Here is a 230,686-nt window from a genome sequence, read left to right as displayed (position 1 = left end):
TTACGGATGATTTCATAGAAAGCAGGAAGCAAACCTTTCAATTGACGAAAGGTTATTCCTGGATTCATGAAAGTGCATCATATCGTTTTTTTTCCCGTCTCGTTTATCTGCTGGGAGAAATTTTTGCATTTCCTTACTGCCGGTTTGCCTTGCATGTAAAAATTAAAAACCGTGCCGTACTCCGGCAATGCGGGGATAACGGTTTTTTCCTCTATGGAAATCATACTCAGCCTATAGGGGATGCATTTATGCCGATTCGGGCGGTCACTCCAAAGAGGGGGTATGCGGTAGTTAGTCCCGCCAACCTGGGGATTCCGGTGCTGGGGACATTTCTGCCGGCATTGGGTGCCCTTCCCCTTCCGGAATCCTTCCGTGGAATGAAAAAGTTCAACGAAGCAATCAGACAGCGTATCCGGGAAGGAAACTGTGTGGTGCTGTATCCGGAGGCGCATGTCTGGCCTTGGTACACAGGTATCCGCCCTTTTCCTGCAACTTCTTTCGGGTTTCAGGTCGAATGCAGCGCTCCGTCCTTCTGCATGACAACCACCTACCAGAAAAGAAAGCATGGAAAAAAACCGGGCATTACGATTTATCTGGACGGGCCGTTTTATCCGGATACTTCGCTCCCCATGAAGAAACAAAAAAACAGACTCAGGGATGAAATCTACAATTGTATGACGAGGCGGAGTAAGAACAGCACGTATCAGTATATTATATATGAAGAGGAGAAAAACTAGAGTGGATATTCTTTATTGCGGCGACGAAAAAATCGAAGACGGATTAATCCTCTCCATTCTGTCCTTACTCAAAAATGTGAAAGAACCCCTGCACATTTTTGTACTGACTATATATTTTTGTGTTGAGGGGAAGGAATATCATCCAATATCCGGTTATTTTGCAGCCGCTTTAGACAAAATGGTGAAAAAAGTCAATTCGAATAATTTTGTTTCTCTGATTGATATTACGGAGATGTTTTGTGCGCAGGTGCCGGAAGCTAATTTGGGTACACGCTTTACACCCTGCTGTATGTTAAGGCTGTTTGCAGATAAAATCCCGGAGCTTCCGGAAAAAATACTTTATCTGGATAATGATGTGATCTGCAGAAAAGACTGTTCAAAATTCTTTCATCAGGACATTTCGGATTATGAATTTGCAGGAGTTCTTGATTATTATGGACGCTGGCTTTTTCGCAGAAATCTTCTGAAGCCAGATTACCAGAACTCGGGTGTACTTCTGATGAATATGCAGATGCTCCGCAAATCAGGACTGCTGCAAAAATGCAGGGAGCTGTGTGAGGAGAAAAAGATGTTTATGCCGGACCAGTCGGCATTGAATAAACTTGCTGTTTCGAAGAAAATAGTGCCGCGGAGGTTCAATGAGCAGCGCAGGCTGCAGAAGGATACGGTTTTACAGCACTTTACAACTAGTTTTCGGTTTTTCCCATGGCTCCATGTGGTGACAGTAAAACCATGGGACATAGAGCGGATGCACAGTGAGCTGAACCTGTATGAATATGATAAATTACTTCATACATACAGGCAGCTGCATTCTAAAATTAAAGAGGAATTACAGGAGAGTGTTCATGAAAAAATCTAGGGAGATCATACCAGTATTCTTTACAATTGATGACGATTACGCTCCATTGTTGGGAGTTGCGTTATTTTCAATGTTGAAAAATGCTTCAAAGGTGTATCAATATAAAGTGTTTGTACTATATAAGGAGCTAAGTGAACTAAATAGAGAGAAGCTTGCCGGATTGGCAGATAAAAATTGTGAAATGCAATTCTTTGAGATGAAAGACGAGCTGAATACTATTACAGATCGAATGTCTAACAGACTGCGGGCGGATTATTTTACGCTTACAATTTATTTCCGGCTTTTTATTCCCGTCCTGTTCCCTGAATATGATAAGGGAATTTATCTTGACAGTGATATTGTTGTTCCGGGAGATATATCTGAGTTGTATCAGACGCCGCTTGGAGAGAATTTGTTGGGAGCCGTAATTGATCCTGTCGTCGCAGCACTACCCGAACTGACCAGGCATGCGGAACTTTGTGTAGGCGTTGAAAGAGATAAGTATTTTAACTCAGGTGTTCTTCTGATGAATTTAAAGAAACTGAGGGAAACCAGAATAGATCAGCGTTTTCTGGAGTTATTTAATAAGTACCATTTTGATTGTATTGCACCGGACCAGGATTATCTCAATGCCATGTGTAAGGGGAGGGTTACGTATCTGCCGGCCCTCTGGGATGCCATGCCATCAGACGCGACAGAGCCGCTGGAAAACCCAAAGCTGGTTCATTTCAATCTGTTTGCCAAGCCCTGGCATTATGATAATATCCAGTATGAGCAATATTTCTGGCCTTACGCAGAAGCCTCGGGATTTTTAGAGGAAATACTGGCTATAAAAGGGGCATATACCGAGCAGGACAGACAGTCTGACAATGAGCACCTGGATTTGCTGATTTCCCGGGGAAATGCCACTGGAGACGGCAAGGTAACTTTTCGGACAGTGTTCAATGAAGGGAAAGAAGCACGTTTATGATAATTGGAGAAGCAAGAGACCAGGTTATTGAAAATATCAAAAAGGCGGCGGGGGCGGGGGATTTTCATGTTAAAGTAGAGGAAGGCGATCCTGTACTGACAAGAAAACAAAAGGAAGCTCTGCTTGAGAATTATTTGGAAAAAAGAGAATCCTTTTGTTTTTGGCTAAACAGCTGGACGGCGCGTCATGTGGCCGGTATTGTCACTAGAAGTATCAACGAGAGCACAAAAATATCGGGATTAGCAAATATGGGCGGGATAACAGGCGGCGCTATTGTGACAAGCAATCATTTTAGCCCTCTTGACAATACAGTGGTACGGGATTTGGTATGGAAGCTGGGAAAAAAGAGGCTCTGTATTGTTAGTCAGGAAACGAATCTGGCCATGACAGGCTGGATAGGGTATTTGATGAATTATGCAGATACCATCCCGATAAGCAGTGTTCCAAGTTATATGGCGGGTAAATTTGAACTGTTGCTGAGTGAGGCTCTGGCAGGAAACGAATATGTACTGATTTACCCGGAACAGGAAATGTGGTTTAATTACCGCAAGCCCCGTCCGGCAAAGCGGGGAGCCTATTACTATGCGGCAAAATTTAAGGCTCCAGTGATTTCCTGCTTTGTAGAAATGAATGCGCTGGACGAGTTGGACACGTCGGAATTTTATAAGGTAGAGTATGTCATGCATGTTCTTCCGACAATATATCCCGATCCGGCAAAATCCGTCAGAGAGAATAGTATTATCATGTGCGAAAAGGACTATGAGCAGAAAAAGGCTGCCTATGAATCTGCCTACGGAAAACCCCTGGACTATAAGTTTGAGTCCTCGGACATTGCCGGGTGGATTCCTGTCCAAACTATTCCCGATAAATTGAGTATTGATTTTGAAAGACTCGTGTAGTATTATAAGACACAGGAATAAGGACGTTCTGGAACAGGTAAAGAGCGTCCTTATTCATTAACTGCGGGGAATAACTTTACCGAATTAATGCGTAAATGTGTAAAAATATCCCATAAAATCAGTAACAGTTCAGCCATGCGAATTTTCGACAGCGTAGGCAGGAGAAAGCTTGCTTTTGTATGCATATGCTGCCGAAAATTCATATGGCGCTCTGCCACAGCGAGATGAAGCGCAGCAAAATCGAGCTGATGGCTGAACTGTTACTAAAATCATTGAGAATGAGGAGGAAAGACTATGAAAAGAGCAGTCAGTGTGTTATTAGTAGCGGCTCTGGCGGTTTCAAGCCTGGCGGCATGCGGATCAAAATCAGCTTCGAAGAAGGAAGACGATAAATTCTACATTGGGGGGATTGGACCTACTACAGGAGGTGCAGCTATCTATGGAACAGCTGTGAAGAATGCGGCAAAGATTGCTGTGGATGAAATCAATGAGGACGGCGGAATTGACGGCCATAAGATTGAGTATAAGTTTGAGGATGACCAGAGTGATGCAGAGAAGTCTGTCAATGCTTATAATACTCTCAAAGACTGGGGCATGCAGGTTCTCCTGGGAACAGTCACATCCACCCCATGTGTGGCGGTAGCTGACAAGACGGCACAGGATAATATGTTTCAGGTTACGCCATCTGCATCAACGACAGATGTACTTGCCAATGGAAATGTATTCCAGATTTGTTTTACAGACCCGAACCAGGGTACTGCTTCAGCACAATATATCGCGGAGAATAAGCTTGCATCGAAGGTTGCTGTTATTTACAACAGCTCTGATGTGTACTCGTCAGGAATTTCAGACAAGTTTATAGAGGAGGCGAAGAATGAGAAGCTTGATGTTGTAGCAACAGAGGCTTTCACCGAAGATTCTAAAACAGACTTCTCTACACAGTTAAAGAAAGCACAGGATTCAGGTGCAGAACTGGTTTTCCTGCCAATCTATTACACAGAGGCATCTATCATTCTGAAGCAGGCAGATACAATGGGATTTGCACCGAAGTTCTTCGGCTGCGATGGGTTAGATGGTATTCTTTCTGTTGAGAATTTTGATACTTCACTGGCAGAAGGTGTCATGCTGCTGACTCCGTTTGCGGCAGATGCAGACGATGAGGCTACACAGAATTTTGTGAAAAAATATAAAGATGAGTTTGGCGAGGTGCCAAATCAATTTGCGGCAGACGCATACGACGGAATTTATGCAATCAAGGCAGCTCTGGAAAAAGCAGAAGCTACTCCGGATATGAGCGTTTCTGACCTTTGTGACACTCTGAAAGAAGCAATGTCGGGGGTAACCATTCAAGGTCTGACCGGTGGAGATGAGGGCCTCAACTGGGAGCCTACAGGGGAAGTAAACAAACAGCCAAAAGCTGTTATTATCAAGGATGGAACATATACAGCGATGTAAGCTGCTGATGTATAATTCTAGAAAGAACATGGGGCTGTCGGCGGACAGTCCCGTTTTCAGTTCGTTACAGCCGGCTAAACTTTTTTATGGTGGTTGAACTTTTTTACAGTGGTTGAACTTTTTTGTGGTCGGTTGAACTTTTTTGTGGTAAAATATTTGTCAAAAGCACAGGCATTTAAAAGTATACATGTGTGCTGGATATGCATACTTTTAAATGCCTGGGTTATATGGTTAAAATTCAGTGGAATCAGGCTGGAATTTAACCTTAACGTAAAAAGAAGGGAAAGCAAGAGGTATTTATATGAGTTTCATAGCTTATTTGATTAATGGAATCAGTCTTGGGAGCGTTTACGCGATTATTGCTCTTGGATATACCATGGTATATGGAATTGCAAAAATGTTGAACTTTGCCCATGGCGATGTAATTATGATCGGATGTTATGTAGTGTTTACGATGACGAGCGGACTGCAGTTTAATCCTTTGCTCAGCGTCCTTATATCAGTAGTAGTTTGTACTGTACTTGGAATTGTGGTGGAGAAAGTAGCATACAAGCCACTCAGGAAAGCATCTCCGCTGGCTGTATTGATTACCGCTATTGGTGTCAGCTATCTGCTTCAGAATATTGCGCTTTTAGTATTTGGAGCAGACACAAAGTCTTTTTCCTCCATTATAACATTGCCGGCACTGAAACTGGCAGGTGGAAAACTTTCAATCTCAAGTGTTGCTATAGTAACGGTTGTAACCTGTGTTATCATTATGGCAGGATTGATGTTGTTTATTAAAAAGACAAAAGCGGGACGTGCCATGCTTGCTGTTTCAGAAGATAAGGATGCGGCACAGCTTATGGGTGTCAATGTGAACGGAACGATTTCTCTGACCTTTGCAATTGGCTCCGGACTGGCGGCTATCGCCGGTGTCCTTCTCTGCTCTGCATATCCTACTCTGACTCCTTATATCGGTTCCATGCCGGGTATTAAGGCATTTACGGCGGCAGTATTTGGCGGTATCGGCTCCATACCAGGAGCATTTATCGGTGGTATATTACTTGGGATTATTGAGGTTTTGGGAAGAGCATACATATCCTCCCAGCTGTCGGATGCAATTGTATTTGCAGTGCTGATTATTGTATTGCTGGTGAAACCTACCGGAATTCTCGGCAAACCGATTCATGAGAAAGTGTAGGTGGCAGCAGTGAAAAAAATGTTTGATAAAAATAATACGAAAAAAGCGACAAGGGATTCTTTTGTCACATATGGAATTGTAATCCTTGTATTTATTATTGTACAGGTTATGGTCGGGACGGGAAGCATGTCCAGTCTGATGCAGGGGCTGCTTGTTCCTCTCTGCATTTATTCTATAGCAGCTATTGGGTTAAATCTTTGTGTAGGCTATCTTGGTGAATTGAGCCTGGGACATGCCGGGTTTATGTGTGTGGGAGCTTTCTCCAGCGCCTTTTTTACGAAATATATGGTAGATACAGGGATGAACGAGAATCTGCGCTTTGTCCTTGCCATTATAATAGGTACTCTGACGGCGGCGCTCTTTGGATTTCTGATTGGAATTCCGGTATTGCGTTTGCAGGGTGATTACTTGGCAATCGTAACGCTGGCTTTTGGCGAAATTATTAAAAATGTTATGAACGTGCTGTATGTTGGAAAAGACTCCAAAGGTCTGCATTTTTCTGTGTCAGATGCATCTGCTTTGAAAATGGAAGAGGAAGGGAAGATGATTATCAATGGACCTAAAGGTATTACAGGAACTCCTCATCAGGCTTCCTTTGTAATTGGCATTATTTTGATTCTGATCAGTTTGATTATAGTGTACAATCTTGTGAATTCCAGAACGGGCCGGGCTGTTATGGCAATCAGGGATAACCGTATTGCCGCAGAATCTGTCGGAATTCCTGTTACAAAATTCAAGTTGATGGCATTTACAATTTCAGCCGCAGTTGCCGGGACTGCAGGGGTACTTTATGCACATAATCTGTCTACGCTGACAGCTTTACCGGCTAACTTTGGATATAATATGTCCATTATGCTTCTTGTATTTGTGGTTCTTGGAGGGATGGGAAGTTTCCGCGGCTCTATGATCGCGGCAGTGCTGCTCACTATGCTTCCTGAGGTCTTAAGAGGGCTGTCTGATTATCGTATGTTGATTTATGCAATTGTACTTATTGCGATGATGCTGTTTAACTGGGCTCCGAAGTCAATCGAATGGCGGCAGAGGCATTCACTTAAGGGTCTATTTTCAAAAAAGACAAAGGGGGTACAGTAATATGGCATTGCTGGAAGTAAAGAATCTGAGTATCTCTTTTGGCGGCCTTCGTGCTGTAGATAGTTTTGAGATTTCTATACAGAAGGGACAGCTGTATGGCCTTATCGGACCAAATGGCGCCGGAAAAACAACGATATTTAATATGCTTACCGGAGTTTATAAACCGGACAGTGGAATCATCCAACTGGATGGAAAAGATATTACGGGAAAGAAAACAATAGATATTAATAAGGCGGGAGTTGCCAGGACATTTCAGAATATCCGTTTATTTAAAGAACAATCAGTATTGGACAATGTAAAAGTAGGGCTGCACAACAGTTATCCTTATTCTGCGCTTGCGTCGGTTCTGCGTCTGCCTAAGTATTATAAAGCAGAGAAAGAGATGAATGAGAAAGCGCGGGAACTGTTAAAAGTATTTGGACTTGAGGATAAGGAAAATTATCTGGCCTCTAATCTGCCTTACGGCGCACAGAGAAAGCTGGAGATTGCCCGGGCGCTTGCAACGAATCCGAAGCTGCTGCTTCTGGATGAACCAGCGGCAGGAATGAATCCTAATGAAACAAAAGAGTTGATGGAGACAATCCGTTTTGTCCGGGACGAATTTGACATGACGATACTTTTGATTGAACATGATATGAAACTGGTATCCGGTATCTGCGAGGAACTGACGGTACTGAATTTTGGACAGGTACTGGCTCAGGGGAAGACAAAAGATGTCTTAAATGATCCGAAGGTTATCACGGCATACCTTGGAGAGTAGGAGGAAATAATTTATGGCAATGCTTGAAATTAAAGATCTGAAAGTGTATTACGGCGTGATCCAGGCCATCAAAGGTATTTCCTTCGAAGTAAATGAGGGAGAGGTCATTGCGTTGATCGGTGCCAACGGCGCAGGAAAAACAACAACGTTGCAGACAATAACCGGTATGCTTCAGGCAAAAGAGGGAAGCATTATTTTTGAAGGCCAGGATATCACGAAAGTTCCGGGACACAAGATTGTGTCCATGGGTATGGCTCATGTTCCGGAAGGAAGACGTGTATTTGCGGAACTTTCTGTGCTGGAGAATCTAAAGCTTGGGGCCTATACGAGAAAAGACAAAGATGAAATAGCAGACTCTCTGCAGCGCGTGTATCGAAGTTTTCCCCGACTGGAGGAACGGAAAAAGCAGGCTGCCGGGACATTGAGCGGCGGCGAACAGCAGATGCTTGCAATGGGCAGGGCACTGATGAGCAAGCCCAGGATTATACTGATGGATGAACCCTCCATGGGATTGTCCCCAATTTTTGTAGAAGAAATTTTCAATATTATTAAAGAAATCTCTGCTTCGGGAACCACCGTACTTTTGGTAGAGCAGAATGCGAAAAAGGCACTTTCCATTGCAGACCGCGCATATGTATTAGAGACAGGAAACATTGTGCTGAGCGGAGATGCAAAAGAGCTTATGAACAATGAGTCGATCAAAAAGGCATATTTAGGAGAGTAGATCCGAAAGCCATATTCAGAAGAATATGCCGGGATAGAGGAGGAGATTTTATGAAGCATACTGTAATTACAATTGCAAGAGGCTATGGAAGCGGCGGCAGGACATTAGGGCTTAAGCTGGCAGATGAACTCGGGATAAACTGCTATGACAGGGACTTACTCAGACTGGCCTCGGATGAGAGTGGGATTAATGAGGCTTTGTTTGGAAAGGCAGACGAGAAATTAAAGAGTCTGCCGCTGTTTAAGATAGCAAAAAGAGCGTACAATGGTGAAGTGATTCCACCGGACAGTGATGATTTCGTATCAAATGACAATCTTTTCAATTACCAGGCAAAAGTAATCAGGGAGCTTGCCAACACGGAATCCTGTGTTATTATAGGACGCTGTGCAGATTATCTCCTGAAAGACTGTGATTTTGTAGTCCGTTTATTTTTGTATGCCCCGATGGACGATTGTATTGCCCGTGTGATGAAACAAAACGGGGGGACAGAAAAGGAAATTATCAAAAAAATTGAGAAGACGGATAAGCACCGTTCTGAATATTATAAATATTATACCGGACGGGAATGGAATGATGCAAGAAATTACGATCTTTGTCTGAACACGGCATCCATGAGCTATGATAAGCTGATAGAGGTGGTAAAGGCTTACATCAGTATTTGTAAAGAATAAGATAGATAGAGGAAATAAGAAATTTTTATGAAGTCGATTACAGTAGAAGAACTGGAACAACAAATAGAGAAAGACAAGGCAGTCATTCTTGACATACGTGAGCCGGACAATTTTAACCGGGGGACGGTAGACGGGGCAGTCAATGTCCCGTTGTCTGATGTTAAGGAATATGCGGCCGGTATTGACAAAACCAGTACAGTATATGTGATGTGCCACACCGGAGATAAGAGTATGGACGTAGTGAATTCACTGACGGATGCCGGGTTTTCTGCGGTGAATGTGGCAGGTGGTTACAGAGCCTGGCTAAGACTGAAACTCAGTCAGACTCTGTCGGAAGACTCTTTTGCAAAACAAAAGACTGCGGATATTGAGCGCAGTATTATTAAAAAATTCCGGAAGAGTATCTGGCGGAAATTCACAAAGGCAATACAGGAGTATGAACTGGTAAAAGAAGGGGATAAGATTGCAGTGTGCATATCCGGCGGGAAAGATTCCATGCTGCTGGCGAAGCTCATGCAGGAGTTAAAGCGTCATGGACAGGTTCCCTTCGAACTCGTATTTCTGGTTATGAACCCGGGGTATAATGAATATAACTGGAGAATTATAACAGACAACGCGAAGCTTCTGGGAATACCGCTGACGGTATTTGAATCTGATATTTTTAATATTGTTGCAGATGTGGAAAAGAGTCCATGTTACCTCTGTGCCAGAATGCGCAGGGGATATTTGTACTCCAGAGCAAAGGAACTGGGCTGCAATAAAATAGCCCTGGGACACCATTTTGATGATGTAATAGAAACGACTCTTATGGGAATGTTCTACAGCGGAAAAGTTGAGACAATGATGCCAAAGCTCCACAGCAGGAACTTTGAGGGGATGGAGCTGATCCGCCCTCTGTACATGATCAAAGAAAATGACATTAAAGCGTGGAGAGATTATAATCAGCTGCATTTTATACAATGTGCCTGCCGCTTTACTGAACACTGCAGTGTATGTGGGGGAGAGCATGGCTCCAAGCGGGACGAGATGAAGCAATTGATTGCAGAGCTCAGAAAAACAAGTGATCTGATTGATATGAACATTTTCAGAAGTGTGCATAATGTAAACCTAAATACCATAATAGGGTATCATGATAATGAGGGGAAATACAATTTCCTGGACGATTATGATGAAAAATAGAGTGGTGGGCTGCAGGATAAATATTCCTGCAGCCCACCGTTTTGCTTGTGTATTGTTGTCAGAATATAAACTGTACCTCTGGTTTAAATGAAAACAACGGGCTTAATCAAATCCCTGGGCTTTTCATCCATGAGTTTGAAAGCATCTTCAATCTTATCAAAACCATTAAATGTATGTGTAATCAGCTTGGTGGTATCGACTCTTTTATTCTCAATCATCTGGAGCATTTTGCTGATCCGCAGTGCACCTCCCGGGCAGAATCCTCCCCGGATTGTCTTGTCTGCCATTCCAAGTCCCCATGAAAAAGCAGGCATGGCAAGAGTTTCTGAAAGATCGAAGAAATTTACATTGGAAATGCAGCCGCCCGGCTTTGTCATGTCTACGGCCTGTCGGAAGCTTTCGGCATTGCCACCGGCTATAATGGCCGAATCAGCTCCATCCTTTGTCATTTCCAGAACCTGCTTTACAATATCACCCTCTTTGTAACTGATTATATCCGTTGCACCATACTCTTTTGCAACAGCGACACAGTTTGGGCGTGTTCCGACTGCAATGATTCTGCCGGCACCCTTTAATTTTGCTCCTGCAACCGCCATCAGACCGACAGGACCGATACCAATAACTACTACAGTGTCACCGAAGCCTATATCTGCATTTTCAACTCCATGGAAACCTGTGGACATCATGTCAACCGTCATAACTGCAGCCTCGGGAGCCACCTTCTCAGGAAGGAGTACAAGATTGGCATCTGCCTGGTTTACATGGAAATATTCTGCAAAAGTTCCATCTTTTGAACCCAGAAACTTAAAGCTTGCCATAAGCCCTTCATCATGGGCAGTGTATTCACCTTGTGTGTTCAGAGAAAGCCAGTTAGGCGTACAGCAGGGAACTACAACAACATCACCGGGTTTAAAATCTTTTACCAGATTACCTACTTCTGCAATCTTGCCGACTGCTTCATGTCCTAAAATCAGATTGGTCTTTTCACCGTTACCGCCGTGCAGAACATGTGTATCGGAAGAGCAGGGGGCCACGACCATAGGCTCTACAATAGCATCCAGCGAACCGCAGACGGGTCTGTCCTTTTCTATCCAGCCGGCATTATTAATTGAAAACATTCCATAACCTTTCACTTTTGTTACCTCCTTAACATTATCGTTAAAAATTTATCCTATTATTTCATTATAAGACATATAAGGATACTAAACAATGGCAATTTGAAAATAATGTGTATTTCTTAACAAACAATATTAAATACCTCGCAGCTTGCTGCGGGGTATTTGACTTTTGAGATTAATAAGGTTTTCTTCCCATGTCCACAAAGATTTGCTATAATCTATAAAAAGGGCTCATACTGTGTATTATTGTAATATACAGGAAATATCATCATGTACACAGTATAACCCAAAAGAGAAATGGAAGGGATACTATGATCGAAGAACGTGTGCCAAAATATTTTCAATTAAAAAAAGCAATTATCCGTAAGATTGAGGAAGAGGAGTACTTGCCGGGCGGACTGATACCGAGTGAGAGAGAGCTGATGGAGCAGTATCAGGTCAGTCGAATCACTGTGAGGAAGGCAATTGATGAATTGGTGGTAGAAGGATATCTCTATAAAATTCAGGGAAAAGGTACATATGTCAAGACGGACGAAAAAGGAAATGACTTATTTTCTCTTGTAAGCTGTACGCAGGCCGTACGTAATATGGGGATGACGCCGACCAAGCAGGTTATAATGGCAAATATCCTGACTGCCGACAAGAAGCGGGCAAAAGCGCTTAATCTCTCGGATACGGATCAGGTATTTCAGCTTGGCCGGGTTTTGTATGCAAATGGGGAACCGCTAAATTATACTCTGACTTATCTTCCCCTGAAGTTGTTTCCCAGGCTGGAAGAGCATGATTTTGGGAAAGAATCTCTGTATATGGTGCTGAGTGAAGAGTATCATGTGAACATTACAAAGGCAAGGCGCACTGTGGAAGCTGTACTTGTAAAAGACGAGATTGCGGAGTATCTGGATATTGAGGCGAAAATGCCTGTGATATTGTTCGGGTGTACAACTTACGGTGAGGTGAATGGGCAGGAAATACCGATAGAAAATTTTAAATGTTATTACAGGACAGATAAATATAAATTTTATATTGACCAGGTGGCGCAGTAATACGTTATATTCAAAACCATTGTATGAAGTTTAAATTTCAGCAATGGTTTTTTTGTTGTATAAATGTTACAAAACAGCCATGCGAAATCTGTGTAAATTGGAGAAAAGGACATCAGAATATAGAAAATTCGTATTATAGTATTGACTTTTCACTGAAATGGACTATTATATAACTGCAACTGATTATGACGACATGACATCATAATATGATAGAACGGCGGGAGGAATGGATGGAAGAAGAACGTATACCTAAGTATTTTGCACTAAAAAAGGAACTGATTCAGAAAATTGAAGAGGAAGAATTTATTCCTGACGATCTTATACCGAGTGAAAGGGAGCTGATGGAACAGTACCAGGTCAGCCGCATTACAGTCAGGCGTGCAATCGATGAATTGGTTACGGGCGGATATTTATATAAGGTTCAGGGAAAAGGCACTTATGTGAAAAGTGATGCTTACAGTCAGAACCTTTTTGCGATTACCAGCTGCACGGATGATGTGAGGCGCCTGGGAAGAAATCCTTCTAAAAAGGTGACAGTGTGTGAGATTGTTCAGGCAGATACAAAGAGGGCAAGACTTTTGCATGTGGCAGTCGGTGATGAACTGCTTTGGCTCGAGAGAGTGACAATGGCAGACGGAGAACCTTTGAATTACACCATTACCTATTTGCCGCGAAAACTGTTTCCAGGAATTGAAACGTACGATTTCAATACACAGTCTCTGTATGAAGTACTTCAGAAAAAATATGGTGTAAAATTTATAAAATCTCGCAGAACCATAGAGGCCGTTCTGACAGAAGAGGAGATAGCAGAGTATCTTGATATAGATGAACAGATGCCGGTTATCTTATTCGGAAGCACAACATATGGAATTGTTCAGGGGAAGGAGCTGCCCATTGAAAGTTTCAAATGTTACTACCGGACAGATCAGTACAAATTTTATCTGGAAGAAGGAACATCGAGATAGAGAGGTCAATCATAATCACTCTGAAAAAATCAACGAGGTGAAAGGAGAAAGAAAAGCATTATGAAAAAAGCAGGAAAGTCTTTGAGCGTTTTACTGGCGGCGGCAATGATAGCGGGAAGTCTGACAGCGTGTGGGGGAGGTAAAGATGATGGGCGTGCGGACTCCGGCGAAAAGAAAGATGTAAAAATCGCGATCGTCTGTGATTCTGCAGGGCAGAATGATAATGGTTATAATCAGACTGCAGTGGAAGGAGCAAAAAAGGCAGCAGATGAGTTAGGAGTTGAATATAAGGTAGTAGAGCCTGAGAATGGAGTTCCGGCAGCACTTGAAACACTTGCAGAGGATGGTTATAACGTTATTTTCAATCTGGAATATGACTTTGACGCTTTGATTAAAGGCGTAGGTGGTTCTGAGCCGATTGCCGTGATGTACCCGGATACCACATTTGTCTGCGTAAATGATAATCCAAACCAGTATGATGATGGAAACGTAATTCATGATAATGTAATCTGTGCTCTGTTTGATGTGCATGAGGCTTCCTATATTGCAGGAGCCTTAAGCGTACAGGTACTTGAAAATAAGGACATCCTGTTTCCGGCCGAAAACTATAGTTTTACAGATTTAGATAAAGGCGGACGCACAATCGGGTTTGTGGGGGGAACCAATTCTAATGGTATTACCGTATTTTCCGATGGTTTTATAGAAGGCATCAACAAAGCAGCAGAAGATTTAGGCGTGAACTATGATTATTATGCAAAGTATGACGCAGGATTTTCTGATCCGGCGACCGGCAGTACAGTGGCAGGTACATATTATAATCAAGGTGCGAATGTGGTATATGCAGTGGCGGGAAGTGTCGGAGACGGTGTTGCATCCAAAGCGAAAGAAGAGAAAAAGCTGGCAATCCATGTGGATGCTGACAAAGATGACATGCAGCCAGGATATATTTTGACAAGTGTAATAAAGAACACTTCCGTTCCTGTATATGACATTACGAAAGCATATGTAGATGGTACAATCGATGATATGGACAGACTGCAGACCTTTCCTCTGGCATCGGGAGCTACAGATATTACAGAGCTGACACAGATCAAACAGGCAATTGCTGATACAGACGAGGCACAGGCAAAATGGGAAGAGATTATGACCTACGTTGATGACTTGAAAACCCAGATTGCGGATGGGAAAATCAAGGTGACAAATGCTCAGATTGGAGAAGCGTTTGACCCGTCTGCATGCAAGAATGTAACAATCAAATAATTGAGAAGAGGGTATACACATGAGTATGGTAGAGGTGGTTGATCTGACGAAAAGGTTCGGCGGCTTCACTGCAAATGACAAAATCAGTCTGAGCGTGGAAGAACAGGAAATCAAATGTATTGTCGGGGAAAACGGCGCCGGAAAATCTACACTTATGAATATGCTCTATGGCTTATTGCAGCCCACCAGCGGGAAAATTCTGATTCGTGGAAAAGAAGTTCAGATGAGCAGTCCCATTGATGCAATAGCAAAAGGTATTGGCATGGTGCACCAGCACTTTAAACTGGTGCCCAGCCTTACCGTGTATGAGAATATTTTGTTAGGTGTTGAAATAAAAAAAGGAAAAACGCTTTTTGTCGACCAAAGAACGGAGATTAAAAAAGTCCGGGAATTAATAGACAGGTATCATTTTGAACTGGACCCTCTGGATAAAATTGAAGATATTTCTGTGGGAGGAAGGCAGCGGGTAGAAATTCTGAAGATGCTTTACCGAAATGTTGATATCCTGATACTGGATGAGCCCACAGCTGTACTGACTCCTCAGGAAGTTGATGATCTGATGGTAAGCCTGAAGAATCTGAAAAAACAAGGGAAGACCATTATTGTGATTACACACAAGCTGCGTGAGGTTATGGAACTTAGCGATAGTGTGACGGTTATCAAGAAGGGAAAAGTAGCCGGTCATGTAAAGACAAAAGACACCAGTGAAACAGAGCTGGCACAGATGATGGTTGGAAGAAATGTTGTGCTGACTGTCAGCAGCGAAAGAAAAGGACCTGTTTCAAAGGATATAATATATGAAGTAAAAGATTTATGTACGATTAACGAATCTGGAAAGGAAATGGTGTCGGACCTCTCTTTTAGAGTACATAAAGGAGAAATACTGGGAATCGCAGGGGTGGAAGGAAACGGTCAGTCTGAACTAGTAAAATTAATGACAGGTCTGATGGAATCGACAAAAGGCACCATCACATTTTTAGGAAAGGATATTACCAATCAGTGGCCTGCACAGCTCCGCAGGGAGGGAATCGGCATTATTCCGGAGGACCGCTATGCCCAGGGGCTTTGCAGCGATATGAGTATTTCTGACAACTGTATCGCAGGATACCATGGGAATCCAGATGTCTGCAAAAAAGGGATTTTTAATCAGAAGGCAATCTGCGCAAAGCGTGATAACCTTATTGATGAATTTGATATTCGTCTTGGGGATATCAATGAAAAAATAGGTTGTCTGTCCGGCGGTAATGCACAGAAGATTATTGTGGCAAGAGAATTATCAGCGGACCCGAAGCTTCTGATTGCATGCCAGCCCACCCGGGGAGTTGACATTGGCTCCATTGAATCTATCCACAAACATATTTTAAAGTTCAGGGATGAAGGAAATGCGGTCATATTAATCTCCTGTGAGCTTTCTGAAATTTTGAGCCTTTCGGATAACATGATTGTCATGTACAAAGGAAAAATTTCCGGCCGTGTCAGTCAGTCTGAAGTGGAAACAGAGAGTATCGGACTTTTGATGGCAGGTATTCAACCGGGAGGCAAGGGGGCAGTTCATGAATAAAAAAGAAGGCATCATAAGAAATATACTCAATTCAATCCTGCCGATTTTCCTGGCGTTCGTTATTGGAGGCGTGGTGATAGCCTGTATTGGCGAGAATCCAATGGAAACATACTGGATTTTGCTGAAGAAATCTTTCCTGTCATCCACCGGTTTTATGAATACACTGCACTATGCATCTCCCCTGATTTTGACAGGTCTGGCGATTGCAGTAACTTTTAAGGCAGACCTTTACAATATGGGCGTAGAAGGGCAGATGCTATTCGGAGGATTTTTTGCGGGAATTGCAGGAGCTTATATCACTGGCATGAATCCATTTCTGCACAAGTTTATTTGCTTTGCGGCAGGTGTTCTGTGTGGAATGGCATTTGCATTGATTCCCGCATTATTGAAAGCAAAATGTAGAGTAAACGAAATGGTTGTGACACTGATGCTGAATTACGCCATGGCAAAAGCATTAGAATTTTTGTCGACAGGAGTTTTTCGAGATTTAGGCTCTGGCTATGTGGCAACGCCAATCATTAAAGAAAGTGCTATGTTTTCCAGATTTGGACGTTCACGCCTTACCATGTTTTTTGTAATTGCAGTGATTGTCCTGATTATCATGTATGTGGTGATGAAAAAGTCGAAGTTGGGATATGAAATTACTGCAATTGGGAAAAATTCGGAGTTTGCAGAGGCAACCGGTATGAATGTTGCAAAGAAGACAATTGTTCTTATGCTGCTCAGCGGTGCTTTAGCTGGTCTTGCAGGTGCAGGTTATATGATGAGTGAACAGTTTAAATATACGTTGAATTTCTCGGGAACACCGGGGCTTGGATGGGATGGAATGCTGATTGCCCTTCTGGGTGGACATTCTCCGGGCGGAATATTAATTGCAGCTATTTTCTACGCAGCATTAAAAACAGGAAGCGACAATATAAACATGTACACAAACGTCCCAAAAGAAATTGTGGCATTAATTCAGGGACTGATCATTCTGTTTCTGGCAGTGAAATTCATTTCTGAACGAATGGATTTAAAAGGGAGGAGGCTGCATAATGGAACTGATCAATAACATTCTGTATGATACTATTTATCATAGCACTCCGATTATCCTCTGTGTAACCGGTGGGATGTTCGCTTATAAGGCAAACGTATTGAATATTGCACTGGAAGGCATGATGCTTAACGGTGCGTTCATTTCTACACTTGTAATGTTTTTTACGGGGAATCTGCCGCTTGCGGTTTTCCTTGCAATTTTGACTACTCTTGTGTATGGACTTGTATTTTCCTTTATGGGCATTACGTGTAAGGGAAATGTGATTGTAGTAGGGCTTGCCATTAACCTGATTGTCCCTGCCATAGCGGGATTTGTGATGAAAATGATGGAAACAGCTAATATCAACCTGAAAAATGTGAACATTACAAAATATAAAATAAACATCCCACTGATAAAGGATATTCCAATCATTGGAAGCATTTTAAGCGGTCATCCGCCTATCACCTATCTGGCATTTATAGGGATCGCCATATTTGCAGTGCTGATGTATAAGACACGGTTTGGAATTTATGTGAGGGTAGTTGGTGAGAATGAGGATTCAGCCAGAAGCATTGGTATTAAGACGGGTTTCTACAAATATGCTGCAGTGTTAATTGGAGCATTCTGCTGTGCTCTTGCGGGTGTTAACCTTTCGGTGGAACGACTGGGGCTGTACACCAATGATATGACGGCGGGGCGCGGCTTTATTGCAATTGCTGCAATTTATTGCGGACAGGGTGAGCCGGTACTGTCTTCACTCTATGCAATTTTATTTGGAGTGGCAAGGTCGCTGGCTGTCAACTTGAGTATTTATGCCGGGCCAGCGGCAGGATTATTTGACATTATTCCTTATATCATTATGGTAGCAGTTCTTGCGGCGGTGTCCATTGTTAAACATAAGAATGTGAAAGTCCGTGGATTTAAGTGTTAAGTAAAGTCAAAGACCCCGCAGCAAGCTGACGGGGCATCAAACTCGCAGCGCAGCAAGCTGCGGGGTATTTGACCCTCGCGGCAGTCGCCAAATGGAAATGCAAGCATTTCCGCTTGGCTCGTTGCTCGCGGGAATAAAAGAATGGGGGAAGGACAGTGGCAAAGACAGCACTATTAATCGTGGATATGGTAAAAGATTTTACAGATCCGGATGGACTTGTGTTTTATCCGCAGAATAGGGAAATCCTTCCGAAAATCTGCAGGGTTCTGGATAAGTGCAGGGAAAAAGATGTTTTGATTGTTTTCCTTGCCCACTGCAACAGAAAGGGAAAGCATGACAGGAAAGCAGAGACTATGCGTCCCAACTGTATCGAAGGGAGCGGCGGAGAAGAGATTGATTCGATGCTTCCGGTAGAAGAGTCTGATTATGTGATAAAAAAAAGGCGTTACAGTGGATTCTTCGGCACGGATTTGGATCTGGTACTAAGGGAAAACGGTGTCAGAAATGTAATCATTGTGGGCACAAAGACCAATTGCTGTATTCGTGCAACAGTTACAGATGCATTTTATCTTGACTATGAAGGGTATGTTATCAGTGATTGTGTGGCAACAAATTCTGAAACAGTTAATCAGGTGCATCTGGAAGATATCCGCAAATATCTGGGGCATGTGGTAGACAGTGAAACATTGTTTAAAATGCTGGATGAAGGTGCATTATAAGCGGTAAATCTAACGTAGGAAAGGATAAACAAGTATGAAAGAATATGACGTGCTTACCAGTGGGTATGTCAGTATGGATCACATCATTAAGGTAGCTTCACCTGTAAAAGCTGGTTTTACTTCCCTTGTTACGAACAAGAATAACAGCCAGGTCCAATATGGAGGCTGTTCCGTCAACATTGCCTATGCACTTTGCAAGCTGGGAAAAAAATCGCTTCCGGTTATAAGGGTAGGCGGGGATTATGAATGCAATGGATTCAAAAGGTTTCTGAAAGACGGGAAGGTTCCTCTTGACGGTGTCAAGGTTTTGAAAGAAGAGGTTACTTCTATTTGCTATCTTATTCAAGATAACAATAATGACCATATTGCTATTTTCTACCCGGGGGCGATGGACGGGAAGCTTGCAGAAAAGCTGGAGGATGGGCTGTTTAGGAAGACAAAATTAGGGGTGATTACAGTAGCCGCCAGGCAGGATAATGAGGAGTTTTTCAAACAGTGTAAGAAATATAATGTGCCGGTGGTATTTGGCATGAAGGATGATTTTAACGCATTTCCGGAGGCGTTTTTAAAGGAACTGCTCACAGGAAGCAAAATTATTTTTACAAATGAAGTGGAGCGGGGCATAATTGAAAAACTCTATGGGTTTCGAGATATCACTGAACTATTCGATATCGGTGAGGCAGATATCATTGTGACTACGCTTGGGAAAGACGGAAGTATCTGCTATGAACGAACCGGACAGGGGGTACAGAGGGAAAAAGTCGGAATTTGTCCTGTAGAGCATGTGGTAGATGCGACTGGTTCCGGGGATTCTTACATGTCAGGTTTTTTATACGGTTATCTGAATGGAAAAAAAGCAAAAGAATGCTGTGTGATGGGCAGTGTGCTTTCCTGGTTTGTGCTTCAAAAAGAGGGGTGCTGTACAAGTCTGCCGACAGAAGAGGAATTTCTAAAAAAATATGAGGACTGGATATCAGGGAGGTCATGAATGAGCACATTATATTTGGGGGCTGATAAAAGTAATATATCACAATATGTATTGTTTTCAGGAGACCCGTGGAGAGTGGAAGTACTGAGACAATATTTACATAACCCACAGAAGGTTGCATTTAAAAGGGAATTCAATACGTATACAGGGACATACAAAGGGGTGGAAATTACAATAACCAGCACCGGTATCGGTGCACCTTCTGCGGCAATAGCAATGGAAGAAATGTATGAGTGCGGCATGGAAGTGGCGGTGCGAATGGGAACGGTCATGGCGCTGCAGGATGATATGCTGGGGAAATTTATCATCCCCATTGCGGCAATGAGAAGAGAAGGAACAAGCAGTTCCTATGTGGATATGACCTACCCTGCAGTTGCAGATATTGATTTAGTAAACTGTATGAATCAGACTGTAACCGATATGGGGGCTGAATACAGAAATGGATTGAACTGTACTATGGATGGCTTTTACAGTAAAATGCATGATTCACGCTTTTCTTTGGAATGGGGGCGGGACATGTCAGAAATCTTCGCAGAATTAAAAAAGCTGCAGGTAACAGGAATAGACATGGAATCGGCGTGTATGCTCACGGTCGGCAGGCTGATGGGAGTTAAGACCTGTATCGTGACTATGACGACAGTTCTGGAGAATTTAAAAGAAGAACTCCTGGGACAGGCACGGACAGATGCAGAAGATTTACTCTGCAGGACAGCGCTGGAGGGCATTTACAGATTCAGTAAATGCAGATAATTTTTGAGGAAAGGAAAAGGTGATAAAGATATGAGCAATGAGAAAATATTAAAGGTGGGGGATACAACGATAATAGGGATGGTACATTGTCTTCCTCTGCCGGGAACACCCGGTTTTGACGGAGATTTTAACAAAATTATTGAACATGCGGTGACTGATGCGGTAACCCTGGAAAAAGCGGGAGTTGATGCGCTGATTGTGGAAAATATGGGCGATACTCCGTTTACGGCATTATTATCCACTGCCCAGGTTGCAGCATTATCAGCCGTTGCTTATGCGGTGAGACAGAAAGTAAAGGTACCAATTGGAATAGATGCTGCATTTAATGACTGCAAGGCATCACTTTCTATCGCAGGAATTGCAGGGGCGGATTTTGTGAGAGTTCCTGTTTTTGTAGATACGGTTGTATTTACAGACGGAATCATCCGGCCGGTTGCGAGAGAGTGTATTGACTTTAGAAAGCAGCTGGGTTTAGAGCATGTAAAGGTTCTGGCGGACGTTCAGGTAAAACATGTTCATATGCTGCTGCCGTATATCACGATTGAACAGTCTGCAAAAGAGGCGGCAGATAACGGTGCCGATGGAATTATTGTGACAGGAAGTGTAATTGGGGAAGAAACGCCGCTGGATATGATTGAACGTGTGAAGAAGGTTGTAAAGCTTCCGGTCCTTGCAGGAAGCGGCGTGAAGGCTTCTAACATTAAACCGCAGATGCAAATCGCAGACGGCGCAATTATAGGATCCAGCTTGAAAGAAGGGGGAATACTTACAAATCCGATTTCCTATGATCTTGTCAAAGAGGTCATGGATGGTCTGGCATAAAAAGGAAGAGAAGGTGATAAATATGATGAGACCAATGAAACTAGCAGGGAGCCAACTTTTGTTCGGGGAAGGCTGCCTGGAGCATTTAAAGTCATTAAAAATAAAAAAAGCCTCTATTGTCATTGGAGGAAAAAGTGTGGTAAAAAGTGGTATTCTGGATAAAGTAGAAAACTATCTCACCGAAGCAGGTGCCAAAATACAGCTCATTGAAGGGGTGGAACCTGATCCCTCTTTTGCCACCGTTTGGCGTGGGGCAAAAGAGATGCAGACCTTTGAGCCGGATTTAATTGTTGCACTGGGAGGCGGCTCTACTATGGATGCTGCAAAAACAATGTGGGTGTATTATGAGCATCCAGAGCTTAATACACTGGAAGCACTCCTTCCTCCGAATGAGTTTCCAAAACTGAGAGAAAAAGCACTGTTCTGCTGTATTCCGTCCACCGCAGGGACAGCAAGTGAAGTCTCCCGTTCTGTTGTGATCTCCGACACAGACACAGGAATTAAGCATGGAATCGGAAATATGGAAATGATGCCGGACATTGCAATCTGCGACCCGGAGGTGACTCGTTCTATGCCGCCCAGGATTACGGCAGAGACGGGTATGGATGCCCTGACACATGCCCTGGAAGCTCTGGTATCCAACCGCGCAAATTATATAGCAAATGTCCTGGCATCCCAGGCTGCCCTGGATATTATAGAAAATCTTCCGAAGGCATACAGAAACAGTGATGATATAAAGGCAAGAGAAAATATGCTGAACGCATCTATGGCGGCAGGTCTGGCATTTACAAATGTGTCTCTTGGGATTGTACATTCTATGGCCCATACGCTGGGTAGTTGTTTTCATGTACCTCATGGCTTGTGCAACGCAGTTTTACTTCCTTACATTATCCGTTTCAACGAAAAAGATAAGAGGGCAGCAGATATTTATGTGGCATTTGCAGACAAAGCAGGAAGTGATAATTTGGTTGTTCTGGTAGAAGGACTGAACAACGAGTTAAACATTCCCTCTGTATTGAAAGAAATTATTCCGGATGAAGCAAAATATATGTCCATTCTGGGTGAAATGGCAGAGATGGCAAAAGCAGATGGCTGTACAAAGACTAATCCGATTATTCCAGGTATAGAGGAACTAAAAGAGCTATTTATCAAAGTATATAAAGGGGAATAAGACATGGAGATTATCTTGTATTTATCCAATGGATATCCAACACTGGAAAACAGTTATCAGACGGCGATTGAATATGCGGATGCAGGCTGCCGCATAATGGAAGTTGACTTTCCCTCAAGAAATCCGTATCTGGAAGGGCAATACATAGCAGACAGAATGGCAAAAGCCCTGGAGGCCTGTGACGATTATGAGAAGTACATGGAAAGCATGGTGAAAATGAAGAAGCTTCTGCCGGAAGTACATTTCCTTGTACTGGCGTATGAAAATACGGTAGAAGAAATCGGTACAGAGCATTTCATAGAATTCTGTAAAGAAAATGATTTTAAGGATGTTCTGCTGGTTGGGTTAAAAGGAGAAATTATCAAAAACCAGATTATAGAGAGCGGATTAAAAGTATCCTGCTATGTGCAATTCCATATGCTGCCGGAAGAAATAGAATCAGCGAAAGCGTCAAACGGATTTGTCTATATGCAAGCAAAACCAAATGGAAATATAAATCCAGATTTTCCAACACTGAAGGATTGTATAAAGCATTTGAGAGACTGTGGCATTGAGAGGCCAATTTACTGCGGTGTGGGTATACATGCTCCAAAAGACGTGAAAATGGCAAAAGAGGCGGGGGCAGATGCAGCATTTGTGGGAAGCACAATATTAAAACTGCATGAAGATGTGCCGGCTATGAAGGGAATGATACGTAAGTTTAAAGCGCAGTGTTGACTATGGGCAGAGGCATATAAAATCTTAATTTTATGAAAAGAAAGAAATTCTGTAAAATTCAGGGAAATTAGGCCCTGTTGAAAAACAACTTGAAATCCGTTGTAGATTGCAGTACAATAAATATACAAAAAGGAAAGCACCCACTCCAAAAGTGGATGCCTCCCGGTGGGCTATTTACCTCTCAGTGAGAGGTGCCCGCTCCGTGGGCTGACGGGGCGGGCTATTTTTTGTCCTTGTCGTTTCTCTTATCGAGAAAGGCAAGTAACGCAATGATGAGGCTTCCAAAGGACATCAGCGTTATTCTACAGGGTATTTTCAATACTAGTTCTATATGCTAATCAGATTACATTTCCCTATTATTATTTGCAATATTATAATTTACAATTGACATAAGCAGCAATGCAAAATATAATAAACAAGTAAACGTAATAAATATGAGTTTCGTTCGAAAACTATTTGGACGTTATAGGAGCTGATTTATGGGAAAAGTAGAAGACAGACAATCCAGAATTCTGGAGATACTAAGTACTAATGAAAAGAGTGAAGTAAGGTCGCTGGCTGATTTGTGCGGGGTATCTCTTGTGACTGTCAGAAAGGATTTGACAGAGCTGGAGGAGCGGGGACTGCTCCGCCGTGAGCAGGGATATGCAATTTTAAATGATGAAAATGATATGAGACGCCGTCTTGCAGCTAACCACTCTATAAAAATCCGGCTTGCAAAAGAAGCTGCTGTACTCATAGAAGACGGGGATACGGTTATGATTGAATCTGGCTCCTGTTGTATTCTGCTGGCGGATGAAATTAGTCATACAAAGCGGAATGTAACAATTATCACTAATTCTGTCTTTATGGCGGATTATATTGGGATGGCCCCCAATATCCACTTGGTTTTGCTGGGAGGAGATTATCAATCTGATTCTCAGGCTGTTGTGGGGCCGATTACACGGCTGGGCGTTCAGTCTTTTCATGTAAAATACTTTTTTGCCGGCACAGACGGCTATTATTCTCATACAGGCTTCACAGGAGATAATCATCTGCGGGTAGAGACTCTGAGAGATATGGCAAGAAACGCGGAGGAAGTGGTAATTCTCACGGAATCCTGTAAGTTTACGAGGCAAGGCATTGTCCCTGAGTTTTCTCTGGGGGAGATTCAATATCTGATTACGGATGCAGGAATTCCCGGGGATGTTGAAAGAGAGATAAAAGAACATGGTATCCAAGTGATAAAAACTAGTGTATTGACACGTTGACATTTTGCTAAATAACTTGCCTGAATTTCCAGCCGCTGCGTTGCCGTCAATCGACGTAGCCACCGCTACGCCTCATTCCTTCGCCTTGCAGCCTGAAAAATTCATTCTGCGTTATTTAGCTGAAAATCAACGTGTCAATACACTAGTAATTGAGGCAGTTGTTAAGAAAAGGAGATAACATTATGGAAATCTTATTAGACACCGCAAATTTAGAGAAGATTCGCAAATACAACGATATTTACGATATTACAGGGGTGACATCCAACCCCACAATTTTATCCAGGGAAAAGGCTGAGTTTTTCCCGCTTTTGCTTGAAATCCGTAGTATTATTGGGGATAAGCAACTTCACGTACAGGTGACCGGAAGCACCTGTGAAGAGATGGTGAAAGAAGCGGAGACAATCACGGACAAGCTGGGGAAGAATACTTATATTAAGGTTCCGGTAAACGAAGAGGGGATTAAGAGCATAAAAATGCTCAAATCTCAGGGATATAAAGTTACGGGAACGGCAATCTATATGCCCCAGCAGGCCATGCTGGCAGCATCTGTAGGAGCGGATTATGTAGCGCCCTATTTTAATCGCATGAATAATATGAATGTGGACAGCAAAAAGGCGTTAGAAGAGATTACATGGCTGTTTGAGCATTATCACAAAGACACAAAAATACTTGCGGCTAGCTTTAAAAATACGCATCAGATTATGGATGCCCTGCTTGCAGGTGCACATGCTGTTACAGCATCACCGGAACTTTATACACAGATGGTGGAGAGTCCGGTCATTGATTCGGCAATTGCAGGTTTCGGGGCTGACTGGGAAGCTGTGTACGGGGATAAAAGGATTTACGAAATCTAAGGAAAGCGGGAGGTTTTGCCATGGCAGAATATATTATCGCCCATGATTTAGGAACATCAGGAGATAAGGCTACTCTATTTACAGTTGACGGCAGGGTTGTAAAAAGCTGTACTTTTTCCTATGATGTGCGGTTTTTTGGGAAAAATTGCGCCGAGCAGAACCCATTGGATTGGTGGAGCGCAGTATGCAAGGCGACGAAAGATATACTGGAGGGTATTGATAAGTCAAATGTTATAGCACTTTCTTTTTCAGCACAGATGCAGGGGTGCCTGCTGGTGGACAGAGAGGGGAATCCTCTGCGCCCTTCGATTATCTGGGCCGATCAGCGTGCACTGAAAGAAGCTGAGCGTTTGGAGAGAGAAATTGGTTTTGACAGAATGTATGAGATTACGGGGCATCGTTTAAGCTCCAGTAACACTCTGGAAAAGATTATGTGGCTGAAGGAAAACGAGCCTGAGGTTTACAAAAGGGCTTACAAATGTCTTCAGGCAAAGGATTACATTTTATATCGTCTTACAGGAGAATTCGTGACTGACTATTCGGATGCATCCGGAACGAATGCACTGGATCTGGAAAGCTTAAGCTGGTCTGATGAAATATTGGAGGCCTCCGGTATTAACCGGGAGCTGCTTCCTCCGCTGCACTATTCTACGGATATCATAGGAAAAGTTACAAAAGAAGCGGCAGATGTTACCGGACTGTGCGAAGGGACACCTGTTGTCTGCGGAGGCGGGGACGGCCCCTGTGCTGCAGTGGGTGCAGGCTGCATTCATGACGATGAATTATTTGTTACCTTTGGGACATCTGCCTGGGTAGGAGGAACCACAAAGAAAAAATTTCTGGATGAGGAGAAGATCTTCTTCTGCTTTGCACACGTTATCCCGGGAAGATATATGCCCTGCGGAACGATGCAGGCGGCGGGAAGCACATATTCTTATATCCGAAGCCTTCTGGCACCGGGCAGACCATACAGTGAATTGAATGCCATGATTGAAAGGTCACCGGCGGGGGCAAAGGGACTTCTTTTCTTACCCTATATGCTGGGAGAGAGGAGCCCCCGCTGGAATGAGGACACAAGCGGAGCTTATTTGGGCATCAAGATGTATCATACAAAAGAAGATTATATCAGAGCAGCGATTGAAGGAGTGGCATACAATCTGGAATTAATTCTGTCTGCATACAGAAAATATTTGCCTGTAGAAAATCTGATTCTTACAGGAGGCGGTGCAAAGGGAGATGTCGTATGCCAGATACTTTCCGATGTATTTCGCGCAAAACTTAATACACCGGACCATGTGGAGGAGGCGACTTCCATAGCAGCAGCCATGATCGCAGGGGTAGGAGTGGGAGCCTATGATAATTTCGAGGATATCACCCGGTTTCTGCAGTTCAAGAAAGAATATATGCCAGATAAATCAAATCAGGCCGTGTATGATAAAATGAAGAGAATTTTTGATGCTAGTTATTATGCTTTGGAAAATATTTACCAAATGTTCTGAATAGTTACGAATATGTAAGATAAAGGGTGAGATTTATAATATGAAACAGAAAGTGAAAAATAACGGCATGCTTATGCTGACAGCGTTGATCTGGGGGAGTGCTTTTGTGGCGCAGAGTGCCGGAATGGCTTATGTAGGTCCGTTTACCTTTAACTCTTTGCGCTGCCTGCTGGGTGCACTGGTGCTTTTGCCGGTTATCTGGATTCTGGGGCGGAAGGAAAAGTCTGTACAGGGTCCTCATACAGAGGAGAAAAAAGGGGATAGAAAGACACTGTGGATTGGTGGGATTTGCTGTGGAATAGCACTTGCTGTGGGGAGTTCCCTTCAGCAGGTCGGGCTCTTATACACAAGTGCCGGAAAGGCCGGTTTCCTGACAGCGTTATATATTTTGGTTGTCCCGCTGCTGGGGGTTTTTGTGGGGAAAAGAGCAGGGATAAAAATATGGGCAGGTGTGGGACTTGCATTGGTGGGAATTTACTTCCTGTGTGTGAAAGAGGGATTCTCTATTGTACAGGGAGATTTACTGATGATAGTTTCTGCATTTGTATTTGCCATACATATTCTTGTCATAGATTATTTTGCACCCAAAGTGGATGGGGTTAAGATGTCCTGTATTCAGTTTTTGGTGTGTGGGGTCCTTTGTGCAGTTCCCATGGTGATATGGGAAAGACCTGCGGCAGGGGCGGTGCTGGATGCATATGTGCCCTTACTTTATGCCGGGGTTTTGTCCTGCGGATTAGCTTACACTATGCAGGTGGTTGCCCAGAAAGATGCGGAGCCTACTGTAGCCTCATTAATATTGAGCTTGGAGTCTGTATTTGCGGCGCTGACAAGCTGGTTTATCCTTCATGAGAAAAGAACACCAAGGGAATTGTTTGGATGTGCACTTGTGTTTCTTGCGATTATTCTTGCACAGCTTCCCTCAAAGAATCTCAGGGCAGAAAAGAGTCTAAAGGGCGAAGCTGCTTCAGAGATAAATAAAGAAACAGAGCAGTTTGAAACTCCTTAGCAGGAGAACCGGCTGCTCTGTTTCTTTGTATTTATTTTGCCCTCAGAGCTTCCACAATTTCAGGAAACTCCATTCCGTGGGAAGCTTTTACCAATATAATATCATGTACTTTCAGCAGGGAGTCTGCGTCCTCCAAAAACTCAGCTTTTGTTTCATAATGGTAAATCTCCATATCCGGATTTACACTAGCAGCGCCCCGGGCAATCTCTGCGGCGAGAGTGCCAATGCAGATAAGCAGGTTTATGCCGGTTCCGGCCGCGTGTTTACCTAATTCATAGTGCATTTCATGTTCCGCCGGACCTAGCTCAAACATATCTCCCAGAATAGCAACACAGTGTCCGTCAGATTTTTTAAGAATATCCAGGGAGGCTCTCATAGAATCAGGGTTTGCGTTGTAACAGTCATCGATGATGGTAAAATGTTTAGTCTCAATTAGATTGCTGCGGCCGGTCAGGGGTACCAGAGCCTCAATCCCTTGTTTGATTTCTTCATCTTTCATGCCAAGGACCCGGCCCACGGCAACTGCGGCAAGCGCATTGTAAATCATATGTTCTCCGGGAACAGAGATATGTGCCGTAAACTCTGAATCTGGAGTACAAAAAATAGCAGATGTTCCTTTTAGTCCAAGATCCTCCACATTTTTAACTGAATATGCGCACTCGGGATCTCGTCCGAAAAGTATTGGCTCAATCCGGTTGGCAGGGGTAAAGGTGCGGAGCATATCATCATCCCCGTTGAGAATAACACTTCCCCGGCGATTCATGAATAAAAGCATCTCGGTCTTCGCTTTTAGAATCCCCTCCTTGGATTTGAGGTGCTCGAGATGAGCACAGCCGATATTGGTGAGGACACAGATGTCGGGCCGCGCTATTTTCGCCAGCCGCTCCATCTCGCCGAAATCGCTGATTCCCATTTCAAGTACAGCGACCTGATGCTCTTCCCTGATACGGAATATGGTAAGGGGAAGGCCTATTTCGTTGTTGAAATTTCCTTCTGTTTTCAAAACCTTATATTTCTGGCCGGCCACAGAGGCAATCATTTCTTTTGTACTTGTCTTTCCCACACTTCCCGATATTCCAATTACTTTCAGGTGAAGACAACGGCGGTAGTGCTCTGCCATATCTTTGAGTGCCTGCGCGCAGGAGTTAACCATAATATAAGGATATGATGCATTCTCTATCCGCTTTTCAGAAACGGCACACAAGGCGCCGCCGTGGATGGACTGGGGGATAAACATGTGTCCGTCTACCCGTGCACCGCGGATTGCCACAAAAAGACAGCCCTTTTCAACTTTCCGGCTGTCAATTGTAACGCTGCTTACCTCTTTGTAGTAGCTTTCTTCATCTCCGTAATAAATACCGCCGCAGACTACGGAGATTTCTTTTAATGTCATGTTTTTCATGGTATATACCGTCCTTTTAGTATCTTGCTTCCAGAGATTTTTGGATAATCAGTTCGCACAAGTCACCATACTCAATACCCACAGCCTGCGCTTCTTTTGGAAGAAGGCTGGCGGAGGTCATTCCCGGAAGGGTATTTAATTCCAGACAGTACAGGTTCCCTTTATCATCCAGAAGAAAATCAGCCCGGCTGTATACATTTAGTTTTAATGCATGGTAGGCTCTTACAGTGAGTTCTTTCATCTTGTCTGAAATCTCTTCGCTGATATCTGCCGGGCACACTTCATCGGTTGCACCGTCCTGATATTTGTTGGTATAGTCAAAGAAGCCTGTTTTCGGGATGATTTCGATGGGGGGAAGAGCCTCACCGTCTATAATGCCGCAGGCAAATTCCCTTCCTTTAATATAGGATTCTACCACAACTTCGTCCTCATATCGGAAGGATTTGGAAAGGGCATCCGTATATTCGTCTTCGGTATGTACAATGTAGACACCGATACTGGAACCGCCTGAACAGGGCTTTACAACAACTGGAAAACTTAAACCCAATGCCTCCGGAGATTTGTCAGGAGCACTCTTGTGGAGGCTCATTCCTGGAGGTGTGTCAACCCCTGCCTGCATGAATATATGCTTGGTAAAGCCTTTGTCCATGGCAACAGCGCAGCCCAGGGAATCAGGACCTGTATATTTGATTCCGAGGAGGTCGAAAGTGGCCTGAAGTTTTCCATTCTCACCCTCGCCGCCGTGAAGGCCGAGGAATGTGATATCCGCCATACGGCAGAGCTCAATTACATTGGGGCCTAAAAAACAATTGGACTGATCGGGGCGGGAGGCCTTAACAGCCTTGATATCCGGCTCAGCGGTGCTGATGTTTTTTGCAATTTCAAGCCCGTGCCCGGGGAGTGTAAACACTTCTTCCAGACGATTCGGGTCATAGGTCAAACCTAAAAAAACGTCCAGCAAAAATGCATCGTGCCCTTTTTCAAGCAATGTTTTACAGATGCCTGCGCTGGAGGAAAGGGATACATCACGCTCCGTGCTGAGTCCTCCGGCTAATACAATAATTTTCATGATAATTAAATCTCCTTATGAATTCGCCTGTTTGCTCATGTCATTTAGCAATTTTGTCTTTGTGTCATAAAGCTTCTGGGATAAATCTACGTAAACCCGGTGAGGGTTAAACAGGCGCTTTGTCTCCTCCCAGAGTGTATTCTTTTCTTTTGTACAGTAGGCTGCAATTTCCTTGACAGTCGGTGATTTATAGATGCATTCGCCGTGGATGAAAATAGGCTTTAGCATCTCACGCATAGTATAAGTTCCACCGGAAAGCCTGGTCTTTTTCCACGTTGCATGAGGGTCAAACAGCAGAAGTTCCTGGTCAGTGTCATAAATTTCATCGGCAAAGCAGATTAAATCTGCACGTATTTTTCCTGTTGCCCTATCATATACACGATAGATTGTCTTGTTGCCCGGATTTGTAATTTTTTCAACGTTTTCTGAAATTTTAATCTTTGGAATAAACTCCCCTCCGGGTCCCTGAATGGCTGCCATCTTATATACACCACCAAAAGATGGGCAGTCTTTGGAAGTAATCATGTTTGTGCCCACGCCCCATGAGGTGATGGCGGCGCCCTGTATCTTCAAATCGTGAATCAAAAGCTCGTCCAGATCGTTGGATGCGGCAATGACAGCATCTGTAAAACCAGCCTCGTCCAGCATAATACGCGCCTGCTTTGAAAGGTACGCAAGGTCGCCGCTGTCAAGACGGATTCCGTAAGATTTAGGCTTAATGCCCTCATCACGCATTTCCTGGAAAACACGGATAGCATTGGGGACACCGGACTTCAGGGTATCGTAGGTGTCTACAAGGAGGGTGCAGGCATTGGGATATAATCTGGCATATTCTTTAAATGCAGTATATTCATCCTTAAAACTCATAATCCAGCTGTGGGCATGCGTTCCCATGACAGGAACATTAAAAAGCTTTCCTGCCAGTACATTGGAAGTGCCCACACAGCCGCCGATGATTGCGGCCCGCGCACCATATAATCCTGCATCAGGCCCCTGGGCACGCCGCAGGCCAAACTCCATGATTCCATCACCTTGGGCGGCAAAGACAACCCGGGAAGCTTTTGTGGCAATCAGCGACTGGTGATTAATAATATTTAAAATAGCAGTTTCTACGAGCTGTGCTTCCATGATGGGAGCAATCACTTTCACGAGAGGTTCCTTCGGGAAAATAACGGTTCCCTCTTCAATTGCATAAATATTTCCACTGAAATGAAATCCACTCAGATAATGGAGAAAATCTTCGCTGAATATACCAAGTCCCCGCAAGTATTCCACATCTTCATAGGAAAAGTGCAGGTTCTTAATGTATTCAATAACCTGTTCCAACCCTGCCATAACGGAGTACCCGCCTGCATCAGGATTGTGGCGGAAAAACACGTCAAATACGACATTTTCATTTTCCTGGGTTTCAAAATAACCCTGCATCATAGTCAATTCATACAGGTCTGTCAGCAATGTGAGATTCTGGGTACTCATAATAACCTCCTCCAAATGTAAATGTTGAAACTAAGTATAGCACATGTGAAAAAAAAGTAAATGAAATCTTTGTTTTATACTAAGTGCATATTTTTCTGAAGTGTTTCCAGGATTATATTGTGCACATAGCTGCCAATATGTTTTTTTTCTTCCGGACTCAATTCGCTGGGATAAATAGGCTTTCCATATTCGACTACCACATGGGTCTTCTTGATTCGCGGGAACTGTTTCTCGAATATGCTACAGGTATTATTCAGGGATATAGGGATAATAGGGCAGTTTGTTTTAGTGGAGATTTTAAAAGCACCGTCCTTGAAAGGAAGCAAAATGGGCTCTGTATCTTTGCTTCTGGTACCTTCAGGAAAAATGCAGATGGAGATTCCTTTTTTGATGTAATCGATGGCCTGCAGAATTGTTTTCAGTCCTTCTTTGGGATTCCTGCGGTCTAGGAACAGGCAGTACAGATAGCGCATCCAGACGGAAAGCAGCGGAATATGCTCCATTTCCTTTTTTGCAACATACCCGGTCAGTCTCCTGCAGCGGGAATATGTGATTACGATATCAAAAAAACTGCGGTGGTTGCCGATAAAAAGAACCGGCTCGTCAAGTATATTTTCTTCACCGATGATGGTCATATCGATTCCCGCGATTTTTATGATTATGCAAAACGCCCACTGCACAAAACGGAGGGAGCTGTAGTCCCGCAGAGTGCGGTCAAATTTGCCGATAATCCATTCCACCAGGAATATAGGAATAGACAGAATTAAATATAAAATCAGAAAAATTGCGATACATATAAATCGGAACATAGGAAAAATCCTCTTTTCTATTTTTATAATGGTTTCTATGCCTTTTCAATTATACAGAAGCAGACATTAAAAAACAAGTAAAATGGAAAAGAGAATAATCAAGTCACCTTCATAATAAGATAATAGTGAGAATATACCGCGAGGATAGGATATGAAGAGGAAAATATTGTATCTGGCGGGATTTTTGCTTGTTCTGATGCTGACGGGATGTATTTCGCGTCCTCAGAAGACGGAAAAGCTGCATGATCTGGAATTTACGGTTATGGATAAGGAAAGAGTGCCAAATGAACTTAAAAGTACAATCCTGGAGAACAGAGAACTGCCGTTTAAACTGACATATGCAGACCAGGGGTATCTGTATATTGCGGAAGGGTATGGCCCACAGCCTAAAAGCGGGTACAGTGTGGAGGTGACAGGACTTTATGAAACAGAAAATGCTGTTTATATACATACGAATCTACTGGGACCCGAAAAAGGAGAAAAAACAAAAGATGTAACCACTTATCCATATGTGGTTGTGAGGTTGGAATATATAGAAAAAAGAGTTGTTTTTGATTAGGAGGACGTATATGGAATTAAGCAGAAAACCCATTCATTACACACAGGAAGGAAAACGGACCTTTGACCAGTTTTATTTGGACGAAGAGTACAATGTGCCGGATGCAAAGGAGGATGTACAGCAGGTCATCCAGGGATCGGGAACCGTAAAAATTGAAGACATTAAATTGGTAGAGAATTACATACGGATTTCAGGGAAACTATATTTTCAGATTCTTTATGTGACGGCAACGGGGGATCCACAGCCTGCAGTCCTTGAGGGAAAGATTCCTTTTGAGGAGATGGTGTATACAGATGGCGGGGAACTGGAAACCTATTTTATACAGAATATTCGTGTGGAATTTACAGCGGCACTGGTTCATTCAAGAAAACTTAGTCTCCGTGCCATGATAGAGATGGAAATAGGCAGGGAAAAATTGGAGGATGAGGAAACCACGGTAGATGTGGATAGTTCTGTTCCCATTTACAAAAAAATGAAAAATGTCAATCTTCTGGAGCTGAATACAACAAAAAGGGATACCTACCGGATTAAAGAGGAGGTCACCCTTCCGGGGACAAAAGAGAGCATCGGACAGCTCCTCCTCACAGATGTGAGCGGCAGGAAGTTGGAAATCAGGCTTGGACAGGATGAAATACAGTTGAAAGGAGAGCTTCTGATATTCTGTATGTACCAGTCGGAGGATGGAAAAACAGATTGGCTGGAGCAAAGTGTTCCCTATGAGGGAAGGGTTGAATGCAGCGGAGCTGAGGAAGGAATGTATTACTATATCCACAACAGTCTGGACGATACACTTGTGGATGTCCGCATGGATGAAGACGGAGAAATGCGTGTTCTGGGAATAGAGGGAACGCTGAATCTCCGCATGAATATTTATCAAGAAGAAGAAATGGAGCTTTTGGAGGATTTATATTCACTGGAGCAAAAATGCAACTATGAGACGAGGGATGCAGTCTATGAGGAGCTGCTTGTTCAAAATTATTCGAAGTGTAAGGTTTCGGAGCGGCTGTCCCTTCCGGAGCTCAAAGACGATGTACTGCAGATCTGCCACAGTGACGGCAGCGTTCAGGTAGAACACATGGAATTAACAGAGGATGGAATTCAAATAGAAGGAATTCTGCATATTTCTTTCTTGTATCTGAAGGCAGATGATGAAGTACCTTTCGGATGCTGGCAGGGAATTATGCCCTTCTCTTATTTGCTGGAGTGTCCGGGGATGAGACCGGATGTACGGTATAATATTTCCCATCATGTAGAGCAGCTATCTGTAAATCTGGCCGGGAGTGAGGCGATAGAAGTAAAGGCTGTACTTGCATTTGACACATTTATGCGAAGTCCTGTTCACATGCAGGTGATTACAGATGCAGAGCTTGTGCCTATATCAATAGAGGAGGTGGAAAAACGGCCGGGAATTGTGGGGTATATCGTAAAAGACGGAGATGAACTCTGGTCACTTGCAAAAAAATATATGACGACAGTGGAGGGAATAAAGGAAGTAAACAATTTGGAGTCAGATTCCATAAAACCTGGTGATAAACTGTTGATTTTTAAAGAAGGCATGAGTATAATATAAGTATAATGTATACAAGATACAGATGGATATATAGTTTACTGAAGCAAGATTAAGCTTATGGCTGAACGGTAAAATGTGGAGGACGCAGGATGAGGCAGATAGAATTGAAGGCACTTGCCAAAATCAATTTGGGACTGGATGTACTCGGGAGAAGAGAGAATGGCTACCATGATGTACGGATGGTTATGCAATCTATATATCTGTATGATGACGTGAAAATTGAGAGGACAAAGAAGCCGGGGATTGAAATAAAAACGAATTTATATTTTCTTCCAGTAGGTGAGAATAACATTGCGTATAAAGCAGCAGCTTTATTGCTAGAAGAATTTCGGATAAAAGAAGGAGTCATCATTACGTTGGATAAGCACATCCCGGTGGCGGCAGGTATGGCAGGCGGCAGTTCTAATGCCGCGGCCGTCCTGTTTGGGATGAACCGCATATTTGGACTGGGGCTTTCTCAGAAGGGATTAATGGCCAGGGGAATAAAACTCGGAGCGGATGTTCCGTACTGCATTATGCGGGGGACAGTGCTGGCAGAGGGAATTGGAGAAGAATTGACAGAACTGCCGCCCATGCCCAAATGCACTGTTCTGATAGCGAAGCCGCCTATCAGTGTCTCCACAAAAACCGTATATGAAGCATTGGATGCAAGAAAAGGTCTGAATCATCCAGATATCAATCGTTTGATAGAGGGCCTGGAAACCGGAAATCTTCCGTATATTGCGTCGGCGATGGGCAATGTTTTAGAAGAAGTGACGATACCCTTACATCCCGTTATTGAAGAGATTAAGAATGAGATGAAAACTGCGGGGGCGTTAAATGCCATGATGAGCGGGAGTGGCCCTACAGTTTTCGGGCTGTTCGAGAATAAGACCCAGGCAAGGAAAGCACAGGAGAAAATTAGAAATAAAGCACTGGCAAAACAGGCGTATGTGACGAACATACACGGTACGAGGAGGATATAAGATGGAGCCTAAATTTGATGTGACAATGAATGAATATCTGCCCTTACGGGACGTTGTTTTCAACACCTTGAGACAAGCTATCCTGCGGGGCGAACTAAAACCAGGGGAAAGACTCATGGAGATTCAGCTTGCCAATAAACTGGGAGTAAGCCGCACTCCTATCCGTGAGGCAATCCGGAAATTGGAATTGGAGGGCCTGGTTCTGATGATTCCAAGAAAAGGAGCAGAGGTTGCAGAAATTACAGAGAAAAATCTAAGAGATGTATTGGAAGTAAGAGCGGCTCTCGAAGAACTTGCCGTACAACTGGCCTGCGACAGAATAGATAAGGAAGGAATAGAGAACCTGAAAAGAGCGGCAGAAAACTTTAAATCAACACTGGACAGTGACGATATCACAAAAATTGCTGAGGCAGATGTAGCATTTCACGATATCATATATTTAGCTACAGACAACCAAAGATTGATACAGCTTCTGAATAATCTCAGGGAACAGATGTACCGGTACCGTGTAGAATATCTGAAACAAAAAGACTGCTATCCTCAGCTTCTGGCCGAACATCAGCAAATTATCCACGCGCTCGAAAATGGTGAAAAGGATGTGGCTACGAAATTGACGAATCAGCATATCAAAAACCAGGTGTCGGCAGTATCCGGAGTGATACGAAATAAATAGTGAGAATATTCTGAAAATGGCGGGCAAAGGGGACTGTCCCCTTTTGTGTATATTTCTGATAATTTTGTTAATACTTCCTATATCAATTAAGAAAGGTAGAGGAAGTTACATATGGACAGAACAGATAGTATATATTGCATAGATAAGCATACAAACAGAATTATTTTAATTCTTGCAATAATTATAGCAAGTTTTATTACCGGAGTTATTGCCTGGCACATGAATCTCACGGCGCAGGCGAAATTGCAGGAGCATCTTGCACAGGAGGTTTTACGCTTTCACATTCTGGCAAACAGTGACAGTGAAGAAGACCAGGCACTGAAGATGGATGTGAAGGAGCAGGTACTTGCCTTTTTGAAGAACTCCATGCCGGATGGGATGGATGTGGAGGAGACTGAGGAATGGATGCGCAGGAATACAGATAAATTGGAAGAGACAGGCAAAAAAACAATTCTTCTGGCAGGAAAGGATTATCCGGTAAGTGCGGCTGTGACTACATGCTATTTCCCAGAGAAGACTTACGGGGATGTGACTTTCCCGGCGGGAAACTATAAGGCTCTGAGAATTGAAATCGGCGCTGCTAAGGGACATAACTGGTGGTGTGTTCTGTATCCGAACTTATGTTTTACAGATGCAACAAATGCTGTTGTGCCGGAAGAGGGAAAAGAGGAACTGAAAAATGTGCTGACGGAAGAGGAATATTCGAAAGTAACAGCACAATTAAACTTCAAGATAAAGTGGTATTTTCTGGATAAGTTTGATCCGGATACCCGCCGGTAAGCTGGCGGGCATTTGCCCGGAGGGAGCGGACCAGAAAGCCAGATGGAGGAAGCATGACGGAATTTTTGGTAAAACATTTCGTGAAAGATTATGAGAATGTAGAAAAGGTGTCCGTACGCACGGCTTATGGTTTGTTGGCCAGTATTGTGGGCATCTTTTGTAATGTGTTTTTGTTTATTATCAAGGTGGCCGTAGGGGTAGGGGTGCGGAGTGTTTCTGTAATGGCGGATGGCTTTAATAACCTGTCTGATGCAGGTTCCTCCGTTATCAGCTTCATTGGAGTACGGATGGCCGGCAAACCTGCGGATGAAGAGCACCCTTTCGGCCACGGGAGGGTGGAATACATATCGGCCCTGATTGTATCCTTTTTGGTATTGGAGGTAGGGTTTACTTTTTTGAAAGATGCTCTGGCAAAAATCAGAAGGCCTCAGGAGCTAAGGTTTCAATTATTGTCGGTAGTGATCTTGCTGTTGTCTATCGGGGTAAAATTATGGCTGGGAAGTTTCAATCGAAAGCTTGGTAAGAAGATTAGTTCAAAAGTTATGATGGCAATGTTTACAGATTCCATGGGAGATGTGGTTACCACGGGGGCGACTATTTTATCACTTGTTTTCTTTGCACTGACAGGAATCAATATTGATGGGTTTGTGGGGGTCGGTGTGGCCCTGGCTGTCATGTGGGCCGGGCTGGAAATTGCCCGGGATACACTGGAACCTCTCATAGGAGAGGCAGTAGACCCGGAACTGTACACCAAGATAGAAAAATTTGTAGAAAAATATGACGGTATTGAGGGCACCCACGATTTAGTTGTCCACAACTATGGCCCAAACAGAAGCATGGCATCTATTCATGCAGAAGTTCCCAATAATGTAAATATTGAAGTATCCCACGAAATTATTGACAATATTGAGCGGGAGGCTCAAGAACAGCTGGGGCTGGTCCTTGTTATACATATGGATCCTATTGAGACGAGGGACAAAGAGGTGATCAGAGTCCGAAATCAGATTACGGAAATACTGGCAGAATTGGACGCAAGCTGCAGTATTCATGATTTTCGCATGGTCAGAGGAAAGGAGCACATCAAATTAATATTTGACTTGGTCGTTCCTATCTCTTATGATGAGAAAAAGAGAACCAGGCTGAAAGAAGAACTTTCGGTAAGGCTTCTTGCAAATGATGCCCGATACCAGTTTGTCATCACTGTAGAGCATAGCTTTATATCCAGCAAAAACGAACAACAATAACAAGATGACACAAAGGACGAAAGAAAGGGAGAAATAACAATATGTATTCATTTGACAGCAGAGTAAGATACAGTGAAATCGGCCACAGAGGCACCATGACACTGCCGGCGTTGATCAACTATTTTCAGGATTGCAGTACCTTTCAGTCGGAGGATATCGGCGTGGGTGTGGAGGTACTGAAAAAGCGAAAAAAAGCCTGGATTCTGTCCTACTGGCAGGTTGTAATAGAACGTTTCCCAAAAGTGTGTGAACAGATTACGGTAGGCACTTTCGCAACCGGGTTCAAAGGATTATACGGAAATCGTAATTTTCTTATGCTTGACAGTGAAGGAAAACGAGCAGCCTGTGCTAATTCCGTATGGGTGTTTATGGACACGGAGAAAGGAAGACCTGTAAGGCCAGGGGATGAGGATGTCCTGCCTTACGGCACGGAGCCTCCACTTAATATGGAATATGAGGATAGAAAAATAAGACTTCCTGTATCAAGTGAAGCACTTCCCTCTTTTTCGGTGCGAAAGTATCATATAGATACAAATAATCATGTAAATAACTGCCAGTATGTGCAGATGGCCTTGGAAATGCTGCCGGATGATATGGATGTCCACCAGCTGCGGGTAGACTATAAGCAATCCGCCAAATATGGAGACATTATCTTTCCAAAGGTGGCTTTTGAAACGGAACGTACAATAGTGGAATTGTGTGATGGAAATGAAAAACCTTACGCAGTGATTGAATTCAAATAGAGGAGACTATTAATGAAATTAGGAGAGAAACAGGTTTTAACTGTTGTAAAAAAAGTGGATTTTGGAGTGTATCTAGGCAGTGAGGAGGAGCATGTACTGCTCCCGAAAAAGCAGGTGCCAAAAGATGTGGAGCCCGGGGATCCGGTGGAGGTATTTTTGTATAAGGATTCGGAGGACAGGCTGATTGCAACTACTCATGAGCCTAAGCTTACACTGGGAAAGCTGGCGGTTCTGGAAGTCGCAGATGTGGGGCGTATGGGTGCATTTCTCAGCTGGGGATTGGAAAAAGACCTGTTTTTGCCCTTTAAAGAGCAGACTGTAAAAGTAAAAAAAGGGGACAAATGTCTTGTTTCCCTCTATATTGATAAAAGCAGCCGCCTGTGTGCGACCATGAAAGTATATCATTTGCTGCGGACAGATTCACCTTATAAAAAGGATGACAAAGTCAGCGGAATCATTTATGATGTTAGCGAAGAATTCGGTGTGTTCGTGGCAGTGGATAATCAATATTCCGCCCTGATCCCTAAAAAGGAAGTTTTTGGCAGCTTACCGGTTGGAAAAACGGTGGAGGCGAGAGTCACAGCGGTAAAAGAGGATGGTAAACTGGATTTGAGTTTGAGAGATAAGATTCCTGAGCAGATGGATAAAGATGTACAGACCATTCTGAAGGTAATTCAGTCCTATGACGGCGAGCTGCCTTTTACAGACAAAGCTGCTCCCGAAATAATACGGCAGGAGCTGGGAATGAGCAAGGCAGCCTTTAAACGAGGCGTGGGGAGACTACTTAAGGCAGGAAAAGTAGAGATCCTGGAAAAAAGTATCATAATCCGATAAAAATTCTTGCAATCCCTTTAAAATACGGTATAATAAGAAAGTAGATAAACCGATTGAGGGAAAGGAGATGTCAGAGAAATGAAAGTACAAAATATTACGGATATAGACGCATTTTTTAAAGTAGTAGACGAGTGCGAGGGAAAAGTTGAATTAGTAACAGGTGAGGGCGACAGACTGAATCTGAAGTCCAAATTGTCTCAATATGTATCAATGGCAAATATCTTCTCCAATGGTGAGATTCCGGAACTGGAAATCATCGCATATGAAAAGGAAGATACAGATAAGCTGATTAATTTCATGATTAACGGCGGACAATAAGATTTGAGCACATGAGGGCGTTTCTCTTAGGGAAGCGCTCTTTTTTAAGAGGTGAAAGATGAATTTTGCACATTTGCATGTCCATACGGAGTACAGCCTTCTGGACGGTTCAAACAAGATAAGAGAATATGTGGCAAGAGTAAAGGAACTGGGCATGAACAGTGCTGCCATTACAGACCACGGCGTGATGTACGGTGTTATAGACTTTTACCGAGAGGCAAAAAAGCAAGGTATTAAGCCGATCCTCGGGTGTGAAGTATATGTTGCTCCGGGCTCCCGGTTTGACAGGGAGATAACCGGCGGGGATGACAGATATTACCATCTGGTGCTGCTGGCGGAGAATAACACCGGATATGCAAATCTGATGAAGATTGTGTCCAAGGGGTTTGTGGAAGGGTATTATTATAAACCCCGTGTGGATAAGGCACTTCTGCAGGAATACCATGAAGGAATCATCGCCCTAAGCGCCTGTCTTGCCGGGGAAGTGCAGAGGTATGTGACGAAAGGACTGTATGAGGAAGCGAAGAAGACTGCTCTTGAGTATCAGGACATTTTCGGAAAAGGCAACTATTTCCTGGAGCTTCAGGACCATGGGATACCGGAACAGGCTCTTGTAAATCAGAGCTTACTGAAAATGTCGGAGGAGCTGGGCATTGAATTGGTTGTCACAAATGATGTGCACTACACCTATGCAAAGGACGAGAAAGCCCAGGATATTCTGCTCTGTATCCAGACGGGAAAGAAGCTGCAGGATGAAAACCGGATGCGCTACGAGGGCGGTCAGTACTATGTAAAATCTCCGGAAGAAATGGCACAGCTTTTTCCCTATGCACTGCAGGCACTGGAAAATACGCAGAAGATAGCCGACAGGTGCGATGTGGAAATTGAATTCGGCGTGACCAAGCTGCCTAAGTATGATGTGCCGGATGGATTTACTTCCTGGGAATACTTGAGCAAATTGTGTTTTGAAGGCTTGGAAAAGCGTTATGGAGACCCGTCTCAGGAATTAAAGGAGCGGCTGGACTATGAACTGAGTGTCATAAAGAATATGGGATATGTGGACTACTTTCTGATTGTGTGGGATTTTATTAAATATGCAAAAGACCATGGGATTGCAGTGGGCCCTGGAAGGGGCTCTGCCGCGGGAAGTATCGTCTCCTACTGTCTGGAGATTACGAACATTGACCCGATCCGCTACCAGCTGCTGTTTGAGCGGTTTCTGAATCCGGAACGTGTATCTATGCCTGATATTGACGTGGATTTCTGTTATGAAAGACGGCAGGAGGTTATCGATTATGTGGTGCGCAAGTACGGCAAGGACAGGGTGGTACAGATTGTAACATTTGGTACTATGGCCGCAAGAGGTGTTATCCGGGATGTCGGCCGTGTCATGGATCTGCCCTATGCCTTTGTGGATACGATTGCAAAGATGATTCCCACAGAACTTAACATCACGATTGACAAGGCGATGCAGATGAATTCAGAGTTGCGCAAAACCTATGAGACAGACGAGCAGGTAAAGTATTTGATCGACATGTCAAAGCGGCTCGAAGGATTGCCCCGCCACAGCTCCATGCATGCTGCCGGGGTGGTGATCAGCCAGAAGTCGGTAGATGAGTATGTGCCTTTGTCCAGGGCACAGGATGGCTCTATCACGACTCAGTTTACTATGACAACTCTGGAAGAACTAGGGCTTTTGAAAATGGACTTCCTGGGACTTCGGACACTGACGGTTATCCAGAATGCCGTGCAGATGGCAAAGAAGAGAATCCCGGCTTTTGACATAGAAGCCATAGATTATGATGATAAAAAGGTGTTGGATTATATAGGAACCGGGAAGACAGACGGCATTTTTCAGGTGGAGAGTGCAGGGATGAAGAGCTTTATGAAGGAGCTAAAGCCTCAGAGCCTGGAAGATATCATAGCTGGAATTTCCCTGTACCGTCCGGGGCCTATGGATTTTATACCTCAGTATATCCGAGGAAAAAGAGAAGCAGGCACGATTGCCTACGATTGTCCGCAGCTGGAGCCTATTCTTGCGCCGACCTACGGCTGTATCGTGTATCAGGAGCAGGTAATGCAGATTGTCCGGGACCTGGCCGGCTATACTCTGGGGCGAAGCGACCTGCTGCGCCGTGCCATGTCGAAGAAAAAGGGCGATGTGATGCAGAAGGAACGTCAGATATTTGTTTACGGCGATAAGGAGACAAATGTCCCCGGCTGTGTTGCCAATGGTATTGATGAAAAGACTGCCAATAAGATTTATGATGAAATGATTGATTTTGCAAAATATGCTTTCAATAAGTCTCATGCAGCGGCTTACGCCGTGGTTTCTTACCAGACCGCATATCTGAAATACTATTATCCGGTGGAATTTATGGCTGCTTTGATGACTTCCGTGATTGAAAATCCACCAAAGGTGGCAGAATATATTTACAGCTGCCGGCAGATGAGCATACAGCTTCTCCCCCCGGATATTAATGCAGGGGTGGCAAATTTCTCTGTGGACGACGGAAAAATCCGTTATGGACTGGCGGCGATAAAAGGTGTTGGAAAACCAGTCATAGAAGCAATTGTAGCCGACCGGAAAGATTTTGGCCCATTTAAAAATCTGGAAGATTTTATCAGCAGACTTTCTGTGAAGGAAGTGCTCAATAAGCGGGTAATAGAAAATTTCATTAAAGCAGGTGCACTGGACGGACTGGGGGGCACGAGAAAGCAGTTTATGAGCATCTATGTACAGATTGCAGACCATGTAAATCAAGAAAAGAAATATGCGATGACAGGGCAATTGACCCTCTTTGATCTGGCAGATGATGAACAGAAGCAGGATTTTGAAATCAAACTTCCCAATGTGGGGGAATATTCCAAGGAGAATCGCCTTGCCTACGAAAAAGAAGTTTTGGGCGTCTACATCAGCGGCCATCCACTGGAAGAGTATGAGGATAAATGGCGCAGAGCCATTTCTGCTACAACTGCAGATTTTCAGCCGGATGAAGAGACAGGGCAGACCAAGGTACACGATGGTGCCAAGGAAATCGTCGGAGGTATGATTGTTGACAAAACGGTGAAGAATACAAGGAATAACCAGATGATGGCTTTCTTGACGCTTGAGGATCTGCTTGGAACAGTAGAAATTGTAGTGTTTCCAAGAGATTATGAAAAAAACCGTCCGCTTCTGGAGGTGGACAATAAGATTTTTGTCCGGGGAAGAGTTTCTGAAGAAGATGAAAAAGCAAGCAAACTGATATGCGAGCGTATTATGCCGTTTGAACAGACAAAGAAAGAGCTGTGGATTCAGTTTCCCAGCAAGGCAGCCTTTTTGGAGGAAGAACAGACTGTATATGGATATCTGGCAGATTCCGAAGGTGAAGATGAAGTGGTGATTTACTGTCAGGCGGAGCGGGCTGTGAAACGTCTTCCGCGAAACCGCAGTATCAGTATTGAACCTGCGGTTTTAAGCAGACTGATGAATTATTTTGGAGAGAAGCGGGTAAAAGTCGTAGAAAAAGCTATTGAAAACCATTTATAAATAGTTTAAAATGAAACCTTAAGACAGTGGGTTTTTAGAAAGGCGGGGAAATATATGGCAGAAGCAGATAAACTAAAGAAGAATTTAGAAGAAATCGAAGACAATATCCGTACCATTGGCGTACTCACAAGCGGCGGCGATGCACCGGGAATGAATGCTGCAATTCGTGCTGTGACCAGAACAGCACTTTCAAAGGGATTAAAGGTGCGTGGAATCAGAAGAGGATATCATGGACTTTTAAGAGAGGAAATTATAGATTTATCCGCAAGGGATGTATCTGATACTATCCAGCGGGGAGGTACTATCCTTCAGACTGCGCGCTGTCAGTCTATGCGTACAGAGGAAGGACAGCAGAAGGCGGCAGCCATCTGCAAGAAATACGGAATTGACGGACTTGTGGTTATTGGAGGAGACGGTTCCTTCGCCGGTGCGCAGAAACTGTCACATCTTGGTGTAAACACAATCGGGCTTCCCGGTACAATCGATCTTGATATTGCATGTACAGATTATACAATCGGATTTGACACTGCTGTAAATACGGCTATGGAAGCAATCGACAAGGTACGTGATACGTCAACATCTCATGAGCGGTGCAGTATTATTGAAGTTATGGGACGTGATGCCGGTTATCTGGCCCTGTGGTGCGGTATTGCCAACGGTGCGGAAAGAATCCTTATGCCCGAAGAATCAGATTATGATGAGGGCGCGTTAATTGAAGACATTCTGGCAAATAAAAAGCGTGGCAAGAAGAATTACATCATTATCAATGCAGAAGGAGTGGGCGATTCCATTAATCTGGCGAAAAAGATTGAACAAGCAACCGGAATCGAGACAAGAGCGACAATCCTGGGTCACATGCAGCGAGGCGGAAGCCCCACATGCAAGGACAGGGTATATGCTTCAACAATGGGAGCTATGGCAGTAGAGCTTCTCTGTGCGGGTAAGACAAACCGTATAGTAGGTTACAAGCATGGCCGGTTCGTGGATTATGATATAGAAGAGGCGTTAGCCATGAAGAAAGAGATCCCTGCTCATCAGTATGAGATCTCGAAAATATTAGCTATTTAGGAGACGAAAGACATTGAATGTGGAAGGTAAAAAAACGGCACCTATCGGGGTGTTTGATTCAGGTGTCGGCGGACTGACTGTAGTAAGAGAGATGATCCGGCAGCTTCCAGATGAGAATATTGTGTATTTTGGGGATACGGCCCGGGTTCCTTATGGCAGTAAGTCCCAGAATACAATTATCCGGTTTTCTGAACAGATTATCCGGTTTCTGCAAAAAAAGCAGGTGAAGACGATTGTGATTGCCTGCAATACGGCCAGTGCTCTGGCGCTGGACGCGGTCAGGGATGAATTTGATGTCCCGATTCTCGGGGTGGTAACCCCAGGGGCGAGGGCAGCTGTAGAAGCTACCCGGAACCTTAAAGTGGGAGTGGTGGGTACAGACGCAACAGTTCAGAGCGGTGTGTATACAAAGATTATCCAAAGGATGAATCCCAAAATTGAAGTAATTGAAAAAGCATGTCCCTTATTTGTCCCTTTGGTAGAGGAAGGGTTCAAGGAGCATAATGTAACACGGGAAATCATAGAATATTATCTGGAATCCATGAAAAGTACGGATATTGACGCTATGATACTCGGGTGTACACATTATCCTCTTTTGAGATCCAAGATCCGTACATATATGGGGGACAAAATTCAGATAGTAAATCCGGCATATGAGACAGCAATGGATTTGAAAAAATTGTTAGAAGAACAGAATATGGCAAACGACGGAACAAAAGGACCACACAGCCATTACGAGTTTTTTGTCAGCGATGCTGCAGAGAAATTCCGCCATTTTGCGAATACTGTGATGCCTTTTGACATCCCAACAACAAATGTAGTGAATATTGAAGCATATTAGGGGGAATATATGACAAAAGACGTACTGGTCAGCATATCAGGGCTGCATATGGAAGGATTCCCTGGTGTGACGGAGGAAGAAAATGAAGCTATAGAAGTCGTAACCCCCGGGAGTTACTATTGCAAGAACGGGAAACATTACATCATTTACGATGAGGTAATGGAGGGAATACCGGGTACTATAAAAAATAAAATAAAGATAACCGGTTCAGACACTGTTGAAATTATGAAAACAGGCCTGTCTAATACTCATATGATATTTGAAAAAAATAAAAAGAATCTTACTTATTATCAGACACCTTACGGACAAATGTTAATTGGTGTCAAGACAAGGAATATGGAAATCAATGTCACAGAGGACGACATCGATGTCAGCGTGGATTATGAGCTGGACGTAAATTATGAGCCTCTGGCGGACTGTAAAATAAAAATGGAGATCCGCGCAAAGGGGTCTGACCCTTTTGCGCTCCATTAACAAAAAATAACCGCAGTTTCTGGGAGTTATCAGATTCCTGCGGCTATTGTTTATAAAGACATTCTATTTCTTCTCTTTTTTAAATCTTTCCCGAAATCCTTTTTTCTTTTTCGGAGTTTCCAGGGGACCACGAATACCTTTTACGGCTGTTATGTAGATGCCGCTTACAGTTGCCTTGACCTCTTTCTTGACCGGTATCAGTGGAAATACTTTTGCATCGCACATGAGTACCATTACTTTCGGCCCCACTTTTGCTTTTACTACAGGTACTTTACTGCGCCTTAAATACTTAGGTGTATTTTCGACTACGACAGCGGGAAAGCCAGCTTCCTTTAGTTTCATTTTGCCTTTGTCGATAATAAGCATGGTTACGTTCTGAGCTGCTGCATCTAACTGTTCCTTTTGTTCTGCTTGCTTTTTCTCCGCTTTCTTGCCGAGGAAATAAAGGACAACCAGAGCGATAATCAGAACCGCCAATACAATGAGCATGATTACTAATCCTAAATTCACGACGAATCCTCCTACAATACTCTTATTCCGCGATTAAGCAAGTAGTATTGTACCATTCTTTGGGGGCAAGTGCAAGTAATTTGCCATTTTAGGGTTACTTTTCCCAGGAGAAGATAGTATAATCAAATAAGCTACATACAGTCGAAAAAGGAGTTTAAATTTATGGCAGAAACAATATGGGATGGATTGGTAACAGCTTATAATTTTGTGATGGATAATCTGGTTATCATTAATATTATCCTTTCTGTAGTTATCATTTTTTTTCAGCGCAGGTCCCCTCAGACAGTGTGGACGTGGTTGCTTGCACTTTACTTTATCCCTATCCTTGGATTTTTACTCTATTTGCTTATCGGGCAGGACTATCATAAGAACAGAATGTTTAAGGCAAAAGAAATTGAAGGCGAGCTTAAATTTGCTGTGCGCCGGCAGGAAGAGACGATATACAGAAAGCAGCTCCGCCTTGCGAATCCGGAGATGGCACGGTTTAAGGATTTGATTCTCTATAACCTGGAAGCTGGTCAGGCTGTGCTGACAGATAATAATGACATACGCATTTATACGGACGGAAAAGAAAAGTTCCGGGCGCTCATTAAAGAAATGAAGCAGGCAAAACGCTACATTCACCTGCAGTATTATATTATACGAAATGACGAGTTGTGGCAGGCCATTGAACCGGTTTTGATAGGTAAGGCGAAAGAGGGTATTGAAGTAAGAGTACTCTTTGACAGCATGGGCTGCCGTACCATGCACAACAAGGACTGGGAGAGGCTGGAGCAGGCAGGAGTGCAGGTGGCTGAGTTTTTCCCTGCGGTTATGGGCAATCTGCAGCTGCGTATTAATTACCGGAATCATAGAAAAATTGTGGTTATTGACGGTCACATCGGTTTTGTGGGCGGCTTTAACATAGGCAGAGAGTATTTAGGATTAGATAAAAAGAAGTTCGGCTATTGGCGTGACACACATTTATGTATTGAAGGGGCGGCAGTGACATCCTTGTCAGTCCGTTTTGTCTTGGACTGGAATTATGCGGCAAAGGAAAATCTATTTCAGGAGGACTATCTGTTTGAGATCCCGGATTACATCAGGGGAGGGCATGACCCGGTGCAGATTATTTCCAGCGGCCCGGACTCTCAGATAAAGACAATTCATGACAATTACCTGCGGTTGATCCATAGTGCGAGGGATCATGTGTATCTGCAGACCCCATATTTTATTCCGGACGACTCTATTCTGGATGCGCTGAAAATTGCCAGCCGTTCAGGAGTCGATGTGCGTATTATGATTCCATGTAAACCGGATCATCCTTTCATCTACTGGGCAACCTACTCATATATTGGGGACATGGTAGCAGCAGGGGCAAAATGTTACGTCTATAACAATGGTTTCCTGCATGCCAAGACGCTGAGCGTGGATGGCATGGTTGCCTGTGTAGGTACAGCCAATATGGATATGCGCAGTTTCGGTTTGAATTTTGAGGTAAATGCGGTCATTTACAGTGAACGCACAGTTCAGCGTCTGGAGCGTGCGTTTGAAAATGATATGACAAAATGTACCCAGGTGACCCGCAAGATCTATGACAACAGGAGTCTGATTATACGGGTAAAGGAGCAGTTTTCAAGATTATTTTCACCGCTTTTATAGAGCTAAGCTTTGGAAGAACGACCGTGAAATAAGTATGAAAAACCTTTTCAATAGGAAGAAAATGTGATATAACATAAACCATACGGGTTTTGGCTGCCGGCTGAAACGAGTCAAAGACCCCGCAGCAAGCTGACGGGGCATCAAACTTGCAGCGTAGCAAGCTGCGGAGTATTTGATCCTCGCGGCAGTTGCCAAATGGAAATGCAAGCATTTCCGCTTGGCTCATTGCTCGCGGAAATAAAATATGAGGTGAAGAAATGAAAAAGAAAATTTTAGCAGTAACATTGAGCGTTCTGATGGCGGCTTCTCTTGCAGGGTGCAGTAAGGAGCTCTCTAATGATTATGTAACAATAAAGCAGTATGAAGGGCTGGAAGTTGCACAGGTTGAAAAGACTGCGGTAAGCGATGACCAGGTTGAATCTACAATAAATAATAATCTTTCAGCAGATGTAACTTATGAAGAAGTTACAGGCAGAGCTGCCAAAGAGGGAGATACAGTAGATATTGATTATAAAGGTTCTGTAGACGGAACAGAATTTGAAGGCGGTTCGGCGTCCGGTTATAAACTGGAACTTGGCTCAAATTCATTTATTGGGTCAAACGGAGAGTATAAAGGCTTTGAGGAACAGATTACAGGGCATAATATCGGGGATCAGTTTGACATAACCGTACAGTTCCCAGCCGGATATCCAAAGACCGACATGGCCAATAAAGTAGCGGTATTTAACGTTAAGCTGAATGCTATATCAACAGGTAAAGCTTCAGAGCTTACTGATGAATGGGTAAAAAAGAACAGTGACAAGTCAGATACTGTAGAGGAATATAAAGCAGAAATCAAAAAGCAGCTGGAAGACAGCAACAAGAGCACTGAGGACAGTACGCTTCAAAACGAGGTGATGGAGGCACTTCTTGCTCAGGTAGAGGTGAAGAAATATCCTGATGAGGAGGTAGATAATCAGCTCAAGAAGATTAAGGATTATTATTCTCAGATGGCAGCTGCATATGGTATGGAATTCGCGGATTTTACAGAGCAGTATATGGGAATGAAGGGGGACGACTTTGACACCCAGGCAAAGGAAGCGGCAAAGAAAGCAGTGGCAAGAGACCTCGCCTGTGAGCTGATAGCGAAGAAGAAGAACCTGGAGCCTTCAAAGAAAGAGTATGAAAAAGAAATAAAGAAATATGCGGAAGGTTCAGGCTATAAGGATGTAGATGAGTTTAAGAAACAAGCCGGAGAAGATGTGCTAAAGACTGCTATTCTTCAGCAAAAGGTTGCAGAGTATCTTGTAGACAAATGTGTACAGGTGGAACAGACTGACAAAGATAATGCAAAAAGTAGTACAAAAACGTCAGGCAGCAGTGCAGAAGAGTCAAATACCCCGTAGCAATGACGGGGCATCAAACTTGCAGCGCAGCAAGCTGCGGGGTATTTGACCCTCGCGGCAGCCGCCAAATGGAAATGCAAGCATTTCCGCTTGGCTCGTTGCTCGCGGGAATAAAATAATTTACACTGAGGAGGAAGATGAATTATGAGGAAACCACTTATTTTGCAGTCAGATTTCGGAACAGCAGACGGTGCGGTCAGTGCTATGTACGGGGTTGCTTACGGAGTGTCAGAGGACTTGAACATTTCAGATCTGACACATGATATTCCTCAATATGACATCTGGGAGGCCTCCTATCGTCTCATTCAGACTGTCAGTTACTGGCCGAAAGGTTCTGTTTTTGTCAGCGTGGTTGACCCGGGGGTCGGCTCTACAAGGCGAAGCATTGTTGTGCGCACGAAGAGCGGGCAGTACATTGTCACTCCTGACAACGGCACACTGACCCATGTAAAACGGGTTATTGGTATAGAAAGTGCCCGAGTTATTGACGAGAATGTGAACCGTCTTCCGAATTCGGGCGAGAGTTATACCTTCCACGGAAGAGATATCTATGCATATACAGGCGCAAGGCTGGCCGCAGAGGTGATTACTTTCGAGAAGGTGGGCCAGGAGGTTTCATCCGACAGCGTAATTGAACTGCCGGTTGTAGAGGCCACCTATGATGGAGAGAAGGTCAGTGGTACTATAGATGTGCTGGATGTACGCTTTGGGAGTCTGTGGACAAATATTTCCAGAGAGATGTTTAAAAAACTTGGAGTAGAACATGGCGGACGGGTAGAAATCAGTATCGAGAATGAGACACGTACACTATATAAGAATATCCTTGTTTATGCCAAGAGTTTTGCTGATGTTTATGTGGGAGAACCTCTGGTATATGTAAACAGCCTAGATTGTATGGCAGTGGCAATTAACCAGGGAAACTTTTCAAGAGCATACAATATCGGAACCGGAACAAGCTGGAGAATCACAATCCGAAAGGCACCGCGGATTGTCTACGACGACTGAGAAAAGTGAAGTTCCGTCTTGACAACTGAAAATTCATAGATTATACTTAAAATTAACTTGTTGAACAAGATGATTTTAGGCAAGAAAGGCAGGACGAATCTTCACAATGCAGTGGGAATTTGTACTGCCTTTTTGCTACAGCCTGACAAAGCAGAGTCGAATTAGCGGCTGTACTGTGAATGATTTTCAGATGATGAAATGAGGTGGAGCTATGATAAGGGAATGTAAAGAACAGGACCGCCCGGTGCTGCTTGCCTACCTGAAGCAAGAACCTGTTTACAATACGTTTATACTGGCGGATATTGAGGATTTTGGATTTGACGAAAAGTTCCAGACAGTGTATATGGATGAAGAACAAGGAGTGTGCAGAGGAGTTTATCTTTGCTTTTATAACACGTTTATCCTCTACAGCAAGGATGAAAACATAAATATATCTTTTTTGGAGCAATTGTTTTCGTGGTACATTCCAGATGTAGTGATGGGGAAAATAGAAGATGTAAAAATTGTGCGGCGGATTCTTTCTGATTACCGCATGGAAATAAAGCCGCTCTACCTATTCGATGATGCGGCCAGGCTGGAGGAGGAAGAGACAAACATACAGCAGGCCACAGAAGAAGATGTGGATGATATTTTTGGATTTTTGCAGGGTATCCCTGAAATGCGGGGCCTTTATGCATCCAGGCAGATGATTGGGGACCGAATACATAAGAACCTAGGGGTTCATTATCTGATTCGGGAAAATGGACGGATTATTGCACATGCAAACAGCACGGCAGAGTGTGAGGATACTGTTATGATTGGCGGGGTGACGGTGGATTTTGATGCAAGAGGCAGGAAACTAGCCAGCCGCATAGTGAGTGCTCTGTGCCGGGAAATTCTCGCCAAGGACAAGATTCCGTGCCTATTTTGCAGCAGAAAAGAGGAACATAATCTGTATTACAGAATCGGATTCAAATGTGTGGGAGAATGGGCTACCTTGGTGAAGGAAGAGGCACAAAAAGTGGAAATAAAGGAGACAAAGGAAGTTTCTGAGACAAAGGGACGTCTTCCCTCCTATATTCCTGTCTATAATGAACTGTATAGCGATATTATGTCCGGGTTTTATGAAAAGGGAAGTATCCTTCCACCGGAAACAGTGCTGTCTGAGAAATATCATGTCAGTCGAAATACACTGCGGCAAGCACTGACAATTTTGAGCCAAGATGGTTATATTTATAAGCATCAGGGAAAAGGAACCTATGTCTCTTATGACAAGGATAAAAAATATAAAGAAAAGATATATAATTTCCTCTCTGAGGATGCACTGGAAGAGATTGTTCACATCAGCATGGATTATAATTTCGGGCCGCCGACTCAGATTGCCCGTGAAAAGCTGGGGCTTTCTCAAGACGAGAAGGTGTTGGCGAGCAATAATGTATACGAAAGTGAGGAGGGCCCTATCGGTCAGAGCTTTTTACAGATACCGCAAAGTATATTAGCTGAATGTGAGGCAGACATTGATTCGGATGAAAGCTTGCTTAAACTCATGGATAAGGATATTTATAAAAAGGCGGCAGAAGCTGAAGTAAGTATTCAGCTTGTGGAAGCAGACGAACAGGTTACCCCCTACCTGGGTGTGGATTCGGGTGTTTTGCTTCTTCATATTGAGCAAGTGCTGTATGACCGGGAAAACCGTGCCATTAGCAGAATTAAGTATTATTTTTGCCCGGGGAAATATCAGATACAGTACAGATTGTAGAGGAGGGAGGACCCATGAACCAGACAGAGAGGAAACCGGTCATAGAATTTGAACACTTTCAATTTCAGTATTTCAGCCAAGCAGAGCCGACACTTCATGATATCAATCTGAAGATATATGAAGGGGAGAAGGTCTTGATAGTAGGTCCCAGCGGCAGTGGTAAGAGCACCATAGGAAATTGCCTGAACGGATTGATTCCTTTTTCCTATAAAGGAGAGATAGAGGGAAATTTAAAAATCAGCGGCAAAGAGACACAGGAGATGAATATCTTTGAGCTCTCCAAGAAAGTAGGAACAGTACTCCAGGATGCCGATGGACAATTCATAGGATTAACAGTGGGAGAGGATGTTGCTTTTGCACTGGAAAATGACTGTGTGCCTATTTCTCAGATGAAAGAAACGGTACAGGAGGTATCGGATATTGTGGATATGGGAAAACTGTTGAAATCTTCCCCTTTTGAGCTTTCGGGAGGGCAGAAGCAGAGGGTATCCTTTGCAGGGGTAATGGTGGATGATGTAGATATCCTGCTCTTTGATGAGCCTCTTGCGAACCTGGATCCGGCAACCGGGAAAACGGCAATTGATTTGATTGACCGGGTCTGGAAAGAGTCTAAGAAGACGGTTGTCATTATAGAACACCGCCTGGAGGATGTACTTTACCGGGATGTAGACCGGATTATTGTAATCAACGATGGCCGGATTGTGGCGGACATGACACCGGATGAACTGGTGGCCGCGGATGTTCTGCCAAAGCTTGGAATCCGGGAGCCGCTATATGTCACTGCAATGAAATATGCAGATATCAAAGTGACATCCCAAATGCGGGCCGGACGTATGGATACTCTGGACATCGCCCAGATAAAGGAACCCCTGCAAAGGTGGAACAGAGAGCAGAAAAAAGAATCTGCCGGGAAGGACAGGAGGTTGATACTGGAGGCAGAGCATCTAAGCTTCCAATACACGAAAAAACGTAAGATCCTGCAGGACATCAATTTCAAAATCCGGGAGGGTGAGATGGTCAGCGTTGTAGGGACCAACGGTGCCGGAAAAAGCACCCTCGCAAAGGTAATCTGCGGGTTTGTCACGGAGGATGAGGGAAAACTTTTATACTATGGGGAAGACTTAAAGGGACAGACAATTAAAGAACGCTCACAGAAAATAGGGTTTGTTATGCAGAATCCAAATCAGATGATTTGCAAGCCTATGATTTATGATGAGGTAGCCCTGGGGCTGCGCATCCGCCAGGTTCCCGAGGAAGAAATAGGAGCAAAAGTGGATAAGGCACTACAGATATGCGGCCTTGCTCCGTATAAGAAGTGGCCGGTTTCTGCTTTAAGCTTCGGGCAGAAAAAACGTGTGACGATTGCCTCCATGCTTGTGATGAGCCCTCAGATATTGATTCTGGACGAGCCTACGGCAGGACAGGACTATCACCATTATACGGAGATTATGGAGTTTTTGAAGAGCCTGAATGATCAGGGCGTCACAATCATACTGATTACTCACGATATGCATTTGATGCTGGAGTATACGCCTCATGCAATTGTAATTTCCGAAGGAAAGAAAATCGGAGATGCCAGTGCAGTTGAAATCCTTACAAACGAAGACATAGCCGGGCGGGCTAATTTAAAGATTACGTCACTCTATGAGCTGGCAATCAAGGCAGAAATCCCTGAGCCGACTACATTCGTGCAGAATTTCATTCAACATGAAAGGAGGACGCACCGATCATGAAAGCAAAATTATTTGACTACATAGATAGAGATAATTTTATTTATAATCTGTCGGGACTGACAAAACTGGTCTGTTTCATTTGTATGACGTTCTCTGTTATGTTTTCCTATGACATTAGATACATTCTTTTTGTCATGTTATTGTCCGTTATATTTTTCTGGATGTCGGAAATAAAGTTCAAACAGATTAAGCTTATGACAATTTATGTAGCTATTTTTCTACTGATGAATTTTGTTCTTACCTACCTGTTCAGTCCCCAGTACGGTATCGAAATTTATGGGACAAGCCATGAGTTGTTCCGAATTACCAGCCGGTATACGGTCACACTGGAACAGCTGCTATACCAGGTCACAAAGATTACAAAGTATGCGTCGGTAGTTCCACTGGGAATGATTTTTTTACTGACCACGAATCCTAGTGAGTTTGCAGCTTCTTTGAACCGAATAGGTGTCAACTATAAAGGTGCATATGCACTCTCCCTGACGCTCCGGTATTTCCCGGACATGATTCGGGATTATCAGGATATTGCTCTGGCACAGCAGAGCAGGGGGCTTGATATGTCCAAGAAGGAAAAACTGGGAACTCGTGTAAAAAATGTGATGAACATCTGTGTTCCTCTTATATTTTCCACACTAGATAGAATCGAGCTGATTAGTAATGCAATGGACTTAAGAGGATTCGGAAAATATAAAAAAAGAACTTGGTATGTGGCGAAGCCTCTTAGAAAAGGAGACTGGGGTGCTATGGCGTTCGGTGCACTTATATTGGCTGGCTCACTGTTTATGTCATTTGCCGTAAACGGCTCCAGGTTCTATAACCCATTCATATGATGTAGGGGTCAAAAGGTATTTTGCCCCCTGATACCTACGGATTACTCCGCACTTTGTGTTCCCGCAATCCTAAAAACATTCGAAATCTGCCCTGCTCGGGCTACTTTCTCATGTTTTGCGGGTCTCAAAGTCATGCTTTTCATGCAAGCATGAAACGCATGACCTTTTGACCCTGGTATCATTCATATAGATATAACAAAGAATTTTAAGAAAGAGAGGAATCATTATGAAACCAATTTTAGTATTTCAGACAGACTTTACTTACAAGGAAGGCGCAGTCAGCTCCATGTACGGCGTTGTCAAATGTGTGGACAGAGAGCTGGAAATCATGGATGGTACTCATGAACTCCCTCAGTATGATACATGGAGCGCCAGCTACCGCCTGTACCAGAGTCTGCAGTTCTGGCCGGAGGGGACTATATATGTATCCGTTGTGGACCCTGGTGTAGGGACGAGCAGACGTGCATGCGTGGCAAAAACTGTGGACGGTTACTATGTTGTAACTCCGGATAACGGATCTCTGACTCATGTAAAGAAGATGATAGGGATCGAATCAGTCCGCGAAATTGACGAGTCCGTCAACAGGCTGAGAGGAAAGGGAACAGAGGATGTTGCCATCTTCCATGGAAGGGATTTATTTGGGTATACAGCGGCACGGCTGGCGAGTGGAATCATCGATTTTGAGGGTGTTGGTCCGGAGTATCCGGTTGATGAAATCGTAGAGCATCCACTTTTAGAGCCTGTGACAGAGCCCGGAAAGGTGCAGGGTATTTTCGAAATCAATGATCCAAACTTTGGGAACCTGTGGACAAATATTCCACTGAAGAAATTCAAAGAAGCAGGGTTTGAATATGGAGATTATATAAATCTTGCAGTAAAGCATGAGGGCAAGACCGTATTTAATCAGAAGGTCCTTTTCCATCAGAGCTTTGGATTTGCGCAGAAAGGTGACCCTATGATTTATAACAATGAGTTAATGAAAGTTGCGGTTGCTGTCAGCCAGGGGGATTTCTGCAGTGAATATAATTTAAATTATGGGCCGGAATGGACTGTGGAGTTTACGAAATAAGTTACAGGCAGTTTTTGTTGAATCTTGACAGAATGGGCAAAACGAAGTAATCTTTCAATATAGGTAACTGTTCATCTAAAGGAGGAAGAGAGAGATGGGAAAAAAGATGTTCGAGTTTAAAACCAAGACCATTGTTGCTACGGGACTTGGCGCAGCACTGTTCACGTTATTGTTTATGTATGTAAAAATACCTACAGGGATTCCCGAGACAGATATCCAGACAGCTTATGGCGTTGGTACGTTTTTTGCTGCTCTGTTTGGGCCGATTGCAGGTGGATTGCTTTCACTAATTGGGCATTTCCTTTCTGATTCTATCCAGTACGGTTCTGCGTGGTGGAGCTGGGTAATAGCCAGTGGGTTAACCTGTTTTATTACCGGATTGGTTTACCCGCGGATGAGGGTGGAAGAAGGAGAATTTGGAGTGAAGGATGCCCTTCGTTTCAACATATATCAGGTTGTCGCAAATGCCATATCCTGGATTGTAGTGGCTCCGGTACTAGATATCGTCATTTATAAAGAACCGGTAAACCTGGTGTTTACCCAGGGTGTCGTTGCAGCAATTTCAAATGCTGTTTCAGCAGGAGTCATAGGCACAATTCTGCTGCTGCTTTACAGCAAGACACGATCTAAAAAGGGAAGCCTTTCAAAAGAAGCGTAGAAGACAGTATTTGATAAATGGGAAAACAGGTCAGGAAAAATCTGGCCTGTTTTTACGTATCGGGAAGAAGCGCAACAAATTTCATTAAAAGTTTTAAAACGGACTCCTTGTTCACACAAATTTCAGAATAATTGCATATTTTATATGTATTTTCCATAGGATGTAAAAAACGTATTTGAGGAGAACATTCTTGAAAGAATACATAGAAGAGCGGGCAATAGAAATAGCAAATTATATTATTGAAGAGAAGGCAACAGTGAGGCAGGCAGCTAAGAAATTTGGTGTATCAAAGTCTACAATTCACAAGGATGTAACAGAACGGCTTCTTCAGATCAACCCTTCTCTGGCGGGTGAAGCACGGAAGGTATTGGACATGAATAAGTCAGAGAGACACATACGAGGCGGACTGGCCACAAGAGAAAAATACCTTCATCAGCATTAGTACACTGTTTCATTGGCATTTCGCAAGATAGATTGCTTACTGAAAGTCAAAGAGACAGCACATTAGTATTTATTATGGTATAATGCTCTTACTTGGCGAGGTAGTTTCAAATCTGGAAAGACATATTAACCGCAGATTGCACAGGCGTGTGAATGTACGGGGGCATGCAGAGTGTGACGCACGCCCCACAGTACACTGTCGGAATATGCCTGAATTACATCAGAGAAGGAGGTCTGAAAATGAAGATCGTCATTGTGGAAGCGGATCCACTGATTCAAGAAGAGTTGACAGAAGCCCTCCATAAAATAGGTCCCGATTATGAAGTAGCCCCAATTGCAAAGAATGCCAGAGAAGGGTATGATATGATATGCCGATGGCTGCCGGATTTGGTGATTTTGGATACGCAAACGCAAAGGGGGGACGGGCTTACATTGCTCAGGAAACTTCGGAGAGAACGTAACACTTGTAAAGTACTGGTATTGTCTGAATGCCCAAGGTTTGAGTATATAAAACAGGCAATGGAGCTTGACGCGGGAAATTATTTATTAAAACCGGTTAAAATACCAGAGCTGAAGCGGGCGGTGCAAAAGGCAGAGAAGGCTATTGAAACAGAGCAAGGTCTGGAAAAGGTATTTTCGGTTCCCAATATATTACTGAGCTGTCTGAATGGGCAGCTTATTCCGGACAAGATCCTTGACCGCATGACTATGGAAAAATTTGGGTTTTCTCTGGAGAATCCTGCTGAAATATTTGTATTATGGCTAGGAAATAAATACGAGGAGAAAAATAAAGAGGCAAGGAAGCTGCTGATGGATGTGAAGTCCCATACAGTAAAATTTGAGTCTTGTGTTTTGGAAGCAGATGCATGGGATGCACTGCTTATGATTTTGTATCATGGTTCTGAGGGCATGTCCCAGTATTCGTACTTTAAGAATTCGGTTGTACCGATGCTGTGTGATAATCTGAAAGAGCCTGTGATTTGTGTTTGGAGCAGTTTGGAGAGAATATTAGATTTGCCTGTGGCCATCCGGGAGATGCAGGAGGAGAGGGAGTGGAATCTTCTTCTGGGAAAAGGAGCGCTTATTAGAAAGGAGGACATTGAAAAGCTAGAAATAGTTCCTTTTAAATATCCTACAGAATTGGAGTATGAAGCTTGTAAAGCTGTGAAACAAGGAAATAGAGAGCTGTTGATTAATTGTTACAAATCCCTATTTTCTCACTGTCGGGAAAACAGATATTTGCCGGGCGAGATAAAGGCCGCCATCATCCGTTTTAACTGGTCAGTTGCAAACTGTTATAGAAGCATCTGGGAAATAAATGCAGAGCTGCAGATTCAAAAGCAGCTCCAGGCAATATCAGAAGCTGTCAGCTGGAGTCAGATTACCGACACTATGGAAATTTTTTTTGAAATCATAGACCCTAATTTCAAAGAAGAAGAAAACATTCATGTCAGCAAGTTGGTACAAAGAGCACAGCATATGATTCAGCAGTATTATGACCAGGGGATCACACTGGAGGAGGTTGCAGACAAGCTGTTTGTCTCCGGGGAATACTTAAGTACACAGTTCAAGAAACAGACCGGAACTACATTTTCGGAGACAATTAGAGAGCTGCGGATAGAAAAAGTAAAAAGCCTTCTCCGGGATACACATTTAAAACTGGGACAGATTTCCGAACTCGCAGGATACTCAGACCCAAAGTATATGAGCAGAGTTTTTAAGGAGACGGTTGGAATGCTTCCCAGTGAATTTCGAAAATTAAAATATTAAATATTTCACCATTTGTTAAATATTTCTCCCTTGCGTGTATCGAAAACTGTGATATTATGTCGTGGATAAAAGATAGCTGTTAAACAAATTATCAAGTTGCGATAGATGTTTTAAGGAGATGTTACCATGCGTGATATGATTATTAAATTCAAAAATCCTGATGAAGTACGTGCATTCGTAAATAAGGTAGAAAAATACCCTTATGATATGGATATGAAGAGAGGAAGATTTGTTGTAGATGCAAAGTCCATATTGGGCATTATGAATCTGGGCTTCAATAACCCGATTGAACTGCGGGTATATGATGAAGACTGTGAACAGCTGAAACAAGATATTGCTGAATATATGACAGCGTAAGCATCCGGTAATATTCACATCAGTTCCTATATCGGGTGACTTCGGTTTGTAACATCATGTTTTGCCTAAATAAAATCAATACCAGTTAAAAACTTCCCGGCATATAAAATGCATCGGGAAGTTTTTAGAATATTCTGAAAACGGACGGCAAAAGGGTCAGTCCCCTTTTTTACTCTTGTAAATGTATCTTTGCTACTTTATAATAGGTAGGTAAATGAAAGTGGAGCAGGAGGATAAATGTGAAGAATGAATTAGTCATTGTCCTAGATTTCGGCGGACAGTATAATCAATTAGTCGCAAGACGCGTCAGGGAATGTAATGTGTATTGTGAAATCTATTCTTATAAAATAGATATAGAGAAAATTAAGGAAATGAATCCCAAAGGGATTGTTTTGACAGGAGGCCCGAACAGCTGTTATGAGGAGGACTCCCCATCATATTCAAAAGAGCTGTTTGAACTGGGAATTCCGGTTCTTGGCCTGTGCTATGGCGCGCAGCTTATGATGCATGTGCTTGGCGGAAAAGTAGAGCCAGCAGAGGTGCGGGAATATGGCAAAACAGACGTTTTGATTGACAAGACAGAATCTAAAATATTTGAAAATGTGTCAACACCGACTGTCTGCTGGATGAGCCATTTTGATTATATTTCCAGAGTCGCTTCAGGGTTTGAAGTCACGGCCCACACGGCAGACTGCTCCGTGGCAGCGGCAGAAAATGAAGCGGACAAGTTGTATGCTATTCAGTTTCACCCGGAAGTGCTTCATACAGTAGAAGGAAAAACGATGATAAATAACTTCGTGAAAAATGTATGCGGCTGTGCCGGTGCCTGGAAGATGGATGCATTTGCTGAAGAGACTATAAAGACGATTCGAGAGAAAATCGGCGGCGGGAAAGTGCTCTGTGCATTGTCCGGCGGTGTGGATTCCTCTGTGGCTGCGGTTTTACTGTCAAAGGCGATTGGTTCTCAACTGACCTGTGTATTTGTGGATCACGGTTTGCTGCGGAAAAATGAAGGCGATGAAGTAGAGAATGTATTTGGATTGGATGGCCCTTATGATTTGAACTTTATCAGAGTTAATGCCCAGGAAAGATTCTATGAAAAACTGGCCGGTGTTATGGAGCCGGAAAAGAAGCGTAAGATTATAGGCGAAGAATTTATCCGTGTTTTTGAGGAAGAAGCACAAAAAATAGGAGCTGTGGATTTTCTGGTACAGGGAACCATTTATCCCGATGTGGTGGAAAGCGGCCTGGGCGGTGAGTCCGCGGTCATTAAGTCGCATCACAATGTAGGCGGATTGCCGGACTATGTTGATTTTAAAGAAATTATAGAACCTTTGCGGGATTTGTTTAAGGATGAAGTCCGCAAGGTGGGCCTGGAACTCGGAATACCAGAGCAACTGGTATTCAGGCAGCCATTCCCCGGGCCGGGACTTGGCATTAGAATTATCGGTGAAGTGACTGCAGAGAAGGTAAAGATTGTGCAGGATGCTGATGCTATCTATCGTGAAGAGATGGATGCTGCCGGGATGAACAGGACAGTTGGTCAGTACTTTGCGGCGCTCACAAATATGCGGTCCGTGGGAGTTATGGGGGATGAAAGAACTTATGACTATGCGATTGCGCTGAGAGCAGTGAATACAATCGACTTCATGACGGCAGAATCAGCGGAAGTACCCTGGGAGGTGCTGCAGAAGGTTACGAGCAGGATAGTAAATGAAGTGGAGCATGTCAATCGGGTAATGTACGATTTGACAGGGAAACCACCAGGGACGATAGAGTTTGAGTAGTACGAAATTACACAGATTATTTTAGATGGCAGATATTTATTTTGAGTATCTGCCATTACTCGTATTATTTGTATTTAGTCGAATTGAGATTATTTTTTTGTTGCCAACTAAGTATTGAACTTTTCTAATCTATTTAAGCTGAATCGAAATTAGGTCGCATTACGGAATTAAACTTTTTATAGTAAGTTAAGGTGATATACGATATAATTGTTGTACGTAAACCACAGAATAATATATATATAATTATGTGTTATGAACATTGGAAAGGTGAATGGCCATATGGATAATCGGAGGTGAATGAGTAATGAATAATGCGAATAAAAGTATAGTGAATAAATTGAAAATGCTAATAGATAAAAACGGACCAGACTATCTTTCTAATGAACCTTATCTGACATACAGAGAATTGACCGTATCTACTGCTATAGATGAAAAACTGGCAGGTGCAATTTTACTGGCGCTAGTCAGAGGTATATGCCAAGATGTTAGGAGTTATGATAATCAAGAGATGTTATCAGAACTGATACAGAAAGAATGCTGTTTTAACAAGAAAATGTCAGATGGTCTGGCGGAAATTTTTTTTGATTTATATTCGAAAGACAATGAAGATGTGTGGGAAACAATGAAATTGAGCGGCTGGAAACAGTTTTTGAAGTCGGATTTTTGCTGCAAATGGAATGGATTTTCTGTATGGAATACAGAAGGTGGAAGCGTTGATTGTCATTTTGAGGCAGATATCATCCTGAAACCTGTAGAGACTACAGGGATGGATGAAGAACTGTCATGTGCCTTGAGTGAAAATCCGTTTATGACTCAAGATGCAATCACGGAATGCTATAAGAAGAGAATTAGCAGGTATCTTGATTATGAATTTGAAGAATACTGTAGCTGCGATGACTATTATCAGCCTGTTGTAGAAGATTTTGAAATAGATTCCTATGTTAAACAATGGTGTAAGGAAAATGAGTTTGAACTTGTGTCATGCGAAGGCGATGGGCATGATGATGGATATGAACCATCTTTCAGACATGCCATATTTTAAAGACATGAAAATAAAAGATATCATATTAAAACACAAAACAGAAATCGGAGACGAGAAACATGCCAAGAATTTACGGAGAGGAACAAAATAAAATAACATTCCAGGGTGAAATCATATCTATTCAGCCACGCTCCAATGTTTGGAGATATCTTGTGGACAATCGTACACATTCCCTGACTGGATATAACGTCTTCATTAGTGGAATGGCTGATGAAGAAGAAAAACAATTTGCAGTAGCAATTTCGGAAAAACAGCAGATGAAATGTATATTCCATATAGGGGATTCCATCAGTGGTACTGCATGGACAAAGAAATATCCAGAAATAGAGTATGCTGATTATTACCGCGCAGGAAGTCTAAAAAAGATTGCAGCTACAAAAGAGATTCATACAGATAAAGCGCCATGGATTGCCACGGTACCTGATCTCACTACATACGACTGGCGTGGAGCTAGAATGCTGGATGCAAAATGCTGGAAAAACAAGTGCTTTCAATGCAAGTGGGCAGCCATGGCAAATGTTGCCATTGAGTATGATTTTGGAGTTAGACAAAAGTATCGCTTTGAAAGTTTCTGTTACGGACCAAAGAATTGCAAGTTATACAAAATGGGAAGAGCAAGAGCTGTTCCTTACAAGGGAAGAGGCAGTGCATTAGATGAAGGCTGGCTCGATGAGATTTGCACAGAAAACCGTGATGATGAAGAATAAAAAATGTTTGCAAATATTTCGGTTTTGAGTCACCTATTTTCCATAAAAATATAATATTAAACCCGAATTATTCATGAGGATGTAATCCTCATAAAATAGTCCAATTTTTGTGTTTTGAACTTTTAAGTGTCTCATATGATTGCATTTTTTTTGAAAAAGGGCATAGAATGCCTGTCTTCATGGAATCATACGTTCTACTGTCAAGGTTCATAGTAATTGCTATTCCAGGGATGGTATCAGTCTGCTGTTTTCTCATTTTTGCGGACAATGCCGGCCGTTTAAACCAATTAAATATGTTGTATGTCAGTGCATGAATCTGGAGACGGTTTGCATTTACGATTTATCATTAGTATTGGGGGAAACCATCATCATGCTGACTGGAGGGATTGTATATCTGTATGGAGTTGTTAAGACAGGAACATTTTCAGCTAATGGAATCTGTAAAGGGAAGAACAGCATGGGAGTGAAGGAAGCCGCTAAAAAATCATGAATGGAAGGATTGGCGGAAATATTCTGCCAGATGCAATAGAGATTAACTATATTATATGCAAAATGCTGTAAAATTTTAAGTTGAATTTTACAGCATTTTTGCGTATAATAAAAGCGTAGACAGAAACGCTATTATCAAAGAAGGAGTTGATTATATGTCTAGTATTTTACCAGTATCTGATTTGAGAAATTATAATGAAGTTCTCAAGAATTGCCAAGTTGGAGAACCAGTTTTTTTGACAAAAAATGGCAGAGGAAGATTTGTTGTGCTTGATATTGAGGATTACGAGAAAGACAGAGCAGAGAAAAAGCTGTTGGCGAAGTTGCAGGAAGCGGAAGAAGCTGCTGCAGATGGGACAGGGTGGTTGAGCCTTGATGAATTAAAATCAGTGATGGAGGAATAACACTTAATGAAATTAAGGATTAACTCTCTCGTGGCAGCTGATTTGAAAGCAATTAAAGATTATATTGCAGAGGATAATGCAGAAGCCGCCAGAAAGACAGTAGACGAAATTTATAAGACTTTTCAGAAACTTACAGCAGTTTCCAACGATGGGAGCAGATTTATCAAAGAGAGTGAGTTTTAAGACAGATTACAAGTACCTGGTTCATGTGAACTACATTACCCTATATTTAGCCAAAAAAGATTGTGTGGAGATATATCGTGTGATTGATAGATACCAGGATATAACGAGTATTTTGTTTCGTTAAAATAATTGAATTGTTGCAGAGGCTTGCGTATAATATGAGTGTGTGTGGCAACAATATGGCAACAGAAAATCAGTAAGTCAGAATAACATATGCAATAAAGAAGCCTAATACATGAAGATTATTTAAATCTTTGACAAGACATTTTATATGTTTTTTGTTTTCATCAGATAAATTGTAAACCTGTATTTCATTGCTAGAAAGTTTTGTAGTGCGTAAAAGTGCTGCACCATTTGCGATGCAATTCGAATTAATGAAATACGGAGAGTGTGTATTTATGACGATTTGATGGTCTTTTGAATATTCTTCAAATAGTTTCATAAGTTTGCGTTGGTAAGCTGGATGTAATGATAATTCAGGTTCATCAATTATAATTGTTGAGCCTGGAGTTGAATCGTATAAAGCATCACAAATTGTGAATAAACTCCATATTCCATCACCGATACCTTCACCGTTATGAAACAATCCATTATATATGAATTTGATAGAGTATTGTCCAGAATCAGACTGGTCAATTGTCCATTCAAAGTCATGAGGAAGGACAGAGAATATCGGAGCACTGTTACTTGAAAATGCTTTTATACTTTCGAGTATGGTTGTTTTCCCACTGTTGTTTGCGCCAACGATAAAAGTAATTCCACTTCCGGGATTGCTATTTGGGATAGAAAAGTAAATTGTTTTTTGGGTGGAATATCCTCTATATCCCAATATAGAAATGCTTTTTATCATAAGATTATTTCTCCTAAATTAATGCCATTTGGCTTTTCTGCAATTCCATTTTTTCTTTCATCTCTGCGATTTCATCTATTGCCGCCTGAGTAGCTTCGTTTGGATTGTCACCAGTGGACGTCAAAGCACTCTGATAGATGAAATTCATCTTTTCCCATTTCAGCAGGTCATTGAATACTTTGTAACTTCTGATATTTAGCAGAATGTCCCGCAAGGATAAAATATGTGCGTTTCCTCTGGTGGTATATCCGATTTCCAGATAGGAGGAAAGGATGGGATTGAACTGGATAAATACAGTTCGTCCTTTAACAGCTTATCTTCCCCACGCTCGCCGGTAATTTGGAAGATTCCGGAATTACAAAGCACCATAAGGTTGCCTGTCAGGTCGCCAACTGTTTCAAGACGGAGCCCGGCAGTATCACTGCCATTCAAGGCATTATAACTTACACCAAGAGCAGCTGCAATCTTCCCTAACTGAGGAAGTTGTGGCTACATTTTATTTGTCTCATATTTTGGGATGGAGACTGGATGTATGTCGGTTAGTTCGGCTAGCCTATCTTGGGTGATACCGATTTGCTTTCTACAATATTTGATTTTTCGCCAATGGTCATTTTATGTTAATCACCTTCCATGTATCAAGGTAGCTACATTATACCACGTCGCAAAAAAATTTCTACAGGCAATTTGAAATTACAGAAAACGTAATTTAGGGCTTGAAACGTAACGACATAAGCGTTACACTAATAGTAGCAATAGGAGGTGTTGATTATGGAAAAAACTACAACATTAAATTTGAGAGTAAATCCAAGTGTAAAGCAACGTGCAGAGGATATATTATCTCAGTTAGGGATACCAATGTCAACGGCGATAGATATCTATCTTAAGCAAATTTCTATGGTTGGAGGCATTCCATTTCCAGTAACCTTGCCAAAAGCCCCTGAATCTATTAATGCAGACATAATGAGTTCAGATGAGCTTCATGAAAAGCTGAAAAAGGGGTATGCCGATATAGAAGCTGGAAATGTGCAAAATGCAGCAGAGGCATTTGCGGTGTTTAGGGAGAAACTTTGATTATGAAGCAGTACCTTGTTCAAATCACGGATGAAGCATTGCAAGATATGGAGAATCTTTATAATCACATAGCGCTGAAATTATTTGCACCGGAAAATGCGATTGGACAGTATAATAGAATAGCAGATGAAATCCTAAAATTAGATTCTTTCCCAGAGCGTTTCGAAATCATAGATGTTGATTTAGGATGTGCAAGAGAACTAAGAAGAATGCCCGTTGATAATTATTCAGTATTTTATGTCATTAAAGGTGATTCTGTCATTGTAACAGATGTCTTATATAGTGCATCAGATATTAGTAAGCGTTTAAAATAATGAGAGACTACTAAATGGACTAGTGGCAGTAATTTGGCAACAAAAACTCAGTAAGCCAAAATAATATATGCAATAGAAGTAAAAAGCGCCTGGAAATGTAACAAAACTAAACAAATGTGTTTAATAACACGAATGGACAGGTCGAGTTCGAGTAACGGACAAAACCCCGGAAATGCTGATAAATTGGGAGTTTCTGGGGTCGTTTTATGTCATTTGGCTCTAATTTATTTGATGAATACTGGATTAGGGACGGGGGTTATGGTACCTGCTATGTTTTACCTTTTACATAGGGGTAGCCATAACTTATTAAAACATTTTCTAATATCTGGGCAGTATCATCCCTGAGAGGAGGCAAGATGAGAAAAGTGATTGATTTGACACAAAAGCAGACAATCATTCTGAAACATCTGAACAGTTCGGGTTTATATATTACTAAATTAATTATGTTCGGAGAAGTACTTGCGATAAGTAGAAGGTGTAATGTTTTCATACCGTTTAAAAGATTTTATAAAATATCCAGAGCTATTAATCCCCAATTCTTCGCTGATTTGGGTAATAGTAAGGTCTGTTTTTTCTAAAAGCTGTTTAGACCATTCAATCTTTTGTCTTGTCAGAAAAGTTGAAAAGCTTTCTCCATTTTTTTTTATGAATAGACGAGAAAAATGACTCGCACTGACGTGGCATAGTTCATCCATTTTTGATTGGGAGATCATTTCTCCTTTATTGTTATAGATATAGTCAAGAGCCGGCTTAAGTATCGAATCTTTACAAGCGGGCACATCGTCATTTAGCGTTGTTATATGAGAATTGATTATGGCATTATTAATGGTACGCTTAGCAAAATCAATACTACTGGAAGGGTATTCAGAAAACATTTCTGTGGAATTTTTTTTGAAAGGCTCATTCGCCCCAAGGTTTTCGTACATTTCTATAATAATATTTTTATTAATTGCTTCTCCTATAACATAAAAGTGAATGATACACTGAAAACAATCATTAACATGTGTTTACCTATTAAATTTCAGTGCTATTGATGATAGGCAATGTTAGGATTAATATGTGTAGGATTCTTCTCGAGAGGGCCTAAATTATTGATGAACAACAAACAATACAGTTGAAAAGAGTGACTATTATTGGCAATCGGGACAAAGCAGCCAAATTGTGGTTATCTTACAGTTGCCTTTTTGCTTATGTGATTTCCGACATCTTCATCAACTTTCCTTAGAAACCGGAAAATCGGACCAATGCTTCCAGTGTAGCCTTTTTCTTTTAATTCCCGAAACATACGTGTCCCATTAAAGCTATAAGGATCACAGCGCCACTCAATGATAAGCTCCTTATAGTCCTCTAATTTCGATGAATAGAATGTCCGGTGGTAGACCGGCGGTTCTGCAACACAGAAAAACATTTTGAATGCATTTGAAATGGACAGCAATATAGTAGAACATCATGCTACAGAAATCAGAAGAATTTTGAGGGAGGTAAAGTAAATGGCAAGAGGAAGGAAACCAGGAACGACAATGTCTGGTACTATTGAACAGCAGATAGGAAAGGCACAGGAGAAAGTGATAAAAACAAAAGCGTTGTATAATGCTGCGGTTGGTGCCTTGCAGAAGTTACTTGATAAAAGAGACGCACAACGTAAGGATGAATTATGGAATAGCATTATAAAAAGCAATAAATCGTATGGTGAAATCCTTCGTTTTATTTCGAGTGATGTTGAGGATGAGGAATAGGTTTTACTAAGAAGGCAAAACATTACATTTATGCATGTTGCACAAAATGTGTGTAAAAAAGCTGGAAGTTAACATTATAATTTACAGCGTAAGTATCTCTTGACAGCGCCGCTACTTTGCGCTACAATATAGCGGTAGTAAGTGGTACTAATTAGACAGAGGTGATTAGCATAGAAAATCTGACGGAAATGCTCAAAGGTGTACTGGAAGGCTGCGTGCTGGAAATCATCGGACGCAAGGAAACCTACGGCTATGAAATCACACGCGAGCTCAATGCGCTGGGCTTTACCGATGTTGTGGAAGGGACAGTCTATACCATTTTGATTCGTCTTGAAAAGAACAAGTTGGTGAACATCGAAAAGAAGCCGTCCGACATCGGGCCGCCGCGCAAGTTTTACACGCTCAATGAAGCCGGACGCGAGGAACTGCGCCTGTTCTGGGCCAAATGGGAGTTTGTCGCTTCCAAACTAAATGAGTTAAAGGAGATGAATCAGGATGTCGATGTCTGATTATTTTAATATCAAAAAAAATGCGCAAAGACAAAAAAGAATACCAGGAAATGATGACGAGAGTAAAGGCTCTGCCGAAGGCAAATCAGTTTTGGATATAACAGGTGAAGATGTAGCCGCATTCTGCGATGAGCTTTTGAGAAACGCGAAAACCTACGCATGCTTGGCAAGCTTCGGCACCTTGATGATGTGAATAGCAAAACTGATGACTTGCTGCGACAATTTGAATTGGCCGACGCCGCCGACCGCAGCGTTTCAACTTATTCCGGTGGTATGCACAGGCGGCTGGACTTGGCGATGAGCCTGATGGGCAACCCCCCTATTCTTTTTCTTGACGAGCCGACCACGGGACTTGACCCGCAGAGCCGCATTGCCGTGTGGGAGAAGATAAAAGACCTCGTAAAGGATGGAAGAACCGTTTTCCTCACTACGCAATACTTAGAGGAAGCAGAGCAGCTTGCCGATTATATTGTCATACTGCATAAGGGCAAAATCATTGCCGAAGGTACGCTGGAAGAACTAAAAAAGCGGTTCCCGCCCGCCAAAGTGGAATATGTGGAAAAGCAGCCAACGCTGGAGGAAATCTTTTTCGCGCTCGTTGATGGGAAGGAGGATGCGCAATGACTGCTTCAAAGAAAATAAGCCGCTGGTTTTCCGATACCGGTGTCATGGTGAACCGAAGCATGACACATATGTTTAGAAGCATTGATACCATTATCACGGTCATTGCCATGTCGGTTATGATGATGCTATTGTTTATCTATGTGTTCGGCGGAGCTATTGCCACAGGCGCGTACAGCGGAAGCTATATAGATTATATCCTGCCCGGCATCCTGCTCATGGCCGTGGGCAGCGGTGTTTCCTATGCCTCTGTGCGCATGAATAACGATGTGACAGAGGGCATTTTTGAGCGATTCCATTCCATGCCGATTGCGAAGTCATCCGTACTGTGGGGACACGTCATTTCTTCAACCATATCCTGTTTTATCTCGCTGATTGTTATTGTGCTGCTTGCCCTATTGATGGGATTCCGTTCATCGGCGAGCATTTTGGAATGGTTCGAAGCCACAGGCATTATCCTGTTATTCACACTGGCGACAACATGGATGGCGATACTCTCCGGTCTGCTTGCAAAGACTGCGGAGGGTGCAGGTGTGTTTTCCTATCCGCTGATATTCCTGCCGTTTATCAGCTCAGCGTTTGTTCCTACGGCCACCATGCCCACCCCGGTGCGTGTATTTGCGGAGAATCAGCCTGTCACCTCCATTGTGGAATCAGTGCGCGGACTGCTGCTGGGACAGCCTGTGAGCAATGATATATGGATGGCACTTGCGTGGCACGTCGGACTTTTAGTGCTCATGTATGTGCTGGCTATTCGCGCATACAAAAGGAAGATGAGGTGAGATAAATGCATGTTATTTTAGCAGGCAAACTTGATAACAGCGCACGGTCTACCATCAGCGAAATATTCGTAGATGGGTTTTACCAATGGCTTAAATATTTCTCAAAGGACAAGCAGAAATTGAGCCGCGCTTTTGCGCATATGTATAACCTTGATGTGTTTTATGTTGCTAAGCTGGACGGCAATATAGCAGGTATTGCCGCATTGAACGATGGCACATCGCCTACTGTAAAACTGGATAAAAAAGAAATGCAAAAACATCTCGGCTTTTTCAGGGGCTGGTTTGCCTACAAAATGCTGGGGCATGAATTTATGGATAAACAATATCCCTTTGACATGATTCCCGGTATGGGTTATGTGGAGTTTGTGGCAACCGCCCCGTCATACAGAGGAAAAGGCGCTGCGACGGCAATCATTGAGCATTTCTTTTCCTTGCCGCATTTTAACGAATATGTGCTGGAGGTCGCGGACACAAATGAAAATGCCGTGCACCTGTATGAAAAACTTGGCTTCCACGAATTTAAGCGTATGGAGATGAAAAATAAGAAGCAGAGCGGTGTAAATTTCCTTGTGTATATGAAGGCGCAATGCAAATGACAATCACAATATTTTTAGGTTATCTACGTAACATAATGTAAAATTTACGCCATATTGGAGTCGGCGCTTATGAGCAATATTTTAATCGCATATTATTCCTTTTCCGGCACAACAAGAATGATGGCAGAAGCTATTGCTGCTGTGATAGGCGGTGATTTCGGCGCTGAATCATGTGCTGTTTGCGCTGAATGAAGAATACTGCTTGAACGAGAAAAAGGCTGTTAAGATGATTGACAGATTCGCTCTACGCCCGTCCGATTATAAGCACAAGGTTGATGCTGTCTTTGCGGCGGCAGGAACAGATATGCCGTTGTCGGTCACCCTGCTACAAGAATTCATTGGAGAGGTTGCGAAGTTGACAGGCAATCAATTCGATTGAGATGGAAGGATAAAACAGATGAACAGCAATGATTTATATCAAAACAGTCGTCGTGCTGTCGGAATTTCGGGAGGCCGCGCTCTGTGTCCTACTGCCCGAAAGGTGGGATACAAAATGGAGATGAAGCGGCTAACCGAACATATTTATTATTATCCCCATCAGCCGGAGACCGACCGCCCTATGCTTGCCTATGTCAAAGGAGAGAAGATTGCGCTCGTTATTGACGCAGGAGCCTCCGCCCATCATGTGGACGAGTTCTATGCTGCCTTAGACGTCGCCGGACTGAGAAAACCGAACCTCACCGCCATTACCCATTGGCATTGGGATCACACCTTTGGAATGCACCGGATCCACGGGCTCTCCATTGCAGGAGCGAAAACAAGCGAGTTACTGTGCCGTGAGAAAGAGCGGCTTTCAGAGAGTGGATATGAAGCTTTTCTCAAACGGGATGATGAATGTCTTGCGAAAGAATACGCCGGAGGGCAAAGCATTGTTGCCACACCATCGGCCATTCAGTTCGAGGACAGGCTTGTTTTGAATCTTGGCGGTATGACGGCACAGCTTTTTGAGACGGCCGCTCCCCATTCGGAGGATACAACTTTGATTTACATCCCCGAAGAAAAGGCGCTGTTTTTAGGAGATGCCACCAGCGAGGATTTTTACAACAATGGCTATATGGACAAATCCAAGCTGAAATCTCTCATTCATATAATCGAGGAAATTGACTGCAATTACTGTGTGCTAAGCCACACCGAACCGCTTAGTAAAACAGAGTTACTTGGGTACTTGGATTCTGTCTTATAGCAGAATGCAAAGAAGCATTTCCAAAAGGAGCGGAGCTGATTGACCTTGGCGTTGTGGCTCAAAACATTGTTATAGCAGCGGCCTCGCTTGGCATTGCCGAGGAACTGATTGAGACTTCTTTTATTTTGCATGAAAAGGTAAAAATAAATTTGTTATAGAATGCCTGATAATACTTTACGGACTGAAGAAGAAAGACCGCATTTTTACGGTGACAAAGAGTTATCTGCACCACGAGATGGACAGAGGGGGTGTAAAACGCATAAGAATTCACGATTTGAGGCACAGCCACATCAGCTTACTGATTGATATGGGATTTTCGGCGGTGGCGATTGACGATAGAGTAGGACACGAAAGTATTGAAATAACTTACCGCTATGCTCACCTGTTTCCGTCAAAGCAGATAGAAATGGCAAATAAGACAATCGGTTTTCGTGTATCACCCGAAGAAGATATCCAAAAAGGTCAGTAAAATCAATGATCTTGAGACAATTTGCATGACAGAACTGTACAACATAAAAATTTTTCAAAAAGTCTTGCTTGTGACGCTGCGTAATGATTTATAATATAGCATAGGGGGTGCTATCAGTATGGCAAAATACAAGGTAATACCGCAGGGATATATGACTGTGGGGGAAGTGGCGAAAAAAATGGGTGTTACCGTCCGTACCCTGCAATATTACGATAAAGAGGGACTGCTTGCGCCTTCGGCAGAGAGCGAGGGCGGGCGCAGACTTTATACCGATAAAGATTTAATTATATTACATCAAATTATATCTTTAAAGTCGTTGGGATTTTCACTGAGTGATATAAAAGAACGGCTGATTTCTCTGGATATGCCTGCGGATGTTGCAAACGCACTGACGGAGCAGGCGAATGATATACGCAAAAAGATGGAACAGCTATCCGTTTCTTTGACAGCAATAGAACAGCTGCGGACAGAAGTGCTGCAAATGCAGACGGTGGATTTTAAGAAATACGCTGATATTATCGTCAATCTTCAGATGAATAACGAGTATTACTATCTGATTAAAAAGTTTGATGATGATACTCTTGACCATATCCGCTGTCGTTTTGATAGGGAAAGCGGCTTGGCTTTTATGGATAGATTTAATCGTTTGAGTGATGAAATCTTACAGCTTCAAAAGGAAAATGTGCCGCCCGAAAGCGAAAAGTGTCAGCAGCTTACAAAGACTTATTGGGATTTGATTGTTGAATTTACAAATGGTGATATGAGTATGCTCCCAAAGTTAATGGAAATCGGTAACTTTGAAAATGCCGCCAATGAATGGGAGGAAAAGCAGGCGATTATCGGTGCCTATTTAGAGCCTGCTTTGGGGATTTATTTTTCGAGTATCGGAGTTAATCCGTTTGAGGAGATACAGGATGAGTAATGCAATCGAGATTAGCAGGTTAAAGAAAAGTTATGGCAATGACATTGTTCTAAAGGAAATTAGCTTTCAAATAACAAAAGGGGAAATCTTTGCCCTGCTCGGTATCAACGGTGCAGGAAAAACGACTGCACTGGAATGTATCGAGGGGCTGAAAAATTACGACAGTGGCGCAATTACCATAAACGGGAAAATGGGAATTCAACTGCAGTCTTCCTCACTCCCTGCCCATATCAAGCCTATGGAGGCTATGCAGCTATTCGCCAAATGGAACAAGGTCAAAATAGATGATACCTTGATTCATTCCCTTGGACTTCGGGAAATCGAGAAAAAACAGTATGTGCAGCTGTCCACAGGACAAAAAAGACGGTTACATTTGGCTCTTGCCCTTGTCAGCAATCCCGATATTATTTTTCTCGATGAGCCGACTGCAGGCTTGGATGTAGAGGGCAGGCTATCGCTGCACGATCAAATCCGCAATCTGAAATCACAGAGGAAAACGGTTGTGTTGGCAAGCCACGATATGGCAGAAGTAGAAACATTGTGCGATAGAATTGCTATTTTGAATGACGGCAAAATTGTATTTTGCGGAACTGCTTCAGAACTTACCAACAAAATAGGGAAAAAGTATTTTATTCATATCAAAACAGGGCGGGGAAGTGAAACCTTTGAAGCAGACAATATCGAAAATGTGTTGCTGTCTCTGCTCGGAGAGCTAAAGCAAAAAGGAACAAAGGTCTTAGACATTAAGGTGGATAGAGGTACGCTGGAACAGCATTTTATGGAGATGGCAAGGAGGGCGGAAGAATGAGAGCTTTTTTATATGGCGTGGCATTGCAATGGAAACTAGATATACGGAGTAAATCCTTGCTTGTTACCTGTTATATTGTTCCGCTTACTTTCTTCCTGCTTATGGGTGGTATTTTTACCTCTGTAATGCCTGAAATGAAAGGCACCCTGATATCGTCAATGATTGTAATGGGTGTGTCAATGGGGGCATTTATCGGATTGCCTCCCTCCTTGATTGAAACCTATGGGAGTGATATTAAAAAGGTTTACAAGGCAAACGGAGTGCCACTCTATTTGGGATTGGTTACAATGGTTATCTCTGCATTTGTTCATTTGATGATTATGTGTATTATCATATTCCTGCTTGCCCCTATTCTGTTTGAAGCGGCTTTGCCAACCAATTTACCCCTGTTCTTTCTTGCACTTGCTATCTATGTTATTGTATCGCTGAGTATTGGAAGTATTTTGGGACTGGTCGTAAAAAATCAAGCCAAACTGACAATGATTGCACAGCTTGTATTTTTACCGTGCATAATGCTTTCGGGAATTATGTTCCCTATTGAACTGCTTCCCAAAACTTTTGAGATTATTGGGGAGATTTTTCCTGCCTCTTGGGGTTATAAACTAATGATAGACGGTGGATTTCGGTTGGAAAATCTGTGGTACTTGTTACTTGTGTTTGTTGCGGCAATTATCGTGTGTGGTATCCTTTTGAAAAAACAGAAATCTAAATAGCTTGGAGGGCAGAATTTTGAAAGAAGCAGAACGCATACGCTGCCCAATTTGCGATGGTAAAATACATACAATGGTGCGTGAAGATACGGAACTAAAAAACTTTCCCCTTAGCCAAAGGAAGATAAAATGGAACTGCGTCATTTATTAAAGCTCAAAAGGTATTTTGCCCCTTGATACGTACGGATTGTTACGCACTACGTGCTCTAACAATCCTAAAAACATGAGAATTCCACCCTAATCGGGTTGCATTCTCATGTTTTAGGGGTCCCAAAGTTATGCTTTTTCATGCAAGCATGAAACGCATAACCTTTTGACCCTCGTATCATTCATATAAGTATTATAAAGAAAAAAGGGATAAAAGAAAAGCCCCAACCCCTCAAGATTGAGGGGCAGGGAGTTGAAGTGTCGAAAACACTATTTTACCGGGGAATATTCTCAATATTTGGGATGCGACCTTCCAGTATATCCTTACACCGCGTTCCAATCAACGGGAAATACTTCGGATGCGTTAAAATATAAAACTGGTTTTCCTCAATTGCGATAAATACACTCATCCCCACGCTATCAATGGGTATTCCTGTCGTAATCACATACTCGGCACGTTTAAGTACATTCTGGTAGGCTGTGCTCTTATAGTAGGAATCGTCGCCTTTTGCAAAACGTTCAGGACGGTGCCGCTCGTAGTGGTGCAAATCCGTCTGCACAAAACCGGGACAGTATACAGACATGCCGATGCTTGCACCAATCGCCTGCAGGTCCATCAGTACACTCTCGGATAGCGCAACGCTTGCGTGTTTGGACATATGGTATGCTGCCAAGCCGTCAGATGTGATTACACCTGCTACGGAAGCTACATTGACAATGTGACAATCGCTTCCTTGTTTGAGCATGATAGGAATTACCTCATGCATGGCATATACCTGCGCCTGTACGTTAATGCTTAAAGTCCAGTCGTAATCCTGAACGGGTGTTTCCCAGATAACACCGCCTATCGCGATCCCCGCATTGTTGATTAACAAATCAATAGAGCCATATGCTTCCATTGCTGTGCTCACCATCTTCTTAACATTTTCATAGAGCGAAACATCCAGCTCCAGAGCAATGCCTTCTGCACCCATCTCTTTGCAGGCTGCCAGCGTTCGTTGTACGTCCTCGCCGTCAATGTCTACCAACACAAGTTTCATCTCGCGCAGGGCAGCTTCTTTGGCAAATTCTGCGCCAAAGCCATTGCCTGCACCAGTGATGAGGGCCGTTTTTCCTTTGAAATCTTTCATACTACCTCTCCCTCCTTAAAATGAGAATGCTCTTGAAAAGCCGTCGGAAATGGCCTCTGCTATGCGACCGCCCTTTACGTTATCACCGATGAGGATGACATCGTCAAAGGTATCAATGAATGGCTGTGCTACATTACAACGCGGTCTTACACCCATCGCCAGCACGACTGTATCCACCGGCAGTACTGTGGTGGCTGTCGCCTTCATATCTAGCAGTACCACGCCCTGATCAGTAATATCCATCAGGCGGTGACTTGTCAAAATGGCGGTATCTCCTTTGTTAAAACGACTCATTACATCATAGAGCACTGTTTCGTTTACGCCTGGCCCCACTTTCTTGAGCATTTCCACTAGCGTCACCTTATGTCCCTTGCCCGCCAGATCCTCGGCTGTTTCGCAGCCCGTCAGGCCGGAACCGATGACGGCTACAGACTTGCCCACATCCGCACCATTTTGGAGATACTCCTCAGCGGTGATCACGTTTGCACGGTCGACGCCAGGTATCTGCGGAATTATGGGCGCAGCACCTGCGGCTACAAAAACGACGGCGGGGCCGAGTGGCTTAACAATCTCTACGGTTGCTTCAGTATTGAGGCGTATGTCTACGTTGAGCCGTCTTAGTTCTTCGGCCATAGTTTCTACCAGCCAGCCGATCTTCTCCTTGTGAGGCGGCTTGGAAGCGGCGTTAAGTTGTCCGCCAAGGACGCTGGTTTTTTCAAAAAGAACGACATTGAATTTGCGTTGTGCCAGTACTCGTGCGGCTTCCATGCCGGCAGGCCCGCCCCCGACCACGACTGCTGTGCGTTCGTCCCCATTATAGTTCCAGTTCGCAAATTCGCGTTCACGGCTCAAAGTGGCATTGATTGCACATTTACATTTGCGGCCACTTTCTAGTTCCCCGAAACAGTACATACAGCCCAGGCATTTCCGGATTGCAATATCATCTCCGGCTTTAGCCTTTTTCACCCAGGCGGCATCTGCCAGATGCGCACGCCCAAGAGCCGTGAAATCGCATACGCCTTCCTCGAGTAATTGCTCTGCCATGCCGGGTTCCTTGATGCAGTTGACTGCAATCACGGGAATTTTAACGTTTTTACGGATCGTGGCGGCAAGATGTTTTTTCCAGCCCTGGGGATAGGAGTTGGGTTCAATAATTGTAATGCCGGATTCGTAGGTGCCGCTGCTGACGTTTATAGCGTCCACACCATAGCTTTCCAAGGTTCGGGCGATTTTCACGCTGTCCTCCAGCGCATTGCCGCCATCGATAAACTCGTCTGCGCTGATGCGTACGCTTATGGGGAACTCCCGGCCGCACATATGCTTGATGGCCGTGATGATTTCAGCCATAATGCGCATCCGATTAGAGAAGCAGCCGCCATATTTATCCGTACGTTTATTCGTATGCGGACTTAAGAATTGATTGAGCAGATAACCATGTGCCGCATGCAGCTCCACACCATCGCAGCCGGCCATCTGCGCGAGTACCGCACCTTTTACGAATGCATTACGGATATCCTCGCATTCCTTCGTCGTTAATTCGTGCGGCATTTCTTTACATTTACCGCACGGAATAGGGGATGGTGCAACCGGCGGACGCCCCTGCATCAGGCGTGCATGGGTTTGCCGGCCCGGATGATGAAGCTGCGGAAACAGCTTAGCCCCATGCTTGTGCACAGCCATCACAAGCCGCTCCATCTGCGGGATATGCTTTGCGTCCGTGAGCGAAAGCTGGCAATTGGTACCTACGCCGTTCACATCATCAATGCGGGTAATTTCTGTGATAATAAGGCCACAGCCATTCTTTGCGCGCTCTTCATAATAGGCAATCATGTCATCACTCGTCTCACCGGTTGATTTTGCGAACGAAACACCCATTGCTGACATGACGATGCGGTTCTTTAACTCCAGCGAGCCGATTTTCCCCGGAGTAAAGAGTTTTTGATATTTCATACAGAACTCCTTTCATTTTATATATTTAGTATAATCATTAATATTTTATCAATATTCGCTGTGTATTTGTACGTGCGTTGCGTACGATTTTCTGTTTACTATTTGTATAGTTTGCACTATAGTAGTACTATAAGGGAGGTATTTTACATGAAATTTCAGACTCTGATGGAATCAATTAGTTTGGATTTTCCGATACAATATGCGGCTAATGAAGAAAATAGCATGAATATTACAAACATCGAGTTTTTGGACGGCACGCAAGAAGCATTTCAGTATGGCACACTCTATTTTGGTCACTACGCACAAGTGAATGAACATGAATTGCCGCCGCAATGTATGCTGGCGGTCCGCTTTCCTGATGCGGATATGGAGATGCAGGGAAATGTCGCCTTTGTGCCGGAAGACGCACTATACATGGTATTCAACCGCTGCAAGAAAATGATTCTTGACCGGGCTGGCATAGAGGATCTGATTGCCGAGCTGTGCAGTCAAACAGCAGGGAAAGACTTGCAGTCTCTGCTCAATTTTGCATCAGTGCGGCTCTCCAATTCCTTCATTGTGTTAGATGCCAGCTACAAAGTACTGGCAACATCCACTGTTTTTCCCATAACAGATACGCTCTGGGCAGGTATTTTAGAACGAGGATACTGCACCTACGAATTTACAAGATCTGTGGCGCAGCTGCCGGGAATTGCTGACATGCCAGATAAAGACGATGCATATGTGGTTACCTGTCAGGCTTCGCCCATTCGCAAGTTATACAGTAAGATTATACACCGTAATAAACAAGCGGGATGCTTAGTGATGTTGGAGCAAGAAAGCCAAATTTCTTCGCTTCATATAGAAATTATGCCGCACCTGAGCCGTGCGGTAGCGGAGATGTTTTCACACAATCCGGCGTTTCATATGGCCGATGGCTCAGAATACGAAAATTTGCTGTACGATATGCTCATAGGAGCTGGCGAAAAGGATATTCATGGGCGTATCATCGCCGCCAATATGCAGTTCGACAAAACGATGTGTGCACTTTGCGTACAAAACTCAAGATATCTGGGACAAATGCATATGCGCAGCCATGTCAGTGAGCGTCTGAAAAAGGTCTTGCCCGGCACACATCTTGTGCTGTACGAAGAATGCATTGCGGCACTGGTGCCCTTGGGAGATCAGCTACAATTAGAGGCAGACAGAATAAACCAGCTGACCACTTTTGCGCACTCTGCCTTTGCGCGTGTGGGCATTAGTGATAGTTTTACAGACGTTTTGAAATTCACAAAATATTTTGCTCAGGCGCGCCAGGCGCTTTCTCTCAGTGAACGGATAGGAAATGCGTCATCTGTGTGCCTTTATGAAAGATACAGTTTTTTTGATCTATTGCATAGAAGTCCCCATCAGCAGCTCGGCGCTTATTGTCATCCCGCCCTGGGACGCCTTAATCGCTATGACCAGCAACATGAAACCGATTTATATCATACACTGCGGGTTTATCTGGACCAAGGTGGAAATCTCAAGCGCACGGCAGAGGCTTTGTATATTCATCGCAATTCACTGGCCTATCGCTTAGCACGCATTCGTGAGGTGGCGGCAGTTGATTTGGATGATCAGGAAATACGATTTCTATTAGCCGTTGCCTACCGGATTGACTGTTTTCAGGGGATGGGATAGGATTAAAATTATGACCACTGCCGTGACTGTAATGCTCATCACTGCCCAGACTTTGTAGAAGAAATCTGCACGGCTAGATTTCGCGTTCCATATGTCTGCAATAACTGTAAAACGCTTAGTAAATGTAGTCTTATGGGGAGTGGAGAAAAAGTCAAGAAGATAAAGCAAAGGTTGGAAAATAATATTTTATTTCAGCCAGTTATGGAGTGATTTTATGAATTTGCAGATGGACAGGGAAATAGCAGAACATTATAATAATGAATCGCAAAAAATCCGAGTAATCACGGAGAATTGGGTGAGTCAGAATTTGTTTTGTCCCTATTGTGGAAATCAGTACATTAGTCAGTTTGAAAATAACAGACCAGTCGCTGATTTTTATTGTCCACACTGCATAGAAGAGTATGAATTAAAAAGCAAAAATGGTTCCATAGCCAATAAGGTGAATGATGGTGCTTATGCTAAGATGATTGAGCGTGTAGAATCCGTTCATAACCCGAATTTTTTCTTTATGCATTATAAAAAAGCAGATTTAAAAGTGAAAAACTTTATTATGGTTCCAAAACATTTCTTTTCAAAGGAAATTATTGAGAAGAGAAAACCGCTTGCTGAATCTGCGAGAAGAGCTGGATGGGTGGGGTGTAATATTATTATGAACCAGATTCCAGAAGAAGGACGCATATTTATTGTGAAAAATGAAATACAGCAATCGCCGGAGTCTGTTATATTTAAAGTCAAAAAGACGAATTTTATTAGTCAATATAAGCTGGATGCCAGAGGCTGGATTCTTGATATTCTAAATTGCGTAAACAAAATTGATAGTAGAGAATTTACTTTGGAACAGGTATATCAGTTTGAGGAACAATTGACTGCTAAACATCCAGAAAACAATCACGTTAAGGATAAAATTCGACAGCAGTTACAGGTGTTGAGAGATAAAGGCATTATTGAATTTAGAGGGCGTGGACATTATCGTAAGGTTTGATTATAGGTAAGCACTTAGTAAAATAACGGATACCAAAAATCCTACAAATAATAGTAGTAAACAGAACGAGGGGTAATAAGAATGATTTTTAAAGATGAAAAAGATTATATTATGAGAATAGTTAAGGAGATGGTCAGGGTATTATTTTCTTTGATGTTCGGTAAAAAATATGTTTCTGTTGAGCTGGAGGACAAAAACAAATATGAAGTATCAGGAAAGAAGTTAAAAGAGCTGCTGGCTATGGCGGATAATGGTGAAATAAACGAGGCAGAGAATATTGTATTAAATGATATTGACTATAATAATAAAGACGAAGTGGCAGCCGCAGCTCTTTTTTACCAGTATTTGAGCGAAAAGGATAATGATTTTTTAGTGAAGAGCAACTATTCAAAAGAAGAAGTTCTTGATGGGCTTAAACATATAGTAGAAAAGTCAGGTTATGGTGATTTGGAATCTATAATGGATTTGTAGAACTGGAGAAGGACATGTGGAATTTATTCAGGGAGAAAATGCCGGATATGATGTTTTACTGAAAATACCGTTAAATACGAAAACAGAGTAGTAACAGTTCAGGTAACAGTTCAGTAATAAGCTCCTATTTATCTCTATATTTTTATATTGACTTGTGATATGATTTATTAATTAGGATATACAGGCTAAATTCAAGAATGTGGAGGACAATAGGATGAGTAGACAGAATATTGGAGTTATTGGATTGGCTGTTATGGGAAAGAATCTCGCCTTAAATATCGCAGACCACGGTTACACTGTGTCGGTTTTTAACCGGAGTGGTAAGAGAACCCAGGAGCTCCTCGCAGAGTGTACTACCAACAATATAGAGGGATACTTCTCCCTTGAGGAGTTCGTCCAATCGCTGGAACGGCCTAGAAAGATTATTTTGATGGTGAAGGCAGGCAGTCCGGTGAACGATATTATTAAACAGCTGAAACCTTGTCTGACCCCGGGGGATATTATTATTGACGGAGGAAATTCCTATTTTGCTGACACCATAAACAGAAGCCGAAAACTGGAAGCTGAGGGGTTTCATTATTTTGGCGTTGGAATTTCCGGCGGTGAGGAGGGTGCACGCAGGGGACCGGCGATTATGCCGGGCGGTGATGTAGGTGCCTATGAATCAATTGGGCAAATTCTGACCGATATTTCCGCAAAGGCGGAGGGAGAACCATGCTGCCGCTATATCGGCGGAGACGGAGCGGGACATTTTGTAAAGATGGTACATAACGGCATTGAGTATGCAGATATGCAGCTAATCTGCGAAGCATACTCAATTCTGAAAGGCGTAATGCATATGAGTCCCTCTGATTTGCATGAAGTATTTAAAGAATGGAATCAAGGGGAACTAAACAGTTATCTGATAGGCATCACCTCAGATATCTTTGCCAAAAAGGACACGGATTCGGATCATTATCTGGTGGATATGATTTTGGATGCAGCAGGGCAGAAGGGAACGGGCAAATGGACCGGACAGGTTGCATTGGAGCTGGGGATTCCCATTCCTACGATTACCGGGGCTGTTTTTGAACGCTACTTGTCTTCTGATAAGGCTACAAGGATGGAGGCAGGTAAGTTGTACGGAGACTGTGCGAAAACGAAACAAAGGGGAGCGGACTTTGTTGAGCCGGTGAGAAAAGCTCTTTATGCAAGCAAAATCTGCGCTTATGCTCAGGGCTTCAGTCTGATGCTGGAAGCATCCAGGCAGTATGGATGGAAACTCAATCTTTCCGGTATCGCAAAGATATTCCGCGGAGGCTGTATTATAAGAGCACAATTTTTAAACAAAATAGCTGACGCCTACAGTGATGATTCGGAGCTTAAAAACCTGCTTATGGACAATTATTTCAAAACTGTAATTGAGAATTATACTCAGGCTTGGAGAGATGTTGTGGCCACCGCTGTCACCTCAGGAATTTCGGTTCCCGGATTCTCAAGTGCACTTGCATACTTTGACAGCTATAGAACGGAAACCCTTCCTATGAACCTGCTGCAGGCGCAGCGTGACTATTTCGGTGCCCATACTTATCAGAGAATTGATAAAGAGGGTACGTACCATACCCAGTGGTAACGAAATATAGAAAGGGGTGATAGTCTTGGACATGTATACAGAAAACCAGGTGACGGGCGATATGTCGGCGCTTATGGTAATTTTTGGCGGAACAGGAGATCTGACAAACAGGAAGCTGATTCCCGCATTATATAATCTGATTTATGATCATCGGCTGCCAAAACATTTTGCGGTTGCCGCTGTCGGAAGAAGAGATATGGATCATGAACAGTATAGAAAAGTGATTTTCGAGCAATTGAAGAAATATTCAAGAAATGAAATTGACCAAAGGCTCTGGGAAAAGCTGAGCTGTCTTATTTATTATTTTCAACTAAACTTTACGGAAAAGACCGGATATGAGAGACTCAATACATTCTTAAGTAAATTGGACGACACCTATCAAACACACGGAAACAGGCTATTTTATCTTGCAGTGGCACCCGAGTTTTTTGAGACCATCGTAATGAATCTACACAACAATAAAATGGCGGTTGAAACAAACGATTCTTGGAAACGTCTTGTCATTGAAAAGCCGTTTGGAAAGGATCTGAAAACTGCAAGGCTTTTAAATGAAAAGCTTAGGGAAGTATTCCGGGAGGACGACATTTATAGGATTGACCATTATCTTGGAAAAGAGATGATTCAAAACATCATGGTGCTCAGATTCTGTAATCTGGTTTTTGAGTCGCTGTGGAGCAACAAGTATATCGACAATATTCAGATATCGCTTGCCGAGAAGCACGGGATTGGCTCCAGAGCAGGCTATTATGAACAGTCGGGGGCAATGCGTGACATGGTTCAGAACCATCTGCTCCAAATCGTTTCACTGATTGCGATGGAAGCGCCGATTAATTTAACATCTGATGCGATCAAAACGGAGAAACTGAAGGTACTTAATTCAATTGAGACCTTTTCATCCGAATCGCTGAAGAACAATGTTATCTTTGGTCAGTACGGCAGGGGAGTCATTGATGGATATCCCGTTCCCGGTTACCGTGAAGAGGCTTCTGTGAAGGACAATTCAAATACGGAGACCTTCATTGCGATGAAATTCCATATCAACAATTTCAGATGGGCCGGTACCCCCTTCTATGTCAGAACAGGAAAACGGATGGGTGTAAATGCTGCTGAGATTGTCATTCAGTTCAAATCTATGCCTGATGTATTGTATTTCAGCAATGATGCTGAACAGGAACCCAATCTGCTTGTTATCAAAATCCAGCCAAATGTTGGTGTGTTCTTTCAATTTAACACAAAGGATTTTCATATGGAAAATGAGGTTATATCTACAAAGATGGACACCAGTCATACTAGCGGTGAACAGGGAAATACACCGGAAGCTTATGAGAAACTTATTCTGGATGTGATCAAGGGTGACTCTACTTTATTCTCAAGTTGGGATGAGGTGGAGGCATCCTGGACGATAGCTGACAGAATTATTGAATATGGGAGACAAAAAAGGCTTAAGCTCCCAAATTATGATGCCGGATCGATGGGACCGGTTCTGTCCTTCGAACTCCTGGCACGAGATTGCAGAAAGTGGTGGAATATATGAGAATACTTGATATTTCTATGCCAATTACAGAAAATATGAATGTTTATAAGGACAATGCTGCAAAAAGGCCTGTTATTACGTTGGCCAGCGACTTTTCAACCGGTTCGACTCATGAAACAAAGATTGAGATGAACGTGCACACGGGCACGCATATTGACATGCCACTGCATATATTGGAAAACGGTAAGACAATAGAAAACATGGATCTGGAAAAAGTACTCACAAAGTGCAAAGTATTTGATTTTACACGCGTGGAGGAAAAAATTTCTGTGGAACACCTGTCCGGGAAAAGTATTTCAGAAGGGGACTTCATCTTGTTGAAAACGAAAAATTCATTGGTGCAAAATCCGGGCAAAAATTTCATTTATCTTGACAAATCCGGGGCAAAATATCTTGCCGATAAAAAGGTGTGCGGTGTGGGGATTGACAGCCTTGGCATAGAACGGAATCAGCCCGGCCATGAAACTCATAAAATACTGCTGTCTTCAGAGATTGTGATTCTGGAGGGGCTTTTTTTGAAAAACATTGGGGAGGACGAATATTTTCTGATTGCACTGCCAATCAACGTGGCGGGCGCAGATGGAGCACCGGCAAGAGCGGTCTTACTCGCTTGAGCATATAACAAGTGATCTTGCTAAGTTCTATGACGGATTAGAAAGAAGGAGGATACTTTATGTATTTATTTAAATCATTTACGGCAAAAAACATGGAATTGCGCAACCGGGTTGTTATGCCCCCTATGTGTATGTACAGTGCGGGTACCGATGGTATGGCCACAGATTTTCACTTTACACATTATACCTCCCGTGCGGTTGGGGGAGTGGGACTGATCATCATGGAGGCAACCGGGGTTGTGCCCTGCGGCCGTATTTCCGACCATTGCCTTGGTCTTTGGAATGATACACAGGCACAGAAACTTGCCCCAATTGTCACTGCCTGTCAGAAACAGGGTGCAAAAATAGCAATTCAGCTCAATCATGCGGGCCGCAAATGCGAGGCACAGGAAAAAACAATCTATGCTCCCAGCGCTGTTGCGTTTAATCAGGATTCACCCATGCCGCAGGAGATGACGGAAGAAGATATTCACGATGTGGTCAGTGCATTCAAAAGCGCCGCCGCACGGGCAGCAGAAATCGGTTTTGATGCGATTGAGATTCATGGGGCTCATGGTTATCTAATCAGTGAGTTCTTATCGCCGCTGACCAATCACCGAACAGACGGTTACGGTGGTTCGACGGAAAACCGCTGCCGCATGTTGATTGAGGTATTACAGGCCGTGCACCAGGTCTGGCCGGACGAAAAACCAATTTTACTGCGTGTATCAGCCGAGGATTATGAACCAGCCGGTATGCATCCGGAGGAAATGGGCAGGATCATTGAATTGGTGAAGCCTTACATCGATATTTTGGATGTGAGCACAGGCGGGGTTGCGGAAACACCGCCAACCGCAATTTACCCAGGATATCAGGTGAAAATCGCGGAAGAATTAAAACAGGCATCCGGTCTGCCGGCGGTTACGGTTGGACTGATTACAGAGCCGCACCAGGTGGAAGAAATACTGGGTGGAGAACGTGCAGATCTCGTCGCACTCGGACGGGAGCTTCTGCGTGACCCGTATTGGGTGCTGCATACAGCGCGGGAATTGGACGTCCAATATCCGTGGCCAGAGCAGTATCTGCGGGGGTTCAACGCAAGAAAGTAGAAAGTAAATGAGGCAGGATTTATGATTACGGATTTATATGAGGACACTAACGGGACGGGAAATCTGCATGAACATCATATCCCCTCCTTTTTGGCAACAAGGGCTGCAAAGCGGCCCTAAAAAGAGTCTTAAATTATGGAGCCAATATAATGCTGGCAGTTGCTCTTTTAACTCGTTCAGCTCTATATAGAAACATCCCCGTGATAATCAGCTTTTCAGTAGCTCTGAGAATCACCTGGGGGTGTTTTTATGTGTATTAATTTTTCGACTTATCCAATTTTGGGGTACAAAAAACTAAGCGTTTCTTCCGGGTATGGCCGTTTTTTTTTTACGCTGCTATCTTCGTTAATAAAGAGTGCTTGTAAGGTAATCAGCTCTTCTGCTTTCAGCCGGAGAAGAACAGCGAACACTTATCCCCTCAGGTGATGTAATAGGGCGTGAATCACCTGTTCTAAGAAAATTTCCCAAATCAGCTGAAAGGTATTACAGTATTTCACTAAAATAATTGTGCAATATGTAGGAAAAAAGATTATTTGATTATGTAATATTGACATATGTAATATCAGAGTGTAATATGTAACATGTAATGTAATTACTAAAGTAATAATAACATTACAAATGTAATATGCGGAAGGAGAATATATATGAATACAACAGCAAGAATGAACCATATCATCCAGCCGGATGGTAAAACTTTTATCTTGGCGATGGATCATGCAGCAAATTTTAACACGATGCCTGCTCTGATTAATCCTAAAAAACTGGTTAAGGAAATTGCGAGTGCGGGAGCCGATGCATTTCTTTCTACGGTTGGAATGGCTGAGCATTTAACAGATTCGTTCCAGGGAAAGGGAATTATCGTCAGAGTTGACGGCGGCGTTTCTTTTTTAGGTGACAATAGTAAGGCCATGCAGATGACGGTAACTGCAGAAGATGCTGTCAGGATGGGTGCTGATTCTGTGATCACCATGAGTTTTCCAGGTTCTAAATTTGAGAATGAGTATTTAAGCAATGTGACAAGACTATGTATGGACTGCCATAAATGGGGTATTCCGGTACTGGCTGAGGCACTGCCCAGGGGGTTTGAACCAGCAGAAGATTCCCGGACACCTGAAAACATTACCTTTGCCTGCCGTCAGAGTGTGGAACTGGGAGCTGACTACGTTAAGACAAATTATACCGGTGACCAGGAATCCTTTAAGACCCTGATAGATGCAACCTATAAGCCGGTAGTGATTCTTGGGGGTGCTAAAAAAGTGCCTGTTGATAAACTCCTTGGAGAAATTAAAGACGCCTTGGAAGTTGGTGCAGCCGGAGTTGCAATGGGAAGAAATATTTGGGGACATGAAAATCCGGTGGGATATACCGCTGCTATTGCCAGATTAATTCATGAGAATTGCAGTGTCGAAACTGCTATGAAAGAAATGAATAAATCATTTGCTGTATAGGGAGGAGAATAAGTAGGTGGAAACATATAAAGTAGCTGTTTTAGAAGATGCAAAGAAAGTAGCTTTTTACGAAGCTGAAAAGAAGGCGCCTGCCAGTAAGCAGGTTCTGGTAAAGATTGATTCCTGCGCCATCTGTACTTTGGAGCAAAGAGTTTATTCGGGAGTGATGAAAAAATACCCTTTTGCCGGCGGCCATGAAGTAGCCGGGATTGTCGAAGCAATTGGGGAACATGTAACGGGAGTTGAACCAGGTGATAAAGTGGCTGTGCGTTTATTAAATTCCTGCGGAGAATGTTACTATTGCCGTAATGGTCATGAAAACTTATGTGTAACCTCCTTTATTGCTGAAACACAGGAGTGTGCAATGGGCCCTGGTGGTTTCTCTGAGTATATGATGGTAAATGCCGCGGATGTGTATAAGATGGCTGATGATATTGACCTTTCTTATGCCGCACTCTCTGAACCGGTGGCTTGTTGTGTCCACAGTGTCAGAAACGGTAAGATTGAACTGGGTGATGATGTTGTAGTAATCGGCAATGGCATTATGGGGGCAATTCATATCCAACTGGCCAAATTAAGAGGTGCCAGAGTAATTGCATGTGAGTTAGATGAAAAACGTTTAGAAGTGGCAAAGAAAATAGGTGCAGATATTGTAATAAATTCAGGAATAACGGACCCAGTTGATGAGGTGAAAAAGCTCACCGATGGGCGTGGAGCAGACGTGGTATTTTGCACGGTTCCCGCTGCCGCACTGGCTAAACAGGCGGTGGATATGACCGGCAAAGTTGGAAGAACGGTATTTTATACATCTTTCCATCCGGACAATCCGATTGAAATCAGTCCCAATAAAATTCACTCTTCTGAACAGATTATTACCGGTACGGTAAATCCGCAAAAAAAAGATTTTCTAATTGCAACCAAATTACTTTCAGCCAGGTTAATTGATGTATCAGGACTGATTTCCGAAAAAATTCCATTGGAAGCACTTGACAGTGCTATGGAAAAAGCACTGCTTCCAGATACATACAGGATTATCGTTCAACCATAAACCAAAGAATACGCTCAAGATGGTTGATAAAAGGGCTGTTTAAGATGTACAATCAATCTATCAACGAAATGCAGTGTTATCCCAAATACTAGCTGCAAATTCAGGGGGTAGATGAATGAACAATACAAATATGTCAGTAGAACTTTTAAACGAATATCGCAGAGTCGCTTACTATTACTATAAGGAAGGCCTGACCCAGGAAGTTATTGCAAAACGCATGAAAATGTCACGTCAACGGGTTAATCGGATTGTCAGTGCCTGTATTGAATTAGGAATAGTAAAGATTAGTATTGAAGGCTTGGATAAATGTAATCTTGAACTGGAAACTAAACTTGAGCAAAAATATAATTTGAGAGAGGTCAGAGTCGTAGATAATATCAGCGATGAAAAAATGACGCAGGAGCTGGGAATTGCTGCGGGTAATTATTTGAAGAGCATCATCCGGCCCAATGATATTATAGGTGTGACCAGAGGCAGGACAACGGCGGCGATGGTGGATTACTGGATACCGGCAGCTTCTTATCCAAAAGACATTACAGTAACTCAACTGATTGGCAGCGGAAAAGAGGAAGACTCTAACATGGGTGCAGACCGGATCGTATATCGTTTAGCGGAAAAAATGGAGGCGAAGGAATCCATTTTATATGCACCGGTTATTTTACACAGCGAGTCACTTCGGGAATCCTTTATTAATGATCCATATTATACCAACGCATACGAGATTGTAAAAAGCAGCACAATAGCGGTGGTTGGTATTGGAACTGCCCACAGTCAGTGGAAACATATGGTTCCCTTGTATGATTTGAAGGACGAGGATCAAGCCAGATGGGCAGCAGAGGTGGCGGGGGAGGTATGTACTCATTTCTTCGATAAAGAGGGGAATGAAGTGGTGCCGCCGTTTGCCAATAGGATCATTGCTATTACGCTTGAGGATTATCGTAAAATTCCGGTACGAATCGGCGTTGCAGGCGGCATGGATAAAGTAGAAGCTATTCGGGCCACGCTTAAAGGTGGATACATTAATGTTTTAATTACTGACCTCCAGATTGCGGAACTATTAAAATAGTAGGGCAGAAACTAACTCTGCCCGGATGTGAAGGAGAAAGGAGAAATATCATATTAGTGATTTCCCTTTTACATTGGTGTGATAGAGTAGAGGAGTATGTCAAACAATAACAATCAAGGTGGATCGTTAGGCTTATGGACATGTGTGGCAATGATAGCAGGAGGGATGATAGGAAGCTCTATTTTCTCCCTGTCAGGCTTAACGATCTACTCGGCTGGCCCGGCTGCGATTATAACATGGGCAATTGCGGCTGCAATTATGCTGTGCTATGGTCTGATTTGTGCCGAGTTATCAACCCGCTTTCCTAAATCAGGAGGTGTATTTGTATTCCCTTCAAAGGCACTTGGAAAAACGAAAGAAGTCGGCAAATTCTGGGGCTGGGTTTCAACTTGGGGATACATCAACGCTAATATTGTAGCCATCTCATTTGCTGCTATTTATGTTGGTACTTATCTTAGTGTCGGCTTCCCCATTTTTGAAGGGAAGCAAATTCTACTGGCAATTATTTCTGTTTTAGTCATCATGATTCTTAATAGCATTAAGTTTACCCTGGCAGGAAAGGTAAACAATATACTGGTTCTGGCAATGGTAGCAGCTATGCTCATATACATTGGCGTGGCATTTTTTAGTGGAGCCTGGGACAGCAGTACCTTGGTACCTTTTTTTTCACAGGGGGCAAGAGGTACCAGCGGATTTTTGCAGATGGTACCGACGGCAATGACTGGTTATGGCTCTATTGTAGCGATGGCATTTATGGTATCGGAAGTTAAAAATCCCAACCGCAATGTTCCAAAATCTGTATTAATAGCAATGTGTATTGTACTGTGCCTCTACCTTGGTATTATCACTGCTACCGTAGGGATGGTGTCTGCCGGTTTCCTGATGGAGAATCCGGGGATGCAGTACATACCTTTATATGCTGCTGCGTTTACCAAACTTGCCGCTTATCCATGGATTTCTAAAGTTATATCTATTGCGGCAGTATTGGCGCTTTATACAACAATGCTGACAGTAATGTCCCTCACCTCAAGAGCAATTCAAGCATCGGCGGAACAAGGGATTATGCCTCAAAAGCTGGCCCAAAATAATAAGGCAGGTGTGCCAGTTTATGCAACACTTACAGTTACAATTCCCTGTCTGGTGATTTCATGTTTTCCACAGTTCACAGAGATGATTGTCAGCTTTGGCGCATTATTTGCAGCGGTTACTATCATTATCAATATCATATCCTTAATTGTAGCCAGAAAGAAATTTAGTTTGCCGGACGGAGCATTTAAGGCTCCGGGGGGCATTGCATTGCCGCTAATTGCTTTGGGACTAATAATTATATGTTATATTCCCGATGTCTTCAACGGCGGTTGGATGATATGGGCATATTCAATTGCATGGTATTTTGTAGGCATTATTTTCTACAAGGTGAGAACAAAAAATCAAAATACTGTGGGAGGAAAAGAATATGAAAAGGTTGGATAAGATAGTAAACATGAAAAACACTTGTGCAGCCTATGGAGATTTTAACGGTATGCATCGTGGTCATCTCAAAATTATCACTGAGCTGGTTGCACAGGCTAAAAAGAGAGGCATGAAATCAGTTGTTATAAGCAGACCGGCTAAAGAAGAGATATTAACTAACGAAGATGAAAAAGCCTATTTTCTTGAAAGAGCCGGAGTTGATGTTTTAATTAGCTGCGAAAATGAGCCTGATTTACTTGAACAGGCAATCCAAACAATAGGGGCTAAGGTGTTGGTAGTTGGTGAGAACCACAAAAATTTGGAAAATGTAAAAGTGACAGCCAATAATGCCGGAATTGAAGTCATTATCTGTGAGCCTGAAAAGGAGGACCAACAAATTATTACCACAGCAATAGTAAAAAAAGCTCTTATTGACTGCAATTTTGAAAAGGTGACAAGTCTTTTAGGACACCCTTATATTATTATTGGAAAAGTAGTACATGGAAAAGCACTGGGCCGAACTGTCGGGATGCCGACAGCTAATCTGGATACTTGCGAAACAAAACTAAAACCGCCAAGTGGCGTCTATGCAACCTCAATTTATGTGGATGAGGAACATTTAAAGGCGATGACTAATATTGGCAAGCGGCCTTCCGTTGACAATTTCGATTATGTAACAATAGAAGCCTTTATTTTGGATTTTGACAGAGATATTTATGGCAGAGAGTTGGTTCTTGAAGTGCAGCGATTTGTCAGAGGCGTTGAAAAGTTCAACAGTCTGGAAGAAGTACAGCAGCAGGTGCAAAAAGATATCCAGAAGGTTCGTGATTTTTTAGCGGCTTGAATAATATAGTTCAATTAGTATTTCATAGACGGGGTATGAGTGGTTTCTCGTACTCCGCCATTGTAAATATTACAAAAGGAGGATTTTTATGAATCCATATGATTATGTCAAAAAAGAGCCTTATCAATTATATATTGATGGAGTATTTGTTGTTCCAGAAGATAAAGTTACCTTTGATATTCAAAATCCGGTTAAGAATCAAATCTTTGCCAAGGCGTATAAGGCCGGAAAGCCAGAAGTAACCCGAGCTGTCAAAGCGGCGAGAAAAGCCTTTGATGAGGGGCCTTGGGGAAAAATGCCGCCGCGTGAGCGCAGTAAATTGCTTCTAAAAGCCGGACAGATATTGGAACAGCGAAAAGAAGAATTTTCCTGCATTGAAACACTGGAATGTGGAAAATCCTATGCCGGCGCACGTTATTTTGAAGCGGAGATGAGCGTTGATGCTTTTGAATATTATGCAGGAAAGGCCCGATGCCTGGAAGGCAAGGCTGTACCCATTGATAACAACACGGTTAATCTGGTACAGTGGTATCCCCACGGGGTGGTAGGTGAGATTTTGCCATGGAACGGCCCTCTTATGATGGGCTGCCAAAAAATATGTGCGATTTTGGCTGCTGGGAATACTGCCATTGTTAAACCCTCTTCCTGGGCATCATTAAGTATGCTGCTCCTGGCTGAAGTATTTGATGAGGCTGGCTTTCCGTCTGGCGTAGTTAATGTATTAACTGGTTCCGGCAGTGTCATTGGTGATATGTTGGTAAAAAGTCCGGATGTTGACATGGTTGCGATGACCGGCGGAACAAGTACCGGAAAACATATTATTGAAGCGTCAAAAGATACTGTGAAAGATGTTGCCTTGGAATTGGGAGGGAAGAGTCCCAATATCATTTTTGATGATGTTGATATAGATGATGCGGTAAAATGGGCCAGATGGGCATTTACCCAGAATTCTGGTCAGGTATGCGTATCTGGAACCCGTTTAATTGTTCAACGCAGCATTTACGAGCAGTTTATTGAGAAACTGCAATCCGAATGTGAGAAGTTAATTCCTGGTGACGGTTTTGATCCTAAGACCACGCTTACCAGCCTTATTCACCGAGATCATGCGCAGAGTGTCTGGGAATATATTGAAAAAGGTAAGGCTGAAGGAGCACGGTTGGTATGCGGGGGTGAACCGTATACAGATCAAAAGCTTACCGCAGGTAATTTTGTTCCGCCGACACTCTTTGCCGATGTGACTCCTGATATGACTATTTTTAAAGAAGAAATTTTCGGACCAGTGCTATGTATTACGCCCTTTGATTCTGAAGCAGAAGCCATTGCACTTGCAAATTCAACTGAGTATGGTTTGGCGGGCGGAGTTTTTACTAAGAATATGAAACGCGGTCTTCGAGTTGCCCAGAAGATTCACAGTGGTCAGATCTATGTCAATTCCTACTTCAGTAAGGCAATGATAGAATCGCCGGGAACCGGTTGGAAACAGAGCGGCTTAGGTGTTGCTGGTATACAAAAATATATGATTTCTAAAACGATTTTTATAGATACTCAGGAGGGCAGCTTGCCAATGTAAGGAGGAAAAAATGACGAAGTTAAAAGCAGTGTATTACGTCAACCAGTTCTATGCCGGCATCGGCGGCGAAGAGAAGGCTGATGTAGGGCTAAGTGTATATACGGAGAAAAAAGGGCCTGCCATAGGGGTTGAACCTCTGTGGAACAAAGAGATGGAAGTAGTGAAAGTATTGGTATGCGGCGATAACTTTATTAATAATGATGAAAAATTTGCCGCAGTATTACCAATGATTAAGGAAGAGATTCTGGCGGCCGCTCCGGATGTGTTTGTTGCAGGCCCGGCCTTCAATGCAGGCCGTTACGGTGTGGCATGTGCAAAAATATGTGATTACGTAAAAAACAAACTTGGCATTCCAAGTGTTACCGGAATGTGGTGGGAAAATCCGGCCATCAGCATGTATGTGCAGAACAATTATATTGTCGCAACCACAGAAACAGCCAGCGGAATGCGAAAATCTTTGCCAAAGATGGCAGCTTTGGCTTTAAAGCTGGCCAAGAAGGAAGCTATTGGTCCGGCTTTAGAAGAGGGATATCTGCCGACTGGGCACAGGTATAATGAATACCATGAAAAGACTGGGGCAAGGCGGGTCACCGAGATACTTTTGGATAAGCTCTATAAGCGGCCATATCGGACCGAAGTTCCCCTGCGAGGCTTTGAACAAGTCCCGCCGGCAGCTAAAGTAGAAGATATGGCACACACCGTCATTGCTTTGATTACGACCGGTGGTCTGGTACCGGTTGGGAATCCTGACAAGCTGAAACAGGCATTTTCCATTAGTTATGGTAAGTATGATATGACTAATATAACAACTTTGAATAAGGGTGAATATGAATCCATCCACGGGGGATATGACACAACCGATGCCAGCAATGACCCACATCGACTAATCCCTCTTGATGCAATGCGGGCATTGGAAAAAGAGCATAAAATCGAAGGAATATTTCCTTATTTCTATACCACCTGCGGGGTTGGCACTAATGTAGAAACCAGTAAGGCAATGGGCAGGGAAATCGCAGAAGATTTAAGAAAATCCGGAGTCCAGGCAGCAATTCTGACCTCTACTTGAGGCACTTGTACGCGTTGCTGCGCAACGCTGGCAAAAGAGCTTGACCGGGCCCAAATTGCAAATGCTCATGTCACAGCTTTTACATCGATTGCTTTAAGCGTTGGGAGCAATCGGATTATATTTGGTGGAGACTTCACTGCTCCAAGCGGTAATCCCTCTCTTCCCATTGACCGCGAAAAAGCATATCGGCGCAGGATTATGGATAAGTGTCTGGAAGCATTGACAATGGATGTCAACGGACCAACGCTATTTACAGTTGATAATGAAAAGGAGGGCGAGTAGAGTGAAAATGGATAAAAAATTGACTCGTTGCTACTATCATGTAAAAGAGGCTTGTTTTGGTGACAGGACAACTTTGAGAGATGGTTTTTTGACAATTTCCAAAGAAGAGCTGCAAGCTGAAATTGCCCCGCTTTTAAAAGCGGTGAAGGCAGTTGATTTTGAGTTGGTTAAACCCGGTGAGAGCACCCGTATCATACATTTACTTGATACCCTGGCAGCCATGATTAAAATAGATGGCGAAGGGCAGCAGTATTCTGGATATTTTGGTGACCCGTTAATGACAGGAAGCGGAACGACCAATATATTATCAGGTTTTTCGGTGATGGAAAGTGCCGCTCTTCCCTGGGATGAGTCCAGTGCCAGCTCCGGCCTTTTATATCCCCGCGATGCAATTTTGGATATGCAGGGGCCAATTGCCGAAATGACGCCTTTTTCTAAAACTATCAATTTGATTGTTTTATATAAACTCTCTGATGGCAGCTCTTCCATTGAATATGATAATGAAATCCGCAGTATAGGCATTAAGGTGGCAACGTATCTGGCCGCTGTTACTTGCTGTCTTGCTGCTGATGAGGAAGAAAAACTTTCCATTGATGAGGTAGATCCTGAGCTTCCCAATGTAGTATTGATGTGGAACTCGCAGAATCAGGGACCGTATTCCAATACATATTTGTATGGACATCCGATTGATAACCTGGTTCCAACCTTGATTCATCCCAATGAAATGATGGACGGGTGCATCGTCAGCGGTAATTATGTCTGGCCTGCTTTTAAGGTGCCTACATATCTGTATGTTAACAGTCCGATTTTATTGGAATTATATAAAGAACATGGGAAAACCATTAACTTTCGGGGAATTATTTTTGGGCGCAGCCACAATCCAAGCAACTGGCATAAAATCAGATGCGCCCAGTTTGCGGTAAAAATTGCTCAGTATTTGGAAACCGACGGATTAATTATGGCCTGGGAAGGTGGCGGAAACGCTGCAGTTGATGGGATGCTGACAATTCAGTGTGCTGAACAGCACGGCATCAAGGCTTCAACCCTCACCTTTGAATTTGGTGGTGCGGACGGAACAGAAGGAATTTTGCTGGTAGATGATGTGCCGGAAGCAGATGCCATTATCAGCGGCGGATCAATCGAAAAACCCTACACAATTCCCGATGTTGAAAGGGTTGTAGGCGGGGATGTACTGCGTCTTAATAAGGAGTCCGGAGGATTTTTCCCACCGGCAGATAAGGCCTTGCTTTTTGAACAGACTACCCATTTTTACCTTTCCGGCAACCAGTCAGGTGCCAGCACATTGTTTGCTGAGCAATATTAGAGAATATTAACATCTGGGTAAGTAATCCAGAGTATTAGCAGATGCAGCAGTTTGGAGATTCAGATTTGGGTGTGCAACTTTGGCACACCCTGGAAGAACAGGACAGTGGGTAAAATAGCACTACTCCTATGGAGATGCCTGTTACTGTAACTGCCATGCTTGTGTTTAGTATATCAGACTTATTAAAGAATGTCCTGAAAAATACCCTAATTGATGGAATCAATATAATGATGGTAGTTACTCTTTTTCAGAACTACAGGTGTAACTGTTCCAACATAAAATGGTTGTGGCTCACCAACTATCTGACCTCCCATTTTGCATATTATCTTTGCAGTAATGTCCCTTGCATCCGTGTAGATTTCAGCAATTTTCTGCTCGACGTTAAATATTTTTGTTTGTAAATCTATGATTTGAGGCATATCGTTATCACTTGCCAGTCTAAATATTATATTTTTCAAAACAATTTACCTTCTTTCCTGTTTTCGCTATTTCATATCCAAATGTAATGCATAGTAAACTGAAATGTCAATATTTTTATGTACAGGTTCTTAACAAAACATGAGCACTGGTTAATTTTATTTAACAATAATTAACATGCGTTCAGTTGTGAAAGACATTTCCATTTGGTATGATTGAGACAGCAAAAATCTTTATTCAAAATTAAAGGGGGCGGCTTTGTGAAGATAGGTGAAGTAATACGGAAATATAGGAAAAGCAAGAATATGACGCAGGAGGAAATGGCGAATCGCCTTGGTGTGACCGCTCCGGCCGTCAATAAATGGGAGAATGGAAATTCTTTGCCGGACATTATGCTGCTGGCCCCTATTGCCAGGCTGCTTGATATTACACTTGACACTTTATTGTCTTACCAGGAAGAACTTACCTTGGAAGAAATAAATAATTTTACTTATGAATTAGATGACAAGCTTAAGAACGGTACTTATGAAAACGGATTTCAATGGGCAAAGGATAAGCTGCAGCAGTATCCTAATAGTGAAATGCTGACTTTCCGTATGATACAGAGACTTGATGCTCAGCGTGCGGTAAAAGACATTCCAGATTCGGCTGATTATGATAACTACATCTGTGACTGCTACGTGCGCATTCTGGACAGTAAAGATGAGGAGCTTAGAAATATTGCCGCCGATCTGTTGTTTAATCTTTATGTAAGAAAAGAGCAATATAACAAGGCAAAGAAGTATCTGACTTACTTTTCCAAAGAAAATCCAGAAAGGAAAAGAAAGCAGGCACTTATTTACAGCAAGACAAATAGGATAAATGAGGCATATAAGGCATACGAAGAATTGCTGTTTACAGGATATGGGATGATAAACCTGATATTCCACAGCATTTATATGTTGGCAATGCAGGATGAAAATATGAAGAAGGCACATAGTCTTGTAGATAAGCAAAAAGAGCTGGCAAAAATATTTGAAATGGGCGGATATTATGAGGCCTCATGTGTACTTGAGCTGGCAGTGGCGGAGAAAGACTGCAATACGGCGGCAGAGGCAATGAAGAGAATGCTTGAAAGCAGCGGAAGCATAGGAAGCTTTTGTGATTCTGCACTTTATGAGCATATGATCTTTTCCGGGATTGGAGAAGACTTTTCCGCAGAACTGAAGAATAATTTGTTAAAAAACTTTCGGGATGAAGAGACATATGCATTTTTAAAAGATGATAAGAGGTGGCAGGAGTTGGTGAAATAGCAGAATTTATATAGCAGATAGAATACCGGGAAAAGCCGTAAAAAGGCATTCTCGGTTTTTCTTTTGGCTTGATTGTACACATACGATAATTTAGATAGTTCACAAATTTTTCACAAAAAATGTTAGCACTCGCACTTGACGAGTGCTAAAACTGGTGCTATATTATATATAGAACAAAGGGGACGGAAGAAATGAGAACTTCCGGCTACCAGTTCCAGGTAACAATGTTGACATCAATATTCATTCGGAAATACCGGATGGTAGATTTGAAAGGAGAGATGACTTATGTTGATGCCTAGTATTTTTGGAGAAAACTTTATGGATGATTTCTTTGGATTTCCGGAAAGATATTTCGGAAGAACCTTTAACACAACCAGAATGATGCAGACCGATGTTGCGGAAACGGATGGCGGTTATGAAGTGACCATGGACCTTCCGGGATTTGAGAAGGAAGATGTGAAGGCAGAATTGAAGGATGGATACCTTACCATCACAGCAAATGCAAATAAGAATAATGATGAAAAAGATAAAAACGGAAAATATATCAGAAGAGAAAGATACGCGGGAACCTGCAGTAGAAGTTTCTATGTAGGTGAGAATATATCCCAGGAAGATATCAAGGCAAAATTTGAAAATGGTACCCTGAAACTGAATATTCCCAAGGATGAGAAACCTGAAGTGGAAGAATCAAAACGTATCGCCATTGAGGGTTAACCCAATAGAGGCTCCTGCAGTAAGATGGGATTCTGCCACAAGGGGCAGCAGAATCCCTGCAGGAAAACCAGAAGACAAATAGGACCCGTTTAAATACATTTCCTATGCAATGAGAGACGCAGCTGAAAATTTAGCAGTTGTCTCTCTTTTTTAGAATTCACTGATATTGGAGGTGAAAGTTATGACGGCAAAAAGAGATTATTATGATATACTGGGAATAGAAAGAAATGCGGATGCCGGCGCTATCAAGAAAGCGTACCGAAAGCTGGCTAAAAAGTATCATCCGGATACAAATGCAGGGAATGCAGATACAAAGAAGAAATTTGAAGAAGTCGGTGAGGCATATGCCATTTTAAGTGATCCTGAGAAGAAAAAAATGTATGACCAGTTCGGACATGCGGCTTTCGAGGCCGGAGCAGGTGCAGGCAGTGCTTATGGCGAAAATTCTTATGGCGGAGGCACTTATGGGAGAAGGGCATATACTGGCGGAGGCAATGGCTGGAGAGAATACCACTTCGAAGGCGAAGATATGGATGATTTGTTTGGAGATTTGTTCGGCAATATATTCCATGAAAATAAAAAACAGGATTCCAGAGCGCAGACTTCCCACAAAAGCAGTTTTTACAGCAGCGGATTTGACGGAGGGTTTTCGGGGAGCTACCCCGGAAAGGGTGAAGACTTGAGAGCAGACATTTCTGTCAGCTTTGATGAAGCTGCGCTGGGGTGCGATAAAATGATTACTCTGCAGGATCCGAAGGTTCCCGGAACCCGTCAGTCGCTCAGTGTACACATTCCGGCCGGCATTGATACAGGACAAAGTGTTAGGCTTCGGGGAAAGGGAATGCCGGGAATCGGAGGAGGAGATCCCGGGGACTTACTCTTGAAGGTCAAGGTGGAAACAAAACCAGGGTATGAAAGAAAAGGATTGGATGTTTACACAACGGTTAATATTCCGTATACTACAGCAGTATTTGGCGGCGAAGTGAGGGTTCACACATTGTATGGCGATGTGAACTGCAAAATCCATGAAGGGACACAATCAGGAAGTAAAGTGCGGCTGAGGGGAAAAGGAATCGTTTCAATGAAAAATCCGGCAGTACACGGAGATCAGTATGTGACCATACAGATTCAGGTTCCAAAGAAATTAACGCCCGAAGCAAGAAAAAAATTAATGGAGTACAAACAAGTATGCTGATAAATAGAGTGGAGGATTGAGAAGATGGAGTATAGAAACCTGGTATTTGATTTCACACACAGTTATCCGAAACAGTTCAAGGACCAGGACAGCTTCATAAGGCTTGACTGTTCAAAAATGAGAGGCTGCGTACTGTATTGCTCTCATTTAGCAGAAGCGGAGTTAAAAAGGATGATTGAATTACATGGTATTTCCGGAATCCACTTTATTGATTCCGGGGATTACCATTACATTACCAGATTAATGACAGATTATATAAAGGAGCCATTTTCAATGGTGCTCATTGACCACCATACAGATATGCAAAAACCATTGACAGGGGAAATTACAAGCTGCGGAAATTGGGCGAGAGAAGTCCTAGAAAACAATTCTTATTTGAAGCAGCTGGTTTTGATGGGGCCGAGGCAGCATCTTATAGACGAATTGGATGTTCCTGATAATAAAGAAAAGATTATTGCGATAAGTTACGAAAAGCTTGAGAGAAGACAGGCAAAAGAAGACTTTAAGAGAATACGGAAAGACCTGCCTGTCTATTTATCCATAGACAAGGATGTGCTCACAAAGAGAGATGCTGTGACGAACTGGGATCAGGGAGAAATGACGGTGGATATGCTGAAGCATCTGCTGCAGTTCCTTTTGGTTGAATGTGAAGTGATTGGCATAGATATATGCGGTGAATACCCGAATGCTGATATTATACCGGAATATACAGAGGCCAAAAGAATTAACAATAAGACAAATGAAGAATTATATGCATATATTATGAATCTGCTGAGGAGAAAATAAATACGATCAATGATTACAGAATATAGGATGAAAAACAACGAACAAGAGATTTTGATTCAGGTGAAGCGCTCTTCCAGAAAGAGTATCGGCCTGGAAGTGAAACAGACGGGGGAAGTACTGGCACGTATTCCACTGGGGCTATCTGACAGGGAGCTGAAGGGATTTATACAAAATCATCAAAAATGGATTATTAACAAACTGGCTATGATCAGACAACAAAGCATGAACAATACGACCGTGGCAGCTCCGCCATTGCAGGAACTCACGGCAAAGGAAATCAAGAATATTAAAGACAAAATTGTTGGCCGTGTGCAGTATTATGGAAAAATTATGGGTGTAACCTGGGGAAGAATCACCATACGAAACCAGAAAACCAGATGGGGAAGCTGCAGTGCAAAAGGAAATCTCAATTTTAATTATCAGCTCTGCTATCTGCAGCCGGAGCTGCTGGACTATGTGGTGGTGCATGAGCTGGCACACCGAAGACATATGAACCATTCACCGGAATTCTGGCGTGAAGTGGAATGTTATTATCCAAATTACAAAGAATGCAGGAAGAGGCTGAAAATGGTCAGGATGGCAGAATAGACAGGAAGGAGCTAAAAATAATTTCCCCAGACAATATTCAGGAGGACTGTTCTTCCTGCATCTGCTTCATGACAAGCCGATTGAGGACCGTAGTTATAACTACGGTACAGGCATCTGCCACTGCCTGTGCCATCTGGATTCCAAGAAGCCCGAATAGTCTTGGAAGAATGAGGAGTGCGGGGATAAAGAAAAGTCCCTGCCTGGCTGAAGCCAATGTGGAGGCATAAAGGGTTTTTCCCATCGTCTGCATCATCATGTTGTTCATAATAATCCATCCATTTAGTGTAAAGGTTAAACATTGAAGCCGGAGGGCAGTAAATCCGATTTGTATGACATCTGCATCATTTCTGAAGACACCTATGATATGACCGGACAGCAACGCACCAATAATGGAAATGACAAACAGGACAACCGTTGAAATTTTCACACAGAACCAGAAAGCTTCTTTTACCCGCTCATATTTTTTTGCACCGTAGTTAAATCCGCAGACCGGCTGAAATCCCTGTCCAAACCCAATCAGAGCGGAGCTTGCAAACATCGTAATTCTGCTGACAATGGACATTGCGGCGATTGCTGCGTCTCCATAAGGGTTTGCGGCAATGTTGAGTGTCATGACAGCAATACTTCCCAGCCCCTGGCGAAAAAGGGAAGGAAGTCCGCCTCCTGCAATTTCCAACAGGCGGCTTTTGGTGAGCCGGATGTTGCGAAAATGGATGGGGATACAATTGGAAAATTTAATTCCTGCCAGCAGCATACAGAAGCTGACAAATTGACTAAGTATTGTGGCAAAAGCCGCACCTGCAATTCCCATATGAAACACAAAAATAAAGAGCGGATCCAGAGCAATGTTTAAAACACCGCCTGCTGTGATTCCAATCATAGAGTAGAAGGCATTTCCCTGAAATCGTATTTGATTATTCAGTACCAGTTGTGCAGTCATGTATGGTGCGCCCAGCAGGACGATGCCCAGATACTTTTGTGTGTAAGGGAGAGTTGTGCCGGTGGACCCCAGCAGAAAACAGAGCGGCTTAAGGAAAATAAGGCCCAGAACCATTAGGACAAGACCAAAAAACAGTGCTGAGAAAAAGCCGGTAGCAGCCAGCTGTTTTGCTGTCTCGGAATCTTTGGAGCCAAGTCTCCTGGACATAGAGTTTCCTGAACCATGTCCGCAAAAAAAGCCCAATGCCTGAATGATGGCCATGATAGGAAAGGAGAGCCCCACTGCTGCAGTTGCACTGGTGCTAATCCTTCCGACAAAAAAGGTGTCTGCCATATTATAGAATGAAGTGATCAGCATGCTGATAATAGTAGGAACAGCCAGCCTGCCGATCAGGCCGGAATGGGGGCCTTTGTCATCATCTGATATTTTTCATTCTGGGACATTGTGTTGTGCACGTTCTATCACTTCCTTTAAATTTTTATATTTTCATTATATGATGTAGGGGGCAAAAGGTATTTTGAAATGATTGCTCTGTTACGATTTTGCACCAGTATTTGAGATAATTGTTGAAATGTGATGAAGAACACGGTAAAATGTTATAAAAAATGACCATGAAAATTTCAACAAAAGATTGGAGAGTAAATATGGAAAAGAAGGAACAACCGCAATGGCAATCAAGATTTGGATATATTATGGTAGCAGCAGGTGCTGCAATTGGTCTGGGAAATATTTGGAGGTTCCCATATCTTGCATACAGAGGCGGAGGCGGTATATTTATCTTGATTTATATTATACTGGCCATTATTATGGGACAGCCAATGGTTGCAATGGAATCGGCAATAGGCCGGTATGGGAGAGGGAATGTAGCGGCGGCTTTTGGCAAGGTAAACAAGAAGTATAGCTTTATAGGTATTATTGCTATCGTTTGTACGGTGCTGATTGACATCTATTATGTAGTAGTAAGCGGTTGGGTAGTGAAGTACACAGGTGCCTATTTATCGGGGGCAGATTTTGGAGCAGATACGACAAAATATTTTGATGATTTTATATCATCACCGGTTGAACCAGTTATATATACGGCAATTGTTATTGTTATTACAGCTTTCTTCCTGTTTTTTGGGATTACTAATCTGGTAGAAAAGGTGACAAAGGTAATGATGCCCGCTCTGTTTGTTTTGCTTGCCATCTGCGGTATCTGGGCAATATTTTCAACAGATGGTGCAGTTGAAGGATTAAAGTATTATCTGTTTCCTGATTTCAGCAAGCTAAGTGTTAAGGTGTTTGCCGATGCAGCCACACAGATTTTGTTTTCGATTGGGATTGGCTGGGGTATTTTCATTACCCTGGGGGCAAGTCTTCCGAGAGAAAATAACATAAGAAAGGATGCTATGTGGGTTGCCCTTTGTGATACTACGGTTGCATTGCTTGCAGGTTTTGTGATTATTCCCTCTGCTTTCGGTGCAGGCGTGGATGTGGCAAGCGGCCCTTCCCTGATATTTGTGGTGATGACACAAATTTTTGGCAATCTTCCGGGCGGCCGTATTATCGGAGTGATTTTCTTTTTCGCACTTATCTTTGCAGTATTTTCCACACTGTTTACTATTTTTGAAATCCCGATAAAGTGGGTGGAAGAGAGATTTAGGATAAAGCACAAAAGTGCAACTTCCATCGTTTCCGCTGTGATATTTGTGGGGAGCGTTTTCGTTTCTCTTGGTTTCGGGATTCTAAAGGACTTTAAACTCCCTTGGCTGGATGCCAACGGTTTGGTGACCTATAATCTGTATGACTGGCTGGACACGGCTACTGCATATGTATTACTGCCTCTTGGCTGCATCCTGACATGCTTTTATGTTGTAAAAGCTTGGGGCCTGGATGCCTATGAAAAAGAATTAACAGCGGACGGAAGGGATGGAAAGGTTTCCAGTTTTCAAAAGATATTGGCAAAGATTGTAATACCTGTTCTAATGATTATTGTTATTTTGAATTGCTTTGGATTCATACGTTAAATAATCAGTTATATATCCGCTAAATGTTAAGTCAAGCTTGTGCATAGCCCTTGTACAGGCAATATACAGCAGTCCTTTATCTATTTCTGATTTATAATTTTGCCGGGATACATCGGATATGATTGCCCAGTCGAATTCCAACCCCTTTGCCATATGTATGGTGGTAATAATGATTCCTTCTGTGTATTTATCTGATTTAAAATCTAGCAGGCTGACATTATCTTCTCTTAACTTTATTACATGATAAAGGACATCAGCATCTTTCTGGGTTTTGCATAAGATTCCCAGAGAGGTGTAGTTTGATTTTTTATATTCCAAAAGGATTTGATATATCTTTTCCACTTCACTGTCAAAACCGGTACAAGAATGAAATCGGGGTTTTTCTCCGTGGCGTTCCATAGGTATCAGCTTATCATTCCTTTGAATATTTTGTACCAACTCCATAATCTCATATGTAGAGCGATAACTTTTCTGTAATTCTATACATGTGCATTCTTTAAAATAGGGTGAAATTTTATCGGCAGAGGAAGAACTGTATGGATTTACACTTTGATACAAATCTCCCAGAATCGTCATTTTGCAGGAAAAAAGTTTCGCAAGGACCGCATATTGAACCGGGGCATAATCCTGCATTTCGTCGATGAGTAAATGCTTTATTGCCCTGTAATTTTGGGGAGTGCCCTCAAGAAACAATTTCACGTAAATAAGAGGAAATACGTCACTGTGTCCAAGAATATTTTTTCTTCTCATTGAAAAATATTCTTCATGTCCGATAAACGTATAAAAATTGATATATAGTGACAGTGCATCAGGATAGAAGAACATACTGTTTATTTCCTTTTTTACTAATTTAGCGGAATCTTTACTCAGCAATGGCACAGTCTGATTTTTGTCTTTTGTAATAATATTTGAAGTGATTTTTTTCAGCCTTTTTTTGATTGGCATATCTTTCAGGTTTGTGTAACTCTGTTTGATATCTTCTTTGGTTATATGGAAATTACCAATCTGTAAATTTCTGGGTGCGAAAAACTTGTCTTCGGCATATTGCAAATACTTTTCCAATTCAGTTACAAAAGAATTGGTTGATTTATACTGTATTTGTTCAGCTAACCGGCTATCACCGGAAGTTAATAATTCTTCTATCTGGCTGGAGAAGGTCTGAAAACGAATTCTTGAACCCAGAATGGTTCTAGCTAATTCTTCAAACATTATGGCTCAATTCCTGCTGAAGTATCTCATCGTCAATGTTAAGACCGCTCTCAATCATATATTCTAAATTGCTGTCCTTTATTTTATATTGGCGTTTCATAGAAATTATACCGCTGATGATACCAGCAGGAGCATGATACCAGGCTTTTCCATTTTCAAAATCATAAAACATGCTGGAAATAGGGGCACGCCAATCGTAGATCAAAACATTGCCATTCCTTTTATCTGTAAATGCGCTGATACCGATATAAACATTTTCCTCTTCCGTATCTTCGGATGCATCTTCCGGATGAAAATCTATTCTCCCAAAATAGGGAGAGACCATCATCCTTTTAAGTTTTTCTTTGGTTTTAAGAGCCTCTTCACCCTGAACTGTTTCATCATAGGCAATGACACGATTAGCAGCTCTTTCAGCCAAATCCAGTTGGGCTGAATTTTCCCACATGTATTTCTTCGTCTCTATAATTTTTCTGTTGTAATTTTGGATCGCATTTGCTATCTCCTCTATGGCTTTGAGAAGTTTTTTTATGACAGCGTGTAAATGTTCTTTTTCTTCTTTTTCGGTTAAATTATACATTTTAAAAAGTTCCTTTCTTAATCTGTGTATTCATTGTAAAGGTGGCTACAGTTCAGCCCTCAGCTCAAATTTACATGGCTGAACTGTAATAAGAAGTATAGCATGGATATAAAAAAATACTAGACTTTTCTTTATTTATGGATTATTATATTGTAATAGTGCGCCCCTAATGAGATGTGAAAAACATATAAATACATTAAAGAAAATACGCATATTTATATACATATTGCACAAACATGATATGCATATAGGGGATAAAGGGAAGAAGGGTGTGAGTAACATAAAAATTTTAATAGATGCCGATGCTTGTCCTGTGGTACATATAGCAGAAACTATAGCCAGGAAACATACTATAGAAGTCATTCTTTTGTGTGACACCAATCATGTACTACATTCTGATTATAGCGAAGTGATGATAATTGGAGCTGGAACTGATGCGGTGGATTTTGCACTGGTCAGTATTTGCCAAAAAGGTGATATTGTTATTACACAGGATTACGGGGTGGCCGCTATGATATTGGGTAAAGGTGCCTTTGGTATTCACCAAAGCGGCAAGTGGTATACAAATGGAAACATCGACCAAATGCTTATGGAGAGGCATCTGGCGAAAAAGGCAAGAAGAACAAAAGCAAAAAATCATTTGAAAGGGCCGGCAAAACGGACAGAAGAGGATGATTTACATTTTGCAGATTCATTGGAACGGTTGATAGATAAGATTTCTGATTCAAAGGAGGAATTATAAGATTGAAAACAGAATTGACAATTGATGGGGCTATGAAAGAAAAATGGCAGTATACGAGAGTTGGCTGTCTTCAGTATCGCGCCGAGGTGGGACAAAAAAGTGAAGAATTGTGGAAATATCTGAAAGGAAAGGTTTATCAGAAAGTCAGGGATGATATTTTCGATTATGAAATACAGGGAATTCCAAATATAAAGGAGTCCCGGGCGGCATATAAGACCTTTGGAAAGGATCCGAACAGGTATAGGGTGTCTTCGGAAGCTCTGATCCGCAGGATAGGTCATGGAAAAGGACTATACCAGGTAAATACAGTGGTGGACGTAAACAATCTGATTTCGATTCAGTCCGGTTTTTCCGTGGGTTCCTATGATACGGCGAATATAAAAGGCTCTCTGGTGTTTAGGATTGGCCGGGAAGGGGAGACTTACAAGGGAATCGGCAAGGATGAGATTAAGATAGAATGTCTTCCGGTTATTGCGGACGAGCAGGGTGCTCTTGGAAGTTCTACCAGTGATTCGGAGAGAGCTATGATCACAGAGAGCGCCAAAGAGATACTTACGCTGATTTATTCTTTTTCTGACAACACAGACCTGGAGCAGGCATTGAAATACGGAAAAGAATATTTGGAGAAATATACGGCCGCAAAAGAAGTGGAAAGCTGGATAGTAAAATAAATTTCGGATGTAAAACAGGAGATAATATGTATGACTAAGAAAAACCTGGCGCTGGAGGTAATCAAGCGTTTAAAGAAAGAATATCCTGATGCAGGCTGCACGCTGGATTATGATGAGGCTTGGAAGCTGCTTGTCAGTGTCCGTCTTGCTGCCCAGTGCACGGATGCCCGGGTGAATGTGGTAGTAGAGGATTTATATGCAAAATATCCGGATGTGGATGCCCTGGCAGCGGCGGATGTGGCAGATATTGAGCGCATTGTGAGGCCCTGTGGCCTTGGAAAAACGAAGGCGAGAGATATCAGTGCCTGTATGAAAATATTGAAAGAACAGTATGGTGGGAATGTGCCAAAGGATTTTGATTCGCTTCTCAAGCTTCCGGGTGTGGGCAGAAAAAGTGCAAATCTGGTTATGGGGGATGTGTTTGGGGCACCAGCCATTGTGACAGATACACATTGCATCCGGCTGACGAACAGAATCGGCCTTGTGAATGAGATAAAAGAACCGAAGAAAGTAGAGATGGCACTGTGGAAAATAATTCCTCCCGCGGAGGGCAATGATTTTTGCCATCGCCTGGTACTTCATGGAAGAGAGGTGTGTACCGCCCGGACGAAGCCGTTTTGCGACAGGTGCTGTCTGAACGATATATGCGCTAAAAATGGTGTGAAATAAATGATTGAGAAAACAATAAATTACTTTGATATTTCCCAGATAATCAACTCAGGGCAGTGTTTTCGTATGGGAAAGAAGGAAAATAATACATATTTTGTGATAGCAGGGGACAAGTATCTGGAAATCAGTCAGGTTGGGAAGCAGTGCTCGTTCTATTGCACGGAGCAGGAATTTAAAAACTTTTGGGAACACTATTTCGATCTGGACACAGAATATGAAGGATATAGAAAATGTATCAATCCCCGGGATGCCTATCTGATGAATGCGGCAGAATTTGGAAGTGGAATCCGTATTTTGAATCAGGACTTGTGGGAAATGATAGTATCATTTCTGATTTCACAGCAAAATAATATCGTGCGAATCCGAAAATGTATACAGAACATCAGTGAAACCTACGGTGAGAAAAAACAGACAGAAGACGGCAGGGTTTATTATGCATTTCCGGAAGCAGAGGCACTGGCGGGATTGGAAGAGGACGAACTCAAGAAGTGCAATTTAGGGTATAGAAGCAAGTATGTGGTAAGGACGGCAAGAAGCGTCGTTAACGGAGAAATTTCTCTTTCCCAGATCAGCGAGATGCCTTATAAAAAGGCAAAGGAGGAACTGCTGAAACTGTTTGGAGTCGGGGAGAAAGTCGCAGACTGCATCTGTCTGTTTGCACTGCACCAGACGGCGGCATTTCCTGTGGATACTCATATTAACCAGGCATTGAAGCGGCACTATCCTAAAGGATTTCCAAAAAGACGGTATAAAGGCTGCGAGGGAATCATGCAGCAGTACATTTTTTATTATGAATTGCTGGGGAAGGAATAATAGAATAAAATGACAGGGTTTATTATTGTGGCGCTGGGAGGCGCTTTTGGCTCCATGCTCCGGTATGCTATCAGCTTGATTCCTTATAGGGGGGCCTTTCCCGTACTTACGCTAATCACAAATGTGTGCGGAGCGGTACTGATCGGATATATCGCAGGAACAGCAGCAGAGAAACATCTTTCCGATAATCTGGTACTTTTTTTGAAAACGGGGATTTGCGGCGGGTTCACAACTTTTTCCACATTTTCCCTTGAGGCGTATAATCTGATTGGGCAGGGCAGGTATGGTCAGGCAGGGGTATATGTGGTTCTCAGTACAGGGTTGTGCCTCCTGGGAGTGTGGTGCGGCATGCTGCTTGCACGAGTTAGCTGACAGAAAAATATATTGCTGTACAACAAAAGATGATGTAAGATAAAGGTGTTCAAAGGTTAGTTGTGTAGAACTTTTGAACAGGAACTATACAGATATGTAATTTTGCACATCTCTTGAATGGGGGCATGAAAAATGAGAATATTATTTTATGATACCAAGAAGTATGACAGTGATTCGTTTGATAAAGTTCTGGAGAGTCATCCCGGAATTAAGATTAAATATCTGAAGACAGATTTGGCACCCGTGACGGCATCCCTGGCAGCAGGATATGATGCAGTGTGTGCCTTTGTCAATTCAGAGGTGGGGAAAGAGACTGTGGAAAAGCTCCATGAGGTTGGTGTGAAACTGATTTTGATGCGGTGTGCAGGCTTTAATAATGTGGATTTGGAAACTGCAGAGAGCTATGGCATCCGGGTTCTCCGTGTGCCTGGATATTCCCCGGAGGCAGTTGCCGAACATGCCATGGCCCTTGCATTGGGTGTCAACCGCAGACTCCATAAGGCATATGTAAAGGTTAGGGAGAATGATTTTAGTTTAAGTGGTCTGATGGGGGTAAACTTCCATGGCAAGACTGCAGGAATTGTAGGAACAGGAAAGATTGGTGCAGCTATGGCAAAAATTTGTCATGGATTTGGTATGAAAGTCATTGCCTACGATGTTTATGAAAATCCAGAAGTTAAGGAGTTTGGGGCTTATGTGAGTCTGGATGAGCTTCTGGCAAACAGTGATTTGATTTCTCTCCACTGTCCGCTGACAGATAATACCCGTCACATGATTAACATGAAGAGCATCCGAAAGATGAAGGATAGGGTAATTCTTGTCAATACATCCAGAGGGGCTTTGGTTAAGACTGATGATCTGGTGGAAGGAATCCGGGAAAGAAAATTCTTTGGTGTAGGTTTGGATGTGTATGAAGAGGAATCAACAAATGTTTTTGAAGACCGTTCCAATGATATCCTGGAACATTCCACGACGGCCAGGCTCCTGTCCTTTCCGAATGTGATGATTACTTCCCATCAGGGATTCTTCACAGAGGAGGCTCTGAGGGCAATAGCAGAAATTACGCTGGATAATGCGGAGATATTTGAAAAGAGGGCAGATACGCCAAATGAAGTGAAAATCCAGTGAAACTGGCAGAGGGGAACAGTGGTGAGTGATTTGCGCTGTGTCCCCTTTTAGTGTAGTGTCTCACTGATATTATGCCAATACTTTCCCTCCTGAGAATATTTTTGATTTTCATCACTTCCTGCTTAATCACTAAAACAGATTCTTCTCTTGTACACTTTTATCTGCACGGATGCTGCTTAATTATAGCTCCTGATCTTCATCGCTTGCCACATACTGACAGATATCCTGGATTTTACAATTTAAAATCCGGCATAAATCGTTGGCAGTTTTCATACTGATATTATCATTATGTTTTAATCTGTGCATGGTACTGTGCGATAAATGATGCTTGGATGTCAGTGTGTACCAGTTTTCGTTTGACTTCTTTAATGTTTCCCAAAAGGGCGAATAATCAATCATTGTATCACCTCTTTCCTGATAGAATCAGCATACGATATATTTATATACTTGAATATCTTCGCAATTGCGAATATAATCTAAAATGATGACTAAAATGGACAATGAGGTGATATAGTGGAGAAGGCCCTCCGGGAATTAGGTGATATACATATGACATTGGAGCAGCATAAAAAATTCGATGAATTCATAACAGGAGATGATATGGATTTTTATGAAGAATATATTATATATCTTTCACGTCAAGAACAAGAAAGATTTTTTGCAGAAAATCCAGATTTCTTATCAGAATTTCAGGTGAGCTATGACAATATAGATTTGTTGAAAGACAAGATGTACAGAAATATTTTAAGGAAAGTAAAAAAGTATGCGGCAGAGGGAGAGAACTAATTGGAACGATATAGACGCAAAAATATTTTGTGAGAGGTACATTGGTAAATAATACTTACCTGATGTGCCTTGTTTTTGAATAAATGGGTATATTGTCGGGTTTATTTGTGCTAACTGGTTGTGCTGCCCGAGTATATAATCTATAATAATATCATGTATAAATTCATTCACAGAAAGGGTGCATTTTAATGGAGTATGAAGGTCAAATTTGCCGTCCCCCTATGGAAAGATCATCATTTATGCTGGCGGTGTCAGTGGGCTGTAACTATAATCGATGCAAGTTTTGCACGCTGTTCAAGCATCTAAAGTATCGTCTGCTCCCACTGGAGCAAGTAGAGAATGAACTGCGGCGTGTATCTGAATTAGGCGCAAACCCTAAACAGATATTTTTAGGAGACGGGAACGCCTTTGGCATGGAAACACCCCGGCTGCTCTATATACTGGACAAAATTTCTTACTATTTTCCTAATTGTCAAATGATCAATATGGATGCTACTGTAACAGATATAAGCGATAAGACAGATGAAGAATTACGCCAGCTAAGAAGAGCCGGGGTAAGACGCCTCTATCTGGGAATCGAAAGCGGACTGGATGATGTGCTGACTTTTATGCAAAAGGATCATGGGATTGAGGACGCATACAGACAAATCAGCCGTATACAGGAGGCGGGACTTATTTACAATGCACACTTTATGACGGGAATTGCAGGAGCCGGCAGAGGATTGGAAAATGCAGAAAAACTGGCAGAATTTTTTAACTATACCCATCCCCAGAAAGTAGTTAACTTTTCTTTATTTCTGCATAAAAGCGCACCTCTATACGAGGATATTTTGGCCGGTAAATTTGTTCCGGCAGATGAGGTGGAAAACCTAAGGGAAGACCGCAGATTGTTGGAATTACTTGACACAAATCCTCTTTTATATGATGGGTTCCACGATGAATTAAAGCTGCGCGTGTGGGGGAGCCTTCCGAAAGATAGGGAAAAAATGCTGCAGAAACTTGACAGTGCTATTGAGAAATATAATGATGTAGGGATCAAAAGGTATTTTGCCCCCTGATACCTACGGATTGCTCCGCACTTTGTGCTCCCGCAATCCTAAAAACATTCGAAATCCGCCCTACTCGGGCTTCTTTCTCATGTTTTACGGGTCCCAAAGTCATGCTTTTTCATGCAAGCATGAAACGCATGACCTTTTGACCCTGGTATCATATAATCAGCTGGAACCGATATTTGCTTGTTGAGTGTGACTTACATTTGCGAATAATCTCCAATGTGGAAAAGTAGGGGCAGGAGGTGCCAATGAATAGACAATATATCGATAAAAACATGGCAACCAAATTTTTTGCAATGTTTTGGGGACGGGAAGATATATTTGCCAAAAGAGCTAAAAACGGAAATTATTATCCTCAATGCGATAATCGCTGGAATAACGTCTTATGTCCAAAACAAAAGGGGCAAAAAATGTATTGTGAGGATTGTGAACACACAAGTTGGACAAAGCTGAAGCCGGAGATCATTGTTTTGCATCTAGTTGGGGACAGAAAGGAGGGGACTGATGTTATAGGTGTCTATCCACTGTTTTCGGATGGAACCTGCAGATTCCTTGTTTTTGATTTCGATAATCATGAGAAGGGAGCAGAAAAGAAGGATTTTGCAAATAAGGATGACTCCTGGCACGATGAGGTGGACGCACTTCGTATGATATGCAGACAAAATGGAATAGAGGCCCTTGTGGAAAGATCCCGTTCAGGAAGAGGTGCGCACGTATGGATATTCTTTCAGAAACCGATTGCAGCAGCCACAGCGAGAAATTTCGGTTTGCTCCTTCTTGATAAAGGTCTAAAGTCAATCAATCTTAAATCATTTCGCTATTATGATAGAATGCATCCATTGCAGGATGCTACAAATAGGATCGGGAACCTCATTGCGCTGCCTTTACAAGGACAGGCACTAAAAAAAGGAAATAGTGCCTTTGTGGATGAGAACTGGAATGCATATTCTGATCAATGGGGACATTTACTGTACACGAGAAAATTATCCCAGGACGAAATAGAAAAGGCTGTTGATAAATGGCAGTTAGAACTGTCTATGCAGCATGGAGCTGCCGATTTTTTGAACAGCAAAAATCGTCTCAAACCGTGGAAACGTCATGATGCTTTTGCGGCGGCCGATGTAACAGGGAAACTGCATATTGTTCTTGCCGACGGAATTTATATTGATGCTCTTAACTTGAAACCTTATTTACAAAATCAGATTCGCTGCATGGCGGCCTTTGATAATCCTGTCTTTTATAAAAACAAGCGACTAGGATATTCAAATTATTATAACTTCAGTACGGTTTACTTGGGGGAGGATACAGAAGGATATATAAAACTTCCTAGAGGACTGTTTGAAAATATAATAGCTGAGTGCAAAAAAGCTAAAATTAATTACGATATTGAAGATCACAGAGAGAAAGGAAGACCTATTCGGGTATCTTTTAATGGAGAATTGAGGGTTCAGCAGGATTTGGCAGCAGAAAGTTTACTTGCTTATGATAATGGCATGCTCAATGCGGCAACTGCTTTTGGAAAAACTGTTGTCTGTGGCTATCTGATTGCGCAGCGCAAAGTTAATACACTTATTTTATTAGAAAGCACGGATCTCATTTCACAACGGGAAGAGGAACTGAATCGATTTCTAATCATTGATGAAGAGCCGCCGGAATATCAGACAAAAACAGGACGTATAAAAAAGCGTACAAGTGTTATTGGAACATTGAAAGGCGGCAGAGATACGATGACAGGAATTATTGACATTGCAATGATTGGTTCGCTGTATAAAAAGGGTGCTTTTCATGAAAGAATGAATACATATGGAATGGTCATCATGGATGAGTGCCATCATGCTGCTTCATCCACAGCGCAGGAAGTTTTGAAAAAAGTAAATGCGAGGTATGTCTATGGAGTTTCTGCCACACCGATAAGAAGTGACAGTCTGGAAAAAATTAATTATCTACTTCTAGGATCAGTGCGTCATAAATATACGGCATTGGAGCGTGCAGAGGATCAGGGGATAGACCATTTTGTTTATCCGCGATACACCAGAGTAATTAATGTTTCTGCCGCCAGAGGTGATATAAATGCGGCATATGCCCTTATCAGCAATAGCGAAGTGCGGAACGAGCTTATTTTAACCGACATAAAAGATTGTGTGAAAAATGGGCGAACGCCTCTAATACTTACGAAATATAAGGAACATGCAAAATTTATCTATGATAGTGTTCAGGAAGATGCAGATTGTGTCTTTATCTTGTATGGTGATAATTCTACAAAGGAAAATGATTCTGTCAGAAGACAATTAAAAGCAATACCACAGGAGAAATCGTTGATTCTCGTTGCAACAGGACAAAAGGTGGGGGAAGGCTTCGATTATCCTAGGCTGGACACGCTTATGCTCGGAGCACCGGTCTCTTTTCCTGGACGTCTTGAACAATATGTATTCGAAGCGATTAAGGACATACAAAAAGATTGGATTTCGCGTTATGTCTGACATAGTTGCAGACAAACAAAATGTAAATGCAATATATGATGCGGGAAATTATATGGATATTTTTGAGCAGGATTTAGCGGAGGCAGAAAAAGAAATTGTTATTTCCAGTCCTGATATTATTCAGAAAAAGATTGACCGGCTCATTTATCTTATGAAGCCAAGGCAGGAGGCCGGTGTAAAGATTATTGTTATTACTGAGAATCCGGAGAACAATACACATGGGAATGTCATGTTTTTGCAATCCCTGATTCAGCAGATGAAAGATGTGGGAATCATTGTAAGATTCACTGAAAATGAAACAGAACATTTTGCAGTAATTGATCAGTTATTAGTATGGCATGGGGGAATGAATCTTCTTGGAAAAGAAGATGTCTGGGATAATTTGATGAGGGTAAAAGACATTAAAGTGGCTGCGGAATTGTTGGAGATGGCATTGGCACAGGGAGTTAAACATTATGATTAAAATACTATTCGTCTGCCACGGCAATATCTTGAAAAGTCCCGGAAAAGCCTGTAAAATCAATGGTTTCGTGGCAGCTAGAGGCGTTTACTACACCACTATTACACCATTTTCGAAAGAGCCTTGATATGACAGGAAAAGCAAGTTAAAATATAATTATTATGGGAAATCGAGGTGACGTGATGGAAAATCATTTGACGCCATACCAATCAGTTATTATAGAAATTAAAAGTATTATTTCTTCTGGGCAAGAAGCAGCCTATAGTGCTTCCAGTAAGGCGATGCTGCTTACCTATTGGAATATTGGTAAAAGAATTGTAGAACAGGAACTGGGTGGCAGTGAACGTGCAGAGTATGGTAGTGGTTTAATTTCCGCATTAGCAGATGATTTAACAAAGGAGTTTGGCAAAAATTATTCTAAAAGAAATCTGCATTATTACATCAAATTTTATCAGTGCTTTCCCGATGAGCAGATTGTGAACGCGTGCGTTCACAATCTTAACTGGACACATATTCGGAGCCTGCTTCGTGTTGCAGATGAAAATGCACGTTATTGGTATATGAAAGAGGCTGTTGACGAGAGCTGGAGTTCAAGGACCTTAGACCGTAATATTAGTACGCAATATTATTATCGACTGATTCAGGCACCGAAAAAAGATGCCGTAATTGAAGAAATGAAGCAGAAAATCGCAGAGTATCAGAAAAATCAATTTGAATTAATCAAAAGTTCGGTGATTGCGGAATTCCTTGGTTTTAAAAATGAGGATACCTATTTAGAGGGAGATTTGGAATCTGCCATTCTTTCGCACATTAGAGATTTTTTGATGGAATTGGGCAGAGGATTCGCATTTGTGGCTCGTCAGCAGCATATTGTAACGGAAACTTCAGATTACTATTTAGATCTCGTTTTTTACAATATCGAACTGAAGTGTTATGTTCTAATTGATTTGAAGATGGGCAGAATTACGCATCAGGATGTAGGACAGATTGATATGTATGTGCGCATGTATGATGATTTAAAACGAGGACAGGGAGATAATCCTACCATTGGGATTCTATTGTGTTCGGAAACTGACGAAGATATTGCCAGATATTCGGTACTTCATGATAATGACCGACTGTTTATGTCTAAATATCTGACTTATTTGCCTACGAAAGAGCAATTGAAAGCAGAGATTGAACGACAGAAAGAAATTTTTTCTATGCAGCATCCAGCGATATATGTAGACGGACAGAAAATGGATATGTAGATGCAAATAGAGGGGGAGAAATGATTCGTGAGTATGTATACGAAAGAAGAATTTGATAAATTATCAGTCATGTATGATGGTGATAAGGATAGAGATGCAACGAGTAAGATTAGGGGATTTTTATTTCAGGATTATATTACGATTATGTGTCTCCTTAAGAATCAAGTAAAGTATGTCTGTTCAGAATATCTAGAGGATGTGGATGTATTTTTCGAGGATGGTACATTTGAGATTATTCAGGTGAAGTATTATCCGAAGACAAATCCGAATATAAAGGAAATTTCGACAGATCTTTATTATCAGTATCTACGCCTTCAGATGCTTCAGTCTACTTTGACAGCAGTTCCGAGACTTTATATTCATAGAAAGTCAAAGGTTAATAAACCAACGCTTGATGAGATGAAAACATATATTGGACTTGGAAATGCGCTCCGCAAGTCGATGAATTATTCAAATATTGTGGATCCGGTTACCTGGCTGAAGACGAATATTTACACAACGAATAAGAAAGACGAACAAAAGAAAAATCTGTTTGCGGCCATGGCTTCGGAGGACTCGCTGAAAGGGTTTGTGACCCAATATTATATCTCCCACCAATTGAATATCAATGAGTACAAAATAGAATTGATGAAAGCATTAGCCCGAAATTATCCGAATGCTGATAGTGGTGGAGATGAGGAGCACTGGCAGTTAATTCTGCTTGGCCTTGCGATTTCATATATACAACGGCGTTATGAATTAGTTGATTCGGATTTTGAACAGCTGCGAGTGGATAAAACAGAATTTGATCAGTATATGGTAGATTCCGTCAGGACGAAGACTGAGAAGACTATTGCAAATTATCTGGTGGGTGTTGTTTGCGAGGAATATGGTGAGATTATAAATAATAATGACCTTTCTGATTTACAGATTCACATGTTGAACCGGATATACCAGAATACTTTACAATGGATAAATAAAATTGCTCAAACTGTAGATGGTCAGTATCAGCTATTGAATACATTTAGTATGGACGATGTTAGTAAGGTTGCTGCTTACAGGGGCGCGATTGTAGATGACAGATTCATCTATATGACGGAATGTAAAACAGCCTTTCTTTCTTTTCTAGATTATCTGTGGAAGATTATGCTAGACATTTGTCAGGAGAAGGTGAATGATGAGACGGAAATTTCTGCTCATTTAGAAATGTTTGATCCATGTTATTACATGGATTCCTCAGCATCTGACTATGTTTGTCTGAATTTTACTGAAGATAAATATGTAAAACATAGTGTAATTCTTCCCCCGGCAGGCGGAAAGTTTAAAGGTGCAAAACGAAAGATTGTAGAACGTATGGTGAATATATCACCGAAACCAGGAAAATGGTTTTTTGAGAATAGTAAAATCACGAAAGGTAAAAATTATTATAATTATAGTACGGCGAACGTAAATGAAAACCCTACGGTTGCAGATCTTGGTGAAGATAGTTTCTATATTGAGTGTATGGAGTGTATTGGAATTGATGAGGACGAATGGAGCGTACAGGAAGCTTGCAGTGGTTGCATCTTTTCTGAGAAATGTATCAAAGAGGAAATGTAGTTATGATTTTGCAGGAAGAGTTTAAGAAAAGTGGATATAAGGATATTCTTGTTGGGGATATAGCTTCTGAATATGAAATTAATCTGGAGGATATCTTTGATTTGGAACAGAAACCGGAAGAATTATTATGTATTTTTATCAGTGAGCAGAGAGATGATTTGTTTTTCCTTCTGAATGGAGACTTGATGGAAATCGATTCTTTATGTGATCGCTGGGATGATCGAATTCGTGTGTTTATGATTATTAATGGTAAATCAGAAGAGATTCATAAGTTAAAGTATAATATTGTGCAGTTGATTGTTTATTCCAAGGAGATTCCAGATAAGAGCCGAGAGGGTAATTTGCTAATATCGAGAAAGATCCTCATTAAGGGCGATATGACAGATAAGAATCAGATTGTAATCGATGATGATGAGGTGATCGAATTACCATTCCATATGATTCCGACAGATGCATTTGCACCGGATGTGGAGCAGAAGAAGCGATTGAGTCAGTTACTTCCGGAGGATGAGAATCTTTTAGCGTTAATGAAAAAGCAGCAGAAAAGAGTGAACAGAAAAGAAAAAGAAGGTGTACTGGATAAGTCTTTTAAAGTACAGGATTACGAGAAGATTAAGGAGTGGCTGAAAAGATGATAATTCGCAAAATACAGATGGTAAATTTTAGGAGGTTTCGCGATAAAATAATCGATTTTGAAGATAAATCGGTTGTGCTTCTTTCGGCTGCAAATGGAATTGGTAAGACGACAACTATCGATGCGATTGAGTGGTGTCTGACTGGCAATATTGGAAGATTAAAAACTGCTTTCGATACCAGAAGTACCAACGGTGATGAACGCAAGATGAATACCGGTGGAATTCTAAAGAACCGAGATGCTGGAGCAAAAGCAAAGGTCAAGGTAGTTCTATGGTTATTTGATGGAGAGAAAGAGAGAATTCTTTGCAGAGAGCAGACAAAGGATGAATTAAATCCAGAGTTATCTATAATTATGATTGATGAAAATGAAGAAATGGCGAAAGCATTTATCCGGGAATATGTAGGAGATAGTTTCTATAATTTTCATTTTTGTGATGTTCAGAAGTCATTTAATGTTCAAAGTAAAAAGAGAAAGGACCTAAAGGACTTCTTTAATGAGTTTATAACGAACTATGATGAGCAGAACCAAATTGCGGAGAATCTGGAGCTTTTTGCTAAGGATGTGGATCGCTATATTGAGGATAAGACCAAACAGAAGGTACCGCAGGCGGTGATTGAGAATCATGAAAATCAGTTGGCGAAAGCTCGTGAGGATGCAAAGCAGGTTTCGTATCCTTTGACCATTTTTTATCCGGATGAGAAGACAGAGATTGTTGGTCTTGATAAAGACGAGTTAACTGCGCAGAAAGCAGAAGTGAAAAATTGTGGTTATCAGGTGGCGAAAGAAGAACTTTATAAACTTGTAGAAAATGAGAACTTAAAGAGCCAGCAGTCTGTTATCAAAAAGATTGCTTCTTACTGGGAGACGAAGGGAGAGTCTATTCAACGCGCGGTGAAAGCTGGATTTTCGAAGAATACGGATGCGATTATAAGGCTTGAGGCCAAACTTAGCAAATTGAAGGGGTTGTCTCTTTCAAAAGATACAATCTTCCAGGATGGGGAATCAATGAGTGCTTTAGAAATTGATGGTTTTATGAAGTCTAGTTTTGATGTGGATAAGAAGGCAATTAAAGAGAAAGAGAAAAATATGAAGGATCTTTCTGATGAGATTGAGCTGCTTTCCCAAAATAATAAGATGCTAAAGTTGTTATCCTCTCTTTCTGCGAATAAACAAGTGGTGATTGAACATAGAGATGCTGTTTTAAAAGAGAATGGTGTTGCCAGATGTCCCGTTTGTGGCTCGAAGTCATTTTCTACCATGGAGGAAGCTTTGATTCTTAAGGAAGCCGATGAGTATATCAAGCAAAATGGGGAAGTTGTAAAGGTAAAAGAAGTACATAAAACCTCGTTACAGACGGAGATTGAAATCCTTTATCAGAAAATTATTAATTACACAAAATCCGTTGTGGAGAAAGAAAAGGAAACGTTGGAGACAGAGATTAGTGGCCTGAAAGTTCTAAAGGATGAGATACAGCCATATTTTGATGCGGTTAAAATATTACAGAAATTGGGACAAGAGATTAATATAGAAGAATTGACCGCAGAAAAGGTAGGGAAATTACTGGCTGCTGTAGAGGGGGCGCTTTTAGAGGAAGTCAAAGAGCAGAAAGTGAGAGATGTTTATCAGCAGATTCTAACGGTTTTAGGGTATGAATTTGAAAATGAGACGGTGCAACAGACATATGCAAAGGTAAAAAATCTCATTACCAGATCCTATGAGATTTCGGATTTTTCTTATGATTTATTTGTATCAAAGATTAATGCTATTGATAGTATTCTTGCAAATCAGACGTTATATGACCTGAATCAGAAACTGGAGGAGGATAATAAGAAGAATCAGAACCTTGATGCGGAAATAGAAGAACTTCAAAAACTGAAAAATAGTGCATCTCAGAGAGCAAAAGATATCAAAGATGTTGTGGAGGAACTTTCGAAAGACGAGTACGAAAAAGTAGGTCCGGCTCTTAGCAAGTTCTATAATAAACTGGCAAGATTTAATTCTAGTGATGGGATCAACATTGTCCAGGAGAATGAGGGGATCTCGTTAGTTGATGATAAAGGTAAAAATATTGTTAATATTTTGAGTAATGGTCAGATCAGTGTCTTTATGCTGGCTCATTTTTTTGCGGGTATCAATGCAAGAAATGACCGTGAAAAGATGAAGGTATATTTTATCGATGACTTGACTGCCTGTATGGATGATGTAAATATGCTTGCATTCATGGATTTGCTTAAGTATCAAATGACATCAAAAGCAACCATGGAGCAATTATTTTTCATCACCTGCGATGACCGTATTAGTAAGCTGCTAAAGTATAAGTTAAGTGGACGTGGGATTGAATTATGTGAACTTTTAGAAGCGGCTTTTGTGTAGGAGGGAAGGTTTGTTTAAGAATGACCATACATATTTTAACACGACAATGAAAACAGAGGAGGCAAAAGTCTTGCTTTCTAATTACAAGGATGCTTTGGAAAAGGAAATTCATGCCGATGCAGTAAAGTATTATAATCAGATTTGCAAAAACATGAGATTGCGTATTGCGGGCAACTATATAAAACCGATCAATACATTTATCAGAACTACTAAAACATTTGAAAATCGTGAGAATTTTGGCTTTATCGTCATGGGTATTAATTGTATTCTTGTTGAATTATATTTTGAATTAATCAATGGGTATGATGAGTCAAGCGATGGCGGAAATCATATCGTAGATGCATATAAAACAGTTTTGCCACAATTAGATTCTGAGATTTCTACTGCTGATGCTCAAAAGTTCTACAAAGGGATTCGTTGTGGAATAATTCATCAAGGCCAAACAAAGGAGAATACTGCCATTACATTTGAACAGGATTGTATTGTGGAACACAATGGTGAGTATTATTTGTGCAATCCAGAATCGTTGTTTAGGGAATTGCAAAATCTATATGCATCATACTGGAAAAATATATCCGAAAAAAGTTATGATGAACCTCTTGCTCAGAAAATGATTTCCAAATTTACCAAGATACTCGAACATGACACCATAGTTGAAGTGTCAAGAACATCGGCTTAGCCGGTGACTTGCTTTGACCATATGAGGTTCTGCTATCGTTATCATAAATAGGGGAAAGTTATTTGTTGATTTTCTTGTTGGAAGTTTTGCCATCATTCGAAGATCTGGAAATTATTAATAGACTTTCCAGGAAATGCATCCAAAGGTTGTGCCGTATATTGAGAATGAAATGTACTGGACGATGAAGAAATACAAGAAGTTTCATACAAATCAGCCCTTGCCGGACACGCCCTCTCACGTTTTCTATGACATACATTCTGCGCGAATATTGTGAATGCAGGTATGAATGTGAAAACGTTGCAATATTTGATGAGACATTCTGATGCAGTATTACACTGAATGTTTATATTCATGCAAGTTATGACCGGACAGCGAAGTAGATAACAAAAATCATAGATATTCAGGAAGTCAAAACACTGGATATGGTTAAGAAAGAATGGAATTAATATATCATTTACTACACCATTTGTCAGGTAATTTACGCAGATTTATGTAGATATGCGTAGAACAGGGCAGAAACAAAAAAATGAGAAAGCGCCAAGAAGCCAGTATTTACAGGCATTTGAAGATTTATAAAGGGATATAAAACTATGATAAAAATACTATTTATCTGCCACGGCAATATATGTCGTTCCCCTATGGCGGAATTTCTCTTCCGTGACATGGTACAAAAACGTGGGCTGGGGAATTCATTTTTTATAGCCTCGGCGGCGACAAGCCGGGAGGATATCGGAAATCCGGTCCATCGCGGAACGGTACGGAAATTAAAAGAATACGGTATCAGCACTGCCGGGAAATATGCTGCTCTGCTTCGAAAAAAGGATTACGATGACTACAACTATATTATAGGGATGGAGAATGAGAATATCCGTAATATTAATCGGATTATCGGGGAGGATAGGGAATGCAAAGTACACAGGCTTCTGGATTTTTCTGATAACCCGAGGAATATTGAGGATCCATGGTATACCGGTAATTTTGATTGTACTTATGTTGCTATACTGGAAGGCTGTGAAGCTCTTTTACAGTATATTCTGGAGCGCAATACAGTATAATCTGAAGCATAATGTACTTAAATTATTCCCGCGAGCAACGAGCCAAGTGGAAATGCTTGCATTTCATTGGCGGCTGCCGCGAGGGTCAAAGACCCCGCAGCTTGCTGCGCTGCAAGTTTGATGCCCCGTCAGATTGCTGCGGGGTCTTTGACTAAAAAAGTAACAGTTCAGCCATCAGCTCGATTCCACCCCAAGGGTACCGTCCTTGTTAAACAACCACACTACGGTTGCTAACCAAGGACATGTGCTGCGCTTCATCTCGCTGTGGCAGAGCGCCATATGAATTTTCGGCAGCATATGCATACGAAAGCAAGCTTTCTCCTGCCTACGCTGTCGAAAATTCGCATGGCTGAACTGTTACCTAAAAAACACAAAAATTATCGAACACTGTTTACAAAATTTGCTAAATAAACTATCATAAACTTACAATATTAGCGGCATACTGGAAAAATACAAAGGGCCAATCATTTGGTGTAGGCCTGGTGCTGCTATTAAAAATGATTGAAAGAGGGCAATGGACAAAGATGAAAGTAGGATGTGTAAAAGAAATTAAAAAATATGAGTACAGGGTTGGCTTGACTCCGGAAAATGTAAAAGAGTATGTAAACCGCAAAAATCAGGTTTACATTCAAAAGGGCGCAGGAGAAGGCGCTTTTTTTACCGATGAAATGTACAGGGAAGCCGGGGCAGTTATTCTGGATACGGCAGAAGAAATATGGGCGGAATGTGATATGATCGTAAAAGTTAAAGAGCCCTTGGAAGAGGAATATGATTTGATTCGAGAAAATCAGATTATTTACACATATCTTCATCTTGCGGCAGACAGGCCTCTTACAGATGCACTTCTGAAAAGTAAAGCTAAGGCTGTAGCCTATGAAACTATCAGGGACAAAAATGGCGGACTTCCGCTTTTGAAGCCTATGAGTGAAGTGGCAGGAAGACTAAGCATTCAGGAGGGAGCTAGGTGTCTGGAGCGCACAATGGGGGGCATGGGCCTGTTATTAGGCGGAGTGTCAGGTGTCAGGCAGGCAAATGTATTAATTATAGGCGCAGGTGTTGTCGGAACAAATGCATGCAAAATGGCTGTGGGCTTAGGCGCAAGAGTGACGATTGCAGATAATAATATAGATCGTCTCACGTATTTAGATGATATGTTTGGCTCAAGAATTCAAACTATGTACAGCACTGATTCTGCATTGGAGAAAGCATGCTGTGAGGCGGATCTTGTGATTGGATCAGTTTTGATTCCCGGTGCAAAAGCTCCGAAATTGATAAAAGAGAGATATCTTGACGGAATGAAAAATGGAAGTGTTATTGTGGATGTTGCGGTGGACCAGGGGGGGTGCTGTGAAACGACAGTGCCTACGTATCATGACAATCCGACCTTTATAAAGAAGGGTGTAGTTCATTACTGCGTAGCTAATATGCCAGGAGCGGTTGCAATGACTTCCACAATGGCACTCACAAATGCAACACTGCGTTATGGACTTGCAATTGCTGATGTTGGTGTAGAGGAAGCAATTCGAAGGGACGGGCTGCTTGCACTCGGAATGAATTGCTATGAGGGCAAATTGACCTGTAAAGAGGTTGCAGAAGCACATGATATGGAATACACAGACATTTTTGAGTTAATTTAAAAACACTATTAATGCAGGGAAAGGAAAATTATTATGAAATTTTGTTGGAGTACACTTTATGTAAAAGATTTGGACGAATCCATACAGTTTTATGAAGGAGTTATAGGACTTCCCCTTGTCCGCCGTTTCAATGCGGGAGAGCAGACAGAAATTGCTTTTTTGGGCAGTGGGGAAACACAGGTGGAGCTGATTCAGGATGCTGCCCGTCCGGGGGGCAATGTAGGAGCTGATATTTCATGGGGGTTTGCAGTAGATTCATTGGAACAGGCGTTTGAGAGTATGAAAGAGAAAGATATAAAACTCCTAAGTGATATTATTCAGCCTAATCCACACTCCCGGTTCTTCTTTGTAGAAGATCCTAATGGGTTTAAAGTTCAGATTGCACAGATTTAGCTGTATGCTTGACTGGGTAAACAGTTTTTTCCTAAATATAATAAGAGGTTTGCTGTAAAGGCAGAATAATCTCCATATTCTTTTTAACCATGTAATAAAGGCACCGTAATTCAGAACGGCAGGTTCAGGATTGCAGGAGCACAAAGTGCGGAGCAATCCGTAGGTATCAAGGGTCAAAACACCTTTTGACTTCTACATCATGTTATGAGAAATATGTGGTGTACCTTGAGATGACATAGAAACAATAAGGTGGAAAAAATCATATGAACTTTTATAAAAGAACAGCATTAGTTTGCCGGCAGATTCCTAAGGGAAAGGTGGCAACTTACGGCCAGATTGCGATGCTCTGCGGAAAACCGAAGAATGCAAGACAGGTCGGATATGCCCTGGGCCATAATCTGGCGGGCGATGTGCCGGCGTACCGGGTAGTGAATGCAAGTGGGATTTTAAGCGGTGCGGCGGCCTTTGAGACGCCGGATCTGCAAAAGCAGATGCTGGAGCAGGAGGGCATACGGGTGAACCGGACAGAGCGGGGCCTGCAGATTGACTTGAAAAGGGACGGCTGGAAAAATACGATGGAAGATGCCCTTTGGCTGCGAAATGAGTTTGAAGTTCGGGGCATATGATTCCAGAATCAAGCTCGAAAACCTACGGTTTTCTCGCTGCTTGGTTCTGAATAGTTACAAAATACAAAAGAAAGAGGAGAGGAATGAATTCACACAAAGTTTTAAAAGAAGTTTTTGGATATACCTTCTTCCGTGAGGGGCAGGAGGAACTGATAGAGGGTACATTGCAAGGGCGGGATGTTTTGGGTATTATGCCGACAGGTGCGGGGAAATCTATTTGTTATCAAGTGCCGGCGTTATTGTTTGAGGGGATTTCAATCATTGTTTCCCCGTTGATTTCCCTGATGAAGGATCAGGTGACAGCCCTGAATCAACTGGGGATTCATGCTGCATTCATCAACAGTTCGCTTACTGAGGTACAGTACAAAAAGGCAATGGCAAATGCCAGAGAAGGAAGATATAAGATTATTTATGTGGCGCCGGAGCGGCTGATGACGGAGTCTTTCTTATCACTGGTGAACAGCGTGGATATTTCTATGGTGACCGTGGATGAGGCACACTGTATTTCTCAGTGGGGACAGGACTTTAGACCCAGCTACCTAAAAATTGTGGATTTTATCAATATGCTGTCCAAAAGACCGGTTATTACGGCATATACAGCAACGGCCACAAAGGCGGTAAAAGACGACATTGTCTGTATTCTGGGCCTTAATGATCCTCTGGAAGCAGTAACAGGTTATGACCGCAGGAATCTTTATTTTGCAGTAAAGAAACCAAAAAATAAGCTAGCAGAATTGCTCTCTTACTTACAGAAAAATGTTGATAAGAGCGGAATTATTTACTGCAACACAAGAAAAAATGTAGAAGAAGTCTATGAAGTTCTTTTAAAAGAAGGGTACCAGACGGCGAAATATCACGCTGGGTTATCCGATGCTGCCAGAAAGCAGAATCAGGATGATTTTATCTATGACATCAAACCCATTATGGTGGCAACGAATGCATTTGGTATGGGAATTGACAAATCTAATGTAAGATTTGTTATTCATTTTAATATGCCCAAAGATATCGAAAGCTATTATCAGGAGGCAGGGCGGGCCGGGCGTGATGGGGAGCCTGCAGAGTGTATTCTGCTGTATTCCGGCCAGGATGTAAAAATCAATGAATTTTTAATCACTAAGCAGACAGAAAATGAAGAACTGGATGTTGAAGGACGCCAGTTGATACAGGAACGTGACAGTGAACGTCTGCGGAAAATGACCTTTTATTGTTTTACTAATGAATGTCTGCGAGATTATATTTTGCGGTACTTTGGAGAATACGGCGGCAATTACTGTGGAAATTGTGAGAATTGCCTGACAGAATTTAAGGATATTGATGTGACTGCCGAGGCAGGTTGCATTATCAATTTAGTCAGAACCAGCGGCGAGCGGTACGGTATCAATGCAATTATAGAGGCGGCCCATGGGTCTGAAACTGCAAAGGTGCGCAAGTTTCGGTTGGAGCAGAATTCATTTTATGGGGGTTTAAAGAGTGTAACACTGATTCGTATCCGGCAGATTATGAATGATTTGCTGATAAAAGGATATTTATTTTTAACGCCAGGTGAGTATCCGGTTTTAAAGATGACCGAAGAGGGCAGGCAGTTTATTTCTGATGAAGGTCAGAAAACGATTGTGCTGAAACTTCCGAAAGAGGTGGAAAAAACTGTGGCAAAGCAGCAGGGAGAGAAAAAGCGGAAAGTGGCAGATGCCAAATATCCTCAGCTTTTCGAGCGGCTCCGGGTGCGCAGATACGAAATGGCACAGCAGAACCATGTGCCGCCCTACATTATTTTCTCAGATAGAACTTTAAAAGAGATGAGTACATATTTACCTTCCACGAAGGACTCTATGCTGAAAATTAACGGCGTGGGAAATAATAAATATGAGAAGTACGGGGAAGTATTTATGGGCCTGATCCGGGAATACATTAAGGAGCAGGGAATCGAAGCGTAACGCAATTGCGGAAGAGGACAGCGAGTAGTATAATAAGAAAAAATATCAGAATATTCTGAATATGGGCCTCAAAAGGGTCTGACCCCTTTTGGACCCCTTTTGCCCTTTAAACGAAAGGAGTAGCTAAATGAAGAGTCTAAAGTTGAGAGATGGGTTTTATTGGACTGGGATTGTGGATGATTCCCTGCGTGTGTTTGATATTATTATGTATACAAAATTTGGCACTACGTATAATTCTTATGTGCTGAAGGCAGGGGACAAGACTATTTTGTTTGAGACAGCAAAAGTGAAGTTTTGGGATGATTATCTGGAGAAGCTTGAGGAGGTTACAGATGTCACCGCGATTGATTATCTGGTGGTCAGCCACACGGAGCCGGATCATGCGGGAAGTGTGGAGCGGCTGCTGGATTTGTGCCCTCATCTGAAGATTATTTCTACCGGGGCAGCTAATTCATTTTTGGGGGAAATTGTAAACCGCGATTTTACAGGGATTGTAGTTAAAGATGATGAACGGATGCAGATTGGCGATAAGACGCTGTGTTTTATGAGCGTGCCAAACCTACACTGGCCGGATACTATGTATACGTATATTGAAGAGGAGCAGATTCTCATCACCTGTGACTCCTTCGGCGCTCATTATGCGTTTCCAGATGTCCTGCTGAGTAAGGTTCAAAACTGGGAAGATTATGAAGAGTCGGTAAAATATTATTTCGACTGTATTATTGCTCCCTTTAAATCTTTTATGAAGACGGCCCTGGATCGGGTGCGCAACATGGATATCACTATGATTGGTACAGGACACGGTCCGGTTCTGGACACTAAACTGGAGCAGATGTACCAGTGGTATGAGAAATGGTGTACGGTTGTAAATCCGAATCAGAAGAAAACGGTAGTGATTCCCTATGTCAGTGCATACGGGTATACACAGGAGCTGGCACAAAATATTGCAGAGGGCATTGAGGACAGCGGTGATATTGATGTGCATCTCTACGATATGGTAACTGCAGATACAGATAAGGTTGTAGAGGAGCTTGGGTTCGCGGATGGTATTTTATTCGGCACCCCAACGATTCTGGGGGAGGCTCTGAAACCAATCTGGGATTTGACTCTGGCGATGACTCCTGTCACTCATGGGGGAAAATTTGCCAGCGTGTTTGGAAGTTATGGTTGGAGCGGTGAGGGTGTTCCTCATATTGAGGAGCGTCTGCGGCAGCTTAGGATGAAGGTTGTGGCTGGATATAAGGTCCGTTTTAAGCCGGACCAAGCGGATAGGCAGGATGCCTTTGATTTTGGGTATAATTTTGGATGTACACTTTTGGAGAAGCCAAATACAAAGAAGAATTCTGCAAAAACAACTCTTGTAAAATGCCTGGTCTGCGGAGAAATATTTGACTCTTCACTGGAAATCTGTCCTGTCTGTGGTGTGGGCAAGGAAAATTTTGTTCCGGTAGAGGCAGAGGATGATTCGTATCAAAATGATACAAAGGACTTCTATCTGATTCTGGGAAATGGGGCGGCGGGCTTCTATGCGGCAAAATCAATCCGGGAGCGCAATAAGACTGCCTCCATCGTTATGGTTTCTGAGGAGCCGTATCGCTCGTATAACCGGCCCATGCTGACAAAGTCGATTATGGCAGGTTTAAGTGAGGACCAGATAGCTGTGCAGGGAAAACAGTGGTATGAGGAGCAGAGAATAGTACAGGTTCTGGGGAAAAGGATTATTTCAGTAGATACCGCAGAGAAGGAAGTTACCCTTGAGGATGGAGTTAAGCTGCAATATACAAAACTAATCTATGCTCTTGGTGCGGAATGTTTTGTGCCGCCGATTCCGGGCAGCGATAAGAAGTCTGTAGTGGCAATCCGCCGTCTTGCGGACACGAGGGAAATAGCTGACTTTCTGCCAAATGTGAAAAATGTAGTAGTGATTGGCGGCGGTGTGTTAGGTCTTGAAGCTGCGTGGGAAATGAAGAAGGCAAAATGTCATGTCACTGTTCTGGAGATTGCACCGGTTCTGATGGGACGACAGCTGGACCTTCCGGCAGGAGAGCTTCTAAAGACAATCAGCGAAGAGTGTGGAGTGCACATTAGAACGGACATGCAGGTGGAGTCAATCCTCGGCGAAGAGTATACAACCGCGGTAAAATTAAAAGACGGTGAAGAAGTTTCGGCAGATCTGGTCATTGTCTCCAGCGGTGTCAGGGCAAACGTAGGTCTGGCACAGCAGATGGGGCTGGAAACGGACCGTGGCATTGTGGTAAACAGTAAAATGGAAACCAGTGTGAAGGGTGTGTATGCATGCGGCGACTGTGCACAGTACAAGGGTGTGAACTATGCAATCTGGCCGGAGGCTGTGGAACAGGGAAAAGTGGCAGGCGCCAACGCCGCGGGGGAAGAGAAAGAATACGTCCAGGTGCCGGCAGCTCTTACATTCCATGGAATGAATACGGCCCTTTATGCAATTGGGGATGCGGGTAAAAACCCCAATCTGATTTATAAGACTGTAGAATTCAAAGATATGGGAAGAAAGCAGTACAAAAAATATTTCTTCCTGAATAACCGTCTGTGTGGGGTAATTCTTATAGGAGATGTGTCTGAGATGGGAAAACTCTCTGAGGCAGTAGAGCGAAAAGCTCCTTATAAGGAAATCATAGCCTGAGAAAATGAGGTTCACCCGCAATCGCGGTCACACATTCGTAAAGAATATCAAAAGCCTGATTGCAGTCGGCTTCAGTCAGGATAAGGGGCGGTACCATGCGGACGACATTGCTGCCGATTGCCGTAATCAAAAGTTTTCTTGCAAAGGCTTCATGCTTAACCTCAATGGCATTGACATGGTTGTCAAATTCTACCCCGACCAGGAGCCCCTGGCCCCTGACTTCTTTGACATGGGGCAGTGCTGTCAGTTTTTTCTTGAAGTAAGCACCCATTTTCTTAGCATTTTCGGCGAGATTGTTATCCAGCAACTCACTTACTGCTGCAAGAGCCGCCGCGCAGGATACCGGATGTCCTCCAAAGGTGGTTCCGTGTGAGCCTAGAGTAAAGGATTTTGCCACCTCTGCGGATGCACAGATGGCACCGATTGGCATTCCCCCGCCCAGTGCTTTTGCCATGGATACAATATCCGGTTTAATACCATAGTTCATGAAAGACATGACAGCTCCTGTCCTGCACCATCCGGTCTGTATTTCATCCAACAGTAGGAGTAGTCCCTTTTCATCGCAAAATTCTCTGAGCCCCTTCATAAATTCCATTGTTGCAGGGTGTACGCCGCCCTCTCCCTGGACAGGTTCAATCATAATTGCGATGGTATTGTCTGTAACGGCTGCTTTAAAGTCCTCCAGGTCATTGAATTTTGCATAGGTAAATCCGGGAACCATAGGCTTGAATCCAATCTGACAGCCATTGTCAGGCTGGCCGGTTGCAGACATGGAACCGTAGGTTCTTCCATGGAAACCATCAAAAGCAGTGACAATATTGTATTTGTGCGGGCCATATTTTTCAACCCCGTATTTTCTTGCCATTTTGATCATGGCCTCATTGGATTCTGTGCCGGTGTTCTGAAAGAAAACTTTATCCATCCCGATGGCTGTGCAGACTTTCTCGGCCAGCAAAGCCTGGGGAATGGTGTAGGGATAATTAAAAGTATGCATAATATCCTTTAATTGATCTTCCACAGCAGCAACGACCTTTTCATTGCAGTTACCGGTGCTGTTCACTGCTACGCCGGCGTAGAAATCAAGGTAACCCTCACCGTTTTCATCGTAAATATACATATCCTTTGCTGTCTCAGCTATCATATCGAAGCGTTCATAGGTGTCAATCATATACTTATCAACTAATGCTTTCAACTCGTTCTTTGTTAATCCCGCATCCTTTAATTTCATTTTGCATACCTCCATGTCTATTAAATATTTAAGTACAAAAACAAAAAAACGACGGTGACTCCTTAAATGGAATCAACGTCGTTTCCGTTTTTCTTACTAGAATGAAGTATACTCTTGCTTATGTTGTGTTGTCAATAGTTTTTAAAAAAATTTGTGCTCCGGGAAAAAATGAATAAATTCTTTATACATTTTCCCGGTTTACACTATTTTGCAGTGAAGTATAATAGTAGGTAGAGTAAATTTGCAGGAGGAAAGACAAATGCTAAAGCTGAAAACAAAACAACAGATGTCAGAATCCATGCTTCTGGCTGTATTTTTGACACTGGCGGGTGGGTTCCAGGATGCCTATTCCTATAATATTAGGGGGGAGGTATTCGCCAATGCCCAGACCGGAAATATTGTATTGCTGGGGCAGAATCTGGCCCAGAGGAACTTTCAGGCTGCCCTGCGATATCTGTTGCCTTTGACTGCATTTATCGGAGGGGTATATGTGACAGAATGGGTACATCATCTGTGGAAAGAATACCAGAAAATCCACTGGAGGCAGATCGTACTGCTTGCGGAGGCTGTCCTGCTGATTATTGTGGGGCTTCTGCCTCATTCTATGGATGTGCCGGCAAATGTTATCTTGTCTTTTGCCTGTGCGATGCAGGTCAATGGATTTCGCAAATTTAAGGGAATGCCCTCCGCCACTACCATGTGCATAGGAAATATGCGTAATGCTACGGCTTTGCTGTGCAAATACCATATCACAAAGGACAAGGTCCTGAGAAAAAAGAGCATGCATTATTATCTTGTTATTTTTATCTTTGCGGTGGGTGCAGCTGTAGGTGCTGTAATGAGTATGCACGTAGGCTTAAGGGCTATCTGGATAGCTGCAGCCTTACTGTTTATAGGATTTGTACTTATGTTTATTAAAGAAGATCTGGAAAAGTAAAAAGTTGGAAGCTGATATCTTTATAGGATTTGCACATGGTATTTTTTAAGCCAGTAATTTACCTGCAGCATATAAGCCAACATCTGTGGGCCTGCCATCAATTGACCGTACCAGGGTTTCCCGTAATCGGAGGAACTGTTCAGGAAAGTATCCACCTTCTTTTTGTCAAGTAATGTACGCACAGGGGCATTGGAATCAGCCAAAACCTCTTTTAACTGTTGCCCAAGCAGTTTTTCGTACGCGGGGTCGTAGGTTTTGGGATAAGGACTTTTTCTCCGCCACAGCACCTCCTTGGGGAGAAGTCCCTCTCCGGCGTGGCGCAGCAGCCCTTTTACAATACCGCCGGGGCATTTCATATGCCATGGAACATTAAAAACATACTCTACAATCCTGTAATCGGCCAGAGGAACCCTTGCTTCCAGCCCATTGTACATACTGGTGCGGTCCATCCTGTCCAGAAGGGTGACCATGAACCAGCGCAGGTTCAGATAAGAAATTTCCCGGCGCCTTTTTTCCTCCGGGGTATCTTCTGGAAGAACCGGGGTTTCGCCGATGGTTTTCTCATAAGCAGCATGGGCATATTCTTCCATATGCAGTTCCTGAATCAAACTGTCAGATAAGAGCACCTGCCTGGGGCCCATATCGTCGGACCAGGGGAAAGCATCGGTCTGAAAAGCCTTTTGGCTGTGGAACCACGGGTATCCGCCAAAAATTTCATCTGCACATTCACCGGTCAAGGTAACTTTGTTGTAATCGGTTACCTTTGAGCAGAAATACAGCAGGGAAGATTCCACATCTGCCATACAGGGAAGGTCTCTGGCATCTACTGTTTTGTACAGACAATCCAGCTGGTTCTGGTTCGTGCATTCCAGAAAATGGTGGTTCGTTCCCGCAAAATCTACCATCTGCTCTACATATGGCCTATCCTGGCTGGGCTGGAACGAGTTGGACTTAAAGTATTTATCATTGTTCTGGAAGTCAAAGGAAAATGTGTTCAGAATTTTCCCCTGTTTCTTTAATTCCCTGGCGCAGATAGCTGTCACCAAGCTGCTGTCCACACCGCCGGAGAGAAAGGTACTGATGGGAATATCGGAGAGCATCTGCTTTTTAACGGCATCCTCTACAAGCCATGCAGTTTTTTCAATGGTCTGTGCAAAAGAATCCTCATGAGGACGGCTTTTAAGAGTCCAATAGAATTCTTTATTGCAGGAAGTGCGGTCGAAGGTAATACATTCCCCGGGCAGAACCTCCAGTACATTTTTAAATACACCTTTGCCATAAGTTTTTGCGGGACCGAGAGCAAAGATTTCGCAAAGTCCTTCCTTATCAATGACAGGTGTAATATCGGGGTAGGCCAGAAGTCCCTTTATTTCTGAGGCAAAGACAAGGGTTTTGCCCGTCATGCTATAAAATAGTGGTTTGACACCCAGCCGGTCGCGGAACAGATAAAGTTCACTGGCGGCAGAGTCCCAGAGCGCGATTGCAAAAATACCGTTCAGCTTTTTGATATAGTCTTTTCCGTGGAGCATGTAGCCTTCCAAAATCACCTCTGTATCGCTGGCAGTCTGAAAGTCTGCTCCTTCCAGTAAGAGCTCTGCCTTTAATTCAGCCATATTGTAAATCTCACCGTTGAAGACAATGACACATTCCCGTCCCTGCCTTTTTCGTACCATGGGTTGTTGTCCCGTGACCAAATCAATGATTTCAAGGCGCACATGGGCCAGACCGCACAGGGAGCTTAAGTAAGTTCCTTCATCATCGGGACCTCTGCGTTTTTGGACACGGTTCATTTTCTCTAGAATACCTTTCCATTTAGGTTTCTCCGCCATGTAATCTACGTAAGGATTAAAAAATCCGGCAATTCCGCACATTCTTTCTTCTCCTTTTTTCTGTATATGAATGGTTTACTGGATGATAGGTTGATATTGTCTGCCCTCCAAAGCTGCTTCTAGAGAGGGAATCAGAAGGTCGGTGTGTGCAATCATAGAATTGGGTTTCTTTTTAGGATTATCCTGTCCGAAAGGGACAAAGTACACATTTTTGGCATTTAGCAGCAGGCCTATATTTTTCATATTCATACCTAGAGCATCGTTTGTAGAAATGGAGATAAGCAGAGGCTTACTATTTCTAAGATGAGCTTTTGCTGCCATCAAAGCCGGAGTGTCGGTAATGCCGTTGGCGAGTTTTGCGATAGTATTGCCGGTACAGGGGAGAAGCACAAGAATATCCAGCAGATTGCCAGGGCCGATTGGTTCTGCTTCGGATATGGTCATCATCGGTTTCACTCCTGTAATTTCTTCTGCTTTTTCAACAAAATTCTCTGCTCTTCCAAAACGGGTGTCTATGCTGCCGGCCGCATCTGAGAAAATGGTCTGTACCAGTGCCCCCTCATCTGCAAGCTTTTGAAGTTCCGTGAAGACTTTATCGTAAGTACAAAAGGAGCCGGTTAGTGCAACTCCAATGGTTTTTCCTTTTAAAGACATTCAAATCACTCCTAGTTTTATTGTTGTTGTTTTGTCTGCTATTTCTTCTGAGATAATATATTCTCAATAGATTTCTTTAGGGCCTTTGCTGATGAAGAGGGTGCATATTTTCCGGGAAGGCCGGGGCACAATGCCGCAGTTTTACCAAGAGCTTTGGCGGCTTGGTAATCTACTCCGCCGGGGGCGGAAGCAATATCAATAATGGTGACGGAGGGCTTCATAACCTCCAAAGTATCTGATGAGATAACAAGCGCAGGGATTGTGTTGAAGATGAAGTCAAAATCCTTTGCACCTTTTTTGAAGTCCTCTATATCTCCGGTATCATCGGAGACAATAGCGGCCCGGGCACATTTCCCGGGATTGTTGCAAAAGGTGTATACCCGGCAAAACATTCCCTTCAAATAGGAAACCAATGTAGCTCCACATTTCCCATATCCAAGAACGGCGCACCGGCTCTGGTTCAGATTCATGGAACTTCGCAAAATTGCTTCACATATGGCTCCTTCGGCAGTGGCAATTGTGTTATATACGGCAAGTGTATCGTTCTGCATAAAATCAAAAACAGAAACCCCTTTTTCAACTGCAAAGTTTCTGAAGTTTTCAGGGATACATCCGGCAAAAAAATATTGTCTGGGCTGTAATGCTGTTAGAATAGAAACTAGGGATACATCTTCTAGGGATGCACTTTGATTGAGATATGCACCACCTCTGCTCAGAGGAATCGGGCATATGACACAGCGTGAGGTGCTGCAGGCACCTTTAAGAGAGTCTGCGGCAAAGATTTGAGAATCCGGCCCACATCTGCGTTTATCGGGTTCTGTCATCAGTGCATAATGGCAGACCTGTGTCTGAGAACTGCTTAATTCCTCCGCCAGATAGACCTGCCGCATATCTCCGCCGATGACTGCATAATCGTATTGAGGGTATTCCATCGTAAAACTCCTGATAAGACACAATTTTATTTATTATATGCAGGAACTGCTTATGAGGATAGAAAATGATAAATTATTAATTAGCGAGAATATTATTAAAAGTTTTTGCATTAGTAAATTAAAAGGTCTGCCGGGATATCAGCCGGCAGATCTTTTAGTTGGCAAACTGGGCGTAATACAATTGCTCGTAATAGCCTTTCTTTTCCAGCAATTCTTTATGAGTTCCCTGTTCCACGATATTGCCGTCCTGCATTACAAGTATCAAATCTGCATTTTTAATAGTTGACAATCTGTGTGCAATTACAAAGGAGGTGCGTCCCTTCATAATCTTCTGCATTGCATCCTGCAGCATCTGCTCCAGTCTTGTGTCCACAGAACTTGTAGCTTCATCCAGAATCAGGATAGAAGGATTACAAAGTACAGCCCGGGCGATGGTGAGAAGCTGTTTTTCTCCCTGGGAAATGTTGTTTGCTTCTTCGTTCAACACCATATTATAACCGTCCGGCAGAGTCCTGATGAAATGGTGTACGTTTGCAACCTTCGCGGCGTTCGTGATTTCTTCTCCCGTCGCATCGTCCTTTCCATAAGCAATGTTTTCTAATATTGTGCCTTTAAAAAGCCAGGTGTCCTGCAGCACCATGCCAAATTGTGAGCGGAGTTCTTCTCTCTTCATATGGCGGATATCTATGCCGTCTATTTTAATACTGCCTCCGGTGACATCGTAGAAGCGCATCAGCAGATTAATGAGTGTTGTTTTTCCAACACCGGTAGGTCCTACAATGGCTACCATCTGACCACTTTTTACATTTGCATTTACGCCCTGGAGCAGCGGCTTTTCTGGAGTGTAGGAAAAATAAACATTTTCAAAATCTACATTGCCCTTCGTCGGACCTTCTAAAGCATGGCAGTCCGCGTCATCGGCTTCTTCCTCTTCATCCAAAAAATCAAATACTCTGTGGACGGCGGCTACAGAGGCCTGAATGGCACCTGAAAGCTGCGTAATTTGGGAAAGAGGCTGGTTCACCTGCCAGATATAGCGGATAAAGGATTGAAGCTGACCCACTGCGATGACTCCCGACATGGCATAAAGTGCACCCAAGATTGCCACAAAACCGATACCTATATAGGTGATAAAGGATACTAAAGGGGACATGAGGCCGCTGATGAAATGGGCCTTAAATCCATTTTGGCACAGGCTTTCGTTCGCCTCTTTAAATTCTTGAAAAGCATCTTCCTGCTTTCCAAAAAGTTTAATCTCGTTAAAACCGGTATATTTTTCCTGAACAATTCCGTTTAGCTGTCCCAGTGCATTCTGCTGTCTTTGAAAGAGAGGCTGGGATCTGCTGACAATAAGTTTGGAAATGACTGCGGAAAACACAATAATCAACACAGCAATCAGCGCCATTTTCCACTGGATGCGAAACATCATAAACATGGCAAGGCTTAAGCCTAATATGGCATTTAATATCTGAGAAAAACTTTGCTGCAGAGCATTTGAAATTGTATCTACATCATTTGTAATTCTACTTAAGGTATCTCCCAGGGGACGGGTGTCAAAAAAGGCGATGGGCAGCCGTCTGATTTTCCCTTCTACTTCATTTCGCAGATCCATCATTGTATTCTGGATGGCGTCTGTCAGGAGAAACTGATAACAGAGGTTACAGAAAGCTTCAGTAAAATAAATAACGATGAGGCCTGCTATGATTTTTGCAATCTTGGTAAAATTGACTCCATGGCCGGCTGTGACATCGGAAAAAAGCTGGGTTGTAATCATTCCTTCCAGGTATGGACTGGTTACCATTAAAATAGCAGCTGTGATAATCAGCAAAATAGCAATGATGACTTTCAGGCCATGTCTCTTTAGGTAAGGAATCAGCCGTATAAGGCCTGTTTTCTTTTTCATGCGCCTAAGTCCTCCTTTGACAACTGACTTTCGGCGATTTCGCGATAGATGGAGCAGTCCTTTAACAGCTCACGGTGAGTACCTGTACCTACTACCATACCCTCGTTTAATACAATGATTTTTGTGGCTTCCATAATGGAAGATACGCGCTGGGCTACCATCAGAGTAATCGCCTCTGTTGTTTCTGCCTTCAATTTCTTGCGGAGCTTTGCATCGGTTTTGAAGTCCAGAGCGGAGAAGGAATCATCAAAAATATAGATTTCAGGCCTTCTCACAACGGCTCTGGCGATGCTCAGGCGCTGCCGCTGTCCACCGGACATATTAGCCCCGCCTTCCTCAATCATTTCTTCAAACTGTCCAGGCTTCTCCGTGATAAAATCGTATGCTTCCGCTATTTTGGCAGCCTGTTCCACTTCTTCCCGGACGGCGTCCTGCTTTCCATAGCGGATATTTTCGTGAATGCTTCCGCTGAAAAGTAGTGCCTTCTGGGGAATAAAACCAATTTTCCTGCGGAGGGCAGCAAGGTCATATTTGCGCACATCAACTCCATCAATTCGTATGCTTCCCGAACTAATATCATAGAAACGAGGGATTAAGTTTATCAGTGTACTCTTGCCGCTTCCGGTACTGCCGATAAATGCAATGGTGTCCCCCTTACCAGCTTCAAAAGAGATATCATGCAGCACGGGAGCCTCCCCGTCTGGGTATTGGAAGCATACATGTTCAAATACAAGAGAAGTACTGCCGTCCCCTTCAGTTACAGGTTTCTTCGGGTTTCTAATAGTTGGCTCTTCGTCGAGCAGCTCCTGAATCCGGGTTGCACTGATATCTGCTTTCGGATACATAATAAAAACCATAGAAAACATCAGCATAGAAAACATAGCATGGAACATATACTCCTGAAATGCTACAAGTTTTCCCACCTGAAGCGTTCCGGCATCAATCATATGGCTTGAGATTATAAACACTATGGCTACCCCGATGTTTAGCAGCAGAAAAAAAGCAGGGTAAGTAATAGAAACAAGCCTGAACATTTTTTTCGCATTTTTTGCGTAATCTTCATTGGCGTCGGAAAAACGCTGCGTTTCATAGGAATCCTTGCAAAACGAACGGATTACACGTACCCCGCTCAGGTTTTCCCTGGAAATCCTGTTTAATTTATCCATTCCCTTTTGCTGCCGGGCGCTGATGGGCTTGCTGTTCTTTGCAATCAGATAAATTCCCAAGCAGAGGATGGGAATACAGCCGCCGATTATCATAGAAAGGGAGAAACTGGTCCGGACAACCATAATCATGCTTACGAAAATCATAATCGGTGTTAAAAGTGCGGTACGCAGCAAAACATTAATAAACTGCATCAAAACGAAGGCATCGTTGGTGGTTCGGGTAATCATACTGGAAACCCCGAATTTGTTATATTCTGTATGGGAATATTCCTGTGATTTTCTGAAAATATCGTTGCGGATGTCCCTTACAATATAAGTACTTACTCTGGCACTGCCATAGGCCAGGACAATATTGCCTATTCCTCCCAAAATGGCCACAGCCAAAAGTACAAGGCCCATCCTGTAAATATAACCCTTGTCATTTAAAATAATACCATTGTCAATCATCTCGGATACAATGGTGGGGATTCCAAGTTCAGCAGCAGCAAAACCGAAGACAGCCAGAATGTTAAAAAATATATAGCGTTTGTATCGCTTTAGATAGTGCAGCATCAATTTCATAATAAAATCTCCTTGTAAATAAATCCAAACTCTAACTATGATAACACGAAAACGGGAGAAAGACCATTACGAAATTGAAGGAATTTCCCTATTCCTGAAGAAATACATTTGCAGTAGAATTTCGTAAACAAAGTCTGGGCTGAATAAAAAAGTGTGTTGCACCGCCATCTTTCTGAGTGAGCAGCCGGGAAAGACTATTCATGCTGGATTCGGCAATTTCGGCTACCGGCTGTATAACAGTGGTTAATTTCGGCCGGCAATAAGTGCCTTCGTAAATTCCGTCAAAGCCTATTACTGAATATCGCTGAGGGACTGTGTACCCATGATCTGTCAAATAATTAATCACTGCAATACCTAGTCGGTCTGTCTGTGCAAAAAAAGCAGTACAATCCTGTAGTTTTTCCCAATTTTTTCTCATTGTCTCGTACCCTTCGGCATAGGTGAGTCCTGTTTTGACAATCCAGCCAGAATTGATGGTGAGACCACTGCTTTTCAGTGCGGTGCAATAGCCGGCAGTTCGTTCATCAAAATCACTGCCGACGGAGGTTAATGTGGCAATTTTCCTGTGCTCCAATGAGAGTAAGTGATTTGCAGCTAATAATCCACCGGCAAAGTGATCTACATCAACAATATTTAAACTTTTCTTCATAGGGCGTGAAAAATACTGAGTGTAAATATGTGGAATATTTAAGTTCTTTAAATATTCTTCCAACGCTGGATGATAATTGTCGTTAATAATAATAGTTCCCTTAATGCTGCCTGTTTCAATGACAGACTGAATATATTTGAAAGAATCAGTATTATTAACATCGTGTGACAGAATTATAGGATAGTAATTCTGACTTTCAACCTGTTTGATAAGTTCATTTGATAAGTATTCCAGATAGAGATCAAGAGGAGTGGTTATTCTGCCAATGTCTAAAATAATTGCAATGCCCCCATTATTTGTGAAATGTTTCTGTTTCCTCTTGATAATATAGCCATGCTGCTTTGCTAATTCCTGTACTTTAGTTTTTGTCTCTATTGAAATGCGTGAGGAATTCTGCAGGCTTCTTGATACAGTAGATTGGCTTACCCCGGCCAATTCTGCAAGCTCTTGGGTTGTAATCATGGAATATGCTCCCTTCTGGTAAAACTTATTATTGATCTTTTTGCTAAAACAAGAATAATACATTTATTTATATCGGTCAATTGAATTATGTGCATAATAATGAGAAATGCACAAGTATTAAAATGAAAATTAACCGTATATAATCTCCGCTATTAAAAATAATATATGGAATATGTATAAAAATAATTAAAGTTATGCTATTGACCAGGTAATAGTGCAATGATATAATCCAAAGTAACGCATATATATCTTAAAAATAAATATAATCCGGGATTTTTAGGGTATAAATATATGCATATTATGCACAAGGGTGAATGCATGGAGGAGGCAGGTATTACATTTGTACTGGAGGCTCTGAATGTGGTTAAAGATCATCTGGGAAACTTTCTCATTGATACAGCAACGTCGGTTGATCTTGTCCGTGAGGTGGGCTCAGATAATGTGAAGATTCTGTATGATGCTTATCACATGTACCTCAATGAGGGAAAAGTGTGTGAAATGATTGAAAAATATGGTGAATTTATCGGCTATTTACATGTAGCGGATGCACCGGGGCGAGGAGAACCGGGTACAGGTGCTATTAATTTCCGCACGGTAATGAGATGTCTGTCAGACATTCATTATCAAAACATGGTTGGGTTTGAGCTTTACCCGTCAATTGACAGTGCTGCAGCAATTAAAGCTATCCATGAATGCAGTGAAAGTGAAGGATTATAGAATAGCCCGAACAAAGTCAAATACCCCGCAGCAAGCTGACGGGGCATCAAACTTACAACGCAGCAAGCTGCGGGGTCTTTGACCCTCGCGGCAGTCGCCAAATGGAAATACAAGCATTTCTGCCTGGCTCGTTGCTCGCGGGAATAAAGGAGGTACACCATGAGATTATGTTTGAACACTGATGGGTTACAGGAACTGTCGTTTGAAGACATGCTGGATGTTGCGGCTGAAATAGGCGTAGAGTCACTGGAGTTTGGGTGCGGTAACTGGTCACCGGCTCCTCATCTTAATCTGGACGAGATGATAAAAAGTGAGGAGGCAAGAAAACGATTTATGGATGCTATTCATAGCCGGGGACTTGTTTTGGAAACTTTGAACTGTTCCGGCAACCAGCTTGATCCCAGGGAAGAAGGAAGGCTGCATCAGCAGGTTGTGGAAAAAACATTTGCCCTGGCACAAATGCTGGGTATTAAAAAGGTTGTAATGATGTCAGGATTGCCTGGAGGCGGACCGGATGCGAAGTATCCCAATTGGGTGACAATGTGCTGGCCGCCGATTATGCCGGATATGTTGAAATATCAATGGGAAGAAGTATTGATCCCCTATTGGAAAAAGACAGTAAAGCAGGCCGCAGAATTTGGAATAGAAAAAATTGCGCTGGAAAATCACGGTGCACAATGTGTATACAATGCGGATACTTTGCTGCGGCTGCGCAGGGCGGCCGGGCCCATGATAGGCATGAATCTTGATCCAAGTCATTTAATATTTATGGGGGGAGACGGTATCGAGATGGCTCTGGCTCTTGGGGGAGATGCAATCTACCATGTGCATGCTAAAGACTGCCGGAAAGAAAGACGCCGTTTTGCAGCGAATGGAGGTCTGGAAACAAGAACGGTTGAACAATGCGGCGAAAGAGCATGGAATTATGCGGTTCTTGGATATGGTCAGAATGACCAGTGGTGGAGAGAATTTTTGTCGGTATTGAGCATGCTGGGATATGATGGCCCTGTCAGTATGGAGATTGAAGATATGACCATGTCATTGGAGGTTGGCGTCAGAAAATCCTGTGATTTTCTTAAGAGCGTAATGCCCAGAGTTTTTTAAAGAATCTTTATGAAGCAGAAGTTGCGAGGTGGATATGGGTAAAAGAATTACAGGCAGTATTTTGATACTGGCATTGCTTCTGACGCTTTGCAGCTGCAAGAGTACGCAAACGGAAATGCCGCCCCGGGAGCTGATTATCGGAGTCGTGGCAAAGTGTGCCAATACAGAATATTGGATGTCGGTGCGCTCTGGGATGGAGGCGGCTGCTAAAAAAAGTGATTGCCGGGTATTGTTTTTTGCTCCGAATTCGGAGGAGGACGCAGAGGCCCAGGAGAAGCTGGCATCGTCTCTGATCAGACGCAGGGTTGATGTACTGGCTGTTTCTCCCATCGACGCTGTCAATGAACCTGCATATTTAAGAGAAGCCAGGAAGCTGGGAATTCCGGTAATCAGTTACGATTCTGCCTTCGAAAGCGGGGAGATTGCCTATATCGGCATCGACAATCAACTGGCGGGCTATCAGATGGCGGCTAATCTGGCGAAACGTTTGGATTATCAGGGGGAAATTGGTATTGTCTCGGGAGAACAGGATCAGATGTGTCACCGAGAGCGGGTTGAAGGGATTAAGAGATATATTGAAACTGTACCCGGGATGAAGATTTCTTATATTGAAAGCGGCTATTCCGGTGCTAAAATGTCTGGGGAAAAGGTGTCAGAGTTAAGGCGTGATTATCCAGGAGTCAAAGGCCTGGTGGTCACCAGTGCGGTGACAGCATTAGGAATTATCGAAAGTTCGGAGGCAGCGGGGCTTAGAATTGTAACCATTGATGTCCAGGAGGATGTTCTCTATGCTTTAAAAAACAAGCAAATTATCGGATTGGTGGCACAATCCGGCTATGATATCGGTTACAAAACGATAAACTATGCCAGGGCACTCAAAACCGGACAGGTAAAAGAAAAAAATGTGATTATTGAAGCAGAATTTCTGACGGCCGAGAATGTGGAGGATTATCTTGAGAAGCATACGCAGTAAGGTACTGGTTTCGATTTTACTGATTGCCGTGATAACGGCCTCGGGGATTACTGTGATCTTTTATGTAAAATCGGCGGCAACAATTGAAGAAAATTATATTGCGTCGAATCAACAACAGAACCGGCAGATTATTGAAAGCCTGGACCAGGCAATGCAGGAAGTGTATCATGTGTTGGTTGAGGCTTCCTGTGATGAGGCAATTAAGGCAAAGATCAAAGAATATACGACGGAAAAGGAAGATAAAACTCTGGCGGAGATGGTCGGTCTGCTGCAAAGCTATAATGAGCGGGATACCGCAATTTCTTCTTTTCATTTAATTATTTCGGATGAACAGGTACTGGTAACTTCTGAAGCTTATCCAAAGTATAAAAAGGTTATTGAGCGGCGCAGCATTCAGGCACTGATTAAAGAAACAGAGAATCAGGCGGGCCCTCTTTTGCTGAACAATCTGATCAGTGGCCGGCGTCCCCACCTGGCTTTTGTGGAGCCGATTAATGATAACGGGACCGTAGGTTATCTTTGTGCCAACATAGAGGAGCGCTACCTTTACTATAACTATATCTCAGAAATGAGAAATGATACCATTAAAGAGGTGATGCTCTTAGATCAGAAAAATGAAGTAATAACAACCGGCGACGACAGGCAGGGAGAGGCTTTAACGAAAACTGTAAAGGTGATGGAGGGAAAATTTAAGGATTCTGGTGCGGGTTCACAGGATGTAAGTATTGATGAGGAGACTATTTATTTTTATAGCCGTGCCCCTTTTTCACGCTGTGCCTTATATCTTTCTGTGGACCGGGAGACGGTATTGGGAGATTTGACAGAACTCAGACTTTATTATGCAGGAATTTTAGTGATTTCCTTAATTGTTGCCAGTATTTTAGCCAGCTATCTGGCAAGGCTCATCTATAGGCCGGTACAGAATCTGACAAGTACCGTTAAACATGTTTCGGAAGGAGAGCTTTCTACCAGGGCTCAGGTTATTTCGCGGGATGAGATGGGGGATCTGGCAACAGAGTTTAACCAGATGCTTAATCAGATTGAACTCTTAATTAAAGAACTGATTGAAAAAGAACGGCTAAAAAAAGATGCGGAGTTAGAGGCACTGCAGTATCAGGTGACGCCCCATTTTATGTATAATACCTTAAATTCCATTAAGTATGCAGCTCTCATTAAGGGGGAAAGGGAGCTGGCGGATCTCATTGAGAGCTTTGTTGAACTGCTTCAGGCCAGTATCAGCAAAAAGGGGGCATTTCTGACGGTTTCGGAGGAGGTACATATTTTGCAAAATTATGTACGTTTGCAGGAATTCAGGAGTAATACCACTATAAAAACCGTTTATAATATTGAGCCTGCCGCCAGCAATTGCCTGATTCCCCGGCTGATTTTACAGCCGATTGTGGAAAATGCCATATTGCACGGGATTGACATAAAAAAAGGAAATGGGCTGATCTTGATTTCAGCGGTTGTTTCCGGGGAAAGGCTTGAAATTGAGATTAAGGACAACGGCCGGGGGATGAGCAAGGAACAGATCAGGACACTTTTGAACAGTAAGGTAAAAAAAACGAAGGGTTTTACTGCCGTGGGAATTCCGAACGTGCGGGATCGCCTGGAATTATATTACGGTGAAAAATCGCAACTGCGTTATGTCAGCGATGACCGGGGCACGACGGTGATGATTTACTTACCGGCGGCCTATGACGAAAAGGAGTAATGTAAAGGGATGTTAAAGACGCTATTGGTTGATGATGATTATCTGGTGCGGAGTTATTTGAAAATCCTGCCGGCCTGGACAGCGGCCGGATTTGAAATTGCAGCTGATGTAAGAGACGGTGAAGAAGCCCTTAAGGTGTTGGAGGAGCAGCAAATAGACCTGATTGTAACGGATATTACCATGCCTTTGATGGATGGCATAGAATTGATCCGGAAGGTTCGCCGCAGGGATAAAAATACATATATTATCGCACTTAGCTGCCACGATGATTTTGAATATGTTAAAGAAGCGATGAAATTAGGGGCCGATGAATATGTTCTTAAAAATACATTGGAGGATGATACTTTAAGACCGATTCTTCTTCAGGCTAAAGAGAAAATTCACTGCCAGCAAACGGAGATAACAGAAGGTTCAGGAGGAAAGAGGTTAGAGTTATTAAGTGATGATTCAGAATTTCTTTTTTTTAATAAAGCATTGTCGGAGGGGACCGGTGATAAAGAGACCGAGGAGATGCGGCAAAATATGGGGATTCCTTTTTCTTTTTATAATTGTGCGGTAGTCAGTATAGTGATGGAAGGTGCAGGCGAGCATGAGGAGCAGTGGTTCGATCTGGACATGGAGCAGTATTTTCGGAAATTCCGCAACAGGCTTTATGAGGCCCTGAAAAAATTCCAGGGGACGGCAGAATTTACCGGAGAAATTGTTTATCTGGGGATGGGAACCTTTTGTTGTTTCCTGGACTTATCAGAAGAATGTAAAAGTAGTGTTATGAGGCAGCGGCTTATTCAGACTGCCACCTCATGCTTTCGTATTTGCCGCAATGAGCCTTATTCCTTCAGATTGGGAGCAAGCGATGTCTGCATGGGAGCCAAGTCTCTGAGACAGGCCTATCAACAATCTCGGGAGGCACTTAAAGCTGGTTTTTACGAAGAGAAGCAGATCCTTTATTATGACGGCGAAAGAGAGGTCTCCAGAGAATTGCCGGAGAAGGCCAGAAAACTTTTGAGACAGACTGAGAGTCTGATGTATAAGAGGGGAAAAGAAGCATTCCTCAGTGCTTGTCTAGATGCGTGTAAAGCCTTTGAGGAGGAACGAACTGCAGGAAAGCTGGTGGTGCAGTGGCTGCAGACTCTGGAGGAATTGCTGGGGAAGGATAAGCATGATCACCATCCGGTTCGGAATATTCAGCAGGTCTATGAAATTCTAAATCGGTTGATGGAGGAAGAGAAGGATGACAGCAAGGCAGCGATTCCAGAACATGTCAGCGAGGCTGTGCGGGTGGCGGCTGAGTTCGCCTGGAAGCATTATCATGAGCATATTGGGTTAAGTGAGGCGGCCGAGGCAGCAGGGGTCAATGCTTCATACTTAAGTTATCTCTTTTCACAGGAAATGGGCGTAGGCTTTTCTGCCTTCCTGCTAAATCAACGGATTAGCCAGGCGAGAAAGCTGCTGGTAAAGACCAGTCTCAGTGTTAAAGAGATTGCCTCCAAGTCTGGTTTTAATGATTACCAATATTTTTCCAAAATCTTTAAAAAGCAGGTGGGACTCAGCCCGGTGCGCTACCGGCAAACTTCTTCCAAAAACTAATGTCAGCAAACTAGATAAATTTAAAAGAGAACATGTACTTAGGTAGGTGTTCTTTTTTGCCCAAAAATATTACCTAAAAATAAGACAAAAACTTTGAATTCCAGTAAGCAGCCAAAAAATATACCCGCAAATCAAAAAAACTCCAAATATGAAATGGACAATTATCCTGCTATACTGAGGCCAGAGTAAGGGAAAGGAGGAAAGAGATGAAAAAGATCCGAATTGGTTCAATCGGTCTGGGGCGATTGGGCTATGAGCATGCAGTAAACATCGCTGCCAGGGTTCCCGGTGCAGAGCTTAAAGCATTGTGTGATGTAGATAAGGAAAAGCTGAGGAATGTAGCCGGACAGTTGGGCGTTGAACAAACCTATGAAGATTACGAACAAATGTGCAAAGACCCTGAGCTTGATGCTATCTGCATTGTTTCACCCTCAGATCTGCACACAAAACAGATCCGGACTGCCCTTGATAACGGGAAGCATGTTTTCTGTGAAAAGCCCCTTGACACAATGGTAGAAAAGTGCCGGGAAGCAGAACAGATTGTGGCAGCACACCCGGAACAAGTATTTATGCTGGGCTTTATGAGGCGCTATGATTATTCTTACCGTAAGGCCAAAGAAAAAATTGACCGGGGGGATATAGGCAGGATTATTTTGATACGGGCTTATACTCAGGATCCGCTGGCAACTATCGAAAGCACTCTTAAATTTGCGCCTCACAGTGGAGGCCAATTTCTGGACATGTGTGTTCACGACATCGATTTGTGCAGTTGGTTCACAGGCGGTCAAAAGCCCAAGGAATTGTGGGCGGTCGGAGGTTGTTTTGCCTATCCCCAGTACAGAGAGTTAAACGACGGAGATAACGTAAGCTGCCTGATCCAATACGAAGACGAAACCATGGCCTTCTTATTTGCCGGCAGGGCTGCCGCCCATGGCTGTAATGTGGAGACAGAAATTATCGGCACCAAAGGTACTCTCCGAATTGGCTCGGTGGGGACAGACAGCATGCTTGAGGTGTTAAGTGAAAATGGCGTATGCAGGGAGTGTTATCCTGATTTTATGTACCGCTGGCATGATGCTTACATAGCCGAGATGGAAGAGTTTGTTAATTGTATCAGAGAAGGCCGTAAACCAGGTGTTACTGTCTATGACGGTACACTGGCCTCCGAAACAGCTTATAGGTGTAAAGAGTCATTTGAAACAGGGAAAAAACTATCATTCAGGGAAAATTAAAGGGAGAAGAGAAGATGAAAAAGAGAATTTTAGCAATCTTAATGGTAATGGCGATGAGCACAGCGTTAGTAGCATGCGGCGGTAATCAGAAGAGTGCCGGCGGTGATGGAGAAAAAGCTGACAGTAATAATGAGCAGAGTGCAGAAGGCGGGGATTTAGCTGTTAATGTAATTTTAAAGACCACCGCTTCCGAATATTGGGGCTATGTGGTCGCAGGATGCGAAAATTATGGGAAAGACCACCCGGAGGTTAAAGTAAATGTTCAGGGGGCTTCTTCGGAGACGGCTTATGATGAACAATTAAATATTATTGAAACCAACCTGGCTTCAGGCGAATATGACGGCTTTGTTATTGCACCCCTGCAGGCAGATATGGTGGTAAAACAAATTGCAGGCGAGAAGAAGCCGATTATTGCCGTTGATACTGCTATTGATGCGCCGGAGGTTCTTTCCTTTGTCGGAACCGGCAATGAGACTGCGGCATATGAAGGTGGAAAAGCAGCGGTAGAAATGGCAAAAGAAGCCGGCTGGGAAGAACTTAAAGCAATTTCTATTTCCGGGGTTGAAGGTGACTCTACGGCAACGGCAAGGCTTACGGGCTATGAAAAAGGGGTAACGGAAGCCGGAGGTGAATTCCTTAAGGATGAAATCCAGTATGCAGATGCCGTTGCGGATAAAGCCTATGCCAGCATGGAAGCTGTTATGCAAAATCATCCGGAAGGTATTGCCATGATTGTATGCAACAATGATGATATGGCTATTGCCGCTGCCAGGGCTGCTGCAGGTAATAAAGCATATGAGAAGACTATTTTTGTCGGATTTGACGGTATTCAGTCTGCATGCGAGGCAATTCTGTCCGGTGAGGAGACGATGTCAATAGCCCAAAATGCTTATGAGATGGGGTACAAAGCAGTTGAAATTTGTGTGGAAGCCATTAATGGCGGAAAGGTTGATGAATTTATCGATTCCGGAAGTGCAATCGTTAATAAAGACAATGCACAGGAACAGCTGGATACTTTAAAGTCTTATCTGGGGCAATAGTTAAGACTCCGAGATGAGGAGGAATACAATGAGTGATTATGTAGTAGAGCTAAAAAATGTCACCAAGCGTTTTCCCGGCGTAGTGGCTCTCAAAAATATGGGAATTCAGATTAAGCCAGGAGAGATCCACGGCCTAATTGGTGAAAACGGGGCAGGAAAGTCTACTCTGATTAAGGTCTTAACCGGGGTCTACCAGGCGGAAGAAGGACAGATTTTTATAGGCGGAAAGGAAGAAAAGTTTCGCAATCCCAATGAATCAGCTGCGGCCGGAGTGGCATGTGTCTACCAGGAGCTCAATATTGAGAAGCTGCTAAGCATTACTGACAATATCTTTATGAATAAATGGATCAGGAAAAAATCCGGTTTGCTGGATTATGGAGCTATGAACAAAAGGGCCAAAGAAGTAATGGCGTCTTTGGGGGTCGATGTCGACCCCACAAAGGCAGCCGGCACCTTCGGTATGGGTGTTCAGCAGATGATTGAGATTGCCAAAGCAATTTTAATTGACGCTAAGATGATTATCATGGATGAGCCGACTTCTTCCCTGGGCGGAAAGGAAGTTGATCTGCTGATGACAATCTGCCGCAAGCTAAAAAGTCAGAACATTGCTATTCTATTTGTCTCTCACAAGCTGGAAGAATTATTTGAACTGTGTGACAGCGTAACGGTAATGCGGGACGGTGAGCATATCTGGACTAAGAAAATCAGTGAGACTGACAATGACGACCTGATTACCGGTATGGTGGGCCGTTCAATGGAGCAGATGTTTATTAAAGACCCGGCTGAGCAGGGGGAATGTGCCTTAAAGGTGGAACATCTGGAGGAAGGCGGCGTCTTTCATGATATAAGCTTTGAAGCCTATTATGGCCAGATTCTTGGGTTTGCCGGGCTGGTGGGTGCCGGGCGCTCCGAATTAATGAGGGCCATTTTCGGGGCAGATCCTCTTGATGGAGGAAAGATTTATATTAACGGAAAAGAAGTAAAAATCAAAAGTCCCCGCCATGCAATCAGGCACGGCATAGCCTTTTTAACTGAAGACCGAAAAGGGCAGGGGCTGATTCTGGGAAATACTGTTCAGACCAATCTGATTCTGGCAAATTTAAAGGGGTATTGTAAAGGCCTCTTTATTGATGATAAAAAAGTGGAAGAAGTCGGAGAACAAAATCTTAAGTCACTGCGGATCAAGACACCTTCCCAGCAGGAAATCGTAGGCCAGCTATCCGGTGGGAATCAGCAAAAGGTAGTTATCGGTAAATGGATAAATTGTAATGCTGATATCTATATTTTTGATGAACCAACCAGAGGCATTGATGTCGGGGCAAAGGTGGAGGTCTACAATGTAATGAATAATCTGGTGAAATCCGGTAAATGTGTGATTATGATTTCTTCAGAGATGCCGGAAATACTGGGCATGTCCGACCGCATTATCGTTATGCGGGAGGGCCGCATCATGGCGACAATTACGCAGGAAAGCGAAAGCTTCAATCAGGAGGATATTATGAAAGCTGCTTGGGGAGGAGAAATTGATGAGTAAAGGAAAATTAAAGTCAAAGAATAAATTTGCAGATCGATTGGGGACCTTGGGAGCTCTGCTGGTATTATGTATCATCCTGTCATTTGCCACAAAGAATTTTTTAACTCAATCGAATATCATGAACATTTTTAAGCAGACCTCGGTAAATGCCTTGATTTCTACCGGAATGCTGGTTTGCCTGATCACTGCCGGGATTGATTTGTCAGTGGGGGCTAATGCCATTTTCTGTACCTGTATGATGGGGATGCTGTTACAAAAGGGTGTTACCAATCCTTTTATCATGATTTTGGTGGGGATCCTTTCGGGAGTACTGGTGGGATTTATCAACGGAACACTTTTAACGAGGCTGCATTTGCCTCACCCCTTTGTTTCAACCCTAGGTATGAAGAATGTATTGTGGGGATTAGCTCTTTTAGTAGTAAATTCCCAGATTGTTTCGGGATTTCCCTCTCAGGTGACCTGGCTGGGGTCGGCAACCTTACCGGCCGGGATTCCGATATTGGGAGGATTTCCTATCAGTTTTATTTTAGTGCTTGTAATCTTTGGGCTGATGAGTGTATTCTTATCTAAAACAACCCTGGGGCGTTCTATTTACTGTGTCGGCGGGAATCCGGAGGCCGCCCGGCTTTCAGGAATTCAATCGGCCAATGTCCTGACTTTTTGCTATATGCTGTCTGGCTTCATGTCATCCCTGGCAGCTATAGTTCTAATCGGCCGGGGCGGTATTGCCAATGGGGCAAATGCGATTCAGCCTTATGACACGGATGCCATTGCTGCTTGTATTATTGGCGGGGCTTCCTTCATGGGCGGGAAAGGAACCATGAGCGGTACTCTGATAGGTGCGTTAATTATCACTGTAATCCGTAATGGTTTGCAGCTCCTGAGTGTATCCACAGCGGTACAGAATATTGTGATAGGTCTGGTGATCATTCTGGCAGTGCTGCTTGATGTTACACGGGAAAGAATGGAAGCAAAGGCCCGCAGATTAGCAACTCAATAAAAACATAATATGTAAAAGGAGAAGAAGAGATGCTTAAAATTGGTGTGATTGGCTGTGGAGCGATTGGAAAGAAACATATACACCGCCTCCAGTACCTGATTCCGCAGTCAGAAGTAGTAGCCTGCGCTGACTATTTTGTTGAGGCAGCGCAGAAGGTTTCAGAGCTTTACGGTGTAGCTGGGGTTTATGAAACCGGAGAAGAGCTGATTCATGCTCCGGAGGTAGAGGCGGTAGTGATTACCTCTTCTGATGATTCCCATGCAAAATATGTGTTGGAAGCTGTAAAACTGGGTAAACAGGTCTTTTGTGAAAAGCCGCTGGCGGTTACCGCGGCTGACTGTGAAGCTATTATGGAGGAAGAAGAAAAACATAATAAGAAGCTGGTACAGGTAGGATTTATGCGCCGCTATGATCCCGGGTATGCTGAAATGAAGCGGGTGATCGATTCAGGAGAATTAGGTGCTCCACTGATGATCCATGCCTGCCACCGAAACGTTGCACAGGGGCCTGGCTTTAAAACTGAAATGGGTATCACCAATGTAGCAATTCACGAACTGGATGTCTGCCGCTGGCTCCTGGGAGCTGAATATAAAAATGCCCAGGTATTGAAAGTAAAACAGTCCTCATGCTCAGAAGGCTATGATAATCCGCAGATTGTGCTCTTAGAGACAGAGGATGGGGGCAGAATAGACGTGGAAGTCCAGGTTGCCGATGGATATGGCTATGATATCCAGTGCCAGGTAGTGTGTGAAAAGGGTACACTTAATCTGCCCGATCCCATGTCGGTTGTTAAAAGGACAGCTGCGACCCGTTCAACCAGGCTTCTGACCGACTGGGCAGACCGCTTTATCGAAGCTTACGATATTGAGATGGCTGACTGGGTGAAAAAGATAATAAACGGCGGACCTGCCGGGCCCTCCTCCTGGGATGGTTATGCGGCTTGCGTGGCAGCAGATGTACTGAATAGATCCCGGGGTACAGACAGATTTTTACCGGTAAAAATGATTGATAAACCGGGTTTATATAAGTAATCAAAAGGAGGTTGAGGCAGATGTTAGAAAAAAATAAAGTCAAACTGGGGATTGCACCGATAGCCTGGACCAATGATGATCTACCTGAGTTGGGTGCTGAGAATACTTTTGAGCAGTGCGTAAGTGAGATGGCACTGGCCGGTTTTACCGGCTCAGAAATCGGAAATAAATATCCAAAGGATCCGGTGGTGTTGAAAAAAGCCCTGGATCTGCGGGGAGTGCAGATCTGTAACTGCTGGTTTTCCACTTTTTTTACCACCGGGCCGGAAGAAGAAACTATCGGAGCCTTTAAAAAGCAATTGGATTTTCTCAGCCAGATGGGAGCCGGAGTGATTGGCTGTTCCGAGCAGGGCGGCAGCATCCAGGGACAGGCAGTGCCGATTTTTGGTGGTCAGAAGCCGGTCTTTACTGATGAAGAATGGGATAAATTGCTGACAGGGATGAATAAGCTGGGGGCCATTGCCAAAGAAAAAGGGATGAAGTGCAGTTTCCATCATCATATGGGAACAGGAGTACAGACACCGGCGGAAATTGACCGGTTCATGGATGGAACGAGTGAGGATGTCTACCTGCTGTTTGACTCCGGCCATATCTATTTTTCTGAAGGTACACAGGAAGCGGTGGATACTCTGATAGATAAATATATCGGACGGATTGCCCATGTTCATCTCAAGGATGTGCGCGAGGAAAAACGCCGGGAGGCTCTGGCTGGAAAGCTGTCCTTCCTTGATGCGGTCAAAAATGGCACCTTTACAGTTCCAGGTGATGGCAGCCTCTCCTTCGAGCATATCTTCAAGGTCTTGGCTGAAAATGACTACACCGGGTGGATGCTGGTGGAGGCAGAGCAGGATCCGGCCAAGGCCAATCCCCTGGAATATGCTATGAAAGCAAGAACGTTTATTCAGGAGAAGACGGGATTGTAGATTTGACTGGGGCGCTTTCACTTTAGCGAAAAAGGGTAAAACGAAAAGAAAAATAAAATATTTTATAATCCCCAAAGTATTTTTGGGTTGAAAGTGATTTAGTCGCACTATGCATTCGTTTGCATAAGTGCGGCTACTTTTTTGCCTCCTGATACCTACGGATTGCTCCGCACTTTGTGCTCCCGCAATCCTAAAAACATTCGAAATCCGCCCTATTCGGGTTACTTTCTCATGTTTTATGGGTCCTAAGGTCATGCTTTTTCATGCAAGCATGAAACGCATGACCTTTTGACCCTGTATCATACCATGTAATAAAAATCACCTGTGTACTGTATTTGAAAAACAGGGTATAAAGAATATTATATACAAAAAATATCATGAATTCTGAAGTATTTCTTTTGAAAAGTCAACTTTAAGATATGATCTTCCCCTATAACAAGGTAAAATAGCACAATAATACAAGATATAAGCAGTTAATATTATACAAAATATGTAAAAGGTATTGACAACCTCTGGCATAAATATTATCATTATACTATGATATACCGTATACGATATACGGTATATGGAATACAGAAAAGACAAAGGCGGCAAAATCTATCATTACAAAACGAGGTGGCATGTTATGAAAACAAGTGCATCAATATCGGTTCAGTTTAACAATATATTTGCTCCCTTTCCCGGAAAAGAATACCAGCAAGCCCTGAAGTGGATAAAGGAAAGCGGCTTTGATGCAGCAGAGCTAATCATCAGTGACCCAGGTCTGCTGGATATCAGTTCTATCCAAAATGGGTTGGCATGGTACAGTTTGAAAGTGTCAACGATTTCAACGGGGCAGGCAGCAGGCATGGAAGGGCTGGCGATGACATCAATGTCAGAGCATATTCGGGCTCTGACACGTAGAAGGCTGGAGGCTGATGTCGATTTTGCTGTGGAATTTGGGAGAGCCAATGTAACAGTTGGATTGATCCGGGGAAAGGGGGGAGATTCTTCTCCTGAAATTGAACGGGAACTTTTGATTCGAGAATTATCTGCTATCGGAGAATATGCAGATAAAAAGGGAATTGTTATCAATCTGGAGCCGATTAACCGCTATGAAGCATCCCTCATCAACTCAACGGAGTCGGGGTGGGAGTTGCTTCGTGATATTGGCAGCCCCTCCAATATTGGACTTTTATATGATACGTTTCACTCTAATATTGAGGACAGGGATATGCAAGGAACAATACATAAGGTCGGAGAATCTATTTCACATGTGCATCTGGCAGATAGCAATCGCAGGCTTCCGGGCGAGGGGCATATTGATTTCAGGAGCATCACCAGAACTTTGCAGGAAATTGGATATGCTGGCTATGTATCATTGGAAGTCCTAAATTTGCCAAATGCGGCACATGTGATCCACAATGCAGGAAAACAGGTCAGAGAATTATTTTGAGAAAGAGGGATAAAAAATATGAAGGTTGATTTTAAGGTGACAGGAAAGACAGCTGTCATTACAGGAGCAGGCGGTATTATCTGTGGTGAGATGGCAAAGGAAATGGCGGCAAAAGGTATGCAAGTGGCTCTTCTGGATTTGTTTGAGGATAAAGCCCAGGCGGTAGCAGATGAGATTAATGAAAAAGGCGGGACAGCTATCGCCTGTGCCACTGATGTTTTAAAACGGGAGAGTCTGGAAGCGGCAAAGAAATTTGTCCTGGATCACTTTGAGTCAATAGATGTGCTGATTAATGGGGCAGGCGGAAACAAAAAGGGTGCAACCACAAGTTGTGAGCAGGATTTCTTTCATATTGCTATTGAAGATCTAAGATGGGTTTTTGATTTGAATGTAATGGGAGCTGTTTTGACGACGCAGGTATTCGGAGAAGTTTTCGCAGAGAAAAAAGCTGGGAATGTTATTAATATTGCTTCCATGGCATCCATGATTCCATTGACAAATACAATCGCATATTCCGGTGCAAAAGCAGCTGTTGCTAATTTTACACAGTGGATGGCAGTACATTTTAATCAAAATTACGGCCAAGAGATAAGGGTGAATGCGATTGCACCGGGATTCCTTCTAACGCAGCAAAATCAATTTCTGATGCAGAAAGAAGATGGAGCTCCCACGGAACGGGGACAGAAAGTACTGGATAAAACACCAATGGGACGCTATGGTGATCCAATTGAGATGGCCGGTCCGGTTATCTGGCTGTGCTCGGAAGCAGCATCATTTGTAAATGGAGCAGTAATCCCTATCGACGGAGGGTTCTCCGCATATTGGGGTGTTTAGGAGGAGAAAGGGAAAATGCGAAAAATTAAAATTCAGGATTTAAAAGATTTCTGTAAAGCAGCGCTTGTCAAAGAGGGACTTCGTGAAGACTATGCAAAAATCTGCGGAGAGGTGCTTGCAGAGACCGATGCACTTGGTACTAATTCCCATGGAACCAAGAATCTGTATGGTTACATAAAAAAAATTCGTGTGGGTGGCATTGACATCCATGCAGAACCGCAGATTGTCAAAGAAGGTCCGGGATTTGCAGTTATGAATGCAGAAAAATGTATTGGTATGGTACCTTCCGTCAAAGCAATGGAGGTGGCATGTGAGAAGGCAAAAAAAACAGGACTCGGACTTGTTACTGTAAAGAACAGTTGTCATTTTGGGGCAGCCGGTTACTATGCAAATATTGCGGCTCATAAAGGCATGATTGGATTGTCCATGAGTAATGTTGATCCAAATATGACAGTGCCGGGAGCAAAAGGCATGTTGATAGGCAATAATCCTTTTGCCTACGCGGCTCCTGCCAATACGACACCTACTGTTTTTTTGGATGTGGCAATGAGTAACGTAGCTTCTTTGAAGGTTGTACAGGCAAAGAAAGATAGAAAATCCATTCCGGATACATGGATTGTTGATAAAGATGGACTCCCGACGGCAGATCCCAGCAATTATCCTGATGAAGGAGCAATGCAGCCATTTGCCCGGCATAAAGGATATGGCTTTGCGGTTATGGTGGAACTACTGACGGGAATACTTTCCGGCGGATGTACAAGTATCGGAGGAGATATTGTAAGCTGGTGCTTTGAGCCAGAAAAACCGAACAATGTATGTCATGCTTTTATGGCAGTCGATGCAGAACAGTTCCTGGGAGAAGGCGTTCTGGCAGGACGCATGGAAGAGATGTCACGAGAATTGCGGCAGGCACCTAAGGCAAAAGGCTCTGAGCGGATTTACACACCGGGTGAAATTGAGTGGGAGAAATATAAGGTGGCATATGAAGAAGGATTTACAATACCGGAGGATGTTCTTATATCTTTGCAGGAACTTTCAGCAGATGTAAAAATACCATTAAAAACCTATTGAGAGAGGAAGAAATGAATAATCTAGAAAAAATGAGGACGACAGGTATCGTTCCGGTGGTTGTACTTGAAGATGCATCAAATGCAATTCAGACTGCAAAAGCGCTGCTGGATGGGAGTTAAGATTATCAAATTTTTTCCGGCTAATGTGTACGGGGGACTTGCCGCAATGAAAAAACTGGCAGCACCTTTTACAGACATAAGATTTATTCCTACGGGCGGTATAAACCAGGGTAATCTTGAAGAATATGCAAAAGTCGGTTTTGTCTTCGCAGTGGGTGGAAGCTGGATGTGCAGTAGAAAGGAAATTGCAGAAAGAAAGTTCGGTGAAATCACGGAAAAGTGTAAGGTGGCGAGAGAAGCTTATCTTGGCTATGAGGTTGCCCATGTAGGCATCAATACATCTTGCGGTGCGGACAAACAATATCGATGCGGCAATTGCAGATTTGAATAAAAAAGGTTTTGAGACAGATATGAAAACCGTGAAATATAAAGGAGCAGATATAATTGCAGTGTATTTGAAGCAGGAGTTCGGCGGATTTGCAGTCCACCTGCTACAAAAATAAACCAAAAAAGGGAGGATAAAAGACATGAAATGTAAACAAGCGTTTTTGTATGGACCTCATGACCTGCGGGTTGAAGAGGTAGACCTCAGACCAATCACGGATGATGAAGTTCTGGTGAAGGTGTATGCCTGCGGCGTCTGTGGTTCCGATGTGGAGATGCTGGAAGGGAAGACGAAGGAAGGCCGTTATGATATCCAGCCTTTTGTGCCCGGGCATGAGTTTGCAGGAAAAGTTGTCGAAGTGGGCAGGAATGTGAAGACAATCAAAGTTGGACATAAGGTAACAAGCGAGTGTGTCGTAGCTTGTGGGATATGCCAGAACTGCAAAGATGGTCTAATGCCGTCAGCCTGCCTCAATTTCAAGGAAATCGGGTTCGGGCCGGATACTCCGGGAGGAATGGGTGAGTATCTGATCTGTGATGAGCACAACCTTCATAGGCTCCCGGATAACTGGGACTATGTGGATGGTGCGTGGGTTGAACCATTTTCCATAGGCTATTTCTCCATCTGGGGAAATGGAGGATACGTAGATGCATCCGATACGGCGCTGGTTTTCGGCTGCGGGCCAATAGGTATTTCCTCGTTGATTGTTGCTAAAACAGCAAATGCACGCACGATTATGGTAGACCCACTTCCGAACAGACGTGAAATCGCGAAGGAGTTCGGCGCTGATTATACATTGGATCCCACCTCACCTAATTTCTATCAGGAAGTGAAAGATATCTGTGGAGGCGGAGGCCCGTCCCTGATTCAGGAGTGTTCAGGCAATGATGCTGCCGTCAACGCTGTATTTCAGATTGCCGGACATAACTGCCGTGTGAGCTTCACGGGACATACGGCTGGCCATGAAATTCCTGTGGAAATCGGCCAGATTAATTGGAGAACGCTGCGCATCAAAGGCTCCGGGGGAACCGACCACTTTACACCGCGTACGATACGATTTATGAGCCAGATCCGCGATAAAGTAGATTTTAAGAAACTGACAACCGATTATTTTGACTTCAAAGATATCCACAAGGCATTTGATAAAGCTATGAATGATAAAAAGAATGTTATAAAAGTGATGCTGACTTTTGGCAATCAAAATGAATAAGGAGGCAATTCAAGTGAAAAAAAGACTTCTGGCATTAGCTCTTGCTTCTGCACTTATAACTGCAATGGCAGGCTGTGGGTCATCCTCTAAGAAAGAGATCCCAGATAATAGCTCGAACAGTAATTCTGAATCGTCATCGACGGCTTCTAAAGAAAAACAGACTATTGAATTCTGGATGCTGCCTCTGATAGATGAGGTAAAAATCAAAGAAATGGTGGACGAATTTAATGCTCAGAGTGAGACGACCCAGGTCAATTTGAATGTTCTGCCCTGGACAGACGGCCGTGATCAGATTAAGCAGGCTGTCGCAGCAGGATCCGGACCAGATGTATTTTATTTGTCTGCGGGTCTTGATTCAACCATGGTAGAGGCAGACCTGCTACTTCCTTTGGAACAGAATGGCTATACTGAAGAGGAAATAGACAGGTATGATTCTCTGATCGATGCAAGCATAGTTGAGGATCATCTTTATGCAGCTCCTATTAGTTATGAAGCTTACCTTATGTATTACCGCACAGATATAATGAAAGAATATGGATTTGATAAGTTGCCTGAAAGCTGGGATGAGGTCAAAACCATGGCTGCCGCCATCACCAAACAGTCAGGCGGAGACGTGATGGGTTTTCAGTTCAAAGGTGCAGATGATCAGCTAAATGCAATTAATTATAGTTGGGAAAATGTTTTTGCCGACTATGGCGGCGAATATCTTGATATGGAAACTATGACATCCACAGAAAACTCTGAGGCCGGGGTAAAGGCACTGGAATTTATGAAGAGCTTTTACAGTAAAGGCATCAGTGATTTCGGTACCAGCGCCAATACAGCTTTTCGCGAAGGGGCCCTGGCTATGTACTGCTTCACCAATGGGCCGCTTATCAGTGAAAAATTTGTGGGTGACAAAGATCTTGAAGGTAAATGGACGGTTGGCCCCATGCTCGGCTCCAGTGGATATGTTGGCGGTCATGCATTGTGTGCAAGTGCGGCAACAAAGTATCCGGAAAACTGTGTTGAGTTTATGAAGTGGTTCACATCTCCAGAGAAAGCGCCGGTATGGATGAGTGAAGTTTTTGGGATTCAGCCTTACAATGTCGACAAACTGACAGCTGAACAAAAGGCTGCAATTGATGAGATGTATCAGACCGAACCCGTCATTTGGGAAGCATTAAACGCATCGGCTAAGAAAGCCTCCGTGGAACTTTTCTCTCAGGCAAGGTACGGCTATACTGCACGTTGGGATGCACAAAAACGTTTAATCATTTCCGCCCTGAACGGCGAGATGGAAGTTGAAGATGTATTAAAGCAGATTGACCTTGAAGTTAACCAATCTATGTAATATTTCAATCATTAACTAAATAAAGCTGGCGTTTGTGAAAAGCGCTCATGTAGCGGTGGGCCCCATGAGTGCTTTTCGTGCAATTAATCTGATTTTGATTTTCGCCGGTACACGGGAAGCCCTTAAAGGGGTTCAGAAAAATCAGATAGAAAGGATTTAATGGGTTATGTCAATGGAACAAAAAAATCCCCGCACAGTGGCTTTAAAACCGAAAACCAGGAATACACTCCAGGCATATATGTTTTTTCTGCCCGCTGCTGCATTTTTAATTTTATTTATGATCTGGCCAATGATTAACTCGGCGTTTTACAGTGTATTCAAGTGGAATCTGGCAGGTAATAAAAGCTTTGTGGGGCTGGATAATTACAAATTTATGTTATTTCAGGACAGCAGTTTTCGCCGTGCGTTATTAAATACTATCATATACACCATATTCAATATGGGACTCACACTGGTGCTGTCCATGGTATGCGCTCTGCTTTTCCAAAAACAGAGCCGCATGAGTGTGGTTGGGCGCTGCCTCGTATTCATTCCCGTCGTTGTACCCATCACTGTGATGGGCATGGTATGGAAGATGATGTACGATCCACAATACGGTTTCATCAACCAGGTTCTGAGTATGCTGAATATTACAGGCCCTTCCTGGCTGTACGACTCTAATATAGCACTCCTGGCAGTGACCATATTCAATGTCTGGAAAGAGTATGGTCTGTACACACTCATACTGATCGGTGGACTTCAGAAAATTCCACAGGATTTATATGAAGTGGCAGATGTGGAGGGGGCCAACTCATGGCAGAAATTCTGGAAAATCACGCTGCCCATGCTAAAGCCAATCATGTATTTTGTAACGACAATCCTGCTTATTAATTCATTTAAGGCTTTCGATCATATCTGGGTAATGACGGGGGGCGGACCCGGAAATGCTACAACAACAGTGGTTACATATCTTTACGCCAAGGTACGCGACAATGTCGGCCTGGCTTCGGCCGCCTCGTTCTTCCTGTTTTTAATTGTGGCGTTATTTACCTTTATTAAGTCTGTGATAGGAAAAGGAGGTGAAGTGGATGAATAATAAAAAACTAAGGCTGCTGCCCGTGGTAAAGTTTATCATTGTACTGTGCACATGTCTATTTTCATTATTGCCCTTCTTTATTATGTTTAAGGGTTCTTTTGAGAGTTATAACAACATTGTCTCACTTCAGTTTCATCTGCTGCCCAAAAATGCAAGTATGTACAATTACTTTGATTTGTTGGCCAATTATGAGTTTTTAAGATGGTTTTTTAATTCTGTATTTGTAGCTATTGCCGCTATAGCGATTAATATTGTCATTGATGTCCTGGCCGCCTACACATTGGCACGGATGGAATATCCGGGCAAAAAAGTCACCAACGCCATGGTTCTTTTTGCACAAATTATTCCAGTGCAGGCAATTGTGGTTCCGTTGTACCTCATGATGGTGAAATGGGGATGGCTTGATACATACAAGGGGTTGATATTGCCTGTGGCAGTTTCCCCTTTTATCATATTCTTTTTGAAGCAGAGTTTTATGCAGATACCCCGTGCGCTGGACGAGGCGGCGATGATTGACGGATGTGGACGTTTTGGTGTATTGACGCAAATCATCCTGCCCAATGCAAAGAGTGCCGTTGGCACCGGTGCTATACTAAAATTCATGTGGGTATGGGGAGATTATATATGGCCGTCCCTGGTCTCTAAAGTCAGCAGTATGAGAACACTGCCGGTAGGCATCGCCGGTTTTCAAAACGCCAGCGGCACGTATCCCTGGAATCTTGTGATGCCGGCTGCAGTGCTGGCTGCCCTGCCTATTATTTTACTTTTTATTTTTCTGCAAAAATATTTTGTGGCGGGGCTTACTGAGGGCGCCGTAAAAGGTTAAGTAAGTTTAAGTTGAAGGAGGTAGCTTATGTTAAAGTACTATGAAGAACCCTCAAAACAAATTCCAATTATACAAAAGGTTGAGGTTCTGGTGGTCGGTGCAGGACCAGCAGGCTTTGGAGCCGCACTGACAGCAGCACGTATGGGCAGAAAAGTTCTTGTTATTGAGCAGTCAGGCGCTGTGGGCGGTATTGCCACCAACGGTATTATGAGCCACTGGACCGGGCATCAGGATGGCGGCTGTTTTGTTGAGCTTCGGGAGCGCGCCAAGGATTGCGAATCCCCTCAGGTCATCAATCCGGAAAAGCTGAAGCTAGTCATGCTTGAGATGCTTTATGAAGCGGGGGCTCAGGTGCAACTGTACACTTTTTTCAGCGATGTCATCATGGAAGGAAATCATGTTGCCGGTGTTATTACAGAAAGCAAATCCGGTCGTGAGGCAATTTTATGCGATATTGTTATCGATTCTACAGGAGATGGCGATGTGGCAGCATACGCCGGCGTTCCCTTTGAAAAGGGCAGGAAAGAGGACAGCGGAATGCAGCCTATGACCATTATGTTCAAGCTTGGGGGCGTGGATATGGATCGGGCGCTGTTTTTCTGGGGCTTTGAGGATACGGTGCAGCTCCCAGAAGGAGATATACAGGCACTCGCCCGGAAGAAATTGCCTGCCCCGGCGGGCCACGTTCTTTTGTATCCATCGTCTCTGCCCGGCACGGTTACAGCCAATATGACAAACGTCATCGGTGTGGACGGCACGGATGTTCGGGAATTAAACCGTGCGGATTACGAGTGCCGGAAGCAGATTAATGAAATAGTGAAATTCCTGCGCAAATATGTGCCAGGTTATGAGGTCTGCTATGTATGCGATTCAGCCAACTCTATCGGTGTTCGTGAGACCCGGCGCTTTGCCGCAGAGTACCAGTTGCATGAGAACGATATTGCCGAAGCACGGAAGTTTGAGGACTGGGTTGTTACCAAATCCCGGTTTTTCTTCGATCTGCACAATGTCTTAGGGCCGGGGCTTGACAGTGATGGCGCATATAAGGCATTTAAACAGGAAAATTGTTATACCATACCCCTGAGGTGCTTCCTGCCCCAGAAGGTGGAGGGGCTTTTGCTCAATGGGCGCAACATCAGTGGTACACATAAGGCTCATTCCAGCTATCGTGTCATGCCTATTTGTGTCAATATGGGGCAGGCAATGGGTGTTGTAGCCAGCCTTAGCATAGAGGAGAAAACAGCCCCCAGAGCGTTGGATATCAAAGAAATCCAGAGTGTTCTGCGCTCGCAGAACGTCGATCTGTAAGGAGGAAAGTAGTATGTTCGATGTAAAAATAGAGCAGTCCGTCTGCAGCCCAAAGCTTGTTCGGGGGTTAGGGATCATTGCAAAAGCGGCGGCAAGAGCTTACGGCAGTGGAAACATTATAAGTATGAGTACGGCAGGTAAAATAGTATGTTCGGATAAAATGAAGAATGTAATAATTGGCGGATGCTTTGGGGATCCAGACGCGGAATGTGTCCGTCAACTGATTTCCCAAAAGGAGTTGCCTGAAGATGGCCTTAAAACCGCTGTACTGCTAGCCAATGAATGTCTGCAAATCGGGCAGACGGATGGTATAGATAAACAAGATTTTCTTGACGGAATAGACAGTTTTTTGAAAACAGGTGCAAAAAAGCTGCAGGAGATTGCAAAAGCTAACAGTGAAAGTCTTCCTGGCGGCGGACTATATCTGTTAAACATATGTAGACCGGTAATACAGGATATGCAAAGCACTAGTGAGTGTACAACATATAGAAAGTTTGTATGTGCGCTGGAAATCCCCTTTCTGGTATTGGCGAAAAATGCAGGAAAGCAGGCTCATGAAGCTTTTGCCTGTGTTAAAGCGGCAGCACCCACGCAATTTTACAGTCTGAAGCAATTCGGACTCAAAGATGGCCATATTCCGCTCACAGAACATCGGGATCTATGGCATATGGGTATTGAATTGCAGACAGGTAAAATTGTAGACGTGATGGAGATAGGAATAACAGTGCCTCTAAACACTGCCCTCTCTGTGCTGGAAACAGTGCGGGTTATTCTTGCAGTCCTTTGTGCCGTCCGATCCATATTGTAACGGAGAGAACGAAGATAGAACTGCGATTCGTACCAGTACAACAAAGAGAAGCATGAAGGTAATTATTGATACGTGGATGAAAGAGAACTTATAGAAGAGATTGGCAAAAAGAATAAGATGATATAATCTTAAAAAAGTTAGGGGGCAAAATGATATGTTAAAAATAGGAATAATTGGCTGCGGAGCCATAGGGAGAGAACATATAAATCGGCTGACCCGTCTGATTCCAGATGCGGAGGTAGTTGGCTGTACGGACTATTATTTGGAAACTGCAAAGAAAACAGCGGTGCAGTATGGGATACGAACAGTGTATAAAACAGGTGAAGATTTAATTGCTGATTCAGAGGTGGAGGCAGTAATGATAACATCCTCCGATCCATCACATGCAACGTATGTTTTGGAAGCGGTTCGCTTGGGAAAACAAGTGTTTTGTGAAAAGCCGCTTGCACAAACCACAGCTGACTGTGAGAAAATTATAGCCGAAGAGGTACGGCATAATAAGCCCCTGGTACAGGTGGGATTTATGCGCAGATACGATCCGGGCTATATGGAAATGAAGCGCATCATTGATTCTGGCAGCCTAGGTGCGCCATTAATGATTCATGCATGTCATCGCAATGTTTTTCAACCAGAAGGGTTTCAGACAGAGATGGGTATTACTAATGTAGCTATCCATGAATTAGATATCTGCCGCTGGCTATTAAGGGATGAGTATAAGAATGCCCAGGTACTTAAGGTACGCCAGTCATCACGGTCTACAAAAGGATATGATAACCCGCAGATTGTCCTGTTAGAAACTGAAAATGGTTCAAGGATTGATATAGAGTTACAGGTGGCTGATGGGTATGGTTACGATATTCAATGCCAGGTTGTATGTGAAAAAGGTACGATAAATTTGCCGGATCCTAATTCGGTAATTAAACGTGCAGATGCTACATGTTCGGTACAGTTATTAACCGATTGGGCCGACCGTTTTACCACTGCCTACGATATTGAACTGCAGGATTGGGTAAACTGTGCAGGCGAAGGTCGGCCAACGGGCCCCACTTCATGGGATGGATATGTGGCTTGTGCGGCGGCTGATGCTTTAAATCGTTCTCGTGGGACAGGAAAATTTTTAGCGGTGGAAATGATCGAAAAACCAGCTTTATATAGTTAAAGTGTTGTTAGTTCATAAACGGGTTTGCTCAAATAAGAGTGTGGATTCTCGCACACCAAGTCTTGGCCGTAGGTATACTTTATTCTTGGGATGGATATATTGCGGCGGCAGTACCACATCTTCGCAGAGCGTACCTGCTGTCTTCTAGTTGAATGTATTAAGTCTAAAAGGAGGAGATAAAATGGGTGAGACAAGATCAGGTACTGATGTGCCACTCCTGGAAATGCGGGGTATTACCAAGGTTTTCCCCGGTGTGGTGGCATTAGACAATGTAAATCTCACAGTAAAGCAGGGAGAAGTACACTTACTGCTCGGTGAAAACGGAGCTGGAAAATCTACACTGATTAAGACTATTATCGGCATCAATAAACCGGAGGGAGGAGAGATATTTTGGCTTGGTCAGCTGATGAAAATACATAGTCTGAAGGACGCCTATGAACTGGGAATTTCGGTTATTTATCAGGAACTCAGTAACATTCCGTGTCTGAGTATAGTAGAAAACATGTACTTGGGATTTGAAAAACGTAAGAATGGCCTAATCGACTGGAAAAAACAGCGGGTTTGTGCTCGAAAAGCGTTAGATCGGGTCGGTCTGTCGGATATCGATGTAGATACACCGATGGAAAAGCTGGGTATGGGTCAGCGGCAATTGGTTGAAATAGCCATGGCAATTGACCGAAAGGCGAAATTGATCATCATGGATGAGCCGACCTCTTCACTCGGCCGCAGTGAAATTGATTTCCTTATGGAGCTGATGCTTGAACTGAACCGCGAGGGGGTCTCAATTTTGTTTATTACTCATAAACTTGATGAAGCTAAACGGGTAGGAACTCGTGTTACAGTGTTGCGAAATGGGAAGAACTCCGGTGCCACAATGTCAGTGAAGGATGTCACAGAAGAAGATATTATTCAGATGATGGTAGGCCGAACTCTGGAAGAAAAATACCCAAAGCGGAAAAATGTGAGAATTGGCAAAGAAATATTACGCTGCCAAGGATTATGCGCTGATAAATTTGATAAAATTTCTTTTGCAGTAAAAGAAGGGGAGATGCTGGGAATATTTGGTCTTATTGGAGCTGGTCGGACGGAATTAGTGCGTGCAATCTTCGGGGCGGATCCGCTGGCTACCGGGAACTTGATATTTAATGGTGAAGAAATTGAGGTAAAGCGTCCACGTGATGCAATCAGGCAAGGAGTAGTGCTAATAACAGAAAATCGAAAAGAAGAAGGACTGATTTTAATTCACAATGTAATTGAAAACGGTACCATTGTGCCATTGGAAAAGTTTCAAAATAAACTGGGGTTTATTGATAATAAAAAGCGCCTTGCAGCAATTGAAGAGTACGGGCAGGAGTTAAACCTCAGACCTATGCAACCAGAAAAATTAGCCATGAATTTCTCTGGTGGAAATCAGCAAAAAATTGTCATTATGAAGTGGTTGATTTCTGGAGCTAAGGTTTTTATCTTTGACGAGCCAACTAAGGGGGTTGATGTTGGCGCAAAAGTGGAGATTTACAATATTATGAATCGGCTTTTAGAGAATGGTGCATCGATTATTATGGTTTCATCAGAAATAGATGAGATACTCGGTATGAGTGATAGGGTTATGGTTATGTATGAAGGAAAGCAGACAGGCATTGTGAAAAATGATGGCTCGATAGGAGAGGAAGAAATCCTGACTTTAGCAACAGGAGGGACACTTTAGATGGATAAAGAAAATAGTATCGGGAAAAAATTAAAGGAAATTATGGGAAAAGCGGGTCCTGTCATTGCGGTGATTATATTGTGCATTTTTCTAACGATTAGAACAGACAGATTTCTAACAATAAATAATATTATGAATATTGCACGTCAGACTTCGATGAGCGGTTTCCTGGCACTGGGGATGATGGTCTGTATATTAACGGCCGGAATCGATCTTTCGGTTGGGTTCACCATGACCCTGTCCACTATTGTAATGGCGAAATGTGCTGTAGAAATAGGTCTTACACCACTACTTTGCATGGTAATATGTGTTGTCACGGGAGCACTGCTTGGCTTGATTAATGGGTTGCTTCTGACCAAATGTAAACTTCCTCATCCATTTATTTCTACTATGGGTACACAGAACATTTACAAGGGAATCGGTTTGGTACTTACCGGTGCAACACCAATTGCTGGGATGCCAATGATCATTTCATGGGCTGGCTCAGCAGCAGTTGGGAAGAGCACGGGAACAATTCTGGATAAGATTCCGGTGAGTTTTATTTTGATGCTCATCATGTATTTTATTTTTAGCATTTTTCTAAATTATACCAGGTTGGGCCGCCATATTTATGCTGTTGGTGGAAGTATAACAACTGCTGAACTTTCCGGCATAAATGTAGACTTTGTACGAACAAGTGTGTATGTTATTTCTGGAATTATGGCAGCGTTAGGCGGAATTATCGCAGTTGGTCGTAGTGATTCGGCGTATCCTCTTTCCGGTTTACTGTTGGAGAACGATGCAATTGCTGCGGTTATTATCGGTGGAACCAGTTTTTTTGGAGGCAAAGGAAATGTTTTGGGTACTTTTTTCGGAGTGCTTCTGATTTCCGTGCTGCGTAATGGACTAAATCTGCTTAAAGTCAGTTCAGATATGCAGACAATTTTCCTTGGTGTGATTATCATTATCGCCGTGTTTATCGATGTAGTACGTAATGGTGGTTTTAAACGGGTAAAGCGGATGAAAAAAGATGAGGAGAAGTAGGCAGCAATCGTATGGCCTCGAAAATATTTCGCTTAGAGAGTGTTTTAATAGTGGTATTAAAGATAAAAAAATGACAAGGAGGAGAAGTATGAAAAAGAATTTGAGGAAGTGGAGTGCACTGGCATTATGTCTGATGCTCATTATGTTGGTAATGGCTGGCTGCGGAGGTGGCAAAGAGACAGAGACATCGAAAGAATCCGAAGGTAAGATCGGAAGTGATTATGAAATCACTGTTATATGCATGGCACTGAACAGCGACTATTGGCATATGGTTGAAGCTGGGGCGAAACTTGCCGGGGAGGAGCTGGGAATATCCGTCGATGTGATTGGGCCAAACGCAGAATCCGATTCGGCAGCTCAGATCAATATGGTAGAAGATGCCTGCAACAGTGGTTCAGATGCCATTGTGCTGGCGCCGAATGAGCCAACATCATTGGTTTCTGCGGCTAAGACCGTAAAAAGCAACGATATTCCACTGGTGGTAATTGATGCTATGTTGGATACTGACGATGAATCACTGTATAGCTGTTTTATTGGCACGGGGAATGAAGAAGCCGGCGCAGAAGGCGGTAAGTTTATCGCATCGCAGCTGCAGGAAGGAGACAAAGTGGCTATTATCAGAGGCTTAAATGGTCAGGTTCACCATGACCAGCGGACCGATGGAGCGCAAGCGGCAATGGAAGAAGCAGGACTTAAGGTGGTATCTGTGCAGCCCGCTGATTCTGACCGCGGAAAAGCTGTTAACGTAGCCGAAAATATGTTGCAGTCAGATGGCGATATAAAAGCGTTTTATGCAACCAACGATGATATGGCACTGGGGGCACTGCAGGCAGTCAAATCATTAGGCCTTACCGATGTTGTAATTGTAGGCTTTGACGGAACTTTTAATGCGATGGACTCGATTGAAGATGGCGAGTTGACGGCTTCTATTGCTCAACAGCCAATCGAAGAAGGATACCAGGGTGTCGTGAATGCAGTTAATATTCTAAATGGCGAGACGGTTGAAAAGCATCAGACATTAGAGGCGGTGGTGTTAACTAAAGAGAACGTAACTGATTTCCGGGTCAATGTTGAAGATCTGATTGAGAAATCGGGAGTTAAGCTTAATTAGAACTGCGCTTACACTGGATAAGCAGGGCTGCCGCAACCGCGGCGGTCCTGTCTTAGTTTTCCAAAGAACTGGGCTATTGAAGGATAAATTTTAAAATTATTGGAAAGACCCATCAGTTGTTTCCGAAAATGTTTTTTCAGTTGTATCGGAGGACAATTGCTGAATTGCATCCTCTCTACTGTACTCAATGTGGGATTTTATCGCACTGATTGTCAGTCCCAGATTCATATCCTTGATTCCTTCATAAATTTTTTTGTGGTACTCGTTTGCCTGTTGCATTTTTTGCTCGTTTTGTGAAGTTAATTTCCTGAAAAATTTAGTCTGACTGCATAAGTCAGCATAATATCCAATGAGTCTCGAATTGCCTGTCATAGCTATGATACTTGCGTGAAAATCCTCATCTGATTGCACAAAAGTTGAAGATTTATTGGTTGGAAACAGAGAACTTTCATAACTTTTTGTAATATGTTCCAGTGCTTCTGGGTGAGTTGGAAGTATCTCTGTAATAAGCTTTGTCACACCCGCAATATCGAGTATCTGGCGTATCTCAAAGATTTCTTCAATATCTTTTACCGTTGGCTCAAAAACAAAAAATCCCTTTGTAGGTGAAGGAGTTACTAGTCCATCATCTGCCAGCTTACGTATTGCATCACGCAAAGGCGTACGGCTGATACCATATTCTTTTGCCAGCGTTGAACTGACCAGCCGGGTTCCCGGTGAAATTTCCTTGTTTAATATTTTGGTGCGGAGCAGCTCGTAGGCCTGCTCTGTTAAATTGTTTACAACTAATTTTTCTTTCATTATTGCTTCCTCTCTATAAAAATGAATATCGTACACAGTATTCCATAATCATAATACAAAGAATACCGTATACAAAAATTATTATATATTTTGACATATTTCTTCTGGAAAGTCAACATTAAGTCATAAGCAGTTTATTAATATAGAAAATTAGCACAATAATTAAAACATAAAATAGTCAATATTGTACAAAATATGCAAAGCATATTGACAATACCCATTATAAATATTATTATTAAATTACGATATACCGTATACGATATACCGTATATGAAATACAGAAGTGAGAACAACCTTTAAATTTGCAGGATCCGGCATTGAAATATATATGATTACAGTGTATTTGAAGCAGGAATTTGGTAGGTTCACAAGCTGCCGCCAACTGCTGCAAAAATAAAACAAAATGAAAAGGAGAAAGCAAAATGGCACAAAAAGTAAAATGGTTAGCAACAGATGATCCGGCGATTATGTTCGAGGATTCTCCAGTTGGAAGAATGAAGAAGGAGCTGTGGGATGCCTCCGATGAGGAAATTGATAAAATCATTTTGGACTATGGTATCCCAAGTCTATCTGAACTTGGAAAGGCAGGGAGCTACATACAGACGACACCTCGAAGTAAACAAATTGAAAAAAGAAGAAAGAATGATATCGTTTTTGTTCCCATTGGGTGTACAGAGAATCATGGTAAACATGCTAATTCAGGTCTGGACACCTTTATGGTCACACAAATTCTGGAGGGCGTGAGAAGATATACAGCGAAAATAGGAGATGAGTGTAGTTTGGCGTTTCCGCCGCTGTTGTATGGAGGCCACCCATATCATCACATTGGCATGCCGGGAACAGTTATTCTGCCCGAAGAAGTAGTTAAAGAAACACTGATTTACACTATGCTGGGCTTATGGGATGATGGTTACCGCAAAATTATTTTTATAAACAATCATGGTCACTGCTGGATGCTTGAGGCTGCAATCCATGAGTTCTGCAAGCGTTATCAGCTGCCTGGAATTTTCCGTACCGTTGAGTGGCACAGAAGTGTAAGAGAATTTTTCACGCCGACAGATACAAATGGAAATGACTTCGACACACCATTTATCCATGCGGACGAGGCAGAAACAGCTGTTGGAATGCTGCTGTTTAACGATATGCTGGACATGAGCGCGGCAGAAGAAGCATGGCCTACATCCTATCTATTTGAAGGACAGTTTGACACCTCCATTGACTGCTACAGACGTCCCTCATCATGGAGTCTTGGCGAAGGCCATTCAGCTATTGAGCGAAACGGAACACCGGAGGGTGTGGTCGGCAATCCAAAGTTGGCAACGGCACAGAAAGCAAAAAGGCCCATTGCGGCAATTCTGAAATATCTTACCTTGATTCATGATGAAATTCATGAAAAATATCCGTCAGGCAAAGTACCGCCAATTGAAATGACAACGCTTCGCACAGAAGCAGAATTGGCACCATTCCTCAAAGAACCACTCAGCGAAGGATGGAAGTCTGTGCATGAATTGCCGCGTCAGGGAATTTTTGAATGTTTATAGAAGGGAAATAAAAGACATGAAATGTAAACAAGCGTTTTTGTATGGACCTCATGATCTGCGGGTATCCTCTTCCGAACAGACGTGAAATTGCCAAGAAGTTCGGAGCTGACTACACACTGGATCCTACCTCTCCTGATTTCTATTAAGAAGTGAAAGATATATGTGGAGGCGGAGGTCCGTCCTTAATTCAGGAGTGTTCAGGCAATGATGCTGCAGTCAATGCAGTATTCCAGATTGCGGGACATAATTGTCGCGTAAGCTTTACAGGGCATACAGCAGGGCATGAAATACCAGTGGAAATCGGGCAGATTAACTGGAGAACCCTGCGTATCAAAGGTTCAGGAGGAACCGATCATTTTACACCGCGTGCCATACGATTTATGAGTCAGGTCCGTGACAGGATAGATTTTAAAAAGCTGACAACCGATTATTTTGACTTCAAAGATATTGACAAGGCATTTGACAAAGCTATGAATGATAAAAAGAATGTTATAAAAGTAATGCTGACTTTTGGAGAGCAAAATGAATAAAGATATAATTTGAGCAAAACATTGCTGGCTGAGATAGCTAGCCCAGTGCGATGTGCCGGTTTATCTAGCGGCTGACGACATCAAGCTGGTGGTATTGCCAAGGCACTGTATATACATATGCTCTCGTAATACGACCGTAAAGGAGAAAAACATGACGAAGGAATATGATTTACTCACATTGGGAGAAGTAATGCTCCGCTTGTCACCTCCTGGAAATGAGAGACTTGTCCGGTCTCAAATACTCGAAAACAGAGTGGGAGGTGCTGAATTGAATGTGGCGGGCGGTGCTTCGCTTCTCGGCCTGAAAACGGGCATAATTACAAAACTGCCGGAAAATGATTTAGGCAAATATGCCCGTAATACAATACGGTTTTCCAGGGTCAGTGACCGTTACCTTGTCTATGATAACTCACCGGAGGCACGTATCGGAATCTATTATTTTGAATATGGTGCGCATCCAAGGAAACCGGGTGTTGTTTATGACAGAAAATACTCTTCTGTGAATCGGATTGACATAGATGATTTTCCAAATGAGATGTTCTCGTCGACTCGGTGCTTTTTAACAACAGGTATTACGCTTGCTCTGGGAGGCCGGGTACGTGAAACGACGATAGAAATGATGAAACGCTTCAAAGAACAGGGGGTACTAGTTGCATTTGACGTAAATTTCAGGGGTAATCTCTGGACAGGATTCCAGGCAAAAGAGTGTATTGAGAGCATTCTTCCCATGGTGGATATTTTCTTTTGCTCGGAGGATACGGCACGACTTACATTTTTGAAAGAGGGCACTGTGGAGAACATCATGAAAAGTTTTACAGAGGAGTACCCGATTTCTGTAGTCTCGACTACGCAGCGTATTGTCCACAGCCCCAAAGTCCATTCCTTCGGATCATGCACCTACAACAAAAAGGAAGATCAATTCTATACAGAACTACCCTATGAAAACATTGATGTTATTGATCGTGTGGGAAGCGGGGATGCTTATATTGCGGGCTTTTTATATGGATATCTTACATGTGCCGGGGATTGTCAGAAAGCAGTAGAATACGGTAATGCGGCTGCAGCAGTTAAACATTCCATCCCAGGAGATATGGCTGTATCCGATTTGGAAGAAGTGAATAAAATTATAAAAGACCATCAGACGACAGGAAGAAGGCCGGAGATGGAAAGATAAGTAAATTTTTGAGGGTACATAGAAAGCTGAAACGGGGCTGGGCACAGTTGATTTTAATGAAACTAGTGCCCAGCCTCGTTTTATTACATGATGTTGGCATTTTCTAGGGTATATGTATTTTTATTGAATTGAATCAAATTTCCCTCCTGCATTCGCTTTAGTTCACGTGTCAGTGAGCTGCGGTCTGCACCTAGAAAATCTGCAAGATCCACCCGCCCTAAGGGAGAGGTGACAATGGCAGAGTTCTGCTCCTGTGCCAGCTGAGCCAGGTAAGCTAAGATTTTTTCACGCAGGGAATGCTTTGTTGTGATTTCCAGTTGCTCCAGGAGCTTAATATTGTGCTGGGAGACCATTACCACCATATTTCGGACAAGAGTATTGTGAAATTCACATGCACTTGGGCAGATGTGCATGATATGTTCTAAAGGGCATAAAAGAATTGAACTGTTCTCTACCGCTTGCACAGACACTGTAAGTGAAAAATTTCCGCCGCATACAAAGGATTCACCAAAAACATCTCCTGGGCCAAGGTCATTTAAAATCACACGGTTGCCCAGGACATCTTCTTTCATAATCTGAACCCGGCCGCTTAAATTTTCAGACTGGCTGATATTCTGGAATCCTTTGTGACGGGAATACGTTCTGCCTGCAGGACTGAATGCAGAGGAGACCTACCGGGCCATATATGATATACTTCTGGATGGAATGCCTTGTGATTTTCCATTTGATGTTACAGAGCAAAGTGCAGACGTTATAAAATGGAGAGTAAGAAACTGCCCTCATGAAAAGTACTGGACAGACCCGGATTTGGGAGCAGATGTTTATTATAGTTTGAGAGATTCATGGATAGAAGGAGTACTCGAAAACTATGGTATTCTATACAGCCATACTGCAACCTCAGAGTACTGCCTGAGAAAGGAAAGAAAATGAATAATATAGAACTGCTTAAGAAAGAGCATGAGAACATTCAGAGGATGTTGGATGTAGTTCATAAAGCATCATTAGATGTATTACAGAATGACAAAATAGATGTGGATGATTTAAAAAAGATGGTAGCATTTATCCGGAGATATGCCGATAAAACCCATCACGGAAAAGAAGAAAAATACCTGTTCAAAGCTATGGTAAAAGATCTGGGCGGTCCGGCAGAAAAGGTAATACAGGGAGGGATGCTGATAGAGCATGACCTCGGACGCCTGTATGTTTCCGATTTGGATGAGGCACTTGACTCTTTCAAAGAAGACCCTTCTGTTGAAAATAAATTAGCCATCTTAGTGGCAGCGGGCAGTTATGAGCATCTCCTGCGCAGACATATTCAAAAAGAAAATGAAACAGTATTTACATTTGGTGAAAAGCACTTACCAGAAAAATCAATGGAGCGGATTGAAGAGCAAAGCCAGGCATTTGAGGCAGATGTGGAAAACGCTGCTGAAAGGGAATATCAGCTGCAGGTGCTTAAAGAGCTAGAAGAAAAGTATTTATAGGTAGGGGTGTACCAACAGAGTGATGAAAGAACTGCAACATAAGTGTAACACGTACAATATCGGAAAATAAAGGAGAAGCCGGAAATCCACATCGTAAATAGGTGCTGGGTTTCCCGGCTCCTTTTTTAGCTTTTAAGTTTCCCTGTTGCATTGTAATAATAATTACGTTACATTTATATTAATAGAAGCGGATTAGCGCCTGGTAGATTCAAATCAAAACTGCTAAAGGAGGGAAGTAATGAAACTTAAAAATATTTTATTTGTTGTAGATGACATAGAGAAATCAAAAGCCTTTTACAAGGAACTGTTTGACCTAGAGATGATTGCAGATTTTGGTGAAAACGTGGTACTTACAGAGGGATTGGCACTGCAGGAAAGAAAGCTGTGGGACACCTTTATAGCAAAGAAAACTACATTTGGCGGAAACGATGCGGAACTGTATTTTGAAGAAAATAATATTGACAAATTCCTTCAAAAGCTGGAGGAAAGCAGTTTTTCAATTAAATATTTGAACAAGTGCAAGGAGCACGATTGGGGACAGCGTGTGATCCGTATTTATGACCCGGACAAACATGTAATTGAAATCGGAGAGTCTATGGAATATGTTGCACGGAGATTTCTGGAGCGTGGAATGACGGTGGAACAGACCGCACAAAGAACCCAGCTGCCGCTCTCCCAGGTGAAGGTAATAGCCGGCGTAAATGCTTGTTGAGTTTTAGAATCCAGCTGCAGGTGTCCAATAGAATGTTGGTGAGCCTTTACGGTAACAATATTTATAGCAAAGCACTTGACGAAGGTCTTTTCATAAGCATATAATAATGGAAACAAAACCCAACTCACTGCATATTCAAGCGGACTTCGTTGGGGCTTTTAAATATATTTACTTGGTTCTGAACAGTTACAAATTAATCATGCGGGAGGATACAAGAGATGAAGAGAATGTCATTGGGAACAAGTGGCCTTGAAGTTCCGGTAATTGCAGCAGGGTGTATGAGGATAAATGCCCTGGATGAGGAAAGCCTGGAGGGTTACATTAATAAATGCATGGAGCTGGGAATAAACTTTTTTGAACATGCTAACATATATGGAGACGGTAAATGTGAATCTCTTTTTGCCGAGGCATTTGCAAAGACAGAGTTCAGGCGCGAAGATGTTATTTTGCAGTCTAAATGTGGAATTGTTCCGGGAGTGATGTATGATTTTTCTAAGGAGCATATCATAAAGTCCGTAGAAGACAGCTTGAAAAGGCTGAATACCGATTATCTGGATGTTCTGGTTCTTCACCGCCCGGATGCTCTCATGGAGCCGGAGGAAGTGGCGGAAGCTTTTGACCTGCTGAATGCATCGGGCAAGGTGAGAAATTTCGGTGTATCTAATCACAAGCCAATGCAGATAGAACTGCTGAAGAAATATGTGAAACAGGACTTTGTAACCGACCAGCTGCAGCTTAGTATACCATTTTCTAATATGATAGCAAACGGTATGGAGGTCAACATGCTGACGGATGGTTCTGTGGATCATGATGGGAGTATTCTGGATTACTGCCGTCTGAAGGATATGACAATTCAGGCATGGTCACCTTTCCAGTACGGTTTTTTTGAAGGGGTGTTTATTGGAAGTGATAAGTATCCGGAATTAAATCAGCAGCTGGAAGAACTGGCAAAACGATATAATGCAACACCTGTTACAATTGTTACTGCCTGGATGCTGAGACATCCTGCACATGTACAGATGATAGCCGGAACAACAAACTTGAATCGTCTGGAAGAAATAGCAAAGGGGTGCAGCATCAACCTGAGCAGAGAAGAGTGGTATCAGGTTTATTTAAGTGCAGGGCACATATTGCCTTAATCCGCTAACACACCGGAAACTCGTGAACAGCTGTGTTGAAGGCAACTGCTTAGGAGACATTAAAGTGAAGAAATTTTTTATTGAAGAGAAGTTTAAAAGGGCCATTCATGCAATTGAAATTATTATTGCTGTTATATTGATGATTGGAATTGTTATCGGACTGATAGATCTGGTTAAATATTTTTTTGAAATTCTACAGGCCCCTCCGGACAAGTCATATGATCTTTTCCAGGCTTTTCTCGGACATGTACTGCTGCTGATTGTAGGGGCAGAGCTCATATCAATGATATTATACCATTCTAATAAGGCACTTTTGGAATTAATACTTTTTGTAATAGCCAGGAAAATGCTGATATATGCCACTTCTATGACAGATCTGGTGTTTGGGGCAGTGGCAATAGCAATTGTATTTGTCACATTGAAGTTCTTAGTGAAAAACGATGAAGAACATTCAGAAGACACTGGTGGTGAGGCAGGTGACAAAGCAGTGCCGGCCGGGAATGAGACAGAACAAGGGCAGTGAAGCACTGCCCTTGATGAATATCTGTTAAGGCCGAGATCTTTCTTTTATAGAATCTCTCCTTCTGTGGATATGGTTACAACCTGCCACGGAATCATTTTCCCACTGTTCATGAGGGCAGTCTTGACGGCTTGCTCCAGTCCGCCGCAGCAAGGAACTTCCATTCGTATTATGGTGACATTTTTAATAGAATTCTGTCTGATAATCTCGGTCAGCTTCTCAGAATAGTCAACGTCATCCAGTTTTGGGCATCCTATCAGTGTAATTTTTCCCTGCATAAAATCCTGATGAAAATTGGCATAGGCATAGGCCGTGCAGTCTGCGGCGACAAGGAGCTGTGCATCCTCGAAATAGGGTGCGTTAACAGGGACAAGCTTTATCTGTACCGGCCACTGGCGAAGCCGGGATTTGGCCGCTTCAGGCGTGGTTGGAACATTTTTTTGGAGCGGGGTGCGGTCTATTGCCTTTGCACGTGATCCGGGGCAGACAAAGGGCTGTGACTGTTCATTCTTGGCTTTTTGATGCTGCAGAACAGCTTCTGCGTCATATTCGGCAGCTTCTCTCTCAACAAAAGTAATAGCCCCTGTCGGACAGTTTGGGAGACAATCGCCCAATCCGTCACAGTAATCATCTCTTAGAAGCCTTGCTTTTCCGTTTACCATTCCAATAGCCCCTTCATGGCATGCCTGTGCACACAGTCCGCAGCCGTTGCATTTTTCTTCATCTATTTCTATAATTTTTCTTATCAAAATAAATACCTCCTGATTGATTTTATATAGGCATTGTACTATACTCAAAAGAAAGAGAATGTTGTTATTACAACAAAACGGAGAAAAAATATGGATTATAAATTTATTTCAGAAACTGAATTATTTGCAGGCACTACACAGGAAGAAACTAAAATCATGCTGAAATGTCTTGGTGCGGAGGAAAGAAGATACCCCAAAGACCATACAATATATCATATGGGACAAACGGTGCACAGACTGGGACTCCTGCTGGAGGGGGGAGTCAACATTGTCAGGACGGATGTGTGGGGAAATGAGAACATTATCGGACATGTTCTGCCCGGAGATGTTTTTGCAGAAACATATGCCTGTAATCCTGAAGAACCAATGATGGCAGATGTGATGACGACTCTGGAATCTAGGGTTGTGTTTCTGGATGTGGGAAAAGTAATACAGACCTGCAGCTCCTCCTGCGATCATCATGAGAGGCTTATCCGCAATCTGCTAGTCACAATGTCTGTAAAAAATTTGAACCTGTCACGGAAAATAAATCATATCACACCAAAAACTATTCGTGAGAGATTGTTGTCTTATCTGTCCTGGGAAGCTGTGAGGCAGGGGAAGATGTATATAGATATTCCCTTCAGCCGACAGCAGCTCGCAGATTATCTCTCTGTGGACAGAAGTGCGCTTTCCAGCGAGCTTTCCAAAATGCAAAAAGAGGGACTTTTAAGCTATAAGAAGAATCATTTCATTTTAAAAGAGGCAAAGACAGATGGGATGTATCTGAAGATGGAGGACTAGTGCACTGTCTGCAGGCGGGACCAGCTATTTACTGGTCAAGCTGCTGCAGCATCTGTATCATTTCAATGTCGTCTTCTTTTAATTTAATATTTGAACTGTAGCATTTTCCTTCCGGGGTTGTGACATTGATTTCAATAATAGTACCTTCCACCAGAGCATTGTCTGAGACTGCCTTTATAAACAGAGGAAACTTAGGGTGATTATTGGTGAAGCGTTCCCTGGTATCATATCATTATCTGAATTTTAAAAGTGTGTTGAGAACTTGTCTTTTTTAAAGTATAATAGTAACTATTCAGAACCAAGCTTGAAAACTGTAAGTTTTTAAGCTGTTTGGCTCTCGCCAAATAGATATATTTCAAAACACCCCTTTAGAAAGCGAGCTTTTACGGAGTATTTATAAATATAATATATTCCCCTGGTTCTGAACAGTTACAAATAATATAAGAAAAGAGAGAGTACTATGAACTGGACGGATAACGTAGTAATGCGGGCCTTAAGCAGGGTTTGCGACTTTATACTACTGAATATTCTATGGATGATATGTTCCATCCCGCTTTTTACAATTGGGGCTTCAACCACTGCATTGTACACGGTGATGCTGAAGATAGTAAAAAATGAAGAGGGATATATTGTAAAGGGATTTTTCAGAGCATTTAAGGATAATTTTAAAAAAGGCACTATAATATGGCTGATTATGAGTGGGATAGGAATCGTGCTTGGATTTGATGTCCGACTGGTTTCCGGTATGGAACCTCCGATACGCACAGTATTTCAGGGAATTTTCACCATATTGGGGTTTATCTGGGTGTGCGCAGTGATATATGTTTTTCCGCTGACAGCACGCTATGAGAATACCATTAAGAACACATTAAAAAATGCGCTGCTGTTGTCTGTGGCAAAGCTGCCTTATACGATACTTATGGTTGTGGTGACTGCAGGTCCGGTTATACTTACGCTGCTGAATACAAGGACACTGCTGATTGGTATAACGTTGTGGCTCGTGGCAGGGGTGTCATTGGTGGCCTGGGTGAATTCATTTATGTTGCATAAAGTTTTTGGAATATTTCATACAAACGAGAATTAAGAGAAAAAGAAACGCAAAAGGGTCAGACCCCTTTTTTAAAATAGGAGGAACTGGGGATGAATGTTTTAGAAGAACGGATCTTAAAGGATGGAATTGTTAAGGAAGGTAATGTACTGAAGGTTGACAGTTTCCTGAATCATCAAATGGATATTCATTTATTTGGTGAAATGGGAAAGGAGTTTAAGAGCCGTTTTGCGGATAAGCCGATTAATAAGATTTTGACAATTGAGGCCTCCGGCATAGGCATTGCATGTATTGTGGCACAGCAATTTGATGTTCCGGTGGTGTTTGCCAAGAAGTCGCAGAGTATTAATCTGGAGGGGGAGATGTATGTGGCTGAGGTGGAATCTTTTACTCATAAATGTAAAAACAATGTGATTGTAGCTCAGAAGTTTTTGTCACCGGAGGATCATGTTCTGATTATTGATGATTTTCTGGCAAATGGCTGCGCGCTTCAAGGACTGATTCGTATTGTTCAGGCGGCGGGGGCTACGGTGGAAGGAATCGGTATTGCTATTGAAAAGGGCTTTCAATCCGGCGGACGTATCATCCGGAATCTGGGATTTCAGTTGGAATCGCTGGCAGTTATAGAGAAAATGAATGCCCAGACTGGGGAAATTGTATTTCGTGAACAGTAGTGTGTTGCAAAAGATGGAGAGTAACAGGAGATAAGATATGCTAAAATCGTATGTTGCCTTTGATGTGGAGACAACCGGTCTGAATCCGGAGCAAAATGAAATTATAGAAATAGGTGCGCTGAAGGTGCGTGACGGAAAAGTGCAGGAGCGGTTTATGGAGTTTATACGCCCCACGGAGTCCATACAGCCTGCTATTACGGAGCTGACAGGGATTACTAATCAGATGGTGGAGCAGGCAAGACGCAGACAGGAGGTTATACCTGAGTTCCTCGATTTTTGTGAAGACGATATTTTGGTCGGGCATAATGTTGTTTTTGATTACAGCTTTATGAAAATGAGTGCCTTATCAGAAGGGATGGCTTTTGATAAGAACGGAATTGACACGTTGAAAATTGCACAGAAGGTACATAAAGACATGAAATCAAAGAGTCTCGGTGCCTTGTGCGAGTATTATCATATTGAGAACAATGCAGCTCACCGGGCATATCACGATGCCCTTGCCACTGCAAAATTGTATCAGACACTGGCCCATTTTTTTGAAGAGACTGATCCGAAGCTGTTTCAACCGGCGGCGCTTAATTATAAGCAGAAGCCGGTAATGCATGCTACAGAGAAACAGATAGGGCTCCTAAGAAAGCTTATGCAGAACAATGGGATTAAAATAACCTGGAATCCCGAGACGATTACAAGAAGCGAGGCATCAAAGCTGATCGATCAAATACTAAATGGTGCGAAATCTTAAGAAAATTTTTAGTTTCTTATAACGGCTTCCTTTAGAATTTTGTTTTATTCTAATACAGAATTCTAAAGGAGGCTGTTTCTATGAATATCCAGACATTGACTCAATATTTTTTCCAATATGGCTGCTTTTTTATATATCTGATTGTTCTTTTGGAATATATGAATCTGCCCGGATTTCCGGCAGGGGTTATCATGCCTTTGGCGGGTATATGGGCGGCAAAAGGTGAGGTAAGCTTTCCAATGGTGATGCTACTATCCGTAGCAGCGGGACTTACCGGAAGCTGGCTGCTATATTTTCTCGGCAGGCTTGGAGGTCCAAGATTTCTGCGCTTTTATTTTCGGAAATTTCCAAAACACCAGAGCGTCATAGAAGAAAAGGTAGAAATGCTCCGCCAAAAGGGCTGTATTGGAGTGTTTGTAAGTAAACTGCTCCCGATGGTACGGACTCTTATATCGATTCCGGCAGGAATGGTGCAGATGGATTTTGTTAAGTATACGGTGAGTTCAGTTTTTGGGATTTTTTTATGGAATCTGGTGTTTGTAGGGGCGGGCTATTACTTTGGAGAAGCAGCAATTAAAATACTAGCATGAGGAGGCTGAAGGGAATGAGAATTGCAATGTTGACGAATAACTATATCCCTTTTATAGGAGGAGTACCAATATCAGTAGAAAGACAGGCTAAAGAACTGGCCAAGCGTGGACATCGTGTGACTGTATTTGCCCCGAAATATGGACAGAAAGAGGATGCAAAACAAACAGTCTCACAGATAGGGGAAAAGGACGGGAATAATATAGATGTCATCCGCTATCAGACAGGGACGTATAAGCTTGAAAATGGAATGGTCTGTCCTAAAGTAATAATCAGGGAAATATTACAGGACTTTGAAAGAAAAGGATTTGATTGTATTCACGTGCATCACCCAATGTTTGTAGGGCCGGTAGCCCTTTATCTGGGTAAAAAATACGATTTGCCGGTTATCTATACTTATCATACAAAATATGAAGATTATCTCCATTACCTGCGTCCATTTCGCTCTATGGAAAAGAGTAAAACTATGGGAAGAGAAATCTTCAGACTGGGCAAAGAAAAACTGGTACCGAAATATATAACCTGGTTCACCAATCAATGTGACCTTGTACTGGCTCCAACTACAAGTATGCAGGAGATAATAACAGAAAGAGGAACAAGGACATCCACAGTTATATTTCCGACAGGGTTGGAAGATTCATTCTATATACAGGATCAAAAAAAAGCTGAGATGCTTCGGAAGGAATATCTTGGAGGAAGAACCCACCTGTTCTGCACTGTGTCCCGATTGGAGAAAGAAAAAAATTCTGAATTTATTTTACGCGGGGTTGCAAGGCTGAAGGAAAAAATGGGTAATAGTTTCAGGGTGCTATTCATCGGGGAAGGAAGTATGAGAAACAGTCTGGAACAGATGACGGAGGGGCTTGGTATCTCGGAAGAAGTGCTTTTCTTAGGAAATATAGAAAACGAAAAGATAAAGAATTATATAAGGGCCTGTGATTTGTTTCTGTTTGCGTCAAAATCCGAAACACAGGGAATCGTTCTGGCCGAAGCGTTTGCTGCAGGCAGTCCTGTAGTCGCCGTGCAAGCCACGGGGGTGGAGGATATTGTTGTCAACGGGCAAAACGGGTATATGACAGAGGAAGATATAGAGGAGTGGACGGAGAAAATTATAGAGGCATTGAGGGAAGAAAACTATGGGAAACTGAAAGAACAGGCACAATTGGATGCCGTTCGTTTTAAGGCCTCCAGGCTGGCAGTGTATGAGGAACAACTTTATGAGCAGTGTGTGAGAGCAAAAAGAGAAAGGAAGAGTGTATATGAAGATGAAGCAGGCTGGACGGAACATTCTGGTGCTTTTATTTACAGGATATTTAAAGCTTCTTGAGAAGACCGTCACAATACAGTGGGCTGAAATTTCCATTTGCCGGGGCAGGCAGATATTTGGGTTCTGGCACGAAGACAGTTTTTTTATGAATCTGGTGCTGAAAGAACTTTCAAAACAGACAAATCCCGTGGATGTGATTGTGACTGCTGACGAAAGAGGAAATTATATACAAAAGCTAATAGAGCACTGCGGAGGGCATGCAATCAGGGTGTCCGATGGATTTGCAGGGTTTGGAGCACTGAAAACTGTTTTGCAAAATGCATATGAGAGTACCCGGTGTATGGCAGTTGCTCTGGACGGTCCTCTGGGTCCAAGGCATGAGCCGAAAAAACTGGCATTTTACCTCGCAAAACAGGTACAGGAGGATTTTGTGGGGATTACAGTTTCTTACTCCTCAAAGCTGCGCCTCACGAGGAGATGGGATAAATATGTGATACCTTTGCCGTTTTCTACGATAACTGTTGCAGCGCACAATTATGGAGAGGTAGACAAAACACCTTTTGTCCCTTACATCATGTGATATACTGATAGAAGAAATTTAGACAGGATGAATCAGGAGGGAATTATGGAAACGAATCATATCTTAATTGTGGAAGATGACAAGGAAATTAGAGAAGGTGTCCAGATTTATCTGCAAAGCCAGGGATATAAGGTGTTTCAGGCAGCGGACGGCATAGAGGGACTGGAAATTATAGATAAAGAAGAGATTCATCTTGCTGTTGTGGACATTATGATGCCCCGCATGGATGGGATCCAGATGACGATGAAACTGAGGGAAAAATACGATTTTCCGGTTATTATGTTATCTGCAAAATCCGAGGAGGTGGATAAAATTACAGGTCTCAATCTGGGTGCAGATGATTATGTGACAAAACCCTTTACCCCCATGGAATTAATGGCGAGGGTAAATTCACAGATACGGCGTTATAAAAGATTTATGGAAAAACTGGAGCCGAAAGAAAACGTGCATGTAATTGGAGGGCTGGAAATTAATGAGGATACGGTGGAAGTATCGGTGGATGGGAATCCGGTGAAAGTGACGCCTATCGAGTATAAGATTCTTCTGCTGCTTGCGAAAAATCCGGGGCATGTCTTTAGTGCAGAAGAAATTTACGAACGGGTCTGGCAGGAAAGGGCTATTAACACAGACACAATTATGGTGCATGTGCGCAACATTCGGGAAAAAATTGAAGTGAACCCGAAAAATCCAAAATATTTGAAGGTGGTGTGGGGAGTTGGATATAAAATTGAAAAACAGTCGTAGACGGATAATTGCATTCGTTTTTATACTGATACTTATATGCTCGGTGGGAATGGTGGCAGCATATCCCGCGTTTTCACGAGAGATGCAGAGCGGGGAAAACGATATCATATATGAGCAGTCTCTGACAGATATTTGCCGGGATCTGGAAAACGGGAATTATATTTTGTACAATGAGGTGACAGGAAAGGCAGACAGAGCACTGCTGCAGGAGCAATATGGAAACAGCCGGTTTGATTTGCTGCGCAAATATATGGATTATGAGGTGTTTGATTCAAGGGGCACTGCCCAGCTGGGTACAAATAGTAATTCTGTTTTGAGAAATTTAAAAGCGAAAAATACTTCCTATGCGTTTCGGGTGGAATTTACCTTTCAAAATGACGGACAAATCTCGAAAGTCCAGGTGACCGGGAGCAAGATAGATGTTCAATTACAGTATGAAATGGAGCAGAATCTGCTGAGTATGGAACCTTTTCCTTACCAGGGCGTTGAAACGCCGTCAGATGTACAGATAGTGTACGGGATAACAGGGGAGAAGTTGAATGCGTATATAAAAGACAGCGGCGATTTTGAATACCTTGCAGTAAGAGGGTTGGCAGAAAGTGAATTCTACAGCACGATTAGCATTGTATTAGCATTGATTGTTGCTTGTGCTGCTGTTTGTCTGACTATAAAGCAACGCAGTATCTTCGAAGAAAAAAAGATATTTGCAGTTCCCTTTGAAATTGTTGTCACTGCACTGGGCATTTTGGCGGGAATGGCAAATTTTGTAGCAGAGATGGTATTGATTACAATCAATGCCAAACCAAATACGCTGGGCACTGTAGTTAACATTGCTGCCAATGTGGTGATGTGGTTTGTTGTATTTGGCATTGTATTCTGGGGATTCGCCTGCCTTGGAGCGATGTTTACCATGAAAAAAGCATATTGGACAGAAAGAATATTATGTGCCAGAATATTTCGCTGGCTGAAAAAACGAAAAGCTAAGTATGGGAGAGGAATAAAGAAGAAGGCCGGGGAAATCTGGAACCGGACTAAACATTTTTGCAGGAAACAGTATGATATGCTGCTTCATCTTGACTTTCAAGATAAAACAAACCGTACTATTTTAAAAATTGTATTATTAAATTTTGTTGTTCTACTGATTATCTGCAGTATGTGGTTTTACGGAATCGCAGCTCTTGTTATTTATTCTATAGTCCTGTTTTTCTTTTTTAAAAAGTATTTTAAAGATATTCAGTCTAAATACAAGCTGCTGCTTCGGGCAACAAATCGACTGGCAGAAGGTGATTTGGATTCCAATTTCGAAGCAGACATGGGAATCTTTAATCCAGTTCAGGAAGAATTAAAGAAAATCCAGTCCGGTTTTAAAAAAGCAGTGGAAGAGGAAGTAAAAAGTGAGAGAATGAAGACAGAGTTGATTACCAATGTCTCACATGACCTGAAGACACCTCTGACCGCCATTATCACATATACTGATTTACTGAAAACTGAAAATGACGAGGAAAAGAGAAAAGAATACATTCAGATTCTGGAGCAGAAATCTCTGCGTTTAAAAGTGCTGATAGAAGATTTGTTTGAAATCAGCAAGGCAGCAAGTAATAATGTGACGATGAATTTTATGTCAGTTGATATAGTAGATTTGCTAAAACAGGTAGGTTTGGAGTATGATAGTAAAATAAAAGAAACAAATCTGGATTTCCGTTGGTCGCTCCCGGACCATAAGATTGTGTTATGGCTAGACAGCCAGAAGACTTACCGCATCTTCGAGAATCTGATTGTGAATATCACAAAATATGCAATGCCTCATACAAGAGTATACGTAGAAATGAACGAACTGGATGACCAGGTACACATTTCCATGAAAAACGTATCCGCGGAGGAGCTGAACTTCAATACGGAAGAAATAACCGACAGATTCGTCAGGGGAGATATATCAAGAAATACAGAAGGCTCCGGGCTAGGCCTTGCCATTGCCAAAAGCTTTGCAGAGCTGCAGCACGGAACGCTGAAAATATCAACAGATGCAGATTTGTACAAAGTGGAAATCACATTTCCAGTGCCGTAAAGGGGTCAGACCCTTTTGCGGGCCATTTTCAGAATTGTTTTACAATTCACCTGGAAAATGGATGTATTTCCGGATGGGAGAATCTGATGTATAAGGATTACAAACAAATCAAGTTTTGGCAGGGTTTACTGGTCGTAGTTCTGGCGGCGGTTATTATATTTATAATTGCGCCGGTGTTCCTGGCACCTATAGGGATGTACGGCACTTTGCTTGCAGAATGGATGATGCTTGCAGTTACTCTGGGGCTGGTCATGGCTTTTGGGCATCGCCCGGGGGACCTGCTCCCGTTGAAAAAACCGTCAGGTGCCGGGGTTTTCGGTACTCTGTTGATGTGGGTAGGTGCTTATCTAGTTGAGATGACGCTTATTCTAGTTTTGAGCATTTTCTTCCCGGAGGACATTCTGGATGTGAATGCAGGACTCAGTCAGGCCATGGTGGATATACCGTTTTTGGCAGCCTTTCTGATTATTGCAGTTACCCCTGCTATCTGTGAAGAGGTGGTGTTTCGGGGAGTGTTCCTGAAAAGTCTGAATTCACGGGAACATAAATGGATGGCGATATTGATATGTGGAATTATATTTGGTTTATTTCATGGGAACGTATTCCGATTTATACCTACTGCCATCGGCGGAGCTGTGATGGCTTATATTTTGCTGGAAAGTGAAAATATGTTTTATAATTGTTTCTTTCATTTTATCAATAATTTGCTGCCGGTTCTTTTGCTTTTTAGTATGAAGAATATTTATAAAAACATGGAAATGTGGAACGGGCAGGGATATCAGCCGATGCCGGCAGCAAGTGCAGGAGTCTATATGATGATGTGTGCCGCTGCCCCTTCCTGCCTCTATATTGGAAATTATCTGCTGCACAGCAAGACCCCGGGATATAGAGACAAACTTTTTCCACGCGGAAAACAAGCACCGGCTATTATATTGGTCGTTATTTCCTCAACATTATTTTTAGCCGGAGTCGGGTTGACTTTGTATGGTATTGTAACAATGCCTATGCCATAGAACTGGAAAGGGGACTGACCCTTTTGCGGACCGTTTTCAGAATTGTTTTACAATTCACCTATTTACCTATTTTGAAAAGATCTGGATGCTTCTTTCCAGTATTCCCTGCATATGTGCTATAGCGGTTCCGTAGTTGGTCATGGGAATCCCCTGGTCCTCTGCACATTTTAAGCGATATTTCATTTCTCGTTCGTTTAAAGTGCAGCCTCCGCAGTGGATAATGAGGTTATATTTTGATAGGTCTATTGGAAATTCTACTCCGCTGGTAAACTCAAAATTTAAATTCTTTCCCGTATGTTTGCTAATCCAGCGAGGGAGTTTTACTGTTCCGATATCATCGCATTGTCTGTGATGTGTGCAGCCCTCGGAGATTAAGACAGTGTCTCCGTCAGCAAGTTTATCCAGGGTTCTTGCCCCGGTTACTGCTGTTTCCAGGTTGCCTTTGTACCTGGCAAATAAAATAGAGAAGGAGGTCAGAGGGACTTCAAGTGGCACTTCTGCAGATACTTTGGCAAATGCCTGACTATCAGTTATCACAAGATCCGGAGCCTTCCCCAGCCGCGTAAAAGTCTCTTTCAGTTCAGTTTCCTTGACAACAATTGCGGCTGCATTGACTTCCAGTATGTCCCTGATAGTCTGCTGCTGCGGAAGAATCAACCGCCCCTTGGGAGCAGCTGAGTCTATGGGAACCACAAGGATGACAAAGTCCGAGGGGTGTATCAGATCCCCTACAATCCGCCGGTTTTTGTCTTCCACAGGAGCCTGGCGTGCAATCAATTCTTTCAACTCATAAATGTTTTTTCCTGTTACAGTGCTTACTGCAATAATATTACCTGCGGGAACATCAGGAATATCATTAAAAACGCCGGAAATTGTGGGAGGAATTTCAAAGTCTTCATCAGCCAGGTCAGCCTTATTATATGCAATCACATAAGGGATTTGTTTCTTCTGAATCTGCTCTAAAATGCCCCGGTCTGCCCCGGTCATTCCCACAGAGCTGTCTATAACGAGGACAGCAATATCTGTTTTATTGAGAATCTGGTATGCCTTCTGAACTCTTAATAGGCCTAGTTCCCCCTTGTCATCCAGCCCTGGGGTGTCAATGATAACAACAGGGCCAAGAGGAAGAAGCTCCATTGCTTTTAATACAGGATCTGTAGTGGTGCCTTTGACATTGGACACAATAGCCAGATTTTGCCCGGTTACAGCGTTGATGATGCTGGATTTGCCGGAATTGCGCCTGCCAAATATTCCAATATGTACTCTGTCAGAAGAGGGTGTGGCATTTAAACTCATATAGAACCTCCTATAAAATCTCTTGCATGATTTTTGGAAACTAGTGCACTAGAAACGAAAATCTCTGCGGTTATCCTGTTCGATTAGCCGCAGATTTTCTATTACAACGGCACGTGCTTTCTCATTCGGCACATTCAGCACTTCCTTTTCAATCAGCTGATCTCCCAGGGCTTTTGTTTCTGGGGAGGCATAATCCATCAGATATTCTTTCAGTGTCATCAGTGCATTTGGATGACAGCAGTTCTGAATCTGTCCGCTTTTACATAAGGACATGAAACGGTCCCCCGTACGCCCTTCCCGGTAGCAGGCGGTACAAAAGCTTGGAATATACCCCATTTTCATTAGCCAGTGTACAATCTCATCCAGTGTCCTCGTATCACTGACATCAAACTGTTCTGATTTGGCATCATCCGGTTCCGGCTCGTAATAGCCCCCCACACTTGTGCGGGAGCCGCCACTGATCTGGGAAACACCAAGATGCAGAACCTTTTCCCTGCATTTCTGGCTTTCCCTTGTGGAGATAATCATGCCGGTATAAGGTACGGAAATCCTGATGCAGGCTACGATTTTGGCAAAAGTATCATCCTCAATACTATTGTCAAAAGTATCTGCATCAATATCGTCGGCATGGCGCAGGCGCGGAACGCTGATTGTATGAGGGCCGACCCCGAAAGCTGCTTCCAGGTGCTCTGCATGCATGAGCAGGCCTGCAAATTCATAACGATATTTATCCAGTCCGAAAAGCACGCCTATCCCCACATCATCTATGCCGCCTTCCATGGCACGGTCCATCGCCTCTGTGTGATAGTCGTAGTCGTGCTTTGGTCCGGTCGGATGAAGCTGAAGATAGCTTTCTTTGTGGTAAGTCTCCTGAAACAAAATATAGGTGCCGATTCCTGCTTCTTTCAGCAGACGGTAGTTGCCCACAGTGGTTGCGGCAATGTTAATATTCACACGGCGAATGGCACCGTTTTTATGTTTGATACTGTAAATAGTTTTGATACAATCCAGATAATAATCCATAGTGTTATGCACAGGGTCCTCCCCGGCCTCCAGAGCAAGCCGCTTGTGGCCCATATCCTGGAGTGCGATTACCTCCCTGCGAATTTCATCCTGGGTAAGTTTTTTCCTGGCAATGTGTTTATTCTTACTGTGGTATGGACAGTATGTACATCCGTTAATACAGTAGTTGGACAGATAGAGAGGAGCAAACATTACAATACGGTTGCCATAAAAGTCTTTTTTAATCTGCTCCGCCAAAGCATAGATTTCATGGTTCTTTTCTTCAATAGGACAGGCAAGCAAAACAGAAGCTTCTCTGTGAGAAAGCCCCTTTCTCTTCCTTGCTTTTTCAATGAGAGAATCGATAAGAGACACATTATTTTTGTTTTCATCTGCATAGGCAAGAGTCTCTAAAATTTCCTCATGGCTAATAAAATCATCTGCGCGTTTTGAATTTACATCATACATTTTCATTTCCTCCATTCTATTTTTATTCCCGCTGGCAACGAGCCAAGCGGAAATGCTTGCATTTCCATTTGACAACTGCCGCGAGGGTCAAATACCCCGCAGCTTGCTGGAGGGTATTTGACTGAAGCTTGCTAATTGATATCAACCAGTGAGTCGCCCCGGGACACTACTACTTGATAACCGATGCGTTTCATCCGGTTCTCCATGCATCTCCGGCATTCGGCGGCTTCATCCCCGGTGCAGATTTTGTTGTCGTAGAGTAGATAATCTTTCCTTACTTCTGCCGGGGAAAGATTGGGCATCACTACATTTGCTCCGGTTAAAATCCCTTTTTCTCGGCCGTCGGGGGCGATAGTGCCAAGAGCCGTGGTCGCGGGGAGCAGAACACGAGGCAGCATCAGGCGGATAAGTCCCAGCATAAAAAGTGTAAGTTCCAGAGTCCCCGGCGGACTTTTTGCAAAGGGAGTATCATGGTGAGGTATAAACGGTCCAATTCCCACCATCTGAGGGTTCAGTGCTTTTAAAAAAATCATATCATCCGCAAGATTATCAGGTGTTTGGAAGGGAGAACCTACCATGAATCCCGTTCCTACCTGATAACCGATATCTTTCAAATTCCAAAGACATTGCTGCCGATGCGCGGCTGAAAGAGAGTTGGGATGAAGCCTGCCATAATGTTCTGCATCATATGTTTCGTGCCGGAGGAGATAGCGCTCAGCCCCTGCATCAAAAAGAAGCTGATAACTTTCACGGGAGCGCTCCCCCAGTGAAAGAGTAATAGCACAGTCAGGAAAACGTTTCCGGACATTTTGTACAATATCCGTCATAACTTCATCGGTATAGTACCCGTCTTCCCCACCCTGCAGTACAAAGGTACGAAAGCCCAGTTCATACCCTTTTTCACAGCAATCTAATATCTGCTCACGGGACAGTCTGTACCGGTGCACGTTTTGGTTGCTTCTCCGGATACCACAGTAGAGGCAGTCATTTTTACAGTAATTTGTAAACTCGATCAAGCCCCGGATATAGATATCTTTTCTGTAAAATCTGTGTCGGATTTCCCGAGCCCTTTCAAATAAGTAATCTGCGGTGTCAGGCGTGCGGCTCCGGATGAGAACTGACCACTCTTCTTTGGATAAGGAGCTGGTCTGCTCCAGTTTATCAATAAGATCTTTCATAACATTTACCTCATAAAAAACAGCGTCTATTTTGTTTTAGCATATACGGTTTTTGTACTGACTCCAGGCAGCATCCCTAATTTTCCGGAAAGTGCACTGATAACATCGCCTGGTGCATCTATTGCAATACTGATGATGGAAATGCTCTTCTCCCGGTAGGGAATTCCCATTCTGCCGACAATATATTGGCCATACTTACTGAGTAAGTGGTTCAATTCTTCTACATGGTCTGTATTGCTGAGAATGATTCCTATCAGGGCAATTCTTGAATCCTTTACTATATCCATAAAGCCTCCTTATGTTTGGTGTGATATCTTATTGACACTGTTTAGGCGGGAAAGCTTGACTCCGTATTGCTTCATCTCATCCGGGATAAACCCCGGATAGAAATGTCTGCAGACAGTCCTTAGCAAGAAAACCTGCACAGTCAGTGTGTGGACATTTCTGCCCACCTGAATAGTTGCTAATATTGTAAAACAATTCTGAAAACGGGCCTCAAAAGGGTCTGACCCCATTTAAAAAACCTGTACCGACAGGCACAGGCTATGAAAGGGCAGATATCTTCCTCAGAACGAATGTAGAAATTCGTTATATCGCTGTCGCCTTTTTACTCAGGTAAGGTCCTTTGTAATCAGAACGGATTTGAGATATTATAGCATAGTAGATAATTATTGACAATAAGAGACGGAGAATGTTCCTAGATTTGTGCATTTTCATGAAAAGATATGTTATAATATGATACCAGGGTCAAAAGGCCATGCGTTTCATGCTTGCATGAAAAAGCATGACTTTGGGACCCGCAAAACATGAGAAAGTAGCCCGAGCAGGGCGGATTTCGAATGTTTTTAGGATTGCGGGAGCACAAAATGCGGAGCAATCCGTAGGTATCAGGGGGCAAATGATCTTTTGCCCAATATTGTATTATTTTTGATTAAATGAAAAGCAGAGGTAGCCTGTAAAGGAGTGATATCGTATGAAAGAGGTGCTGAAGACGGAACTTATGGAAGCGGTGCAGGGGCGCAGGGAAGAGGACTTGCTGAATATGCAGGACATTATACTGAAGAATATGGACCTGGCGGGCTGCGGGCTGCAGAAAATAGACTTTTCCGGCACAACCTTTGAAAATGTCTGTCTAATGGGAACGAATCTTTCCGGCAGTAAGCTAAAGAATGCATGGTTTCAGGAGAGCTCTCTGCGGGGAGCAATATTGCGGAATGCGGATATGGAAGGCTGCATGCTCCGGAGAGCAGATATGCGGGAATGTGACATTCGGGGAGCCAATTTATTTTGTGCCGTGCTGGAAAAGGCGAATTTGGGAGGGGTTATCTCAGATGAAGGAACACAGCATTTTCGGATGCATTGTCCAGAGCAAGGTGCCTTTGTGGGATATAAAAAATGCTGCTATGACCGAATTGTAGAATTACTGATACCTGCAGATGCAAAGCGATCTTCTGCCACCTTAAACACCTGCAGGTGCAGTAAGGCGAAAGTACTTATTATTAAAAGCGTTGACTGTACAAAATATTATGAAGAAGCATGGTCTCTGGTGAATGAAAACTTTGTTTACCGCAGAGGTAAATGGGTGGAGGTCCCCGATTTTGATGAAGACAGATGGAATGACTCAACCACCGGAATTCATTTTTGGATGACCAGGGAGGAGGCTATAGGATACTGAGAAGGGGAATAGCCATGCAGTTCGATTCCACCCCAAGGGTACCGTCCTTGTTAAACAACCACACTACGGCTGCTAACCAAGGACATGCGCTGCGCTGCATCTCATTGGCGCAGAGCGCCAAATAGATTTTTTCTGCTGCATGCATGCGAAAGTAAACTTTCTCCTGCACACAGCAGAAAAAATCTGCATGACTAAACTGTATGACAAAATCTTGACAAAGTGGAGGGGGTGTGGTACATTTAGACTATAGTCAAAACGGTAGTCTAAGATATTAAAAACACAGGAGGCGAGGTGGGAAAATATGAGTTTGATAACTGATATCCAGAAGTATTCCATTCACGACGGAGACGGAATAAGGACAACAGTTTTCTTTAAAGGCTGCAACTTAAGATGCACATGGTGTCACAACCCTGAGACGCAGAGTTATAAGAAGGAATTGCTCTTTGACGAAGATAGATGTGTGGGCTGCGGCAGCTGCGTTCCTGTCTGTCCCAGCAGGGCTATTACTCTGGAAAGAGGGAAGGCCGTTACAGATAGAAAGAAATGTACAGCCTGCGGGAAATGTACAGATTACTGCAATTTGAATTTGCGTGAGGTGGCAGGTAAGGAATACCCAGTGGATCAATTGGTCAAAGAACTCAGAAAAGATGAGATGTTTTATGAAGAGTCGGGTGGAGGAGTGACATTGTCCGGCGGCGAAGTGATGCTGGCAGATATAGATTATCTGGAAGAGCTTGTGAAAAAGCTTCATCATTTTGGCATTTCAGTCACAGTAGATACATGCGGTCAGGCGCCATATGAAAATTATGAAAGAATTCTGCCTTACGTAGACACCTTTTTGTACGACATTAAGCTAATGGATTCTGAGATACATAAGAAATACATGGGAACCGGCAATGAGCTGATTTTATCAAATCTGGAAAAACTAAGCCGGGACGGAGCCAGGTTATATATCAGAATTCCTACCGTAAAAGAAGTAAATGGTTCGGATGAAGCTATGAAGGCAATTATTAACTATCTTCTGGAAAAGAACATTCATGTGACAAGGGTCAATCTATTGCCTTACCACAATACAGGCTCAGGGAAATACATGAAAATCGGCAAGAACTACGAGGGGGCTGATTTACATGCACCGGATAAAGAAGAGATGAATCATTTTGTGGAACTGTTTCGAGAAGCTGGATTCCATAATATTAAAATAGGAGGTTAAAAGGATGGAGGAAAAAGGAATGAATGCTCGTATCAAGGCGCTTAGACAACTGAGTCTGGACACACCCGCACACATTGACCTGACCAGGGCAATCAGCGAGACGGAGACTTACAAAAAGTACGAGGGAGAACTGTCCATACCGGAGTTACGGGGACAGGTGCTCAAGGATTACTTTGCCACAAAACAATTGTATATTGGTGACGGTGAGCTGATTGTCGGAGAGAAAGGGGATTCACCCCAGGCATCTCCTACTTTTCCAGAACTTTGCTGCCATACAATGGAAGATATGCATGTCATGAATGACAGAGAGCTGATTAGCTTTAAGGTAAAGGAAGAAGACTACAAGATACAGGAAGATACTATAATTCCATACTGGAAGAACCGCTCTATAAGGCATAAAATTATAAGCAATATGACCCCGGAATGGCAGGCTTCCTATGAAGCGGGAATCTTTACTGAATTTATGGAGCAGAGAGGACCGGGGCATACTGTTGGTTCTGTGAAGATTTATGAGAAAGGTTTCCTGGATTACAAAGACGATATCCAGAAATCACTTGACAGTTTGGATTTTATGAATGATACAGAAGCCCTTGATAAGAAAAATGAACTGGAAGGCATGAAGCTTGCGTGCGATGCTATTATGATTCTTGGTGAGAGGTATGCTGCTTATGCACGAGAGCTTGCGGAGAAAGAGACAGATCCCAAGAGAAAAGAAGAACTTCTTCAGATTGCTGCAAACTGTGATGTGGTTCCGGCACACAAACCCCAGACTTACTGGCAGGCCCTGCAGATGTACTGGTTTGTTCATATGGGTGTAACTACTGAGCTGAATCCCTGGGATGCCTACAGCCCGGGACGGCTGGACCAGCACCTCAATCCATTTTATGAAAGAGATGTAGAAGCAGGAATTCTGGATGATGATAAAGCCCTGGAATTGCTGGAGTGCCTCTGGGTGAAATTCAACAACCAGCCGGCTCCTCCCAAAGTTGGAATTACACTCAAGGAGAGCAGTACCTATACAGATTTTGCAAACCTGAATACAGGCGGTATTACTCCGACAGGGGAAAATGGTGTAAATAATGTAAGTTACCTGATTTTGGACTGCATGGATGATATGAAGCTTCTTCAGCCAAGTTCTAATGTACAGATCAGCAAAAAGACACCTCAAAAGTTCCTGAAGCGTGCCTGTGAGATTTCCAGAAAAGGCTGGGGACAGCCGGCGTTCTACAATACAGATGCAATTGTACAGGAGCTGTTGAATGCCGGAAAATCTCTTGAGGACGCAAGACGCGGGGGAACAAGCGGCTGTGTAGAGACAGGTGCGTTCGGAAACGAGGCTTATATTCTGACAGGATACTTTAATATTCCAAAAATCTTTGAATTAACTCTTAACAACGGCTATGATAAGGTGGCCGGAAAACAGCTGGGACTGAAACTGGGCTATGCTGTAGATTTTAAGACCTATGGCGAGCTGTATGATGCGTTTAAGAAGCAGATGAAGTATTTCATTGATGTGAAGATTCAGGGAAGCAATGTGATTGAGAAGATTTATGCAGAAAATATGCCCGCACCTTTCCTTTCTATCATTACCAATGACTGTATTTCCAAAGGTAAGGATTACAACGGCGGCGGAGCAAGATACAATACAAAATATCTGCAGGGAGTAGGTATCGGTACAATCACAGACTGTCTGACAGCTGTTAAATACAATGTATATGACAAGAAGACATTTAAAATGGAAGAACTGATGCAGGCGCTGGATGATAATTTTGAAGGACATGACAGAATTCTGAATTTGGTACGCAATAAGATACCAAAGTACGGTAATGATGATGACTATGCAGATGATATTATGAAATCTGTATTTGAATTCTATAGAAATGAGGTAACCGGCAGACCGAACATGCTGGGCGGAAAGTACAGAATCAACATGCTTCCCACTACATGCCACGTTTATTTCGGAGATGTAATGCTGGCCAGTGCAAACGGACGTCTTGCACACAAACCGGTATCAGAAGGTATTTCTCCGGAAAAGGGCGCAGATACCAATGGACCGACAGCAGTTGTGAAATCCTGTGCAAAAATGGACCATCTGCAGACAGGCGGCACTCTGCTGAATCAGAAGTTTACACCAAGTGTTGTAGCAGGCGAGGAGGGACTGGAACAGATGGCAAATCTGGTGCGTACCTACTTCAATATGGATGGACACCACATTCAGTTTAACGTTATTGACAAAGAGACATTAATCAATGCGCAAAAGCATCCTGAGGATTATAAAGACCTGATTGTCCGTGTAGCAGGGTACAGCGATCACTTCAGAAATCTGAGCAAGGCGCTGCAGGATGAGATTATAGAGAGAACAGAACAAAGCTTTAACTAGTGTGCTGTCTCCAATTGACATTTCGCTAAATAGCTTGCAGGGATTCCAAGCTCATGCTTTTTGACCCTGGTATCATAGAAATAAAAGAGACTGCACCGGAATTATCCCAGTGCAGTCTCTTTTCCGATTGTGAAGTGATCTTCTTTCAGAACTGCGTAAGCAGCCTGATAGTTATTCTCGCGCATAAGAAGAACCATTTTTTTTAGATTCTCATTTGTTTTTGAAATAACCATCCCATGTCTTACAGAGTACTGGCCCATGCGGATAAGTTCAGACATATTATTTTCGTAAATGCGGTTAATACGCTCATTATCAAAAATACTGATGATTTCCATATGCATGCTTGTATCTGCGAGTTCCCATTGATAGAGGTCACCTGCAACTGCACACATGCGCACAACCTTTTCCTCAATCCGGTAAGAATATTCTTCATAGCGGCCGGAGGTAAAAATATACCGGAATGCATTGCCCTCAATGAGTTCACGGAGCTGGTAGATTTCCAGAATATCCTTCCTTGTTATCACCTTCACCGTCATAGATTTATAATAATCAGAGACAAGCAGGCCGTCCGCCTGCAGCATTTTAATTGCAGTGCGGACAGGACTGCGGCTCATATTCAAATCGGACGCCAGCTTTGACTCAGTTAGCTGAGCTCCCGGTGGATAAGTCAGATTCAAAATATTTGTGCGGATAGTTTTGTAAGCCTGGTCCGCGAGGGAAACATGTTTTTCTGCCATAGCATTACCTCAATCGTATACCGGAATCTTTATTGTATACAAATTATAAAGGAAAAGACATAAGATTGCAACCTGTGATAAAATGTATGAAAAAAAGAGGTGAAAAAATGGCGGAGGTAAGAAAGCATATTACATTTCATGGAAGAGTTCAGGGCGTTGGTTTTCGCTATACGGCAAAGTATCTTGCCGGATCTTTAAACCTGACAGGCTGGGTGAAAAATGAATGGGACGGCACTGTAAGTATGGAAATTCAAGGCAGAGAGTTCATGATTCATAAACTTTTAGAGGGGCTGAACCGGGGAGATTTCATATCAATAGAATGGATAGATACAGAGGAAATGCCATTGGAAAAAGAAAGTAGTTTTCTAGTAAAATAGCGGCCAAAACGATTGACAATAATTATACATAGTGTTATATTGTATTCAAAAGAGAAAATTGTATACAAATAAAAGAAGTGTATACAAAAATCAAAAAAGGGGACTGTCCCCTTTAAGGCTGATTGATAAAAATATAACAAGGAGGAACATCATGCAGTTAGGATTTATCGGAACAGGCAATATGGCAGGTGCTATTATGGGTGGGATTATAAAGAAAGGTGTCTTCAAAGCAGAGGAAATAATAGGCTCTGATGTTTTTGCACCGGGAAGAGAAAAAACGAAAGCTGCGTACGGAATTAATGTAACAGATGACAACAGGGAAGTGGCGGAGAAGTCGAAGGTTATTATTCTTTCTGTCAAGCCCCAATTCTATGCATCTGCTATTGAGGGAATAAAGGATCTGATAACAGAGGATAAGCTGATTATCACGATAGCACCAGGAAAGAGTCTTGCCTGGCTGGAGGAACAGTTCGGTAAACCGGTAAAGATTATCCGTACAATGCCAAATACACCTGCTATGGTAGGAGAGGGCATGACGGCAGCCTGCGCAAATGGGCACGTGACGCAGGAAGAACTGAAATATGCCGTTGATATCCTGAGTGCTTTTGGAAAGGTAGAGGTTGTGCCGGAGCACTTGATGGATGTGGTCGTATCTGTAAGTGGAAGCTCTCCGGCTTATGTATTTATGTTTATTGAGGCAATGGCTGATGCGGCAGTAGCTGACGGCATGCCCAGGGCACAGGCCTATAAGTTTGCGGCACAGAGCGTATATGGAAGTGCCAAGATGGTTCTGGAGACTGGAAAACACCCGGGTGAATTAAAAGATATGGTATGCTCGCCGGCCGGAACAACAATTGAGGCAGTGCGCACACTGGAAGCTAGAGGCTTTAGGAGTGCTGTGATAGAGTCTATGAAAGTGTGCACCGATATGTCTAAACATATGTAATAAGTTTTCAGAGGTACAATTTAAATATTTAAATTTCGAAGGGCCGAACTTTTATAATGGAGTTCGGCCCTTTGCATGTTTTCTATTTTATGATAAAATAGAGCGGACAAAGTTTAACAGAAGAAGGAATATATGGGTGAATGAATGGAAGAGAAAAGTGTAAAGGCCAGAATTGTGTCTGCGGCATGGAAAATGTTTTATGATAAAGGGTATGACCGGACTACGGTGGATGATATTATTGAATTGTCAGGGACATCGAAGGGATCATTTTATTATTATTTCAGCACAAAGGATGAATTGTTAAGTACCCTGTCTACTGTTTTTGACGACTATTATGAAGAGTTAAATGCGCAGATGGATCAGGAAATGAATAGCTATGATAAGCTTTTGTATCTGAATTATAAATTACATGCTATGATAGAGGAAAAGATTAATATTGATTTGCTGGCATCTTTGTATTCTACACAGTTGGTTGCAAAAGGGCAGAGGAATCTTCTCGACCAGAACAGATTATATTACCGCCTGATTGCAAGAATTGTGGAAGAGGGACAAAAGAAGCGGGAGATACGGAATGATAAATCCATCGGGGAGATTGTGAAATATTATGCTCTGTGTGAGAGGGCTTTGGTTTCAGAATGGTGTCTGAACAAAGGAAATTATTCTTTGAAAGAATACAGTAAAGAATATATGCCGATTATGATGGAACATTTTGCAGTAGATCAGAACTAAGCAGGTTTTTGAGCTTGGTTCTGATCTGGATGTCTGCAATAGTTCATTTGCAGGAGGAGGCGGTAAGATGAATATTCAGGGCTTACAAAAACTTACACTTCTGGATTATCCGGAAAAGGTGGCGTGTACGATTTTTGCGGCAGGCTGTAATTTCCGTTGCCCTTTTTGCCACAATGCATCACTTGTGACAGAGATAGACCCTCTCAATAGTATACCAGAGGAAGATGTTTTCAAATTCTTGCGCAGGCGCCAAGGAATTCTCGATGGGGTATGCATTACGGGAGGAGAACCTTTGCTCCAGCCGGATATTGAGGAGTTTATTAAAAAGATAAAAGAACTTGGCTATGTGGTGAAATTGGATACAAATGGAAGTAACATTGCACTTTTACGGCGCCTCGTGGAACAGGATTTAATTGACTATGTGGCAATGGATATTAAGAATGCCCCAAACAAATACGGCAAGACTATCGGGATAGAGGGATATCACCTGGAGAATATCCTGCAGAGTGTGGACTTCTTGATGTCAGGTGTTGTGCCTTATGAATTCAGAACTACAGTTGTAAGGGAACTGCACAAGAGGGATGATTTTGCGGCGATCGGTCGATGGCTCAAGGGTGCCGAAAGATATTATCTTCAGGGGTTTGTGGATTCCGGTGATTTGATTCAGCCGGGCCTGCGCGGGTATACTAAGGACATCATGAAACAGGCGTTGGAAATTGTGAGGAAGAATATCCCTAATGCAAAATTGAGAGGAATAGAATCATGAAGCTGACAGATAAAGAGACAGTACAAAAGGACCGGGAGGCATTATACATTGGGAATCTGAATACCGTAGAAAGCGATCTGATACTTCCGGTGAAAGGAAAGTACGGTTCCCGCATCCGTTGGGAATCTGAGGACGAACGTTACATAACGCGGACAGGAAAGGTAACGAGGCCAACCTGCGGGATGGGCAGCCGTACTGTAAAGCTTACGGCTTTTCTTACCTGCAAAGGTGCAGAAGAAAAGAAGGAGTTCAAGGTCACTCTTATAGAGAACAAGAGTGAAATACATATTTTGGATGTATATCCAATCCACCTGAAAGGGCAGGTAAACGTGGGGTGTTACCTGCCCTTTTATGTACCTGTACGTACAGAAACCGGGTATTTTATGCATGAAGCCGTGTGGGAATGTGGGATGAGCTTTACAAGTAAGGAGGCCGGCACACATAAGGTGGAGGGATATCTTAAGGGCAGAAAACAAAGAGATAAAAAGACTGGAGAGGAAGAGAATTTTTCCGTGGAAGCCTATATATATTTTGAAGAGAGTTCATCTGCTGAAAAGAATACATTAGCTGCGGCGGCTCACCCTGCTCCGGTTTTGCAGAAAGTGACCAGCCTTGCTGATAATCAGGGGCCCAGCAGAGTTGCTCTGACAGGTGAGAATGAATTTTTCGGGGCACAGACCCGTATGCTCACATTTCTGCTTGGAACAGACGATGACCAGATGCTTTATAATTTCCGCCGGGAAGCAGGACTTGATACAAAAGGCGCTTCTCCCATGACAGGGTGGGACTCTCCTGAGGGTTTGCTGCGGGGACATACCACAGGGCATTACCTGTCTGCGCTGGCTCTGTGCTTTCACGCCACAGGTGAGATCCGGATTCTCGAGAAGGCCTGCTACATGGTAAAGAGTCTGAAGCAGTGCCAGAAGACGCTGTCGGAAGAAAGGGGATATTCTCCCGGCTTTTTGAGTGCATATTCGGAAGAACAGTTCGATCTTTTGGAAACATATACCCCATATCCCCAAATATGGGCCCCCTATTATACCCTGCACAAAATTCTTGCGGGTCTGCTAGATTGTGAAAAATGGGCGGGAATATCAGAGGCACTGGAGATAGCAGACAAAATAGGAGAATGGATTTTCCAACGCCTGAATAGATTAAATCAAGGACAAAGGTTAAAGATGTGGAGTATATATATTGCCGGGGAATTTGGCGGAATCAATGAAAGCCTGGCGGAATTGTATTTGAGATCCAGGAAGGAAACCTATCTGCAGGCGGCAAAAATGTTTGACAATGACAGACTGTTCCTGCCTATGGAAATGAAGATGGATGCACTTGACGGAATGCATGCAAACCAGCATATACCTCAGATTGTAGGTGCAATGAAGATTTATGAGGCATCGGGAGAAAGACGGTATTACGATATTGCAAAGTTTTTCTGGGAATCGGTCACAACGGGACACTGTTATGCGGTTGGGGGAACCGGCGAGACAGAAATGTTTCATGGCAGAGGCAGGATAGGAGCATACCTGACAGAGAACACCGCAGAGAGCTGTGCATCCTATAATATGCTGAAGCTGACGAGAGTGCTGTACCAGTATGAGCCTTATGCCTCCTACATGGACTATTATGAGCGGACCATGCAAAATCATATCCTGGCATCACTGGACAAAAAACCAAGCGGAGAAACCGTCTATTTTCTACCCATGGGTTCCGGATTTTCAAAAAGATTTGAAAGAGAAAATACGTGCTGCCATGGTACAGGCATGGAGAACCATTTTAAATATATTGATTCTATTTACTATCAGGACCAGGACACGTTATATGTAAACCTTTTCCTTGAATCCAAAGCATATTGGAAGGAAAAGGAAATTTGCGTAACGCAGATGGTGCAGGAAGAACGACCGGGCCAAATCACTCTGCGCCTGCGGCGTGATGACCAGGCATCTGGAAGTGAAAGCTGGCATTTGAAGATTAGGCAGCCTTACTGGTGTGCAGATCCACCGGAGGTGTCTGTCAATGGAAAAAGAAAAATATGCCACAGGCAGGAAGACGGATACCTGCAGCTTGCAGTGTCAGAGGATGAATGGGAAAGGGACGGAAAAATTTCTGTTATGATTCATTTCCCATGCAGGCTGCGTCTGGAGCACACACCTGATAATGCTGGACTTGCGGCTTTGGCTTATGGCCCCTACATATTGGCAGCGCTTTCCGGTCAAAGGGAGTATCTGCATATACCTCTTAATGAAGATACTTTGGAAGAGACGATTGTCCGGGGGGAAAAGCCCCTTGTTTTCCAGTACAAGGCACTGCAGTTTGTTCCTTTATATCAAATTTCAGAGGGGCCATACCATGTGTATTTTTGGACGGAGTCCCTTAGTTAATAGCTGGAAATTGTGCCTGCAGTCCAAAAATAAGATTGATAAATAATAAACAAGATGGTATTATATAAAAAGAATTGTTATAAGAAAGAGTAATAGACTTATAAGTCTATACAATAACTACATGATTTATATAAAAAATTAACTAGGCAGCCCGGATTTATGGTACAATAGGAGCAAATTATTTTCCGGCAATGGTGGTCGGGGGCTGCACAGCAAAAGCTTGATAGTTTTATAAGTCTAATAAAAGGCTTGTTAAATTATAAAGAAACATTTCCCTACAATTGTAAAGAAAAGGAGAGATTTTATGAAGAAGAAGATTCTTGCAATGCTAATGACAGCGACATTTGTTGTAGGTCTTCTGGCAGGATGTTCCACACCGACATCATCTGTAGAAGACAAGGACAAAAAGTCAGACAGTGCTAAAAGCAGCGACGGCAACACCCTCCGGTATTCGGTTACGGCTGAACCTCCGACGCTAGATCCGCAGCTTGCCAATTCTATTCCCAGCGCCACGGTGTGCTATCACCTTTTTGACACCCTCATGAGAAATGACAGTGGGGATGTAAAACCGGCAGCAGCGGAGTCCTATGAGATATCGGATGATGGGCTTACATATACCTTTAAGCTGAGAGAGAGCTATTGGAGCGACGGCGAAAAGGTAAAAGCGCAAGACTTTGTATACGGAATACAGCGTCTGGAAGATCCTGCCACAGCGAGTGAGTATGCATTTATTGGCATGATCATCAAGAATGCTGATAAGGTTAATTCGGGAGAATTGCCGGTGGAAGAACTGGGTGTTTCTGCACCAGACGAATCTACAGTTGTTATCACGCTGGAGCATCCGGCATCTTACTTCCTGGCAATGCTTTCAAATGCATCCTTTGCTCCAACCCGCCAGGATCTGGTTGAAAAATATGGAAAGGATTTTGCGGCAGAGCCGGAAAACAACGTATATAACGGACCTTTCAAAGTGTCAAAATGGGCTCACGGAGATAGAATAACACTGGCTAAGAATGATAAATATTGGGATACTGACAGCATAAAGCTGGATGAGGTAGAGGTTCTTACGGTTCAGGAACAGGCTACGGCGGTTGCCATGTTCGATTCCGGTGACCTTGATTTTGCTGATGTACCTACCTCCTTAAGTGCAAATTATAAAGACAAGACAATATCTTATTATGATGGTGCCAATGACTACATTATGATGAACCAGACCGAGGGAAGTCCTCTTGCAAGCAAAAACTTAAGACTTGCGATTAATTATGCTCTGGACCGCGAAAGCTATGTGAAGTTGTCTCATGACGGTATTTATGCACCTAATACCAGATTCGTCCTTCCACAGGTAAATGGCGTAGATGGAGAATACGGTGACGAATATCCATATGAAGCATTTCCGCTGAATGGAGATAAAGATAAAGCAAATGAGTATCTGCAGGCAGCACTGACAGATTTGGGAGTGGCTTCCCCGGCAGATGTTAAACTTGAACTGCTGACAGGTGACACAGAGGATAATAAGAAAGAAGTAGAGGTTATTCAGTCTCAGCTTCAGGACAACTTAGGTATTAAAGTGAATATCAAACAGGTACCATACAAACAAAGACTTCAGATGGAAGCAGACCTAGATTATCAGATGGTTATAACAGGCTGGGTACCGGATTACCCAGATCCCTATTCCTACCTGGAGCTGTGGACAACAGACTCTACTTATAATCATGCAGGCTATTCCAGTGCAGACTATGACAAATATATGGAATTGTCCAACACAACAACAGATCCGAAGGCACGAATGGATGCCCTTTTTGATGCAGAGAAGACTTTCTGTGAAGATGCAGTTGTAGCGCCTCTCCAGCTGCGCCAGAAGGAAATGCTTGTAAATGAAAATCTGAAGGATCTTAAGACTTATTTCGTAGGCCTTAACTATAACTTTGTACATGCGTATTTTGAAGACTAATATATAGCAGAGAATTTGTAAGTCTGTTCAAGACGGCAGTAGCAGTACTCACTGCCGTCTTGATGCAATTAAGGAAAGTTTATATACAGCCATCAAAGTTCACCGAATATAAGTATGTCCACTTAAACTGACAAGGAGAGCCCTCCTGAATGATAGAAGTGAATCTACTTATATTCAGTGGAAGAGAAGAAGAAAGGGAATACAGCTATGGCAAAATATATTTTAAAAAGAATCGGAATGTCAGTCATTACGATTCTCCTGCTGATTACGGTTGTTTTTTTTCTGGTCAGGCTAATGCCCGGAGATCCGTTCAGCAATGGGAAAATGACACCTGAGATACAAGCCAATCTGGAGGCTTACTATGGATTTGATAAGCCGCTTCCGGTACAATATCTGACTTATTTGAACAACCTGATTCATGGAGATCTGGGATACTCCATGAAATATACAAACCGCACGGTTATTGACACAATCAAAGGTTCTTTCCCATATTCTTTTGATCTGGGGATAAGGGCGCTGGTGATGTCCATTTCCTTTGGACTGGTGCTGGGAATTATTGCGGCTCTTAACAGAGGAAAGAAACTGGACTTTGTATGCATTTTTATCGCCATTATCGGTACCTCAGTACCTGATTTCATTATGGGCGCTATACTGCAGTATTTGTTTGGAATTAAATGGGGGCTGTTTCCCGTGGCCCAGTATCTGGGCTTTCAGTATACGATTCTGCCGTCAATAGCGATTGGGTTCTATACGCTGGCCAGTGTGTCGAGACTTATGAGAGCCAGTATGCTGGAGGTTGTGGAGCAGGATTATATCAAAACTGCCAAAGCAAAGGGGCTGTCAAATGTAAGAATTACTTTAAAACATCGGATTAGAAATGCAATTATGCCTGTCATTACTATTTTGGGCCCCCTTGTGGCAGCAGTATTGACGGGAACATTTGTAATTGAGTCCCTGTTTGCGATTCCGGGCATGGGCAAATATTATGTAGAAAGTGTGCAGATGTTGGATTACACAATGATACTCGGTATGACGATTTTCTACGGGACGTTTCTTGTTATTGCCAATATGATTGTAGATATTTTGTATGGTCTTATTGACCCGAGAGTACGTCTGGCAGGAAAGTAGGTGGAGGTAAGATGGAGACGATTTCAAAGGATAAATTTAGAATTATAGGAAAAAACAGTGAGCGCTTGGAGTCCATATCCAGACCGAATCTGTCATACTGGCAGGATGCGTGGAGACGGATCCGCCGCAATAAAGTGGCATTTTTTTCATTGGCTCTGGTCGGACTGTATGTACTATTGGCAATTTTTGCTCCTATTTTGAGCAGCCATACCATGGCAGCTCAAAATGCAGATGCCATGAACCAGTTTATCTCAAAAGAATACTGGTTTGGAACTGATTCCCTCGGGAGAGATTTGTGGGTCCGTGTATGGATGGGAGCCAGAGTTTCCCTTTCAATTGGGTTTATTGCAACACTGATAAATACGGTTGTCGGTTCTCTGATCGGCGGTATTGCAGGATATTATGGCGGCAAGGTTGATATGATCATCATGAGAATCGTGGATGTTATCTACGGAATCCCAAGTCTGATTGTAACGATTCTTGTTATGGTGGTATTGGGACCTGGAATACAGAGTCTTATTATAGCCATGATTATTGTGGGTTGGATCGGCACGTGCCGTGTTGTCCGGGGAGAGGTTCTCAAGCAGAAGGAGCAGGATTTTGTGGCAGCTGCAAAGGTTTTGGGGGTATCGAACTTTAAGATTATTGTAAAACACATTCTTCCTAACATTATGGGTATTTTGATTACAAATCTGACACTTGCAATACCTAACGCCATTTTTCAGGAAGCATTTTTAAGCTATATTGGGCTCGGAATTAATCCTCCTAACAGCAGCTGGGGAATCCTGGCAAAGGAAGGTACGAAGATGCTTCGGGTAGCACCTCATGAGCTGTTTATTCCGGCATTTTTTATCTGCACTACAATGTTGGCTTTAAACCTTTTGGGTGACGGACTCAGAGACGCATTTGACCCGAAGCTTCGGGGAACGGAATAGGAGGAGCGAATAGATGAACAAATTATTAGAACTGAACCATGTAACGTTCTCCTTTAAGACCTATGGCGGCGTTGTACAATCTGTGCGAGATGTAAGTTTTGATATAAATCAGGGAGAAATTGTGGGAGTGGTGGGAGAGTCCGGCTGCGGCAAGAGTGTTACCTGCCAGTGTATTCTGCGGCTGAACCCGGAGCCGCCGGGATTCTTCAGCGAAGACTCTTCCATTAAATATAAAGGAACAGAACTTCTTAAAAAGAGCGAAAAGGAGATGAGGGCAATCAGGGGAAAGGAAATCAGTTTTATTTTCCAGGATCCTATGACCTCTCTGAACCCCACCATGAAAATCGGGAAACAGATAGAGGAAATCTTCGTTTACGATAAAAGCTTGAGCAGGCATGAAAAGAAGCAGGAGGCACTGGACATCCTGTCTACGGTTGGAATTTCAGATGCTGAGCGCAGATACGGGCAGTACCCTCATGAGCTGAGCGGCGGTATGAAACAGCGTGTCATGATTGCGATGGCACTGGTGGGGAGCCCCAGTGTTGTAATAGCGGACGAGCCGACCACTTCACTGGACGTGACCATCGAAGCACAGATATTGGATCTGTTAAAGGAAATGAAAGAGAAGTTCAACGTATCTATTATTCTGGTCACCCATGATTTAGGGGTTATTGCAAAATTATGTGACCGTGTTATGGTAATGTACGGCGGCAAGATTGTGGAGAGAGGTACCGTGGAGGATATTTTTTATCATACAAAACATCCTTATACAGCCGGACTTTTAAAATCTATTGCAAGGCTGGACATGAAAAAGGGAGAGAAGCTGACTCCTATAGAAGGAACTCCGCCGGACTTGTTTAATCCTCCTGCCGGCTGCCCCTTTGCTGCCCGGTGTGAATACTGTATGGAAATCTGCAACGAGACATTTCCAGAGGAGTATAAGATTACACAGGGGCATGACTCCTGCTGCTGGCTTCAGCACGAAGACGCACCGGAAGTGGATCTTTTATCCGGTGAGATAAAGGAGGAAGGAAATGGAGAATAACAGAAAACCGCTGGTGCGTGTGGACCGGCTGAGTAAAGATTTTAGAATATCAATGAATGAGACGCTCAAAGCAGTGGCTGACGTTTCTTTCGACATTTATAAAGGTGAGACGGTTGGGCTTGTGGGAGAATCCGGATGCGGAAAGTCTACGACCGGCAGATGCCTGGTCAAATTATATGAACCCACAGCGGGTCACGTGTACTACAACGGTAAGGATATTATGCAGTACACCAAAGAGGAGCAAAAGGAATTTTGCAAAAAAGTCCAGATGATTTTTCAAAATCCTTACTCCTCGCTGAATCCTAGAATGACGGTAAAAGATATTGTTGGAGAGGGAATTCAACTGCATACTAAGCTGAGTAACCGGGATGCGGAAGTAAAAGTGCAGGAACTTTTGGAAAAGGTTGGGCTGGGGAAAGAGCATATGTCCAGATTTTCCCACGAATTCAGCGGCGGTCAGAGACAACGTATCGGAATCGCAAGGGCCCTGGCAGTAGACCCGCAGTTTATTGTGTGCGATGAACCTATTTCTGCCTTAGACGTGTCCATTCAGGCGCAGGTAATCAATATGCTGAAGAACCTGCAGGAGGAGATGGGGCTGACTTACTTGTTTATCGCCCATGATTTGAGCGTTGTAAAATACATATCGGACAGAGTTATTGTCATGTACCTGGGGACGATTGTGGAGTCTGCTGATTCAGATACATTATATAAGAATCCTCTGCACCCTTATACGAAAGCACTGCTTTCTGCCATACCGGTAGCGGATCCGGCAAAGGCAAAGACAAGTCAGAGGATTGCTATAACCGGCGAGATACCCAGCCCCATTAATCCAAAAGACTGCTGCAGATTTGCAGGCCGGTGCCCTTATGTGATGGATAAGTGCAGGGAGCATATGCCAGAACTCAAAGAGGTAGAACCCGGGCATAAAGCAGCATGTTTTTTATGTGAATAGAATGATACCAGGGTCAAAAGGTATTTTGCCCCCTGATACCTACGGATTGCTCCGCACTTTGTGCTCCCGCAATCCTAAAAACATTCGAAATCCGCCCTACTCGGGCTACTTTCTCATGTTTTGCGGGTCCCAAGGCCATGCTTTTCCATGCAAGCATGAAACGCATGGCCTTTTGACCCTGGTATCATAGAATATAAAAAAGACAAGGGACAACAATATGTAGGATGTGAATGAAAAAACAAACTACATATTGTTGTCCGTTATTGACAAGCCTACTATATGATGATAAAATATCTTTAAAAATAGTATAACTATTATCGGAGAAAGGGGCGATTTACAGTATGTATCAGGTAACAAAAAGAGATGGGAAAATAGCAGATTTTAATCTCTCCAAAATCGGCGAAGCAATCAGAAAAGCTTTCGAAGCTCAGGAGAAGCAATATAATCAGGATATTATTGACTTACTTGCATTGAAGGTCACAGCAGATTTTGAGCCTAAGATAAAAGAGAATCTTGTTTCTGTGGAGGATATCCAGGATAGTGTGGAGGCAGTATTGATTAAAGCCGGGTACGCAGATATCGCAAAGAGCTATATCTTGTATAGAAAGCAGAGGGAGAAGATTCGTAATCTGAATTCCACCCTTCTGGATTACAAAGAAATCGTAGACAGCTATGTGAAGGTAACAGACTGGAGAGTAAAAGAGAATTCGACAGTTACCTATTCTGTGGGAGGATTGATTTTAAGCAATTCAGGTGCAATCACAGCTAATTACTGGCTCTCTGAGATTTATGACGAAGAGATTGGAAATGCTCACAAGAATGCGGATATTCATATTCATGATTTATCCATGCTTACAGGATACTGTGCAGGCTGGTCTTTAAAGCAGCTGATCCAGGAAGGCCTGGGCGGCATTCCCGGAAGAATTACATCTGCACCGGCAAAGCATTTAAGCGTTCTCTGCAATCAGATGGTAAATTTTTTGGGAATTATGCAGAATGAATGGGCAGGCGCACAGGCTTTTTCGTCTTTTGATACTTACCTTGCTCCTTTCGTTAAGACAGACAATCTGACATATCCCGAAGTAAAAAAGTGTATTGAATCCTTTATATACGGAGTGAATATTCCTTCACGTTGGGGAACCCAGTCTCCATTTTCTAATATTACCCTGGACTGGACGGTTCCGAATGATCTGGCACATCTCCCCGCAATTGTAGGCGGGAAAGAACAGAACTTCACATACGGAGACTGCAAGGCTGAGATGGATATGATCAATAAGGCATTTATTGAGACAATGATAGAAGGAGATGCAGAGGGCAGAGGCTTCCAGTACCCAATACCGACTTACTCTATTACCCGTGACTTTGACTGGGGCGATACAGAGAATAACAGCCTGTTGTTTGAAATGACCGCCAAGTATGGCACACCCTATTTTTCAAACTTTATCAACAGTGATATGGAGCCAAGCGATGTCAGAAGTATGTGCTGCCGTCTGCGCCTGGACTTAAGAGAGCTCCGCAAGAAGTCAGGCGGTTTCTTCGGAAGCGGCGAGAGTACAGGCTCCGTTGGTGTTGTCACCATCAATATGCCCAGGATTGCTTACCTGGCATCTGATGAGACAAGCTTCTATAAACGTCTTGATAAAATGATGGATATTGCAGCCAGGTCTCTTCATACAAAAAGGACAGTTATCACAAAGCTCCTGGACGAAGGACTGTACCCATATACAAAGAGGTATCTTGGTTCCTTTGAGAACCATTTCTCCACAATCGGCCTGATTGGTATGAATGAGGCCGGATTGAATGCAAAATGGATAGGAAAAGATATGACAGACGAAACCACACAGCAGTTTACAAAGGAAGTGCTGAACCACATGCGGGAGCGTTTGTCTGACTATCAGGAAATGTACGGTGATCTGTACAATCTGGAGGCTACCCCTGCAGAGTCTACAACTTACCGTCTTGCAAAGCATGATGTTGCACAGTACCCGGATATTATCACGGCGGCAGAGGGTGATGGGACACCTTATTATACAAACAGTTCCCACTTACCGGTAGGTTACACGGAGGATGTATTTGAGGCTCTTGATATTCAGGATGACCTCCAGACACTCTACACCTCCGGAACTGTATTCCATACATTTCTGGGAGAAAAGCTTCCCGACTGGAAAGCTGCAGCATCACTGGTAAGGAAAATTGCGGAAAATTATAAATTACCTTATTATACAATATCCCCCACTTATTCTATTTGCAGGAATCATGGGTATATTTCAGGAGAGCAGTTTAAATGCCCATACTGTGGTGAAGAGACAGAGGTTTACAGCCGTATTACAGGTTATTATCGGCCGGTGAAAAACTGGAATGATGGAAAGGTCCAGGAATTTAAGGATCGTAAGGTTTATGATATTTCACATTCTCATCTTCAGGGAATAAACCATGAGACGGAGAAATCTGATGGGCAGGAAGCAGAACCCCGAATATCAAGGGGGGATGCCAAGTTCTATCTGTTTACAACAAAGACCTGTCCGAACTGCAAGATTGCGGCAAGTTCTTTGGAGAAGGCTAATATAGATTATGAAGTGGTAGATGCAGACAATAATGCCGAACTTGTGAAACAATATGGCGTGATGCAGGCTCCAACGCTGATAATCGTTGACGAGGATAAAGTTCAAAAATTGGCAAATGCTTCGAATATTAAAGCTTATGCAGAGGAACAATAGAGAAAGGAGGAGTGGCTATGTATGATATTGGAATTATCGGAGGTGGTACGGCCGGAATGACGGCCGCTGTCTATGGACAGAGAGCCGGAAAAACTACGCTGATTCTCGAGAGCGCTAGTTTTGGGGGACAGATTGTTTCCACACACAGAATAGAAAATTACCCCGGAATCGCGAGTGTAAGCGGAAGTGAATTTTCCACAAATCTTTTAGAGCAGGCTAAGAATCTCGGAGCAGAAGCTGTTATGGAACAGGTTACAGGAATCCGAGATGAAGACGGAATCAAGATTATTGAAACTGCAGGAAAAGAGTATCCTTGTAAAACGGTAATCATTGCATCCGGGGTAGCTCAGAGGCACATGGGGCTGGAAAAAGAAGTGAAACTTACCGGTTCGGGTGTTTCCTATTGTGCAACCTGCGATGGGGCGTTTTTCCGGGGACGGGATGTGGCGGTAATCGGAGGCGGCAATACTGCATTAGAGGATGCAGAGTTTCTTTCTAATTATTGCAGCAAAGTTTACTTGGTACACAGGAGAGATGAGTTTCGTGGGGACAGTACTGTTGTAGATATATTAAAGAAAAAAGATAATGTGGAATTTGTACTCAGCGCTACGGTAAAGGATATTGTCGGGGAGACGATGGTCGAAGGTCTTATACTTAACAATAAGAAAACCGGGGAGGATTTTGAGATAAAGATAGCAGGAGTCTTTGTGGCAATCGGACAGATTCCGCAAAACCAGATATTTAGTGATTATGTGAAGCTGGACGGGGCAGGATTCATTCTGGCAGCAGAAGACTGCGCCACTTCACACCCTGGAGTCTTTGCTGCGGGAGACTGCCGGACAAAGGAAGTTCGTCAGCTAACAACAGCATCAGCTGACGGGGCGGTAGCTGCGCTGGCAGCCTGCAGATATCTCAGCAGGGGTCAGTAGCATATATCAGGGGTAAAAAGGGCAGGAGAACATTTCTCCTGCCTAAAATCTTATTTGGTTATTCTAAAATCAATCCATCCAAAGCTTCATCCCCATCCAGGATTTCATATGCCCCAGCATAGTTTCATCAGGTTCTATGATGATACAAGTGCTCTTCTGATCTATGAAAGTCATAATGGCAAAGGCTTTTGCCGAACTATCCCCGGAAGAGAAGTCCATAGTTTTGTCAGGGTGATAGGAATTCATACGTGGTGATCCCTTGGGGGCAATAATTTCAGCCTGCTGGATGTCCAACGTGAGAAGCTTTTTCCTTTTAGATTTACTGTAAATGGCATCCACTTCCAGGTCATGGTTCAGCAGTGTATATTCATATTCCACATTCAGTTTTTGAAAAAGAAAGTAGTAAGCCAAAAGTGCCAGCACTATTGTAATCACTATGCTTAAAAAACCCAGCAGCGGCAGAGTAAGCAGCAAGAACAGGGTGATAACTACGGTGACCACAATCCGGATCAGGTTCTCTTTCAGTCCGGATTTATGTGTTACAAGTTGTTCGTAAAAACTATCATTCATGTTAAGAGTTCCTTTCTGTCTGTAAATAATTCATGACCATTATTGCGATTTTAAGAGTCATGGCATCTTCAAATTTTCGTATATCCAGTCCGGTCTTTTTTTCAATCTGCTCCAGGCGGTAAATCAGGGTATTTCTGTGCATGTGCAGCTGCCGGGAGGTCTCTGCAATGTTCAGATTGTTCTGGAAGAACTTATTGATGGCGGCAGTCGTCTCCGCATCAAAGGGCTCCGGGGCTCCATTGCCAAATATTTCTTTCAGGAAACTCTCACAGATGCCAGATGGGAGACGGTAAATCAACCTTCCGACACCCAGTTGGTTGTAAGGGAAAACAGTCTGTCCGGAATAAAAAAGCTTTCCCACCTGAAGTGCCAGGCTGGTCTCTCTGAATGCTCCGGGAAGTTCCGACAAAGTGTCCATATTTCCACTGTATGCGATTTGAACGTGGGTCAGAGCTTCCATATTCAGTGTATCTACAATCGTGTGGGACAGATGATCCATATCTTCATCCGTCTCACACACCTTTAAAGGCCTGAGAATGGCAATGCTCTTTTCACTCATGGATACCAGGTAAGTCTTCGACTGGGACGGAAAAAGATTCTTCAAAACTTGTATGATCGTATCATCCAGTATGTTTTTTGTCTCCGCCAGAAACAAAACTCTGGGGACTTCCGCATCAATGTGCAGGTTTGAGGCACGCTTTAAAATGTCGTAGGCCGGGATGCCTTCTGTCATCAGGCTCTGAAGAAAGTGACTTTTATTGTACTTTTCTTTATAGGCCAGAGAAAGACTATGAATCTGTGCAAGCGCAAATTCCTGCTCCTCGGGGGAATCAACATAAACGTCCAGGACGATTCCTGTAACTTTTTTCAGTTCCGATAATGCTTTGTCTAACTCCGGCGTGTGTCCCATCAAAATCTCCCGTATACATAGAATCAAAGAGGCTGCACCATATAGCACAGCCCCTCTTTTAGTTTATATTATTATTCTAAAACATTAATTTACAATCGTCAACTCTGTTTCTTTGTCAAACAGATGAATTTTTTCCATATCCAGAGCGAAAGTGGCGTCATCACCGTTTCTCAGTGTCGTCCGTGGATTGACACGGGCTGTCATCTGAGTGCCTTCCACATCAAAATAAAGGAACACTTCAGCTCCGAGAAGCTCATATACTTTGATTTTAGACTTGATGACACTGTCAGGTGAACTATTGATAAATGCTTCTGAATCATGTACGTCTTCAGGGCGTATACCGAGAACAACTGTACTGCCATCATATTTACTGTCGAGTAAAGCCTTTTTCTTAGAGGCAGGGACTTTCAAAACGTGTTCCCCTACAGTAAGTGTTACGTCTTCGCCCTCTACTTTGACTGTTGCATCCATGAAGTTCATCTGAGGAGAACCGATGAATCCGGCAACAAACAGATTGCAAGGTGTGTTGTATAAGTTCTGAGGAGTGTCTACCTGCTGAACAACACCGTCTTTCATAACGACGATTCTTGTTCCAAGAGTCATAGCCTCTGTCTGGTCATGGGTTACATAGATGATGGTTGCGCCCAGATTCTCATGAAGTTTGGAGATCTCAATACGCATCTGTACTCTTAGCTTTGCATCCAGGTTGGAAAGAGGTTCATCCATAAGGAAAACCTTCGGATGACGCACAATGGCACGGCCCATGGCAACACGTTGTCTTTGTCCGCCTGACAGAGCTTTTGGCTTGCGGTCGAGGAGCTTTTCCAAATCTAGGATTCTTGCGGCCTCACGCACCTTTTTATCAATTTCATCTTTTGGCACCTTGCGAAGCTTCAGACCGAATGCCATATTGTCATATACTGTCATATGAGGATACAGAGCATAGTTCTGAAATACCATCGCGATATCACGATCCTTCGGCTCTACATCATTCATAACCTTGCCATCAATCTCCAGCGTGCCGCCTGAAATATCTTCCAGACCTGCAATCATACGGAGTGTTGTGGATTTTCCACAGCCGGATGGTCCTACAAAAATAATAAATTCCTTATCTTCGATGTCCAGATCGAAGTCTTTTACTGCCTGAAATCCATTGGGGTATATTTTTTGAATTCCCTTTAATGATAAACTTGCCATTTAAACAGCCTCCTTGAAAGTAGTGTTTCTTTGCTTGTTAAGACAAGTATAATAAATATATGAAGAAGTAACAATATCACAGGTAACTAAAAAAAAGAGAAAATTGTGTAAATTTCAACCATATAAATATGCTATACTAAATCATGTTCCATGATATAGGGGTCAAAAGGTATTTTGCCCCCTGATGCCTACGGATTGCTCCGCACTTTGTGCTCCCGCAATCCTAAAAACAAGAATGAAAAGGAGATTCATATGGAAAAGATATTAAATTACTTTACTATAGAAGGAGCACTGGGGGGAAGTCAGGACTGGTTTACAAATGTGGTGATGAATATTGGCGGCTGCGCGGCGGCGACTGCCTGTGACTCCTGCATCTATTTTGCGCTGCATCAGGGGCAGAAGCATCTTTACCCATATGACGTAGAACATCTGACAAAGAAAGAGTATGTGCAGTTTGCGATGAAAATGAAGCCCTATATTAAGCCAAGAATGGGAGGAGTAAAGAAACTGTCCATGTTTATAGACGGATTTTCAAAATACCTCCGGGACGTGGGGGATACAAGGATTAGCATGAATGGCTTTGCCGGTGACCATACAGCTGATGAGGCAAAGGCTCTGATTAAAAAACAGATTGACGCGGGTTTCCCCATCCCTTATCTTATGCTGAAGCATAGAAATCCTAAATACAAAGACTTTGTATGGCACTGGTTTTTATGCTTTGGGTATGAGGAAAAGAGAGACGGCTTCTTTATAAAAGTAGCTACCTACGGTACGGCATCCACCTTTGTGCTAAAGGATTTGTGGAATACAGGGTATGAGGAGAAAGGCGGGCTGATTCAATATACGGCTGCGCAGTAAGTAATTTTTGCGGCAGTTTAATTGACGAACAGTCTCTTATCGGCTACAATAGGTGTACTGAATAGTTACCTGAATTTTTATAGAAAAGAGGAGTTAAGATTATGGCAAATCCAATCGTTACTTTTGAAATGGAAAACGGAGATATTATGAAAGCGGAATTATATCCGGAAATTGCGCCGAACACAGTAAAGAACTTCATTTCTCTTGTGAGCAAGAAGTTTTATGACGGCTTGGTTTTCCACCGTGTGATTAATGGATTTATGATTCAGGGCGGGTGCCCCGACGGAACAGGCATGGGAGGACCGGGATATACAATTAAAGGTGAATTTTCTCAGAACGGTGTTGCCAATGACTTGAATCATGATGAAGGTGTTCTTTCTATGGCAAGGGCAATGCACCCAGACTCAGCGGGCTCACAGTTCTTTATTATGCACAAAAAATCCCCTCATCTGGACGGAGCATATGCTGCCTTTGGAAAGATTATAGAAGGTATGAATATTGTAAACAAGATTGCGGACACGGCTACAGATCACAACGATAAGCCTCTGGAGGCCCAAGTGATGAAACACGTAACTGCAGATACCTTTGGAGAGGATTACGGGGAACCAAAAAGAGCTTAAGCTAAGGTGCCAGAGAAAACACAGAAGGAATAGAACATGCAGAATCCGAAGCATTGGGGGTAAGACCAGGTGGATATGGTTCAATCCGAAAAATTGATTTATGAATATGAAAAACGGGACGAAGAGGGAAATGTAATCGGTATGAACCGGGCAATTGACGGGGTGGATATCGACATTCCCGAAGGCAGTTTTGTCGCCATATTGGGGCATAATGGTTCCGGGAAATCCACTCTTGCCAAGCACATGAATGCAATTCTGGTTCCCACGGGGGGAACCATGTGGGTGGATGGCAGGGACACAAAAGATCCCATGGAGCTTTGGAATGTCCGCCAGTCTGCCGGCATGGTGTTCCAGAATCCCGACAATCAGATTATAGGAACCGTGGTAGAGGAGGATGTAGGGTTTGGGCCGGAGAATTTAGGTATCCCCACAGATCAAATATGGAAGCGCGTGGAAGATAGCCTAAAGGCGGTGGGAATGCTGGAATACCGCTCCAATTCTCCGAATAAGCTTTCCGGAGGTCAAAAGCAGCGTGTTGCCATAGCCGGCGTCATTGCCATGGAGCCAAAATGCATTGTGCTGGATGAGCCTACGGCCATGCTGGACCCGAATGGAAGGAAAGAAGTAATCCGAACGGTGCAGGAGCTGCGCAGGCGCAAGAAGGTTACAGTAATCCTGATTACCCATTATATGGAAGAGGTGATTGATGCAGATCAGGTGTACGTAATGGACAGCGGTCATATTGTGATGCATGGAAGCCCAAGAGAAATCTTCAGCTGTGTGGATGAATTGAAACGTTACAGGATGGATGTACCCCAGGTGACAATGCTGGCGGAAGAACTTAGGAAAAAGGGATTGCAGCTTCCCGCCGGGATTTTAAAAACGGAGGAGCTGGTGGAGGCGTTATGTCAATTAAACTCGAACACTTAAATTACGTGTACAGTCCTGGGACAGCCTATGAAAAGCAGGCTTTAAAAGACATTAACCTGGAGATACCCCAGGGAGAATTTGTGGGAATTATCGGGCACACCGGTTCCGGAAAGTCTACATTGATACAGCATTTCAACGGACTCTTAAAAGCATCCGGGGGAGCGCTGTATTATAATGGGGAAAATATTTACGGGGATGGATATAATATGAAACAGCTGCGCAGCCAGGTAGGACTGGTGTTCCAGTATCCGGAGCATCAGCTTTTTGAGGTAGATGTGTTAAGCGATGTATGCTTTGGGCCGAAGAATCAGGGACTTTCTTCGGAAGAGTGTGAAAAGCGGGCAAGAGAAGCACTGGAGCTGGTGGGCTTTCCTGAAAAATATTACCGGCAGTCCCCCTTTGAATTGTCAGGAGGGCAGAAGCGCCGTGCCGCCATTGCAGGAGTACTTGCTATGAGGCCGAGTGTTCTCGTGTTGGATGAGCCTACGGCGGGCCTGGACCCGAAGGGGCGGGACGATATTTTGAATCAGGTGGAGCATCTTCACAAAAATACGAATATGACGGTGATTCTGGTGTCACACAGTATGGAGGATATTGCCCGGTATGTGGACCGTATCATTGTGATGAACCAGGGTGAAAAGATGTTTGACGGTAAACCTAAGAAAGTGTTTTCTCATTACAGAGATTTGGAGAAGGTGGGCCTGGCGGCACCCCGGGTGACTTACATTATGCATGCTTTAAAGGCACGGGGAATGAACGTGCGCACAGATGCGACGACAGTGGAAGAGGCTGCTAAAGAGATTATAAGGAGTTTCCATGATTAGAGATATTACCATCGGACAGTACTATCCAGCAAGAAGTGTGATTCACAGACTGGATCCCAGAGTAAAGATTATCTGTACTCTTTTATTTCTGATATCCCTGTTTATTCAGAGAAGCATACTGGGATATTTGATTGCGACAATATTCCTGGGGATGGTCATATACACAAGCCGAGTGCCGCTGAAATATATATTGAAAGGATTGAAGCCTATTATTATGCTTCTCCTTGTTACAGTTCTTTTCACGCTGTTTTTGACAAGGGAGGGAGAAGAGCTGTTCCATTTCTGGATTTTTAATATTACAGACAAAGGACTCAATATATCTGCGTATACTGCAATCCGTCTGATATATCTGATTATGGGTTCCTCCATTATGACCTTTACAACGACACCGAATGCACTGACGGATGGCATAGAGAGGGTTCTGCATCCTCTGAATAGGGTGAAAGTACCGGTTCACGAGGTGGCAATGATGATGTCCATTGCATTGAGATTTATTCCGATTCTGCTGGAGGAAACAGATAAGATTATGAAGGCCCAGATAGCCAGAGGAGCCGATCTGGAGAGTGGAAATATGATACAGAGGGTAAAAGCGATGATACCTGTTCTTGTGCCTTTGTTTGTGTCGGCTTTCCGCAGGGCAAATGATCTTGCCCTGGCAATGGAGGCACGTTGTTATCGGGGCGGGGAGGGCAGAACAAAGATGAAGCCGCTGGTGTACAGAGCAAAAGACTATCTGGCGTATGCGGTGATTGTGCTTTATATGATGCTGATATTTTTTGTGGGCCGGTTTGTGCCTTTTCATATCTGGATATTTTAGTGAGGGAATATGAAACGTTTTAAACTTACAGTGGCCTATGATGGGGCGAATTACTGTGGCTGGCAGATTCAGCCCAACGGTATTACAATAGAAGAGGTTTTGAATAAAAAATTATCCGGGCTGCTAGGAGATGATATTCGTGTAATCGGAGCCAGCCGCACTGATTCCGGTGTCCACGCGCTGGGCAACGTGGCCGTATTTGACTCAGACACCACAATCCCTCCTGAGCGGCTGGCCTATGCCTTAAACCGGCAGCTTCCAAAGGACATTGTTGTTGTAAAATCGGAGGAAGTTCCTATGAACTGGCATCCTCGGTATTGTAACTCAGTAAAAACTTATGAATATCATATTTTAAACAGCAAAATTCCTGACCCCACAAGGAGACTGACCCGGTATTTTGTCTCTTACAAGTTGGAGCTGGATAAGATGAAAGAGGCTGCCGCCTGTCTTGTCGGGGAACATGATTTTGCCAGCTTTTGCAATGTGAGGACAAATGTAGAGGATACCGTGCGTACGATTTACAGGCTGGACATAGAAGAAAGCGGGGATGAGGTTACAATACGGATCATCGGAAATGGCTTTCTTTATAATATGGTGCGGATTATTGTAGGTACCCTGCTGAGAGTGGGAAGGGGCTTTTATACTCCGGACCGGGTAAAGAATATTCTGGAAGCCAGGGACAGACAGGCGGCCGGAGTGACAGCGCCGCCTCATGGCCTGGTGCTGGTTAGGATTGACTATAAAAGTTAACGTAACTTATTGTTTAGGAGGAAATTATGAGAATTATAGAAGCAAAAGATTATGAAGATGTAAGCAGAAAGGCAGCCGACATTATCGGCGCTCAGATTATTTTAAAGCCCGATTGTGTCCTGGGGCTGGCAACCGGCTCCACACCGATAGGAGCTTATGACTGCCTGGCGGAAAGATGTAAAAACGGGGAACTGGATTTTTCGAGGGTGTCTACGGTAAACTTAGATGAATATAAAGGCCTGGACAAGGAGAACGACCAGAGCTATTATTACTTTATGCATAAGCATTTGTTTGACCGTGTGAATATAGATAAGGCACGCACCCATCTTCCCGACGGCATGGAACCAGATTCGGACAAAGAATGCAAAAGGTATGAGGATTTGATTGCATTTATGGGTGGTATAGATTTGCAGCTCCTTGGGCTTGGGCACAACGGCCACATCGGTTTCAATGAGCCGGCGCCTGCCTTCTGTAAAGAAACTCAATGTGTGAATTTGACGGAGAGTACAATTGAAGCAAATAAACGTTTCTTCGCTTCCGCAGATGAGGTGCCGAGACAGGCCTATACCATGGGGATTAAGACCATTATGCAGGCAAGAAGGATCCTGGTAGTTGTGAGTGGGGAAGATAAAGCCGGAATTGTTGCAAGAGCGTTGTCAGGTGATGTGACACCGGAGATTCCGGCATCTATTCTGCAAATGCACCCGGATGTAATTGTGGTGGCGGATAAAGCTGCCTTGTCTAAATAGTTATCTCAATGATACCAGGGTCAAAATACCTTTTGACCCCAACATCATCTCAATATAAAGCTTAGAATAAGTCACGGAAGCCGATTTTCAGCTTCCGTGACTACAGATTTCAAGTCTCTCTTCCGTTTCTTTGTGTTCTTTTAACTCATCTCGAAAAATATTAATATAAAAAGCCCCAAATTCGTGCATCATTTCCATAATCGGCACAAGCTGCTTTCCGATTTCTGTAATTTCATATTCCACTTTCGGGGGGACCGAAGGGTATACATGGCGGGTAATTAAATGATCTTCTTCTAAGCTGCGCAGCTGCTTGGTAAGCATTTTCCGCGTAACGCCCGGCATACGCCTTAAGAGTTCATTGTAACGCAGGGTCTTATTGCTTAATAACCATAAAATCAGTATTTTCCTTTTGCCTGAGAGCAATTTATGTACTAAAACCATTGGACATAAATCTTCCTTTAGACAGGTTTCTCTCATAAGACAACCTTCATGTTTATCTGTATTTGCTTCCATAAATTTATCAACACCTTTCTGAATGCATATCTGTTGGCAGGGTGTATATAATAAGGTATCCTAAAGGATACTTAGGCACTATAAAGTGCCTGCTTGTAAATAAAGAGAACATACTTTAATATGAGAGGAAATGTAATTTTTATAATACTTGCTTATTATACAGGAAATAGGGGTGGTTTGCAACTTTCTATTGTTAAGGAATTAACGCCGTTTCCTGTCGCATGCCATCTGTTTAGAGAGAACTAAGGAGAGAAAAAATGAAGAGAGTAGTAATTATTGGGGCGGGCTATGCCGGTATTCTTACGGCAAAAAAGCTTGCAAAAAAAATTAAGAAGCAGGGCGATGTGGAGATTACCATCATTGATAAAAACCCTTTCCACACGATGCTCACAGAATTGCATGAGGTTGCGGCGGGCAGAGTAGATGAGGACAGCATTAAAATCAGCTTAAGTAAAGTGTTCGCAGGAAGAAAGGTAAATGTTGCACTGGACACTGTAACGGATGTGGATTTTGAGTCAAAGCTTATAAAAGGAGAAGAGGCTTCTTACGAGTATGATTATCTGGTGATGGCTGCAGGTTCCAAACCTACTACATACGGAGTTCCCGGTGTAGACGAGTATACTCTTAAGCTTTGGTCTTATGAAGATGCCATTTTGCTCAAAGATCACATTCTGAATACGTTCCGCAGAGCGGCTGCTGAAACAAATGAGAAAGAACGCAGGAGGATGCTCACATTTTATGTGGTAGGTGCAGGCTTTACCGGAGTAGAAATGGTGGGCGAGCTGGCAGAATACGTACCGATTCTCTGTGAAAAATTTGAAATCGACAGAAAAGAAGTGACTATGGTCAATGTGGATGGCTTGAGCAGACCGGTTCCTAATATGCCGGAAAAGCAATCTGCAAAAATTGCAAAAAGGCTGGATAAGATGGGCGTTGAGCTCTGTATGAATGCCTTTGTAACCCGGATTACCGAAAACTCCATTGTGTTTAAGCGCAATGATAAGGAGGAAGAAAGAAGCGTCGGAACAGTCATCTGGGTGGCGGGAATCCAGAGCTGCACCATAGCAGAAACGGCAGCGGATGCTCTGGAAAAACAAAGAGGCGGTCGAATTCCAGTGGACAAATATCTTCGTTCCACGAAAGACGAATCTGTTTATGTTGTCGGCGACAACATGTACTATGTTCCTGAAGGAGATACAACGTCTGTTCCCCAGATGGTGGAAAACGGTGAGCAAAGTGCGGGTACTGCAGCTCACAATCTTGCTGCTGCTGTAACGGGACAGGGAGAGATGGAAGGGTACAAGCCGTCTTTCCACGGTGTAATGGTCTGCGTCGGAGGACGCTACGGGACAGCCCATGTGGGGTTTGGAAAACATTTCTTCGGTCTTCCTTCTTTCCTGGCTATGTTTGCCAAACATTTTATCAATATCATTTATTTTATTCAGGTGCTGGGGTGGAATAAAGTATTCAGTTATATGAAGCATGAGTTCTTCACTGTCCGCAATTGCAGAAGCTTTGTGGGAGGACATTTCTCCAACAGAACGCCAAGTTTCCTTCTTGTTCCGTTAAGGTTCTGGCTCGGTGCCGTGTGGCTGTTTGAAGGTATCATGAAGGTGGTAGAAGGCTGGTTTAGTAAACCAATGCTGGAGGGATTTTTTGGCGGAGCCAATGGCTGGTATGACAGTATATTAAATGCAGCCGGCAAGGCAGCGGATGCGGTAAGTTCAGCTACTACTGCAGCTGCAAATACGGCGGCAGCAGATGCAGTAAGTGCAGCAACGGGGGCAGCAGCTGCAGGTGCAGCAGATGCAGCGGCCTCGGTTGGACATGTGATTTTCAACTGGAACATTTTAGGGCTCTTTAAAATGATATTTGTCAGCGGGGCGGATCTTGCATCCTCAACCTTAAATGATCTTGCTTTCAAGCTGGATGTTCCGATTATAAACTGGTTTGTAAATAAATGTATTTTGTCCAATGACGGAGTGCAGATGGCAATGCAGATTATTATTGTAGTTCTGGAAATTTTAATTGGACTTGCACTGATGGGCGGGCTCTTTACATCTCCGGCGGCAGCAGGTTCTCTGGTTTTGCAGTTCATGTTTGTGTGCACCACAGGTCTGTATCTGAATACTTTCTGGATGATTTTTGCGGGGATTGCCGTATTGATTGGGGCAGGAAGATCAATCGGCCTTGACTACTATGCAATGCCGGCATTGAAGAAGTGGTGGAGAAAGCTGCCTCTGATTCGAAAGCTGTATTTGTATAATGATTAGAAAAGCTATAGGTGAAGAAATGGAGAAATTAGCATATGAGGAGTCTTATGAACTTGTAAAAGAAGAGATTCAAAAGGCCCTTACCAATTCTCCCCGCATAATCAATGAATACCTGACGCATTTATCTGCGGCCCAGGGGAAAATGATACGTGCAGTTTCGGTATTGACCTGTGCACAGGATGAGGAAGGAAAGATTAATCCCAGTGCGGTGCATGCCGCGGCTGCGATTGAAATCATTCATCTGGCATCTCTTGTCCATGATGATGTCATCGACGATGCGGATTTGAGAAGGGGAAAAGAAACACTTCAGAAAAAATACGGGAAGCGTACAGCAGTTATCTGTGGGGACTACCTGTTGAGTCTTGCGCTGAAAATGACTGCTGCGATTCCCAACCGGAAGGACTACGAAGATTATGAAGATATGAACCTGCCGAATTATATCAGCAGGCTCTGTCTTGGGGAGTTGCTGCAGCATATAAACAACGATAACTTGAATCTGACGGTTTTTGAATATATTAAGATTATATCGGGAAAGACAGCGGCGCTTTTTGAGGCTTCATTTCTGGCAGGTGCTATTATGGGCGGTTATCCGGCAGAGGAGATTAAGAAGTACCGAAAGATTGGAAATTATGCTGGTTTAATTTTTCAGATGCAGGATGACTGCCTTGATTTTGATGAAACGGTAGAACAGGCAAAAAAACCGGTGCAGTCGGATTACGAGCAGGGTGTGATTACTCTTCCTGTGATTTATGCACTAGGACAACTGCCTGATTTTAAAAAGAAGGCGGCCGAGGGATGCATTGGCAGAGCGGATATCAACCGGGCGGTGGAAAAATCCGGGGGGTTAAATTTCACGAAGCAGATGATCGGGCGGTACTACAAAAAAGCGGAGCGCTGTATCAGCAGACTGGATACCACAGAAGAAAAACGCAGAAAAATTACTGCGATTGTGAAAAAAGCAACAGGGATGAAGGTGGAGCTGTAGAGGGAGAGCGAAAGAAATGTTTGCAAAGTTTTTTAATTATATAGAGATTAAGACAAAGATTACAAGTACATTGACATTTCTCCTGACTATAGGATTCCTTTTATATCAAAGGCAGGAAATGCAATGGGGAAAGACACTCATTTTTTTTGCGGGGATGTTTCTTTTTGACCTGACAACTACTGCAATCAATAATTATATTGACACGAAAGATAATGATCAGATTCTTGCTTTTGGAAGAAGACAGGCACTTCTAATTATTTACGCTCTGTTTGGAATCAGCGGCGGATTGGGACTATACCTTGCTTACCTTACAGATCTGGTAGTTCTGGCTGCCGGCGGAATATGTTTTCTCTTTGGGGTGTTTTACACATACGGTCCTCTGCCGATTTCCAGGATGCCCCTGGGAGAAGTAATATCCGGTTTCTTTTACGGGGTCATGATTCCGTTTATATTAATGTATATCAATACCCCAAAAGGAACTTTTTTGACCTACAGACTGAACTGGGAAACAGTATCTTTGTCGGTGCAGGTTGTCCCAGTTCTCACATTACTGCTTTTTGCTGTGATACCGTTTGCAGTGACAGCGAATATTATGCTTGCAAATAACATCTGTGACGTAAAAAAGGATGTGGCGGTGAGGCGGCATACACTTCCGTATTATATTGGAAAGAAAGCCCTTCCTTTGTTTGCAGGACTTTACTATATGGCTTACCTTGCCACGATTTTGATGGTAATATTCAAAATTCTGTCCCCGTTATCGCTTCTTTCAATTTTTACGATCATACCGGTGCAGAAGAATATCCGCATTTTCTGGAAGAAGCAGGAAAAAAGTACAACATTTAATATCAGTATTATCAATTTTATTTTAATTATGGGTGGGAACATCCTGGCAATTTTTTTGTCAGTGATTCTTGACAGGATCCTATAACAACATTGTTTTCATCCGGGGAACCGGATTGAAATAGAAGTTACACAAATAGCCGCAATGGCGGCGCAAAATGGAGGTACAATATGAAAAAAACAGCAGCATTATTACTTTGCGTGACTCTGGCTGCAGGAGCACTTACTGCTTGTGGAGGAAATAAGACAGAAACCGCAAAGACAGAGGACAAAAAGACGCAGGACACCAAGGAGGAAACTACAGATGAGGGAGGTGCAAAGACCGGGCTTTCTGTAATCACATCACTTGCAAAATCAACACCGGCAAGTGAAGAAGACGGGCTGGCACAGACAGACTCTACAGTAGTGGCTGTACTTGTCGATGCCGATGGCAAGATTCTGGACTGCAAAATTGATGCAGCTCAGACACAGATCAGCTTTTCAAAAGAGGGCAAGCTTGTATCTGATACAGCAGCTGAATTTAAATCCAAACAGGAACTGGGAGCTGACTATGGTTTAGGTAAAGCTTCTTCCATTAAAAAAGAGTGGAATGAGCAGGCAGACGCATTTGCTGAATATGCGGTAGGAAAAACAGTAGATGAGGTGAAAGGCATTGCAGTAAGCGAAGAGGGAGTGCCTACAGATGAGGATCTCACATCCTCTGTAACTATCCATGTAGGAGACTTTGTCTCCGGCATTGAGAAAGCGGCGGCAAATGCAAAAGCTTTGGGTGCAGGCAGCTCCGACAAACTGGGCCTGGGCGTTACTACTCAAATAGCAAATTCTAAAGATGCAACAGCTGATGAAGAGGGACTTGCAGAGGCATATTCTATGTATTCTGCTATAACAACTGATGCAGATGGCAAAATCACAAGCTGTTATATTGATGCATCACAGGGAGATGTGAACTTTGATACAAAGGGGGCTATTACTTCTGATTTGAAGGCAGAGGTTAAAGCAAAGCAAGAGCTGGGCAATGACTATGGCATGAAAAAAGCTTCTTCTATCGGCAAAGAATGGTTTGAGCAGGCAGACGCATTTGCTGAGTATGCAAAAGGAAAAACAGCATCAGAAGTCGGCGGAATCGCAGTGAATGACGAAGGCCTTGCTTCAGACGAAGATTTGATTTCTTCTGTAACTGTGCATGTGTCACCATTTATATCTGTAGTTGAAAAAGCGGCAGAGAACGCAAAATAATAATTAAGAAAAAATGATTTCCGGGGGATGCATTATTCTCACGAAGGCAGCATACCAGGCGGACATGCAGGCGTGTCCTTTTGGCCGCCGCCTGTGAGACTGAATGCATCCTGTTTTGTGTAATATGTATTTGGACTGATTTTAGAGGTAGATAAAGCATGAAGATGGGAAGAAGAACAGCGGCATTTCTGGCGGGGGTTTTGACAGTATCAATGCTGTTGTCCTGCTCGGGACCGGGTGAAAAGAGATATGAGGCAAGCTTTCTGGAGCTTTTCGACACAGCCAGTGTAGTGGTCGGTTACGCAAAAAGCGAGGATGACTTTACAAAATATAGTCAGAAGGTTTATGATGAGTTGAAAGTATATAATGAGCTTTTTGACATTTACAATGATTATGATGGTATTAATAACATTAAAACAATTAATGACAATGCCGGAATCAAGCCTGTAAAGGTTGACAAGAAAATTATAGATCTCCTTTCTTTTTCAGAAGAAATGTATGAAAAGACGGACGGAAAAGTAAACGTTGCTTTTGGAGCGGTCCTTTCTTTGTGGCATGATCACCGTGAGGCGGGGTTAAATAATCCCGGCCGGGCAACTCTCCCGGATTATGAGGAGCTAAAAAAACAAAATGAACATACCAACATTGAGGATATGATTATAGACAAAAATGCATCTACTGTTTATTTACAGGATGGGTCAATGAGTCTGGATGTGGGGGCGATAGCAAAAGGCTATGCAGTGGAGCAGGTTTCCCGGTTCATACAGAAAGAGGGAATGAAAAACGGTATGATATCTGTAGGCGGCAATGTAAGGACCTTCGGGGAGAAATATGATGAAAAGGGGAAGCGGGTTCCCTGGACTGTGGGGATCCAAAATCCAGATACATCCAGCGATAGGAAGTCAATTTATGATCTGCACCTGTCAGGGTATTCCCTTGTAACCAGTGGTGTCTATGAGAGATACTATGTGGTGGACGGTAAACACTATCATCATATTATTGATCCGGAAACATTGATGCCGGCAAAATATTTCCTCTCTATTTCCATTGTGTGTAAAGATTCAGGGATGGCAGATGCCCTTTCCACAGCGGTATTTAATATGCCCTATGAAGAAGGAAGCAAGATGGTAGAAGGACTAAAAGGTGTCGAAGCACTGTGGGTATTTCCAGATAGTACAATGAAATACAGCAGCGGCTTTGAAAAGTGGTGTGGCTTATGATAAAAAAGAATGACTTGATTTTGGCAGGAACTGTGCTTATTGTTGCTCTTGCGGCAGTGCTCCTTATAACATTTACCAAAAAAGAGGGTGCAGAGGTCGTGGTGACTGTGGATGGAGAAGTGTATAAAACTATGCCCCTTGACAAGGATGCGACTCTGACTCTTGGAGACAAGCAGGGTAATTACAATGTGGTGGAAGTCAAGGGCGGTGAGGTGACGATGACAGAGGCAAACTGCCGGGATCAGATTTGTGTGAACCACAAAGCCATTCATTACAACCATGAATCAATTGTGTGTCTGCCCCATAAAGTGACAGTGGAGATTCGCGGCGGGGAAGAAGGAGATATAGATATAATGGCAAATTAGACAGTACACCAGTAAGGAGCACTTATGAAAACCAGAAATGTGGCAATGTACGGAATGCTGATTGCACTGGCATTCATTTTAAGTTATATAGAAAGCATTATACCAATTCCTGTACCAATTCCGGGAATTAAGATTGGGCTTGCAAATCTGGTCGTAGTCACTGCATTGTTTTTGATGGGACCAAAGCAGGCCTTTGTGATGTCCATGATCAGAATTGTTTTGGTGGGTTTTACGTTCGGAAACCTGTCCACCATGATATTCAGCTTTGGGGGCGGACTGCTCAGCTGGCTGATTATGACAATCGCAAAGAGGTGGAACAAGTTTTCCGTGACGGGGGTAAGTATTCTGGGTGCCATCAGCCACAATGCAGGACAGATTCTGATCGCTATGTGGGTAGTGAACAGTGGTGTCCTCATATATTATCTTCCCTTCTTAATTATTTCCGGTCTGGTTACAGGTGCAGTGATTGGAATAGCAGGCGGACTGATTATAAACAACCTCAAGAAAATTGAGCTTTTTAGACCTTGACAAATATTTCGAGATAGGATAAGATTGCAACAGATATGAAAAGGCAATGAAGAGAACAAGTAGTGACCAAATTGGGGAAAACAGAAAGCTGCCGGCGGATGAGAGGCGCATGATACAATCGGTTATGAATACATCTCGGAGCTTCACACCCAACGTGGATTCATTTTTGATATGTATGTACACTAGATGAATTTGCAAGTAGGCTGTGGCGGAATGGTACACGTTATTGTACTGAGTGATTAAGCGGAAGGATTTAGTATATGTTTCTGTAAGCTGGATATACTCATTGAGACAGATAATGCGAGTTATCTGTGAATAAAGGTGGTACCACGAGTTTTATGAGCCCTCGTCCTTTTGGATGAAGGGCTCTTTTGTATAACATTTAAGTGAAAGAAAGGGAGAGAAGATGACAGTATACGAGGAATTAAAGGCAAGAGGACTGGTTGCCCAGGTAACGGATGAAGACTTGATCAAGAATTTGATTAACAATGGAAAGGCTACATTTTACATTGGCTTTGACCCTACAGCGGACAGCCTTCATGTGGGGCACTTTATGGCACTTTGTCTGATGAAGCGTCTGCAGATGGCGGGAAATAAGCCGATAGCGCTGCTGGGCGGCGGCACGGGTATGATCGGTGATCCTTCCGGCCGCTCAGACATGAGGCAGATGATGACCCCTGAGACTATTCAGCATAACTGCGACAGATTTAAAGAGCAAATGAGTAAATTTATAGATTTTTCCGAGGGAAAGGCACTCATGGTGAATAATGCCGACTGGCTTATGGATTTGAATTATATCGAGGTGCTCCGGGAGATCGGCCCGCATTTTAGTGTAAACCGTATGCTTGCGGCGGAATGCTACAAGCAGAGAATGGAGAAAGGACTGACTTTCCTGGAATTCAACTACATGATTATGCAGGCGTATGATTTCTTTGCATTGTACCAGAGATATGGCTGTAATCTGCAGTTCGGCGGTGATGATCAGTGGGGGAACATGCTGGCAGGAACTGAGCTGATCCGCAGAAAGCTTGGGGAAGATGCAAGCGCCATGACGATTACCCTGCTGCTAAACTCTGAAGGAAAAAAGATGGGAAAGACTCAATCGGGTGCAGTATGGCTTGATCCGGACAAAACATCACCTTTTGAGTTCTATCAGTATTGGAGAAATATTGCAGATGCAGATGTGTTAAAATGCATCCGTATGCTCACATTCCTGCCGCTGGAAGAAATTGATGCTATGGATTCCTGGGAAGGAAGCCAGTTAAATAGGGCAAAAGAAATCCTGGCATACGAGCTGACCAAAATGGTTCACAGCGAAGAAGAAGCCAACAAGGCACAGGAAAGCTCCAGAGCACTGTTCAGCCAAGGCAATGCAGCCGATATGCCCACAGCCGAACTGAGCAAGGAAGATCTGACAGATGACGCAATTGATATTTTGACACTTCTTTTAAAGAGCGGTCTTGTATCCTCCAAGTCAGAGGCCAGGCGTGCAGTAGAGCAAGGCGGGGTTTCCGCGGACGGAGAAAAAATCCCAGACATTCACGAAGTCTTTACCAGCGAGGCATTTACCGAAAGCGGACTTGTAGTGAAAAAGGGTAAAAAAAGTTTCCGCAAGGTTGTACTCAAAGGGGTCTGACCCTTTTGAGCACCGTTCTCTGAATTGTTTACAAATTTAATAGAAACTGTACACTGTAAGGAGGCATGTCGAGCGAACCGCTCAGTGTGCCTTCTTTATTTATGAGTAATTCGGTATAGTTTCCCCGGAGTTCTTTGCTGCAGGCAGTATATTGGGATTCGGAAGCATTGACAGCAACAAAAATCTTCTCATTTTCTGTCCTTCTCTCAAATATGAGCTGTTGGTTTGTGATGACGACATTGCGGTATCCTCCGCTGCAGAGTGCATCACTTTTGCGCCGAATTGCGATTAAAGTCCGGATGAAGTCTGTCAGTTCATTGGGGTGTGGTTCATCAAAGGCGGGACGGAGGGCGTAGTCATTATCTGGTGCTTTCACGCCTTCTGCCCCCCATTCACTGCCATAGTAGATGCATGGGATCCCAGGCATTCCAAAGAGGATGCCATAGGCGAGGGGCAGGTGTGCTTTGTTGAAGAGTATGCTGGCAATTCTGGTGACGTCATGGTTGTCCACAAAACTCATAAGGTGTTTGCCGCGGTAAAGACACCAATCCTCAGGGCCGTATTGACGGTTTAGAGAGTATGCAATTTCGAACATGTTCATACTGTTGAAACTGGAAAATATACCTTTGTAACATTCATAATTTGTACAGCTGTGAAGCATTTCTTCATTGACAATGAGATTGTAGTCCCCAAAAAGGACTTCTCCAATCAATGCAAAGCCTGGTTTGACGTTCTCACAAAAGCTGCGCAGTTTCCTCATAAAATTATGCTCCAAGCTGTAGGCAACATCCAGCCGCAGCCCGTCAATATCAAATTCCTTGATCCAGAACCGGGCACATTCCAGCAGATAATCAACAACGGCCGGATTCTGTAGATTCAGCCTGACAAGCTCAAAATGTCCCTCCCAGCCTTCGTACCAGAAACAATCCTGATATCCACTGTCTCCGTCAAAATTGATATGGAACCAATCTTTGTAAGAGGAGGCCTGCTTTTTCTCCTGCACATCCCGGAATGCCCAGAAACCGCGGCCTACATGATTAAATACACCGTCCAGCATGATTTTTACATGATGGGAGTGGAGGGATTCACAAACAAATTTGAAATCCTCGTTTGTGCCGAGACGGCAGTCGACCTTTTTGAAATCCCGGGTGTCATACCCATGGCTGTCTGATTCAAAAATGGGATTCAGTAGTATGGAGCCTATGCCAAGATCCTGTAAATATGCGCTCCAACTGTCAAGCCTGCGGATTCTGGAAACTGTCTTCCCATCATTGTGCAGCGGTGCGCCACAGAATCCTATAGGATATATTTGGTAAAAAACTTCATGATAAGCCCACATAAGGACACCTGCTTTCTAAAAGTTATTGTAACTATTTGGCGCCAGGCTCGAAAACCTGTAGGTTCCTTTCTTTTCAATTCCCGGCAAATAGATATTTTTATTATACAGCCCTCACACTTACAAATCAATTTATTTCCGCGGGCAACGAGTCAAGCGGAAATACTTGCAAACCTGAAAGAATGTG

223 protein-coding genes and 3 pseudogenes (1 of these 226 cut by a window edge) are annotated in these 230,686 nt (G+C 43.0%); 188 read left to right on the top strand and 38 right to left on the bottom strand.

The window, feature by feature from the left end:
* The 11 genes from EDD59_RS02705 to EDD59_RS02655 all read left to right on the top strand — a co-directional run.
* Window positions 1–737, top strand: the 3' portion of a protein-coding gene (locus EDD59_RS02705) for a lysophospholipid acyltransferase family protein (protein WP_132378643.1). It extends 46 nt beyond the left edge of the window; only the last 737 of its 783 coding nucleotides appear in the window; its start codon lies beyond the left edge, outside the window; its stop codon occupies window positions 735–737.
* 1 nt (window position 738) lies between these two features.
* Window positions 739–1,596, top strand: coding sequence for a glycosyltransferase (locus EDD59_RS02700; protein WP_132378641.1), 858 nt, complete (start codon window positions 739–741; stop codon window positions 1,594–1,596).
* Window positions 1,583–2,545: a glycosyltransferase family 8 protein gene (locus EDD59_RS02695; protein WP_165920841.1), complete on the top strand. Its 963-nt coding sequence runs from the start codon at window positions 1,583–1,585 to the stop codon at window positions 2,543–2,545. The genes EDD59_RS02700 and EDD59_RS02695 overlap by 14 nt, the downstream gene beginning before the upstream one ends.
* Window positions 2,542–3,444: a lysophospholipid acyltransferase family protein gene (locus EDD59_RS02690; RefSeq protein ID WP_132378637.1), complete on the top strand. Its 903-nt coding sequence runs from the start codon at window positions 2,542–2,544 to the stop codon at window positions 3,442–3,444. Before EDD59_RS02695 ends, EDD59_RS02690 begins: the two co-directional genes overlap by 4 nt.
* A gap of 294 nt (window positions 3,445–3,738) precedes the next feature.
* The gene (locus EDD59_RS02685) at window positions 3,739–4,899 is read left to right on the top strand and encodes an ABC transporter substrate-binding protein (protein WP_132378635.1); all 1,161 of its coding nucleotides are present in this window, start codon (window positions 3,739–3,741) and stop codon (window positions 4,897–4,899) included.
* Between the two features lie 301 nt (window positions 4,900–5,200).
* Window positions 5,201–6,082 carry a branched-chain amino acid ABC transporter permease gene (locus EDD59_RS02680; RefSeq protein WP_132378633.1) on the top strand — a complete coding sequence of 294 codons (882 nt, stop codon included), beginning with the start codon at window positions 5,201–5,203 and terminating at the stop codon, window positions 6,080–6,082.
* 18 nt (window positions 6,083–6,100) lie between these two features.
* Entirely contained in the window at window positions 6,101–7,174 is a 1,074-nt protein-coding gene (locus EDD59_RS02675; protein WP_132378786.1) for a branched-chain amino acid ABC transporter permease, read from the top strand.
* Between the two features lies 1 nt (window position 7,175).
* A complete protein-coding gene (locus tag EDD59_RS02670; RefSeq protein WP_132378631.1) occupies window positions 7,176–7,934 on the top strand; it encodes an ABC transporter ATP-binding protein in 759 nt (252 codons plus the stop codon).
* Window positions 7,935–7,947: 13 nt separating this feature from the next.
* A complete protein-coding gene (locus EDD59_RS02665) occupies window positions 7,948–8,658 on the top strand; it encodes an ABC transporter ATP-binding protein (RefSeq protein ID WP_132378629.1) in 711 nt (236 codons plus the stop codon).
* 50 nt (window positions 8,659–8,708) lie between these two features.
* Window positions 8,709–9,329 carry a cytidylate kinase-like family protein gene (locus EDD59_RS02660; protein WP_132378627.1) on the top strand — a complete coding sequence of 207 codons (621 nt, stop codon included), beginning with the start codon at window positions 8,709–8,711 and terminating at the stop codon, window positions 9,327–9,329.
* A gap of 27 nt (window positions 9,330–9,356) precedes the next feature.
* Window positions 9,357–10,508, top strand: a complete 1,152-nt coding sequence (locus EDD59_RS02655) for a rhodanese-like domain-containing protein (RefSeq protein ID WP_132378625.1) — start codon at window positions 9,357–9,359, stop codon at window positions 10,506–10,508.
* Between the two features lie 83 nt (window positions 10,509–10,591).
* Here EDD59_RS02655 and EDD59_RS02650 read toward each other — a convergent pair whose 3' ends face one another.
* On the bottom strand, window positions 10,592–11,641 hold the full coding sequence (locus EDD59_RS02650; protein WP_132378623.1) for an NAD(P)-dependent alcohol dehydrogenase: 1,050 nt from the start codon (window positions 11,639–11,641) through the stop codon (window positions 10,592–10,594).
* A gap of 296 nt (window positions 11,642–11,937) precedes the next feature.
* Here EDD59_RS02650 and EDD59_RS02645 point away from each other — a divergent pair, with 296 nt between their 5' ends.
* From EDD59_RS02645 to EDD59_RS02570, 16 genes are all read left to right on the top strand, one after another.
* Window positions 11,938–12,669, top strand: a complete 732-nt coding sequence (locus tag EDD59_RS02645; protein WP_132378621.1) for a GntR family transcriptional regulator — start codon at window positions 11,938–11,940, stop codon at window positions 12,667–12,669.
* A 230-nt stretch (window positions 12,670–12,899) separates the two neighbouring features.
* Entirely contained in the window at window positions 12,900–13,634 is a 735-nt protein-coding gene (locus EDD59_RS02640; protein WP_132378619.1) for a GntR family transcriptional regulator, read from the top strand.
* Between the two features lie 60 nt (window positions 13,635–13,694).
* Window positions 13,695–14,894: a BMP family lipoprotein gene (locus EDD59_RS02635; protein ID WP_165920840.1), complete on the top strand. Its 1,200-nt coding sequence runs from the start codon at window positions 13,695–13,697 to the stop codon at window positions 14,892–14,894.
* 19 nt (window positions 14,895–14,913) lie between these two features.
* Complete coding sequence (locus tag EDD59_RS02630; protein ID WP_132378615.1) at window positions 14,914–16,455, top strand: ABC transporter ATP-binding protein; 1,542 nt, start codon at window positions 14,914–14,916, stop codon at window positions 16,453–16,455.
* Window positions 16,448–17,509 (top strand): ABC transporter permease, encoded by a 1,062-nt coding sequence (locus EDD59_RS02625; RefSeq protein ID WP_132378613.1) that lies wholly within the window; start codon window positions 16,448–16,450, stop codon window positions 17,507–17,509. The genes EDD59_RS02630 and EDD59_RS02625 overlap by 8 nt, the downstream gene beginning before the upstream one ends.
* The gene (locus EDD59_RS02620; RefSeq protein WP_132378611.1) at window positions 17,493–18,404 is read left to right on the top strand and encodes an ABC transporter permease; all 912 of its coding nucleotides are present in this window, start codon (window positions 17,493–17,495) and stop codon (window positions 18,402–18,404) included. Before EDD59_RS02625 ends, EDD59_RS02620 begins: the two co-directional genes overlap by 17 nt.
* A gap of 155 nt (window positions 18,405–18,559) precedes the next feature.
* A complete protein-coding gene (locus EDD59_RS02615) occupies window positions 18,560–19,123 on the top strand; it encodes a cysteine hydrolase family protein (RefSeq protein WP_132378609.1) in 564 nt (187 codons plus the stop codon).
* 34 nt (window positions 19,124–19,157) lie between these two features.
* A complete protein-coding gene (locus EDD59_RS02610) occupies window positions 19,158–20,111 on the top strand; it encodes a carbohydrate kinase family protein (RefSeq protein WP_132378607.1) in 954 nt (317 codons plus the stop codon).
* Entirely contained in the window at window positions 20,112–20,861 is a 750-nt protein-coding gene (locus EDD59_RS02605; protein WP_132378604.1) for a nucleoside phosphorylase, read from the top strand.
* A 30-nt stretch (window positions 20,862–20,891) separates the two neighbouring features.
* Complete coding sequence (locus tag EDD59_RS02600; RefSeq protein ID WP_132378601.1) at window positions 20,892–21,683, top strand: BtpA/SgcQ family protein; 792 nt, start codon at window positions 20,892–20,894, stop codon at window positions 21,681–21,683.
* Between the two features lie 22 nt (window positions 21,684–21,705).
* Complete coding sequence (locus tag EDD59_RS02595) at window positions 21,706–22,854, top strand: iron-containing alcohol dehydrogenase (RefSeq protein WP_132378597.1); 1,149 nt, start codon at window positions 21,706–21,708, stop codon at window positions 22,852–22,854.
* 3 nt (window positions 22,855–22,857) lie between these two features.
* A complete protein-coding gene (locus EDD59_RS02590) occupies window positions 22,858–23,571 on the top strand; it encodes a tryptophan synthase subunit alpha (protein WP_132378593.1) in 714 nt (237 codons plus the stop codon).
* A 479-nt stretch (window positions 23,572–24,050) separates the two neighbouring features.
* Window positions 24,051–24,821 (top strand): DeoR/GlpR family DNA-binding transcription regulator, encoded by a 771-nt coding sequence (locus tag EDD59_RS02585; protein WP_132378590.1) that lies wholly within the window; start codon window positions 24,051–24,053, stop codon window positions 24,819–24,821.
* 182 nt (window positions 24,822–25,003) lie between these two features.
* Window positions 25,004–25,675: a fructose-6-phosphate aldolase gene (locus tag EDD59_RS02580; protein ID WP_132378587.1), complete on the top strand. Its 672-nt coding sequence runs from the start codon at window positions 25,004–25,006 to the stop codon at window positions 25,673–25,675.
* Between the two features lie 20 nt (window positions 25,676–25,695).
* Window positions 25,696–27,174, top strand: coding sequence for a xylulokinase (gene xylB / locus EDD59_RS02575; protein ID WP_132378583.1), 1,479 nt, complete (start codon window positions 25,696–25,698; stop codon window positions 27,172–27,174).
* Between the two features lie 40 nt (window positions 27,175–27,214).
* Window positions 27,215–28,183 carry a DMT family transporter gene (locus EDD59_RS02570; RefSeq protein ID WP_132378579.1) on the top strand — a complete coding sequence of 323 codons (969 nt, stop codon included), beginning with the start codon at window positions 27,215–27,217 and terminating at the stop codon, window positions 28,181–28,183.
* 31 nt (window positions 28,184–28,214) lie between these two features.
* Here EDD59_RS02570 and EDD59_RS02565 read toward each other — a convergent pair whose 3' ends face one another.
* The 4 genes from EDD59_RS02565 to EDD59_RS02550 form a co-directional block, all read right to left on the bottom strand.
* Window positions 28,215–29,585 carry a UDP-N-acetylmuramoyl-tripeptide--D-alanyl-D-alanine ligase gene (locus EDD59_RS02565; RefSeq protein ID WP_132378575.1) on the bottom strand — a complete coding sequence of 457 codons (1,371 nt, stop codon included), beginning with the start codon at window positions 29,583–29,585 and terminating at the stop codon, window positions 28,215–28,217.
* A gap of 16 nt (window positions 29,586–29,601) precedes the next feature.
* Window positions 29,602–30,654, bottom strand: coding sequence for a D-alanine--D-alanine ligase family protein (locus EDD59_RS02560; protein WP_132378573.1), 1,053 nt, complete (start codon window positions 30,652–30,654; stop codon window positions 29,602–29,604).
* A gap of 15 nt (window positions 30,655–30,669) precedes the next feature.
* Entirely contained in the window at window positions 30,670–32,130 is a 1,461-nt protein-coding gene (locus EDD59_RS02555; protein ID WP_132378571.1) for a nicotinate phosphoribosyltransferase, read from the bottom strand.
* Window positions 32,131–32,204: 74 nt separating this feature from the next.
* Entirely contained in the window at window positions 32,205–32,939 is a 735-nt protein-coding gene (locus EDD59_RS02550; RefSeq protein WP_132378569.1) for a lysophospholipid acyltransferase family protein, read from the bottom strand.
* Window positions 32,940–33,090: 151 nt separating this feature from the next.
* On the opposite strand from EDD59_RS02550, the gene EDD59_RS02545 reads away from it, so the two are divergent.
* The 13 genes from EDD59_RS02545 to EDD59_RS02485 all read left to right on the top strand — a co-directional run bounded on the left by EDD59_RS02545 (window position 33,091) and on the right by EDD59_RS02485 (window position 46,540).
* A complete protein-coding gene (locus EDD59_RS02545) occupies window positions 33,091–33,498 on the top strand; it encodes a protease complex subunit PrcB family protein (RefSeq protein ID WP_132378567.1) in 408 nt (135 codons plus the stop codon).
* 10 nt (window positions 33,499–33,508) lie between these two features.
* Window positions 33,509–35,068 carry a DUF3794 and LysM peptidoglycan-binding domain-containing protein gene (locus EDD59_RS02540; protein ID WP_132378565.1) on the top strand — a complete coding sequence of 520 codons (1,560 nt, stop codon included), beginning with the start codon at window positions 33,509–33,511 and terminating at the stop codon, window positions 35,066–35,068.
* 89 nt (window positions 35,069–35,157) lie between these two features.
* On the top strand, window positions 35,158–36,033 hold the full coding sequence (gene ispE / locus EDD59_RS02535; RefSeq protein WP_132378563.1) for a 4-(cytidine 5'-diphospho)-2-C-methyl-D-erythritol kinase: 876 nt from the start codon (window positions 35,158–35,160) through the stop codon (window positions 36,031–36,033).
* A gap of 1 nt (window position 36,034) precedes the next feature.
* A complete protein-coding gene (locus EDD59_RS02530; protein ID WP_132378561.1) occupies window positions 36,035–36,706 on the top strand; it encodes a GntR family transcriptional regulator in 672 nt (223 codons plus the stop codon).
* A gap of 111 nt (window positions 36,707–36,817) precedes the next feature.
* Window positions 36,818–37,486, top strand: coding sequence for a stage II sporulation protein R (gene spoIIR / locus EDD59_RS02525; protein ID WP_132378559.1), 669 nt, complete (start codon window positions 36,818–36,820; stop codon window positions 37,484–37,486).
* 53 nt (window positions 37,487–37,539) lie between these two features.
* The gene (locus EDD59_RS02520) at window positions 37,540–38,730 is read left to right on the top strand and encodes a cation diffusion facilitator family transporter (protein ID WP_132378557.1); all 1,191 of its coding nucleotides are present in this window, start codon (window positions 37,540–37,542) and stop codon (window positions 38,728–38,730) included.
* A 41-nt stretch (window positions 38,731–38,771) separates the two neighbouring features.
* Window positions 38,772–39,473: an acyl-[acyl-carrier-protein] thioesterase gene (locus tag EDD59_RS02515; RefSeq protein WP_132378555.1), complete on the top strand. Its 702-nt coding sequence runs from the start codon at window positions 38,772–38,774 to the stop codon at window positions 39,471–39,473.
* 12 nt (window positions 39,474–39,485) lie between these two features.
* A complete protein-coding gene (locus EDD59_RS02510; protein WP_132378553.1) occupies window positions 39,486–40,307 on the top strand; it encodes a CvfB family protein in 822 nt (273 codons plus the stop codon).
* 78 nt (window positions 40,308–40,385) lie between these two features.
* A complete protein-coding gene (locus EDD59_RS02505) occupies window positions 40,386–40,625 on the top strand; it encodes a polya polymerase (protein WP_132378551.1) in 240 nt (79 codons plus the stop codon).
* A gap of 58 nt (window positions 40,626–40,683) precedes the next feature.
* Window positions 40,684–44,157, top strand: a complete 3,474-nt coding sequence (locus tag EDD59_RS02500) for a DNA polymerase III subunit alpha (RefSeq protein ID WP_132378549.1) — start codon at window positions 40,684–40,686, stop codon at window positions 44,155–44,157.
* Window positions 44,158–44,211: 54 nt separating this feature from the next.
* Window positions 44,212–45,225: a 6-phosphofructokinase gene (pfkA, locus tag EDD59_RS02495; RefSeq protein ID WP_132378547.1), complete on the top strand. Its 1,014-nt coding sequence runs from the start codon at window positions 44,212–44,214 to the stop codon at window positions 45,223–45,225.
* A 19-nt stretch (window positions 45,226–45,244) separates the two neighbouring features.
* On the top strand, window positions 45,245–46,066 hold the full coding sequence (gene murI, locus EDD59_RS02490; protein ID WP_330571861.1) for a glutamate racemase: 822 nt from the start codon (window positions 45,245–45,247) through the stop codon (window positions 46,064–46,066).
* Between the two features lie 9 nt (window positions 46,067–46,075).
* Window positions 46,076–46,540: a YwiB family protein gene (locus tag EDD59_RS02485; protein ID WP_132378543.1), complete on the top strand. Its 465-nt coding sequence runs from the start codon at window positions 46,076–46,078 to the stop codon at window positions 46,538–46,540.
* Between the two features lie 63 nt (window positions 46,541–46,603).
* On the opposite strand, the gene EDD59_RS02480 is transcribed toward EDD59_RS02485, so the two are convergent.
* Complete coding sequence (locus tag EDD59_RS02480; protein WP_408632275.1) at window positions 46,604–47,029, bottom strand: hypothetical protein; 426 nt, start codon at window positions 47,027–47,029, stop codon at window positions 46,604–46,606.
* A gap of 183 nt (window positions 47,030–47,212) precedes the next feature.
* Here EDD59_RS02480 and cls point away from each other — a divergent pair, with 183 nt between their 5' ends.
* The 17 genes and pseudogenes from cls to EDD59_RS18535 all read left to right on the top strand — a co-directional run bounded on the left by cls (window position 47,213) and on the right by EDD59_RS18535 (window position 64,413).
* A complete protein-coding gene (cls, locus tag EDD59_RS02475) occupies window positions 47,213–48,691 on the top strand; it encodes a cardiolipin synthase (RefSeq protein ID WP_132378539.1) in 1,479 nt (492 codons plus the stop codon).
* Between the two features lie 257 nt (window positions 48,692–48,948).
* On the top strand, window positions 48,949–50,076 hold the full coding sequence (gene tig / locus EDD59_RS02470; RefSeq protein ID WP_132378537.1) for a trigger factor: 1,128 nt from the start codon (window positions 48,949–48,951) through the stop codon (window positions 50,074–50,076).
* A 144-nt stretch (window positions 50,077–50,220) separates the two neighbouring features.
* Entirely contained in the window at window positions 50,221–51,081 is an 861-nt protein-coding gene (locus EDD59_RS02460) for an SAM hydrolase/SAM-dependent halogenase family protein (RefSeq protein WP_132378535.1), read from the top strand.
* Between the two features lie 211 nt (window positions 51,082–51,292).
* A complete protein-coding gene (locus tag EDD59_RS02455) occupies window positions 51,293–52,819 on the top strand; it encodes a GNAT family N-acetyltransferase (protein ID WP_132378533.1) in 1,527 nt (508 codons plus the stop codon).
* A 14-nt stretch (window positions 52,820–52,833) separates the two neighbouring features.
* Window positions 52,834–54,552, top strand: a complete 1,719-nt coding sequence (locus EDD59_RS02450) for an ABC transporter ATP-binding protein (RefSeq protein WP_132378531.1) — start codon at window positions 52,834–52,836, stop codon at window positions 54,550–54,552.
* A complete protein-coding gene (locus tag EDD59_RS02445) occupies window positions 54,549–55,382 on the top strand; it encodes an energy-coupling factor transporter transmembrane component T family protein (protein WP_132378529.1) in 834 nt (277 codons plus the stop codon). The genes EDD59_RS02450 and EDD59_RS02445 overlap by 4 nt, the downstream gene beginning before the upstream one ends.
* A 226-nt stretch (window positions 55,383–55,608) precedes the next feature.
* Window positions 55,609–56,451 (top strand): SAM hydrolase/SAM-dependent halogenase family protein, encoded by an 843-nt coding sequence (locus tag EDD59_RS02440; protein WP_132378527.1) that lies wholly within the window; start codon window positions 55,609–55,611, stop codon window positions 56,449–56,451.
* 94 nt (window positions 56,452–56,545) lie between these two features.
* Window positions 56,546–57,109 carry an ECF-type riboflavin transporter substrate-binding protein gene (locus tag EDD59_RS02435; protein WP_132378525.1) on the top strand — a complete coding sequence of 188 codons (564 nt, stop codon included), beginning with the start codon at window positions 56,546–56,548 and terminating at the stop codon, window positions 57,107–57,109.
* A 190-nt stretch (window positions 57,110–57,299) separates the two neighbouring features.
* The gene (gene spoIIID, locus EDD59_RS02430) at window positions 57,300–57,551 is read left to right on the top strand and encodes a sporulation transcriptional regulator SpoIIID (protein ID WP_089982845.1); all 252 of its coding nucleotides are present in this window, start codon (window positions 57,300–57,302) and stop codon (window positions 57,549–57,551) included.
* A 239-nt stretch (window positions 57,552–57,790) separates the two neighbouring features.
* A complete protein-coding gene (locus EDD59_RS02425) occupies window positions 57,791–59,320 on the top strand; it encodes a response regulator transcription factor (protein WP_132378523.1) in 1,530 nt (509 codons plus the stop codon).
* A gap of 126 nt (window positions 59,321–59,446) precedes the next feature.
* The gene (locus EDD59_RS02420) at window positions 59,447–59,677 is read left to right on the top strand and encodes an HPr family phosphocarrier protein (protein ID WP_132378521.1); all 231 of its coding nucleotides are present in this window, start codon (window positions 59,447–59,449) and stop codon (window positions 59,675–59,677) included.
* A gap of 239 nt (window positions 59,678–59,916) precedes the next feature.
* Complete coding sequence (gene guaA / locus EDD59_RS02415) at window positions 59,917–61,464, top strand: glutamine-hydrolyzing GMP synthase (RefSeq protein ID WP_132378519.1); 1,548 nt, start codon at window positions 59,917–59,919, stop codon at window positions 61,462–61,464.
* Between the two features lie 304 nt (window positions 61,465–61,768).
* Complete coding sequence (locus EDD59_RS02410; RefSeq protein WP_132378517.1) at window positions 61,769–62,506, top strand: hypothetical protein; 738 nt, start codon at window positions 61,769–61,771, stop codon at window positions 62,504–62,506.
* Window positions 62,507–62,565: 59 nt separating this feature from the next.
* Window positions 62,566–63,213, top strand: a complete 648-nt coding sequence (locus EDD59_RS02405; protein WP_132378515.1) for a hypothetical protein — start codon at window positions 62,566–62,568, stop codon at window positions 63,211–63,213.
* A gap of 310 nt (window positions 63,214–63,523) precedes the next feature.
* On the top strand, window positions 63,524–63,703 hold the full coding sequence (locus EDD59_RS02400) for a hypothetical protein (RefSeq protein ID WP_132378513.1): 180 nt from the start codon (window positions 63,524–63,526) through the stop codon (window positions 63,701–63,703).
* A 154-nt stretch (window positions 63,704–63,857) separates the two neighbouring features.
* Window positions 63,858–64,106 carry a type II toxin-antitoxin system prevent-host-death family antitoxin gene (locus tag EDD59_RS02395; protein WP_132378511.1) on the top strand — a complete coding sequence of 83 codons (249 nt, stop codon included), beginning with the start codon at window positions 63,858–63,860 and terminating at the stop codon, window positions 64,104–64,106.
* 6 nt (window positions 64,107–64,112) lie between these two features.
* A pseudogene (locus tag EDD59_RS18535) lies at window positions 64,113–64,413 on the top strand (type II toxin-antitoxin system RelE/ParE family toxin).
* Window positions 64,414–64,482: 69 nt separating this feature from the next.
* Here EDD59_RS18535 and EDD59_RS02385 read toward each other — a convergent pair.
* From EDD59_RS02385 to EDD59_RS18530, 3 genes are all read right to left on the bottom strand, one after another.
* Window positions 64,483–65,139 carry an ATP-dependent nuclease gene (locus EDD59_RS02385; protein ID WP_132378509.1) on the bottom strand — a complete coding sequence of 219 codons (657 nt, stop codon included), beginning with the start codon at window positions 65,137–65,139 and terminating at the stop codon, window positions 64,483–64,485.
* 13 nt (window positions 65,140–65,152) lie between these two features.
* The gene (locus tag EDD59_RS18260; RefSeq protein WP_279233318.1) at window positions 65,153–65,287 is read right to left on the bottom strand and encodes a hypothetical protein; all 135 of its coding nucleotides are present in this window, start codon (window positions 65,285–65,287) and stop codon (window positions 65,153–65,155) included.
* A 341-nt stretch (window positions 65,288–65,628) separates the two neighbouring features.
* Window positions 65,629–65,706, bottom strand: coding sequence for a hypothetical protein (locus tag EDD59_RS18530; protein WP_243117333.1), 78 nt, complete (start codon window positions 65,704–65,706; stop codon window positions 65,629–65,631).
* A gap of 201 nt (window positions 65,707–65,907) precedes the next feature.
* Between EDD59_RS18530 and EDD59_RS02375 the strand changes: the two genes are divergently transcribed.
* Window positions 65,908–66,210 carry a type II toxin-antitoxin system RelB/DinJ family antitoxin gene (locus EDD59_RS02375; RefSeq protein WP_132378507.1) on the top strand — a complete coding sequence of 101 codons (303 nt, stop codon included), beginning with the start codon at window positions 65,908–65,910 and terminating at the stop codon, window positions 66,208–66,210.
* 2 nt (window positions 66,211–66,212) lie between these two features.
* Window positions 66,213–66,524, top strand: a complete 312-nt coding sequence (locus EDD59_RS02370; protein ID WP_132378505.1) for a type II toxin-antitoxin system RelE/ParE family toxin — start codon at window positions 66,213–66,215, stop codon at window positions 66,522–66,524.
* A gap of 437 nt (window positions 66,525–66,961) precedes the next feature.
* Here the strand turns inward: EDD59_RS02370 and EDD59_RS02365 are convergent, their stop codons facing one another.
* Complete coding sequence (locus tag EDD59_RS02365) at window positions 66,962–67,450, bottom strand: helix-turn-helix transcriptional regulator (RefSeq protein ID WP_132378503.1); 489 nt, start codon at window positions 67,448–67,450, stop codon at window positions 66,962–66,964.
* 564 nt (window positions 67,451–68,014) lie between these two features.
* Between EDD59_RS02365 and EDD59_RS02355 the strand changes: the two genes are divergently transcribed.
* The 14 genes and pseudogenes from EDD59_RS02355 (at window position 68,015) to EDD59_RS18525 (ending at window position 75,011) form a co-directional block, all read left to right on the top strand.
* On the top strand, window positions 68,015–68,260 hold the full coding sequence (locus tag EDD59_RS02355) for a hypothetical protein (protein WP_132378499.1): 246 nt from the start codon (window positions 68,015–68,017) through the stop codon (window positions 68,258–68,260).
* Between the two features lie 161 nt (window positions 68,261–68,421).
* The gene (locus EDD59_RS02350) at window positions 68,422–68,769 is read left to right on the top strand and encodes a PadR family transcriptional regulator (protein ID WP_279233317.1); all 348 of its coding nucleotides are present in this window, start codon (window positions 68,422–68,424) and stop codon (window positions 68,767–68,769) included.
* Complete coding sequence (locus EDD59_RS18370) at window positions 68,756–68,962, top strand: DUF1048 domain-containing protein (protein ID WP_330571851.1); 207 nt, start codon at window positions 68,756–68,758, stop codon at window positions 68,960–68,962. The genes EDD59_RS02350 and EDD59_RS18370 overlap by 14 nt, the downstream gene beginning before the upstream one ends.
* Window positions 68,929–69,393, top strand: coding sequence for an ABC transporter ATP-binding protein (locus EDD59_RS02345; protein WP_330571850.1), 465 nt, complete (start codon window positions 68,929–68,931; stop codon window positions 69,391–69,393). The genes EDD59_RS18370 and EDD59_RS02345 overlap by 34 nt, the downstream gene beginning before the upstream one ends.
* Entirely contained in the window at window positions 69,390–70,172 is a 783-nt protein-coding gene (locus EDD59_RS02340) for an ABC transporter permease (RefSeq protein WP_132378497.1), read from the top strand. The genes EDD59_RS02345 and EDD59_RS02340 overlap by 4 nt, the downstream gene beginning before the upstream one ends.
* A gap of 5 nt (window positions 70,173–70,177) precedes the next feature.
* Window positions 70,178–70,768 (top strand): GNAT family N-acetyltransferase, encoded by a 591-nt coding sequence (locus EDD59_RS02335; protein ID WP_132378495.1) that lies wholly within the window; start codon window positions 70,178–70,180, stop codon window positions 70,766–70,768.
* Between the two features lie 69 nt (window positions 70,769–70,837).
* Complete coding sequence (locus tag EDD59_RS17670; RefSeq protein ID WP_165920839.1) at window positions 70,838–70,960, top strand: flavodoxin family protein; 123 nt, start codon at window positions 70,838–70,840, stop codon at window positions 70,958–70,960.
* Between the two features lie 10 nt (window positions 70,961–70,970).
* Window positions 70,971–71,147: a hypothetical protein gene (locus tag EDD59_RS17950; protein ID WP_207670362.1), complete on the top strand. Its 177-nt coding sequence runs from the start codon at window positions 70,971–70,973 to the stop codon at window positions 71,145–71,147.
* 114 nt (window positions 71,148–71,261) lie between these two features.
* On the top strand, window positions 71,262–71,951 hold the full coding sequence (locus EDD59_RS02325; RefSeq protein ID WP_132378493.1) for an MBL fold metallo-hydrolase: 690 nt from the start codon (window positions 71,262–71,264) through the stop codon (window positions 71,949–71,951).
* Window positions 71,952–72,108: 157 nt separating this feature from the next.
* Window positions 72,109–72,420 (top strand): annotated as a pseudogene (locus EDD59_RS02320) (tyrosine-type recombinase/integrase); the annotation flags it as partial.
* Between the two features lie 118 nt (window positions 72,421–72,538).
* Complete coding sequence (locus EDD59_RS02315; protein ID WP_132378491.1) at window positions 72,539–73,342, top strand: MerR family transcriptional regulator; 804 nt, start codon at window positions 72,539–72,541, stop codon at window positions 73,340–73,342.
* Window positions 73,335–74,150: an ABC transporter ATP-binding protein gene (locus EDD59_RS02310; protein WP_132378489.1), complete on the top strand. Its 816-nt coding sequence runs from the start codon at window positions 73,335–73,337 to the stop codon at window positions 74,148–74,150. The genes EDD59_RS02315 and EDD59_RS02310 overlap by 8 nt, the downstream gene beginning before the upstream one ends.
* On the top strand, window positions 74,147–74,863 hold the full coding sequence (locus EDD59_RS02305) for an ABC transporter permease (RefSeq protein ID WP_132378487.1): 717 nt from the start codon (window positions 74,147–74,149) through the stop codon (window positions 74,861–74,863). Before EDD59_RS02310 ends, EDD59_RS02305 begins: the two co-directional genes overlap by 4 nt.
* A 1-nt stretch (window position 74,864) precedes the next feature.
* On the top strand, window positions 74,865–75,011 hold the full coding sequence (locus EDD59_RS18525; protein ID WP_334295620.1) for a cysteine-rich KTR domain-containing protein: 147 nt from the start codon (window positions 74,865–74,867) through the stop codon (window positions 75,009–75,011).
* Between the two features lie 271 nt (window positions 75,012–75,282).
* Here EDD59_RS18525 and EDD59_RS02295 read toward each other — a convergent pair whose 3' ends face one another.
* Complete coding sequence (locus EDD59_RS02295) at window positions 75,283–76,137, bottom strand: SDR family NAD(P)-dependent oxidoreductase (protein WP_132378483.1); 855 nt, start codon at window positions 76,135–76,137, stop codon at window positions 75,283–75,285.
* A gap of 15 nt (window positions 76,138–76,152) precedes the next feature.
* Window positions 76,153–78,087 carry an NAD(P)/FAD-dependent oxidoreductase gene (locus EDD59_RS02290; RefSeq protein ID WP_132378481.1) on the bottom strand — a complete coding sequence of 645 codons (1,935 nt, stop codon included), beginning with the start codon at window positions 78,085–78,087 and terminating at the stop codon, window positions 76,153–76,155.
* Between the two features lie 147 nt (window positions 78,088–78,234).
* Here EDD59_RS02290 and EDD59_RS02285 point away from each other — a divergent pair, with 147 nt between their 5' ends.
* From EDD59_RS02285 to EDD59_RS02210, 15 genes are all read left to right on the top strand, one after another.
* Window positions 78,235–79,749, top strand: a complete 1,515-nt coding sequence (locus EDD59_RS02285) for a PucR family transcriptional regulator (protein WP_132378479.1) — start codon at window positions 78,235–78,237, stop codon at window positions 79,747–79,749.
* 214 nt (window positions 79,750–79,963) lie between these two features.
* On the top strand, window positions 79,964–80,731 hold the full coding sequence (locus EDD59_RS02280; RefSeq protein WP_132378477.1) for a DpnI domain-containing protein: 768 nt from the start codon (window positions 79,964–79,966) through the stop codon (window positions 80,729–80,731).
* Between the two features lie 81 nt (window positions 80,732–80,812).
* Window positions 80,813–81,202, top strand: a complete 390-nt coding sequence (locus tag EDD59_RS02275; protein WP_132378475.1) for a DUF6483 family protein — start codon at window positions 80,813–80,815, stop codon at window positions 81,200–81,202.
* Window positions 81,203–81,416: 214 nt separating this feature from the next.
* Complete coding sequence (gndA, locus tag EDD59_RS02270; protein ID WP_132378473.1) at window positions 81,417–82,814, top strand: NADP-dependent phosphogluconate dehydrogenase; 1,398 nt, start codon at window positions 81,417–81,419, stop codon at window positions 82,812–82,814.
* A gap of 31 nt (window positions 82,815–82,845) precedes the next feature.
* The gene (gene zwf, locus EDD59_RS02265; RefSeq protein WP_132378782.1) at window positions 82,846–84,348 is read left to right on the top strand and encodes a glucose-6-phosphate dehydrogenase; all 1,503 of its coding nucleotides are present in this window, start codon (window positions 82,846–82,848) and stop codon (window positions 84,346–84,348) included.
* On the top strand, window positions 84,345–84,962 hold the full coding sequence (locus EDD59_RS02260) for a cyclase family protein (RefSeq protein WP_132378471.1): 618 nt from the start codon (window positions 84,345–84,347) through the stop codon (window positions 84,960–84,962). The genes zwf and EDD59_RS02260 overlap by 4 nt, the downstream gene beginning before the upstream one ends.
* Window positions 84,963–85,021: 59 nt before the next feature.
* A complete protein-coding gene (namA, locus tag EDD59_RS02255) occupies window positions 85,022–86,050 on the top strand; it encodes an NADPH dehydrogenase NamA (protein ID WP_132378469.1) in 1,029 nt (342 codons plus the stop codon).
* A gap of 644 nt (window positions 86,051–86,694) precedes the next feature.
* Complete coding sequence (locus EDD59_RS02245; RefSeq protein ID WP_132378467.1) at window positions 86,695–87,498, top strand: class I fructose-bisphosphate aldolase; 804 nt, start codon at window positions 86,695–86,697, stop codon at window positions 87,496–87,498.
* A gap of 16 nt (window positions 87,499–87,514) precedes the next feature.
* Complete coding sequence (locus EDD59_RS02240) at window positions 87,515–88,546, top strand: zinc-dependent alcohol dehydrogenase (protein ID WP_132378465.1); 1,032 nt, start codon at window positions 87,515–87,517, stop codon at window positions 88,544–88,546.
* 115 nt (window positions 88,547–88,661) lie between these two features.
* The gene (locus EDD59_RS02235; RefSeq protein WP_132378463.1) at window positions 88,662–89,612 is read left to right on the top strand and encodes a sugar-binding transcriptional regulator; all 951 of its coding nucleotides are present in this window, start codon (window positions 88,662–88,664) and stop codon (window positions 89,610–89,612) included.
* 96 nt (window positions 89,613–89,708) lie between these two features.
* Window positions 89,709–91,085, top strand: coding sequence for an APC family permease (locus EDD59_RS02230; protein ID WP_132378461.1), 1,377 nt, complete (start codon window positions 89,709–89,711; stop codon window positions 91,083–91,085).
* A complete protein-coding gene (locus tag EDD59_RS02225) occupies window positions 91,069–91,908 on the top strand; it encodes a riboflavin kinase (RefSeq protein ID WP_132378459.1) in 840 nt (279 codons plus the stop codon). Before EDD59_RS02230 ends, EDD59_RS02225 begins: the two co-directional genes overlap by 17 nt.
* 88 nt (window positions 91,909–91,996) lie before the next feature.
* The gene (locus EDD59_RS02220) at window positions 91,997–93,478 is read left to right on the top strand and encodes an aldehyde dehydrogenase family protein (RefSeq protein ID WP_132378457.1); all 1,482 of its coding nucleotides are present in this window, start codon (window positions 91,997–91,999) and stop codon (window positions 93,476–93,478) included.
* A gap of 10 nt (window positions 93,479–93,488) precedes the next feature.
* Window positions 93,489–94,826 (top strand): glycine/betaine/sarcosine/D-proline family reductase selenoprotein B, encoded by a 1,338-nt coding sequence (locus EDD59_RS02215; RefSeq protein ID WP_132378455.1) that lies wholly within the window; start codon window positions 93,489–93,491, stop codon window positions 94,824–94,826.
* A 7-nt stretch (window positions 94,827–94,833) separates the two neighbouring features.
* Window positions 94,834–96,150 carry a glycine/sarcosine/betaine reductase component B subunit gene (locus EDD59_RS02210; RefSeq protein ID WP_243117330.1) on the top strand — a complete coding sequence of 439 codons (1,317 nt, stop codon included), beginning with the start codon at window positions 94,834–94,836 and terminating at the stop codon, window positions 96,148–96,150.
* Window positions 96,151–96,356: 206 nt separating this feature from the next.
* On the opposite strand, the gene EDD59_RS02205 is transcribed toward EDD59_RS02210, so the two are convergent.
* Complete coding sequence (locus EDD59_RS02205) at window positions 96,357–96,608, bottom strand: hypothetical protein (protein ID WP_132378451.1); 252 nt, start codon at window positions 96,606–96,608, stop codon at window positions 96,357–96,359.
* A 219-nt stretch (window positions 96,609–96,827) separates the two neighbouring features.
* On the opposite strand from EDD59_RS02205, the gene EDD59_RS02200 reads away from it, so the two are divergent.
* From EDD59_RS02200 to EDD59_RS02180, 5 genes are all read left to right on the top strand, one after another.
* The gene (locus EDD59_RS02200; protein ID WP_132378449.1) at window positions 96,828–97,859 is read left to right on the top strand and encodes a helix-turn-helix domain-containing protein; all 1,032 of its coding nucleotides are present in this window, start codon (window positions 96,828–96,830) and stop codon (window positions 97,857–97,859) included.
* A gap of 285 nt (window positions 97,860–98,144) precedes the next feature.
* A complete protein-coding gene (locus tag EDD59_RS02195; protein ID WP_132378447.1) occupies window positions 98,145–98,573 on the top strand; it encodes an Hsp20/alpha crystallin family protein in 429 nt (142 codons plus the stop codon).
* Window positions 98,574–98,754: 181 nt separating this feature from the next.
* Window positions 98,755–99,768, top strand: coding sequence for a DnaJ C-terminal domain-containing protein (locus EDD59_RS02190; protein WP_132378445.1), 1,014 nt, complete (start codon window positions 98,755–98,757; stop codon window positions 99,766–99,768).
* A 24-nt stretch (window positions 99,769–99,792) separates the two neighbouring features.
* Entirely contained in the window at window positions 99,793–100,554 is a 762-nt protein-coding gene (locus tag EDD59_RS02185; RefSeq protein WP_132378443.1) for an arginase family protein, read from the top strand.
* Window positions 100,555–100,563: 9 nt separating this feature from the next.
* Window positions 100,564–101,142, top strand: a complete 579-nt coding sequence (locus tag EDD59_RS02180) for a M48 family metallopeptidase (RefSeq protein WP_132378441.1) — start codon at window positions 100,564–100,566, stop codon at window positions 101,140–101,142.
* A 37-nt stretch (window positions 101,143–101,179) separates the two neighbouring features.
* Here the strand turns inward: EDD59_RS02180 and EDD59_RS02175 are convergent.
* Window positions 101,180–102,525, bottom strand: a pseudogene (locus EDD59_RS02175) (MATE family efflux transporter).
* Between the two features lie 168 nt (window positions 102,526–102,693).
* Between EDD59_RS02175 and EDD59_RS02170 the strand changes: the two are divergent.
* Entirely contained in the window at window positions 102,694–104,088 is a 1,395-nt protein-coding gene (locus EDD59_RS02170; protein ID WP_243117318.1) for a sodium-dependent transporter, read from the top strand.
* Here the strand turns inward: EDD59_RS02170 and EDD59_RS02165 are convergent.
* A complete protein-coding gene (locus EDD59_RS02165; RefSeq protein WP_243117317.1) occupies window positions 104,044–105,297 on the bottom strand; it encodes a 3'-5' exonuclease in 1,254 nt (417 codons plus the stop codon). The two genes, EDD59_RS02170 and EDD59_RS02165, sit on opposite strands and share 45 nt — an antisense overlap.
* Window positions 105,290–105,874, bottom strand: a complete 585-nt coding sequence (locus EDD59_RS18015) for a helicase domain-containing protein (RefSeq protein ID WP_243117316.1) — start codon at window positions 105,872–105,874, stop codon at window positions 105,290–105,292. Before EDD59_RS18015 ends, EDD59_RS02165 begins: the two co-directional genes overlap by 8 nt.
* A 280-nt stretch (window positions 105,875–106,154) precedes the next feature.
* Between EDD59_RS18015 and EDD59_RS02160 the strand changes: the two genes are divergently transcribed.
* The 6 genes from EDD59_RS02160 (at window position 106,155) to EDD59_RS02135 (ending at window position 110,269) form a co-directional block, all read left to right on the top strand.
* Window positions 106,155–106,616, top strand: coding sequence for a YaiI/YqxD family protein (locus EDD59_RS02160; protein ID WP_132378778.1), 462 nt, complete (start codon window positions 106,155–106,157; stop codon window positions 106,614–106,616).
* A 2-nt stretch (window positions 106,617–106,618) separates the two neighbouring features.
* A complete protein-coding gene (locus tag EDD59_RS02155; RefSeq protein ID WP_243117315.1) occupies window positions 106,619–107,287 on the top strand; it encodes a B3/B4 domain-containing protein in 669 nt (222 codons plus the stop codon).
* Between the two features lie 30 nt (window positions 107,288–107,317).
* Window positions 107,318–107,956, top strand: a complete 639-nt coding sequence (locus EDD59_RS02150) for an endonuclease III domain-containing protein (protein WP_132378439.1) — start codon at window positions 107,318–107,320, stop codon at window positions 107,954–107,956.
* Window positions 107,957–108,769 (top strand): DNA-3-methyladenine glycosylase family protein, encoded by an 813-nt coding sequence (locus EDD59_RS02145; protein WP_132378437.1) that lies wholly within the window; start codon window positions 107,957–107,959, stop codon window positions 108,767–108,769. It begins immediately after the preceding gene.
* Window positions 108,770–108,778: 9 nt separating this feature from the next.
* On the top strand, window positions 108,779–109,141 hold the full coding sequence (gene crcB / locus EDD59_RS02140; protein WP_132378435.1) for a fluoride efflux transporter CrcB: 363 nt from the start codon (window positions 108,779–108,781) through the stop codon (window positions 109,139–109,141).
* 132 nt (window positions 109,142–109,273) lie between these two features.
* On the top strand, window positions 109,274–110,269 hold the full coding sequence (locus tag EDD59_RS02135; RefSeq protein WP_132378433.1) for a 2-hydroxyacid dehydrogenase: 996 nt from the start codon (window positions 109,274–109,276) through the stop codon (window positions 110,267–110,269).
* Between the two features lie 180 nt (window positions 110,270–110,449).
* On the opposite strand, the gene EDD59_RS02130 is transcribed toward EDD59_RS02135, so the two are convergent.
* Complete coding sequence (locus tag EDD59_RS02130; protein ID WP_132378431.1) at window positions 110,450–110,668, bottom strand: helix-turn-helix domain-containing protein; 219 nt, start codon at window positions 110,666–110,668, stop codon at window positions 110,450–110,452.
* A 150-nt stretch (window positions 110,669–110,818) separates the two neighbouring features.
* Here EDD59_RS02130 and EDD59_RS02125 point away from each other — a divergent pair, with 150 nt between their 5' ends.
* From EDD59_RS02125 to EDD59_RS02060, 15 genes are all read left to right on the top strand, one after another.
* Window positions 110,819–111,055, top strand: coding sequence for a hypothetical protein (locus EDD59_RS02125; RefSeq protein WP_132378429.1), 237 nt, complete (start codon window positions 110,819–110,821; stop codon window positions 111,053–111,055).
* Window positions 111,056–111,243: 188 nt separating this feature from the next.
* A complete protein-coding gene (locus EDD59_RS02120) occupies window positions 111,244–112,113 on the top strand; it encodes a radical SAM protein (RefSeq protein ID WP_132378427.1) in 870 nt (289 codons plus the stop codon).
* Between the two features lie 242 nt (window positions 112,114–112,355).
* Window positions 112,356–114,587 (top strand): TOTE conflict system archaeo-eukaryotic primase domain-containing protein, encoded by a 2,232-nt coding sequence (locus EDD59_RS02115; protein WP_243117314.1) that lies wholly within the window; start codon window positions 112,356–112,358, stop codon window positions 114,585–114,587.
* Complete coding sequence (locus EDD59_RS18010; RefSeq protein ID WP_243117313.1) at window positions 114,580–115,050, top strand: phospholipase D-like domain-containing protein; 471 nt, start codon at window positions 114,580–114,582, stop codon at window positions 115,048–115,050. Before EDD59_RS02115 ends, EDD59_RS18010 begins: the two co-directional genes overlap by 8 nt.
* Window positions 115,051–115,229: 179 nt before the next feature.
* On the top strand, window positions 115,230–116,297 hold the full coding sequence (locus EDD59_RS02110) for a PDDEXK nuclease domain-containing protein (RefSeq protein WP_165920847.1): 1,068 nt from the start codon (window positions 115,230–115,232) through the stop codon (window positions 116,295–116,297).
* 33 nt (window positions 116,298–116,330) lie between these two features.
* Complete coding sequence (locus tag EDD59_RS02105) at window positions 116,331–117,875, top strand: hypothetical protein (RefSeq protein ID WP_165920837.1); 1,545 nt, start codon at window positions 116,331–116,333, stop codon at window positions 117,873–117,875.
* Complete coding sequence (locus EDD59_RS02100) at window positions 117,854–118,510, top strand: hypothetical protein (RefSeq protein WP_132378423.1); 657 nt, start codon at window positions 117,854–117,856, stop codon at window positions 118,508–118,510. Before EDD59_RS02105 ends, EDD59_RS02100 begins: the two co-directional genes overlap by 22 nt.
* Complete coding sequence (locus EDD59_RS02095) at window positions 118,507–120,885, top strand: ATP-binding protein (protein ID WP_132378421.1); 2,379 nt, start codon at window positions 118,507–118,509, stop codon at window positions 120,883–120,885. Before EDD59_RS02100 ends, EDD59_RS02095 begins: the two co-directional genes overlap by 4 nt.
* 10 nt (window positions 120,886–120,895) lie before the next feature.
* On the top strand, window positions 120,896–121,564 hold the full coding sequence (locus tag EDD59_RS02090) for a hypothetical protein (RefSeq protein WP_132378419.1): 669 nt from the start codon (window positions 120,896–120,898) through the stop codon (window positions 121,562–121,564).
* A gap of 590 nt (window positions 121,565–122,154) precedes the next feature.
* Window positions 122,155–122,619 (top strand): low molecular weight protein-tyrosine-phosphatase, encoded by a 465-nt coding sequence (locus tag EDD59_RS02085; RefSeq protein WP_132378417.1) that lies wholly within the window; start codon window positions 122,155–122,157, stop codon window positions 122,617–122,619.
* A 524-nt stretch (window positions 122,620–123,143) separates the two neighbouring features.
* Window positions 123,144–124,256: an alanine dehydrogenase gene (gene ald, locus EDD59_RS02080; protein ID WP_132378772.1), complete on the top strand. Its 1,113-nt coding sequence runs from the start codon at window positions 123,144–123,146 to the stop codon at window positions 124,254–124,256.
* Between the two features lie 33 nt (window positions 124,257–124,289).
* The gene (locus EDD59_RS02075; protein WP_132378415.1) at window positions 124,290–124,649 is read left to right on the top strand and encodes a VOC family protein; all 360 of its coding nucleotides are present in this window, start codon (window positions 124,290–124,292) and stop codon (window positions 124,647–124,649) included.
* Between the two features lie 263 nt (window positions 124,650–124,912).
* On the top strand, window positions 124,913–125,275 hold the full coding sequence (locus EDD59_RS02070) for an MGMT family protein (protein ID WP_132378413.1): 363 nt from the start codon (window positions 124,913–124,915) through the stop codon (window positions 125,273–125,275).
* A gap of 83 nt (window positions 125,276–125,358) precedes the next feature.
* Window positions 125,359–127,209, top strand: a complete 1,851-nt coding sequence (gene recQ / locus EDD59_RS02065) for a DNA helicase RecQ (protein WP_132378411.1) — start codon at window positions 125,359–125,361, stop codon at window positions 127,207–127,209.
* A 127-nt stretch (window positions 127,210–127,336) separates the two neighbouring features.
* Entirely contained in the window at window positions 127,337–129,865 is a 2,529-nt protein-coding gene (locus EDD59_RS02060) for an FAD-dependent oxidoreductase (protein WP_132378409.1), read from the top strand.
* Here EDD59_RS02060 and EDD59_RS02055 read toward each other — a convergent pair.
* Complete coding sequence (locus EDD59_RS02055; protein WP_132378407.1) at window positions 129,855–131,093, bottom strand: aspartate aminotransferase family protein; 1,239 nt, start codon at window positions 131,091–131,093, stop codon at window positions 129,855–129,857. The genes EDD59_RS02060 and EDD59_RS02055 overlap by 11 nt on opposite strands.
* Before the next feature lie 259 nt (window positions 131,094–131,352).
* Here EDD59_RS02055 and EDD59_RS02050 point away from each other — a divergent pair, with 259 nt between their 5' ends.
* Window positions 131,353–132,030 carry a YoaK family protein gene (locus EDD59_RS02050; protein ID WP_132378405.1) on the top strand — a complete coding sequence of 226 codons (678 nt, stop codon included), beginning with the start codon at window positions 131,353–131,355 and terminating at the stop codon, window positions 132,028–132,030.
* A gap of 20 nt (window positions 132,031–132,050) precedes the next feature.
* Here EDD59_RS02050 and asnB read toward each other — a convergent pair whose 3' ends face one another.
* The 6 genes from asnB to EDD59_RS02020 form a co-directional block, all read right to left on the bottom strand.
* Window positions 132,051–133,901, bottom strand: a complete 1,851-nt coding sequence (gene asnB / locus EDD59_RS02045; protein ID WP_132378403.1) for an asparagine synthase (glutamine-hydrolyzing) — start codon at window positions 133,899–133,901, stop codon at window positions 132,051–132,053.
* Window positions 133,902–133,934: 33 nt separating this feature from the next.
* On the bottom strand, window positions 133,935–134,513 hold the full coding sequence (locus EDD59_RS02040) for a dipicolinate synthase subunit B (protein ID WP_132378401.1): 579 nt from the start codon (window positions 134,511–134,513) through the stop codon (window positions 133,935–133,937).
* A 38-nt stretch (window positions 134,514–134,551) separates the two neighbouring features.
* On the bottom strand, window positions 134,552–135,445 hold the full coding sequence (locus tag EDD59_RS02035; RefSeq protein WP_132378399.1) for a dipicolinate synthase subunit DpsA: 894 nt from the start codon (window positions 135,443–135,445) through the stop codon (window positions 134,552–134,554).
* A 154-nt stretch (window positions 135,446–135,599) separates the two neighbouring features.
* Window positions 135,600–137,348, bottom strand: a complete 1,749-nt coding sequence (locus EDD59_RS02030; RefSeq protein ID WP_132378397.1) for an ABC transporter ATP-binding protein — start codon at window positions 137,346–137,348, stop codon at window positions 135,600–135,602.
* Complete coding sequence (locus EDD59_RS02025; RefSeq protein WP_132378395.1) at window positions 137,345–139,075, bottom strand: ABC transporter ATP-binding protein; 1,731 nt, start codon at window positions 139,073–139,075, stop codon at window positions 137,345–137,347. The genes EDD59_RS02030 and EDD59_RS02025 overlap by 4 nt, the downstream gene beginning before the upstream one ends.
* An 88-nt stretch (window positions 139,076–139,163) precedes the next feature.
* A complete protein-coding gene (locus tag EDD59_RS02020) occupies window positions 139,164–140,186 on the bottom strand; it encodes a LacI family DNA-binding transcriptional regulator (protein WP_165920836.1) in 1,023 nt (340 codons plus the stop codon).
* 318 nt (window positions 140,187–140,504) lie between these two features.
* Between EDD59_RS02020 and EDD59_RS02015 the strand changes: the two genes are divergently transcribed.
* The 25 genes from EDD59_RS02015 to EDD59_RS01890 all read left to right on the top strand — a co-directional run bounded on the left by EDD59_RS02015 (window position 140,505) and on the right by EDD59_RS01890 (window position 168,383).
* Window positions 140,505–140,903 (top strand): TIM barrel protein, encoded by a 399-nt coding sequence (locus tag EDD59_RS02015; protein ID WP_207670360.1) that lies wholly within the window; start codon window positions 140,505–140,507, stop codon window positions 140,901–140,903.
* 159 nt (window positions 140,904–141,062) lie between these two features.
* Complete coding sequence (locus EDD59_RS02005) at window positions 141,063–142,007, top strand: sugar phosphate isomerase/epimerase family protein (protein WP_132378387.1); 945 nt, start codon at window positions 141,063–141,065, stop codon at window positions 142,005–142,007.
* Window positions 142,008–142,041: 34 nt separating this feature from the next.
* Complete coding sequence (locus EDD59_RS02000; protein ID WP_132378385.1) at window positions 142,042–142,980, top strand: substrate-binding domain-containing protein; 939 nt, start codon at window positions 142,042–142,044, stop codon at window positions 142,978–142,980.
* Window positions 142,961–144,694: a sensor histidine kinase gene (locus EDD59_RS01995; protein ID WP_165920835.1), complete on the top strand. Its 1,734-nt coding sequence runs from the start codon at window positions 142,961–142,963 to the stop codon at window positions 144,692–144,694. Before EDD59_RS02000 ends, EDD59_RS01995 begins: the two co-directional genes overlap by 20 nt.
* Window positions 144,695–144,703: 9 nt before the next feature.
* The gene (locus EDD59_RS01990) at window positions 144,704–146,281 is read left to right on the top strand and encodes a response regulator transcription factor (protein WP_132378380.1); all 1,578 of its coding nucleotides are present in this window, start codon (window positions 144,704–144,706) and stop codon (window positions 146,279–146,281) included.
* A 206-nt stretch (window positions 146,282–146,487) separates the two neighbouring features.
* Complete coding sequence (locus EDD59_RS01985; RefSeq protein ID WP_132378378.1) at window positions 146,488–147,513, top strand: Gfo/Idh/MocA family oxidoreductase; 1,026 nt, start codon at window positions 146,488–146,490, stop codon at window positions 147,511–147,513.
* Between the two features lie 14 nt (window positions 147,514–147,527).
* Complete coding sequence (locus EDD59_RS01980; protein WP_132378376.1) at window positions 147,528–148,553, top strand: sugar ABC transporter substrate-binding protein; 1,026 nt, start codon at window positions 147,528–147,530, stop codon at window positions 148,551–148,553.
* Between the two features lie 28 nt (window positions 148,554–148,581).
* Entirely contained in the window at window positions 148,582–150,087 is a 1,506-nt protein-coding gene (locus tag EDD59_RS01975) for a sugar ABC transporter ATP-binding protein (RefSeq protein ID WP_132378374.1), read from the top strand.
* Window positions 150,080–151,087 (top strand): ABC transporter permease, encoded by a 1,008-nt coding sequence (locus tag EDD59_RS01970; protein WP_132378372.1) that lies wholly within the window; start codon window positions 150,080–150,082, stop codon window positions 151,085–151,087. The genes EDD59_RS01975 and EDD59_RS01970 overlap by 8 nt, the downstream gene beginning before the upstream one ends.
* Before the next feature lie 29 nt (window positions 151,088–151,116).
* A complete protein-coding gene (locus tag EDD59_RS01965; RefSeq protein WP_132378370.1) occupies window positions 151,117–152,118 on the top strand; it encodes a Gfo/Idh/MocA family protein in 1,002 nt (333 codons plus the stop codon).
* A 20-nt stretch (window positions 152,119–152,138) separates the two neighbouring features.
* Window positions 152,139–153,041, top strand: a complete 903-nt coding sequence (gene iolE / locus EDD59_RS01960) for a myo-inosose-2 dehydratase (RefSeq protein WP_132378368.1) — start codon at window positions 152,139–152,141, stop codon at window positions 153,039–153,041.
* 625 nt (window positions 153,042–153,666) lie between these two features.
* A complete protein-coding gene (locus EDD59_RS01955; RefSeq protein WP_165920834.1) occupies window positions 153,667–154,476 on the top strand; it encodes a sugar phosphate isomerase/epimerase family protein in 810 nt (269 codons plus the stop codon).
* Window positions 154,477–154,494: 18 nt separating this feature from the next.
* The gene (locus EDD59_RS01950; RefSeq protein ID WP_132378364.1) at window positions 154,495–155,310 is read left to right on the top strand and encodes an SDR family oxidoreductase; all 816 of its coding nucleotides are present in this window, start codon (window positions 154,495–154,497) and stop codon (window positions 155,308–155,310) included.
* Between the two features lie 15 nt (window positions 155,311–155,325).
* Complete coding sequence (locus EDD59_RS01945; RefSeq protein ID WP_132378362.1) at window positions 155,326–156,381, top strand: Ldh family oxidoreductase; 1,056 nt, start codon at window positions 155,326–155,328, stop codon at window positions 156,379–156,381.
* A gap of 108 nt (window positions 156,382–156,489) precedes the next feature.
* Window positions 156,490–156,831 (top strand): hypothetical protein, encoded by a 342-nt coding sequence (locus EDD59_RS18005; RefSeq protein WP_243117312.1) that lies wholly within the window; start codon window positions 156,490–156,492, stop codon window positions 156,829–156,831.
* A gap of 136 nt (window positions 156,832–156,967) precedes the next feature.
* Window positions 156,968–158,035: a zinc-dependent alcohol dehydrogenase gene (locus EDD59_RS01935; protein ID WP_132378360.1), complete on the top strand. Its 1,068-nt coding sequence runs from the start codon at window positions 156,968–156,970 to the stop codon at window positions 158,033–158,035.
* Window positions 158,036–158,048: 13 nt separating this feature from the next.
* On the top strand, window positions 158,049–159,368 hold the full coding sequence (locus EDD59_RS01930) for an ABC transporter substrate-binding protein (protein WP_165920833.1): 1,320 nt from the start codon (window positions 158,049–158,051) through the stop codon (window positions 159,366–159,368).
* Between the two features lie 166 nt (window positions 159,369–159,534).
* Complete coding sequence (locus EDD59_RS01925) at window positions 159,535–160,443, top strand: carbohydrate ABC transporter permease (protein ID WP_132378356.1); 909 nt, start codon at window positions 159,535–159,537, stop codon at window positions 160,441–160,443.
* Complete coding sequence (locus EDD59_RS01920) at window positions 160,436–161,269, top strand: carbohydrate ABC transporter permease (protein WP_132378354.1); 834 nt, start codon at window positions 160,436–160,438, stop codon at window positions 161,267–161,269. The genes EDD59_RS01925 and EDD59_RS01920 overlap by 8 nt, the downstream gene beginning before the upstream one ends.
* 27 nt (window positions 161,270–161,296) lie before the next feature.
* Complete coding sequence (locus tag EDD59_RS01915) at window positions 161,297–162,577, top strand: FAD-dependent oxidoreductase (RefSeq protein WP_132378352.1); 1,281 nt, start codon at window positions 161,297–161,299, stop codon at window positions 162,575–162,577.
* A 13-nt stretch (window positions 162,578–162,590) separates the two neighbouring features.
* Window positions 162,591–163,385 (top strand): TCP-1/cpn60 chaperonin family protein, encoded by a 795-nt coding sequence (locus tag EDD59_RS01910; protein ID WP_132378350.1) that lies wholly within the window; start codon window positions 162,591–162,593, stop codon window positions 163,383–163,385.
* 154 nt (window positions 163,386–163,539) lie between these two features.
* A complete protein-coding gene (locus tag EDD59_RS01905) occupies window positions 163,540–164,544 on the top strand; it encodes a Gfo/Idh/MocA family oxidoreductase (protein ID WP_132378348.1) in 1,005 nt (334 codons plus the stop codon).
* Between the two features lie 181 nt (window positions 164,545–164,725).
* The gene (locus EDD59_RS01900; protein ID WP_132378346.1) at window positions 164,726–166,249 is read left to right on the top strand and encodes a sugar ABC transporter ATP-binding protein; all 1,524 of its coding nucleotides are present in this window, start codon (window positions 164,726–164,728) and stop codon (window positions 166,247–166,249) included.
* On the top strand, window positions 166,250–167,272 hold the full coding sequence (locus EDD59_RS01895) for an ABC transporter permease (protein ID WP_132378344.1): 1,023 nt from the start codon (window positions 166,250–166,252) through the stop codon (window positions 167,270–167,272).
* An 88-nt stretch (window positions 167,273–167,360) separates the two neighbouring features.
* A complete protein-coding gene (locus EDD59_RS01890) occupies window positions 167,361–168,383 on the top strand; it encodes a sugar ABC transporter substrate-binding protein (RefSeq protein ID WP_165920832.1) in 1,023 nt (340 codons plus the stop codon).
* 96 nt (window positions 168,384–168,479) lie between these two features.
* On the opposite strand, the gene EDD59_RS01885 is transcribed toward EDD59_RS01890, so the two are convergent.
* Window positions 168,480–169,184, bottom strand: coding sequence for a GntR family transcriptional regulator (locus EDD59_RS01885; protein WP_132378340.1), 705 nt, complete (start codon window positions 169,182–169,184; stop codon window positions 168,480–168,482).
* Window positions 169,185–169,606: 422 nt separating this feature from the next.
* Here EDD59_RS01885 and iolN point away from each other — a divergent pair, with 422 nt between their 5' ends.
* The 3 genes from iolN (at window position 169,607) to EDD59_RS01870 (ending at window position 172,429) form a co-directional block, all read left to right on the top strand.
* A complete protein-coding gene (gene iolN / locus EDD59_RS01880; protein WP_132378338.1) occupies window positions 169,607–170,725 on the top strand; it encodes a 3-dehydro-scyllo-inosose hydrolase in 1,119 nt (372 codons plus the stop codon).
* Window positions 170,726–170,874: 149 nt separating this feature from the next.
* A complete protein-coding gene (locus EDD59_RS01875; RefSeq protein ID WP_132378336.1) occupies window positions 170,875–171,255 on the top strand; it encodes a zinc-binding dehydrogenase in 381 nt (126 codons plus the stop codon).
* A gap of 151 nt (window positions 171,256–171,406) precedes the next feature.
* Complete coding sequence (locus tag EDD59_RS01870; RefSeq protein WP_132378334.1) at window positions 171,407–172,429, top strand: sugar kinase; 1,023 nt, start codon at window positions 171,407–171,409, stop codon at window positions 172,427–172,429.
* A gap of 83 nt (window positions 172,430–172,512) precedes the next feature.
* Here the strand turns inward: EDD59_RS01870 and EDD59_RS01865 are convergent, their stop codons facing one another.
* Complete coding sequence (locus tag EDD59_RS01865) at window positions 172,513–173,040, bottom strand: Crp/Fnr family transcriptional regulator (RefSeq protein ID WP_279233320.1); 528 nt, start codon at window positions 173,038–173,040, stop codon at window positions 172,513–172,515.
* A 315-nt stretch (window positions 173,041–173,355) separates the two neighbouring features.
* Here EDD59_RS01865 and EDD59_RS01860 point away from each other — a divergent pair, with 315 nt between their 5' ends.
* From EDD59_RS01860 to EDD59_RS01845, 4 genes are all read left to right on the top strand, one after another.
* Window positions 173,356–173,913, top strand: coding sequence for a hemerythrin domain-containing protein (locus EDD59_RS01860; RefSeq protein WP_165920831.1), 558 nt, complete (start codon window positions 173,356–173,358; stop codon window positions 173,911–173,913).
* A gap of 238 nt (window positions 173,914–174,151) precedes the next feature.
* Window positions 174,152–174,625, top strand: coding sequence for a VOC family protein (locus EDD59_RS01855; RefSeq protein WP_132378329.1), 474 nt, complete (start codon window positions 174,152–174,154; stop codon window positions 174,623–174,625).
* A 218-nt stretch (window positions 174,626–174,843) separates the two neighbouring features.
* Window positions 174,844–175,764, top strand: a complete 921-nt coding sequence (locus EDD59_RS01850) for an aldo/keto reductase (RefSeq protein WP_132378327.1) — start codon at window positions 174,844–174,846, stop codon at window positions 175,762–175,764.
* A 64-nt stretch (window positions 175,765–175,828) separates the two neighbouring features.
* Window positions 175,829–176,287: a phosphate-starvation-inducible PsiE family protein gene (locus EDD59_RS01845; RefSeq protein WP_207670359.1), complete on the top strand. Its 459-nt coding sequence runs from the start codon at window positions 175,829–175,831 to the stop codon at window positions 176,285–176,287.
* A gap of 44 nt (window positions 176,288–176,331) precedes the next feature.
* On the opposite strand, the gene EDD59_RS01840 is transcribed toward EDD59_RS01845, so the two are convergent.
* Window positions 176,332–177,033: a 4Fe-4S dicluster domain-containing protein gene (locus EDD59_RS01840; RefSeq protein ID WP_132378325.1), complete on the bottom strand. Its 702-nt coding sequence runs from the start codon at window positions 177,031–177,033 to the stop codon at window positions 176,332–176,334.
* Window positions 177,034–177,123: 90 nt separating this feature from the next.
* Between EDD59_RS01840 and EDD59_RS01835 the strand changes: the two genes are divergently transcribed.
* Window positions 177,124–177,816 (top strand): Crp/Fnr family transcriptional regulator, encoded by a 693-nt coding sequence (locus EDD59_RS01835; RefSeq protein WP_132378323.1) that lies wholly within the window; start codon window positions 177,124–177,126, stop codon window positions 177,814–177,816.
* 28 nt (window positions 177,817–177,844) lie between these two features.
* Here the strand turns inward: EDD59_RS01835 and EDD59_RS01830 are convergent, their stop codons facing one another.
* The gene (locus tag EDD59_RS01830; RefSeq protein ID WP_330571846.1) at window positions 177,845–177,967 is read right to left on the bottom strand and encodes a hypothetical protein; all 123 of its coding nucleotides are present in this window, start codon (window positions 177,965–177,967) and stop codon (window positions 177,845–177,847) included.
* A gap of 309 nt (window positions 177,968–178,276) precedes the next feature.
* On the opposite strand from EDD59_RS01830, the gene EDD59_RS01825 reads away from it, so the two are divergent.
* From EDD59_RS01825 to EDD59_RS01785, 9 genes are all read left to right on the top strand, one after another.
* The gene (locus tag EDD59_RS01825) at window positions 178,277–178,900 is read left to right on the top strand and encodes a YesL family protein (protein WP_132378321.1); all 624 of its coding nucleotides are present in this window, start codon (window positions 178,277–178,279) and stop codon (window positions 178,898–178,900) included.
* A gap of 56 nt (window positions 178,901–178,956) precedes the next feature.
* Entirely contained in the window at window positions 178,957–179,538 is a 582-nt protein-coding gene (locus EDD59_RS01820; protein ID WP_132378319.1) for a xanthine phosphoribosyltransferase, read from the top strand.
* A gap of 37 nt (window positions 179,539–179,575) precedes the next feature.
* Entirely contained in the window at window positions 179,576–180,280 is a 705-nt protein-coding gene (locus tag EDD59_RS01815) for a 3'-5' exonuclease (protein WP_132378317.1), read from the top strand.
* An 80-nt stretch (window positions 180,281–180,360) separates the two neighbouring features.
* Window positions 180,361–180,870, top strand: a complete 510-nt coding sequence (locus tag EDD59_RS01810; protein ID WP_132378315.1) for a DedA family protein — start codon at window positions 180,361–180,363, stop codon at window positions 180,868–180,870.
* A 14-nt stretch (window positions 180,871–180,884) separates the two neighbouring features.
* Entirely contained in the window at window positions 180,885–182,195 is a 1,311-nt protein-coding gene (locus EDD59_RS01805) for a glycosyltransferase (RefSeq protein WP_132378313.1), read from the top strand.
* Entirely contained in the window at window positions 182,128–182,715 is a 588-nt protein-coding gene (locus EDD59_RS01800) for a DUF374 domain-containing protein (RefSeq protein ID WP_243117311.1), read from the top strand. The genes EDD59_RS01805 and EDD59_RS01800 overlap by 68 nt, the downstream gene beginning before the upstream one ends.
* Window positions 182,716–182,760: 45 nt before the next feature.
* Window positions 182,761–183,459, top strand: coding sequence for a response regulator transcription factor (locus EDD59_RS01795; RefSeq protein ID WP_132378311.1), 699 nt, complete (start codon window positions 182,761–182,763; stop codon window positions 183,457–183,459).
* Window positions 183,431–185,524, top strand: coding sequence for a sensor histidine kinase (locus EDD59_RS01790; protein WP_132378309.1), 2,094 nt, complete (start codon window positions 183,431–183,433; stop codon window positions 185,522–185,524). Before EDD59_RS01795 ends, EDD59_RS01790 begins: the two co-directional genes overlap by 29 nt.
* A gap of 86 nt (window positions 185,525–185,610) precedes the next feature.
* Window positions 185,611–186,537, top strand: coding sequence for a type II CAAX endopeptidase family protein (locus tag EDD59_RS01785; RefSeq protein ID WP_132378307.1), 927 nt, complete (start codon window positions 185,611–185,613; stop codon window positions 186,535–186,537).
* 66 nt (window positions 186,538–186,603) lie between these two features.
* On the opposite strand, the gene hydF is transcribed toward EDD59_RS01785, so the two are convergent.
* From hydF to EDD59_RS01765, 4 genes are all read right to left on the bottom strand, one after another.
* Complete coding sequence (gene hydF / locus EDD59_RS01780) at window positions 186,604–187,833, bottom strand: [FeFe] hydrogenase H-cluster maturation GTPase HydF (protein WP_132378304.1); 1,230 nt, start codon at window positions 187,831–187,833, stop codon at window positions 186,604–186,606.
* A gap of 48 nt (window positions 187,834–187,881) precedes the next feature.
* On the bottom strand, window positions 187,882–189,303 hold the full coding sequence (gene hydG, locus EDD59_RS01775; protein WP_132378302.1) for a [FeFe] hydrogenase H-cluster radical SAM maturase HydG: 1,422 nt from the start codon (window positions 189,301–189,303) through the stop codon (window positions 187,882–187,884).
* Window positions 189,304–189,434: 131 nt separating this feature from the next.
* A complete protein-coding gene (hydE, locus tag EDD59_RS01770; protein WP_132378300.1) occupies window positions 189,435–190,481 on the bottom strand; it encodes a [FeFe] hydrogenase H-cluster radical SAM maturase HydE in 1,047 nt (348 codons plus the stop codon).
* Between the two features lie 26 nt (window positions 190,482–190,507).
* Window positions 190,508–190,768: a TM1266 family iron-only hydrogenase system putative regulator gene (locus EDD59_RS01765; RefSeq protein WP_132378298.1), complete on the bottom strand. Its 261-nt coding sequence runs from the start codon at window positions 190,766–190,768 to the stop codon at window positions 190,508–190,510.
* Between the two features lie 686 nt (window positions 190,769–191,454).
* Between EDD59_RS01765 and EDD59_RS01760 the strand changes: the two genes are divergently transcribed.
* From EDD59_RS01760 to hypD, 3 genes are all read left to right on the top strand, one after another.
* Window positions 191,455–192,156, top strand: a complete 702-nt coding sequence (locus EDD59_RS01760; RefSeq protein WP_132378296.1) for a pentapeptide repeat-containing protein — start codon at window positions 191,455–191,457, stop codon at window positions 192,154–192,156.
* A gap of 301 nt (window positions 192,157–192,457) precedes the next feature.
* A complete protein-coding gene (locus tag EDD59_RS01755) occupies window positions 192,458–193,366 on the top strand; it encodes a trans-4-hydroxy-L-proline dehydratase activase (RefSeq protein WP_132378294.1) in 909 nt (302 codons plus the stop codon).
* A 4-nt stretch (window positions 193,367–193,370) separates the two neighbouring features.
* Window positions 193,371–195,746 carry a trans-4-hydroxy-L-proline dehydratase gene (gene hypD, locus EDD59_RS01750; RefSeq protein ID WP_132378292.1) on the top strand — a complete coding sequence of 792 codons (2,376 nt, stop codon included), beginning with the start codon at window positions 193,371–193,373 and terminating at the stop codon, window positions 195,744–195,746.
* A 101-nt stretch (window positions 195,747–195,847) separates the two neighbouring features.
* Here hypD and EDD59_RS01745 read toward each other — a convergent pair whose 3' ends face one another.
* The gene (locus tag EDD59_RS01745; RefSeq protein ID WP_132378290.1) at window positions 195,848–196,483 is read right to left on the bottom strand and encodes a GntR family transcriptional regulator; all 636 of its coding nucleotides are present in this window, start codon (window positions 196,481–196,483) and stop codon (window positions 195,848–195,850) included.
* Between the two features lie 107 nt (window positions 196,484–196,590).
* Here EDD59_RS01745 and EDD59_RS01740 point away from each other — a divergent pair, with 107 nt between their 5' ends.
* The 12 genes from EDD59_RS01740 (at window position 196,591) to trxB (ending at window position 211,342) form a co-directional block, all read left to right on the top strand.
* Window positions 196,591–196,860, top strand: coding sequence for an acylphosphatase (locus tag EDD59_RS01740; RefSeq protein WP_132378288.1), 270 nt, complete (start codon window positions 196,591–196,593; stop codon window positions 196,858–196,860).
* 151 nt (window positions 196,861–197,011) lie between these two features.
* Window positions 197,012–197,806 carry a pyrroline-5-carboxylate reductase gene (proC, locus tag EDD59_RS01735; protein WP_132378286.1) on the top strand — a complete coding sequence of 265 codons (795 nt, stop codon included), beginning with the start codon at window positions 197,012–197,014 and terminating at the stop codon, window positions 197,804–197,806.
* 144 nt (window positions 197,807–197,950) lie between these two features.
* Window positions 197,951–198,535, top strand: a complete 585-nt coding sequence (locus EDD59_RS01730; protein WP_132378284.1) for a TetR/AcrR family transcriptional regulator — start codon at window positions 197,951–197,953, stop codon at window positions 198,533–198,535.
* A gap of 67 nt (window positions 198,536–198,602) precedes the next feature.
* Window positions 198,603–199,301 (top strand): anaerobic ribonucleoside-triphosphate reductase activating protein, encoded by a 699-nt coding sequence (locus EDD59_RS01725; protein WP_132378282.1) that lies wholly within the window; start codon window positions 198,603–198,605, stop codon window positions 199,299–199,301.
* Window positions 199,298–201,682 carry a beta-L-arabinofuranosidase domain-containing protein gene (locus EDD59_RS01720; RefSeq protein WP_132378280.1) on the top strand — a complete coding sequence of 795 codons (2,385 nt, stop codon included), beginning with the start codon at window positions 199,298–199,300 and terminating at the stop codon, window positions 201,680–201,682. The genes EDD59_RS01725 and EDD59_RS01720 overlap by 4 nt, the downstream gene beginning before the upstream one ends.
* A gap of 304 nt (window positions 201,683–201,986) precedes the next feature.
* A complete protein-coding gene (locus tag EDD59_RS01715) occupies window positions 201,987–203,633 on the top strand; it encodes a peptide ABC transporter substrate-binding protein (RefSeq protein ID WP_132378278.1) in 1,647 nt (548 codons plus the stop codon).
* 207 nt (window positions 203,634–203,840) lie between these two features.
* On the top strand, window positions 203,841–204,761 hold the full coding sequence (locus tag EDD59_RS01710) for an ABC transporter permease (RefSeq protein ID WP_132378768.1): 921 nt from the start codon (window positions 203,841–203,843) through the stop codon (window positions 204,759–204,761).
* An 11-nt stretch (window positions 204,762–204,772) separates the two neighbouring features.
* Complete coding sequence (locus EDD59_RS01705; protein WP_132378276.1) at window positions 204,773–205,696, top strand: ABC transporter permease; 924 nt, start codon at window positions 204,773–204,775, stop codon at window positions 205,694–205,696.
* 13 nt (window positions 205,697–205,709) lie between these two features.
* A complete protein-coding gene (locus EDD59_RS01700) occupies window positions 205,710–206,741 on the top strand; it encodes an ABC transporter ATP-binding protein (protein WP_132378274.1) in 1,032 nt (343 codons plus the stop codon).
* Entirely contained in the window at window positions 206,731–207,696 is a 966-nt protein-coding gene (locus EDD59_RS01695; protein ID WP_132378272.1) for an ABC transporter ATP-binding protein, read from the top strand. The genes EDD59_RS01700 and EDD59_RS01695 overlap by 11 nt, the downstream gene beginning before the upstream one ends.
* Before the next feature lie 341 nt (window positions 207,697–208,037).
* Window positions 208,038–210,413, top strand: coding sequence for a ribonucleoside triphosphate reductase (locus tag EDD59_RS01690; protein WP_132378270.1), 2,376 nt, complete (start codon window positions 208,038–208,040; stop codon window positions 210,411–210,413).
* 17 nt (window positions 210,414–210,430) lie between these two features.
* Window positions 210,431–211,342, top strand: a complete 912-nt coding sequence (trxB, locus tag EDD59_RS01685) for a thioredoxin-disulfide reductase (protein ID WP_132378268.1) — start codon at window positions 210,431–210,433, stop codon at window positions 211,340–211,342.
* Window positions 211,343–211,411: 69 nt separating this feature from the next.
* Here trxB and EDD59_RS01680 read toward each other — a convergent pair whose 3' ends face one another.
* From EDD59_RS01680 to EDD59_RS01670, 3 genes are all read right to left on the bottom strand, one after another.
* Window positions 211,412–211,912: a DUF6106 family protein gene (locus tag EDD59_RS01680; RefSeq protein ID WP_132378266.1), complete on the bottom strand. Its 501-nt coding sequence runs from the start codon at window positions 211,910–211,912 to the stop codon at window positions 211,412–211,414.
* 1 nt (window position 211,913) lies between these two features.
* Entirely contained in the window at window positions 211,914–212,822 is a 909-nt protein-coding gene (locus EDD59_RS01675; protein WP_132378264.1) for a PucR family transcriptional regulator, read from the bottom strand.
* 84 nt (window positions 212,823–212,906) lie between these two features.
* The gene (locus tag EDD59_RS01670; protein WP_132378262.1) at window positions 212,907–214,019 is read right to left on the bottom strand and encodes an ABC transporter ATP-binding protein; all 1,113 of its coding nucleotides are present in this window, start codon (window positions 214,017–214,019) and stop codon (window positions 212,907–212,909) included.
* A 252-nt stretch (window positions 214,020–214,271) separates the two neighbouring features.
* On the opposite strand from EDD59_RS01670, the gene EDD59_RS01665 reads away from it, so the two are divergent.
* The 7 genes from EDD59_RS01665 to nagB all read left to right on the top strand — a co-directional run bounded on the left by EDD59_RS01665 (window position 214,272) and on the right by nagB (window position 219,567).
* Complete coding sequence (locus EDD59_RS01665; protein WP_132378260.1) at window positions 214,272–214,877, top strand: hypothetical protein; 606 nt, start codon at window positions 214,272–214,274, stop codon at window positions 214,875–214,877.
* A gap of 101 nt (window positions 214,878–214,978) precedes the next feature.
* A complete protein-coding gene (locus tag EDD59_RS01660) occupies window positions 214,979–215,497 on the top strand; it encodes a peptidylprolyl isomerase (RefSeq protein ID WP_132378258.1) in 519 nt (172 codons plus the stop codon).
* Between the two features lie 75 nt (window positions 215,498–215,572).
* Window positions 215,573–216,427: an energy-coupling factor transporter ATPase gene (locus tag EDD59_RS01655; protein ID WP_132378766.1), complete on the top strand. Its 855-nt coding sequence runs from the start codon at window positions 215,573–215,575 to the stop codon at window positions 216,425–216,427.
* On the top strand, window positions 216,403–217,251 hold the full coding sequence (locus EDD59_RS01650) for an energy-coupling factor transporter ATPase (RefSeq protein WP_132378256.1): 849 nt from the start codon (window positions 216,403–216,405) through the stop codon (window positions 217,249–217,251). Before EDD59_RS01655 ends, EDD59_RS01650 begins: the two co-directional genes overlap by 25 nt.
* Window positions 217,244–218,068, top strand: coding sequence for an energy-coupling factor transporter transmembrane component T family protein (locus tag EDD59_RS01645; protein WP_132378254.1), 825 nt, complete (start codon window positions 217,244–217,246; stop codon window positions 218,066–218,068). Before EDD59_RS01650 ends, EDD59_RS01645 begins: the two co-directional genes overlap by 8 nt.
* A 9-nt stretch (window positions 218,069–218,077) precedes the next feature.
* The gene (gene truA, locus EDD59_RS01640) at window positions 218,078–218,818 is read left to right on the top strand and encodes a tRNA pseudouridine(38-40) synthase TruA (protein WP_132378252.1); all 741 of its coding nucleotides are present in this window, start codon (window positions 218,078–218,080) and stop codon (window positions 218,816–218,818) included.
* Window positions 218,819–218,844: 26 nt separating this feature from the next.
* Window positions 218,845–219,567 carry a glucosamine-6-phosphate deaminase gene (gene nagB / locus EDD59_RS01635; protein ID WP_132378250.1) on the top strand — a complete coding sequence of 241 codons (723 nt, stop codon included), beginning with the start codon at window positions 218,845–218,847 and terminating at the stop codon, window positions 219,565–219,567.
* Window positions 219,568–219,654: 87 nt separating this feature from the next.
* Here the strand turns inward: nagB and EDD59_RS01630 are convergent, their stop codons facing one another.
* Window positions 219,655–220,080 carry a winged helix-turn-helix transcriptional regulator gene (locus EDD59_RS01630; protein WP_132378248.1) on the bottom strand — a complete coding sequence of 142 codons (426 nt, stop codon included), beginning with the start codon at window positions 220,078–220,080 and terminating at the stop codon, window positions 219,655–219,657.
* A 257-nt stretch (window positions 220,081–220,337) separates the two neighbouring features.
* On the opposite strand from EDD59_RS01630, the gene EDD59_RS01625 reads away from it, so the two are divergent.
* The 8 genes from EDD59_RS01625 to tyrS all read left to right on the top strand — a co-directional run bounded on the left by EDD59_RS01625 (window position 220,338) and on the right by tyrS (window position 229,163).
* Window positions 220,338–222,353, top strand: a complete 2,016-nt coding sequence (locus EDD59_RS01625) for an NAD(P)/FAD-dependent oxidoreductase (RefSeq protein ID WP_132378246.1) — start codon at window positions 220,338–220,340, stop codon at window positions 222,351–222,353.
* A 19-nt stretch (window positions 222,354–222,372) separates the two neighbouring features.
* Window positions 222,373–223,338, top strand: coding sequence for a polyprenyl synthetase family protein (locus EDD59_RS01620; RefSeq protein WP_243117310.1), 966 nt, complete (start codon window positions 222,373–222,375; stop codon window positions 223,336–223,338).
* 16 nt (window positions 223,339–223,354) lie between these two features.
* Window positions 223,355–224,266 (top strand): UbiA family prenyltransferase, encoded by a 912-nt coding sequence (locus EDD59_RS01615; RefSeq protein ID WP_132378242.1) that lies wholly within the window; start codon window positions 223,355–223,357, stop codon window positions 224,264–224,266.
* An 83-nt stretch (window positions 224,267–224,349) separates the two neighbouring features.
* Window positions 224,350–225,414 (top strand): hypothetical protein, encoded by a 1,065-nt coding sequence (locus EDD59_RS01610; RefSeq protein ID WP_132378240.1) that lies wholly within the window; start codon window positions 224,350–224,352, stop codon window positions 225,412–225,414.
* A 158-nt stretch (window positions 225,415–225,572) separates the two neighbouring features.
* Complete coding sequence (locus EDD59_RS01605) at window positions 225,573–226,634, top strand: FAD:protein FMN transferase (protein ID WP_132378238.1); 1,062 nt, start codon at window positions 225,573–225,575, stop codon at window positions 226,632–226,634.
* Window positions 226,631–226,999, top strand: a complete 369-nt coding sequence (locus EDD59_RS01600; RefSeq protein ID WP_243117309.1) for a NusG domain II-containing protein — start codon at window positions 226,631–226,633, stop codon at window positions 226,997–226,999. Before EDD59_RS01605 ends, EDD59_RS01600 begins: the two co-directional genes overlap by 4 nt.
* A gap of 24 nt (window positions 227,000–227,023) precedes the next feature.
* On the top strand, window positions 227,024–227,527 hold the full coding sequence (locus EDD59_RS01595) for a Gx transporter family protein (RefSeq protein WP_132378236.1): 504 nt from the start codon (window positions 227,024–227,026) through the stop codon (window positions 227,525–227,527).
* A gap of 406 nt (window positions 227,528–227,933) precedes the next feature.
* Window positions 227,934–229,163, top strand: a complete 1,230-nt coding sequence (gene tyrS, locus EDD59_RS01590; RefSeq protein WP_132378234.1) for a tyrosine--tRNA ligase — start codon at window positions 227,934–227,936, stop codon at window positions 229,161–229,163.
* Between the two features lie 28 nt (window positions 229,164–229,191).
* Here tyrS and EDD59_RS01585 read toward each other — a convergent pair whose 3' ends face one another.
* Window positions 229,192–230,502 (bottom strand): alpha-amylase family glycosyl hydrolase, encoded by a 1,311-nt coding sequence (locus EDD59_RS01585; RefSeq protein WP_132378232.1) that lies wholly within the window; start codon window positions 230,500–230,502, stop codon window positions 229,192–229,194.
* Window positions 230,503–230,686 lie beyond the last annotated feature (184 nt).

It is taken from the genome of Muricomes intestini, assembly GCF_004346165.1.
Taxonomy (GTDB): domain Bacteria; phylum Bacillota; class Clostridia; order Lachnospirales; family Lachnospiraceae; genus Muricomes; species Muricomes intestini.
Note: the sequence above shows the minus strand (reverse complement) of the source record. Positions and strands in the feature narration are given on the sequence as shown.

Coding starts and splice junctions, on each gene's coding strand:
- EDD59_RS02695 (WP_165920841.1), top strand. CDS start 1,583: ATGAAAAAATCTAGGGAGATCATACCAGTATTCTTTACAATTGATGAC.
- EDD59_RS02690 (WP_132378637.1), top strand. CDS start 2,542: ATGATAATTGGAGAAGCAAGAGACCAGGTTATTGAAAATATCAAAAAG.
- EDD59_RS02685 (WP_132378635.1), top strand. CDS start 3,739: ATGAAAAGAGCAGTCAGTGTGTTATTAGTAGCGGCTCTGGCGGTTTCA.
- EDD59_RS02680 (WP_132378633.1), top strand. CDS start 5,201: ATGAGTTTCATAGCTTATTTGATTAATGGAATCAGTCTTGGGAGCGTT.
- EDD59_RS02675 (WP_132378786.1), top strand. CDS start 6,101: ATGTTTGATAAAAATAATACGAAAAAAGCGACAAGGGATTCTTTTGTC.
- EDD59_RS02670 (WP_132378631.1), top strand. CDS start 7,176: ATGGCATTGCTGGAAGTAAAGAATCTGAGTATCTCTTTTGGCGGCCTT.
- EDD59_RS02665 (WP_132378629.1), top strand. CDS start 7,948: ATGGCAATGCTTGAAATTAAAGATCTGAAAGTGTATTACGGCGTGATC.
- EDD59_RS02660 (WP_132378627.1), top strand. CDS start 8,709: ATGAAGCATACTGTAATTACAATTGCAAGAGGCTATGGAAGCGGCGGC.
- EDD59_RS02655 (WP_132378625.1), top strand. CDS start 9,357: ATGAAGTCGATTACAGTAGAAGAACTGGAACAACAAATAGAGAAAGAC.
- EDD59_RS02645 (WP_132378621.1), top strand. CDS start 11,938: ATGATCGAAGAACGTGTGCCAAAATATTTTCAATTAAAAAAAGCAATT.
- EDD59_RS02640 (WP_132378619.1), top strand. CDS start 12,900: ATGGAAGAAGAACGTATACCTAAGTATTTTGCACTAAAAAAGGAACTG.
- EDD59_RS02635 (WP_165920840.1), top strand. CDS start 13,695: ATGAAAAAAGCAGGAAAGTCTTTGAGCGTTTTACTGGCGGCGGCAATG.
- EDD59_RS02630 (WP_132378615.1), top strand. CDS start 14,914: ATGAGTATGGTAGAGGTGGTTGATCTGACGAAAAGGTTCGGCGGCTTC.
- EDD59_RS02625 (WP_132378613.1), top strand. CDS start 16,448: ATGAATAAAAAAGAAGGCATCATAAGAAATATACTCAATTCAATCCTG.
- EDD59_RS02620 (WP_132378611.1), top strand. CDS start 17,493: ATGGAACTGATCAATAACATTCTGTATGATACTATTTATCATAGCACT.
- EDD59_RS02610 (WP_132378607.1), top strand. CDS start 19,158: ATGAAAGAATATGACGTGCTTACCAGTGGGTATGTCAGTATGGATCAC.
- EDD59_RS02605 (WP_132378604.1), top strand. CDS start 20,112: ATGAGCACATTATATTTGGGGGCTGATAAAAGTAATATATCACAATAT.
- EDD59_RS02600 (WP_132378601.1), top strand. CDS start 20,892: ATGAGCAATGAGAAAATATTAAAGGTGGGGGATACAACGATAATAGGG.
- EDD59_RS02595 (WP_132378597.1), top strand. CDS start 21,706: ATGATGAGACCAATGAAACTAGCAGGGAGCCAACTTTTGTTCGGGGAA.
- EDD59_RS02590 (WP_132378593.1), top strand. CDS start 22,858: ATGGAGATTATCTTGTATTTATCCAATGGATATCCAACACTGGAAAAC.
- EDD59_RS02585 (WP_132378590.1), top strand. CDS start 24,051: ATGGGAAAAGTAGAAGACAGACAATCCAGAATTCTGGAGATACTAAGT.
- EDD59_RS02580 (WP_132378587.1), top strand. CDS start 25,004: ATGGAAATCTTATTAGACACCGCAAATTTAGAGAAGATTCGCAAATAC.
- xylB (WP_132378583.1), top strand. CDS start 25,696: ATGGCAGAATATATTATCGCCCATGATTTAGGAACATCAGGAGATAAG.
- EDD59_RS02570 (WP_132378579.1), top strand. CDS start 27,215: ATGAAACAGAAAGTGAAAAATAACGGCATGCTTATGCTGACAGCGTTG.
- EDD59_RS02565 (WP_132378575.1), bottom strand. CDS start 29,585: ATGAAAAACATGACATTAAAAGAAATCTCCGTAGTCTGCGGCGGTATT.
- EDD59_RS02560 (WP_132378573.1), bottom strand. CDS start 30,654: ATGAAAATTATTGTATTAGCCGGAGGACTCAGCACGGAGCGTGATGTA.
- EDD59_RS02555 (WP_132378571.1), bottom strand. CDS start 32,130: ATGAGTACCCAGAATCTCACATTGCTGACAGACCTGTATGAATTGACT.
- EDD59_RS02550 (WP_132378569.1), bottom strand. CDS start 32,939: ATGTTCCGATTTATATGTATCGCAATTTTTCTGATTTTATATTTAATT.
- EDD59_RS02545 (WP_132378567.1), top strand. CDS start 33,091: ATGAAGAGGAAAATATTGTATCTGGCGGGATTTTTGCTTGTTCTGATG.
- EDD59_RS02540 (WP_132378565.1), top strand. CDS start 33,509: ATGGAATTAAGCAGAAAACCCATTCATTACACACAGGAAGGAAAACGG.
- ispE (WP_132378563.1), top strand. CDS start 35,158: ATGAGGCAGATAGAATTGAAGGCACTTGCCAAAATCAATTTGGGACTG.
- EDD59_RS02530 (WP_132378561.1), top strand. CDS start 36,035: ATGGAGCCTAAATTTGATGTGACAATGAATGAATATCTGCCCTTACGG.
- spoIIR (WP_132378559.1), top strand. CDS start 36,818: ATGGACAGAACAGATAGTATATATTGCATAGATAAGCATACAAACAGA.
- EDD59_RS02520 (WP_132378557.1), top strand. CDS start 37,540: ATGACGGAATTTTTGGTAAAACATTTCGTGAAAGATTATGAGAATGTA.
- EDD59_RS02515 (WP_132378555.1), top strand. CDS start 38,772: ATGTATTCATTTGACAGCAGAGTAAGATACAGTGAAATCGGCCACAGA.
- EDD59_RS02510 (WP_132378553.1), top strand. CDS start 39,486: ATGAAATTAGGAGAGAAACAGGTTTTAACTGTTGTAAAAAAAGTGGAT.
- EDD59_RS02505 (WP_132378551.1), top strand. CDS start 40,386: ATGAAAGTACAAAATATTACGGATATAGACGCATTTTTTAAAGTAGTA.
- EDD59_RS02500 (WP_132378549.1), top strand. CDS start 40,684: ATGAATTTTGCACATTTGCATGTCCATACGGAGTACAGCCTTCTGGAC.
- pfkA (WP_132378547.1), top strand. CDS start 44,212: ATGGCAGAAGCAGATAAACTAAAGAAGAATTTAGAAGAAATCGAAGAC.
- EDD59_RS02485 (WP_132378543.1), top strand. CDS start 46,076: ATGACAAAAGACGTACTGGTCAGCATATCAGGGCTGCATATGGAAGGA.
- EDD59_RS02480 (WP_408632275.1), bottom strand. CDS start 47,029: ATGCTCATTGTATTGGCGGTTCTGATTATCGCTCTGGTTGTCCTTTAT.
- cls (WP_132378539.1), top strand. CDS start 47,213: ATGGCAGAAACAATATGGGATGGATTGGTAACAGCTTATAATTTTGTG.
- tig (WP_132378537.1), top strand. CDS start 48,949: ATGAAAAAGAAAATTTTAGCAGTAACATTGAGCGTTCTGATGGCGGCT.
- EDD59_RS02460 (WP_132378535.1), top strand. CDS start 50,221: ATGAGGAAACCACTTATTTTGCAGTCAGATTTCGGAACAGCAGACGGT.
- EDD59_RS02455 (WP_132378533.1), top strand. CDS start 51,293: ATGATAAGGGAATGTAAAGAACAGGACCGCCCGGTGCTGCTTGCCTAC.
- EDD59_RS02450 (WP_132378531.1), top strand. CDS start 52,834: ATGAACCAGACAGAGAGGAAACCGGTCATAGAATTTGAACACTTTCAA.
- EDD59_RS02445 (WP_132378529.1), top strand. CDS start 54,549: ATGAAAGCAAAATTATTTGACTACATAGATAGAGATAATTTTATTTAT.
- EDD59_RS02440 (WP_132378527.1), top strand. CDS start 55,609: ATGAAACCAATTTTAGTATTTCAGACAGACTTTACTTACAAGGAAGGC.
- EDD59_RS02435 (WP_132378525.1), top strand. CDS start 56,546: ATGGGAAAAAAGATGTTCGAGTTTAAAACCAAGACCATTGTTGCTACG.
- EDD59_RS02425 (WP_132378523.1), top strand. CDS start 57,791: ATGAAGATCGTCATTGTGGAAGCGGATCCACTGATTCAAGAAGAGTTG.
- EDD59_RS02420 (WP_132378521.1), top strand. CDS start 59,447: ATGCGTGATATGATTATTAAATTCAAAAATCCTGATGAAGTACGTGCA.
- EDD59_RS02410 (WP_132378517.1), top strand. CDS start 61,769: ATGAATAATGCGAATAAAAGTATAGTGAATAAATTGAAAATGCTAATA.
- EDD59_RS02405 (WP_132378515.1), top strand. CDS start 62,566: ATGCCAAGAATTTACGGAGAGGAACAAAATAAAATAACATTCCAGGGT.
- EDD59_RS02400 (WP_132378513.1), top strand. CDS start 63,524: ATGAATCTGGAGACGGTTTGCATTTACGATTTATCATTAGTATTGGGG.
- EDD59_RS02395 (WP_132378511.1), top strand. CDS start 63,858: ATGTCTAGTATTTTACCAGTATCTGATTTGAGAAATTATAATGAAGTT.
- EDD59_RS02385 (WP_132378509.1), bottom strand. CDS start 65,139: ATGATAAAAAGCATTTCTATATTGGGATATAGAGGATATTCCACCCAA.
- EDD59_RS18260 (WP_279233318.1), bottom strand. CDS start 65,287: ATGAATTTCATCTATCAGAGTGCTTTGACGTCCACTGGTGACAATCCA.
- EDD59_RS02375 (WP_132378507.1), top strand. CDS start 65,908: ATGGAAAAAACTACAACATTAAATTTGAGAGTAAATCCAAGTGTAAAG.
- EDD59_RS02370 (WP_132378505.1), top strand. CDS start 66,213: ATGAAGCAGTACCTTGTTCAAATCACGGATGAAGCATTGCAAGATATG.
- EDD59_RS02365 (WP_132378503.1), bottom strand. CDS start 67,450: ATGTACGAAAACCTTGGGGCGAATGAGCCTTTCAAAAAAAATTCCACA.
- EDD59_RS02355 (WP_132378499.1), top strand. CDS start 68,015: ATGGCAAGAGGAAGGAAACCAGGAACGACAATGTCTGGTACTATTGAA.
- EDD59_RS18370 (WP_330571851.1), top strand. CDS start 68,756: ATGTCGATGTCTGATTATTTTAATATCAAAAAAAATGCGCAAAGACAA.
- EDD59_RS02345 (WP_330571850.1), top strand. CDS start 68,929: ATGCTTGGCAAGCTTCGGCACCTTGATGATGTGAATAGCAAAACTGAT.
- EDD59_RS02340 (WP_132378497.1), top strand. CDS start 69,390: ATGACTGCTTCAAAGAAAATAAGCCGCTGGTTTTCCGATACCGGTGTC.
- EDD59_RS02335 (WP_132378495.1), top strand. CDS start 70,178: ATGCATGTTATTTTAGCAGGCAAACTTGATAACAGCGCACGGTCTACC.
- EDD59_RS17670 (WP_165920839.1), top strand. CDS start 70,838: ATGAGCAATATTTTAATCGCATATTATTCCTTTTCCGGCACAACAAGA.
- EDD59_RS02325 (WP_132378493.1), top strand. CDS start 71,262: ATGGAGATGAAGCGGCTAACCGAACATATTTATTATTATCCCCATCAG.
- EDD59_RS02315 (WP_132378491.1), top strand. CDS start 72,539: ATGGCAAAATACAAGGTAATACCGCAGGGATATATGACTGTGGGGGAA.
- EDD59_RS02310 (WP_132378489.1), top strand. CDS start 73,335: ATGAGTAATGCAATCGAGATTAGCAGGTTAAAGAAAAGTTATGGCAAT.
- EDD59_RS02305 (WP_132378487.1), top strand. CDS start 74,147: ATGAGAGCTTTTTTATATGGCGTGGCATTGCAATGGAAACTAGATATA.
- EDD59_RS02295 (WP_132378483.1), bottom strand. CDS start 76,137: ATGAAAGATTTCAAAGGAAAAACGGCCCTCATCACTGGTGCAGGCAAT.
- EDD59_RS02290 (WP_132378481.1), bottom strand. CDS start 78,087: ATGAAATATCAAAAACTCTTTACTCCGGGGAAAATCGGCTCGCTGGAG.
- EDD59_RS02285 (WP_132378479.1), top strand. CDS start 78,235: ATGAAATTTCAGACTCTGATGGAATCAATTAGTTTGGATTTTCCGATA.
- EDD59_RS02280 (WP_132378477.1), top strand. CDS start 79,964: ATGAATTTGCAGATGGACAGGGAAATAGCAGAACATTATAATAATGAA.
- EDD59_RS02275 (WP_132378475.1), top strand. CDS start 80,813: ATGATTTTTAAAGATGAAAAAGATTATATTATGAGAATAGTTAAGGAG.
- gndA (WP_132378473.1), top strand. CDS start 81,417: ATGAGTAGACAGAATATTGGAGTTATTGGATTGGCTGTTATGGGAAAG.
- zwf (WP_132378782.1), top strand. CDS start 82,846: ATGTATACAGAAAACCAGGTGACGGGCGATATGTCGGCGCTTATGGTA.
- EDD59_RS02260 (WP_132378471.1), top strand. CDS start 84,345: ATGAGAATACTTGATATTTCTATGCCAATTACAGAAAATATGAATGTT.
- namA (WP_132378469.1), top strand. CDS start 85,022: ATGTATTTATTTAAATCATTTACGGCAAAAAACATGGAATTGCGCAAC.
- EDD59_RS02245 (WP_132378467.1), top strand. CDS start 86,695: ATGAATACAACAGCAAGAATGAACCATATCATCCAGCCGGATGGTAAA.
- EDD59_RS02235 (WP_132378463.1), top strand. CDS start 88,662: ATGAACAATACAAATATGTCAGTAGAACTTTTAAACGAATATCGCAGA.
- EDD59_RS02230 (WP_132378461.1), top strand. CDS start 89,709: ATGTCAAACAATAACAATCAAGGTGGATCGTTAGGCTTATGGACATGT.
- EDD59_RS02225 (WP_132378459.1), top strand. CDS start 91,069: ATGAAAAGGTTGGATAAGATAGTAAACATGAAAAACACTTGTGCAGCC.
- EDD59_RS02220 (WP_132378457.1), top strand. CDS start 91,997: ATGAATCCATATGATTATGTCAAAAAAGAGCCTTATCAATTATATATT.
- EDD59_RS02210 (WP_243117330.1), top strand. CDS start 94,834: ATGGATAAAAAATTGACTCGTTGCTACTATCATGTAAAAGAGGCTTGT.
- EDD59_RS02195 (WP_132378447.1), top strand. CDS start 98,145: ATGTTGATGCCTAGTATTTTTGGAGAAAACTTTATGGATGATTTCTTT.
- EDD59_RS02190 (WP_132378445.1), top strand. CDS start 98,755: ATGACGGCAAAAAGAGATTATTATGATATACTGGGAATAGAAAGAAAT.
- EDD59_RS02185 (WP_132378443.1), top strand. CDS start 99,793: ATGGAGTATAGAAACCTGGTATTTGATTTCACACACAGTTATCCGAAA.
- EDD59_RS02180 (WP_132378441.1), top strand. CDS start 100,564: ATGATTACAGAATATAGGATGAAAAACAACGAACAAGAGATTTTGATT.
- EDD59_RS02170 (WP_243117318.1), top strand. CDS start 102,694: ATGAAAATTTCAACAAAAGATTGGAGAGTAAATATGGAAAAGAAGGAA.
- EDD59_RS02165 (WP_243117317.1), bottom strand. CDS start 105,297: ATGTTTGAAGAATTAGCTAGAACCATTCTGGGTTCAAGAATTCGTTTT.
- EDD59_RS18015 (WP_243117316.1), bottom strand. CDS start 105,874: ATGTATAATTTAACCGAAAAAGAAGAAAAAGAACATTTACACGCTGTC.
- EDD59_RS02150 (WP_132378439.1), top strand. CDS start 107,318: ATGACTAAGAAAAACCTGGCGCTGGAGGTAATCAAGCGTTTAAAGAAA.
- EDD59_RS02145 (WP_132378437.1), top strand. CDS start 107,957: ATGATTGAGAAAACAATAAATTACTTTGATATTTCCCAGATAATCAAC.
- crcB (WP_132378435.1), top strand. CDS start 108,779: ATGACAGGGTTTATTATTGTGGCGCTGGGAGGCGCTTTTGGCTCCATG.
- EDD59_RS02135 (WP_132378433.1), top strand. CDS start 109,274: ATGAGAATATTATTTTATGATACCAAGAAGTATGACAGTGATTCGTTT.
- EDD59_RS02130 (WP_132378431.1), bottom strand. CDS start 110,668: ATGATTGATTATTCGCCCTTTTGGGAAACATTAAAGAAGTCAAACGAA.
- EDD59_RS02125 (WP_132378429.1), top strand. CDS start 110,819: ATGACATTGGAGCAGCATAAAAAATTCGATGAATTCATAACAGGAGAT.
- EDD59_RS02120 (WP_132378427.1), top strand. CDS start 111,244: ATGGAGTATGAAGGTCAAATTTGCCGTCCCCCTATGGAAAGATCATCA.
- EDD59_RS02115 (WP_243117314.1), top strand. CDS start 112,356: ATGAATAGACAATATATCGATAAAAACATGGCAACCAAATTTTTTGCA.
- EDD59_RS18010 (WP_243117313.1), top strand. CDS start 114,580: ATGTCTGACATAGTTGCAGACAAACAAAATGTAAATGCAATATATGAT.
- EDD59_RS02110 (WP_165920847.1), top strand. CDS start 115,230: ATGGAAAATCATTTGACGCCATACCAATCAGTTATTATAGAAATTAAA.
- EDD59_RS02105 (WP_165920837.1), top strand. CDS start 116,331: ATGTATACGAAAGAAGAATTTGATAAATTATCAGTCATGTATGATGGT.
- EDD59_RS02100 (WP_132378423.1), top strand. CDS start 117,854: ATGTATCAAAGAGGAAATGTAGTTATGATTTTGCAGGAAGAGTTTAAG.
- EDD59_RS02095 (WP_132378421.1), top strand. CDS start 118,507: ATGATAATTCGCAAAATACAGATGGTAAATTTTAGGAGGTTTCGCGAT.
- EDD59_RS02085 (WP_132378417.1), top strand. CDS start 122,155: ATGATAAAAATACTATTTATCTGCCACGGCAATATATGTCGTTCCCCT.
- ald (WP_132378772.1), top strand. CDS start 123,144: ATGAAAGTAGGATGTGTAAAAGAAATTAAAAAATATGAGTACAGGGTT.
- EDD59_RS02075 (WP_132378415.1), top strand. CDS start 124,290: ATGAAATTTTGTTGGAGTACACTTTATGTAAAAGATTTGGACGAATCC.
- EDD59_RS02070 (WP_132378413.1), top strand. CDS start 124,913: ATGAACTTTTATAAAAGAACAGCATTAGTTTGCCGGCAGATTCCTAAG.
- recQ (WP_132378411.1), top strand. CDS start 125,359: ATGAATTCACACAAAGTTTTAAAAGAAGTTTTTGGATATACCTTCTTC.
- EDD59_RS02060 (WP_132378409.1), top strand. CDS start 127,337: ATGAAGAGTCTAAAGTTGAGAGATGGGTTTTATTGGACTGGGATTGTG.
- EDD59_RS02055 (WP_132378407.1), bottom strand. CDS start 131,093: ATGAAATTAAAGGATGCGGGATTAACAAAGAACGAGTTGAAAGCATTA.
- EDD59_RS02050 (WP_132378405.1), top strand. CDS start 131,353: ATGCTAAAGCTGAAAACAAAACAACAGATGTCAGAATCCATGCTTCTG.
- asnB (WP_132378403.1), bottom strand. CDS start 133,901: ATGTGCGGAATTGCCGGATTTTTTAATCCTTACGTAGATTACATGGCG.
- EDD59_RS02040 (WP_132378401.1), bottom strand. CDS start 134,513: ATGTCTTTAAAAGGAAAAACCATTGGAGTTGCACTAACCGGCTCCTTT.
- EDD59_RS02035 (WP_132378399.1), bottom strand. CDS start 135,445: ATGGAATACCCTCAATACGATTATGCAGTCATCGGCGGAGATATGCGG.
- EDD59_RS02030 (WP_132378397.1), bottom strand. CDS start 137,348: ATGAAAAAGAAAACAGGCCTTATACGGCTGATTCCTTACCTAAAGAGA.
- EDD59_RS02025 (WP_132378395.1), bottom strand. CDS start 139,075: ATGAAATTGATGCTGCACTATCTAAAGCGATACAAACGCTATATATTT.
- EDD59_RS02020 (WP_165920836.1), bottom strand. CDS start 140,186: ATGATTACAACCCAAGAGCTTGCAGAATTGGCCGGGGTAAGCCAATCT.
- EDD59_RS02015 (WP_207670360.1), top strand. CDS start 140,505: ATGGAGGAGGCAGGTATTACATTTGTACTGGAGGCTCTGAATGTGGTT.
- EDD59_RS02005 (WP_132378387.1), top strand. CDS start 141,063: ATGAGATTATGTTTGAACACTGATGGGTTACAGGAACTGTCGTTTGAA.
- EDD59_RS02000 (WP_132378385.1), top strand. CDS start 142,042: ATGGGTAAAAGAATTACAGGCAGTATTTTGATACTGGCATTGCTTCTG.
- EDD59_RS01990 (WP_132378380.1), top strand. CDS start 144,704: ATGTTAAAGACGCTATTGGTTGATGATGATTATCTGGTGCGGAGTTAT.
- EDD59_RS01985 (WP_132378378.1), top strand. CDS start 146,488: ATGAAAAAGATCCGAATTGGTTCAATCGGTCTGGGGCGATTGGGCTAT.
- EDD59_RS01980 (WP_132378376.1), top strand. CDS start 147,528: ATGAAAAAGAGAATTTTAGCAATCTTAATGGTAATGGCGATGAGCACA.
- EDD59_RS01975 (WP_132378374.1), top strand. CDS start 148,582: ATGAGTGATTATGTAGTAGAGCTAAAAAATGTCACCAAGCGTTTTCCC.
- EDD59_RS01970 (WP_132378372.1), top strand. CDS start 150,080: ATGAGTAAAGGAAAATTAAAGTCAAAGAATAAATTTGCAGATCGATTG.
- EDD59_RS01965 (WP_132378370.1), top strand. CDS start 151,117: ATGCTTAAAATTGGTGTGATTGGCTGTGGAGCGATTGGAAAGAAACAT.
- iolE (WP_132378368.1), top strand. CDS start 152,139: ATGTTAGAAAAAAATAAAGTCAAACTGGGGATTGCACCGATAGCCTGG.
- EDD59_RS01955 (WP_165920834.1), top strand. CDS start 153,667: ATGAAAACAAGTGCATCAATATCGGTTCAGTTTAACAATATATTTGCT.
- EDD59_RS01950 (WP_132378364.1), top strand. CDS start 154,495: ATGAAGGTTGATTTTAAGGTGACAGGAAAGACAGCTGTCATTACAGGA.
- EDD59_RS01945 (WP_132378362.1), top strand. CDS start 155,326: ATGCGAAAAATTAAAATTCAGGATTTAAAAGATTTCTGTAAAGCAGCG.
- EDD59_RS18005 (WP_243117312.1), top strand. CDS start 156,490: ATGGGAGTTAAGATTATCAAATTTTTTCCGGCTAATGTGTACGGGGGA.
- EDD59_RS01935 (WP_132378360.1), top strand. CDS start 156,968: ATGAAATGTAAACAAGCGTTTTTGTATGGACCTCATGACCTGCGGGTT.
- EDD59_RS01925 (WP_132378356.1), top strand. CDS start 159,535: ATGTCAATGGAACAAAAAAATCCCCGCACAGTGGCTTTAAAACCGAAA.
- EDD59_RS01920 (WP_132378354.1), top strand. CDS start 160,436: ATGAATAATAAAAAACTAAGGCTGCTGCCCGTGGTAAAGTTTATCATT.
- EDD59_RS01915 (WP_132378352.1), top strand. CDS start 161,297: ATGTTAAAGTACTATGAAGAACCCTCAAAACAAATTCCAATTATACAA.
- EDD59_RS01910 (WP_132378350.1), top strand. CDS start 162,591: ATGTTCGATGTAAAAATAGAGCAGTCCGTCTGCAGCCCAAAGCTTGTT.
- EDD59_RS01905 (WP_132378348.1), top strand. CDS start 163,540: ATGTTAAAAATAGGAATAATTGGCTGCGGAGCCATAGGGAGAGAACAT.
- EDD59_RS01900 (WP_132378346.1), top strand. CDS start 164,726: ATGGGTGAGACAAGATCAGGTACTGATGTGCCACTCCTGGAAATGCGG.
- EDD59_RS01895 (WP_132378344.1), top strand. CDS start 166,250: ATGGATAAAGAAAATAGTATCGGGAAAAAATTAAAGGAAATTATGGGA.
- EDD59_RS01890 (WP_165920832.1), top strand. CDS start 167,361: ATGAAAAAGAATTTGAGGAAGTGGAGTGCACTGGCATTATGTCTGATG.
- EDD59_RS01885 (WP_132378340.1), bottom strand. CDS start 169,184: ATGAAAGAAAAATTAGTTGTAAACAATTTAACAGAGCAGGCCTACGAG.
- iolN (WP_132378338.1), top strand. CDS start 169,607: ATGGCACAAAAAGTAAAATGGTTAGCAACAGATGATCCGGCGATTATG.
- EDD59_RS01870 (WP_132378334.1), top strand. CDS start 171,407: ATGACGAAGGAATATGATTTACTCACATTGGGAGAAGTAATGCTCCGC.
- EDD59_RS01860 (WP_165920831.1), top strand. CDS start 173,356: ATGAATAATATAGAACTGCTTAAGAAAGAGCATGAGAACATTCAGAGG.
- EDD59_RS01855 (WP_132378329.1), top strand. CDS start 174,152: ATGAAACTTAAAAATATTTTATTTGTTGTAGATGACATAGAGAAATCA.
- EDD59_RS01850 (WP_132378327.1), top strand. CDS start 174,844: ATGAAGAGAATGTCATTGGGAACAAGTGGCCTTGAAGTTCCGGTAATT.
- EDD59_RS01835 (WP_132378323.1), top strand. CDS start 177,124: ATGGATTATAAATTTATTTCAGAAACTGAATTATTTGCAGGCACTACA.
- EDD59_RS01825 (WP_132378321.1), top strand. CDS start 178,277: ATGAACTGGACGGATAACGTAGTAATGCGGGCCTTAAGCAGGGTTTGC.
- EDD59_RS01820 (WP_132378319.1), top strand. CDS start 178,957: ATGAATGTTTTAGAAGAACGGATCTTAAAGGATGGAATTGTTAAGGAA.
- EDD59_RS01815 (WP_132378317.1), top strand. CDS start 179,576: ATGCTAAAATCGTATGTTGCCTTTGATGTGGAGACAACCGGTCTGAAT.
- EDD59_RS01810 (WP_132378315.1), top strand. CDS start 180,361: ATGAATATCCAGACATTGACTCAATATTTTTTCCAATATGGCTGCTTT.
- EDD59_RS01805 (WP_132378313.1), top strand. CDS start 180,885: ATGAGAATTGCAATGTTGACGAATAACTATATCCCTTTTATAGGAGGA.
- EDD59_RS01800 (WP_243117311.1), top strand. CDS start 182,128: ATGAAGATGAAGCAGGCTGGACGGAACATTCTGGTGCTTTTATTTACA.
- EDD59_RS01795 (WP_132378311.1), top strand. CDS start 182,761: ATGGAAACGAATCATATCTTAATTGTGGAAGATGACAAGGAAATTAGA.
- EDD59_RS01785 (WP_132378307.1), top strand. CDS start 185,611: ATGTATAAGGATTACAAACAAATCAAGTTTTGGCAGGGTTTACTGGTC.
- hydF (WP_132378304.1), bottom strand. CDS start 187,833: ATGAGTTTAAATGCCACACCCTCTTCTGACAGAGTACATATTGGAATA.
- hydG (WP_132378302.1), bottom strand. CDS start 189,303: ATGTATGATGTAAATTCAAAACGCGCAGATGATTTTATTAGCCATGAG.
- hydE (WP_132378300.1), bottom strand. CDS start 190,481: ATGAAAGATCTTATTGATAAACTGGAGCAGACCAGCTCCTTATCCAAA.
- EDD59_RS01765 (WP_132378298.1), bottom strand. CDS start 190,768: ATGGATATAGTAAAGGATTCAAGAATTGCCCTGATAGGAATCATTCTC.
- EDD59_RS01760 (WP_132378296.1), top strand. CDS start 191,455: ATGAAAGAGGTGCTGAAGACGGAACTTATGGAAGCGGTGCAGGGGCGC.
- EDD59_RS01755 (WP_132378294.1), top strand. CDS start 192,458: ATGAGTTTGATAACTGATATCCAGAAGTATTCCATTCACGACGGAGAC.
- hypD (WP_132378292.1), top strand. CDS start 193,371: ATGGAGGAAAAAGGAATGAATGCTCGTATCAAGGCGCTTAGACAACTG.
- EDD59_RS01745 (WP_132378290.1), bottom strand. CDS start 196,483: ATGGCAGAAAAACATGTTTCCCTCGCGGACCAGGCTTACAAAACTATC.
- EDD59_RS01740 (WP_132378288.1), top strand. CDS start 196,591: ATGGCGGAGGTAAGAAAGCATATTACATTTCATGGAAGAGTTCAGGGC.
- proC (WP_132378286.1), top strand. CDS start 197,012: ATGCAGTTAGGATTTATCGGAACAGGCAATATGGCAGGTGCTATTATG.
- EDD59_RS01730 (WP_132378284.1), top strand. CDS start 197,951: ATGGAAGAGAAAAGTGTAAAGGCCAGAATTGTGTCTGCGGCATGGAAA.
- EDD59_RS01725 (WP_132378282.1), top strand. CDS start 198,603: ATGAATATTCAGGGCTTACAAAAACTTACACTTCTGGATTATCCGGAA.
- EDD59_RS01720 (WP_132378280.1), top strand. CDS start 199,298: ATGAAGCTGACAGATAAAGAGACAGTACAAAAGGACCGGGAGGCATTA.
- EDD59_RS01715 (WP_132378278.1), top strand. CDS start 201,987: ATGAAGAAGAAGATTCTTGCAATGCTAATGACAGCGACATTTGTTGTA.
- EDD59_RS01710 (WP_132378768.1), top strand. CDS start 203,841: ATGGCAAAATATATTTTAAAAAGAATCGGAATGTCAGTCATTACGATT.
- EDD59_RS01705 (WP_132378276.1), top strand. CDS start 204,773: ATGGAGACGATTTCAAAGGATAAATTTAGAATTATAGGAAAAAACAGT.
- EDD59_RS01700 (WP_132378274.1), top strand. CDS start 205,710: ATGAACAAATTATTAGAACTGAACCATGTAACGTTCTCCTTTAAGACC.
- EDD59_RS01695 (WP_132378272.1), top strand. CDS start 206,731: ATGGAGAATAACAGAAAACCGCTGGTGCGTGTGGACCGGCTGAGTAAA.
- EDD59_RS01690 (WP_132378270.1), top strand. CDS start 208,038: ATGTATCAGGTAACAAAAAGAGATGGGAAAATAGCAGATTTTAATCTC.
- trxB (WP_132378268.1), top strand. CDS start 210,431: ATGTATGATATTGGAATTATCGGAGGTGGTACGGCCGGAATGACGGCC.
- EDD59_RS01680 (WP_132378266.1), bottom strand. CDS start 211,912: ATGAATGATAGTTTTTACGAACAACTTGTAACACATAAATCCGGACTG.
- EDD59_RS01675 (WP_132378264.1), bottom strand. CDS start 212,822: ATGGGACACACGCCGGAGTTAGACAAAGCATTATCGGAACTGAAAAAA.
- EDD59_RS01670 (WP_132378262.1), bottom strand. CDS start 214,019: ATGGCAAGTTTATCATTAAAGGGAATTCAAAAAATATACCCCAATGGA.
- EDD59_RS01665 (WP_132378260.1), top strand. CDS start 214,272: ATGGAAAAGATATTAAATTACTTTACTATAGAAGGAGCACTGGGGGGA.
- EDD59_RS01660 (WP_132378258.1), top strand. CDS start 214,979: ATGGCAAATCCAATCGTTACTTTTGAAATGGAAAACGGAGATATTATG.
- EDD59_RS01655 (WP_132378766.1), top strand. CDS start 215,573: ATGGTTCAATCCGAAAAATTGATTTATGAATATGAAAAACGGGACGAA.
- EDD59_RS01650 (WP_132378256.1), top strand. CDS start 216,403: ATGTCAATTAAACTCGAACACTTAAATTACGTGTACAGTCCTGGGACA.
- EDD59_RS01645 (WP_132378254.1), top strand. CDS start 217,244: ATGATTAGAGATATTACCATCGGACAGTACTATCCAGCAAGAAGTGTG.
- truA (WP_132378252.1), top strand. CDS start 218,078: ATGAAACGTTTTAAACTTACAGTGGCCTATGATGGGGCGAATTACTGT.
- nagB (WP_132378250.1), top strand. CDS start 218,845: ATGAGAATTATAGAAGCAAAAGATTATGAAGATGTAAGCAGAAAGGCA.
- EDD59_RS01630 (WP_132378248.1), bottom strand. CDS start 220,080: ATGGAAGCAAATACAGATAAACATGAAGGTTGTCTTATGAGAGAAACC.
- EDD59_RS01625 (WP_132378246.1), top strand. CDS start 220,338: ATGAAGAGAGTAGTAATTATTGGGGCGGGCTATGCCGGTATTCTTACG.
- EDD59_RS01620 (WP_243117310.1), top strand. CDS start 222,373: ATGGAGAAATTAGCATATGAGGAGTCTTATGAACTTGTAAAAGAAGAG.
- EDD59_RS01615 (WP_132378242.1), top strand. CDS start 223,355: ATGTTTGCAAAGTTTTTTAATTATATAGAGATTAAGACAAAGATTACA.
- EDD59_RS01610 (WP_132378240.1), top strand. CDS start 224,350: ATGAAAAAAACAGCAGCATTATTACTTTGCGTGACTCTGGCTGCAGGA.
- EDD59_RS01605 (WP_132378238.1), top strand. CDS start 225,573: ATGAAGATGGGAAGAAGAACAGCGGCATTTCTGGCGGGGGTTTTGACA.
- EDD59_RS01600 (WP_243117309.1), top strand. CDS start 226,631: ATGATAAAAAAGAATGACTTGATTTTGGCAGGAACTGTGCTTATTGTT.
- EDD59_RS01595 (WP_132378236.1), top strand. CDS start 227,024: ATGAAAACCAGAAATGTGGCAATGTACGGAATGCTGATTGCACTGGCA.
- tyrS (WP_132378234.1), top strand. CDS start 227,934: ATGACAGTATACGAGGAATTAAAGGCAAGAGGACTGGTTGCCCAGGTA.
- EDD59_RS01585 (WP_132378232.1), bottom strand. CDS start 230,502: ATGTGGGCTTATCATGAAGTTTTTTACCAAATATATCCTATAGGATTC.